Origin of the sequence: Helicobacter pylori (genome assembly GCF_014496485.1) — a bacterium.
Taxonomy (GTDB): domain Bacteria; phylum Campylobacterota; class Campylobacteria; order Campylobacterales; family Helicobacteraceae; genus Helicobacter; species Helicobacter pylori_DD.
The window spans coordinates 1-227359 of sequence record NZ_JACTAX010000001.1 but is presented as its reverse complement, the minus strand read 5'-3'; the positions used below and the strand labels follow the sequence as shown (position 1 = coordinate 227359).

Annotated in this window: 214 protein-coding genes, 5 tRNA genes and 6 pseudogenes; 133 read left to right on the top strand and 92 right to left on the bottom strand. The window is 39.1% G+C overall.

Annotation, left to right across the window (positions count from 1 at the left end; all coding sequences use genetic code 11):
• Together IC572_RS07975 and IC572_RS01105 are read left to right on the top strand one after the other, a co-directional pair.
• Positions 1-70, top strand: a pseudogene (locus tag IC572_RS07975) (RNA-guided endonuclease InsQ/TnpB family protein); the annotation flags it as partial.
• 201 nt (positions 71-271) lie between these two features.
• Entirely contained in the window at positions 272-1429 is a 1158-nt protein-coding gene (locus IC572_RS01105; RefSeq protein WP_187854777.1) for a SulP family inorganic anion transporter, read from the top strand.
• 40 nt (positions 1430-1469) lie between these two features.
• On the opposite strand, the gene IC572_RS01100 is transcribed toward IC572_RS01105, so the two are convergent.
• The 3 genes and pseudogenes from IC572_RS01100 to kdsB all read right to left on the bottom strand — a co-directional run bounded on the left by IC572_RS01100 (position 1470) and on the right by kdsB (position 4053).
• A tRNA-Asn gene (locus tag IC572_RS01100) sits at positions 1470-1544 on the bottom strand.
• Positions 1545-1672: 128 nt separating this feature from the next.
• Positions 1673-3122: pseudogene (hopA, locus tag IC572_RS07860) on the bottom strand (porin HopA).
• A 199-nt stretch (positions 3123-3321) separates the two neighbouring features.
• Positions 3322-4053, bottom strand: a complete 732-nt coding sequence (gene kdsB / locus IC572_RS01090; RefSeq protein WP_187854776.1) for a 3-deoxy-manno-octulosonate cytidylyltransferase — start codon at positions 4051-4053, stop codon at positions 3322-3324.
• A gap of 101 nt (positions 4054-4154) precedes the next feature.
• Here kdsB and dsbK point away from each other — a divergent pair, with 101 nt between their 5' ends.
• From dsbK to IC572_RS01070, 4 genes are read left to right on the top strand one after another with little or no spacing between them, the layout of a single operon-like run.
• A complete protein-coding gene (gene dsbK / locus IC572_RS01085; protein ID WP_128042391.1) occupies positions 4155-4952 on the top strand; it encodes a protein disulfide-isomerase DsbK in 798 nt (265 codons plus the stop codon).
• 15 nt (positions 4953-4967) lie between these two features.
• Complete coding sequence (locus tag IC572_RS01080) at positions 4968-5615, top strand: UPF0323 family lipoprotein (RefSeq protein WP_187854775.1); 648 nt, start codon at positions 4968-4970, stop codon at positions 5613-5615.
• Positions 5616-5635: 20 nt separating this feature from the next.
• A complete protein-coding gene (locus IC572_RS01075) occupies positions 5636-6808 on the top strand; it encodes a glutathionylspermidine synthase family protein (protein WP_001197187.1) in 1173 nt (390 codons plus the stop codon).
• A complete protein-coding gene (locus IC572_RS01070; RefSeq protein WP_187854774.1) occupies positions 6808-7338 on the top strand; it encodes a hypothetical protein in 531 nt (176 codons plus the stop codon). Before IC572_RS01075 ends, IC572_RS01070 begins: the two co-directional genes overlap by 1 nt.
• A 772-nt stretch (positions 7339-8110) precedes the next feature.
• On the opposite strand, the gene hcpE is transcribed toward IC572_RS01070, so the two are convergent.
• The 12 genes from hcpE to IC572_RS01010 form a co-directional block, all read right to left on the bottom strand.
• Positions 8111-9178 (bottom strand): Sel1-like repeat protein HcpE, encoded by a 1068-nt coding sequence (gene hcpE, locus IC572_RS01065; RefSeq protein ID WP_187854773.1) that lies wholly within the window; start codon positions 9176-9178, stop codon positions 8111-8113.
• 93 nt (positions 9179-9271) lie between these two features.
• A complete protein-coding gene (locus IC572_RS01060; RefSeq protein ID WP_187854772.1) occupies positions 9272-9637 on the bottom strand; it encodes a c-type cytochrome in 366 nt (121 codons plus the stop codon).
• Positions 9637-10557 carry a hydroxymethylbilane synthase gene (gene hemC, locus IC572_RS01055; protein ID WP_187854771.1) on the bottom strand — a complete coding sequence of 307 codons (921 nt, stop codon included), beginning with the start codon at positions 10555-10557 and terminating at the stop codon, positions 9637-9639. Before hemC ends, IC572_RS01060 begins: the two co-directional genes overlap by 1 nt.
• A 10-nt stretch (positions 10558-10567) precedes the next feature.
• A complete protein-coding gene (gene proS, locus IC572_RS01050) occupies positions 10568-12301 on the bottom strand; it encodes a proline--tRNA ligase (RefSeq protein WP_187854770.1) in 1734 nt (577 codons plus the stop codon).
• 3 nt (positions 12302-12304) lie between these two features.
• Complete coding sequence (hemA, locus tag IC572_RS01045; RefSeq protein ID WP_187854769.1) at positions 12305-13654, bottom strand: glutamyl-tRNA reductase; 1350 nt, start codon at positions 13652-13654, stop codon at positions 12305-12307.
• Entirely contained in the window at positions 13654-14577 is a 924-nt protein-coding gene (locus IC572_RS01040; protein ID WP_128042768.1) for a polyprenyl synthetase family protein, read from the bottom strand. Before IC572_RS01040 ends, hemA begins: the two co-directional genes overlap by 1 nt.
• 9 nt (positions 14578-14586) lie before the next feature.
• Positions 14587-14982 (bottom strand): hypothetical protein, encoded by a 396-nt coding sequence (locus IC572_RS01035; RefSeq protein WP_187854768.1) that lies wholly within the window; start codon positions 14980-14982, stop codon positions 14587-14589.
• A complete protein-coding gene (locus tag IC572_RS01030) occupies positions 14975-15259 on the bottom strand; it encodes a DUF2018 family protein (RefSeq protein WP_001206051.1) in 285 nt (94 codons plus the stop codon). Before IC572_RS01030 ends, IC572_RS01035 begins: the two co-directional genes overlap by 8 nt.
• Positions 15260-15279: 20 nt before the next feature.
• Positions 15280-15714, bottom strand: coding sequence for a DNA starvation/stationary phase protection protein (dps, locus tag IC572_RS01025; protein WP_000846455.1), 435 nt, complete (start codon positions 15712-15714; stop codon positions 15280-15282).
• Between the two features lie 209 nt (positions 15715-15923).
• Positions 15924-17069 (bottom strand): acid survival sensor histidine kinase, encoded by a 1146-nt coding sequence (gene flgS, locus IC572_RS01020; protein WP_187854767.1) that lies wholly within the window; start codon positions 17067-17069, stop codon positions 15924-15926.
• On the bottom strand, positions 17066-17383 hold the full coding sequence (locus IC572_RS01015) for a hypothetical protein (protein WP_187854766.1): 318 nt from the start codon (positions 17381-17383) through the stop codon (positions 17066-17068). The genes flgS and IC572_RS01015 overlap by 4 nt, the downstream gene beginning before the upstream one ends.
• Positions 17380-18408 carry a flagellar basal body P-ring protein FlgI gene (locus IC572_RS01010; protein WP_187854765.1) on the bottom strand — a complete coding sequence of 343 codons (1029 nt, stop codon included), beginning with the start codon at positions 18406-18408 and terminating at the stop codon, positions 17380-17382. The genes IC572_RS01015 and IC572_RS01010 overlap by 4 nt, the downstream gene beginning before the upstream one ends.
• Positions 18409-18596: 188 nt before the next feature.
• Between IC572_RS01010 and IC572_RS01005 the strand changes: the two genes are divergently transcribed.
• Genes IC572_RS01005 through IC572_RS00995 form a run of 3 tightly spaced genes read left to right on the top strand, consistent with a single transcriptional unit; the run spans position 18597 to position 21730 of the window.
• On the top strand, positions 18597-20075 hold the full coding sequence (locus tag IC572_RS01005; protein WP_187854764.1) for a DEAD/DEAH box helicase: 1479 nt from the start codon (positions 18597-18599) through the stop codon (positions 20073-20075).
• A 20-nt stretch (positions 20076-20095) separates the two neighbouring features.
• Entirely contained in the window at positions 20096-21184 is a 1089-nt protein-coding gene (locus IC572_RS01000) for a prohibitin family protein (protein WP_001121047.1), read from the top strand.
• A gap of 6 nt (positions 21185-21190) precedes the next feature.
• On the top strand, positions 21191-21730 hold the full coding sequence (locus tag IC572_RS00995; RefSeq protein ID WP_187854763.1) for a DUF2393 domain-containing protein: 540 nt from the start codon (positions 21191-21193) through the stop codon (positions 21728-21730).
• 82 nt (positions 21731-21812) lie between these two features.
• Here IC572_RS00995 and IC572_RS00990 read toward each other — a convergent pair whose 3' ends face one another.
• The 3 genes from IC572_RS00990 to IC572_RS00980 all read right to left on the bottom strand — a co-directional run bounded on the left by IC572_RS00990 (position 21813) and on the right by IC572_RS00980 (position 24577).
• Positions 21813-23363, bottom strand: a complete 1551-nt coding sequence (locus IC572_RS00990; RefSeq protein WP_187854762.1) for a dipeptide ABC transporter ATP-binding protein — start codon at positions 23361-23363, stop codon at positions 21813-21815.
• 9 nt (positions 23364-23372) lie between these two features.
• A complete protein-coding gene (locus IC572_RS00985) occupies positions 23373-24395 on the bottom strand; it encodes an ABC transporter permease (protein ID WP_187854761.1) in 1023 nt (340 codons plus the stop codon).
• 106 nt (positions 24396-24501) lie between these two features.
• Positions 24502-24577, bottom strand: a tRNA-Ala gene (locus IC572_RS00980).
• Between the two features lie 158 nt (positions 24578-24735).
• On the opposite strand from IC572_RS00980, the gene hopF reads away from it, so the two are divergent.
• The 26 genes from hopF to IC572_RS00850 all read left to right on the top strand — a co-directional run bounded on the left by hopF (position 24736) and on the right by IC572_RS00850 (position 50294).
• Complete coding sequence (hopF, locus tag IC572_RS00975; protein ID WP_187854760.1) at positions 24736-26208, top strand: Hop family outer membrane protein HopF; 1473 nt, start codon at positions 24736-24738, stop codon at positions 26206-26208.
• Between the two features lie 12 nt (positions 26209-26220).
• Positions 26221-27633 carry a Hop family outer membrane protein HopG gene (gene hopG / locus IC572_RS00970; RefSeq protein ID WP_187854759.1) on the top strand — a complete coding sequence of 471 codons (1413 nt, stop codon included), beginning with the start codon at positions 26221-26223 and terminating at the stop codon, positions 27631-27633.
• 99 nt (positions 27634-27732) lie between these two features.
• Positions 27733-28968 carry an adenylosuccinate synthase gene (purA, locus tag IC572_RS00965; protein ID WP_187854758.1) on the top strand — a complete coding sequence of 412 codons (1236 nt, stop codon included), beginning with the start codon at positions 27733-27735 and terminating at the stop codon, positions 28966-28968.
• Positions 28965-29393 (top strand): flagellar FliJ family protein, encoded by a 429-nt coding sequence (locus tag IC572_RS00960; protein ID WP_187854757.1) that lies wholly within the window; start codon positions 28965-28967, stop codon positions 29391-29393. The genes purA and IC572_RS00960 overlap by 4 nt, the downstream gene beginning before the upstream one ends.
• Positions 29386-30045, top strand: coding sequence for a MotE family protein (locus IC572_RS00955; protein WP_187854756.1), 660 nt, complete (start codon positions 29386-29388; stop codon positions 30043-30045). The genes IC572_RS00960 and IC572_RS00955 overlap by 8 nt, the downstream gene beginning before the upstream one ends.
• Positions 30042-31097, top strand: a complete 1056-nt coding sequence (gene rseP / locus IC572_RS00950; RefSeq protein WP_187854755.1) for an RIP metalloprotease RseP — start codon at positions 30042-30044, stop codon at positions 31095-31097. The genes IC572_RS00955 and rseP overlap by 4 nt, the downstream gene beginning before the upstream one ends.
• Positions 31098-31109: 12 nt before the next feature.
• Entirely contained in the window at positions 31110-32372 is a 1263-nt protein-coding gene (gene xseA, locus IC572_RS00945; protein ID WP_187854754.1) for an exodeoxyribonuclease VII large subunit, read from the top strand.
• A 273-nt stretch (positions 32373-32645) separates the two neighbouring features.
• Positions 32646-33344: a BsaWI family type II restriction enzyme gene (locus IC572_RS00940; RefSeq protein ID WP_187854753.1), complete on the top strand. Its 699-nt coding sequence runs from the start codon at positions 32646-32648 to the stop codon at positions 33342-33344.
• Positions 33341-34099, top strand: a complete 759-nt coding sequence (locus IC572_RS00935) for a DNA-methyltransferase (protein ID WP_050842174.1) — start codon at positions 33341-33343, stop codon at positions 34097-34099. The genes IC572_RS00940 and IC572_RS00935 overlap by 4 nt, the downstream gene beginning before the upstream one ends.
• A gap of 72 nt (positions 34100-34171) precedes the next feature.
• Positions 34172-36742: an ATP-dependent Clp protease ATP-binding subunit gene (locus IC572_RS00930; protein ID WP_187854752.1), complete on the top strand. Its 2571-nt coding sequence runs from the start codon at positions 34172-34174 to the stop codon at positions 36740-36742.
• A gap of 57 nt (positions 36743-36799) precedes the next feature.
• On the top strand, positions 36800-37519 hold the full coding sequence (locus IC572_RS00925; RefSeq protein WP_162983152.1) for a cytochrome c biogenesis protein CcdA: 720 nt from the start codon (positions 36800-36802) through the stop codon (positions 37517-37519).
• 9 nt (positions 37520-37528) lie between these two features.
• Positions 37529-38662, top strand: a complete 1134-nt coding sequence (locus tag IC572_RS00920; protein ID WP_187854751.1) for an amidohydrolase family protein — start codon at positions 37529-37531, stop codon at positions 38660-38662.
• A complete protein-coding gene (gene mqnF / locus IC572_RS00915; RefSeq protein ID WP_187854750.1) occupies positions 38650-39876 on the top strand; it encodes an aminofutalosine deaminase family hydrolase in 1227 nt (408 codons plus the stop codon). Before IC572_RS00920 ends, mqnF begins: the two co-directional genes overlap by 13 nt.
• Positions 39877-39936: 60 nt before the next feature.
• Positions 39937-40179, top strand: a complete 243-nt coding sequence (locus IC572_RS00910; protein WP_000780053.1) for a nuclease — start codon at positions 39937-39939, stop codon at positions 40177-40179.
• A gap of 9 nt (positions 40180-40188) precedes the next feature.
• A complete protein-coding gene (gene miaB / locus IC572_RS00905; RefSeq protein WP_187854749.1) occupies positions 40189-41502 on the top strand; it encodes a tRNA (N6-isopentenyl adenosine(37)-C2)-methylthiotransferase MiaB in 1314 nt (437 codons plus the stop codon).
• A gap of 38 nt (positions 41503-41540) precedes the next feature.
• Entirely contained in the window at positions 41541-42194 is a 654-nt protein-coding gene (locus IC572_RS00900; RefSeq protein WP_042636512.1) for a lysophospholipid acyltransferase family protein, read from the top strand.
• Complete coding sequence (locus IC572_RS00895) at positions 42187-43167, top strand: hypothetical protein (RefSeq protein ID WP_187854748.1); 981 nt, start codon at positions 42187-42189, stop codon at positions 43165-43167. Before IC572_RS00900 ends, IC572_RS00895 begins: the two co-directional genes overlap by 8 nt.
• Positions 43157-43690: a hypothetical protein gene (locus IC572_RS00890; protein WP_011549963.1), complete on the top strand. Its 534-nt coding sequence runs from the start codon at positions 43157-43159 to the stop codon at positions 43688-43690. Before IC572_RS00895 ends, IC572_RS00890 begins: the two co-directional genes overlap by 11 nt.
• The gene (locus IC572_RS00885) at positions 43687-44226 is read left to right on the top strand and encodes a hypothetical protein (protein ID WP_187854747.1); all 540 of its coding nucleotides are present in this window, start codon (positions 43687-43689) and stop codon (positions 44224-44226) included. The genes IC572_RS00890 and IC572_RS00885 overlap by 4 nt, the downstream gene beginning before the upstream one ends.
• Before the next feature lie 15 nt (positions 44227-44241).
• A complete protein-coding gene (locus tag IC572_RS00880) occupies positions 44242-44640 on the top strand; it encodes a YkgJ family cysteine cluster protein (RefSeq protein WP_079295683.1) in 399 nt (132 codons plus the stop codon).
• Positions 44641-44676: 36 nt separating this feature from the next.
• On the top strand, positions 44677-45972 hold the full coding sequence (locus tag IC572_RS00875; RefSeq protein WP_187854746.1) for a tetratricopeptide repeat protein: 1296 nt from the start codon (positions 44677-44679) through the stop codon (positions 45970-45972).
• On the top strand, positions 45960-46517 hold the full coding sequence (locus tag IC572_RS00870; RefSeq protein ID WP_187854745.1) for a beta/alpha barrel domain-containing protein: 558 nt from the start codon (positions 45960-45962) through the stop codon (positions 46515-46517). The genes IC572_RS00875 and IC572_RS00870 overlap by 13 nt, the downstream gene beginning before the upstream one ends.
• Before the next feature lie 56 nt (positions 46518-46573).
• Positions 46574-46828, top strand: a complete 255-nt coding sequence (locus IC572_RS00865) for a YfhL family 4Fe-4S dicluster ferredoxin (RefSeq protein WP_000055463.1) — start codon at positions 46574-46576, stop codon at positions 46826-46828.
• 9 nt (positions 46829-46837) lie between these two features.
• Complete coding sequence (locus IC572_RS00860) at positions 46838-48292, top strand: Ppx/GppA family phosphatase (RefSeq protein ID WP_187854744.1); 1455 nt, start codon at positions 46838-46840, stop codon at positions 48290-48292.
• Complete coding sequence (waaC, locus tag IC572_RS00855; RefSeq protein ID WP_187854743.1) at positions 48289-49311, top strand: lipopolysaccharide heptosyltransferase I; 1023 nt, start codon at positions 48289-48291, stop codon at positions 49309-49311. Before IC572_RS00860 ends, waaC begins: the two co-directional genes overlap by 4 nt.
• Entirely contained in the window at positions 49308-50294 is a 987-nt protein-coding gene (locus tag IC572_RS00850) for a lipid A biosynthesis lauroyl acyltransferase (protein WP_187854742.1), read from the top strand. Before waaC ends, IC572_RS00850 begins: the two co-directional genes overlap by 4 nt.
• Positions 50295-50546: 252 nt before the next feature.
• Here the strand turns inward: IC572_RS00850 and tgt are convergent, their stop codons facing one another.
• Positions 50547-51662, bottom strand: coding sequence for a tRNA guanosine(34) transglycosylase Tgt (gene tgt / locus IC572_RS00845; RefSeq protein ID WP_187854741.1), 1116 nt, complete (start codon positions 51660-51662; stop codon positions 50547-50549).
• Between the two features lie 56 nt (positions 51663-51718).
• Between tgt and IC572_RS00840 the strand changes: the two genes are divergently transcribed.
• From IC572_RS00840 to IC572_RS00780, 13 genes are all read left to right on the top strand, one after another.
• Entirely contained in the window at positions 51719-53155 is a 1437-nt protein-coding gene (locus IC572_RS00840; RefSeq protein WP_187854740.1) for a COG3400 family protein, read from the top strand.
• Positions 53156-53159: 4 nt separating this feature from the next.
• Positions 53160-54191, top strand: coding sequence for a 3-dehydroquinate synthase (gene aroB, locus IC572_RS00835; protein ID WP_187854739.1), 1032 nt, complete (start codon positions 53160-53162; stop codon positions 54189-54191).
• Positions 54182-55753 carry a mechanosensitive ion channel family protein gene (locus tag IC572_RS00830; protein WP_001944999.1) on the top strand — a complete coding sequence of 524 codons (1572 nt, stop codon included), beginning with the start codon at positions 54182-54184 and terminating at the stop codon, positions 55751-55753. Before aroB ends, IC572_RS00830 begins: the two co-directional genes overlap by 10 nt.
• Entirely contained in the window at positions 55750-57006 is a 1257-nt protein-coding gene (gene mtaB / locus IC572_RS00825; RefSeq protein ID WP_187854738.1) for a tRNA (N(6)-L-threonylcarbamoyladenosine(37)-C(2))-methylthiotransferase MtaB, read from the top strand. The genes IC572_RS00830 and mtaB overlap by 4 nt, the downstream gene beginning before the upstream one ends.
• A complete protein-coding gene (locus IC572_RS00820; protein ID WP_187854737.1) occupies positions 56993-58645 on the top strand; it encodes an AAA family ATPase in 1653 nt (550 codons plus the stop codon). The genes mtaB and IC572_RS00820 overlap by 14 nt, the downstream gene beginning before the upstream one ends.
• A gap of 3 nt (positions 58646-58648) precedes the next feature.
• Positions 58649-59167, top strand: coding sequence for a pimelyl-ACP methyl ester esterase BioV (gene bioV / locus IC572_RS00815; protein ID WP_187854736.1), 519 nt, complete (start codon positions 58649-58651; stop codon positions 59165-59167).
• A 12-nt stretch (positions 59168-59179) separates the two neighbouring features.
• Positions 59180-59653 (top strand): DUF4149 domain-containing protein, encoded by a 474-nt coding sequence (locus IC572_RS00810; RefSeq protein ID WP_120805306.1) that lies wholly within the window; start codon positions 59180-59182, stop codon positions 59651-59653.
• A 50-nt stretch (positions 59654-59703) separates the two neighbouring features.
• Positions 59704-68412: an immunomodulatory autotransporter protein ImaA gene (gene imaA, locus IC572_RS00805; RefSeq protein ID WP_187854735.1), complete on the top strand. Its 8709-nt coding sequence runs from the start codon at positions 59704-59706 to the stop codon at positions 68410-68412.
• 47 nt (positions 68413-68459) lie between these two features.
• Positions 68460-69677 (top strand): diaminopimelate decarboxylase, encoded by a 1218-nt coding sequence (lysA, locus tag IC572_RS00800; protein ID WP_187854734.1) that lies wholly within the window; start codon positions 68460-68462, stop codon positions 69675-69677.
• Between the two features lie 4 nt (positions 69678-69681).
• Complete coding sequence (locus tag IC572_RS00795) at positions 69682-69972, top strand: chorismate mutase (RefSeq protein WP_187854733.1); 291 nt, start codon at positions 69682-69684, stop codon at positions 69970-69972.
• A 12-nt stretch (positions 69973-69984) separates the two neighbouring features.
• On the top strand, positions 69985-70857 hold the full coding sequence (locus IC572_RS00790; protein ID WP_187854732.1) for a DUF2156 domain-containing protein: 873 nt from the start codon (positions 69985-69987) through the stop codon (positions 70855-70857).
• Positions 70858-72537 (top strand): bifunctional chorismate-binding protein/class IV aminotransferase, encoded by a 1680-nt coding sequence (locus IC572_RS00785; RefSeq protein WP_187854731.1) that lies wholly within the window; start codon positions 70858-70860, stop codon positions 72535-72537.
• Between the two features lie 194 nt (positions 72538-72731).
• Positions 72732-73751 carry an aliphatic amidase gene (locus IC572_RS00780; protein WP_108580022.1) on the top strand — a complete coding sequence of 340 codons (1020 nt, stop codon included), beginning with the start codon at positions 72732-72734 and terminating at the stop codon, positions 73749-73751.
• Positions 73752-73833: 82 nt separating this feature from the next.
• Here the strand turns inward: IC572_RS00780 and flgL are convergent, their stop codons facing one another.
• Positions 73834-76320, bottom strand: a complete 2487-nt coding sequence (gene flgL, locus IC572_RS00775; protein WP_187854730.1) for a flagellar hook-associated protein FlgL — start codon at positions 76318-76320, stop codon at positions 73834-73836.
• A 243-nt stretch (positions 76321-76563) separates the two neighbouring features.
• Between flgL and rplU the strand changes: the two genes are divergently transcribed.
• The 17 genes from rplU to IC572_RS00690 all read left to right on the top strand — a co-directional run bounded on the left by rplU (position 76564) and on the right by IC572_RS00690 (position 90669).
• Positions 76564-76878 carry a 50S ribosomal protein L21 gene (rplU, locus tag IC572_RS00770; protein WP_187854729.1) on the top strand — a complete coding sequence of 105 codons (315 nt, stop codon included), beginning with the start codon at positions 76564-76566 and terminating at the stop codon, positions 76876-76878.
• A gap of 14 nt (positions 76879-76892) precedes the next feature.
• Positions 76893-77159 carry a 50S ribosomal protein L27 gene (gene rpmA, locus IC572_RS00765; RefSeq protein WP_120956185.1) on the top strand — a complete coding sequence of 89 codons (267 nt, stop codon included), beginning with the start codon at positions 76893-76895 and terminating at the stop codon, positions 77157-77159.
• Positions 77160-77275: 116 nt separating this feature from the next.
• Positions 77276-78925: an ABC transporter substrate-binding protein gene (locus IC572_RS00760; RefSeq protein ID WP_187854728.1), complete on the top strand. Its 1650-nt coding sequence runs from the start codon at positions 77276-77278 to the stop codon at positions 78923-78925.
• 10 nt (positions 78926-78935) lie between these two features.
• Complete coding sequence (locus tag IC572_RS00755) at positions 78936-79940, top strand: ABC transporter permease (RefSeq protein ID WP_000947989.1); 1005 nt, start codon at positions 78936-78938, stop codon at positions 79938-79940.
• Complete coding sequence (locus IC572_RS00750; protein WP_156601049.1) at positions 79940-80797, top strand: ABC transporter permease; 858 nt, start codon at positions 79940-79942, stop codon at positions 80795-80797. The genes IC572_RS00755 and IC572_RS00750 overlap by 1 nt, the downstream gene beginning before the upstream one ends.
• A gap of 11 nt (positions 80798-80808) precedes the next feature.
• Positions 80809-81672 carry an ABC transporter ATP-binding protein gene (locus IC572_RS00745; RefSeq protein ID WP_078247539.1) on the top strand — a complete coding sequence of 288 codons (864 nt, stop codon included), beginning with the start codon at positions 80809-80811 and terminating at the stop codon, positions 81670-81672.
• Complete coding sequence (locus tag IC572_RS00740; RefSeq protein WP_000770461.1) at positions 81669-82475, top strand: ABC transporter ATP-binding protein; 807 nt, start codon at positions 81669-81671, stop codon at positions 82473-82475. Before IC572_RS00745 ends, IC572_RS00740 begins: the two co-directional genes overlap by 4 nt.
• Positions 82476-82494: 19 nt before the next feature.
• The gene (gene obgE, locus IC572_RS00735; RefSeq protein WP_187854727.1) at positions 82495-83577 is read left to right on the top strand and encodes a GTPase ObgE; all 1083 of its coding nucleotides are present in this window, start codon (positions 82495-82497) and stop codon (positions 83575-83577) included.
• 41 nt (positions 83578-83618) lie between these two features.
• Positions 83619-84614: an alginate lyase family protein gene (locus tag IC572_RS00730; protein WP_187854726.1), complete on the top strand. Its 996-nt coding sequence runs from the start codon at positions 83619-83621 to the stop codon at positions 84612-84614.
• A gap of 240 nt (positions 84615-84854) precedes the next feature.
• Complete coding sequence (locus IC572_RS00725; protein ID WP_000738982.1) at positions 84855-85409, top strand: YceI family protein; 555 nt, start codon at positions 84855-84857, stop codon at positions 85407-85409.
• Positions 85410-85418: 9 nt separating this feature from the next.
• Positions 85419-86711 (top strand): glutamate-1-semialdehyde 2,1-aminomutase, encoded by a 1293-nt coding sequence (gene hemL / locus IC572_RS00720; protein WP_187854725.1) that lies wholly within the window; start codon positions 85419-85421, stop codon positions 86709-86711.
• Positions 86712-86716: 5 nt separating this feature from the next.
• Complete coding sequence (locus IC572_RS00715) at positions 86717-86980, top strand: AtpZ/AtpI family protein (RefSeq protein ID WP_000743087.1); 264 nt, start codon at positions 86717-86719, stop codon at positions 86978-86980.
• Positions 86981-86995: 15 nt separating this feature from the next.
• On the top strand, positions 86996-87400 hold the full coding sequence (locus tag IC572_RS00710) for a hypothetical protein (protein ID WP_100982474.1): 405 nt from the start codon (positions 86996-86998) through the stop codon (positions 87398-87400).
• A gap of 83 nt (positions 87401-87483) precedes the next feature.
• Entirely contained in the window at positions 87484-88368 is an 885-nt protein-coding gene (locus IC572_RS00705; RefSeq protein ID WP_187854724.1) for a carbon-nitrogen hydrolase family protein, read from the top strand.
• Between the two features lie 12 nt (positions 88369-88380).
• Complete coding sequence (locus tag IC572_RS00700; RefSeq protein WP_187854723.1) at positions 88381-89262, top strand: polysaccharide deacetylase family protein; 882 nt, start codon at positions 88381-88383, stop codon at positions 89260-89262.
• Between the two features lie 46 nt (positions 89263-89308).
• Positions 89309-89704, top strand: a complete 396-nt coding sequence (locus IC572_RS00695) for a hypothetical protein (RefSeq protein WP_187854722.1) — start codon at positions 89309-89311, stop codon at positions 89702-89704.
• Positions 89704-90669 (top strand): CobW family GTP-binding protein, encoded by a 966-nt coding sequence (locus tag IC572_RS00690; protein ID WP_187854721.1) that lies wholly within the window; start codon positions 89704-89706, stop codon positions 90667-90669. Before IC572_RS00695 ends, IC572_RS00690 begins: the two co-directional genes overlap by 1 nt.
• 5 nt (positions 90670-90674) lie before the next feature.
• Here the strand turns inward: IC572_RS00690 and IC572_RS00685 are convergent, their stop codons facing one another.
• The 6 genes from IC572_RS00685 to chePep all read right to left on the bottom strand — a co-directional run bounded on the left by IC572_RS00685 (position 90675) and on the right by chePep (position 97236).
• Complete coding sequence (locus IC572_RS00685; protein WP_001263607.1) at positions 90675-91820, bottom strand: YbfB/YjiJ family MFS transporter; 1146 nt, start codon at positions 91818-91820, stop codon at positions 90675-90677.
• 504 nt (positions 91821-92324) lie between these two features.
• Complete coding sequence (locus IC572_RS00680; RefSeq protein WP_187854720.1) at positions 92325-93080, bottom strand: HugZ family heme oxygenase; 756 nt, start codon at positions 93078-93080, stop codon at positions 92325-92327.
• Positions 93081-93140: 60 nt separating this feature from the next.
• Positions 93141-94766: an arginine--tRNA ligase gene (gene argS / locus IC572_RS00675; protein ID WP_187854719.1), complete on the bottom strand. Its 1626-nt coding sequence runs from the start codon at positions 94764-94766 to the stop codon at positions 93141-93143.
• A gap of 2 nt (positions 94767-94768) precedes the next feature.
• The gene (gene tatA, locus IC572_RS00670) at positions 94769-95008 is read right to left on the bottom strand and encodes a twin-arginine translocase TatA/TatE family subunit (RefSeq protein WP_000508590.1); all 240 of its coding nucleotides are present in this window, start codon (positions 95006-95008) and stop codon (positions 94769-94771) included.
• A gap of 70 nt (positions 95009-95078) precedes the next feature.
• A complete protein-coding gene (gene gmk, locus IC572_RS00665) occupies positions 95079-95699 on the bottom strand; it encodes a guanylate kinase (RefSeq protein ID WP_000551231.1) in 621 nt (206 codons plus the stop codon).
• Positions 95692-97236, bottom strand: a complete 1545-nt coding sequence (gene chePep / locus IC572_RS00660) for a chemotaxis regulatory protein ChePep (protein WP_187854718.1) — start codon at positions 97234-97236, stop codon at positions 95692-95694. The genes gmk and chePep overlap by 8 nt, the downstream gene beginning before the upstream one ends.
• A 142-nt stretch (positions 97237-97378) precedes the next feature.
• Here chePep and IC572_RS00655 point away from each other — a divergent pair, with 142 nt between their 5' ends.
• Positions 97379-97921: a phospholipase D-like domain-containing protein gene (locus IC572_RS00655; protein ID WP_000932500.1), complete on the top strand. Its 543-nt coding sequence runs from the start codon at positions 97379-97381 to the stop codon at positions 97919-97921.
• A gap of 7 nt (positions 97922-97928) precedes the next feature.
• On the opposite strand, the gene IC572_RS00650 is transcribed toward IC572_RS00655, so the two are convergent.
• On the bottom strand, positions 97929-98666 hold the full coding sequence (locus IC572_RS00650) for an outer membrane protein (protein ID WP_187854717.1): 738 nt from the start codon (positions 98664-98666) through the stop codon (positions 97929-97931).
• A 129-nt stretch (positions 98667-98795) separates the two neighbouring features.
• Here IC572_RS00650 and flgH point away from each other — a divergent pair, with 129 nt between their 5' ends.
• The 4 genes from flgH to pseH are packed head-to-tail and all read left to right on the top strand — an operon-like array spanning position 98796 to position 101606.
• On the top strand, positions 98796-99509 hold the full coding sequence (flgH, locus tag IC572_RS00645) for a flagellar basal body L-ring protein FlgH (protein WP_187854716.1): 714 nt from the start codon (positions 98796-98798) through the stop codon (positions 99507-99509).
• Between the two features lie 17 nt (positions 99510-99526).
• Positions 99527-100210, top strand: coding sequence for a pseudaminic acid cytidylyltransferase (pseF, locus tag IC572_RS00640; RefSeq protein WP_187854715.1), 684 nt, complete (start codon positions 99527-99529; stop codon positions 100208-100210).
• Positions 100201-101067 (top strand): CMP-N-acetylneuraminic acid synthetase, encoded by an 867-nt coding sequence (locus IC572_RS00635; RefSeq protein WP_232263297.1) that lies wholly within the window; start codon positions 100201-100203, stop codon positions 101065-101067. Before pseF ends, IC572_RS00635 begins: the two co-directional genes overlap by 10 nt.
• Positions 101064-101606, top strand: a complete 543-nt coding sequence (gene pseH, locus IC572_RS00630; protein WP_187854714.1) for a UDP-4-amino-4,6-dideoxy-N-acetyl-beta-L-altrosamine N-acetyltransferase — start codon at positions 101064-101066, stop codon at positions 101604-101606. The genes IC572_RS00635 and pseH overlap by 4 nt, the downstream gene beginning before the upstream one ends.
• On the opposite strand, the gene IC572_RS00625 is transcribed toward pseH, so the two are convergent.
• Positions 101539-102477 (bottom strand): tetraacyldisaccharide 4'-kinase, encoded by a 939-nt coding sequence (locus IC572_RS00625; protein WP_187854713.1) that lies wholly within the window; start codon positions 102475-102477, stop codon positions 101539-101541. The two genes, pseH and IC572_RS00625, sit on opposite strands and share 68 nt — an antisense overlap.
• The gene (locus IC572_RS00620) at positions 102474-103256 is read right to left on the bottom strand and encodes an NAD+ synthase (RefSeq protein ID WP_187854712.1); all 783 of its coding nucleotides are present in this window, start codon (positions 103254-103256) and stop codon (positions 102474-102476) included. Before IC572_RS00620 ends, IC572_RS00625 begins: the two co-directional genes overlap by 4 nt.
• Before the next feature lie 84 nt (positions 103257-103340).
• Here IC572_RS00620 and IC572_RS00615 point away from each other — a divergent pair.
• The 13 genes and pseudogenes from IC572_RS00615 to IC572_RS00555 all read left to right on the top strand — a co-directional run bounded on the left by IC572_RS00615 (position 103341) and on the right by IC572_RS00555 (position 111824).
• Positions 103341-103417, top strand: a tRNA-Arg gene (locus IC572_RS00615).
• An 87-nt stretch (positions 103418-103504) separates the two neighbouring features.
• Complete coding sequence (gene ilvC / locus IC572_RS00610) at positions 103505-104497, top strand: ketol-acid reductoisomerase (protein WP_187854711.1); 993 nt, start codon at positions 103505-103507, stop codon at positions 104495-104497.
• 23 nt (positions 104498-104520) lie between these two features.
• The gene (gene minD, locus IC572_RS00605; protein WP_187854710.1) at positions 104521-105327 is read left to right on the top strand and encodes a septum site-determining protein MinD; all 807 of its coding nucleotides are present in this window, start codon (positions 104521-104523) and stop codon (positions 105325-105327) included.
• Positions 105324-105557 carry a cell division topological specificity factor MinE gene (gene minE, locus IC572_RS00600; RefSeq protein WP_000051478.1) on the top strand — a complete coding sequence of 78 codons (234 nt, stop codon included), beginning with the start codon at positions 105324-105326 and terminating at the stop codon, positions 105555-105557. Before minD ends, minE begins: the two co-directional genes overlap by 4 nt.
• Positions 105558-105563: 6 nt before the next feature.
• Positions 105564-106364 (top strand): DNA-processing protein DprA, encoded by an 801-nt coding sequence (gene dprA, locus IC572_RS00595; protein ID WP_078252646.1) that lies wholly within the window; start codon positions 105564-105566, stop codon positions 106362-106364.
• Positions 106361-106765, top strand: coding sequence for a Holliday junction resolvase RuvX (gene ruvX, locus IC572_RS00590; protein WP_187854709.1), 405 nt, complete (start codon positions 106361-106363; stop codon positions 106763-106765). Before dprA ends, ruvX begins: the two co-directional genes overlap by 4 nt.
• 284 nt (positions 106766-107049) lie before the next feature.
• Positions 107050-107487, top strand: a complete 438-nt coding sequence (locus IC572_RS00585) for a tetratricopeptide repeat protein (protein ID WP_187854708.1) — start codon at positions 107050-107052, stop codon at positions 107485-107487.
• Between the two features lie 184 nt (positions 107488-107671).
• Positions 107672-108010 (top strand): hypothetical protein, encoded by a 339-nt coding sequence (locus IC572_RS00580; protein WP_000699940.1) that lies wholly within the window; start codon positions 107672-107674, stop codon positions 108008-108010.
• Positions 107994-108554 (top strand): hypothetical protein, encoded by a 561-nt coding sequence (locus IC572_RS00575; RefSeq protein WP_187854707.1) that lies wholly within the window; start codon positions 107994-107996, stop codon positions 108552-108554. Before IC572_RS00580 ends, IC572_RS00575 begins: the two co-directional genes overlap by 17 nt.
• A gap of 29 nt (positions 108555-108583) precedes the next feature.
• Positions 108584-109240, top strand: a complete 657-nt coding sequence (locus tag IC572_RS00570) for a glycoside hydrolase family protein (protein ID WP_232263296.1) — start codon at positions 108584-108586, stop codon at positions 109238-109240.
• 308 nt (positions 109241-109548) lie between these two features.
• Positions 109549-109927, top strand: a pseudogene (locus IC572_RS00565) (DUF1294 domain-containing protein).
• Positions 109927-110711, top strand: a pseudogene (locus tag IC572_RS00560) (hypothetical protein). Before IC572_RS00565 ends, IC572_RS00560 begins: the two co-directional pseudogenes overlap by 1 nt.
• A pseudogene (locus tag IC572_RS00555) lies at positions 110701-111824 on the top strand (hypothetical protein). Before IC572_RS00560 ends, IC572_RS00555 begins: the two co-directional pseudogenes overlap by 11 nt.
• 29 nt (positions 111825-111853) lie before the next feature.
• Here the strand turns inward: IC572_RS00555 and IC572_RS00550 are convergent.
• Genes IC572_RS00550 through pyrG form a run of 3 tightly spaced genes read right to left on the bottom strand, consistent with a single transcriptional unit; the run spans position 111854 to position 115926 of the window.
• Positions 111854-112750: an RluA family pseudouridine synthase gene (locus IC572_RS00550; protein ID WP_187854706.1), complete on the bottom strand. Its 897-nt coding sequence runs from the start codon at positions 112748-112750 to the stop codon at positions 111854-111856.
• Positions 112750-114300: a single-stranded-DNA-specific exonuclease RecJ gene (gene recJ / locus IC572_RS00545; protein ID WP_187854705.1), complete on the bottom strand. Its 1551-nt coding sequence runs from the start codon at positions 114298-114300 to the stop codon at positions 112750-112752. The genes IC572_RS00550 and recJ overlap by 1 nt, the downstream gene beginning before the upstream one ends.
• A 9-nt stretch (positions 114301-114309) precedes the next feature.
• Positions 114310-115926: a glutamine hydrolyzing CTP synthase gene (pyrG, locus tag IC572_RS00540; protein ID WP_001949959.1), complete on the bottom strand. Its 1617-nt coding sequence runs from the start codon at positions 115924-115926 to the stop codon at positions 114310-114312.
• Between the two features lie 256 nt (positions 115927-116182).
• Between pyrG and IC572_RS00535 the strand changes: the two genes are divergently transcribed.
• The 10 genes from IC572_RS00535 to IC572_RS00495 all read left to right on the top strand — a co-directional run bounded on the left by IC572_RS00535 (position 116183) and on the right by IC572_RS00495 (position 125915).
• Entirely contained in the window at positions 116183-116845 is a 663-nt protein-coding gene (locus tag IC572_RS00535) for a phosphatase PAP2 family protein (RefSeq protein WP_187854704.1), read from the top strand.
• Positions 116846-116888: 43 nt separating this feature from the next.
• A complete protein-coding gene (fliF, locus tag IC572_RS00530) occupies positions 116889-118592 on the top strand; it encodes a flagellar basal-body MS-ring/collar protein FliF (protein ID WP_187854703.1) in 1704 nt (567 codons plus the stop codon).
• A 12-nt stretch (positions 118593-118604) separates the two neighbouring features.
• Entirely contained in the window at positions 118605-119636 is a 1032-nt protein-coding gene (gene fliG, locus IC572_RS00525; RefSeq protein WP_077656576.1) for a flagellar motor switch protein FliG, read from the top strand.
• On the top strand, positions 119623-120402 hold the full coding sequence (fliH, locus tag IC572_RS00520) for a flagellar assembly protein FliH (protein ID WP_000056232.1): 780 nt from the start codon (positions 119623-119625) through the stop codon (positions 120400-120402). The genes fliG and fliH overlap by 14 nt, the downstream gene beginning before the upstream one ends.
• 2 nt (positions 120403-120404) lie before the next feature.
• Positions 120405-122255 (top strand): 1-deoxy-D-xylulose-5-phosphate synthase, encoded by a 1851-nt coding sequence (gene dxs / locus IC572_RS00515; protein WP_187854702.1) that lies wholly within the window; start codon positions 120405-120407, stop codon positions 122253-122255.
• A gap of 20 nt (positions 122256-122275) precedes the next feature.
• Positions 122276-124066 carry a translation elongation factor 4 gene (lepA, locus tag IC572_RS00510; RefSeq protein ID WP_187854780.1) on the top strand — a complete coding sequence of 597 codons (1791 nt, stop codon included), beginning with the start codon at positions 122276-122278 and terminating at the stop codon, positions 124064-124066.
• Positions 124067-124074: 8 nt separating this feature from the next.
• Positions 124075-125004: a DNA cytosine methyltransferase gene (gene dcm, locus IC572_RS00505; protein WP_187854701.1), complete on the top strand. Its 930-nt coding sequence runs from the start codon at positions 124075-124077 to the stop codon at positions 125002-125004.
• Complete coding sequence (locus IC572_RS00500) at positions 124997-125467, top strand: group I intron-associated PD-(D/E)XK endonuclease (protein ID WP_332246562.1); 471 nt, start codon at positions 124997-124999, stop codon at positions 125465-125467. The genes dcm and IC572_RS00500 overlap by 8 nt, the downstream gene beginning before the upstream one ends.
• Positions 125468-125549: 82 nt before the next feature.
• Positions 125550-125684 (top strand): hypothetical protein, encoded by a 135-nt coding sequence (locus IC572_RS07855; protein ID WP_269562559.1) that lies wholly within the window; start codon positions 125550-125552, stop codon positions 125682-125684.
• Positions 125685-125720: 36 nt separating this feature from the next.
• Positions 125721-125915 (top strand): hypothetical protein, encoded by a 195-nt coding sequence (locus tag IC572_RS00495; protein ID WP_232263295.1) that lies wholly within the window; start codon positions 125721-125723, stop codon positions 125913-125915.
• 244 nt (positions 125916-126159) lie between these two features.
• Here IC572_RS00495 and IC572_RS00490 read toward each other — a convergent pair whose 3' ends face one another.
• From IC572_RS00490 to IC572_RS00455, 8 genes are all read right to left on the bottom strand, one after another.
• Positions 126160-126969: a flagellar hook-basal body protein gene (locus IC572_RS00490; RefSeq protein WP_001179205.1), complete on the bottom strand. Its 810-nt coding sequence runs from the start codon at positions 126967-126969 to the stop codon at positions 126160-126162.
• Between the two features lie 56 nt (positions 126970-127025).
• Positions 127026-128306, bottom strand: coding sequence for an MFS transporter (locus tag IC572_RS00485; protein ID WP_187854700.1), 1281 nt, complete (start codon positions 128304-128306; stop codon positions 127026-127028).
• Positions 128307-128489: 183 nt separating this feature from the next.
• On the bottom strand, positions 128490-131039 hold the full coding sequence (locus IC572_RS00480) for a DNA translocase FtsK (protein ID WP_187854699.1): 2550 nt from the start codon (positions 131037-131039) through the stop codon (positions 128490-128492).
• On the bottom strand, positions 131036-133375 hold the full coding sequence (gene addB, locus IC572_RS00475) for an ATP-dependent deoxyribonuclease AddB (RefSeq protein WP_187854698.1): 2340 nt from the start codon (positions 133373-133375) through the stop codon (positions 131036-131038). Before addB ends, IC572_RS00480 begins: the two co-directional genes overlap by 4 nt.
• On the bottom strand, positions 133372-135297 hold the full coding sequence (tkt, locus tag IC572_RS00470; protein ID WP_187854697.1) for a transketolase: 1926 nt from the start codon (positions 135295-135297) through the stop codon (positions 133372-133374). The genes addB and tkt overlap by 4 nt, the downstream gene beginning before the upstream one ends.
• Before the next feature lie 46 nt (positions 135298-135343).
• On the bottom strand, positions 135344-136186 hold the full coding sequence (locus tag IC572_RS00465; RefSeq protein ID WP_187854696.1) for a bifunctional riboflavin kinase/FAD synthetase: 843 nt from the start codon (positions 136184-136186) through the stop codon (positions 135344-135346).
• Positions 136152-136859, bottom strand: coding sequence for a 23S rRNA (cytidine-2'-O)-methyltransferase TlyA (gene tlyA / locus IC572_RS00460; protein ID WP_187854695.1), 708 nt, complete (start codon positions 136857-136859; stop codon positions 136152-136154). The genes IC572_RS00465 and tlyA overlap by 35 nt, the downstream gene beginning before the upstream one ends.
• Complete coding sequence (locus IC572_RS00455; protein ID WP_000523527.1) at positions 136859-137374, bottom strand: hypothetical protein; 516 nt, start codon at positions 137372-137374, stop codon at positions 136859-136861. Before IC572_RS00455 ends, tlyA begins: the two co-directional genes overlap by 1 nt.
• 66 nt (positions 137375-137440) lie before the next feature.
• On the opposite strand from IC572_RS00455, the gene pyrB reads away from it, so the two are divergent.
• The 6 genes from pyrB to IC572_RS00425 all read left to right on the top strand — a co-directional run bounded on the left by pyrB (position 137441) and on the right by IC572_RS00425 (position 144114).
• Positions 137441-138364, top strand: a complete 924-nt coding sequence (gene pyrB / locus IC572_RS00450) for an aspartate carbamoyltransferase (RefSeq protein ID WP_187854694.1) — start codon at positions 137441-137443, stop codon at positions 138362-138364.
• A 254-nt stretch (positions 138365-138618) separates the two neighbouring features.
• Positions 138619-140058 (top strand): outer membrane beta-barrel protein HofB, encoded by a 1440-nt coding sequence (gene hofB, locus IC572_RS00445; RefSeq protein ID WP_187854693.1) that lies wholly within the window; start codon positions 138619-138621, stop codon positions 140056-140058.
• A gap of 90 nt (positions 140059-140148) precedes the next feature.
• Complete coding sequence (locus IC572_RS00440) at positions 140149-141804, top strand: ABC transporter ATP-binding protein (protein ID WP_187854692.1); 1656 nt, start codon at positions 140149-140151, stop codon at positions 141802-141804.
• Positions 141798-142421 carry a neuraminyllactose-binding hemagglutinin family protein gene (locus IC572_RS00435; RefSeq protein WP_187854691.1) on the top strand — a complete coding sequence of 208 codons (624 nt, stop codon included), beginning with the start codon at positions 141798-141800 and terminating at the stop codon, positions 142419-142421. Before IC572_RS00440 ends, IC572_RS00435 begins: the two co-directional genes overlap by 7 nt.
• Before the next feature lie 3 nt (positions 142422-142424).
• Positions 142425-143003 carry a restriction endonuclease gene (locus IC572_RS00430; RefSeq protein ID WP_187854690.1) on the top strand — a complete coding sequence of 193 codons (579 nt, stop codon included), beginning with the start codon at positions 142425-142427 and terminating at the stop codon, positions 143001-143003.
• 115 nt (positions 143004-143118) lie between these two features.
• Positions 143119-144114 (top strand): HoxN/HupN/NixA family nickel/cobalt transporter, encoded by a 996-nt coding sequence (locus IC572_RS00425; RefSeq protein ID WP_187854689.1) that lies wholly within the window; start codon positions 143119-143121, stop codon positions 144112-144114.
• A 3-nt stretch (positions 144115-144117) separates the two neighbouring features.
• Here IC572_RS00425 and IC572_RS00420 read toward each other — a convergent pair whose 3' ends face one another.
• A complete protein-coding gene (locus IC572_RS00420) occupies positions 144118-144633 on the bottom strand; it encodes a flagellar FLiS export co-chaperone (RefSeq protein WP_187854688.1) in 516 nt (171 codons plus the stop codon).
• Between the two features lie 136 nt (positions 144634-144769).
• On the opposite strand from IC572_RS00420, the gene csd4 reads away from it, so the two are divergent.
• Positions 144770-146086, top strand: coding sequence for a DL-carboxypeptidase Csd4 (csd4, locus tag IC572_RS00415; RefSeq protein ID WP_187854687.1), 1317 nt, complete (start codon positions 144770-144772; stop codon positions 146084-146086).
• A 643-nt stretch (positions 146087-146729) separates the two neighbouring features.
• On the opposite strand, the gene copP is transcribed toward csd4, so the two are convergent.
• The 7 genes from copP to IC572_RS00380 are packed head-to-tail and all read right to left on the bottom strand — an operon-like array spanning position 146730 to position 153396.
• The gene (copP, locus tag IC572_RS00410) at positions 146730-146930 is read right to left on the bottom strand and encodes a copper-binding metallochaperone CopP (RefSeq protein WP_000869063.1); all 201 of its coding nucleotides are present in this window, start codon (positions 146928-146930) and stop codon (positions 146730-146732) included.
• Positions 146931-149156 carry a copper-translocating P-type ATPase CopA gene (copA, locus tag IC572_RS00405; protein WP_187854686.1) on the bottom strand — a complete coding sequence of 742 codons (2226 nt, stop codon included), beginning with the start codon at positions 149154-149156 and terminating at the stop codon, positions 146931-146933.
• Entirely contained in the window at positions 149153-149866 is a 714-nt protein-coding gene (pssA, locus tag IC572_RS00400; RefSeq protein ID WP_187854685.1) for a CDP-diacylglycerol--serine O-phosphatidyltransferase, read from the bottom strand. Before pssA ends, copA begins: the two co-directional genes overlap by 4 nt.
• Positions 149856-150110, bottom strand: a complete 255-nt coding sequence (locus IC572_RS00395) for a hypothetical protein (protein ID WP_187854684.1) — start codon at positions 150108-150110, stop codon at positions 149856-149858. The genes pssA and IC572_RS00395 overlap by 11 nt, the downstream gene beginning before the upstream one ends.
• Positions 150111-150112: 2 nt before the next feature.
• On the bottom strand, positions 150113-152011 hold the full coding sequence (ftsH, locus tag IC572_RS00390; protein WP_000805277.1) for an ATP-dependent zinc metalloprotease FtsH: 1899 nt from the start codon (positions 152009-152011) through the stop codon (positions 150113-150115).
• Between the two features lie 8 nt (positions 152012-152019).
• The gene (gene prmA / locus IC572_RS00385) at positions 152020-153009 is read right to left on the bottom strand and encodes a 50S ribosomal protein L11 methyltransferase (RefSeq protein WP_187854779.1); all 990 of its coding nucleotides are present in this window, start codon (positions 153007-153009) and stop codon (positions 152020-152022) included.
• A 12-nt stretch (positions 153010-153021) separates the two neighbouring features.
• The gene (locus IC572_RS00380) at positions 153022-153396 is read right to left on the bottom strand and encodes a chemotaxis response regulator CheY (protein ID WP_000772151.1); all 375 of its coding nucleotides are present in this window, start codon (positions 153394-153396) and stop codon (positions 153022-153024) included.
• A 289-nt stretch (positions 153397-153685) separates the two neighbouring features.
• Here IC572_RS00380 and IC572_RS00375 point away from each other — a divergent pair, with 289 nt between their 5' ends.
• Positions 153686-154288, top strand: a complete 603-nt coding sequence (locus tag IC572_RS00375; protein ID WP_000291621.1) for an outer membrane protein — start codon at positions 153686-153688, stop codon at positions 154286-154288.
• Positions 154289-154303: 15 nt separating this feature from the next.
• Here IC572_RS00375 and IC572_RS00370 read toward each other — a convergent pair.
• The 9 genes from IC572_RS00370 to panB all read right to left on the bottom strand — a co-directional run bounded on the left by IC572_RS00370 (position 154304) and on the right by panB (position 159766).
• Positions 154304-154391 (bottom strand) — tRNA-Ser (locus IC572_RS00370).
• Positions 154392-154433: 42 nt separating this feature from the next.
• Positions 154434-154841, bottom strand: coding sequence for a hypothetical protein (locus IC572_RS00365; protein ID WP_187854683.1), 408 nt, complete (start codon positions 154839-154841; stop codon positions 154434-154436).
• A gap of 2 nt (positions 154842-154843) precedes the next feature.
• A complete protein-coding gene (locus IC572_RS00360; RefSeq protein ID WP_000944365.1) occupies positions 154844-155086 on the bottom strand; it encodes a PP0621 family protein in 243 nt (80 codons plus the stop codon).
• On the bottom strand, positions 155080-155616 hold the full coding sequence (gene rsmG, locus IC572_RS00355; RefSeq protein ID WP_187854682.1) for a 16S rRNA (guanine(527)-N(7))-methyltransferase RsmG: 537 nt from the start codon (positions 155614-155616) through the stop codon (positions 155080-155082). The genes IC572_RS00360 and rsmG overlap by 7 nt, the downstream gene beginning before the upstream one ends.
• Positions 155613-156650, bottom strand: a complete 1038-nt coding sequence (gene queA, locus IC572_RS00350; protein WP_187854681.1) for a tRNA preQ1(34) S-adenosylmethionine ribosyltransferase-isomerase QueA — start codon at positions 156648-156650, stop codon at positions 155613-155615. Before queA ends, rsmG begins: the two co-directional genes overlap by 4 nt.
• The gene (gene tatC / locus IC572_RS00345; RefSeq protein ID WP_187854680.1) at positions 156651-157400 is read right to left on the bottom strand and encodes a twin-arginine translocase subunit TatC; all 750 of its coding nucleotides are present in this window, start codon (positions 157398-157400) and stop codon (positions 156651-156653) included.
• Entirely contained in the window at positions 157393-157875 is a 483-nt protein-coding gene (tatB, locus tag IC572_RS00340; RefSeq protein ID WP_187854679.1) for a Sec-independent protein translocase protein TatB, read from the bottom strand. Before tatB ends, tatC begins: the two co-directional genes overlap by 8 nt.
• 67 nt (positions 157876-157942) lie before the next feature.
• The gene (gene ruvB, locus IC572_RS00335; protein ID WP_097715616.1) at positions 157943-158953 is read right to left on the bottom strand and encodes a Holliday junction branch migration DNA helicase RuvB; all 1011 of its coding nucleotides are present in this window, start codon (positions 158951-158953) and stop codon (positions 157943-157945) included.
• Positions 158954-159766, bottom strand: coding sequence for a 3-methyl-2-oxobutanoate hydroxymethyltransferase (panB, locus tag IC572_RS00330; RefSeq protein ID WP_187854678.1), 813 nt, complete (start codon positions 159764-159766; stop codon positions 158954-158956).
• Positions 159767-159914: 148 nt separating this feature from the next.
• On the opposite strand from panB, the gene IC572_RS00325 reads away from it, so the two are divergent.
• The 12 genes from IC572_RS00325 to IC572_RS00270 are packed head-to-tail and all read left to right on the top strand — an operon-like array spanning position 159915 to position 170519.
• Positions 159915-160637, top strand: coding sequence for a hypothetical protein (locus tag IC572_RS00325; RefSeq protein ID WP_000523302.1), 723 nt, complete (start codon positions 159915-159917; stop codon positions 160635-160637).
• Positions 160627-161484 (top strand): outer membrane beta-barrel protein, encoded by an 858-nt coding sequence (locus tag IC572_RS00320; RefSeq protein ID WP_187854677.1) that lies wholly within the window; start codon positions 160627-160629, stop codon positions 161482-161484. The genes IC572_RS00325 and IC572_RS00320 overlap by 11 nt, the downstream gene beginning before the upstream one ends.
• A gap of 8 nt (positions 161485-161492) precedes the next feature.
• A complete protein-coding gene (locus tag IC572_RS00315) occupies positions 161493-162437 on the top strand; it encodes an outer membrane beta-barrel protein (protein ID WP_187854676.1) in 945 nt (314 codons plus the stop codon).
• A 9-nt stretch (positions 162438-162446) separates the two neighbouring features.
• Entirely contained in the window at positions 162447-163769 is a 1323-nt protein-coding gene (locus IC572_RS00310) for a M23 family metallopeptidase (protein WP_187854675.1), read from the top strand.
• A gap of 2 nt (positions 163770-163771) precedes the next feature.
• A complete protein-coding gene (gene minC / locus IC572_RS00305; protein WP_187854674.1) occupies positions 163772-164359 on the top strand; it encodes a septum site-determining protein MinC in 588 nt (195 codons plus the stop codon).
• A complete protein-coding gene (gene lpxC / locus IC572_RS00300; RefSeq protein WP_024369001.1) occupies positions 164356-165243 on the top strand; it encodes a UDP-3-O-acyl-N-acetylglucosamine deacetylase in 888 nt (295 codons plus the stop codon). The genes minC and lpxC overlap by 4 nt, the downstream gene beginning before the upstream one ends.
• 21 nt (positions 165244-165264) lie before the next feature.
• On the top strand, positions 165265-165738 hold the full coding sequence (locus IC572_RS00295; protein WP_187854673.1) for a tRNA threonylcarbamoyladenosine biosynthesis protein TsaB: 474 nt from the start codon (positions 165265-165267) through the stop codon (positions 165736-165738).
• Positions 165739-165791: 53 nt separating this feature from the next.
• Positions 165792-166673, top strand: a complete 882-nt coding sequence (thrB, locus tag IC572_RS00290) for a homoserine kinase (protein WP_187854672.1) — start codon at positions 165792-165794, stop codon at positions 166671-166673.
• A complete protein-coding gene (locus IC572_RS00285) occupies positions 166660-166914 on the top strand; it encodes a DUF448 domain-containing protein (RefSeq protein ID WP_001232486.1) in 255 nt (84 codons plus the stop codon). The genes thrB and IC572_RS00285 overlap by 14 nt, the downstream gene beginning before the upstream one ends.
• Positions 166911-169751, top strand: coding sequence for a translation initiation factor IF-2 (gene infB, locus IC572_RS00280; protein WP_187854671.1), 2841 nt, complete (start codon positions 166911-166913; stop codon positions 169749-169751). Before IC572_RS00285 ends, infB begins: the two co-directional genes overlap by 4 nt.
• On the top strand, positions 169751-170086 hold the full coding sequence (gene rbfA / locus IC572_RS00275) for a 30S ribosome-binding factor RbfA (RefSeq protein WP_127943467.1): 336 nt from the start codon (positions 169751-169753) through the stop codon (positions 170084-170086). The genes infB and rbfA overlap by 1 nt, the downstream gene beginning before the upstream one ends.
• Positions 170079-170519, top strand: a complete 441-nt coding sequence (locus IC572_RS00270) for a ribosome maturation factor RimP (RefSeq protein ID WP_187854670.1) — start codon at positions 170079-170081, stop codon at positions 170517-170519. The genes rbfA and IC572_RS00270 overlap by 8 nt, the downstream gene beginning before the upstream one ends.
• Before the next feature lie 108 nt (positions 170520-170627).
• Here IC572_RS00270 and acs read toward each other — a convergent pair whose 3' ends face one another.
• Complete coding sequence (gene acs, locus IC572_RS00265; protein WP_187854669.1) at positions 170628-172616, bottom strand: acetate--CoA ligase; 1989 nt, start codon at positions 172614-172616, stop codon at positions 170628-170630.
• A 213-nt stretch (positions 172617-172829) separates the two neighbouring features.
• Between acs and IC572_RS00260 the strand changes: the two genes are divergently transcribed.
• The 3 genes from IC572_RS00260 (at position 172830) to IC572_RS00250 (ending at position 175274) form a co-directional block, all read left to right on the top strand.
• Positions 172830-173942, top strand: a complete 1113-nt coding sequence (locus IC572_RS00260) for a metallophosphoesterase (protein ID WP_187854668.1) — start codon at positions 172830-172832, stop codon at positions 173940-173942.
• 340 nt (positions 173943-174282) lie between these two features.
• On the top strand, positions 174283-174954 hold the full coding sequence (gene hsrA / locus IC572_RS00255; protein ID WP_001264984.1) for a response regulator-like transcription factor HsrA: 672 nt from the start codon (positions 174283-174285) through the stop codon (positions 174952-174954).
• A 113-nt stretch (positions 174955-175067) separates the two neighbouring features.
• Complete coding sequence (locus tag IC572_RS00250) at positions 175068-175274, top strand: hypothetical protein (RefSeq protein ID WP_187854667.1); 207 nt, start codon at positions 175068-175070, stop codon at positions 175272-175274.
• A gap of 472 nt (positions 175275-175746) precedes the next feature.
• Here the strand turns inward: IC572_RS00250 and IC572_RS00245 are convergent, their stop codons facing one another.
• Entirely contained in the window at positions 175747-176790 is a 1044-nt protein-coding gene (locus IC572_RS00245; RefSeq protein ID WP_187854666.1) for a 3',5'-cyclic-nucleotide phosphodiesterase, read from the bottom strand.
• A gap of 30 nt (positions 176791-176820) precedes the next feature.
• Positions 176821-179022 carry a flagellar biosynthesis protein FlhA gene (gene flhA, locus IC572_RS00240; protein ID WP_001262891.1) on the bottom strand — a complete coding sequence of 734 codons (2202 nt, stop codon included), beginning with the start codon at positions 179020-179022 and terminating at the stop codon, positions 176821-176823.
• Positions 179023-179157: 135 nt separating this feature from the next.
• Here flhA and rpsO point away from each other — a divergent pair, with 135 nt between their 5' ends.
• The 13 genes from rpsO (at position 179158) to IC572_RS00175 (ending at position 189265) form a co-directional block, all read left to right on the top strand.
• Positions 179158-179430, top strand: coding sequence for a 30S ribosomal protein S15 (gene rpsO, locus IC572_RS00235; RefSeq protein WP_001207122.1), 273 nt, complete (start codon positions 179158-179160; stop codon positions 179428-179430).
• Between the two features lie 29 nt (positions 179431-179459).
• Positions 179460-180749, top strand: coding sequence for an O-antigen ligase family protein (locus tag IC572_RS00230; protein WP_187854665.1), 1290 nt, complete (start codon positions 179460-179462; stop codon positions 180747-180749).
• Between the two features lie 127 nt (positions 180750-180876).
• On the top strand, positions 180877-181389 hold the full coding sequence (aroQ, locus tag IC572_RS00225) for a type II 3-dehydroquinate dehydratase (protein WP_000699286.1): 513 nt from the start codon (positions 180877-180879) through the stop codon (positions 181387-181389).
• Between the two features lie 12 nt (positions 181390-181401).
• Positions 181402-182475 (top strand): aminopeptidase, encoded by a 1074-nt coding sequence (locus IC572_RS00220; RefSeq protein ID WP_187854664.1) that lies wholly within the window; start codon positions 181402-181404, stop codon positions 182473-182475.
• Positions 182475-182972 (top strand): 2-amino-4-hydroxy-6-hydroxymethyldihydropteridine diphosphokinase, encoded by a 498-nt coding sequence (folK, locus tag IC572_RS00215; RefSeq protein ID WP_187854663.1) that lies wholly within the window; start codon positions 182475-182477, stop codon positions 182970-182972. Before IC572_RS00220 ends, folK begins: the two co-directional genes overlap by 1 nt.
• Entirely contained in the window at positions 182969-184339 is a 1371-nt protein-coding gene (flhF, locus tag IC572_RS00210) for a flagellar biosynthesis protein FlhF (RefSeq protein WP_187854662.1), read from the top strand. Before folK ends, flhF begins: the two co-directional genes overlap by 4 nt.
• On the top strand, positions 184336-185220 hold the full coding sequence (gene ylxH / locus IC572_RS00205; RefSeq protein ID WP_187854661.1) for a flagellum site-determining protein YlxH: 885 nt from the start codon (positions 184336-184338) through the stop codon (positions 185218-185220). The genes flhF and ylxH overlap by 4 nt, the downstream gene beginning before the upstream one ends.
• Positions 185221-185224: 4 nt before the next feature.
• Positions 185225-185539, top strand: a complete 315-nt coding sequence (locus tag IC572_RS00200) for a hypothetical protein (RefSeq protein ID WP_000868000.1) — start codon at positions 185225-185227, stop codon at positions 185537-185539.
• On the top strand, positions 185517-186284 hold the full coding sequence (locus IC572_RS00195; RefSeq protein ID WP_187854660.1) for an RNA polymerase sigma factor FliA: 768 nt from the start codon (positions 185517-185519) through the stop codon (positions 186282-186284). The genes IC572_RS00200 and IC572_RS00195 overlap by 23 nt, the downstream gene beginning before the upstream one ends.
• A complete protein-coding gene (gene fliM / locus IC572_RS00190; RefSeq protein ID WP_000763575.1) occupies positions 186277-187341 on the top strand; it encodes a flagellar motor switch protein FliM in 1065 nt (354 codons plus the stop codon). Before IC572_RS00195 ends, fliM begins: the two co-directional genes overlap by 8 nt.
• A 3-nt stretch (positions 187342-187344) precedes the next feature.
• Complete coding sequence (gene fliY / locus IC572_RS00185) at positions 187345-188208, top strand: flagellar motor switch protein FliY (protein ID WP_187854659.1); 864 nt, start codon at positions 187345-187347, stop codon at positions 188206-188208.
• Between the two features lie 26 nt (positions 188209-188234).
• A complete protein-coding gene (locus IC572_RS00180; RefSeq protein WP_187854658.1) occupies positions 188235-188771 on the top strand; it encodes a NanQ anomerase/TabA/YiaL family protein in 537 nt (178 codons plus the stop codon).
• The gene (locus IC572_RS00175; RefSeq protein ID WP_000780289.1) at positions 188768-189265 is read left to right on the top strand and encodes a DUF2147 domain-containing protein; all 498 of its coding nucleotides are present in this window, start codon (positions 188768-188770) and stop codon (positions 189263-189265) included. Before IC572_RS00180 ends, IC572_RS00175 begins: the two co-directional genes overlap by 4 nt.
• Before the next feature lie 20 nt (positions 189266-189285).
• Here IC572_RS00175 and fur read toward each other — a convergent pair whose 3' ends face one another.
• From fur to IC572_RS00155, 4 genes are all read right to left on the bottom strand, one after another.
• Positions 189286-189738, bottom strand: coding sequence for a ferric iron uptake transcriptional regulator (gene fur, locus IC572_RS00170; RefSeq protein WP_000824996.1), 453 nt, complete (start codon positions 189736-189738; stop codon positions 189286-189288).
• Positions 189739-189897: 159 nt separating this feature from the next.
• Entirely contained in the window at positions 189898-191073 is a 1176-nt protein-coding gene (locus IC572_RS00165) for a replication-associated recombination protein A (protein ID WP_187854657.1), read from the bottom strand.
• Positions 191070-191441 (bottom strand): heat shock protein transcriptional repressor HspR, encoded by a 372-nt coding sequence (locus IC572_RS00160; protein WP_000332993.1) that lies wholly within the window; start codon positions 191439-191441, stop codon positions 191070-191072. Before IC572_RS00160 ends, IC572_RS00165 begins: the two co-directional genes overlap by 4 nt.
• A 9-nt stretch (positions 191442-191450) precedes the next feature.
• Complete coding sequence (locus tag IC572_RS00155) at positions 191451-192317, bottom strand: DnaJ C-terminal domain-containing protein (RefSeq protein WP_187854656.1); 867 nt, start codon at positions 192315-192317, stop codon at positions 191451-191453.
• Between the two features lie 167 nt (positions 192318-192484).
• Here IC572_RS00155 and IC572_RS00150 point away from each other — a divergent pair, with 167 nt between their 5' ends.
• A complete protein-coding gene (locus IC572_RS00150; RefSeq protein WP_187854655.1) occupies positions 192485-193735 on the top strand; it encodes a hypothetical protein in 1251 nt (416 codons plus the stop codon).
• A 94-nt stretch (positions 193736-193829) separates the two neighbouring features.
• On the opposite strand, the gene IC572_RS00145 is transcribed toward IC572_RS00150, so the two are convergent.
• The 27 genes and pseudogenes from IC572_RS00145 to IC572_RS07890 form a co-directional block, all read right to left on the bottom strand.
• Positions 193830-194696 (bottom strand): 5'-3' exonuclease, encoded by an 867-nt coding sequence (locus tag IC572_RS00145; RefSeq protein ID WP_187854778.1) that lies wholly within the window; start codon positions 194694-194696, stop codon positions 193830-193832.
• Between the two features lie 223 nt (positions 194697-194919).
• Positions 194920-195816 (bottom strand): OriC activity response regulator, encoded by an 897-nt coding sequence (locus tag IC572_RS00140; protein ID WP_187843295.1) that lies wholly within the window; start codon positions 195814-195816, stop codon positions 194920-194922.
• A 21-nt stretch (positions 195817-195837) separates the two neighbouring features.
• Entirely contained in the window at positions 195838-197058 is a 1221-nt protein-coding gene (locus IC572_RS00135; protein WP_187854654.1) for a bifunctional 2-C-methyl-D-erythritol 4-phosphate cytidylyltransferase/2-C-methyl-D-erythritol 2,4-cyclodiphosphate synthase, read from the bottom strand.
• Between the two features lie 21 nt (positions 197059-197079).
• On the bottom strand, positions 197080-198510 hold the full coding sequence (locus tag IC572_RS00130) for a Do family serine endopeptidase (RefSeq protein ID WP_187854653.1): 1431 nt from the start codon (positions 198508-198510) through the stop codon (positions 197080-197082).
• 44 nt (positions 198511-198554) lie between these two features.
• Positions 198555-199997, bottom strand: coding sequence for an amino acid permease (locus IC572_RS00125; protein WP_187854652.1), 1443 nt, complete (start codon positions 199995-199997; stop codon positions 198555-198557).
• Between the two features lie 292 nt (positions 199998-200289).
• A complete protein-coding gene (gene pgsA / locus IC572_RS00120) occupies positions 200290-200829 on the bottom strand; it encodes a CDP-diacylglycerol--glycerol-3-phosphate 3-phosphatidyltransferase (RefSeq protein ID WP_187854651.1) in 540 nt (179 codons plus the stop codon).
• On the bottom strand, positions 200826-201437 hold the full coding sequence (locus IC572_RS00115; RefSeq protein WP_187854650.1) for a hypothetical protein: 612 nt from the start codon (positions 201435-201437) through the stop codon (positions 200826-200828). The genes pgsA and IC572_RS00115 overlap by 4 nt, the downstream gene beginning before the upstream one ends.
• A gap of 9 nt (positions 201438-201446) precedes the next feature.
• Positions 201447-202235 carry an enoyl-ACP reductase gene (locus IC572_RS00110; RefSeq protein WP_108255955.1) on the bottom strand — a complete coding sequence of 263 codons (789 nt, stop codon included), beginning with the start codon at positions 202233-202235 and terminating at the stop codon, positions 201447-201449.
• A complete protein-coding gene (dapA, locus tag IC572_RS00105) occupies positions 202232-203134 on the bottom strand; it encodes a 4-hydroxy-tetrahydrodipicolinate synthase (protein ID WP_097708492.1) in 903 nt (300 codons plus the stop codon). The genes IC572_RS00110 and dapA overlap by 4 nt, the downstream gene beginning before the upstream one ends.
• Positions 203135-203148: 14 nt before the next feature.
• Positions 203149-204483, bottom strand: coding sequence for a zinc protease PqqE (gene pqqE / locus IC572_RS00100; protein ID WP_187854649.1), 1335 nt, complete (start codon positions 204481-204483; stop codon positions 203149-203151).
• Positions 204480-205535, bottom strand: coding sequence for a quinone-dependent dihydroorotate dehydrogenase (locus tag IC572_RS00095; RefSeq protein WP_187854648.1), 1056 nt, complete (start codon positions 205533-205535; stop codon positions 204480-204482). The genes pqqE and IC572_RS00095 overlap by 4 nt, the downstream gene beginning before the upstream one ends.
• A gap of 36 nt (positions 205536-205571) precedes the next feature.
• The gene (locus tag IC572_RS00090) at positions 205572-207599 is read right to left on the bottom strand and encodes an RNA degradosome polyphosphate kinase (RefSeq protein ID WP_187854647.1); all 2028 of its coding nucleotides are present in this window, start codon (positions 207597-207599) and stop codon (positions 205572-205574) included.
• A 94-nt stretch (positions 207600-207693) separates the two neighbouring features.
• Positions 207694-207771: transfer RNA gene (locus IC572_RS00085), tRNA-Pro, on the bottom strand.
• Between the two features lie 487 nt (positions 207772-208258).
• Positions 208259-209356 (bottom strand): restriction endonuclease subunit S, encoded by a 1098-nt coding sequence (locus IC572_RS00080; RefSeq protein ID WP_187854646.1) that lies wholly within the window; start codon positions 209354-209356, stop codon positions 208259-208261.
• Entirely contained in the window at positions 209349-210980 is a 1632-nt protein-coding gene (locus IC572_RS00075; RefSeq protein WP_187854645.1) for an N-6 DNA methylase, read from the bottom strand. Before IC572_RS00075 ends, IC572_RS00080 begins: the two co-directional genes overlap by 8 nt.
• Positions 210973-213252: a DEAD/DEAH box helicase family protein gene (locus IC572_RS00070; RefSeq protein WP_232263292.1), complete on the bottom strand. Its 2280-nt coding sequence runs from the start codon at positions 213250-213252 to the stop codon at positions 210973-210975. Before IC572_RS00070 ends, IC572_RS00075 begins: the two co-directional genes overlap by 8 nt.
• 173 nt (positions 213253-213425) lie before the next feature.
• Positions 213426-214109, bottom strand: coding sequence for a type I restriction endonuclease (locus IC572_RS07690; protein WP_232263291.1), 684 nt, complete (start codon positions 214107-214109; stop codon positions 213426-213428).
• Positions 214110-214156: 47 nt separating this feature from the next.
• Positions 214157-216052, bottom strand: a complete 1896-nt coding sequence (locus tag IC572_RS00065) for a motility associated factor glycosyltransferase family protein (protein ID WP_187854644.1) — start codon at positions 216050-216052, stop codon at positions 214157-214159.
• Between the two features lie 24 nt (positions 216053-216076).
• On the bottom strand, positions 216077-216844 hold the full coding sequence (locus IC572_RS00060; RefSeq protein WP_187854643.1) for a TerB family tellurite resistance protein: 768 nt from the start codon (positions 216842-216844) through the stop codon (positions 216077-216079).
• Positions 216845-216853: 9 nt separating this feature from the next.
• A complete protein-coding gene (locus IC572_RS00055) occupies positions 216854-217168 on the bottom strand; it encodes a hypothetical protein (protein WP_001861281.1) in 315 nt (104 codons plus the stop codon).
• Position 217169: 1 nt separating this feature from the next.
• Positions 217170-218657: a DUF5644 domain-containing protein gene (locus tag IC572_RS00050; RefSeq protein WP_187854642.1), complete on the bottom strand. Its 1488-nt coding sequence runs from the start codon at positions 218655-218657 to the stop codon at positions 217170-217172.
• A gap of 11 nt (positions 218658-218668) precedes the next feature.
• Positions 218669-219157 carry a hypothetical protein gene (locus IC572_RS00045; RefSeq protein WP_001188578.1) on the bottom strand — a complete coding sequence of 163 codons (489 nt, stop codon included), beginning with the start codon at positions 219155-219157 and terminating at the stop codon, positions 218669-218671.
• A complete protein-coding gene (locus tag IC572_RS00040; RefSeq protein WP_187854641.1) occupies positions 219142-220878 on the bottom strand; it encodes a M3 family oligoendopeptidase in 1737 nt (578 codons plus the stop codon). The genes IC572_RS00045 and IC572_RS00040 overlap by 16 nt, the downstream gene beginning before the upstream one ends.
• Positions 220879-220975: 97 nt before the next feature.
• On the bottom strand, positions 220976-222226 hold the full coding sequence (locus IC572_RS00035; protein WP_187849041.1) for a cation:proton antiporter: 1251 nt from the start codon (positions 222224-222226) through the stop codon (positions 220976-220978).
• A gap of 154 nt (positions 222227-222380) precedes the next feature.
• A complete protein-coding gene (locus IC572_RS07685) occupies positions 222381-222563 on the bottom strand; it encodes a hypothetical protein (RefSeq protein WP_232263290.1) in 183 nt (60 codons plus the stop codon).
• Positions 222547-223107, bottom strand: a complete 561-nt coding sequence (locus IC572_RS00030) for an outer membrane beta-barrel protein (RefSeq protein WP_000595776.1) — start codon at positions 223105-223107, stop codon at positions 222547-222549. The genes IC572_RS07685 and IC572_RS00030 overlap by 17 nt, the downstream gene beginning before the upstream one ends.
• Positions 223108-223150: 43 nt before the next feature.
• Positions 223151-223284: pseudogene (locus IC572_RS07890) on the bottom strand (orotate phosphoribosyltransferase).
• Positions 223285-223326: 42 nt separating this feature from the next.
• Between IC572_RS07890 and modA the strand changes: the two are divergent.
• From modA to IC572_RS00015, 3 genes are read left to right on the top strand one after another with little or no spacing between them, the layout of a single operon-like run.
• Positions 223327-224067: a molybdate ABC transporter substrate-binding protein gene (modA, locus tag IC572_RS00025; protein WP_187854640.1), complete on the top strand. Its 741-nt coding sequence runs from the start codon at positions 223327-223329 to the stop codon at positions 224065-224067.
• Between the two features lie 21 nt (positions 224068-224088).
• Positions 224089-224763: a molybdate ABC transporter permease subunit gene (gene modB, locus IC572_RS00020; protein ID WP_108575099.1), complete on the top strand. Its 675-nt coding sequence runs from the start codon at positions 224089-224091 to the stop codon at positions 224761-224763.
• Positions 224760-225557, top strand: coding sequence for an ATP-binding cassette domain-containing protein (locus IC572_RS00015; protein ID WP_187854639.1), 798 nt, complete (start codon positions 224760-224762; stop codon positions 225555-225557). Before modB ends, IC572_RS00015 begins: the two co-directional genes overlap by 4 nt.
• Before the next feature lie 116 nt (positions 225558-225673).
• On the opposite strand, the gene gltX is transcribed toward IC572_RS00015, so the two are convergent.
• Complete coding sequence (gene gltX, locus IC572_RS00010) at positions 225674-227065, bottom strand: glutamate--tRNA ligase (RefSeq protein ID WP_187854638.1); 1392 nt, start codon at positions 227063-227065, stop codon at positions 225674-225676.
• Between the last annotated feature and the right edge of the window lie 294 nt (positions 227066-227359).

Sequence of the window (227359 nt, the reverse complement as noted above, 5' to 3'; positions counted from 1 at the left end):
CAAAGGGTTAAGTCTTTTTGGGGTAGGAAATATCCATGCAGACTTTAAAGAACAAAGCCTTTCGTGTTAGTGTCCATTAGGGCGCTTTAGTTAGGAAGCTCCTTGCTTTAGCAAGGGGTGGTTTCACATTTTGAAAAAAAAAAAACAATTTTAAATATTTTTTACAATAAAATATCATAGAGCTTGATTTAAGAAAAGGGATTTTATCCGGTTTGAAATTGGTTTTTAAATCTTTGGTTACAATCAAGCCATTCTAATGGGAAAGAAAGGCATGTTTGAAAAGATACAAAAAGAATGGTTGAGCAACATTCAAAAAGATTTGTTGTCTGGTTTTGTGGTGGGGCTTTCTGTGATCCCAGAGACGGCCGGCTTTGCGATCATGGTGGGTTTAGATGTGGGCGTGGCGTTTTATACGACCTTTTACATGGCTTTTGTGTTGTCTCTTTTTGGGGCTAGAAAGGCGATGATTAGTGCAGCGGCCGGCTCAGTGGCGCTCATTTTGGTGGGCGTGGTTAAAAATTATGGGCTTGAATACGCGGGCGTGGCGACTCTTATGGCAGGAATGTTGCAAATTCTTTTAGGCTATTTGAAAATAGGGAATCTTTTAAAATTTATCCCCCAATCAGTGATGTATGGCTTTGTGAACGCGCTAGGCATTTTGCTTTTAACAGAGCAGTTCAAATTCCTTCAAAACCAAAATTTAGGGGTGTTTATCTTGCTCGCTATTGGGATACTCATCATTTACCTCTTCCCTTTAATCACTAAAAAAATCCCCTCTAATCTGATTTGTATCCTTATAGTGAGCGCGATCGCTTTAATTTTTGATATGCATGCGCCGAATTTGGGGAGCATTGAGCAAGGGGTTTCAGGCTTTCATTTCATCATTATCCCCAAAAATTTGGATTTTAAAATAATGATAGAGTTGTTGCCTTACGCTCTTTCTTTAGCGCTAGTGGGCACGATAGAAAGCTTATTGACCGCTAAAACTTTAGACGTCATTTTAAAAGATGGCGTGAGCGATAAGAATAAAGAAACTAAAGCGCAAGGCTTGGGGAATATCATCTCAGGGCTTTTAGGGGGAATGACAGGGTGCGCTTTAGTGGGGCAGTCTATCATTAACGCAAAATCCGGGGCCAAAACAAGGCTTTCTACTTTTTTTGCCGGCTTTTCTTTAATGGTGCTAATATTAGTGTTTAATGAATACGTGGTTAAGATCCCCATTGTGGCGGTTGTGGCGGTGATGGTGATGATTTCTTTCACCACTTTTAATTTCCAATCCATTATTAACATTAAAACAATCAAGCTCTATGACACGCTGAACATGCTCTTAGTCGTGGCGGTGGTTTTATACACGCATAATTTAGCGATAGGGGTTGTGGTGGGGGTTTTAGTCAATGCACTATGGATCAAATCTAAAGGGATTGCGTGAATTTTTGCTATAAAGCTATAAAAAGATGAGTCAAAAAGTATGGCTCCAGATGTAGGATTCGAACCTACGACCAAGCGGTTAACAGCCGCCTACTCTACCGCTGAGCTAATCTGGAATTTCGCTCAAAAATAAAAAGAAATTTTAGTGTGTTTTTTGTAAAAAGTCAAGTAAAATGATGCCATTATTCACTTGAGAGCCAAAAAGTTGGCTTTGTCCTCATTAGTAATGAGAACCGATTCAATATCAATAAGCCAAAACATAATTGAGATACAAGCTATAAAGCCTGCGGTAGGCTAATTTAGCGCCCATGAAAGAATAGTAATTGGTGTTGATGGTGGGGATTTTCACGCCTAATTCAATGCCATGATGAATCCCTTGAAGCCTTAAGCCGGTGTTGAATAAGAATTGGAAATTGGTGTTGTTGATCTTAGCGTTGTAGATGCTATTGGTGATTTTTAAATTCGCAGATTGGTTATTAAGCCATGTCGTGCCGGCTAGAGCGATGCCTCCAAAAATGCCAAAAGAGACTTTGCGGTTTTTATCGGATCCGCCATTGATGAAATTCAATAAAAGATCACTGCCGGCGCCATAAGTGAAAACGTTGGAAGCGGAGTTAAAAAAGTTGGATTTGATATAGGCATGGTTGTAATCAAAAAAGGCATAATAACGGATCCCAAAAAATTTATTTTTCCCAAAAAATTGCTTATAGCCTAGTTGCACGCCCACGCCATTCATCGCCCCGTTATTGCTTTGAGAATTAATTAATCCCACGCTTCTAAAAGGGTTATGGCCAAACTCTTTGGTGGTGGTGGAATTGAGAATATTGGGTTTCGTTGAGGGAATAACTATAGCTAGATCGGCTCACCAAACTGTGAAACCCTTTAGAATCGGGCGTTTTTTGAAGGGTGTTATAGATGGTTGCTAAATTGTCCCCTTTGAGGTAAGAGATAGTGTCATCAATAACGCTTGAGACTTGATTAAGGTTTTTATTGAAATCAGCGTTGGTAAACGCGCTTGGTTGGTTTGGACCTTCTGGGTTATCTCTTCGGGCTTGCTTAGCGGCTTCTTTAGCACTATCAATCATGCTAGTGATGGCGTTAAAGGTGCTGCCAAAAATAGCGCATGCGTTCCCGCTTGCATTAATGCCCCATGGTTTGCCATTGCCCCCGTCTATTCCTGGGCATTGGCTTTGAAGAGTGCTAATAATGGTTTTGGCTTGTCCTAAAAGCTGGTCGTAGTCATTTGCAATCGTGAGATCATTGTTTTTATTTTCTAAGGTATTTTGGAGCAATTGAGAAATCGCATTGATTTCGTTGTATTTGTCAGTGGGTAGCGAGTTATTGGCTAAATTAGAGGCTATCACTTGCCACATGCCCACCGCAGAGCTGAGCGCTGAGGATACGGCTTGATTGGCGGTATTAGGGGTCGTTTTCAATCTGCTAGCGCTTTCTTTTAGATTGTCAATCGCTTGAGCGGTGCTTGAATCAGTGTTAGAGGCCGTTTGTTTGAGTTCGTTATAGCGGGTTAAAAGATTGTTCAAATTTTCGTAAGCGTTGGAGACTTTTTGGATTTCGCCGGTGTTTTTCACTTGTTGAACCGCTTCGCCGATTTGGTAGCCCACGCTCATAAAAACGCCGTCATTTTCAGCGAGGAGCGATGACGCCATAAGAGGAAGTAAAATCGTTTTTTTCATAAAATGTTCCTTAAAGTAATGTTTTATTTGTAAAATCGTATCAAATTGAAACTTTATTTACAATTTACAATGCGTTTAAATTGTGCCATAAATTTATTGAATTTTTAATAAAATTGAGCAAAAATTAAGAAATTTTGCTTTTTTTTGGATTTAAAAAGAGATTTTTAATGGTGAAAAATGTTTTGAGTATTTTTAAATTTCACCGCTTAAGGAGATTGGGGCTAAAAATTTTCAAAGCGTTTTGCAAATCTTCTTTGGTGTCAATGCCCACGCTTTGGCTTTGAACGATTTTTACTGCAATCTTTTTTTGGTAATACAAAGCCCTTAATTGCTCTAATTTTTCTATCTCCTCTAAAACGCAAGGCTTTAAAGCGCATAATTCTTCTAAGATTTCTTTATTATGGAAGCCATAAATACCGATATGCCCTAAAAGGGGGGTTTGGCGTTTCGCATCAAAATCTCGTAAAAAAGGGATAAGGGAACGCGAAAAATACAAGGCGTTATTTTGATGATCCAAAACTACCTTGACTAAATTAGGGCTTTTGGCCTGCTCTTCATCAATGACTTTAGCGCAAGTCGCCATGAAAGGGGCGTTTTGGGTGGCTTCTAATAAGGCTAAAATGACTTCTTTTTCTAAAAAAGGCTCATCGCCTTGCAAGTTTAAAACCCTTTCGTCGTTTTTTAACCCTAAAATTCGCGCCGCTTCCAAACAGCGTTCTGTGCCGCTATTATGGTGTTTGGAGGTTAGCACCGCTTTAATGCGGAATTTTTGGCATGTTTGCATGATGCTTTCATCATCGCAAGCGACTACGCATTCATCTACTAGATTCGCATTTTTAGCGCAACGCACTACCATAGGCAAACCAAAAATATCTTCTAACACTTTATTTTCAAAACGACTGGATTTTAATCTAGCAGGAATGATAATCATCTTTAAGCCTTATAAAATAGGGATTTTATGGTATTATACCCATTAAAAGCTTATTCCTTATTATTGTAGGGATTGAGACTATTGAACTTTAGGAGTTTTTAATGATATTAAGAGCGAGTGTGTTGAGCGCGTTACTTCTTGTAAGCTTAGGGGCAGCCCCTAAACATTCAGTTTCAGCTAATGACAAACGGATGCAGGATAATTTAGTGAGCGTGATTGAAAAACAAACCAATAAAAAGGTGCGTATTTTAGAAGTCAAACCTTTAAAATCCAGCCAGGATTTAAAAATGGTCGTTATTGAAGATCCGGACACTAAATACAATATCCCGCTTGTAGTGAGTAAGGATGGTAATTTAGTCATAGGGCTTGGCGGTATCTTTTTTAGCAATAATAGCGAAGACGTGAAGTTGCTTACAGAGACCAATCAAAAAATCCTAGCCCTTAACACCACCCAACAAAATAGCGCAAAATTGAACGCTCTTTTTGATGAAGTGCCGGCTGATTATGTGATAGAGTTGCCCTCTACTAATGCTGAAAATAAGGACAAGATCCTTTATATTGTCTCTGATCCCATGTGCCCGCATTGCCAAAAAGAGCTCACTAAACTTAGGGATCACTTGAAAGAAAACACCGTGAGAATGGTTGTAGTGGGGTGGCTTGGGGTTAATTCAGCTAAAAAGGCGGCTTTGATCCAAGAAGAAATGGCGAAAGCTAGGGCTAGGGGAGCGAGCGTGGAAGATAAAATCTCTATTCTTGAAAAGATTTATTCCACCCAATACGATATTAACGCTCAAAAAGAGCCTGAAGATTTACGCACTAAAGTGGAAAATACCACTAAAAAGATTTTTGAATCTGGCGTGATTAAGGGCGTGCCTTTCTTATACCATTATAAGGCATGATATAAGGTTACTCTCATGAAAAAACCCTACAGAAAAATTTCTGATTATGCGATCGTGGGTGGTTTGAGCGCGTTGGTGATGGTGAGCATTGTGGGGTGTAAGAGCAATGCTGATGACAAACCCAAAGAGCAAAGCTCTTTAAGTCAAAGCGTTCAAAAAGGCGCGTTTGTGATTTTAGAAGAGCAAAAGGATAAATCTTACAAGGTTGTTGAAGAATACCCCAGTTCAAGAACCCACATTATAGTACGCGATTTGCAAGGCAATGAACGCGTGTTAAGCAATGAAGAGATTCAAAAGCTCATCAAAGAAGAAGAAGCTAAAATTGATAACGGCACGAGCAAGCTTATCCAGCCTAATAATGGAGGGAGTAATGAAAGCTCAGGCTTTGGCTTGGGGAGCGCGATTTTAGGGAGTGCAGCGGGGGCGATTTTAGGGAGTTATATTGGTAATAAGCTTTTCAATAACCCTAATTACCAGCAAAACGCCCAACGGACCTACAAATCCCCACAAGCTTACCAACGCTCTCAAAATTCCTTTTCTAAAAGCACACCCAGCACTTCAAGCATGGGCGGAGCGAGTAAGGGACAGAGCGGGTTTTTTGGCTCTAGTAGGCCTACTAGCTCGCCGGCGGTAAGCTCTGGGACAAGGGGCTTTAACGCATAAAATCTATTTAAGGTTAAAAAATGCAAGTGATTCCTTTAAAACCTTTAGACAATAAGACCTTAGAAGAAATCGGCTTAGATTGGCACACGAATGACGACATGTCATCTTATATCGCTGATGAAATGGTGGTTGTCTCTCAAAAAGAAGCGGACGCTTATTATGACGCTTGTAATGAGCTTTATGACATGTTTGTAGAGACGGCTGAAGAGGCCATTCAAAACGATCGCTTTTTTGAATTGGATATTCCTAACGCGCTCATTCCTATGATCAAACAGAGTTTTGAAGAAGAAGTGCATTGGCATATTTATGGGCGTTTTGATTTAGCCGGGGGGCTTGATGGCAAGCCCATTAAATTACTGGAATTTAACGCTGATACCCCCACCATGCTCTATGAAACCGCGGTGATCCAATGGGCGTTACTCAAAGCGAATGGCTATGATGAAAACAAGCAATTCAATAACCTTTATGAAGCGCTTGGCGAGAATTTCAAACGCATGGTAACTTTGGGCGAAGACACGAGCCGTTTTGAGGAAATGTATGAGGGGTGGAAAATCCTTTTTTCAAGCGTTAGGGGGAATATTGAAGAAGAGCGCACCATGCGTTTTTTACAAGACGTTGCTCAGAGCGTGGGGTTTGAAACGGATTTTTCTTACATTGATGAAGTGGAATTTAATGTAGAAGAGGGCGTGTTTAAAAACGGCTTGAATTATGAGTTTTTATTCAAACTAATCCCATGGGAAAACATCGCTATTGATGAACCAGAATTAGCCCTTTTGATGCAAGGCATGATGGAAAACAAAAACACGATTTTTTTAAACCCGGCTTATACGATCCTTTTCCAATCCAAGCGTTTTTTAAAACTTTTATGGGACAGATACCCCAACCACCCCTTATTGCTAGAAACGAGCTATGAACCTTTAGCCAATAAAAAGCAAATCAAAAAAGTGGCTTTTGGTAGGGAAGGGGCGAATAGTGAAATCTTTGAAGCTTCCATGCAATCGCTTTTAAAAACGGATGGCGTTTATTCTAACCACAAACCCGTTTATCAAGAGTTTTACGAGCTCAATTCGCATAACGGGTTGTATTACCAGCCTAACGTGTTTTTTGCTTATGAATCTTGCGCGCTAGGGTTTAGAAAAGGGGGGTTAATTTTGGATAATTTTTCTAAATTCGTGAGCCACAGGTTGCAGTAATGAGCGCAATGATGCGTTATTTTCACATCTATGCGACCACTTTTTTCTTCCCTTTGGCGCTTCTTTTTGCGGTCAGCGGGCTTTCATTACTCTTTGGGGTGCGCCAAGACACTGGCGCTACTATCAAAGAGTGGGTTTTAGAAAAATCCTTAAAAAAAGAAGAACGATTGGATTTTTTGAAAGACTTTCTAAAAGAAAACCATGTCGCTATGCCTAAAAAGATAGAGCCTAGAGAGCATAGGGGAGCGTTAGTTATTGGCACGCCTTTGTATGAAATCAACCTTGAAACTAAAGGCGCTCAAACAAAAATCAAAACCATTGAAAGGGGCTTTTTAGGCGCGCTCATCATGCTGCATAAGGCTAAGGTGGGCGTTGTGTTTAAGGCGCTTTTGGGGATTTTTTGCGTGTTTTTATTGTTGTTTTATGTGAGCGCGTTTTTAATGGTGGCTTTTAAGGACACTAAACGCATGTTTATAAGCGTTTTAATAGGGTTCGTGGTGTTCTTTGGAGCGATCTATTGGTCTTTATAGGGTTTAAAATATTAGCTCTGTTTTGGATATTGGTTATGAAATCTAAAAAATACCTTTTGGGTGTTTTTACAACCAAAATAAAAAAGCTTGCATCAACAAGCGATAGTTTCTCATAACGCACTCTTAGGGGGTTAGGAGAATTTAGTTTTGGGTTTGAAGAGGGCGTTAAAGCGCAAAATACCCCCTTATGAGTTCTAAAAGTCCTATTTTTTAAAAATTAAAGAATAACTAAACCAACACAAAAAACCCCTAAAACTCTATCTTTAAACTAAAAGCGTTTTTATCTGTCTCATCTGACAACAATTTTTAAAAGAACGCTTGAAATTTAACTATTTTTCATTATTTTTGTCAAGTCTTTTTATAGCGTGCACATACCGCTCTATTATCGTGTGATTCGTGTTTGTAGCATGCTTATAATAATAACCACGCAAAAGCCATAAATTGAAACCATTTGAAAAACACAACCAAACGCATATCTATCCATAGCGCAAAAACACGCTAAAACATTTTTATAGGACTTTTAAACCTAAAACCCACTTCAAGCTAACCTAACAAAAATTTACACTATAAAAACACGCTAACAAACACAACCAAACAACCGCAAAAACATTCAAAAAGTTTTCTTTTTGAAAAAATAGACAAAACCCTAAAAACACTAAAGATTAAAAAATTAATAGGGGGACTTTCTGCTTTAGCTCTTAAAACAGAGCCAAATCTTTGAAAAGTTTTGAGTTAAATAACAGATGATGATTAGGGGGGATTGGTTAAATTTTCAATACCCCCTAAGTTTGGTGAGGTTTTCGCATGCTTGTTTCATGCCCAATTTACAGCCCTTGTCATAAATCATTATGGCGTTTTCTTTATCTTTCATGTTGTAATACATGCCCGCTAGAGCGAAGCAACCCACTTCATCGCCCATATCGCAACCCCTTTCATAATTATCAAGGGCTTTCCTCAAGTCTTTTGGAACAGCGTCCCCTTGGGAATACATAAAGCCCATCCTGGAGCAACTCACCGCACTCCCCATATCGCATGCTTGTTTGAAATAATCAAAAGCCTTTTGGGGGTCTTTTTTGACATACCTGCCTAACATATACATAGAGCCTAAACTCGCGCAACCACCAGAATTGTTTAAAGTACAAGCTTTTTGCAAATAATCAAACGCCACTTCAAAATCTTTATCAAGCCCTGCATCGCCATTTTCAAACAAACTCCCTAACGCGCGGCAAGCCTGCCCATCATCCAATCGGCATGCTTTCAAATAATAGATGACGGCTTTATGGTTGCTTTGTTTGACTTCTAAAAAGCCTTTTTCATAGGCAGTGCCTAAAACATAACACCCCTTAGCCATATCAAAATTACAGCTTTTTTGGTAGTAGGTAACCGCTTGATCGGCATTGCCTTTGATTTTTCGGTCATAAATAATGCCTAAATTGTAGCAACTCTCAGGGTGTTTTAAAACGCACGCCTTAGCATAAGCGTCAATGGCCTCTTGATAATTTTGAGTCGTGCCTAACCCCTCATCATAAAGCCCCCCTAAACCAAAACACCCTTCCCTATCATCAGCCTGGCATGCGGTTTTATAATATTCTAGGGCTTTTTTATAATCTATTCTAGTGCCTTGCCCGTTTTCATAAATGATTCCTAATTGCGTGCAACCTTCACTCACCCCATCGTTGCATGCTTTTTTAAAATAAGATGTAGCTTTAGAATAGTTCCCGCTTTTATAGGCTCTTTCAGCAACCCCTAAAAAGCTATTGTCTCGTTTCCCCCATAAATGGGCGTTCAAGCTCCAAAAAAATAACCCACAAACGAATATTTTTAAAATTTTGACACTCATTTTTACCTTCTTTTAAATTCTGATTTTTAGAACCCTTCTTTAATCAAAACAAAAAATGCAACGCTCCATTTTAGCATAAATCAAGCGCTTTGATTAAGGCTTGAGAGAATCCTTATGCTCTTCTTTATGCTCTAAAGAGGTGATGTAAAGGTAAATCGCTTGGATTTCTTCTAAATTGAGATTGTATTTAGGCATCATGCCTTTACCTAAACTCAAGGCGTCTTTAAAGGTTTTAAAATCTAAATGGTTGATTTTAGGGGCGTAGAGGATTTTTTTTTCGCCTTTTTCATAATAAAAAGTGATTTCTTGTTTTTCGCCTTTAATGCCATGGCATTTCGCGCACGCAATACCCCTAGGGTTTTTATAAAGAGCCATCCCGTATTCTAAATCAGAGATGAAATCCGCTTCTTTAGCACTCAAACTTAACCACCCCAAAACCAGCGCAATCAACAAACGCATTAAAACAACTGCACCTTTTCTAAAATCTCTTTCGCCCCGCTTTGTAAAAATTCTTCTAAAAGCTCTTGAATTAAATCAAACGCCTTAGTCTTATCCCCTTGCTTTTCTTTAGTGATGACTTCTTTCCCGTTAGGCAAGCCTAAAACCGCCTGGATTTTAACCTTATCGCCCATTAAACTCGCATGCACGCCAATAGGGATCTGACACCCCCCATTAAGCCCTTTGATAAACTCCCTTTCTAAATGGCAACAAAACGCGCTTTTCTCGTCATTGAGTTTTTGAAGCGTAATAAAATGCTTGTGGTTTTTGAGCATTTCTACCCCTAAAGCCCCCTGACCCATGCTAGGAATCATTTCTTCTACGCTAAAAGCCTTGCGGTATTTCGCTCCTTGAATGTTTAAGCGGCACAATCCGGCTTCAGCCAAAATGATAGCGTCAAATTCTCCGCATTCAAGCTTTTTCAAACGGGTTTGGACATTCCCCCTTAAGCTTTCTGTGTCTAGATCCTGGCGCTTCAGTTTGATTTGCATGGAGCGTCTTAAAGAAGTCGTGCCAACCTTGGCTCCTTTAGGCAAGCTCATCAAATCAGGGAATTTCACGCTTAAAAAAGTGTCTCTCACATCAGCCCTTTTGGTGATGCATGCCAAGTCTAACCCCTTTTCAAACACGACCGGCACATCTTTTAAAGAATGCACCGCCAAATCAATTTCGCCTTTTAAAAGCAATTCTTCTAATTCCTTAGTGAATAGCCCCTTACCGCCGATCTTATTTAAAGGGGTGTCTAAGATTTTATCGCCTTTAGTCTTAACGATTTGAATTTCGCTTTCTATCAAGCATTCTTTTTTCAGGCGTTCTTTAATGTGATTCGCTTGCCATAAGGCTAATTCGCTCCCCCTAGAGCCAATCACTAAATTTCCCACTCACTCCCCCTTATTCGCTCGCTAACATTTCTAAAATTTTTTCTTCTAATTCAATGTCTTTGATCGTTTGTTTTTCTAAATTAGCGCGTTTGATGCATTCAAATTCTTTATTCTCTAAAGTTTGCTTCCCAATAATCAAGGCTAATCGTTCCCCAATCAATTCAAAATCCCTCATCTTCGCCCCAAAACGCGCGTCTCTGTCGTCTAACAGCGCATCAACGCCCTTTTGGAGCAGCCTTTCATACACTTCAAAAGCGAGTTTTTTTTGCGCTTCATCTTTTAAGTTAGAAACCACGATCACCACATCAAAAGGGGCGGTATTTTTCGTCCACACACAGCCTAAATCATCGCTTTTTTGCTCTAAAATCGCGCTGAGCAATCGGCTAATGCCTATCCCATAGCACCCCATTTCAAAAAATCGCTCTTTACCATTCTTATCCAAGAAACTCGCCTTCAAGCTTTTAGCATAGCCTTGCCCGAGTTTGAAAATATGCCCCACCTCCAAACTCTTATGGTATTTCAACGCTCCTTGACAATTAGGGCAACGATCGCTCTCTTTAACCTGGACAATATCCGCATAAACAAGGTTTTCAAACCCTTTTAAATCCACGCCCACCGCATGAAAATCCTTTTCATTAGCCCCAGCGATTAAACAATCGCCCTCTTTTAAATCTTCATCAAAAATAATGTAAGAGACATGCTTTTTCAAGCCATAAGGCCCTATAAAGCCCGCTATTAGCCCTGCGTTATTTAAATCTTCTTCATTGGCCTCTCTCAATTCTAAAGCGTTCGCTCCTATAATGTTCAAGGCGTTCAGGGCTTTAGTCTCTTCTAAATTGTCATCGCCTCTAACAAAAAAGCACGCTAGGGTTTCTTTATCTTTATGGATCACTTTTTTAACAAGCGCTTTTAAGACAAAATAAGGCTCTGTTTTAAAAAATTCTGCCACGCTTTGCGCGCTAGTGGTATTAGGGGTAGGGAATTTCGCTAATTGCGCTTTGGGGACATTTAAAGGCTCAGGCCTTTTAGAGCGTTTAGCGATTTCAATGTTGGCGGCATAATCGCAATTTTGACACACCACGATCGTGTCTTCCCCGCATTCTGTTAAAACGACAAATTCCCTGCTTTTACTCCCCCCAATCGCCCCGCTATCCGCTTCCACAATGCGAAAATCCAAACCCAAATCGCTTAAAATCTCTTTATAAGCGCTTTGCGTGTTTAAAAATTCCTCATCCAAGCTCTCAGCGTCTTCATGAAAGCTATAACCATCTTTCATGATAAATTCCCTAGCTCTCACTAACCCAAATCTTGGGCGGATTTCATCACGGAATTTCGTGTGGATTTGATAGAGATGCACGGGTAATTGCTTGTAGCTTTTGATGAAATTAGCGGCAATTTCGGTGATATTTTCTTCTAAAGTGGGGCTTAAAACAAAATCATTGTCTTTTCGGTCTTTAAAAACCAGTAATTCCTTGCCGTATTTATCCAAACGGCCTGATTTTTCCCACAAACTCGCCAAAACCACAAAGCTCATTAAAATGTTTTGCGCCCCATGCTCTTGCATGCGTTTGTGCGTGATGTTTTCTATCTTGTCTAGCACTTTTTTAGCTAAGGGTAGGAAGTTATAGATCCCGCTGCCTACTTGATAGATGTATCCTGCTTGAGCTAAGTGCTTATGGCTTTTTAACACGGCATCTTTAGGGGGTTCTTTGAGAGTGGGGGCAAAAAGTTTTGAAAACAGCATGCATTATTCCTCGTAATATTCGCATTTATAGAGATTCAAATTCTGGGCATGATTAGCACTAGATTTGTCTAAATTAAACAAGTTTTTAATTGCGCCCACAAGCACATCGGATTCTTCTTTTTGAGCGTTCTTTTTTAAGGCGATGGTAGGGTTATGTAAAAAAGTGTTGAAAGCGTTGTGCAAGATCTTTTCAATATTGCCTTCGTATTCTTTAGGCACATGGCGTTTTTTGAGCGCTTTTTGCAATTCTTTTTGGGCTGAAATCCTAGCCAATTCCCTTAAATCCTTAATCACAGGCTCTACTTCTAAACTTTGGATCCATTGGTAAAATTCCATTGTGGCAAGCCCTACAATCTCATAAGCTTTCGTCCTGCTCTCTTGCCTGTTTCCCACATTTTCTCTCACCATAGGCTCTAAATCATCAACGCTGTATAAGAAAATATTATTGCATACCGGCTTTTCAATATTTCGTGGCACGGCTAAATCAAACCAAAAACGCCTGAAAATCGTTTCTTTTAGCATGGAATTTTGCACGATAAAGTTCGGCGAAGAAGTGGCGCAAAAAAGCAGTTCGTATTCATTGATATAAGTTTTTAAATTTTCTATATTTTGAAAGCTCACTTTTTTAGGCTCTTCTAATCCTTTGACAAAATCTTCAAATTTAGCCGCATTACGCCCTAAAATAAGTGCTTCAAATTGCTTGTTTAAAAGGTGTTTGATGACTAATTGAGCTATTTCGCCAAGCCCTATCACAAGGGCTTTTTTATCCTTAATTTTTTCTTTTTCAAAAATACTAAGCGCTTCTTTGACCGCCACTGAAGAGATGGAGACCCCTTGCTTGGAAATGCCGGTTAAATTGCGCACTTTAGCGGCGCATTTGAAAGCAAAATGGAGCAATCGGGTTAAATCTTTGGAGCAAAATTTCTCTTCAAAAGCGAATTTATAGGCGTTTTTCATCTGCCCTGTGATTTGAGTTTCCCCCACCACTAGGCTATCCAAACTGCTGCACACGCTAAAGACATGATGGACTGCACTTTCATCAGTGTTGATTAAAACGCATTTTTCTAAATCAGACACGCTCATTTTTTTATTTTGAGCCAAAATTTTTAGTAACGCGTTTTTTTGTTCATTAGTATTAGCGCCGTGCTTTAGGCTCGCATAGATTTCAAAGCGATTGCATGTGGATAACACCATGCACTCTTTGATATTAGGGCAATGGTTTTTGATGGTTTGTAAAAATTCTTTAAGCGTTGCGCTCGAATTGATAGCGAGTTTTTCGCGCATTTCTAAGCTCATGCTTTTATGCGTAAAGGCTAGGGTGAAATATTTTGACAAATGAGTTTCTAACTCCATTAAAAAGTCCTATAAATGACATCTTGCGCTAGTTTTTCTAAAATCAAATTGTTTTCCCCTTTAATGGCTTCAAGGGCCTTTTTAGAATAAACTTGAGCGATTTTAAGGGTTTCTTCTATGATACCATATTGCTTGAATTTTTCCTTAGTCCATTCTATGATTTCATGGCTATCTTGTTTAAAATAAGAAATTAAAAGCCCTTGTTCATGCTGATTTAATTTTTCATATAAAAGCAAGTAGGGTAAAGTGGTCTTGCCTTCTTTAAAATCGCTAAAATTGGGCTTACCTAGAGTGTTGGCGTCTTGAGTGATGTCTAATAAATCATCAATGATTTGAAACGCCATGCCAAAATGCAATCCAAAATCCGCATACATTTTGGCGTCTTTATTTAAAAGAATCGCCATGCTCTTTAGGCTCGCTTCCATGAAATGAGCGGTCTTGTCTTCTAAAATACGCCAGTATTTTTGTTTGTCGCTATTAAAACTTTCCCCCACAAACACGTCTTCAATCTCGCCCCTAGAGAGCCTTAAAACCGCATTAGAGAGGATTTGAGCGATTGCTTCGCCCATTTTAGATAATTCAAAAAAGGCTTTAGAATAAAACACATCCCCAAGCATCACGGCGTTAAAATTCCCAAAAAGAGCGTTAATGCTGGGGAGTTTTCGGCGCATGGTCGCTTTGTCAATCACATCATCATGCAATAAAGAAGCGGTCTGTATCATTTCTACAATCGCGCACAAATTGAAGGCTTTATCTAATAAAATAGCGTCTGTTTTTTCGTCTAACAAAGCGAGCATGAGTTTGGAGCGCAGCATCTTTGAAGGGCCAATCTTAGAAAACAATGCATCGATAAAGCCGCTTTCTATTTCTTTGATCCAAGAAGCGATTTTGTTTTGAATGGCTTGAAGTTGTTTTTCTTGCATGCAAATTCCTTAAGGCTCTTTAGGGGAAAAAACAAGGGGCATGGGGGCTAAAAATCTTAAAGTGGCTTTATCTTCTTTAAAATCTTTAAACACAAGCGACAGAGTGCTGTTAGAAGAAAATTTTTCTTCAAAAACTTTAAGGTTATAGGTGTTTCTCGCATGATCGGTGTATAAAATAAACTGGTAAGGGAAATGGTTAAAACGCATGTTGATGACTAAACCTTTATTTGCATATAGCGTCCAATAGAGCGTGATCTCTTTGGTTTGTTCATTTGAAGTGTCTTTGATGATCGCTTTAAAGACTTCATCTTTTTTTAATTCTAGCGTTCTATCTATCCCATAATCAAGCCCAAACGCTTTTGAAAAAAAGAGGAATATCAAGCCATAGCGGATAAGCTCATTCATTCCCGCTGAGAATATTCGCCATGGATTGGATCACAATGTCTGTTTTTCTGCTTTCTATTTTTTGTTGCAACTCTTCATCCATTCTTAAAGCTTTAGCGAAAGATTCAAACTTTTCTTCCAAGTCTTCTTTTTCTATAAAAGTTTCCAAGAGAGCCAAAAGCTCTAAAAGCCTTTCTAGCTCTTTTTTAGAAAGCTTTTTACTCGCATGAAAAATAATGTCATTCCACTTGTCTAAGGGGTTTCCCTCAAAAATTTCAAGCTCGCTGTAATCTCTCATGCTAGCTTCTTTTTGATAGCTTAAGCCAAATGGGCTTCTAGCATCCAAATGGATTTTTGCAACTTGGCTAATTGATCGTCCGCATAAGTTACGGTAACTTTATCGCCTTCTTTTTCAGCGGTGTTAGAAAGCTCTTTAAATTCTTTTTCTAGGTGTTTATAATCGCCTAGAATTTCTTTAAAGATGTCTTTAGAGTGGAAGCTTGTTTTAGTTTCTTCTTTAACACGAGTGAGTTTGAGCGCTTCGGATAAAGTGACTAAGGGGTGGTGCCCTAATTGAGCGATCCTTTCAGCGAGATCATCAAACATGTCCGCAAATTCTTCATAAATTTCTTCAGTGGCTTTATGCACATTGAAAAAATCGGTGCCTTTCACATTCCAATGAAAGTTATGCACTTTCATAAACAACACGATCGCATCCGCTTGCAAATGTTTTAAAATTTCAAATGTTTTCATCAAAAGTCCTTTTTTTTATAAAATGTTTTTAGGCTTTTACTTTCATAAAAACCTTGATCGCTATCCTACACCAAAAGAGTTAATGAAAAAATTTTTTTGTCTTATTTTTGTCAAAAACTGATAAACCCTATTCAATTTAATGTTATTTAATCTTTTTAAAATTTTGTTTTATAGTAAAACTCATTTTTAAGGGGGGATAATTATCAAAATTAAGAAGCGTTAAGAATTTTAATTTCAAAGGTTTTTTCTTGATTTTCTAATAGTGCAATGCTCCCTTCATGGGCTTTAACGACTTGTAAAGACAGGGCTAATCCTAAGCCATTCCCCTTTAATTTAGTGGTTTCAAAAGGCTCAAATAAAGCGCTTTTGTTTTCCACTTCCTTGCCATTATCAATAATGGTGAAGACAATAAATTCATTTTGAATGAACGCTTTAATTTTGACCTGCCCCTGTTCGCTCTCTTCTAAGGCTTCAATCGCATCAATAGCGTTATATAAGAAGTTTTGCAACACAATCCCCATCAAATCAAAGTCAAAAAACCCTTCTTCATCGCTAAAATTAAAAAGAAAATCAATGTCTTTAGAGTAAGTGTAGCAATTTAGGGCTTCTTTGAGATCGCTCTCTAGCGTTTTCAAACTTTGCTTGGTGCGGTTGGCTTGAATGCCTTTAGAAAAAAGCAAGGTGGCTTTAATGATCCTTTCTACGCGCCATAAAGCTTTTTGCAATTCTACAACAATGGGCTTAGTCTTTTCGTTCGCTTGCTTTAATAACACCGAAGCTAAAAGAGAGATAGAGCCTACAGGGTTTCTGATCTCATGGGCTAAATGCGCTGAAATTTTCCCCATAGAAGCGAGCCGCTCTTGGCGTTTTTGAGCACTAATATCGGTTGCAGTGATGATTTGCTTGCCTTGAATGCTGTTTTGCTGGACTAAATAGCTTTTATTTTCATGCTCAATTTCAGTGTTAAAATTTTCTAATTTAGCCTTATTGAACACCTCATGGCTTTGATTGGCTAAAGAATTTTTATAAAAAAAGCTCCCGTTTTCATTCACCACCCAAATGGCTTGCGGTAAAATCTCTATGACCCATTCATAAAGGGCTTTATAATCCTTAAATTCCTTTTCCACCTTGTAGCTTTGTAAAATGAATTGGTTTAAAAGCCCTAGCAATTCTTGCATGTCTTTTTTGTTGGAAAAATTTTCTAATAAATCTTCGCTCTCTTTGGGTTTAAAATTTTCTAATGAAATCACATTATTTTCGTTTTCCAACAACCCTTTGAAAGAAGAAGCCTTATTAGAGCGTTTCAAAGGGGAGTTTTTTAAATAAGGGCGTTTTAAGCGCTTGGATTTTTTCATGGTTTTTGTTTTTCTTGCTCTTTTAAGAAATTAAACAGCATTTCGCTATAACCAAAATTCCCGCTCAATTCTTTAGAGAGGGTGTCCTTATACATGGACGCATAAATCTCATCGCCTGGGGCTTTAGGATACAAGGGGTTATCCATTTTCATAGCGCTATCCAGCATGAATTTTAAAAGCAGCGCTTCAAAAGAATCGGTTTGTTCTTTGAGGAGCTTGTCGTTTTTAGTTTGAGCTAACGCTTTTAATTTCTCTTCGCTCGCTAATTTAGAAATGTTGTATTGCTCTAACATGGCTTTATTGTTGTTTATCATAGTATCTCCATTTCAGCGCTAATCGCGCCGCTTTTTTTTAGGGCTTGCAAGATTGAAACCATCCCCTTAGCGCTCACGCCAATTTTTTGTAAGGCTTTTACCACCCCGGCAATGGTGATGTTTTTCCCGTTAGAACTCAGCGTGTTATGAGCGGTGTCTAAGGACATGTTATTGTCTAAATCCTGCGTGTTTTTAAAATCATTTAATGGCTCTTTAGTGATTTTAAGCGTGATGTCTTGGCTTGTAACCACTATAGGATGCACTATTATATCCACTCCTGAAACGATCGTGCCTGATTTTTCATCTACAATGATCTTATTTTTCGCGCTGTAATTAATAGGGATTTCTTGCACTAAGGCTAAAAACTCCACCATAGAAAAACGCTCTGGGCGAGTGATTTGAATGGTTTTTGGATCTAGCGCTATGGCTACTTTATTGCCAAACACCTTATTTAAAGTGTTTTGCACTTGGATAGCGTTTTTAAAATTGGGGCTTTTCAGGCTTAAAGTCATGGCGTTTTTGTGGAACAAATCATACGAAACCTCCCTTTCAATAGTCGCCCCATTGATGATATTGGCTGAGAGCAAGTTATTAGAATTGCCCGAAGTGATAGCCCCTTGAGCGAGGGCGTAAATATTCCCATCCACCGCATTTAAAGGGGTCATCACCAAAGTCCCCCCTTGAATGGATTTCGCATCGCCAATAGAAGAAATGTGAATATCAATTTTATCGCCCTGTCTTGCAAAGGGGGGTAAGGAGGCTGTAATCATCACGGCAGCGACATTTTTAGATTTAATATCATCTGCAGAGATCTTGACATTCACGCTCTCTAGCATGTTAGAAATGGATTGCATGGTGAATTTTGAGCCGGATTTATCCCCTGTGCCATTTAGGCCAATCACAAGCCCATAGCCAATCAGCTGGTTATCCCTTACGCCTACTACGCTCGCTATATCGCCTATTTTTTCGGCCAAAAGCTTGTGAAAGGCTAATACAAAAATAAGCCACAAAAACACCCGTTTCAATCAAACCCTTTCTTTATTCCTTAATTCTAATTATTTTAGCATAAGCCTTTTATAAAAACTTTAAACTTAATTGAGCGCATTTTTATGCTATACTCAAAAATCTTATAAACTTTAAATCAAAGATTTTAATTTTAGCCTTTTATTAACTTTTTATAAAGTTTCAAATTAAATTGAGGTATGAATCTCCCATGGAATTGAATCAACCACCACTCCCTACAGAAATTGATGATGACGCTTATCATAAGCCGAGTTTTAATGATTTGGGCTTAAAAGAATCGGTTTTAAAATCCGTTTATGAAGCCGGCTTCACTTCCCCAAGCCCCATTCAAGAAAAGGCCATTCCGGCTGTTTTGCAAGGCCGAGATGTCATCGCGCAAGCCCAAACAGGCACAGGAAAAACCGCCGCTTTCGCTCTGCCCATTATCAACAACCTTAAAAACAACCACACCATAGAGGCCTTAGTGATCACGCCCACTAGAGAATTAGCCATGCAAATTAGCGATGAGATTTTCAAATTGGGCAAACACACCAGGACTAAAACCGTGTGCGTGTATGGAGGCCAGAGCGTTAAAAAACAATGCGAATTTATTAAAAAAAACCCCCAAGTGATGATCGCTACACCAGGAAGGCTGTTGGATCATTTAAAAAACGAACGCATCCATAAATTTGTGCCTAAAGTGGTCGTTTTAGATGAAAGCGATGAAATGCTGGATATGGGGTTTTTAGACGATATTGAAGAGATTTTTGACTACCTCCCTAGCGAAGCACAGATTTTGCTTTTTTCAGCCACGATGCCAGAGCCGATTAAAAGGCTAGCGGATAAGATTTTAGAAAACCCTATTAAAATCCATATTGCCCCCTCTAATATCACTAACACTGACATCACCCAACGCTTTTATGTGATCAACGAGCATGAGAGGGCTGAAGCGATCATGCGCCTTTTAGACACTCAAGCGCCCAAAAAAAGCATTGTTTTCACGCGCACCAAAAAAGAGGCCGATGAATTGCATCAGTTCCTTGCTTCTAAAAATTACAAAAGCACCGCCTTGCATGGGGATATGGATCAAAGGGATCGCCGCTCTTCTATCATGGCGTTTAAAAAAAATGACGCTGATGTGTTGGTGGCTACAGATGTGGCGAGCCGTGGGCTAGACATTAGCGGTGTAAGCCATGTGTTTAATTACCATTTGCCTCTAAACACTGAAAGCTATATCCATCGCATCGGGAGAACCGGGCGAGCGGGCAAAAAAGGCATGGCGATCACTTTAGTAACCCCCTTAGAATACAAAGAACTTTTACGCATGCAAAAAGAAATTGATTCAGAGATTGAACTTTTTGAAATCCCCACCATTAACGAAAATCAGATCATCAAAACCTTGCATGACGCTAAAGTGTCTGAAGGGATCATCAGCCTTTATGAACAGCTTACCGAAATTTTTGAGCCGTCTCAATTGGTTTTAAAACTTTTGAGTTTGCAGTTTGAAACCAGCAAAATCGGCTTAAACCAGCAAGAAATTGATGCGATTCAAAACCCTAAAGAGAAAACGCCAAAACCCCCTAACAAAAAAACGCACCAACATGAGTCAGCGCGTTCTTTCAAAAAGGGCCATTACAGAGAAAAAGGCTCTAAAACGAACCATCATTCTAAAAAACCCAAACGCCGTTAAAATATTTAAAAAGGAAATTCATGCCCATTGATTTGAACGAACATTTAAAAAAGAAAAATCCTCAAAGAGAAAATCCCACGCCCAACACGCCTAATAATGGGGGGCGTTTCATCCCGCCGTCTAACTCTTTTAATTCCAAAAAACTATCGGTTTTAATCGTCATTGTCCTTTTAGGCGTTATCGCTTTTTTGGCCAAGCCTTTTGAAGTGATTAGCTCAGGAGAAATTGGCATTAAGATCACCGCCGGGAAATACGAACCCACCCCCTTACAGCCAGGAATCCACTTTTTTGTGCCTATCATTCAAGACATTCTCATTGTGGATACAAGGATCAGGAATATCAATTTTTCACGCACCGAAGACATGGGCGTGGCGGGTAAAAACCAAGGGATTTTTAGAAACGATGCCATTAATGTGATGGATAGTAGGGGCTTGACCGTTTCTATTGAACTCACCGTGCAATACCGCCTAAACCCCCAAACCACCCCCCAAACGATCGCTACTTATGGCTTGTCTTGGGAGCAAAAAATCATCAACCCTGTGGTGCGCGATGTGGTGCGATCTGTCGTGGGGCGCTATCCGGCTGAAGATTTACCCATTAAGCGCAATGAAATCGCCGCTCTTATCAATAGCGGTATCAATAAAGAAGTTTCTAAGCTCCCCAACACCCCTGTGGAATTAAGCTCTATCCAATTGAGAGAAATCGTCTTGCCCGCTAAGATCAAAGAGCAAATTGAAAAAGTCCAAATCGCACGCCAAGAATCAGAAAGGGTGAAATACGAGGTGGAGCGCTCCAAGCAAGAAGCTCAAAAACAAGCCGCTCTGGCTAAAGGGGAAGCGGACGCTAACAGGATTAAGGCTCAGGGCGTGGCGGATGCGATCGTGATTGAGGCTAAGGCAAAATCTCAAGCTAATTTAAGCATTTCGCAAAGCTTGAGCGACAAGCTTTTAAGACTGCGCCAAATTGAAGTTCAAGGCCAGTTTAATGAAGCGTTAAAAACGAACAACAACGCTCAAATCATGCTCACTCCAGGTGGGGCTGTGCCTAACATTTGGATTGACACTAAAAGTAAGGTTAAATCTAGTATTGCCGAGACTAAAGAGCCTTAAAAACGCATGGCATCTCTCGCCTTTATCCAAGCTTTTTTGGAGTCTTTTAAGGGCTTTTTAAGCCAAGCGACTTTAATCAGCGTTTTGATAGCGAGCGTTTTAATCCTTTTTTGCGCGATTTTGCTCCTTTTGGCTTTGCTTTTAAGAAACCGCGTAGCCAGCTATATAGCAACAACAGCTTTTTTGGGCGCGTTTTTGAGCATGCCTTTTGTTTTGAAGGTTTTACTCACTCAAGCGATCTACCCCATAGAAACACGCATCTTGCACGCTAACCCTTTAAATTATAGCAACGCCTTTTCTTTACAAGTGGGAGTCAAAAACCATTCCAAATTCAGTCTAAACAAATGCGTTTTACGCCTAGAAGTGCTTAAAAACTCTCACAATTTTGTAGAAGAGCATGCGTTTAAATGGTTTGTCAAAAAAAGCTATGAAAAAACCTTTAAAGAAAGGATTTTGCCTGAAGAATCCAAGGTCTTTTCATTCTTTATTGACAACTACCCTTATTCAAAAACAGCCCCTTATCAAGTCTCTTTGTTTTGTTTGTAGAAAACTAAAAGATAACACCCAAGATAACATTCATTAAGAAGCGATTAAAAACGCTTAAAGGCATAAATTTTAAAATAAAGCTTTAAAGCCTGGATTCTAACAAACGCTTCGTATAAGCGTGTTTGGGGTTGTCAAACACCTCTTCAATAGTGCCTATTTCTACGACTTTCCCCTCACTTATCACTAACACCTTATCGCAAAACGCTTTGATCACGTCTAAATCATGGCTGATAAACAAATAGCTCAAATCCTGCTTTTCTTGTAAATCCAACAATAATTCCAACACGCTTTTTTGAATGCTTTTGTCTAAAGCAGAGGTTGGCTCATCTAAGAGAATGATTCTAGGTTTTAAAGCGATTGCCCTAGCGATCGCTACTCTTTGGCGTTCCCCTCCACTGAGCTCATAAGCGTAAAAGTTAAGCAATTCAGGGTTTAAACACACTTCTTCTAAACAAAGTTCAGCTAAATGATGCCATTCTTCTTTGGAAGCTTTAGGGTAAGCAAAGCGCAAAGCTTCTATTAAAATGCTTTGAATGCTTAAGCGAGGGTTTAATGAAGCGTAAGGGTCTTGAAACACCATTTGCAAGATCTTGCGGTAGGGTTTGAACGCCTTAGAATTTAAAAGCCCCACGCTTTGGCCTAAAATCTTTTCTTCCCCGCTGCTTAAAGCGAGTTTTAAAAGCCCTAACGCTAGAGAGCTTTTCCCGCTCCCGCTTTCGCCAATGATGCCGATGTTTTCTTTGGCTTTGAGGGAAAAATTCACTGATGCGATAAGGGGTTTTTTTAAAGAAGGCCTAAAAAAGCGTTTTTGCAAGTAATAAACGCTAAAATCTTTTACCTCTAAAAGCGTTTCATCTAGCGCTTTTAAATTTTTAGCGGGCAAGTTTGAAGCTTGAATCAAGAGTTTTGAATATTCGTGCTTGGGGTCATTAAAAAGCTCTTTAGTCAAATTGGTTTCTACGATCTCGCCTTTTTTTAGCACATAAACCCTATCAGCCAAGCGTTTGACCGCTTTCAAATCATGGCTAATGAATAAAAGGGCGATGTTTTTTTCCACGCTCAATTGCTTGAGCAAGTCTAAAATCTGGTTTTGGATTTGCGCATCTAATGCGGTGGTAGGCTCATCGCAAATGAGCAGTTTGGGCGCATTAATAATGCCCATAGCGATACACACCCTTTGGCGTTGCCCTCCGCTCAACTCATAAGGGTAACGATCCAAAAACTTTTCATCTAATTGGACTTGTTTCATGGCGTTTAAAACTTTTTCTTTAAGGAGCGTTTGAGAAGCGTTTTTATGGTGTAAAAAATAGGCTTCACTCATTTGTTTGCCGATTTTATGCAAGGGGTTTAGGCTGGATAGGGGGTCTTGAGCGATGTAAGCGATCGCATTACCCCTTAAATGCTGCATAAATTCTTCGCTTTCTTTTAAAAGGTTGGTTGTTTCAAACAGAATTTCGCCATTATGGGGCTTGAATCTAGGGTTTAATCGCATGATGAGATTAGCGATAGAGCTTTTCCCGCTCCCGCTTTCGCCCACGATCGCCACCCTTTCGCTAGGATTTAACGAAATATTGATGTTTTGGAGCGAAAAATGCGCGTTTAAAACGCAGTTCAAGTTTTTGATTTCTAGCATGTAACCCCCTTATTTGAGCATGTTAGCGTTGAAAGCATCGCGCACCCCTTCGCCAATGAACACTAAAACAGAAAGCAACAAGCTAATGGCTACAAACGCAACGATCGCTAAATGGGGCGTGGTGAGATTATCTTTCCCTTGATTGACCAATTCGCCCAAACTCGCGCTCCCTATAGGCATGCCAAAACCCAAAAAATCCAAAGACACTAAAGTAGAAATACTGGCCGCCATTAAAAACGGCACATAAGTGATCGTCGCTACTAAAGCGTTGGGTAAAACATGGTAGAAAATGATTTTTAAATCATTCACCCCAAGCGCTCTAGCGGCTTTGGTGTAGTCCATATTCCTTGCTTTTAAAAACTCCGTGCGCACGACTTGAGAAAGCCCCATCCAGCTAAAGAGCAAGACTAAAAACAAGATGATCCAGAAATTAGAATTGAACGTGCTAGAAATCACAATGAGTAAAAAAAGCATGGGGATCGCGCTCCAAATCTCGCTCAACCTTTGCCCCACTAAATCCACTAGCCCTCCATAATACCCCTGAAACGCTCCCAAACTCACGCCAATAAGAACGCTAAAAAGAGTGAGTAAAATCCCAAACACTAACGAAACCCGATAGCCATAAACCAGTCTGGCTAACACGTCTCTGGCTTGATCGTCTGTGCCTAAAAGGTGTTTGAAGCTTGGAGGGTTAGGGGCAGGCGAGTCTAAATCCATAATGATCGTATCGTAGCTATAAGGGATGAGCGCATGGATGATGAAAGCGTCTTTTAAAAGCGTGTTTTGCACATAAGGATCGTTATAGTCCGTAGGGGTGAAAAAATCGCCTCCAAACTCCACTTCCGCATAGTTTTTAAACATGGGGAAATACGCTTTATTGTCTTTATAGATGAATAAAGGGCGATCATTGACCCACAAGGGGGCTAAAAGAGAAAGCGCTAATAAAGCGATAAAAAGATAGAGTGAAAACACCGCCCGCTTATTCTTTTTAAAACTCAGAATGCGCATTTTAAACAAACTGCTCACGCTCAAACTCCCTTGATGAAAAACAATTCCTAAGATTATAATTAATTATGGGTAATACTAGCAAGAAAACAGGTTTGATCAATTAAAGAAAGAGGATAAGCGTAATAAATAATGGTGGAGTGTAGGGGGTTCGAACCCCTGACCTCAACGCTGCCAGCGTTGCGCTCTCCCAACTGAGCTAACACCCCAAATAAAATTAAGCGAGCATTATAACATTTTGCTTAAAAGATGTCAATTTGATGCTTTTTTGAAACACTTAATAGCAAATTAAGAATGATTATCTTAAAATTAGAGAGTTTCTTTTATGGATTAAGTAAAATCACTTATCAAAGCAAAAAGGATATTTTTGAAAAACCACTCCTTTAAAAAAACGATCGCTCTTTCCTTACTAGCGAGCATGTCTTTGTGCAGGGCTGAAGAAGATGGGGCGTTTTTTGTCATTGATTATCAAACGAGTTTGGCCAGACAGGAATTGAAAAATCCAGGCTTTACCCAAGCGCAAGAATTAAAGCAATTGATTAGAGATGGGGCTGTGAGGTTGCAAACTTCTGCCATTCCTTTATCCTACTACTTGGATATTTTAGGGAATAAAACAAAAATTCTTTTGAGTGAAAGCGTGAAAAACAATGCGCAACCATCGCAACCAAACGGGCAACCAAACCAAGCACAACCAAACCAAGCACAACCAAACCAAGCTTTAGTCAATTTAGAAGAATCTCTAGGGATTTTAGGAAAACTATTAGATCTATCCCAACAATACGCTTCAGAAGGTGTCATTAAGCCTTTGGTGGTGGATGTGGGGAAAGAACAAATCGGTATCACGGATAGCATGCTCTTAGTGGCTCAAAACATCGTTTTAGCTTTAGGGCAGGTGGATTTGACTAAAGTCCAACAAAACCATAACGAGCAGCTATACCAAAACATCATGAAAGTCATGCTTTTAGGCGCGGGCGGGACTAATGGATCGTATAACGGCGTGAGCGTGGGCGATATTGCCACGGGCATGCAGAATTTTTCTTCGCAAACGGGCTTGATAGGGGCTAATTCTACGGTTAGCGAGCTCAACGCTTTGATTAAGAGCGGGATTTCTTTGGATCGTGAGACTTTGGGGCTAGGGAAATTCATTGAGACAAATATCTGCAGCAATGCATCATCTTGTTTTACTGGGAGCCAGCTCATCTACAAGAAAGGGCTAGATAGAACCATAAACATCATTAATGCGGTATTAGGTCAGTTTGAATCTTCGGCTAGTTCTCTTTATAAGATTTCTTATATCCCTAATCTCTTTTCGCTCAAAGATTATCAGTCAGCGAGCATGAACGGCTTTGGGGCTAAGATGGGCTATAAACAATTTTTCACCCATAAGAAAAATGTTGGCTTAAGGTATTACGGGTTTTTGGATTATGGCTATGCGAACTTTGGCGATACGAATTTAAAAGTGGGGGCGAATCTTGTTACTTATGGGGTAGGAACGGATTTTTTATACAACGTGTATGAACGCTCTAGAAGGAGGGAAAGGACTACAATCGGTCTTTTCTTTGGTGCTCAAATTGCAGGGCAAACTTGGAGCACTAATGTAACGAACTTATTGAGCGGGCAAAGGCCTGATGTCAAGTCTAGTTCGTTCCAGTTCTTGTTTGATTTGGGCGTGCGTACCAACTTTGCAAAAACCAATTTCAATAAGCACAGGCTAGACCAAGGGATAGAATTTGGGGTGAAAATCCCTGTTATCGCTCATAAATATTTTGCAACCCAAGGCTCAAGTGCGAGCTATATGAGGAATTTTAGCTTCTATGTGGGCTATTCAGTCGGTTTTTAAGGAAGGCTCTTGATGAAAAACACCAATACAAAAGAGATAAAGAATACAAGAATGAAAAAAGGTCAATACCACGCGCTCAAAAAAGGGCTTTTAAAAACCGCTCTGCTTTTTAGCCTTCCCTTAAGCGTGGCGTTAGCTGAAGACGATGGCTTTTATATGGGAGTGGGCTATCAAATCGGCGGTGTGCAACAAAACATCAATAACAAAGGCAGCACCCTAAGGAATAATGTCATTGATGATTTCCGCCAAGTGGGCGTGGGTATGGCAGGGGGTAATGGGCTTTTAGCCTTAGCGACAAACACGACCATGGACGCTCTTCTAGGGATAGGCAATCAAATTGTCAATACTAATACAACTGTTGGCAACAATAACGCAGAATTAACCCAGTTTAAAAAAATACTCCCCCAAATTGAGCAACGCTTTGAAACGAATAAAAACGCTTATAGCGTTCAAGCCTTGCAAGTGTATTTGAGTAATGTGTTGTATAACTTGGTTAATAATAGTAATAATGGCAGTAATAATGGAGTAGTTCCTGAATACGTAGGGATTATAAAAGTTCTTTATGGCTCTCAAAGCGAATTTAGCCTCTTAGCCACCGAGAGCGTGGCGCTTTTAAACGCGCTCACGAGAGTGAATTTAGATAGTAATTCGGTGTTTTTAAAAGGGCTATTAGCCCAAATGCAGCTTTTTAATGACACTTCTTCAGCAAAGCTAGGCCAGATCGCAGAAAGCTTGAATAAGAGCGGTGGTGCAGGGGCCATGCTTCAAAAGGATGTGAAAACCATCTCGGATCGAATCGCTACTTATCAAGAGAATTTAAAACAGCTAGGAGGAATGCTAAAGAATTACGATGAGCCTTACTTGCCCCAATTTGGGCCAGGCAAAAGCTCTCAGCATGGGGTTATTAATGGCTTTGGTATTCAAATGGGCTATAAGCAATTTTTTGGGAACAAGCGGAATATAGGCTTACGATATTACGCTTTCTTTGATTACGGCTTTACGCAATTAGGCAGTCTTAGCAGCGCTGTTAAGGCGAATATCTTTACTTATGGTGCTGGCACGGACTTTTTATGGAATATCTTTAGAAGGGTTTTTAGCGATCAATCTTTGAATGTGGGGGTGTTTGGGGGCATTCAAATAGCGGGTAACACTTGGGATAGCTCTTTAAGAGGTCAAATTGAAAACTCGTTTAAAGAATACCCCACTCCCACGAATTTCCAATTTTTGTTTAATTTGGGCTTAAGGGCTCATTTTGCCAGCACCATGCACCGCCGGTTTTTGAGCGCGTCCCAAAGCATTCAGCATGGGATGGAATTTGGCGTGAAAATCCCGGCTATCAATCAAAGGTATTTGAGGGCCAATGGGGCTGATGTGGATTACAGGCGTTTGTATGCGTTCTATATCAATTACACGATAGGTTTTTAAGCTCTTTTTAGGGCTTATAAAGAGGCTCTTTACTTTTTTTTTGGTATTCTAACAAGCTTTTAAACAATCCAATCTACTTTGTTTTAAGGATAATATTTTATGGCAGATGTCGTTGTGGGGATCCAGTGGGGAGATGAGGGAAAGGGAAAAATTGTTGATAGGATCGCTAAAGATTATGACTTTGTGGTGCGCTATCAAGGCGGGCATAATGCCGGGCATACCATTGTGCATAAGGGGGTTAAGCATTCTTTGCATTTAATGCCCTCAGGGGTTTTATACCCCAAATGCAAGAACATCATTTCTAGCGCGGTGGTCGTGAGTATTAAGGATTTGTGCGAAGAAATCAGCGCGTTTGAGGATTTAGAAAATCGTTTGTTTATCAGCGACAGAGCCCATGTGATCTTGCCTTATCATGCCAAAAAAGATGCTTTTAAAGAAAAATCTCAAAACATCGGCACGACTAAAAAAGGCATAGGCCCTTGCTATGAGGATAAAATGGCGAGGAGCGGGATAAGAATGGGGGATTTATTAGACGATACCATATTAGAAGAGAAACTAAAAGCGCATTTCAAAGCCATTGAGCCTTTTAAAGAAGCGTATGATTTGGGCGAGGATTACGAAAAAGATTTGAGGGAGTATTTTAAAACTTATGCTAAAAAAATCCGCCCCTTTATCAAAGACACCACAAGCATGCTGATAGAAGCGAACCAAAAGGGTGAAAAAATCCTATTAGAAGGGGCGCAAGGCACGCTTTTAGACATTGATTTAGGGACTTACCCTTTTGTAACAAGCTCTAACACCACGAGCGCTAGTGCATGCGTTAGCACCGGCTTAAACCCTAAAGCGATCAATGAAGTCATAGGAATCACAAAAGCCTACTCCACTCGTGTGGGGAATGGGCCTTTCCCTAGCGAAGACACTACACCCATGGGCGATCATTTAAGGACTAAGGGCGCGGAGTTTGGCACGACAACCAAGCGCCCAAGGCGTTGCGGGTGGTTGGATTTGGTGGCTTTAAAATACGCTTGCGCTTTGAATGGTTGCACGCAATTAGCTTTAATGAAATTAGATGTTTTAGACGGGATTGATGCGATTAAGGTGTGCGTGGCTTATGAAAGAAAGGGCGAAAGATTAGAGGCTTTCCCTAGCGATTTGAAAGATTGCATGCCGATTTATCAAACTTTTAAAGGCTGGGAAAAAAGCGTGGGCGTGAGAAAATTAGACGATTTAGAGCCAAACGCCAGAGAGTATATCCGTTTTATTGAAAAAGAAGTGGGGGTAAAAATTGGCCTTATTTCTACAAGCCCTGAAAGAGAAGACACGATTTTTCTATGAAAAAATTCGCTTCCGTATTGGTGCAATTAAAAACCCTTGCGTTAGAAAAAATAGAGCAAAAGCTTGAAAGCAAGCGTTTAGAATTGCAACAAAAGGAGCGAGAAGTTTTGGACAAACAAGCCCAACTAAGTGCGTTTAAAAACCCTGAATTGGGGGGAATGAGCCTTTTTTTACAAACCCAGCAATTAAAAAGTGCTCTAAGAATGGAGATAGAATATTACCAACAAGAGGGCGAGAATTTAACTAAGGATTTAAAAATTTTAGAAAAAGATTATCTTTTGGCTAACCAGGAATTAGAAAAAGCTAAAATCATTTTAGAAAAGGAAAAGCAAAAAGAAAAGGAAATTTTGGAAAAAAAAGAGCAGGCTTTTTTGGACGAAAACGCCATGATTTTACACTGGCAAAAAGAGGGCTTGCATGCGTAAAATCTTGTTAATGGGCTTGATTTTACAAGCACTCTTTAGCGAAGAAGCCGCGCAAGAATTGTTGCAATGCTCTGCGATTTTTGAATCTAAAAAAGCCGAATTAAAAGACGATTTGCGCCGATTGAGCGAAAAAGAGCAGTCTTTAAGGATCTTGCAAACCGAAAACGCCCGCCTTTTAGATGAAAAAACCGATTTGTTGAACCAAAAAGAAAAAGAAGTGGAAGAAAAACTGAAAAATTTAGCCGCTAAAGAAGAAGCCTTTAAAACCTTACAAGCTGAAGAAAAAAAACGCCTTAAAAATTTGATAGAAGAAAACGAAGGCATTTTAAGAGGAATCAAGCAGGCTAAAGATAGCAAGATTGGCGAGACTTATTCTAAAATGAAAGATTCTAAGTCCGCCTTGATTTTAGAAAATTTACCCACTCAAAACGCCTTAGAAATTTTAATGGCGCTAAAACCCCAAGAACTCGGTAAAATTTTAGCCAAAATGGATCCTAAAAAAGCGGCGGCTTTGACAGAGTTGTGGCAAAAACCCCCAAAAGAAAATAAAGAAATCCCAAAAACCATACCACCCACGCCCCCTATAGCGCCCACGCCTTTAAAAGAGCCGACTATAAAAGATCCTAACACCAAAGAGCCTGCAGGGGTATGATGTTCATTGCAGCGGTTTTGATGCTGGCGTTTTTAATCTTTGTCCATGAATTAGGGCATTTCACTATCGCTAGGATTTGTGGGGTGAAAGTGGAAGTGTTTAGCATTGGTTTTGGTAAAAAACTCTGTTTTTTTAAGCTTTTTGGCACGCAATTCGCTTTGTCTTTGATCCCGCTTGGGGGCTATGTGAAATTAAAGGGCATGGATAAAGAAGAAAATGAAGAAAATGAAACTCATCAAGCGAATGATAGCTACGCGCAAAAAAGCCCTTTTCAAAAGCTATGGATACTATTTGGGGGGGCGTTTTTTAATTTTCTTTTTGCGATTTTAGTGTATTTTTTTCTGGCATTGAGCGGGGAAAAAGTCTTACTGCCAATCATTGGCGATTTAGAAAAAAACGCGCTAGAAGCCGGGCTGTTAAAGGGGGATAAAATCCTTTCTATCAACCATCAAAAAATAGCGAGTTTTAGAGAGATTAGAGGCATAGTGGCACGTGCTAGAGGCGAGTTGGTTTTAGAAATAGAGCGAAACCATCAGATTTTAGAAAAACGGCTGACCCCCAAAATCGTGGCGGTAATAAGCGAATCTAATGATCCTAATGAAATGATCCGGTATAAAGCGATAGGCATCAAGCCGGACATGCAAAAAACAGGCATTGTTTCTTATTCCTTAATTCAGGCGTTCAAGCAGGCCTTGAGTCGGTTTGAAGAGGGCGTTGTTTTGATTGGGGATTCTTTAAAGCGTTTGATTATGGGGAGCGCTTCAGTTAAGGAATTGAGTGGGGTAATAGGCATTGTGGGAGCGTTAAGCCATGCCAATAGTTTGAGCATGCTTTTGTTGTTTGGGGCGTTTTTGTCCATCAATTTAGGGATTTTAAACTTACTACCCATCCCCGCCTTAGATGGGGCGCAAATGCTAGGGGTTGTTTTTAAAAATATTTTTCATATCGCTTTGCCAACACCCATACAAAATGCGTTGTGGCTAGCGGGGGTGGGGTTTTTGGTTTTTGTCATGTTTTTAGGGCTTTTCAATGACATCACTCGTTTGCTATAAAAGGGGGAGTTGGTGTATGTGTTGAGCGTGAGCGAAATCAATGCACAAATCAAAGCCCTTTTAGAAGCGACTTTTTTGCAAGTTAGGGTTCAAGGGGAAGTGAGTAATTTGACTATCCATAAGGTGAGCGGCCATGCGTATTTTTCGCTCAAAGACAGCCAGTCGGTTATTAAATGCGTGCTGTTTAAAGGGAACGCTAACAGGCTCAAATTCGCTTTAAAAGAAGGGCAGGAAATGGTTGTTTTTGGGGGCATTAGCGTGTATGTTCCAAGGGGGGATTATCAAATCAATTGCTTTGAAATAGAGCCTAAGGATATAGGTTCATTAACTTTAGCTTTAGAGCAATTGAAAGAAAAATTACGCCTTAAAGGCTATTTTGATGAAGAAAATAAATTACCCAAACCGCATTTTCCTAAACGAGTGGCAGTCATCACTTCTCAAAATTCAGCCGCTTGGGCGGACATGCAAAAGATCGCTTCCAAACGATGGCCGATGTGTGAATTGGTCTGTATCAATACTTTAATGCAAGGGGAGGGGTGCGTTCAAAGCGTGGTGGAGAGCATCGCTTATGCGGATAGTTTTCATGACACAAAAAACGCTTTTGATGCGATTGTAGTGGCTAGGGGTGGGGGGAGCATGGAGGATTTGTATTCTTTCAATGATGAAAAAATCGCTGATGCACTCCATTTCGCTAAAACTTTCAGCATGTCAGCTATTGGGCATGAGAGCGATTTTTTATTGAGCGATTTAGTGGCGGATTTAAGGGCTTCTACGCCTTCAAACGCGATGGAGATTTTGCTCCCTAATAGCGATGAATGGTTGCAAAAACTTGATGGGTTTAATGTGAAATTGCACCGCTCTTTTAAAACTTTGCTCCATCAAAAAAAGGCGCATTTAGAGCATTTAGCGGCTTCTTTGAAACGATTGAGTTTTGAAAACAAGCACCATTTAAACGCTTTAAAACTAGAAAAATTAAAAATCGCCCTAGAAAATAAAACCCTAGAATTTTTACGCTTTAAAAAAACGCTTTTAGAAAAAATCTCTATTCAAGCATTGACAAGCCCTTTTTTACAAACTAAAACAGAGCGATTGAACAGGCTAGAAAACACCCTTAAACTCGCTCATGCCAATTTAAAATTACCCCAATTCGGGGCGTTGGTGAGCAAAAATCATCAAGCGATAGAATTAGAGGCATTAAAAAGGGGCGATAAAATTGAATTGAGTAATGAAAAAGCCAGAGCGAGCGCTGAAATTTTGAGCGTGGATAGGGTGTAGGGGTTTGAAAATCACTATCAAGACTTATGACTTTAAGCGATTAGTGCAGTTAGTGAATATTGGTGTTTGTTTTTAAAAAATTTGCTTCTTAAAACTTTGTTTTATCGTTTTAGACTTATTCTATGGCAAAACTCTTAAGAGGATAGAGGGTATTTTGAAATAACTCTTCTCTTTAATCCCTTATATAGAGCCAAAGGGATTTTCAAACACCAGCCATTATCAAAAAGTTTTGTATTATAATTTGATGGATTCCTATGGATTAAGGTGTTTGGATTGGGTTTAGCGGATATGATTTTAGAGCGTTTTAAAGATTTTATGAGAGAACAACCTGAGCCTTATAAATTTTTGCAGGTTTTTTACGCGCAAGAAAGAGAACGCTTTTTAAACCATAAAATGAACGATTATATCAAGCGAAATAAAAGCAAGGAAGAGGCCAGCATTTTGGCCAGACAAGGCTTTGTCAGTGCGGTTGGAAGAGCGTTAGAAAAAATCATAGAACTTTTATTATTAAAAGATTTTTGTATTAAAAACAATGTCAAAATGACGAACGATAAAATCTTAAGGGCTAAGCGCGTTAATGGTGAGCTGGATAGAGTCAAACGGGCTTTATTGGTGCATTTTGGAGAATATAGCGTGTTGCCTGATGGAGATATTGTTCTTTATCAAACCAACAAGGATAATATCAAAATCCTAGCGATTTTATCGGTAAAAAATTCGTTTAGAGAGCGTTTCACAGAAACGCCTTATTGGAAATTAAAACTCTTACAATCGCCTATAACTTCTCACATTAAAGTTTTCATGATAACGCCGGATAACGATGAGGAAATCAGTTTTAAAGACAAGCCTAAAAAAGCTAGGATCGTCATGGAGCATGAATTAGACGGCCTCTATTTAGCCAAAAGCGATTTTGATCAAAGCCCTAAAATCAAGGGCATAGAGAATTTATTAGAAGATTTAAAAAGGCTTTTATGAAACCTTATTTCAGTTTGGAGAAATTGGATTTATACCATGGCGATGCGAGCGTTTTAGAGACTTTTGAAAAAGGTTTTTATGATTTGTGCGTTACTTCACCGCCCTATAATTTGAGTATTGAATATCAAGGGAGTGATGATTTTAGGGCTTATGATGATTATTTGAATTGGTGTAAAAATTGGCTTAAAAATTGTTATTTTTGGGGTAAGGAACAGGCGAGATTGTGCTTGAATGTCCCTTTAGATACGAATAAGCATGGCAAGCAAAGTTTGGGGGCTGATATTATTGCAATAGCTAAAGAATGCGGTTGGAAATACCAAAATACGATTATTTGGAATGAAAGCAATATTTCAAGACGCACCGCTTGGGGGAGTTGGCTGCAAGCTAGCGCGCCTTATGCGATCGCTCCTGTGGAGTTGATCGTTGTTTTTTATAAAAACGAATACAAACGAAAAAAACAAACTTCTACAATCAGTAAAGAGGAATTTTTACTCTACACGAACGGGCTTTGGAATTTTAGCGGTGAATCCAAAAAGCGCTTAAAGCACCCAGCCCCATTCCCAAGGGAATTACCCAGGCGTTGCATCCAATTGTTTTCTTTTTTGGAAGACACGATTTTTGATCCTTTTAGCGGCTCTGGCACGACTATTTTAGAGGCCAACGCTTTAGGGCGTTTTAGCGTGGGTTTAGAGATTGAAAAAGAATATTGCGAGTTGTCTAAAAAGCGTATTTTAGAGAGTTTGTCGTTGGTGTGAGCGTTTTAAAAACCTTTGAGGGTTAAAATAGTGTAAAATAGTAAAGATTTTAAAACTCAAAAAGGATTGATAATGAATTTATTTGAAAAAATGACTGACCAATTGCATGAGGCTTTAGACAGCGCGCTCGCTTTAGCTTTACACCATAAAAACGCTGAAGTAACGCCCTTGCACATGCTTTTTGCGATGCTTAATAATTCCCAAGGCATCCTCATTCAAGCCTTACAAAAAATGCCTGTGGATATTCAAGCTTTAAAACTTAGCGTTCAAAGCGAGTTGAATAAATTTGCTAAAGTTTCACAAATCAGCAAGCAAAATATCCAATTAAACCAAGCTTTAATCCAAAGTTTAGAAAACGCTCAAGGCTTGATGGCTAAAAGGGGCGATTCTTTCATCGCTACCGATGTGTATCTTTTGGCGAATATGAGCCTTTTTGAAAGCGTTTTAAAACCTTATTTAGACACTAAGGAATTGCAAAAAACTTTAGAATCTTTGAGAAAAGGCAAGACTATCCAGGATAAAAATGACGATTCCAATTTGGAAAGTTTAGAAAAATTTGGCATTGATTTGACGCAAAAAGCCCTAGACAATAAGCTGGATCCCGTGATCGGAAGAGATGAAGAAATCATTCGCATGATGCAAATTTTGATAAGAAAAACAAAAAATAACCCTATTTTATTAGGCGAGCCTGGAGTGGGGAAAACGGCTGTTGTGGAAGGGTTAGCCCAACGCATTGTGAATAAGGAAGTGCCTAAAACGCTTTTAAACAAACGAGTCATCGCTTTAGATTTAAGCTTGTTGGTGGCTGGGGCGAAATACAGAGGCGAGTTTGAAGAGCGCCTGAAAAAGGTGATTGAAGAAGTTAAAAAAAGCGCGAACGTGATTTTATTCATTGATGAAATCCACACGATCGTGGGGGCTGGGGCTAGTGAGGGGGGCATGGATGCGGCCAATATTTTAAAACCCGCGCTCGCTAGGGGGGAATTGCACACGATTGGAGCGACCACTCTAAAAGAATACCGCAAGTATTTTGAAAAAGACATGGCGCTACAAAGGCGTTTCCAACCCATTTTACTCAATGAGCCTAGCATCAATGAAGCTTTACAGATCTTAAGGGGGTTAAAAGAAACTTTAGAAACGCACCATAATATCACCATTAATGACTCCGCGCTCATAGCGAGCGCTAAACTCTCTAGTCGTTATATCACCGATAGGTTTTTACCCGATAAAGCGATTGATTTGATTGATGAGGGGGCGGCTCAATTAAAAATGCAAATGGAATCAGAGCCGGCCAAACTCTCTAGCGTTAAGCGCTCCATCCAAAGACTAGAAATGGAAAAACAAGCCCTTGAAATGGAAAAAAAAGAGAGCAATGCCAAACGCATGCAAGAAATCCTTAAAGAATTGAGCGATTTGAAAGAAGAAAAAATCCAATTAGAAGCCCAATTTGAAAACGAAAAAGAAGTGTTCAAAGAAATTTCACGCTTGAAAATGGAAATGGAAAGCCTGAAAAAAGAGGCTGAGAGGTTTAAACGCAATGGGGATTACCAGCAAGCGGGTGAAATTGAATACTCTAAAATCCCTGAAAATAAAAAGAAAGAAGAGGAATTGCAGCGTAAATGGGAAGCGATGCAACAAAACGGGGCGTTGTTGCAAAACGCTTTAACCGAAAACAACATCGCTGAGATCGTGAGCCAATGGACGCATATCCCGGTCCAAAAAATGCTCCAAAGCGAAAAAAATAGGGTTTTAAACATTGAAAGCGAATTGCAAAAAAGAGTGGTGGGGCAAGAAAAAGCAATCAAAGCGATCGCTAAAGCGATTAAAAGGAATAAGGCCGGGCTTAGCGATAGCAACAAGCCCATAGGGAGTTTCCTCTTTTTAGGGCCAACAGGCGTGGGTAAAACCGAGAGCGCTAAAGCTTTGGCGCAATTCTTGTTTGATAGCGATAAAAATCTTATACGAATTGACATGAGCGAATATTTGGAAAAGCACGCTATCAGCCGTCTTATTGGGGCCGCTCCTGGGTATGTGGGCTATGAAGAAGGCGGGCAATTGACCGAAGCGGTGCGCAGAAAGCCTTATAGCGTGGTGCTGTTAGATGAAGTGGAAAAAGCCCATCCGGATGTGTTTAACCTTTTGTTGCAGGTTTTAGATGAGGGGCATTTAACCGATAGTAAGGGCGTGAGGGTGGATTTCAAAAACACGATTTTGATTTTAACCAGCAATGTGGCTAGCGGCGCGCTTTTAGAAGAAAGTTTGAGTGAAGCCGATAAACAAAAAGCGATCAAAGAGAGCTTGAGGCAATTTTTCAAGCCGGAATTTTTAAACCGCTTAGATGAAATCATCTCCTTTAACGCCCTAGATAGCCATGCTATCATTAATATCGTGGGGATACTCTTTGAAAACATTCAAAAAAAAGCGCTTGAAAGGGGCATTAATATAACCCTAGACGAAAAAGCAAAAGAATTGATCGCCGAAGCGGGATTTGACAGATTCTATGGTGCCAGGCCCTTAAAGCGTGCGCTCTATGAAATGGTAGAAGACAAGCTCGCTGAACTCATTTTAGAGGATAAAATTAAAGAGAATGGCAGCGTGGCGTTTGTGGTAGAAAATAACGAGATTGTGCCTAAGATTAAGTGAAGTTTGGTTATCCTAAAAAATATTAAGAAATGGTTATTTTTAAAAAAGGATTGGATGATGTTTGATAACACGCTTGTTAATCTCTTTGACACAGCGCCTCTTTTAACTTCGCTTTTAGCTGGGATTTTAACTTTCTTAAGCCCTTGCGTGTTGCCTTTGATCCCGGCGTATATGTCTTATATTTCTCAAATTTCTTTAGAGGATATTAAAGATGGTAAGGCTAAAAGGGTTTCGGTTTTTTTAAAATCCTTGATGTTTGTGGTGGGGTTTTCGCTCGTGTTTTTGGGCGTGGGCATGTCTATGGCCAAGCTTATCCATAGCTTTTCGTTTTCCTGGGTGAATTATATCGCTGGGGGGATTGTGATCCTTTTTGGTTTGCATTTTTTAGGCGTGTTTCGTTTTGCATTTTTGTATAAGACTCAAAGCGTTCGTTTGGCGAGCAAATCTAATAGCATGCAGCGCTTTTACCCCTTTCTTTTGGGCATGAGTTTCGCTTTAGGTTGGACGCCATGCATCGGGCCGATATTCACTTCTATAGTGATCATGAGCGCAAGTAAGGACGCTTATGGCTTAATGCTTATGGTGGTGTTTGTAATGGGCTTGGCGATCCCTTTTTTATTGGTGGCTTTAATGCTAGAAAGAGCGCTTTTGTTTTTAAAATCCTTAAAGAAATACAACCGCGCGATTGAAATTGTTTCAGGGTTGGTGCTTATTTTAATGGGAATATTGATCATGACAAATTCTTTAGAAAGCTTGACTAACTTTTTACAAAATTAGGAGGGTTTGATGCTGTTAAAAAACGCTTCGTTTTATGATGATGAAGTTTTAAAAAGAGCGGATATTCGCTTAAAAGATTCTTTCATTATAGAGATTAAAGAAAACTTAAGCCCTATTAATAATGAAGAAGTGATTGAGTGCGGCAATTTATTCGTGCTGCCAAGCTTTATAGATTTGAGCGTTACTGATTTAGAGGGTTATGAAAATTTAAAACAGAAGGCTTTTAAAGGGGGGGTAGGGTTACTCAATGTTTTTAATTGCGATCAAAGCGGTATTAAAAACATCATGGCACTCAAAAACAACCAACTAGCCGACATCGCCACGCTTAAAAATAAAGGGGGGGAAATTTTAATCGCGCCATCTGACGCTTTTTTAGAACTCATCAGCCACTATGCCAAATCCTACAACTTGCCTCTTTTAGTCTCTTTAGAAAATTCTTTTGAAACCCTAAATAGTGGGGAATTAGCCTATGAATTGGGGCAAAATTTTGTGGACAATGCGTTTGAAAACACGCGCTTGGTGCGTTTCATGGAAGTTTCTAGAGCGTTACAAATCCCCATGCTTTTAGATAAAGTAAGTAGCACCGCCACGCTCAAACTCATCAAAGCCTTTAACGATTTAGGAGCGAAATTACAAGCCCAAACGCCCTTAAGCCATTTAGTTTTAGATGAGAGCGTGTATGAAGATTATGAGCCACGATTTAAAATCGCCCCTCCTTTAAGGGATAAAGAAAGCCAAAACGCCCTAAAAGAAGCCCTAAAAAATAACGAAATCGCCATGCTCACAAGCCTTCATGCTTCTAAAATTTCTAACGCAGAGCTTTTTGAAGAAAGCGCTTTTGGGTGCGAGAGCATAGAGGACGCTTTTAGCGTGGCTTATACTTTTTTAGTTCAAAAAAAGGTTATCAGCCTCCAACAGCTCATTAAAGTCATGGCGATCAATCAAGCGAAGTTTTTAAAACTCAATGCAGGCGAGGTTAAAGAAAACCAATTAGCTAATCTGATGATTGTAGATTTAAACGCTCAAACAAGAGTGAGTAATCAAAATTCGCCCTTTTATGGTTTAGAATTATACGGCGAAGTTCAAAGAATGATTTTAAAAGGGCAAACCACATTTATTAAGGAGAATGCATGCAAATCATAGGAGCGTCTTTAGTTTTTTTGTGTAATGAAAAATGCGAAGTGTTAGAAGATTATGGCGTGGTCTTTGATGAAAAGATTGTTGAAATAGGCGATTATCAAAGTTTAACGCTTAAATACCCTCACTTAAAGACGCAGTTTTTTGAAAATTCCGTTCTGTTGCCCGCTTTTATCAACGCGCACACCCATTTTGAATTTTCCAACAACAAGGCGAGTTTTGATTACGGGAGTTTTTCTGGTTGGTTAGGGAGCGTGTTAAACAATGGAGGAGCGATTTTAGAAAATTGCCAAGGGGCTATTCAAAACGCTATCAGCGTGCAATTAAAAAGCGGGGTGGGGAGCGTGGGGGCGATTTCTAACCACCTGATAGAAGTTAATTTGTTAAAAGAAAGCCCCTTGAATGCTGTCGTGTTTTTAGAGTTTCTAGGGAGTAGCTATTCTTTAGAAAAATTAAAAGCGTTTGAGACCAAATTTAAAGAGTTAAAAGATTTGGAAGATAAAAAGCTTAAAGCGGCTCTCGCTGTGCATGCCCCTTATTCGGTCCAAAAAGACATGGCTTTGAGCGTCATCCAATTGGCCAAAGATTCACAAAGCCTGCTTTCTACGCATTTTTTAGAATCGCTTGAAGAATTAGAATGGGTAGAAAATTCTAAAGGGTGGTTTGAAAATTTTTACCAGCATTTTTTAAAGGAGTCTCATTCCAAATCGCTTTATCAGGGCGCGAACGATTACATTGACATGTTTAAAGACACGCACACTCTATTCGTGCATAACCAGTTCGCTTCTTTGGAAGCGTTAAAAAGGATTAAATCTCAAGTCAAAAACGCTTTTTTAATCACATGCCCCTTTTCTAACCGCCTATTGAGCGGGCAAGCGTTGGATTTAGAAAGAACCAAAGAGGCCGGTTTGAGCGTGAGCGTCGCCACTGATGGCTTGAGTTCTAACATTTCGCTGAGCCTTTTAGACGAATTAAGGGCGTTCTTGCTCACCCACAACATGCCGTTATTAGAATTAGCTAAAATAGCCCTTTTAGGAGCGACTAGGCATGGGGCTAAAGCTTTAGCTTTAAATAATGGCGAGATAGAAGCCAATAAGAGGGCGGATTTGAGCGTGTTTGGTTTTAATGAAAAATTCACTAAAGAGCAAGCGGTTTTGCAATTTTTATTGCATGCTAAAGAAGTGGAGTGCTTGTTTTTAGGGGGGAAAAGGGTGATCTAATTTGTTTTAAAGACAGAATGCGTTAAAATGAGAAATCTAAATCAATTAAGGAAAGAGTCAATGAAATTAGTTTTAGCCAAGAATACAAGAAAATCAGACGCTAAGAGCGTGGAATTGGAGGATTTGTATAAAAAATTCAACGAAGACAAGCGTTCTATTTTCTATTTTGCCCCCACAAACGCCCACAAAGACATGCTCAAAGCGGTGGATTTTTTCAAAGAAAAAGGTCATACGGCTTATTTAGATGAGGTGAGGGTCAGCACTGATGAAAAAGATTTTCTTTATGAATTGCACATTATTTAAAGGCTTGTATTGAAAGTTTATATTGAAACCATGGGTTGTGCCATGAATTCTAGGGATAGCGAGCATTTACTAAGCGAACTATCCAAACTAGACTACAAAGAGACTAGCGACCCTAAAACAGCGGATTTGATTTTAATCAACACTTGTAGCGTGCGCGAAAAGCCTGAAAGGAAATTGTTTTCAGAAATCGGGCAATTCGCTAAAATCAAAAAACCCAACGCCAAAATCGGGGTTTGCGGTTGCACCGCAAGCCACATGGGAGCGGACATTTTGAAAAAAGCCCCGAGCGTGAGCTTTGTGTTAGGGGCTAGGAATGTGTCTAAAATCTCTCAAGTGATCCATAAAGAAAAAGCGGTTGAAGTGGCGATTGATTACGATGAAAGCGCGTATGCGTTTGAATTTTTTGAAAAAAAGGCTCAAATCCGATCGTTATTAAACATCTCTATAGGTTGCGATAAAAAATGCGCTTATTGCATCGTCCCGCACACTAGGGGGAAAGAAATTTCTATCCCTATGGATTTGATTTTAAAAGAAGCCGAGAAATTAGCGAATAACGGCACTAAAGAGCTCATGCTTTTAGGGCAGAATGTGAATAATTACGGCGTTCGTTTCAGTAGCGAGCATGCGAAAGTGGGTTTTAGCGATTTGTTGGATAAATTGAGCGAAATTTCAGGCATTGAAAGGATACGATTCACTTCGCCTCACCCCTTGCACATGAATGATGCATTTTTAGAACGCTTTGCCAAAAACCCTAAAGTGTGCAAGAGTATCCACATGCCCTTACAGAGCGGATCTAGCACGGTGTTAAAGATGATGCGAAGAGGTTATAGTAAAGAGTGGTTTTTAAATCGGGTGGAGAGGTTAAAGGCTTTAGTGCCTGAAGTGGGCATTAGCACGGATATTATCGTAGGCTTTCCTAATGAGAGCGATAAGGATTTTGAAGACACGATGGAGGTGCTAGAAAAAGTGCGCTTTGACACGCTCTATAGTTTCATTTATTCCCCACGCCCTTTCACTGAAGCGGGAGCTTGGAAGGAGAGAGTGCCGTTAGAGGTTTCATCTTCAAGGTTGGAGAGGTTGCAAAACAGGCACAAAGAAATTTTAGAAGAAAAAGCCAAGTTGGAAGTGGGTAAAACGCATGTGGTGTTGGTGGAAAATAGGCGTGAAATGGATAATCAAATCGTGGGTTTTGAGGGGCGTAGCGATACGGGGAAATTCATTGAAGTAACTTGTAAGGAAAAAAGAAACCCGGGCGAGCTTGTAAAAGTGGAGATTATCTCTCATTCTAAAGGGCGCTTGATAGCGGCCATTAAAGGCAACTAATCAAAATAACCAATGAAGAGCGGGTTTAAAGGCGAGAATTGAGCTTAAAATTTTTCAGGAAAAATATCGTTTTAAAGGTTGTCCCACGCTTGGCGTTTGGAGTCCTTTGGTTGTTGCATAAAACTTGTAAAAACCGCTATTTTTTAGCTCAAAATTTAAAAGAAAAACCCTTTATTGTAAGCTGTTGGCATGGGGAGCTTGGGATGATTGGGTTTGCGTATTTAAGGCTTGAAAAACCTTCTGTTTATGTGATCGCAAGCCAGCATTTTGACGGATCTATTGCGGCGGGTTTGTTTGAAAGCTTTGGCTTTAAAAACATTAGAGGCTCTAGCAAAAAAGGGGGGGTTAAGGTTTTGATAGAAGGGCTTAAGCGTTTGAAAGAAGGTTGCGATGTCGCTATCACTCCTGATGGCCCTAAAGGCCCACGACACAGCATAGCGGATGGGGTGATCGCTTTAGCTCAAAAATCAGGCGTGGGGATTAGTGCTTGTCGGGTGGTTTGTAAAAACGCATGGCGGTTGAACACTTGGGATCAATTTGAAATCCCTAAGCCTTTTAGCGAAGTGCATTATTACATGCTAGAATCGGTAATCATCCCTAAAGAATGGGAGCTTTCAAAGGCTAAAGAATATTTAAAAACGCGCATGGATTCTGTTGGGTTTGAAGAACCTCAAAGGGGTTTGGGTGCTTAAAGGGTTAAAAAAAGCGTTTAAGGAGAGGTTTTGCTCTCAAGTGTATATCTCTTTTAATGTGGATCACAATCTTTTATCCACTCAAGTCATAAGGATCAAAAACGATCACATTAAAGAGAAATTTTTTAAAACTTTTGAGACTAAAGTGGAGACTAAAAATGGTGAAGTCCCTATTCAAGCCTTAAGAATCGCCAGAAGTTATAGCCAAAAATACCCCTACACTTATTTCAGCGCGATGAGTAAAGCTAAAGAGGTTTTATGCGAAAAGCAGGCGTTTGAACAAATCAAACAAGAAAATCAAGATTATCATGCTTGTGAAGTCAATCAAAAGTATTGCGTTTATGTGGAATCTAAGGATTTTTTAAAGGATTTCAAGCGTTTTAAAATCCAGGATGTGGATTTTTTGTTTTCGCCTTTTAGCCTTATTTATGATTTTGTGCGCGATCATTTAGAAAACAAGCCGTTGTTGTATCTGCTTTTAGAGCGTTCAAGGTTTTATTTTTTGATTGCGGATAAAAAAGAGATTTTTTTAGCCAAATCCGTGTTTTTAGAGGAACAACCTGAAGAGTTTATAGAGAGCAAGGAAGAGGATTCTATGGGAATGGATAATGAGGCTGTGGATTTGTTTTTGAGTGAAATCCAAGAAGATATTGACAGCCTTGAAGAAGCGATAGGCCTAGACAGCAGTAAGGATAATAGCGAAAAAAATAAGGACGCTTATAGTTTGATTGAAGGCATGACGAATATCCCTTTGATTGCAAACGCCTTGCAAGAGGGTTTGCGTGGCGTCTATCATTCTAGGGATATAGACTTTGTAGAAAAAGTGGTTGTTTTAGACAGCTGTCAAATCCACCAAAAAGCGTTAATGCATTTGCAAGAAACTTTGATGATAGAAGTGGATAGGCTTGATTTTTCTTTAGTGGAGCGCTTGAACATTTTAGCGCGCATGGAGAATGAAAAGCATGCGTTTTAGTTACATTGAGCCAAGAGCGAAATACCTTATCAGCAAGCTTTCTAAAATTTGGGTTTTTTACATTTTTTTATCTTTTGTGGTAATAGGGGGGTTAGTGGGGTTTATGCACAACGCTATTAAAAACACTCAAGACAACGCGTCCAGTTTGACGATCCAAGAAAGGCTCTACCGCCATGAAATCAGCCGCTTACAGGTTAAGACTGATGAAACCTTAAAACTCATTAAAGAAGCCAAAAAGCGTTTGAATTATAACGATGATATACGAGATGTTTTGCAAGGGCTTTTGAATATTGTGCCGGATTCCATCACTATTAATAGCATTGAAATAGACCAGCAAAGCGTGGTGGTTAGTGGTAAAACCCCTTCTAAAGAAGCTTTTTATTTTTTGTTTCAAAACAAATTAAACCCCATGTTTGATTATTCTAGGGCGGAATTTTTCCCCTTAAGCGATGGGTGGTTTAATTTTGTCTCCACCAACTTTTCTAATTCCTTACTGATAAAAAATCCGGAGTCTATTAAATGAAGCCATTGCATTTTTCACACTTAGACAGAGAACAATCAGGCGATGTAGGGTTTATCATTAAAAACCTCATTTTTTTAGGGGTTTTTTCCTTATTGGGTTGGCTCAATACCGAGTATTTTCTATGGCCTAGCATGCTGGAATTAAAAAAAATCCTTTTAGAAGAAAATCGTAAAAAAAGCGTTTTAGAATACGCGCAAAGGCATTTTGAAACAGCTCTAGCGAACTATCACAATCAAAAAGAAACCAGCGAATCTTTGTTAAAGATTTTTAATGATGAAGAGTCCAAGCGGATTTTAGAAAAGATTTTAAAAAAATGTTTTGATGCCTATAAAATCAAACCCTTGCTCTCTCAAAACCCTCTTCAAAAAACCCAATTTTTTATCATGGCCAGAGCGAGCGAATTGGAAAAAACCTATCTTTTTTTCACCTTGCTTAACAAGTATTTACCGAGCGCTCAAAGCCAATTGCCCTTAAAAATTTCTAAAGATGATGAAGGGTTGTTGGTGCAATTTAGCGTGAGTATTGATCTCCAATAGGATAGGGGTAGTTTAATGCAAGATTTTGATTTTAGTTTTAATCCTAAGGCATGCGAGGGTTGTGGGGCAAAGTGTTGCGTGGGGGAAAGCGGGTATATTTTTTTAAATATCCAAGAAATGCAACAAATTAGCGCTTTTTTAAAATTGGAATTAGAAGAATTCAGTCAAAAATACGTTAAAAAGGTAGGGTATAAGTTCTCTTTACTAGAAAAAGACGCTAAAGAGTTGGGTTTGGCGTGCGTGTTTTTGGATTTAGAAACCAAAAAATGCCAGATTTATAGCGTGCGCCCTAAGCAATGCCAAACTTTTCCTTTTTGGGAGAGCGTGAAAACTTTCTCTAAAGAGCGAAAGGAAGCTTTTTATAAAAGCTGTCCGGGCATCACACAAAAAACCAAAGAAACTAAAGTGCGCTAAAATTCACTATAGTGATACAAAAAAGGAAATAAAATAATGAATATTCAAACAAAGAAAAGATTTTTAGCAAATATATTGCTTTTTAGTCTGTTTTCTTGCCTTAAGGCTGAAACCCTTTCAGAAGATCATCAAATCCTGTTGAGTTCAGACGCTTTCCATAGAGGGGATTTTGCCACCGCTCAAAAAGGCTATATGAATCTTTACAAGCAAACCAATAAGGTGGTGTATGCTAAAGAAGCAGCTATTTCAGCGGCGAGTTTAGGGGATATTAAAACCGCTATGCATTTAGCCATGCTCTATCAAAAAATCACCAATAATCGTAACGATGTTTCTATCAATAAGATTTTAGTGGATGGCTATGCGCAAATGGGGCAGATTGATAAGGCGATTGAACTATTACACAAAATCCGTAAAGAAGAAAAGACCATAGCCACAGATAATGTGTTAGGGACTTTGTATTTAACTCAAAAGCGTTTGGATAAGGCTTTCCCGTTGTTGAATAAGTTTTATAACCAAGTGCATGATGAAGACAGCCTAGAAAAACTCATTACGATCTATTTTTTGCAAAATCGTAAAAAAGAGGGCTTGGATTTGTTGCAATCTCATATAGACAGGTATGGTTGCTCAGAGCAATTGTGCCAAAAAGCGCTCAACACTTTCACGCAATTTAACGAGCTTGATTTGGCTAAAACGACTTTTGCTCGTTTGTATGAAAAAAACCCTATTGTTCAAAACGCCCAATTTTACATAGGGGTATTAATCTTGTTAAAAGAGTTTGATAAGGCCCAGAAAATCGCAGAATTATTCCCTTTTGACAGGCGTTTGTTGTTGGATTTATACACCACGCAAAAAAAATTCGATCAAGCTTCCAAACAGGCTTCTTTGATCTATCAAGAAAAAAAAGACCCTAAATTCTTAGGATTAGAGGCTATTTATCATTATGAAAGCTTGAGCGCGAAAAATAAAAAACTCACCAAACAAGAGATGCTGCCCATTATTCAAAAATTAGAGCAAGCCACCAAAGAGCGCCAAGCATGGCTTGCTAAAACCAAAGATAAAGAAGACGCGCAAGACGCTTTCTTTTATAATTTTTTAGGGTATTCCTTAATAGATTATGACATGGATATTAAAAGGGGCATGGATTTTGTGAGGAAAGCCTTAGCGTTGGATTCTGGATCAGTGCTTTATTTGGATTCTTTAGCATGGGGTTATTACAAATTGGGGAATTGCTTGGAGGCTAAAAAAATTTTTTCTAGCATCGCTAAAGAGTCTATCCAAGCCGAACCTGAATTGAAAGAGCACAATAAGATCATTCAAGAATGCAAGAAATAGGGATTTTAGAAAATTTACAAAAAAGCTTATCCTTAAAAGAGGGCATGCTTTCTTATGAAATGTTGGGTAAAAGCCTGTCGTATAACCCTTACTTGCCTAGAGTCATTCCTCAAACCAAAGATTGTGTTTTTGTAACCCCTGATGAGGTTTTAGAAAAGCTTTTGAAAGAAAACACCCACACCGATTGCGTCATTGTCAATTTCAAAGGATTATACGAAATAGGCGCGCCAAGCGTGTTTGATTTAGAAGTTTTAGGGTTATTGCGCCGCCATGCGAGCTCTTTGATAGTCCATGAGGATTTTTTCATCAGCCATTACCAGCTTTTAGAATCCCTTGTTCAAGGCTCTGATGGGGTCATTTTAGATGAAGAGCTTTTGAAAGAAGATTTAAAGGGCATGGTAGAATTTTCTTGGCGTTTGGGCTTGAGCGTGTTTGTAGAAACTGATAAGCCAGATTACACTCATTTAAAAGATTTAGGGGTTTTAGGCGTGCTAGAAAAGGTCCCCCATTCTTATAATCAAAAAAAAATAGTCTTTTTAGATTGAATTTTAAGCTAATTTAGAGTAAAAATCGTATTCAAACTTTTTAAAAGGAGTTAGTCATGTCATTATTGGTGAATGATGAATGCATTGCGTGCGATGCTTGCAGAGAAGAATGCCCTAGTGAGGCGATTGAAGAGGGCGATCCCATTTATAATATTGATCCAGATAGATGCACAGAGTGTTACGGGTATGATGATGATGAGCCTCGTTGCGTGAGCGTATGCCCTGTAGATGCGATCTTGCCGGATCCTAACAATGCAGAGAGCAAAGAGGAATTGAAATACAAATACGAAAGCTTAAAAGAGCAAGATTAAAGGCTAGCAATGGCTAAAATCACGACCGTGATTGATATAGGCTCTAATTCAGTGCGTTTGGCTGTCTTTAAAAAGACGAGCCAGTTTGGGTTTTACTTGCTTTTTGAGACTAAGTCCAAGGTTAGGATTTCTGAGGGTTGTTATGCGTTTAATGGAATCTTGCAAGAAATCCCCATGCAAAGAGCCGTTAAAGCCTTGAGCGAATTTAAAGAAATCGCCCTCAAATACAAAAGCAAAAAAATCCTGTGCGTAGCGACCTCAGCGGTGCGCGATGCCCCTAATCGGTTAGAGTTTGTAGCGAGGGTGAAAAAGGCTTGCGGTTTGCAAATCAAAATCATTGATGGGCAAAAAGAAGCGTTCTATGGCGGGATTGCGTGCGCGAATTTGTTGCATAAAAATTCAGGGATCACGATAGATATTGGAGGGGGTAGCACCGAGTGCGCGTTGATTGAAAAAGGCAAGATTAAGGACTTAATCTCGCTTGATGTTGGGACGATTCGCATTAAAGAAATGTTTTTAGACAAGGACTTAGAGGTCAAATTGGCTAAAGCCTTTATCCAAAAAGAGGTTTCTAAACTGCCCTTTAAGCATAAAAACGCCTTTGGGGTAGGGGGGACGATCAGAGCGTTGAGTAAAGTGCTGATGAAGCGCTTTGATTACCCTATTGATTCTTTGCATGGTTATGAAATAGATGCGTATAAAAATTTAGCGTTTATTGAAAAAATCGTCATGCTTAAAGAAGATCAATTACGGCTTTTGGGGGTGAATGAAGAGCGTTTGGATAGTATTAGGAGTGGGGCGTTGATTCTATCAGTCGTTTTGGAGCATTTAAAAACTTCTTTAATGATCACTAGTGGGGTAGGGGTGAGAGAAGGCGTGTTTTTGAGCGATTTATTGCGCCACCATTACCATAAATTCCCCCCCAATATCAACCCCTCTCTCATCTCTTTAAAAGATCGCTTTTTGCCCCATGAAAAGCACAGCCAAAAGGTCAAAAAAGAATGCGTGAAATTGTTTGAAGCCTTATCGCCTTTGCATAAAATAGATGAAAAATACCTTTTCCATTTAAAGATCGCGGGGGAATTAGCGAGCATGGGTAAGATTTTAAGCGTCTATTTAGCCCACAAGCACAGCGCGTATTTTATTTTAAACGCTTTGAGTTATGGCTTTAGCCACCAAGATAGAGCGATCATTTGCTTATTGGCGCAATTCAGCCATAAAAAAATCCCTAAAGACAACGCTATCGCCCACATGAGCACGATGATGCCAAGCCTTTTAACCTTACAATGGCTGAGTTTTATCCTTTCTTTAGCCGAAAATCTGTGCCTGACAGACAGCCATCATCTAAAATACACGCTAGAAAAAAACAAACTTGTGATCCATTCTAATGATGCACTTTACTTGGCTAAAGAGATGCTCCCCAAACTCGTTAAGCCCATTCCTTTGATGATAGAGTTTGCTTGAAGATAGCGATTGTCAGGCTTTCAGCGCTTGGGGATATTATCGTGAGCGCGGTGTTTTTAGTGCTGATTAAAGAGCGTTTTACTAACGCTCAAATAGAGTGGTTCGTGGATGAAAGATTTGGCGCGATTTTAGAGCATTCCCCTTATATTGATAAATTACACCCCATCGCTTTAAAAAGCGTGCTCACAACCTTTAACCCTTTGAAGATTTTCAAACTTTTTAAATCTTTAAGGGCTTATGAATACGATATAGTCATTGACATGCAAGGCCTAGTCAAATCCGCTCTCATCACGCAAATGTTGAAAGCCCCTAAAAAAGTCGGCTTTGATTACGCTTCGGCTAGGGAGGGTTTGAGCGCGTTTTTTTACTCGCAAAAAGTTTCTATCGCTTATGATGAGCCTATTTTAAAGCGCAATTTCACGCTCCTTTCTCAAGCCCTAAACTTGCCCCAAAAAGAAAATTTAAAAGAAATTTCAGAGGGTTTAAACTTTAGATTTAAAGTGTTTTCTTACCAAGATTCTCCAAAAATCAACGCGTTAAATTTGAATGAGAATAAGCCAAAAATCCTTTTTGTTTTAGAAACTTCTAAAATCAATAAAACTTACCCCACAGAGCGTTTTAAAGAGTTGGCGTTAATGTTAGAAAATTTTCAAATTTGCTTGTTATGGCATGCTGATGAACATAAAGCCACTACGCTTTATCATGCTTTAAAACACCAGCGCGATGTATTATTACTCCCTAAACTCACTTTAAACGAGGTTAAGGCGTTGCTTTTTAAAATGGATGTGATTATTGGGGGCGATACGGGTATCACGCATTTAGCATGGGCGTTGCAAAAACCCAGCATCACCCTTTATGGCAACACGCCCATGGAGCGTTTTAAATTAGAAAGCCCGATCAATGTTTCGCTCACCGGTAATTCAAACGCCAACTACCATAAAAAGGATTTTTCTATCCAAAACATAGATCCTAAAAAAATTAAAGAATGCGTTTTAAACATTTTAAAGGAAAAAGAATGACTTACAAAGAACGACTCATACACGAAAAAATATTGAACCAAAACGACAGGGGTTTGAAAACGGAATTGCGCATTTTGAGTATTTTTATCGTGGAATCTTTAGTGAATATTCTGGGGTTTGTTTTAGCTAAAATGCCCCATTCGTGGTTTTTAAGGTGCATTAAAGCTGTGGCGTGGCTGATGAAAACTTTTGATAGGCGCCGTTATTTTGACGCTAAAGCCAATTTGGATTTTGTGTTTGGGGATTCTAAAAGCGAAGAAGAGAAAAAAAGGATTATTAAAAAGGGGTATGAAAATTTTGCTTTCATCATTTTAGAAACCATTAGAGTGATCTTTATCCCTAAAGATGCATACGACGCTCGTTTCACGCTCATCAATGAAGAAAATGTGTGGAAGTCCTTAAACAAGGAAGGCCAAGCGATCACTTTATGCATGCATTTTGGCTATTGGGAAGCGGTAGGCACGACTTTAGCGCAATATTATAAGGATTATGGTAGGGGGTGCTTGGGGCGTTTGACTAAATTCGCCCCTATCAATCACATGATTATGAGTAGGCGAGAGGCGTTTGGGGTGCGTTTTGTCAATAAAGTGGGAGCGATGAAAGAACTCATTAAAATGTATAATCAAGGCAATGGTCTTGTGGGGATTTTAGTGGATCAAAATGTCGTGCCTAAAGATGGGGTGGCGGTGAAATTCTTTAATAAAGACGCTACGCACACCACGATCGCTTCTATTTTATCGCGCCGCTACAATATAGACATCCAGCCGGTATTCATTGATTTTAATGACGATTATTCGCATTATACAGCGACTTATTACGAAAGTATCCGCTCTCAAATCACTGACAACGCTGAAAACGATATTTTAGAATGCACGCAAGTCCAAGCGAGTTTGTGCGAAGAGGTGATTAGAAACCACCCGGAAAGTTATTTTTGGTTCCACAGGCGCTTTAAAAGCACCCACCCTGAGATTTATCAAAGATAGGGTTTTGAGTGGAATGATAAAAATTAAAAAATGCTAAAAGGCATTTTTTAAAAATAAATAGTAAAGAGCTTGATTTTAATCAAGCGATAATTTCTTAAGGCGGTCTTCTTGGGTTAGGGGGATTTAGTTGGGGGTTAAGGGGGAGAGTTATTTCAAAACACCCCCTATCCCCTTAACAAAATGAGTTTTACTATAAAAATAAAGTTAAAAATCCCATTTTTTAAAAAAGTTAAAAAGTTTTAGTTATACCACTCAATGCGAACAAGAGTGGTATTTTTCTAAAAACTCTTTTTTAAAACTCAAAAACCGCTTTTCTAAAATGGCGTTTCTGGCGTTTTTAACCAGCTCTAAATAAAAATGCAAATTGTGCAAACTGGCCAAACGAGCGTAAGTGAGTTCTTTAGCCCTAAAGAGATGGTGCAAATAGGCTTTAGAATAGCGTTTGCAAGTATAACAAGCGCAATTTTCTTCAATAGGGGTATTATCCAATTTATAGGGCGCGTTTTTGATAGAAATTTTGCCAGAATGCGTGAAAAGGGTGGCGTTTCTGGCGTTTCTGGTGGGCATCACGCAATCAAACATATCCACCCCTAAACTGATAGCGTCTAGGATATTTTCAGGCGTGCCTACGCCCATTAAGTAGCGAGGCTTGTCTTTGGGGAGCAAGGGGGCGGTGTGCGCGATCGTTTCTAGCATTTCATCTGTGCTTTCCCCCACCGCTAAACCGCCTATAGCATAGCCATCAAAACCCTCATGCGTTAATCCCACGCTAAGGCTGCGCATTTTCAAATGCGTCCCGCCCTGGATAATGGCAAAAAGGTTGTTGTTGGGGCGGTTATTTTCTTTGTGGTATTCTAGGCTGAGATTCGCCCATTTAGCGCTTCTTTTAATGGATTCTTCAAGGCGTTTTAAGGGAGCGGGCAAGCCCACTAAATCGTCTAAAACCATCATAATATCGCTATTTAAGGCGTATTGAATGTCCAAAACTTTAGTGGGCGTGAATAAATGCTTGCTCCCATCAATATGGGATTTAAAAACAATCCCGTCTTCTTGCAATTTGACATTATCGCTCAAACTGAAGGCTTGAAACCCTCCACTATCGGTTAAAAAACTCCCCTGAAATTGAGCGAAACGATGCAAGCCTCCTAATTGTTCAACCACTTTCTCGCCCGGTCTTAAATACATGTGATAGGTGTTGGCTAAAATGAGTTTAGCGCCTAAAATTTCTTGCGCATCTGTAGCGTCTAAAGATTTGATGCAGCCTTGCGTGCCTACTGGCATAAAAATGGGTGTCTCTACTTGAGAATGGGCTAAATTTAAAAGACCAGCTCGCGCGTTATCATCAATAGCTTGGAGTTGAAAATCCATCGTTTAAGCCTTAATCTTGGATATAATGGCGTAATCATTTTTTAGGAAGTTTGGAATTGAAAAAAATCGCCCTTATTTTAGATGGCATTGTAGCAAAAAATTTTTTAGACTTGGTGCTAAGGCATTATTCTAATCATAATTTTTATATAGTGGTTGTCAAAAATGAGAGTCTTATCCCTAAAAACTACCCGAGCACTTTCGCTTTTTATTGTTTTGATGCGACTTCTAGTTTCAGGCTTTTGCAAGTGTTAAACGATGAGGTGAGCGATGCGTTTTTAATCATACAAGATTTTAAAGAACAGCACATCATTCATAAAATCATTCAGACCCATTTCAAACGCATGCGCGTGGTTTTGAGCGTGAAAAAAGATAGCGAAAAAACTTTAGAGAATAATGAAGAAAATAAAGATGAAAAGCTTATTTTGATTGATGAATTTGAAGTTTTAGCCAATAAATTCATTTCTCGTTTGCCTAATATCCCTAGCACCCCTAGAGAATTTGGGTTAGGCAAGGGCGAGATCATGGAGATTGATGTGCCTTTTGGGAGCATTTTTGCTTACAGGCATATTGGCTCTATCAGGCAAAAAGAATACAGGATTGTAGGGCTTTATCGTAACGATGTTTTGTTGCTCTCCACTAAATCTTTGGTTATCCAACCACGAGACATTCTTTTAGTGGCGGGCAATCCGGAAATTTTAAACGCGGTGTATCATCAAGTCAAAAGCAATGTGGGGCAGTTCCCAGCCCCCTTTGGTAAGAGCATTTATTTATACATTGATATGCGTTTGCAGAGCCGAAAAGCGATGATGCGCGATGTGTATCAAGCCTTGTTTTTGCACAAACGTTTAAAGAGCTACAAGCTCTACATTCAGGTTTTACACCCCACTAGCCCTAAGTTTTACCATAAATTTTTATCGCTAGAAACCGAAAGCATTGAAGTGAATTTTGATTTTTATGGGAAAAGTTTTATCCAAAAACTCCATGAAGACCACCAGAAAAAAATGGGCCTGATCGTGGTAGGCAGAGAGCTTTTTTTATCTAAAAAACACCGAAAAGCCTTGTATAAAACAGCCACCCCGGTTTATAAAACCAACACTTCCGGCCTGTCTAAAACCTCTCAAAGCGTGGTGGTATTGAATGAAAGCTTGGATATTAATGAGGACATGTCTTCAGTGATTTTTGATGTGTCTATGCAAATGGATTTGGGCTTGTTGCTTTATGATTTTGACCCTAACAAGCGCTATAAAAACGAGATTGTCAATCATTATGAAAATTTAGCCAACGCATTCAACCGCAAGATTGAGATTTTCCAAACCGATATTAGAAATCCTATCATGTATCTCAATTCTTTAAGAAATCCCATTTTGCATTTCATGCCTTTTGAAGAGTGCATCACGCACACGCGTTTTTGGTGGTTTTTATCCACTAAAGTGGAAAAATTAGCGTTTTTAAACGATGATAACCCTCAAATTTTTATCCCTGTAGCGGAGTGAAAGAATGCAAGAAATTTTAATCCCTTTAAAAGAAAAAAGCTATAAAGTGTTTTTGGGGGAACTGCCTGAAATAAAATTGAAACAAAAAGCGCTCATTGTTAGCGATAGTATCGTGGCCGGGTTGCATTTATCGTATTTATTAGAGCGCTTGAAAGCCTTAGAAGTCAGAGTGTGCGTGATAGAGTCTGGGGAAAAATACAAGAATTTTCATTCATTAGAGCGGATTTTAAACAACGCCTTTGAAATGCAATTAAACCGCCATTCTTTAATGATAGCCCTTGGTGGGGGAGTGATAAGCGATATGGTGGGGTTTGCGAGCAGTATTTATTTTAGGGGGATTGATTTTATTAATATCCCTACGACTTTACTCGCTCAAGTGGATGCGAGCGTGGGGGGGAAAACAGGGATCAACACGCCTTATGGCAAGAACTTAATCGGATCGTTCCACCAGCCTAAAGCGGTTTATATGGATCTAGCTTTTTTAAAAACCCTTGAAAAAAGGGAATTTCAAGCAGGGGTTGCTGAAATCATTAAAATGGCGGTGTGTTTTGATAAAAACTTGGTAGAAATATTGGAAACAAAGGATTTAAAAGATTGTTTAGAAGAAGTAATCTTTCAAAGCGTCAATATCAAAGCTCAAGTCGTTGTTCAAGATGAAAAAGAGCGAAATATCAGGGCTGGGTTGAACTATGGGCATACCTTTGGGCATGCGATAGAAAACGAGACCAATTACGAGCGATTTTTGCATGGTGAAGCGATCGCTATTGGCATGCGCATGGCTAATGAGTTAGCCCTTTCTTTAGGCATGCTCACTCTAAAAGAATACGAACGCATAGAAAATTTATTGAAAAAATTTGATCTGATATTCAATTACCAAATCACTAATATTCAAAAATTTTACGAACGCTTGTTTTTAGACAAAAAAAGCGAGAACCAAACCCTAAAATTCATTTTGCCTAAAGGCGTTGGAGCGTTTGAGATTGCCTCTCATATCCCTAAAGAAACGATTTTAAAGGTGTTAGAAAAATGGCATTAAGGGTATTATTATTCTTTTGTTTTTTGTTTTTGCAAGCAGAAGATAAGAGCCAAGAATTATCCTCTATACAAAAACAAATGGCTTTGGTGGATAAAAAACTCGCCAAAGACGATAACGTGTGGTTGAAAAAATTTGAAAACTACAAGATTTACAACCAGATTTATACCGAAAAAGAGAGCGTGAGGCAGGAATTAAGGCGCTTAAAAAATAAAAAAAGCAAGGATTTATTAAAGATTAGCACCTTAGAGCATACCTTAAAGGCTTTAGAGTCCCAGCAAAAAATGTTTGAAAGCTATGGGGTCAATCCTTTTAAGGATTTGATAGAGCGCCCCAATATCCCCAATATCCCTAATATCGCTAACCCTATTGCGATCATTGATGGCATTTCTTTCATTAAAAGCATGCGTTTAAAGCATGAAAATCTTAAAAGCAACCAGACTGCTTTAGAAGAAGTTTTAAAGCTTTTAGATCAAAAACACCAGCTTTTAAATCAGTGGCATGCTTTGGATAAAAGCGCGAAACTAAGCGATGAGATTTATCAAACTCAAGCCAAACGCTTAGAATTGCAAGGGGCTCAAAACATTTTAAAAACCACGATCGGGATTTTCCAAAAAGACAGCGATGAGGCTATAAGCATTGTCAAATCTCAAGTTAAAAACCAGCTTTTTAAATTGGTTTATGTGTTTTTAGCAGCCCTTTTGAGCGTGGTGTTTGCTTGGATTTTAAAAATCATTTCTAGCAAATACATTGAAAATAATGAACGCGTCTATACCGTGAATAAAGCCATTAACTTCGTGAATGTGAGCGTGATCATTTTAATTTTTCTTTTTTCTTATTTAGAAAACGTTACTTACTTGGTCACGGTTTTAGGCTTTGCGAGCGCGGGCTTAGCGATTGCGATGAAAGATTTGTTCATGAGCTTGCTTGGGTGGTTTATCATTTTGATTGGGGGGAGCGTGCATGTGGGCGATAGGGTGCGTATCGCTAAGGGGACAGATATTTTTATTGGCGATGTGTTGGATATTTCTATGTTGCACATTACGATTTTAGAAGATGTAACCTTTACCACTTACACGAACAACAGGAGAGCGGGCCGGATTATTTTTGTGCCTAATAATTATATTTTCACCACCATGTTCGCTAATTACAGCCATTTTGGGATGAAAACGGTTTGGGATGGCGTGGATTTTTGCGTTACATTTGATTCTGATTTTAAAAAAGCTTCTAAAATTGCGCTCAACATCGCTACAGAATTGTCTAAGGAATACACGGATATTACCTATAAACAGCTCAATAAAATGCGCGACCGGTATTCTTTAAGGAGTTTGAGTGTGAAGCCTCGATGCTTTTTGATGCCTGAAAGTAACGGGATAAAAATCTCGGTGTGGTATCAAACCAATTCGTATGCGACCATGTCTTTAAGGAGCAAGATTGTGGCTGAAATTGTTGAAGCTTTTTTGAAAGAAGAAAATATCCATATCGCTTATACGACCAGCAAGCTGCTTAAAGTGGATGCTGACGCTCTAGGCGATGGTTTTGGGAATAAAAGGGAACAAAAATGAAAAAAGTCTATTTCAAAACTTTTGGGTGCAGGACGAATCTTTTTGACACGCAAGTGATGGGCGAGAATTTGAAAGACTTTAGCACGACCTTAGAAGAACAAGAAGCCGATATTATTGTCATCAATTCTTGCACCGTGACCAATGGGGCCGATAGTGCAGTAAGGAGTTACGCTAAAAAAATGGCGCGATTGGATAAGGAAGTGCTATTTACCGGCTGTGGGGTGAAAACCCAAGGCAAAGAGCTTTTTGAAAAAGGGCTTTTAAAGGGCGTTTTTGGGCATGACAATAAAGAAAAGATTAACGCGCTTTTACAAGAAAAAAAGCGTTTTTTCATAGATGACAATTTAGAAAACAAGCACTTAGACACCACGATGGTGAGCGAGTTTGTGGGAAAAACCAGGGCGTTTATCAAGATCCAAGAGGGCTGTGATTTTGATTGCAATTATTGCATTATCCCAAGCGTGAGAGGGAGGGCTAGGAGTTTTGAAGAGAGAAAAATTTTAGAGCAAGTGGGCCTTTTATGCTCTAAAGGGGTTCAAGAAGTGGTTTTAACCGGCACCAATGTGGGGAGCTATGGGAAGGATAGAGGAAGCAATATCGCGCGATTGATTAAAAAATTAAGCCAGATTGTTGGATTAAAACGCATAAGGATTGGGAGCTTAGAACCTAATCAAATCAACGATGAATTTTTAGAGCTTTTAGAAGAGGATTTTTTAGAAAAACATTTGCATATCGCTTTACAGCACAGCCATGATTTCATGCTAGAGAGGATGAACCGAAGAAACCGCACCAAAAGCGATAGGGAATTATTAGAGGTAATCGCTTCTAAGAATTTTGCTATCGGCACGGATTTTATTGTAGGGCATCCGGGCGAGAGCGGAAGCGTTTTTGAAAAAGCGTTTAAAAATTTAGAAAGCTTGCCTTTAACGCACATCCACCCTTTTATTTACAGCAAACGAAAAGACACCCCCTCTAGCTTGATGACTGATAGCGTGAGTTTGGAAGATTCCAAAAAGCGTTTGAATGCGATTAAAGATTTGATTTTTCATAAAAATAAGGCGTTCAGGAAATTGCAGCTCAAGCTCAACACGCCCCTAAAAGCCCTAGTGGAAGCGCAAAAAGATGGCGAATTTAAAGCCTTAGATCAATTTTTCAACCCCATTAAAATCAAAAGCGATAAGCCTTTAAGGGCTAGTTTTTTAGAAATCAAAGAGTATGAAATTAAGGAGAGGGAAAACCATGCCGTTTTCTAAATTTTTAGAAAACCTCACCGCTCCCTTTAAACGCATCAAAAACCGCTCGCTTGTTTTGGCGTTAGGGTTTTTGATGCTTACTTTTTGCTTGTTGCTTTTTTTAATCTTAAGCGATGTTTCTAGGCTCATATCCAGTAAGGACTTTTTTTATGTGATCCAATCCCACCCTAAACAAACTCTAATTGAAGATGAAAATTATTTTTATGCTAACAAGGGTCTTTATAAAACCAACAAAGAAGCCTTTTTAAGAGCCTATAAAATCCCAGAAAGCATGCCCATAGAAAAACGAGAAAATTTAAGCAAGGGTTCTAAAATGAATTTAGCGTTGCTTTTTTTCATTTCTAGCATGCTTTTTGGGATCTTTTGGCGCTTGCCCAAACGATTGGACACTAAAATGAGTTTAGAAAGCGCGACTAAAAACGAATTAGAAAATGCATTCCAGCGATACGATGCGCTAGGGGTGCGTTTTGAAGATATTGCAGGGGTGGATGAAGTTAAAGAAGAATTATTAGAAGTGATAGATTATTTAAAAAACCCTAAAAAATACCAGGATTTAGGGATTTTTCTCCCTAAGGGCGTGCTTTTAATTGGGCCTCCTGGAGTGGGGAAAACCATGATCGCTAAAGCCTTAGCGAGTGAAGCTAGAGTGCCGTTTTTTTATGAAAGCGGGAGCGCGTTTTCTCAAATTTATGTGGGGGCTGGGGCTAAAAAAGTGCATGAACTTTTCATGCACGCTAAAAGGCATGCCCCCTCTATTATTTTCATTGATGAAATTGACGCTTTGGGTAAGGCTAGGGGAGGGCATAGGAGCGATGAAAGAGAGGCCACGCTCAACCAGCTTTTAACCGAAATGGACGGGTTTTTGCAAAACGATGAGGTGGTGGTGATAGGAGCGACTAACCAAATGGAAGTGATGGATGAAGCGCTATTAAGGAGCAAGCGTTTTGATCGGCGCATTTTCATTTCTTTACCGGATTTATTAGAAAGGCAGAGCATTTTAGAAAAGCTTTTAGAAAACAAAAAGCATGCGCTCAATTATCTTAAGATCGCTAAAATTTGCGTGGGTTTTAGCGGGGCGATGTTAGCGACTTTAATCAATGAAAGCGCTCTAAACGCCCTAAAACACGAACGAAACGAAATCACTCATAGCGATATTTTGGAAGTGAAAGACAAGATTGCTTACGGTAAGAAAAAGCCCCAAACCTTAGACGAAAACCAAAAGGAATTAGTCGCTTTGTATCAAAGCGCGAAAGCCTTAAGCGCGTATTGGCTAGAAATTGAATTTGATAAAGCGCCAATATTAGGGGAATTTATCGCCTTTAATGAGAATAAAATCCATAGCGAAAGCGAGATAAAAAATTACATTAAAGTGTATTTGAGCGGGACGATTATTTTAGAGTTGCTTTATAAGGAGCGTTATAGTCTGTCTAAACAAGATTTGCAAAAAGCGAAATTTTTGAATGAATTTATGGCTAGCGAGCTTCTTTTAGCCCCTACAAAAGAGTCTTTAAGCGTTCTTTATGAAGAGCAACTGGAGTTTTTAAAGCCACAAATTGCAGCTTGCAAGCGGTTGAGCGTTTTATTATTAGAGCAAGAATATTTAGAACATTTTAATTTGCATGATTTGTTGAACGGGTGAAAAATGCGTTTTTTTAGTGGTTTTGGGTTTGTTAATGAAAGCGTTTTGTTTGAAGAGTGGCTTTTAAAAGGGGCTTATGATATCTCAGGCTTTTCTATGGGAGCGATTAAGGCGATAGAATACGCTTATAATGAAATCTCACAACAGCGACGCATCAATTCTTTGTTATTGTTTTCGCCTTGCATGCTAGCGCATAAGAGTTTGGCGTTCAAACGCTTGCAACTTTCTTCGTTTCAAAAAGATCCGCAAAATTACATGGATAACTTTTATAAGGAAGTGGGCTTGAGCGTTCAATTGGAGCGTTTTAAAAAAGAGGGTTCTTTAGAAGAATTAGAATTTTTATTGGATTACAAGTATAGTGATCCTATAATTAGATTTTTATTAGAAAAAGGCGTGAAGATTGAAGTGTTTATCGGGTTAAAAGACAGGATCACTGACATTCAATCCCTTTTAGAATTTTTTACGCCATTAGTTCAAGTGTGGCAGTTTAAGGATTGCAACCATTTGTTGCAAAAATCTTAAAAAAGGTGGAAGATGAAAAAATTTGGTTTAGGGGTGTATTTGCTTCTTTTAGGTATTTTGGGCGGCTCTTTGATCATTTTAGGAGCGATAGTCGCGCCCATTGTTTTCAAAGCGTCAAGCATTTTACCTGAATTGAATCTAACTCCCTTTGAGAGCGGGAAACTCATGGCGCAAATCTTTGTGCGTTTCAATTATCTTTTAGGCGCGATCGGTTTTGTGGTGTTACTTTATGAAATCATTTCGTTTATTTACTATAAAAGATCGTTAGTGTATTTGATCCTTGGCGTGGCGATAGGGGCGTTGTGTTTTCTCTTTGTTTTTTATTACACGCCTTATATTTTAAACGCTCAAAAAATAGGCGAAGTTGCGCTCCAAAGCGCTGAATTTGCCCGCTCGCACGCTCAAAGCGAATGGCTGTTTAAGGAATTGTTTGTGCTGGTGTGCGCTTTGTTTTTTTGGCGTTTGCTTGGAAAAAATGCGCTTTGATTTAAAGGGGAGATTTGGTTACTATCTAGGAAATGAGAAGGTAGCATTTAATGAAGAAGTTTAAAAAGAAACCAAAAAAGATAACACGCAAGCAAAAAACAATCTTAAAGCGTCCTTTATGGCTTGCACCTTTACTCATCAGTGGGTTTGCTAGTGGGGTGTATGCGGATGGAACGGATATTTTAGGGCTTAGCTGGGGGGAAAAAAGCCAAAAGGTATGCGTGCATCATCCATGGTATGCTCTATGGAGTTGCGATAAATGGGAGGAAAAAACCCAACAATACACAGGAAACCAACTTATCACAAAAACTTGGGCAGGGGGTAATGCGGCTAATTACTACCACACTCAAAACAACCAAAATATTACAGCCAATTTAAAAAATGATAACGGCACTTATTTTTTAAGCGGTCTGTATAACTACACCGGAGGGGAATATAATGGGGGGAATTTAGACATTGAATTAGGCAGTAACGCTACTTTTAATCTAGGTGCGAGTAGTGGGAATAGCTTCACTTCTTGGTATCCTAATGGGCATACTAATGTTACTTTTAGCGCTGGGACTATCAATGTGAATAACAGCGTAGAAGTGGGCAATCGTGTGGGATCAGGAGCTGGCACACACACGGGAATAGCCACTTTAAACTTGAACGCTAATAAGGTTACTATCAATTCCAATATCAACGCGTATAAAACTTCGCAAGTGAATGTAGGCAATGCTAACAGCGTTATTACTATCGGTTCGGTTTCTTTAAGTGGGGATACTTGCAGTTCTTTAGCTAGTGTGGGCGTAGGGGCTAATTGCTCCACTTCAGGGCCTAGCTATTCTTTTAAAGGGACGACTAACGCTACTAATACGGCGTTTAGCAATGCAAACGGCAGTTTCACTTTTGAAGAGAACGCCACTTTTAGTGGGGCGAAATGGAATGGGGGGGCATTCACTTTTAATAAAGAGTTTAACGCTACCAATAATACCGCCTTTAATAGCGGTAGCTTCACTTTTAAAGGCGCAAGTTCCTTTAATGGCGCTTCGTTTAGTAACGCTACTTATACTTTTGACAATCAAGCCACCTTTCAAAACAGCTCCTTTAATGGGGGGACTTTTACTTTCAATAACCAAACCAATCAAAGCGCTCAGCACCCCCAAATTCAAAACAGCTCTTTTAGTGGTAACGCTACCACTCTTAAGGGCTTTGTGGATTTCCAGCAAGCCTTTAACAATTCAAACCACCAACTAACAATCCAAAACGCTTCCTTCAATAACGCTAATTTCAGCAATACCGGTAAAATCACCATAGAAAAAGAGGCAAGTTTTAACAACACGACTTTTAACACTTCTGTTGATACAAACAACATGACCATTACCGGTAGCGTTACTTTAAGCGGTAAGAACGATTTGAAAAATGGCTCAACCCTTGATTTTGGGAGTGCCAAAGTGACTCTCACTCAAGGGACGACTTTCAATCTCACAAGTTTAAGCAGTGAGAAGAGCGTAACGATTTTAAATTCTAGCGGTGGGATCACTTATAACAATCTTTTAAACCATGCAATCAATGGCTTGACAAGCGCCTTAAAAACGAACGAAAGCCCTTCAAAGCCGCAAAGTTTCGCTCAAGGCTTGTGGGATATGATCACTTACAATGGGGTTACCGGACAGCTTTTGAATGAAAACGCTGCAACACCTAAATCCGCTAATGCTTCGCCCTCTGCACCCACTAAAGACTCCCCACAAGTCTATCAAGTGGGCTACAAAATAGGGGATACTATCTACAAACTGCAAGAAACTTTTGGCCCTAATTCCATTATTATCCAAGCTTTAGAGAGCGGGACTTACACGCCACCCCCTACAATCAGCGGATCACAATTTAACTTATCCGCTTCAAATTATATTAATGCTGACATGCCTTGGTATGATCATAAATATTACATCCCCAAATCCCAAAATTTTACAGAGAGCGGGACTTATTACTTGCCGAGCGTTCAAATATGGGGGAGTTACACTAACTCGTTTAAACAAACCTTTAGTGCTAGTGGTAGTAATCTGGTGATTGGGTATAACTCAACATGGACTGGAAATAGCGTTTCTTCTAGCGACACGGTGTCTTTTGGGGACACTTCAGGGAGCGCTCTTAATGGGCATTGCGGGCCTTGGCCGTATTATCAGTGCACTGGCACGACTAACGGCACTTATAGCGCCTATCATGTATATATCACAGCGAATCTGCGTTCTGGCAATCGTATAGGCACCGGTGGGGCAGCCAATTTGGTCTTTAATGGGGTAGATAGTATCAATATCGCTAACGCCACCATCACGCAACATAACGCCGGGATTTATTCAAGCTCCATGACTTTTTCCACGCAAAACATGGACAATTCGCAGAATTTGAGTGGCCTAAACGCTAATGGCAAACTTTCCGTGTATGGCGCAACTTTCACCAACCAAGCCAAAGACGGGAAATTCATTTTCAATGCAGGGCAAGCGGTTTTTGAAAACACCAACTTTAATGGAGGGAGTTACCAATTCAGCGGCGATAGCTTGAATTTTTCAAACAACAACCAGTTCAATAGCGGTTCGTTTGAGATTAGTGCAAAAAACGCTTCGTTCAATAACGCTAATTTTAACAACAGCGCTTCTTTTAATTTCAATAACTCTAACGCGACCACTTCGTTTATGGGGGATTTCACTAACGCTAATTCAAATTTGCAAATCGCTGGGAACGCTGTCTTTGGAAATTCTGCTAATGGCTCTCAAAATAACGCTAATTTTAATAATACCGGCTCTGTTAATATTTCAGGGAATGCAACTTTTGATAATGTGGTTTTTAATGGCCCAACAAACACGAGCGTGAAAGGGCAGGTTACTCTCAATAATATCACTTTAAAAAACCTAAACGCCCCTTTGTCTTTTGGCGATGGGACAATTACTTTTAACGCTCATTCGGTGATTAATATTGGTGAAGCTATCACTAATGGCAACCCTATCACCCTTGTAAGCTCTTCTAAAGAGATTGATTACAACAACGCTTTTAGTAAAAATCTATGGCAGCTCATCAACTACCAAGGGCATGGGGCTAGCAGTGAAAAACTCGTCTCTAGCGTGGGTAATGGCGTCTATGATGTGGTGTATTCTTTCAATAACCAAACCTACAATTTCCAAGAGGTTTTTTCACCCAACAGCATTTCTATCCGGCGTTTGGGCGTTAGCATGGTGTTTGATTATATGGATATGGAAAAATCGGATCACTTGTATTATAAAGATGTTGTCGGTTTTATGACCTACATGCCTAACAGCTATAACAATAATTTAGGGAATGCAAACAACACCATTTACTATTACGACAAGAGCATTGATTTTTATGCGAGCGGGAAAACTTTATTCACTAAGGCGGAATTTTCTCAAACGTTCACCGGGCAAAACAGCGCGATCGTTTTTGGGGCTAAAAGCATATGGACGAATGCGAGCGATGCGCCGCAGTCTAATACCATCATTCGCTTTGGGGACAATAAGGGAGCAGGGAGTAATGATGCGAGCGGGCATTGCTGGAATTTGCAATGCATAGGCTTTATTACAGGGCATTATGAAGCGCAAAAGATTTACATCACCGGCAGCATTGAAAGCGGGAATCGCATTTCTAGCGGTGGGGGCGCAAGCCTTAATTTTAACGGGCTTCAAGGCATTCTTTTAACGAACGCGACTTTGTATAACCGCGCCGCTGGCACGCAAAGCTCGTCTATGAATTTTGTCTCTAACAGCGCGAATATTCAGGCTCAAAACTCCTATTTTATAGACGATACCGCGCAAAATGGCGGTAACCCTAATTTCAGTTTCAACGCTTTGAATCTGGATTTTTCTAACAGCTCTTTTAGGGGCTATGTGGGGACAACGCAATCTGTTTTTAAATTCAATGCCACTAATGCGATCAGTTTCACCAACAGCACGAATTTAAGCTCTGGTTTGTATCAAATGCAAGCTAAAAGCGTGTTGTTTGACAATTCCAATTTAAGCGTTTCAGTGGGAACAAGCAGTATTAAAGCCAATGCGATCAGTCTTTCTCAAAACGCCTCTATCAATGCGAGCAACCATTCAACCTTAGAGCTTCAAGGCGATTTGAATTTAAACGACACCAGCTCGCTCAACCTCAACCAAAGCACGATCAATGTTTCCAATAACGCCACGATCAACGATTATGCGAGCTTGATTGCGAGCAATAATGCTCATATCAATTTTAATGGGACAACCAATTTCAATTCAGCGAATATTACTACGAGTTTGAATCATTCTTCTATCGCGTTTAAGGGATCGATCTCTTTAGGAGGGCAATTTAATTTAAGCAATAATTCTTCTTTAGATTTTCAAGGCTCTAGCGCTATCACCTCTAACACGGCGTTTAATTTCTATGATAACGCTTTTTCTCAAAGCCCCATCACGTTCCATCAAGCCCTTGACATTAAAGCGCCCTTGAGTTTGGGAGGCAACCTCTTAAACCCTAACAGCAGTAGCGTGCTGGATTTAAAAAACAGCCAGCTTGTTTTTAGCGATCAAGGGAGCTTGAATATCGCTAACATTGATTTACTAAGCGATCTGAACGATAATAAAAATCGTGTGTATAACATCATTCAAGCGGACATGAATAGTAATTGGTATGAGCGTATCAGCTTCTTTGGCATGCGTATCAATGACGGGATTTATGACGCTAAAAACCAAACTTATAGTTTCACTAACCCCCTTAATAGCGCCCTAAAAATCACCGAGAGCTTTAAAAATAACCAACTAAGCGTTACGCTCTCTCAAATCCCGGGCATTAAAAACACGCTTTATAACATTGGCTCTGAAATCTTTAACTACCAAAAAGTTTATAACAACGCTAACGGCGTGTATTCTTATAGCGATGACGCAGAAGGCGTGTTTTACCTCACGAGCAGCGTGAAAGGCTATTACAACCCCAACCAATCCTATCAAGCCAGCGGTAGCAATAACACCACGAAAAATAACAATCTAAGCTCTGAATCTTCTATCATTTCGCAAACCTATAACGCGCAAGGCAACCCTATTAGCGCATTACATGTCTATAACAAGGGCTATAATTTCAATAATATCAAAGCGTTAGGCCAAATGGCGCTCAAACTCTACCCTGAAATCAAAAAGATATTAGGGAATGATTTTTCGCTTTCAAGTTTGAGCAATTTAAAAGGCGATGCGCTAAACCAGCTTACCAAGCTCATCACCCCTAGCGATTGGAAAAACATTAACGAGTTGATTGATAACGCAAACAATTCGGTCGTGCAAAATTTCAATAACGGCACTTTGATTATAGGAGCGACTAAAATAGGGCAAACAGACACTAATAGCGCGGTGGTTTTTGGGGGCTTGGGCTATCAAACACCTTGTGATTATACTGATATTGTGTGCCAAAAATTTAGAGGCACTTATTTAGGGCAGCTTTTGGAGTCTAGCTCGGCTGATTTGGGCTATATTGACACGACTTTTAACGCTAAAGAAATTTATCTTACCGGCACTTTAGGGAGCGGGAACGCATGGGGGACTGGGGGGAGCGCTAGCGTAACTTTTAACAGCCAAACTTCGCTCATTCTCAACCAGGCTAATATCGTAAGCTCGCAAACCGATGGGATTTTTAGCATGCTAGGTCAAGAGGGTATCAATAAGGTTTTCAATCAAGCCGGGCTCGCCAATATTTTGGGCGAAGTGGCGGTGCAATCCATTAACAAAGCCGGGGGTTTAGGGAATTTGATAGTAAATACTCTAGGGAGTAATAGCGTGATTGGGGGGTATTTAACGCCTGAACAAAAAAATCAAACCCTAAGCCAGCTTTTAGGGCAGAATAACTTTGATAATCTCATGAATGATAGCGGTTTGAACACGGCGATTAAGGATTTGATCAGACAAAAATTAGGCTTTTGGACCGGGCTAGTGGGGGGATTAGCCGGACTAGGAGGCATTGATTTGCAAAACCCTGAAAAGCTTATAGGGAGCATGTCCATCAATGATTTATTGAGTAAAAAAGGGTTGTTCAATCAGATCACCGGCTTTATTTCCGCTAACGATATAGGGCAAGTCATAAGCGTAATGTTGCAAGATATTGTCAAACCGAGCAACGCTTTAAAAAACGATGTAGTGGCTTTAGGCAAACAAATGATTGGCGAATTTTTAGGCCAAGATGCGCTCAATTCTTTAGAAAGCTTGCTGCAAAACCAGCAGATTAAAAGCGTTTTAGACAAAGTCCTAGCGGCTAAAGGCTTAGGGCCTATTTATGAACAAGGTTTGGGGGATTTGATACCTAATCTTAGTAAAAAAGGGCTTTTCGCTCCTTATGGCTTGAGTCAAGTGTGGCAAAAAGGGGATTTTAGTTTCAACGCGCAAGGCAATGTTTTTGTGCAAAATTCCACTTTCTCTAACGCTAATGGAGGCACGCTCTCTTTTAACGCAGGAAATTCGCTCATTTTTGCCGGCAACAATCATATCGCTTTCACTAACCATTTTGGAACGCTTCAATTATTATCCGATCAAGTTTCTAACATTAACATCACCACGCTTGATGCCAGCAACGGCCTTAAGATTAACGCCGCTAATAACAATGTTTCTGTGTCTCAAGGCAATCTGTTTATCAACGCTAGCTGCGCGCAACAAAGCGATCCAACTGCAGTTAACGCTACAAACCCTTGCACGCTTAGTGCCCAAAGCGCGAATGGCGCTTCTTCTAGTAATGCGTCAAATAACGCGCCAATCGCCTTGAACAATAACGATGAAAGCTTGATGGTTACGGCGAATGATTTCAATTTTTCAGGCAATATTTACGCTAACGGGGTGGTTGATTTTTCAAAGATTAAGAGCTCTGCAAACGTTAAAAACCTGTATCTTTACAATAACGCTCAATTCCAAGCCAACAACCTTATTATTTCCAACCAAGCGGTGTTAGAGAAAAACGCTAGCTTTGTAACGAATAATTTAAACATTCAAGGGGCGTTTAACAACAACGCCACGCAAAAAATAGAGGTGCTTCAAAATTTAGTGATCGCTTCAAACGCTTCTTTAAGCACCGGGATTTATGGGTTAGGAGTAGGGGGGGTTTTGAATCATTTTGGAACGATTAATTTCAATTTAGAAAATTCTCAAACGCCTGTAAATCCGCTCATTCAAGCAGAGGGGATCATCAATCTCAACACCACCCAAACGCCTTTTATCAATGTCAATAACAGCATGGCCAATAACACGACTTACACTTTATTAAAAAGCAGCCGTTACATTGATTACAATATCAACCCTAACAGCTTGCAATCGTATTTGAAGCTCTATACCTTAATCAATATCAACGGAAACCACATAGAGGAAAAAAACGGCGTGTTGACTTATTTGGGCCAACGGGTTTTGTTGCAAGATAAGGGGTTATTATTAAGCGTAGCGCTGCCTAACTCAAATAATGCCTCTCAAAACCATATTTTAAGCCTTTCTGTTCTTCATGACCAGATTAAAATGTCTTATGGCAACAAGATCATGGACTTTACCCCCCCTACCTTACAAGATTATATTGCAAGCATTCAAGGGCAAAGCACGCTCAATCAAATTGAAGCGATAGGGGGGAATAACGCTATCAATTGGCTTTCAACATTGATGATGAAAACCAAAGAAAACCCGCTTTTTGCACCGATTTATTTAGAAAACCACTCTTTGAATGAAATTTTAGACGCAACAAAAGATCTTCAAAACACCGCAAGCTTGATTTCTAACCCTAATTTTAGGGATAACGCTACCAACCTTTTAGAATTGGCGAGTTACACCCAACAAACCAGCCGTTTGACAAAACTCTCTGATTTTAGGGCTAGAGAGGGAGAGTCTGATTTTTCTTTGTTAGAGCTTAAAAACAAGCGTTTTAGCGATCCTAACCCTGGAGAGGTTTTTGTTAAATACACACAACCCAACAAACACCCCAATAACCTTTGGGTTCAAGGGATTGGGGGAGCGAGCTTTATTTCTGGGGGCAATGGCACGCTTTATGGCTTGAACGTGGGCTATGACCGGTTGGTTAAAAATGTGATCCTTGGGGGTTATGTGGCTTATGGCTATAGCGACTTTAATGGGAACATCATGCGTTCTTTGGGTAATAATGTGGATGTGGGGATGTATGCGAGGGCTTTTTTAAAAAGAAACGAATTCACTTTGAGCGCGAATGAAACTTATGGAGGCAATGCAACTAGTATCAATTCTTCTAATTCTTTGCTCTCTGTGTTGAACCAACGCTACAACTACAACACCTGGACAACGAGCGTGAACGGGAATTACGGCTATGATTTCATGTTCAAACAAAAAAGCGTGGTGCTAAAACCTCAAGTGGGCTTGAGCTATCATTTCATAGGCTTGAGCGGGATGAAAGGCAAAATGAATGATGCCGCTTACAAACAATTTCTTATGCATTCAAACCCCTCTAACGAATCGGTTTTAACGCTCAACATGGGGTTGGAGAGCCGTAAATATTTTGGTCAAAATTCCTATTATTTTGTAACGGCGAGATTGGGTAGGGATCTTTTGATCAAATCTAAAGGCGGTAATATGGTGCGTTTTGTGGGTGAAAACACTTTATTGTATCGCAAGGGGGAAGTTTTCAACACTTTTGCGAGCGTGATTACAGGGGGCGAAATGCATTTGTGGCGTTTGATGTATGTGAATGCGGGGGTGGGGCTTAAGATGGGCTTGCAATACCAGGATATTAATATAACTGGGAATGTGGGCATGCGAGTGGCGTTTTAGCTTTTTTGCTATAATGCTTCGTTCAAATTTTATAGTTAGGTTTTTCTATGTTTAATTATGAAGAGCTGTTTCAAACTTATAAAACCCCTTTTTACCTCTATGATTTTGACAAGATCAAACAGGCTTTTTTGAATTATAAAGAAGCGTTTAGGGGGCGTAAATCTTTAATTTGCTACGCTTTAAAGGCGAATTCTAATTTGAGTATCCTCTCTTTATTGGCGCATTTAGGGAGCGGGGCGGATTGCGTTTCCATAGGTGAGATACAAAGGGCTTTAAAAGCCGGGATCAAGCCTTATAGGATCGTGTTTAGCGGGGTGGGTAAGAGCGGATTTGAAATAGAACAAGCCCTAAAACTCAACATTTTATTTTTGAATGTAGAAAGTTTTATGGAATTAAAAACGATTGAAACAATCGCTCAATCTTTAGGGATAAAGGCTAGGATTTCCATTCGAATCAACCCTAACATTGACGCTAAAACGCACCCCTATATTTCTACCGGTTTGAAAGAAAATAAGTTTGGCGTGGGAGAAAAAGAAGCTTTAGAAATGTTTCTCTGGGCTAAAAAAAGCGCGTTTTTAGAGCCTGTTAGCGTGCATTTTCATATCGGCTCACAGCTCTTAGATTTAGAGCCGATTATAGAAGCGAGCCAAAAGGTGGCCAAAATCGCTAAATCTTTGATCGCGCTAGGGATAGATTTGCGTTTTTTTGATGTGGGCGGAGGCATTGGCGTGAGCTATGAAAATGAAGAGACTATCAAGCTTTATGATTACGCGCAAGGGATTTTAAACGCGCTTCAAGGCTTGGATTTGACCATTATTTGTGAGCCGGGCCGCTCGATCGTGGCTGAGAGTGGGGAATTGATCACGCAGGTTTTGTATGAAAAAAAGGCTCAAAACAAGCGCTTTGTAATCATAGATGCGGGCATGAATGATTTTTTACGCCCCAGTTTGTATCATGCTAAGCATGCCATAAGGGTTATAACGCCCTCTAAGGGGCGTAAGATCTCGCCTTGCGATGTGGTAGGGCCTGTGTGCGAGAGCAGCGACACTTTTTTAAAAGACGCCAATTTGCCAGAATTAGAGCCAGGCGATAAATTAGTCATAGAAAAGGTTGGGGCTTATGGCTCTAGCATGGCCAGTCAATACAATTCGCGCCCCAAACTCTTAGAATTAGCCCTAGAAGATCACAAAATCAGAGTGATAAGAAAAAGAGAGGCTTTAGAAGATTTGTGGCGGCTAGAAGAAGAAGGCTTAAAAGGGGTTTGATTAGATGCAAAAGAATTTGGATAGTCTTTTAGAAAATTTAAGGGCTGAAATTGATGTGCTGGATAATGAATTAAGCGATCTTTTAGACAAACGCTTAGAAATCGCTTTAAAAATCGCTCTCATCAAACAAGAAAGCCCCATTTATTGCCCTAAAAGAGAGCAAGAAATTTTACAACGACTCAGCCAAAGGGATTTCAAGCATTTGAATGGAGAAATTCTTACGGGTTTTTATGCAGAGGTTTTTAAGATTTCTAGAAAATTTCAAGAAAACGCCCTCAAAGAGTTAAAAAAATAAAAGAGAGTTGTTATGTTTGAAAAAATTACCCTAGCGCATAAGGACTTGTTTTCAAGGTTTTTAAGCACTCAAAAAATCGTTTTATCAGATGTGAGTTTTACCAATTGCTTCTTATGGCAGCACGCAAGGCTCATTCAAGTGGCTGTGATTAGGGATTGTTTGGTGATTCAAACCACTTATGAAAATCAAAAACCCTTTTATTTCTACCCTATCGGTAAGAATGCGTTTGAATGTGTGGAAGAGCTTTTGAAATTAGAAAAAAATTTAAGATTCCACTCCCTGACTTTAGAGCAAAAAGACGATTTGAAAGACAATTTTGTAGGGGTGTTTGATTTCACTTACAACCGAGACAGGAGCGATTACGTTTATTCTATTGAAGAACTAATCGCGCTCAAAGGGAAAAAATACCATAAGAAAAAAAACCACCTAAACCAGTTTTTAACCAATTATGCGAATTTTGTTTATGAAAAAATTTCTCTTCAAAACAGAAAGGAAGTTTTAGAAGCTTCTCAAGAGTGGTTTTTAGAAAGCCAAACCGATGATATAGGGTTAATCAATGAAAATAAGGGCATTCAAAGCGTGTTAGAAAATTATGAAAGCTTGGATGTGAAAGGGGGGCTTATTAGGGTTAATGGGGAAATAGTCTCGTTTAGTTTTGGAGAAGTTTTAAACGAAGAGAGCGCGCTCATCCACATTGAAAAAGCCCGCGCAGATATTGCAGGCGCGTATCAGATCATCAACCAGCAATTGCTTTTGAATGAATTTAGCCATCTAACTTACGCTAACAGAGAAGAAGATCTAGGATTAGAGGGTTTGAGAAGGTCTAAAATGAGCTATAACCCGGTGTTTTTGATAGACAAATACGAAGCGGTTGCTAGAAATTAAATGATTTTTGGGGATTTTAAATATCAAAAAAGCGTTAAAAAACTCACAGCCACTAATCTTAACGAGCTTAAAAACGCCTTGGATTTTATCTCTCAAAATAGGGGGAAGGGGTATTTTGTGGGGTATCTTTTGTATGAAGCGCGATTAGCGTTTTTAGATGAAACTTTTCAAAGTCAAACCCCTTTTTTGTATTTTGAACAATTTTTAGAAAGAAAAAAATATTCTTTAGAGCCTTTAAAAGAGCATGCGTTTTACCCTAAAATCCATAGCTCTTTAGATCAAAAAACTTATTTCAAGCAGTTTAAAGCCGTTAAAGAGCGTCTCAAAAACGGCGATACCTATCAAGTGAATCTCACGATGGATTTATTTTTAGACACTAAAGCCAAGCTAGAGCGTATTTTTAAGGAAGTGATACACAACCAAAACACGCCTTTTAAGGCTTTGATAGAAAATGAGTTTGGGAGTGTTTTAAGCTTTTCGCCGGAATTGTTTTTTGAATTAGAGTTTTTGGACACAGCGATTAAGATTATCACAAAACCCATGAAAGGCACGATCGCTCGCTCAAATAACCCCTTGATAGATGAAAAAAACCGATTGTTTTTGCAAAATGATGACAAAAACAGAAGTGAAAATGTGATGATTGTGGATTTATTGCGTAACGATTTGAGCCGTTTAGCTTTAAAAAATAGCGTGAAAGTCAATCAATTGTTTGAAATCATCAGCTTGCCTAGCGTGTATCAAATGATAAGCGAGATTGAAGCTCAATTGCCCCTAAAAACCAGCTTGTTTGAGATTTTTAAGGCGTTGTTCCCTTGCGGCTCTGTGACCGGATGCCCTAAAATCAAAACCATGCAAATCATTGAAGAATTAGAAAAACGCCCTAGGGGGGTGTATTGCGGGGCGATAGGCATGGTTGAAGAAAAAAAAGCCCTTTTTAGCGTGCCTATCCGCACTTTAGAAAAAAGAGCGCATGAAAATTTTTTGCATTTAGGGGTAGGGAGTGGGGTAACTTATCAAAGTAAAGCGCCAAAAGAATATGAAGAGAGCTTTTTAAAATCCTTTTTTGTGATGCCTAAAATAGAATTTGAGATTGTAGAGACGATGAAAGTTATCAAAAGGGATCAAAAATTAGAGATTAACAATAAAAACGCCCATAAAGAACGCTTAATGCATAGCGCCCAATACTTTAATTTCAAATGCGATGAAAATCTTTTGGACTTTGAATTAGAAAAAGAAGGGGTTTTAAGGGTTTTATTGAATAAAAAGGGCAAGCTCATTAAAGAATACAAAACTTTAGAGTCTTTAAAAAGCCTAGAAATCCGTTTGAGTGAAGCCCCCATTGATAAACACAACGATTTTTTATACCACAAGACCACTTACGCCCCTTTTTATCAAAAGGCTCGAGCGCTCATTAAAAAAGGCGTTATGTTTGATGAAATCTTTTATAACCAGGATTTGGAACTCACTGAGGGCGCTAGGAGCAATCTTATTTTAGAAATCCACAACAAGCTTTTAACCCCTTATTTCAGCGCGGGCGCGTTAAACGGGACGGGTGTTATGGGATTGTTAAAAAAGGGTCTTGTTGAGCATGCCCCTTTAAAATTGCAAGATTTGCAAAAAGCGTCTAAAATCTATTGTATTAATGCGCTATACGGGTTAGTGGAAGTGAAAATAAGATAACTATAAAAATAGAGCGGCTAAAACCTCATTTTTCTAGAAATAGGTTACCCAATGGAGCAAAAAAATTAAAACTCGCCTATAATAATTATAATGATTAAAGTTTTCACATTCATTATAAATCCGTTTACACAAGTATTTTATAAATTCAAGTAGAGGGTTTGTAGGAACTCTCATCAAAAAACAAGGAACATAACATGAGACATGGAGATATTAGTAGCAGCCCAGATACTGTGGGTGTAGCGGTAGTTAATTATAAGATGCCTAGACTCCACACTAAAGAACAAGTGTTGGAAAATTGTCGCAATATCGCTAAGGTGATTGGTGGGGTCAAACAAGGTTTGCCCGGATTGGATCTGATTATTTTCCCCGAATACAGCACGCATGGGATCATGTATGACAGACAGGAGATGTTTGACACAGCCGCAAGCGTTCCTGGAGAAGAAACCGCAATCTTTGCTGAGGCTTGTAAGAAAAACAAGGTTTGGGGAGTGTTCTCTTTAACTGGGGAAAAACACGAGCAAGCTAAAAAGAATCCCTATAACACTTTGATTCTTGTCAATGATAAGGGTGAGATCGTGCAAAAATACCGCAAAATCTTGCCTTGGTGTCCTATTGAATGCTGGTATCCTGGGGATAAAACCTATGTGGTTGATGGGCCTAAGGGCTTGAAAGTTTCTTTGATCATTTGCGATGATGGGAACTACCCTGAAATTTGGCGCGATTGTGCGATGCGTGGGGCAGAACTCATTGTACGCTGTCAAGGTTACATGTATCCGGCTAAAGAGCAACAAATTGCGATAGTGAAAGCTATGGCGTGGGCTAATCAATGCTATGTAGCGGTAGCGAATGCGACCGGCTTTGATGGGGTGTATTCCTATTTCGGGCATTCTAGCATTATTGGTTTTGACGGGCATACTTTGGGCGAATGCGGGGAAGAAGAAAATGGTCTTCAATACGCTCAACTTTCCGTGCAACAAATCCGTGATGCGAGGAAATACGACCAAAGCCAAAACCAACTTTTCAAACTCTTGCACAGAGGTTATAGTGGGGTTTTTGCTAGTGGCGATGGGGATAAGGGTGTGGCGGAATGCCCTTTTGAGTTCTATAAAACTTGGGTTAATGACCCCAAAAAAGCTCAAGAAAATGTAGAAAAATTCACCCGCCCAAGCGTGGGGGTGGCCACTTGTCCTGTGGGCGATTTGCCCACGAAATAAGGGGTAAAAGGAGGGGGGCTTCATAGAAGCTTAAAAGCCATTTTAATATCTCTTTTTAGAACGCTTAAAAACCACCAAAAGATTACAAGTATTTCGTTAAAGACAGATTATTGATTTTATTCGTGGAAGCCAGAACGGCGTTATAATTGTTAGTGAGATTGGAAAACTTGTTATAAGTTTCTGCCATATCCGTGCCGGTCGTTTCCCCACGAATGCTTTGAACTTGCGTTTTTAAAACTTCATTGCGCCTGATAATGTTCTCAAACGCTTTACCATGAGCGCCGTTTTTAGCGATCATTTTTTCTATGTGATCGCTCAAGTGATCTATAAGAGTGATGCCGTTTTGAATGCCTAAATTACGCATGTCGCTAGAATAAGTATCCCCTAAAGCGTCCGGGCGATAAATCCCTTTTCTTACAGAAGTGATGGTATTTTCTAATTGATCAAAAAAATTCACGCTTGGCTTGTCAATAATGAGAGCGTTATTAGCGTTTAATTTAAGGCTTGGTTTGTCGCTATGCAAGGCATTTTGAGAAAAATCATTCGCGTCTTTATCAAAAAGCATGAACTGCATTTTGGTGTTTGAATGCATGTTGTCTTGGATAATGACTTTTCCCTCTTCATTCAAATTAATAGAAAGGTTGTCTTTAGCTTGTTTTAACAATTCAATAAAGCGCTCCTTGCTTTCTTTGGAAGTGGGGTTATCGCTGATTTGTTGGTAGATGGCTGGGTCAGTATTGCTGTAATTGAGCGCGATACTCATCGCATCCATGAGCTGCCTGTAAGTGACTTCATTGGGTTTAGACGCTTGAATGTTAGCGGTTGTGGGGTCATAAAGCGGGATTTTAACGCCATTAGGCAAACTCAAAAAAGCCCCATTAGGATCTAAATTTATTTGTGCTTCTAAAAACGAACCATTCACATCGTTTAATTTCATGTTAAAAACGCTATTTTCCAAACTCCCCTTAGCGGCTTCACTCAGTTTAGTAGAGCCATTAGCCGCGCCATTTTGAGCGGTTTGAGCGACATTGCTTTCTAATTTTGCCCCTTCTTTATTGAAATAGGTTTTTTGGTATTCGCTCGCGTTATTAGTGGGGATACCGGCCACTTCTAGCCCTTTAGCATCTAGGGTGCTTAAAACAAAAGAAATAGGCGATTCTTTAGAAGAATTGTCAATGATCCTCAAACGCCCGTTCGTTGCAATTTCCACATCCACTTCATTATTAAAGCGTTTTTTGATCGCGTCTTTCAAATCTTTAATCGTAGAGTTTTTCACGTCTAAAAGAATGGGAATATCCAAATTAATAGGGAGGTTTGGGATTTTAATAGTGCTTTCATCGTCCAAGCGGCTAGCGTTGATTTTTAAAGTTTCCACCTTATCGCCAAAAATCTCGCTCAATTTGGTGTTTTTGTTGGCTAAAACATTATCTTTAGTGATAAACACGCTAGGGATTTCAAGCACCTTGGGATTATACATGTTAGGTACCGCTTTAACTTGGCTCAAACTCCTATCCGTTACAAACGCGCTTTTGACGTATTCAGTAACCCTTTTTCCGCTCGAACGCAAAGCGTCTAAATCATCAAAATCCCCATCGCTAGAAATCAAATGAAAATCCAAATTTTCACTGCCGGGGGTTAGGTTTTTGATCTCAATTTGCCCCCAATTGTTCAAACTCACATCCACGACTTTATTTTGCGAAGTGTTCCCGTAAGCGTGAGCGATTTTATCCAACAAATCGCTCACTTTAGTCGCGCTTTCTTTGTTTTGATAGGCTTTAGAGAGCGCGAATTTTTCTTTAAAACTAGAGCCATCAGGCCTAACGCCTTGCAAATAAAAAAACTCTTTAGGGTCGTTGGTGGGGTCTTTGTCGTTATCGCCGATGAGTTCTCGCAAGGTATCACCGGGTTTAATAAAAACTTCTTCAGGCAATGAAGAATGCTCTAAAGCGTCCATCACATCAGGGTGGAGCTTGTTTTGATTGAATAATTTAATGTTGGTGGTGATGAGCTTGTGTTTGTCTTTATCTGTGCCTAAAAACAAATCTTGCCCGCTAATATTATAAGGCACAAGGTTATCAGAGCTAATAAGCACGTTTAAATCTTCGCCATTGCCATGGTATTTCCCCTCGCTATCAATGGGAGGTCTATCCACCTTACTGCCCCCAAATAAAAATTCCCCCCCTATGGAGGTGTTAGCGACATTCATCATATGCTCTCTCAAGCGTTCTAAATCGTTAGCGATAGCGGCACGAGAAGTCTCTGAATGCACATCGTTAGCGGATTGGATGAGTTTGGTTTTAAACGCCTCCATCGTTTTAGAAAATTCTTGCAAGGCTTTGTCGGTATTGAGCGTTGAAGTGTAAGCGTTTTGGGCCACATCAATGCCTTGATCTAAGGTGTTTTCTTCGTATTGGAATTTTAAATTCTGGTTGTTAATGTCGCTGTTTTGATAACCATAACGGATTTTTAACCCTGAAGCGATCTGCGTGTTAGCGTCGTTGATTTTATTTTGTAAAGCGTTTTGGTAGTGATTCATTTGGTTGTATTTAGAGCCAAAGGTAACGCGCATGATCAAATCCTTATTGGTTTTTTTAATAAACAAGCTAAAAGTATTCCAAAACAAGTTAATAGCAATTGTGAATGGTTTGAGTGGGGCAATGCGGGGTAATAATGGCGGGTTAAATGGGGTGTTTTTGAGTAAAAAAATTCTTTTAATGTGAATTTAAACTAAATTTAAAGTTAAATTTTAGCAAATACTCACTATAATAAGCGTTTATTTTAAAAAGAGCGTTCAATTTTTAAGGAAATAGAAATGTCATACGCAATATTCAAGCATGGCGGTAAGCAATATAAAGTCGTTGAAGGCGATATTGTTTTACTGGATAAAATGAATAAAGAGCCTAAGGCTTTAGTGGAATTAGTGGAAGTGTTAGCCGTATTCAAAGAGGGCAAACTCTCTTGCGGGAAACCCTTTGTGAATGGGGCTAAAATTGAAGCGGAAGTGATCAATGAAGGGCGTAGCAAAAAAGTCATCACTTTCAAAAAACGCCGCCGAAAAGACAGCAAAACCAAGCGTGGTTTTAGAAGAGATTTCACTCGTGTGAGAATCACTAAAATTGTAGCATAAAGGAGTATTAAACAATGGCACACAAGAAAGGTCAAGGGAGCACGCAGAATAACAGAGATTCTGCAGGAAGACGCTTAGGCGTGAAAAAATTTGGCTCAGAATTTGTGAGAGCAGGAAATATTATCGTGCGCCAAAGAGGCACTAAAATGCACCCCGGTAATAATGTGGGCATGGGGAAAGACCATACCTTATACGCGCTCATAGATGGCGTTGTGAAGTTTGAGCATAAAGACAGAAGCCGCAAAAAGGTTTCTGTAGTTAGTGGGAATTTTGGGGAGTAGGGTAACCTTTAAAGGTTAATTAAACCTTTGGGTGTTTGTTAAACGCCTATAAACACCATAAAATATTTATAATTTAGATCTCTATCCTTTATAGAATTTGTTGTGGAGACTGGCTTATGAATAATGTTTTTGTTAAGGGTTTGTTTTTTTTTCTTTTATTGTTTGGGTCTTTTTTGAAAGCTTCAGAAAACCCAAACGCTACTCTTAATCCATCTAAAGAAAATATTTCTGTTGAAGAACAAAAGCGTTTTGGAGGCGTTTTGGTTTTTGCTAGAGGCGCTGATGGCTCAAGCATGGATCCGGCCTTAGTAACTGATGGCGAAAGCTATGTGGCGACGGGCAATATTTATGACACGCTCGTGCAATTCAAATACGGCACGACAGAAATTGAACCAGCGTTAGCGACGAGTTGGGACATATCCCCAGATGGTCTTGTATATACCTTTCATTTACGCAAAGGGGTTTATTTCCACCAGACGAAGTATTGGAATAAAAAAGTGGAGTTTAGCGCTAAAGACGTGCTGTTTTCGTTTGAACGCCAAATGGATAAAGCTAAACGATATTATAGCCCGGGGGCTAAAAGCTATAAGTATTGGGAAGGCATGGGCATGTCTCATATTATTAAGAGCATTGAAGCTTTAGATGACTACACCATTAGATTCACGCTTAATGGGCCAGAAGCCCCGTTTTTAGCCAATTTGGGCATGGACTTTTTGAGCATTTTGAGTAAGGACTATGCTGATTACTTGGCTCAAAATAATAAAAAAGACGAGTTGGCTAAAAAACCTATTGGGACAGGGCCTTTCAAATTCTTTTTATGGAATAAAGATGAAAAAATCATTCTTTTAAAAAATCAGGATTATTGGGGGCCTAAAGCGTATTTGGATAAGGTGGTGGTGCGCACCATTCCTAACTCTTCCACTCGCGCTTTAGCGTTGCGCACCGGCGAAATCATGCTAATGACCGGGCCTAATCTCAATGAAGTGGAGCAATTAGAAAAAGTCCCTAATATCGTGGTGGATAAAAGCGCTGGGTTAATTGCCAATTGGCTTTCATTGAACACGCAAAAAAAGTATTTTAATAACCCTTTGGTGCGTTTGGCTATCAATCATGCCATCAATGTTGATGATTACATCAAGGTGATTTATGAAGGCTTTGCTCAAAAAATGGTCAATCCTTTCCCGCCCACCATATGGGGTTATAACTACAATATCAAACCTTATGAATACGATTTGAAAAAGGCTAAAGAGTTACTGAAAGAAGCGGGCTATCCTAACGGCTTTAAAACCACTATTTTTACCACTTCTACTCGTAACCCAAAGGGAGCGGTGTTCATACAAGCGAGCCTGGCTAAAATTGGCATTGATGTGAAAATTGAAGTGTATGAGTGGGGGGCTTATTTGAAAAGAACGGGCCTGGGCGAACATGAAATGGCGTTTGCAGGTTGGATGGCAGACATTGCGGATCCGGATAATTTCTTATACACCTTATGGAGCAAGCAAGCTGCTTCAGCTATACCCACTCAAAATGGTTCCTTTTATAAGAGCGACGCCTTTTCCGATCTGCTCATAAAGGCTAAACGGGTTTCGGATCAAAAGGAGAGGGAAGCCCTTTATTTAAAGGCTCAAGAAATTATCCATAAAGACGCACCCTATGTGCCTTTAGCCTATCCTTATTCAGTGGTGCCGCACTTGTCTAAAGTCAAAGGCTATAAGACGACTGGAGTGAGCGTGAATCGCTTCTTTAAGGTGTATTTAGAAAAATGAAAGGGGTTGCATGCTGAGTTTTATTATTAAACGTATTTTGTGGGCGATCCCCACGCTGTTTGGAGTGAGCATCATCGTGTTTATGATGGTGCATTTAGTGCCAGGAGATCCGGCGTTAGTGATTTTAGGCGAAAAGGCCAATCAAGCCGCTATTGACGCTTTAAGGGAGCAATTTGGCTTGAATAAGCCCTTGATAGAGCAGTATTTTTTCTTTATCAACAACGTGTTGCATGGCAATTTTGGCACTTCTATCATGACTGGTGAGCCTGTGATGCATGAGTTTTGGCAACGCTTCCCGGCTACGGTGGAATTAGCTTTGATCGCTTTATTTATGGCTCTTGTTTTGGGTATTAGCGTTGGCGTGTTAGCGGCGATCAAACGCTATAGCATGTTTGATTATTCCAGCATGACTTTCGCTTTAGCCGGGATTTCTATGCCCGTGTTTTGGCTAGGGCTCATGCTGATTTATATCTTTAGTGTGCAATTGGGGTGGTTGCCTGTTTTTGGGCGTTTGAGCGATGTGTATTACTTAGATGGCCCTACAGGTCTTTATTTGATAGACAGCCTGATCGCAGGAGATTATGGGGCGTTTGTGGATACGATCAAGCACTTGATTTTGCCTAGCATTGTGTTAGCCACGGTTTCTACCGCTGTTATTGCCAGGATGACTCGCGCGAGCATGGCAGAAGTGTCTAAAGAAGATTACGTGCGCACCGCTAAAGCTAAGGGGTGCAGCTCCTTTAGGGTGATTTTTGTGCACACTTTGCGTAACGCCTTAATCCCTGTAACGACTATCGCAGGCTTGATGTTGGCCGGGCTTTTAGGGGGGAGCATGATAACTGAAACGGTTTTCTCATGGCCTGGGATTGGCAAGTGGATCGTCAATGCACTCAACCAGCGCGATTTCCCCATTATCCAATCCATGTCTTTGATTATTGCCATGATGTATATTGGGGCTAACCTTTTAGTAGATGTTTTATACGCTTTTATTGATCCTAGAATAAGGTTGTCATAATGGAGTCTTTTAGAGAGTTTATCCAACAATTCAAAAAAAATAAGGCGGCGGTCGTTGGGGCATGGATTGTGCTTTTATTGGTGGTTTGCGCGATTTTTGCGCCCCTTTTAGCCCCTTATGATCCTTATGCGCAAAACGCGCAAGATCGCCTTTTAAAACCTATATGGGAGCATGGGGGGAATGCTAAATACCTTTTAGGCACCGATGATTTGGGGCGCGATATTTTGAGCCGCTTGATCTATGGGGCTAGGATTTCTTTAACCATAGGGATTGTGTCTATGGGGATTGCGGTGTTTTTTGGCACGATACTAGGGCTAATAGCGGGGTATTTTGGGGGGAAAACGGATGCGGTTATCATGCGTATCATGGATATTATGTTCGCCTTGCCCTCTATTTTATTGATCGTCATTGTGGTCGCTGTGTTAGGGCCTTCGCTCACTAACGCCATGCTCGCTATTGGGTTTGTGGGGATTCCTGGATTTGCACGATTGGTGCGCAGTTCTGTGTTAAGCGAAAAAGAAAAAGAATATGTGATCGCTTCTAAAATCAATGGCTCTTCGCACTTTCGTTTGATGTGTAAGGTGATTTTCCCTAATTGCATTATCCCTTTGATCGTGCAAGTTACAATGGGGTTTGCTTCCACGGTTTTAGAAGCGGCCGCGCTGAGCTTCTTAGGTCTTGGGGCCCAACCTCCCAAACCTGAATGGGGAGCGATGCTGATGAATTCCATGCAATACATCGCTACCGCTCCTTGGATGCTCGTTTTCCCTGGGGTGATGATTTTTTTAACGGTCATGAGTTTTAATCTGGTAGGCGATGGCATCATGGACGCTTTAGATCCTAAACGGGCCTCTTAAAAGGAGCTTGCATGATTTTAGAAGTTAAAGATTTAAAAACTTATTTTTTCACCGATAAAGGCGTGAATAAAGCAGTGGATGGCGTGAGTTTTGGCTTGAAAAAGTCTCAAACGCTCTGCATTGTAGGGGAGAGCGGGAGCGGGAAAAGCATCACTTCGCTTTCTATTTTAGGGTTGATTGAAAAGCCCGGGAAAATTGTGGGGGGGAGCATTCAATTTTTAGGACAGGATTTGTTGCAACTCAAAGAAAAACAGATGCAAAAAGAAATCAGGGGTAAAAAAATTGGCATGATCTTTCAAGAGCCTATGACGAGCCTGAACCCTTCCTACACGGTTGGGTTTCAAATCAATGAAGTGTTGAAAATCCACCACCCAAGCCTTAATAAAAAAGAACGCTTAGAAAGGGTGGTCTATGAATTAGAGCGCGTAGGCATCCCCCATGCCGGGGATAAATACCATGAATACCCTTTCAATCTCAGCGGGGGGCAGCGCCAAAGGGTGATGATCGCTATGGCTATGGTGTGTGAGCCTGAAATCTTGATCGCTGATGAGCCGACGACAGCGTTAGATGTAACCATTCAAGCGCAGATTTTAGAATTGATGAAAGAATTGCAACAAAAAAAAGGCACTTCTATTTTGTTTATCACCCATGATTTAGGCGTGGTGGCGCAAATCGCTGATGAAGTGGTGGTGATGTATAAAGGGCATGTGGTGGAGCAAGCGAATGCGAAAGAGCTTTTCGCTGATCCAAGACACCCTTATACCAAAGCTCTTTTAAGCGCAATCCCTAAACCGGGCAAAGAATACCGCAAAAAACGCTTAGAAACCGTGGATGAAAATGTAGATTATTTGAGTTTTCCAAAGGAGTTACGATGAAGCTCTTAGAAATTAAAGAATTGAAAAAATCCTATGCGATAGACAGGGGGTTATTCAAGCCTAAAAGGGTGATTTGTGCGCTCAATGGGATCAGTTTTGAAGTGGAACAAAATGAAGTTTTAAGCATTGTGGGGGAGAGCGGTTGCGGGAAAAGCACGACAGCCAAAATTTTAGCTGGGATTGAAAGGCAAGATAGCGGGGCGATTTATTTCAATGGTAAGCGCCATTTGCATTTTAGCAAACAGGATTGGTTTGATTACCGCAAAAAGGTGCAAATGATTTTTCAAGATCCTTATTCTAGCTTGAATCCTCGGTGGAAAGTGGGCGAGATTATCGCTGAACCCTTGCTGTTAAATTCTCACTTTTCAAAAAAAGAAATCAAAGCCAAAGTGCTAGAGATCATGCAAAAAGTGGGTTTGAAATTAGAATGGATCGATCGTTACCCCCACCAATTTTCAGGCGGTCAAAGGCAACGAATCGGCATTGCTAGGGCGCTCATTTTGCATCCTAGCGTGGTGATTTGCGATGAGCCTGTGTCTGCGTTAGACGTGTCTATTCAAGCGCAAGTGTTGAATTTGCTCTTGGATTTGCAAAAAGAAATGGGGCTGACTTATATTTTTATCAGCCATGATTTAGGGGTGGTGGAGCATATTAGCGATAAAATCATCGTAATGAATCAAGGGCAAATCGTAGAAACCGGGGATGTGGATAGCGTGATAAGCGCTCCAAAGCACCCTTATACGCAGAAATTACTCAATGCGGTGCCGCATTTGGAAAAATCCATGCAAAGATTTGCCAAATAAAAGAAAGGATTTTTAAGCTGTGTTTGTAGATAGCGTGGAAATCATCATCGCTTCGGGTAAGGGGGGGCCTGGAATGGTGAGTTTTAGGCGAGAAAAGTTTGTCATCAAAGGAGGCCCTGATGGGGGCGATGGAGGCGATGGAGGCGATGTGTATTTTGAAGTGGATAACAATACCGACACTTTGGCGAGTTTTAGAGGCACCAAACACCATAAGGCTAAAAACGGGGCTCCAGGAGGCACACGAAATTGCGCGGGCAAAAAGGGCGAAGACAAAATCATTGTCGTGCCGCCAGGAACGCAAGTTTTTGTAGATGATAAGTTGTGGCTTGATTTGGTAGAACCTAAAGAAAGGGTGTTAGCCTTAAAAGGAGGCAAGGGAGGGTTAGGGAATGCGCATTTTAAAAGCGCGACTAAACAACAACCCACTTACGCGCAAAAAGGCTTGGAGGGGGTTGAAAAATGCGTGCGTTTGGAATTAAAACTCATCGCTGATATAGGGTTAGTGGGCTTCCCTAATGCGGGTAAATCCACGCTCATTTCCACCATCTCTAACGCTAAGCCCAAAATCGCTAATTATGAATTCACGACTCTAGTGCCTAATTTAGGGGTTGTGAGCGTAGATGAGAAAAGCGAATTTCTAATGGCTGATATTCCTGGCATTATTGAAGGGGCTAGCGAGGGAAAGGGCTTAGGGATTAGCTTTTTAAAGCACATTGAACGCACCAAAGTTTTAGCCTTTGTTTTAGACGCTTCCAGGCTGGATTTAGGCATTAAAGAGCAATACCAACGCTTGAGATTGGAGTTAGAAAAATTTTCACCCGCTTTGGCCAATAAGCCTTTTGGGGTGTTGCTCAATAAATGCGATGTTGTAGAAAACATTGATGAGATGACTAAGGATTTTTGTGCCTTTTTAAACTTAGAAGTGCAAAAATTAGAGGCGTTTGATTTAGAGCCGTATTTAGGGTTTTTACACCCTAATTTAACTAGTGATTTTGAAAAACACCCTAATGAAAAATCAGCGCTCTTTGTCTTACCCCTGTCAGCGGTTAGCGCCCTTAATGTGCATGCGCTTAAATTTGTGTTGTTAAAAGCGTTACCCTAAAACGCTATTTTTAAAATAATCCATTCAAATAAAGGCGTGGAATGAAAAGATTTGTTTTGTTTTTATCACTCATGGGTGTTTGCGTTTGCGTTCAAGCTTACGCCGAGCAGGATTACTTTTTTAGGGATTTTAAATCTAGAGATTTGCCCCAAAAACTCCATCTTGATAAAAAGCTCTCCCAAACAATACAGCCATGCGTGCAACTTAACGCGTCAAAACACTACACTTCTACCGGGGTTAGAGAGCCTGATAAATGCACAAAGAGTTTTAAAAAATCCGCTCTCATGTCCTATGACTTAGCGCTAGGTTATTTGGTGAGTAAGAATAAGCAATACGGCTTAAAAGCTATAGAAATTTTAAACGCTTGGGCTAAAGAGCTTCAAAGCGTAGACACTTATCAAAGCGAGGATAATATCAATTTTTACATGCCTTATATGAACATGGCTTATTGGTTTGTCAAAAAGGCATTCCCTAGCCCAGAATACGAAGACTTCGTTAAGCGGATGCGCCAATATTCTCAATCAGCTCTTAATACTAACCATGGGGCGTGGGGCATTCTCTTTGATGTGAGTTCTGCGCTAGCGTTAGACGATCATGCCCTTTTGCAAAATAGCGCTAATCGGTGGCAGGATTGGATATTTAAAGCCATAGATGAGAATGGGGTTATTGCTAGCGCGATCACTAGGAGCGATACGAGCGATTATCATGGCGGCCCTACGAAAGGCATTAAAGGGATAGCTTATACCAATTTCGCGCTTCTTGCGATAACTGTATCAGGCGAATTGCTTTTTGAGAACGGGTATGATTTGTGGGGTAGTGGAGCCGGACAAAGGCTCTCTGTGGCGTATAACAAAGCCGCAACATGGATTCTAAACCCTGAAACTTTCCCCTATTTCCAGCCTAACCTTATTGGGGTGCATAACAACGCCTATTTCATTATTTTAGCCAAGCATTATTCTAGCCCTAGTGCGGATGAGCTTTTAGAGCAAGGCGATTTGCATGAAGATGGCTTCAGGCTGAAACTCCGATCGCCATGAATTGGTTCTGCATTCAAGATGATAGCGATAGCCATGCGCTTTAATCTTTTTATGAATGGTTCAGAAAGTTTATTTCAGTCAGCATTATTTACAAAAAGAGTTTAAAATAAACGCAATTGTATCTCTTGAGTCGTCTTTAGAGTGCAAATGATTATCAAAATGAATTATTTTAGCTGTAAGCATGCTTGTTTACACTAAAATAATAAGCGTTATTGATAAGACCACATTAAAGGATAATGAATGAAAAAAATGGTTTTGGTATCGGTTTTACTAGCAGGGTTTTTACAAGCGGTGAATTTGGATTTATCTTCAGCTAAAACGACATGGACAGCCTTTAAAACTAAGGCTAAAACACCTGTAAGTGGGAGTTTTGAAAGCATCACTTATAAACTGGGTAAATCTCAAGATAGTTTAAAAACCCTTTTAGAGGGAGCGAGCGCGAGCATGGATAGCTTGAAAGTCAATTTAGGCGATGACACTAAAAATAAAAACGTTAAAGAAGCTTTTTTCGCTCTTTTTAAAAACACTAATATTAAAGTAACTTTTAGAAATGTGATAGAAGGCGATCATGCAGGTTCTCTCACGGCTTATGTGAGGATGAATGAAAAGCTGGTGAAAGTGCCTATGCAATACACGATTGCTGAGGATAAGCTCGTGGTTAAAGGGGTCTTGGATTTGTTGAATTTTGGCTTGAAAAACGAATTAGCGAGCTTGGCCAAACGATGCGAGAGTTTTCATGAGGGCTTGACTTGGTCGCAAGTGGAAATCCAATTTGAAAGCATGATTAAGGGATAATGTAAAATCATGGAGTTGTTGCACAGCATTAATGATTTTAATGAAGCTAAGCAGGTGATCGCTGGGGGGGTCAATTCGCCTGTGAGGGCGTTTAAGAGCGTTAAAGGCACTCCCCCCTTTATTTTAAAGGGTAAGGGGGCGTATCTTTATGATGTGGATAACAACCATTATATAGATTTTGTGCAAAGCTGGGGGCCTTTGATTTTTGGGCATGCTGATGAAGAGATTGAAAAAAATATTATTAATGCATTAAAAAAAGGCACTTCTTTTGGCGCTCCCACAGAATTAGAAACCACTTTAGCTAAGGAAATCATTTCTTGTTATGAAGGCTTAGATAAGGTGCGTTTAGTGAATAGTGGCACAGAAGCGACCATGAGCGCGATACGACTCGCTAGAGCTTTTAGCCAAAAAGACGATTTGATCAAGTTTGAAGGGTGCTATCATGGGCATAGCGACTCCTTATTGGTGAAAGCGGGTAGCGGGTGTGCTACTTTTGGATCGCCTTCTTCTTTAGGCGTGCCGAACGATTTTAGCAAACACACTCTAGTGGCTCGTTATAACGATTTAAACTCCACAGAAGAATGCTTCAAAAAAGGCGATGTGGGTTGCGTCATCGTTGAACCCATTGCTGGGAATATGGGGTTAGTGCCGGCTCAAAAAGAGTTTTTACTGGGCTTAAAGGCTTTGTGTGAAAAATACCAAGCGGTGCTGATTTTAGATGAAGTGATGAGCGGGTTTAGAGCGAGTTTGAGCGGTTCGCAAGAATTTTATGGCGTGGTGCCGGATTTGGTAACCTTTGGTAAGGTGATAGGCGCGGGGCTTCCTTTGGCGTGTTTTGGGGGGCGTGCGGAAATTATGGACTTGCTTTCGCCCATTGGAGGGGTGTATCAAGCAGGCACCTTAAGCGGTAACCCCCTAGCGGTGTGCGCGGGGTTGAGCGTGCTTTATAAAATCAAAAGAGACAAAACCCTTTATACCCGCTTAAACGCTTTAGCCGTTCGTTTGACTCAAGGTTTAAAAAAGAGCGCTCAAAGCTATAACATCGCTTTACAAACGCTCAATATGGGGAGCATGTTTGGCTTTTTCTTTAACGAAAATGCGGTGCGTGATTTTGATGACGCTTTAAAAAGCGATACAGAAATGTTTGCAAAATTCCACCAAAAAATGCTCTTTAAGGGCGTGTATTTGGCATGTTCAAGCTTTGAAACCGGCTTTATTTGTGAGCCTATGACTGAAGAAATGATTGATTTGGTGGTTGCAAAAGCTGATGAAAGTTTTGATGAAATCATAAAAGGTGTGTGAATTTTTTGAAAAAGCCAAAGTATTATAAATTCATAGAGGGGGCGAATTATTTGAGCTTGGGGCTGTCTATGGTGGTAGCGATCCTTATGGGCGTGGCTATAGGCTATGGGCTTAAAAAGCTCACTCACATTTCGTGGCTTTTTTGGCTTGGGGTTATCTGGGGCGTGTTAGCGAGCTTTCTCAATGTCTATAAAGCTTATAAAAACATGCAAAAAGACTATGAAGAACTAGCCAAAGACCCTAAATACACACAAAACAAAACAAAATAAATCCAATAAAATCCCATGTGCCAAATCCAATGTTTGCTTATTTTACTTTTTATCAATATAGTTAGCGCGATTATCGTTTATTTTTTCCAAGCATTTCAAGGGGTTTTGAATTTTGAAGGGGGGTTTTTGGGGTTTTTTATCGTGGCGTTGTCTTCGTATTACGGCGTTAAAAAGCGTTTGGATTTAAGGAAACAAAATTCAGGAGAAAAAGAAGAAAAGCAAAAATTCCAAAAATTCGCCCTGGGCTTGGAAATGTCTTTCAATGTGTGGCGTTTAGGAGGGTATGGGGTTTTACTAGGCATTTTAGGAGTGCTTTTATTCTTGCATCTTTTTAACGGATTGTCGTTTCTTATCGGCGTGTTTGTGAGCTCGCTCTCTAGCGCGTTATTACGATTCTTAAACAATAATGGTAAGTTTTGACACAAACGCATATGGATTTTAACCCCTTTAATCCTCTTTTAATTTTTAATCCTATACAATAAAAACAAAAATGGGAGTGGATCTTGAAAACAAAAAATCCCGCTAAAAGAATCCTAAAAACCGCCGTGATTCAAATGCAATCCAAACCATACGCCTTAAATGAAAACTTGCAATTAGCACTCAATCTAGCCAAAGAAGCCCACAACAAAGGCGCGAATCTCATTGTTTTGCCGGAATTGTTTGATAGCGGTTATTGCACGAATGATAAAGACGCAGAGTTTGGGATAAATCTTAAAGCGATAGAGCATGGCGAGGAAACCCTAAAAAACGAGTCGTTGAGCGCGTTAAGCGATTTTGCAAAATCTAATAAAGTGCATCTAGTGGCATGCAGCATTGAAAAAACCAATCAAAAACTTTACGACAGCGCTTATATCATTCCATCAAAAGGAAAAATCGTTGGAAAACACCGCAAGATTTATTTGTGGGGCGATGAAAAATCGCGCTTCAAAAGGGGTAAAAAATACGAGGTTTTTACGCTGGATTTTGGGGACTTTAGCGCGAAAGTGGGTTTGCAAATTTGCTATGAAATCGGCTTTGGCGTGGGTGCGAATTTGCTTGCGTTACAAGGAGCGGAGATTTTAATTTATCCTAGTGCGTTTGGCAAAGCTAGGGCTTATAATTGGGATTTATTGAGCAGGGCTAGAGCGTTAGAAAATGGCTGTTTTGTGTGCGCGTGCAATCATAGTGGGGGAGAAACTAACGCTCAATTAAAACAAACGCTAGAATTTGCCGGCGATTCAAGAATCATCGCGCCCAATGGGAAAATCATCGCGCAAGCCACTAAGCTTAATGAAGTCATTATCGCCGAAATGGATTTAAACGAAGTGGCGTTGCAACGCCAAAAAATCCCTTATTTACAAGATTTTGACACCAAACTCACCAAAAAGGGGTTTGGAAAACTCACTTAAAAAGGAGCGATTATGGCAAAAGAAATTTTAGTGGCTTATGGTGTGGATATTGATGCGGTGGCTGGTTGGCTAGGGAGCTATGGTGGGGAGGATTCGCCTGATGATATTTCGCGCGGGCTTTTTGCGGGTGAAGTGGGGATCCCACGGCTTTTGAAATTGTTTAAAAAATACCATCTCCCTGCGACTTGGTTTTCGCCGGGGCATTCTATTGAAACTTTTCCTGAACAAATGAAAATGATCGTGGATGCAGGGCATGAAGTGGGCGCGCATGGGTATTCGCATGAAAACCCTATCGCTATGACGGCCAAGCAAGAAGAAGATGTTTTGTTAAAAAGCGTTGAGTTGATTAAAGATCTCACCGGCAAAGCCCCCACAGGCTATGTGGCGCCGTGGTGGGAGTTTTCTAATATCACTAATGAATTGCTTTTAAAACACGGCTTCAAATACGACCACTCGCTCATGCATAATGATTTTACGCCCTATTATGTGCGCGTGGGGGATAGTTGGAGCAAGATTGATTATAGTTTGGAAGCCAAGGATTGGATGAAGCCTTTAATCCGTGGGGTGGAAACCGATCTGGTGGAAATCCCTGCAAACTGGTATTTGGACGATTTGCCGCCGATGATGTTTATCAAAAAATCCCCCAATAGTTTTGGTTTTGTAAGCCCGCACGATATAGGGCAAATGTGGATCGATCAATTTGATTGGGTTTATCGTGAGATGGATTATGCGGTATTTACTATGACAATCCACCCTGATGTGAGCGCTCGCCCACAAGTGTTGCTCATGCATGAAAAAATCATTGAACATATCAACCAGCACGAGGGCGTGCGTTGGGTAACGTTCAATGAAATCGCTGATGATTTCTTAAAACGAAACCCTAGGAAAAAATAGCGATAACGCCAAAAAGATTTTTGGCGTTTGATTAAAAGGTTGAAAGATGTGCGTTTTATGCGGGGAGCTTATCAGCTCTTTTCATTGGGCCGATGGAAATTATGGGACCGATGGGACCGATGGGAGCGATAGTTATGGGAGCGATGCAAATTTGAGAGGGCCAAATGCGCTTATTAGCGCGAATGAAAACGCCAGAGAACGCAAAAGAGCGAGGCTCAAACGGGTGGGGTTGCTCAATCAAATTCTGGCGTTTTATGGGCTAAAAATTGATGATTGGCAAGGCACGAAATTTGTGCTGTGCGATAAAAAAGGGCAGAGCGTGATCGTGAATGATTTAGGCGATTTGTGGGGTAAGGCACAAAATCTAGCCAAAAAAGAAATGGACGCGTTGGATTCTAATCTGTTAGCGTTTTTAAATCAAAACCCACACGCCACTCACTGATGCCTAAAATCCCTATCACGCTCATCACAGGTTTTTTAGGCAGCGGTAAAACGAGTTTTTTAAGCGAATATTTAAACCAAATGAATCACCAAGGCGTTGCCCTCATCATCAATGAAATCGGGCAAGCCGCTTTGGATCAGCGCATCTTAAGCGTTCAATATTGCGGTGAAAAAATGCTCTATCTTAACGCAGGGTGTGTGTGTTGCAACAAACGCTTAGATTTAGTGGAGTCTCTAAAAGCCACGCTCAACAACTATGAATGGCACGGCGAAATTCTAAAGCGCGTCATCATTGAAACCACCGGTTTAGCCAACCCAGCGCCGATTTTATGGACGATTTTGAGCGATGTTTTTTTAGGGGCGCATTTTGAGATTCAAAGCGTGGTGGTTTGCGTGGATGTTTTGAACGCTAAAGTGCATTTAACAAACAACGAAGCTAAAGAGCAAATCGTTTTTGCTGATAGCGTTTTATTGACCAAAACGGATTTGCAAAACGACAGCACGGCTTTAACAAAACTAAAAGAACGAATACAATCCCTTAACCCTAGTGCAGAAATTTTTGACAAGAAAAATATAGATTACGAAAGCTTTTTTTCACGCAACAATAGGGCACGAAATTTTATGCCAAGAATGCCAAAAGATTCGCACTCGCAAGGCTTTGAGACTTTAAGCGTTAGTTTTGAAGGCGCGATGGAATGGAGCGCGTTTGGGATTTGGCTGAGTTTGTTGTTGCATCAATACGGCACGCAGATTTTACGTATCAAGGGGATTATTGATATTGGAAGCGATCTTTTGGTGAGTATTAATGGCGTGATGCATGTCATTTACCCGCCCAAGCACATTTTAAAGGATCAAAACGGCTCTAACCTCGTTTTTATTGTGCGCCATTTAGGGCGTGAAAAAATCTTAAATTCATTAAAGGGTTTTAAGGATTTTCTCGGCATCAAGGGTTTTGAAACCCCATAATTTTTCTATTTATGGATAGCTGTTTGCATTTTGATAGGGAAAAGAACGATGAAGCTTAAAACCAAACACACCCCACAAATAACAAAAATCAAAACATAGCCCAAATCCCCTAAAAAGATCGTGAAAAGATACGAGAAAAGTGCTTGGAAAATGCCAAAAGAAAACACCACCCACGAAGACGCTTTAGCGAAATGCTTCGCGCCTGCAATTTTTAAAGCCATCATGCTGAATAAATTGATATTGGCGGTTGTGGCCGCTCCCATTATAAAGATACTTAAATTGAGTAAAGAGATTTGGTGGAAAAAAATGGGTAAAAAGCATGCGATGGATTTTAAAATGAGGATAAAGATATTGGCTTCTTTAGCCCCTAGCTTTTGAGCCATGGGGCCGCTGATTAAAGAGCCAAGCGTAGCGCCAAAGCCAAAAAACGCCCATGAAGTTCCAGCGATAGTGGGGGAGATATTTAAATGACGGATCAAATAATCCACCCAAAAAAGCGTGTGCGGTAAAAAACCAATCGCATTGAGCGCGCAAGAAATGAGCAATAACCACAAATGAAAGGGGATTTTAAACGCGCTTTCTTCTTTTTTAACGGATTTTTTCCTTAAAGAACGGGTTTTTAACCCCACTAAGGAAAGGATGAAGGCTATCAAACAACTGCCCCCTAAAAAAATCCATGCCCATTTGATATTATAAGAGCTGATCCAAGGCAGAACAAACCCGCTAAAGACAGATCCAATGCCTACAGCGCTAAAAATAAGCCCTCCCACTAAGGCTTTTTTATGTTCTTTGACATAGGGCAAAGAGAGAGGAGCGACTAAAATCATTAACGCGCTACTAGCCACACCGGCGATAAAACGCCAGATCCAAAGCCAAAAAAAAGGGATACTATCAAAATAACAGACTAAAAAACTCAAAGCGATTAAGCCAAAACTGATTTTAGCGATGCTTTCTAATGACATTAACGGGCTTAAAAATTGGATTAAAAAACTCCCAAAAACATAGCCCATTAACACCGCAATACCCAGTTGGAAGCTTTGGTGTGGGGTTAAACTCCCTGATAAAATGAGTAGGGGGATTAAAACCACATAGCCAAAACGAGCCAAGCCGTTAGACACAAAAACCCCTAAAAAGCAAACAAACACGCGCATTTTGATCCTTAACAAACGATAAATTATAAAAAAACAAGATTTTGTATTATATTGAAACTTGTTAATTGATAGCGCATAATAAAAGAAAGATAAGAATAAATTTTTAAGGAGCGTCCTTTTTATCAATACCCGTATTATTAAAGAGGCCCCACGATTGAATGAAAAAGAGTTGGCTATTAGCGTTATAGAGCTTGTGTCTAAAGCGCTTCATAAAAACAAAGGCTTCTACTAGAATAAGACTTCTTTGCGGTGGTTTTCATTGCTGAAACAGAGATTTAACTATGGGCTAGGCTTAAAAAGAGCATCACTGAATAGCATGAAAGCGTTTTTTTGTCATTTTGGAAAAATTTTGTCATTTTTTTGTTTTTGATGCTTTTTGTGTGGTGTTAGCTCATAAAAAGGCTTTTAGTATTTTTTAAGATTAAATACTAAAGAGCTTGATTTTGCCGTAATCTCTTTAAAAAGCACTCTTTTGGGGCGTTTGCCCCTTATGAGTGAGAAAGTTTATTTCTTGTGAGAGAAATTGTGCGGGTTGCCTTTATCCCCAACATAAGCGATTTTATCGCCTAAAATATCATAAGCTTGACCAAAGCCTTTCACAAAACGCCCTTCTTTGAAATCCAATGCGATCAAATGGAAATCTTGCATGGCGCGAATGGTTTTAATGCCCCCAGCGCCACCGGTTTTTTCAATGAAAGAATCAAACGCTTTGTCAAACTCCGCCCCTCTTTCAATAAAACGAGCGTGGGTTTTATAACGCAAGCGTTTTCTCAAAATAGCTGATTTAGCCTTGCTCTCGTCTTCTAAAAACATCACTTCCACATTGTGGGGGTTGTTTTTAAGGCCCGCAAAATGCTCAGCCACTTCGCTCACATAAATGTAGTATTGTTTGCCATCGCTCATTAAAGGTGCATAAGAGCATACCACATGCCCATTAGGGTGTAAGGTCGCTAAACAAACAGAATCAAAGCTTCCTTTAAAGGCTTTAACTTCTTCTTCCACGCCTTTTAAATCATGGGTTTTTTCCACGCTTTGGCACAATTCAATGATAGCGTTTTTGTAGTCTTTGGGGTCTTTAACTTCGTGGTTAAATTCAATCCTTAAGGTTTGATTGTTATTGTAACCAATCACAATGCCTTGAGGATCCACGCTTTTAAAGGCGACATTTTCAGCGTGATGGACTTGCCCGAATTTTTTCAACAAACCTTTCATGTCTTCTACATGGTGAGCGTTCATGTGTTCTATAATACGATTAAGCAAAATATTCTCCTTATTTTCAAAAAATAAGGGGAATGTTATAACAAAAAATTAAATATTAGCTTAATCTTTAGCGGAAATTTTGGTTTTGATTTCTATGCCTAAAAGTTTGAAAGCGTTGCTTAAGCTCAAACTCACCATTAAACAAATTTTTAAAAGCTCTTTCGCTTTAGGGGTGTCTAAGATTTTGCCAGCGTTATAGAAGCGGTGGAATTCTGAGGCGAGGGTTTTTGCGTATTCGCACATTTTTTGCAAGCCGTATTCTTCAAAAGAAGATTCAATTGCTTTAGGCAAGCTTAAAGCGCTAAAAAGCAGGTATTTTTCTTCGGCGTTTAAATTTTTTAAAGGGGTTTGCAAGATCTCTTCTTTAGAAAAGGGGGATTTTTCTAGCATGGTGTGGATGCGCGAATTAGCGTAATGGATATAATAAATAGGGTTTGAGCTGTCTTGCTTTTTTAAGGTATTGACATCAAATTCTAAATGGGTGTCAAGCCGTTTGCTCAAAAAAATAAACCTTAAAGCATCTTTACCCACATCATCAATCACATCTTTAATCAAAATAAAATTACCCGCTCTTTTACTCATCTTGTAAGGCTCGTTGTCTTTGAGCAAGCGCACCATTTGAGCGAGTAAGACTTCAAGCTTGTTGGAATCATAGCCCAAAAACTCAAGGCTGGCTTTCACTCTAGCGATATAGCCGTGGTGGTCTGCCCCCCAAATGTTGATGTATTTGGTATAATCTTGCTTGAATTTTTCATCATGATAGACAACATCGCCGGTTAGATAAGTGTAGCTTTTATCTTCTTTAATGAGCACCCGATCGCTTTCATCTTGGTAGAGTGAAGATTTGATCCAGATTTTAGAATCCTTTTCATAAAGGGCGTTCGCTTTTTCTAATCGTTCAAACACCGCATCTTTATGTTTAAAAATTTCTCTTTCGCTCGCATAAGAATCAAAATGAATGCCTAAAGCGTCTAAATTATCCTTAATTTCTAAAAGCATTAAATCTTTAGCGTAGCCGCTTAAAACTTCAATAATCGTCTCTTCGTTTTCTTTGAAAAGGCTTGGCTCTAAATCGTTGTTCGCCTTTTTAGCGATTTCTATGATGTATTCGCCTTTGTAAAAGACTTCTGGGTAAGTTACGCTTTCTTTTAAAACATGCTCTCTGTAAGCGAGCCATACCGAAAGCCCTAACAAGCGGATTTGAGATCCCATGTCATTGACATAATACTCGCACAAAACTTCATGCCCTAAAAAGCGAGCGATTTTAGCCAAACTATCGCCAAACACCGCCCCTCTAGCATGCCCTATGTGTAAAGGCCCTGTGGGGTTAGCGCTCACAAATTCTAAAAAGATTTTTTGAGAATGTTCGTTTTTAACTTGAGAGCCAAATCGTTCTTTTAATTCTAAAGCCTTTTGGGTGAAACGCTCTAAAAAATCTAAAGAAAGCGTGAAATTGATATAGCCCTTACAAGCCACTACGCTGTCAAAAAACCCTTGAGTTTTTTCGTGCGTGCTGATTTTAAGGGCTAACTCTTCAGCAATAGCTAAGGGCGATTTTTTAAAAACTTTGGCGAGGTTGAAAGCAATGGGCGTAGCGTAATGCCCATGCTCTCTGTCTTTAGGGTATTCAATAATGACTTCAGCTTCTAAAATTTCTTCTAAAACGCCCTTAATGAGAGTGTGCATGTTCAACTTTCTTGTTTGCTTTTAATTTCGCTAGTTTCATGCACTTTGGTTTGCGTTGCTTGAGCGTCTAGGGTTTTTGGCTCGTTTTTAGCCTCTTCTTCATCGTCTTTCACGGCTTTTTTGAAATTCTTAATCCCACTGCCTAAACCTTTAGCCAACTCTGGGATCTTTTTAGCCCCAAATAACAACACAATCACTAATAAAACAATGACCCAATGCCATATGCTTGTGAATCCGCCCATATTTTACTCCTTAATTTATTGGTTGGTTTTTATTTGAATTATAGCTTTTTTAAAAAATAATTGATAGGTTTTATAAGGATTCGTTTTTCCAGGCCTTGCATATTTTTTCAAAATTAAACGCTTTTAAGCGATAGACTAAAGTTTTTGCGATGCTTAAGATGATTTCTTTGGATTTTTCTAAATCTTCATTGATGATGAGGTAATCAAAGCTCTCCAAGCACTGCATTTCTTTATAAGCGTTGATCAAGCGCTTTTCTATCGTCTCTTTAGAATCCGTCCCCCTTAAAAGCAAGCGCTCTTTTAAAATCTCTTGGTTTTTGGTGCTAATAAAGACTGAGCATGCGTTAGGGTAATGCTTTTTAAGGATTTCATGCCCTTGCACATCAATATCAAAAATGACGATTTTGCCCTCTTTTAAGGCTTTTTCTACAGGGATTTTAGAGGTGCCATAATAGTGGTTATGCACGATCGCCCATTCTAAAAACTGCCCTTTTTCTATGCCTTGTTTGAACTCTTCTTCGCTGACAAAATTATAATGCAAGCCATCAACTTCGCCCTCTCTGGGTTTTCGTGTGGTGGTGGAAAGGGAAAAATGGGTTTTTGGGATTTTTTCTTGCAAATACTTTGTAAGGGTGCTTTTACCCGCTCCGCTAGGGCCTGAAAGGATGAGTAAATTAAAATCATTATGCATTAGGTTTTTTATCCTCTAAAGTGATTTTAATGCTTAAGGTTTTGTTTTCTAAAAGGCTTTTTAAGGACTCTTGATTCAGGCTCTTTAATAAATCCTGCAAATTCAAGTGCAATTCTAGGGGGCTGGAAGTTTTATCGCTTTCTTCTTTTTCTTGCGGTGTTTCTGTGGCGTTTTCATTCTTGGAGATTTCTGTAACACTCTCTTTAGGGGTTTCTGTGTCGTTCTCATTATTAGGAGTTTTTGCAACGGCTTCATTCAAAAAGGGCAATTCTTCCCCCATCGCTTTAGCCATCACCGGCTCAGGAATGTCTTCAATGCTTTCGTAATGGTCTTCTTGGGTTTTGGGCGTTTCTTTTTCTTGCACTTGGGTTTTTTCGGTAACAACTTCTTGGGTTTCTTCTTGTGGGGTTTCTTTTTCTTGTGCTTGGGGGATTTCTAATTCTTGCGGTGTTTCTGCGATTTCTTGTTTTTCTAACTCGTGTGCTTGGGTTTCTTGGAGAGCTTCTGCGCTTTCTTGCGTTTTTTCTTTAGGAATTTCTAATTCTTGCGCTTGGGTTTTTTCGGTAACAACTTCTTGGATTTCTTTATCTTGTGGAATTTCTGCGTTTTCTTGCGTTTCTTTTTTATCCTCGTTAGAGTTTTCTTGGATTTCTTTGACTAATTCTTGCATGGCCTCTAATTCTTGAGTGCTTGGGGAATCTTGTGTTTTTTCTTGTTTTTCCTCCTTATTTTCTTGCATTTCTTCTTTGATTGGCTCTTGTTCTTGCGTTTCTTCTTTGATCTCTTCCTTAACTTCTTTTTGCGTTTCTTCTTTGGGGATTTCTAATTTTTCTTGCGTTTCTAATTCTTTAGAAACTTCTTCATCTTTGGGGGTTTCAACGCTCCCTTGCGTTTCATCATCTTTGGGCTTTTCTTCATCTTGGGGGTTTTCTGCAACTTCTTGTTTTTCTTTTTCTTTAATTTCTTCTTGCATTTCTTTAACTTCTTCTTTTTTAACCTCTTCTTGCGTTTCTTCTTTAGGGGTTTCTACTTCTTGCGCATCTAAAGTGGGGAGTAACTGCTCTTCATTATTAGACTCTTCTTTGGCTAGGGCTTCTAAATCGCCTAGATTTTCCAACTCATCCCAATTGGTTTCTAAAATTTCTTGAGTTGGGTCTAAATTCTGGCTAGGCTCTAGCTCGCTCATGTCAGAACCAAGCTTTTTTTGAAGGATTTTTAAAACTTCAGTGGGTAAAAAAGGCTTTTTGATTTTCATCTCAAAGCCCTCTAAAAAGGGCTGCGATTCATTGCCTTTTTTATACATGCACACGCTGTTTTTATTTTGAGAGATGGTTTCTTTTAACTCTAGCCAATCCACTTGATCTAGTTTTTCCAAACATTCATCATCGGCTATCAAAAGCCATTCTGGATCTTTTTTAAGGCGTGCGGACAGCTCTTGGTAGTGGTTAAAATTTTCTATAGATAATTCCAATTTCTTAGAGACACTCTCAAGCAGTTTTGCAATCATGGGGTTTTGGTTGAATAGAATCATTTTCATTTTAGGGACTCCTTATTTTATTAAGAAACGCTTCTTTAAGCCTATCCATTTTTATCGCTTTTTTTAAATCTTTTATTATAATCAAAAATCCACTTGGTTGGTTATTTTTATCATGAGTGTAATTTAAAATAAGGATCATTTGATGTTAAACAAGTTTAAAAAAATTGTTGGCGTGGGTGTGTTAGTGGGCTGTTTAGGGGTTTTGCAAGCTAAAAACAGCTTATTTGTCTTACCTTATGAGCAAAGAGAGGCTTTGAATGCTTTAGTTTCTGGGATTAGTAACGCTAGAGAGAGCGTGAAAATCGCTATTTATAGTTTCACGCACAGAGATATTGCAAGAGCCATTAAAAGCGTAGCGAGTAGGGGGATTAAGGTGCAAATCATTTATGATTATGAAAGCAATCATAATAACAAGCAATCCACTATTGGCTATTTGGACAAATACCCTAACACGAAAGTGTGCTTATTGAAAGGGCTTAAGGCTAAAAACGGGAATTATTACGGCATCATGCACCAAAAAGTAGCGATCATTGATGATAAGATCGTGTTTTTAGGCTCAGCGAATTGGAGCAAAAACGCTTTTGAAAACAATTACGAAGTGCTTTTAAAAACCGATGACACAGAGACAATTCTCAAAGCCAAGAGCTATTATCAAAAAATGTTAGGGAGTTGCGTTGGGTTTTAAAAGCCCTTTAGAAGTGATAATTATACCCCACATAAAAGGCAAAGACCCTACGCATTTGAACCTTGAGCGCATCAGTGGTGTAGTATTTGTTATTAATGGTGGGGAATTTAAAACCGATTTCAAATTCATGTTCATCTACAAATAAAGCCTTGAGGCCAAAGTTAAAGAGGAATTGAAAAGAGGTGTTATCAACCGCACTGCTGTTAGTGATGCCTAACAATTCCTGCCCTTTACTGCCAATATACCAGCTATTCCCCGCAATCGCAATCCCCCCAAAAACGCCAATATCCACGCTAATATCATCTTGATAGAAACTCCCTTGGAAGAAATTCCACACCGCATCCACGCCCACGCCATAAGTGATCATGTTATTGCCGCCATAATAGCCTTTAGGGTATCTCATGCCATAGCCTTGCCAATCTAAAAAAGCAAAATAGCGCAAGCCCAAGATTTTATCCGGATGGAAAAAGTGGTTATAGCCCATGACTAATCCAATCCCATTAGATCCCATGTTGGTGAGTTTTCTAACGCTATTAACGCTAGTTATGATATTGGTGTAACCGGTTTGATAGTTAGTAACTTCTCTAACTTCATGGATATTAGTCATTAAATTGATAGAACCTGTTTGGTAATTGACTCCCATATACAAATTTTTTGTCCAAGAAGGCACTGCGCTTTCTTCTTTAGCTACTAAGGCGTGTGTTAGCAAGCTTGCACCAACTAACATTTTTAACAAGGTTCTCAATTTTATCTCCTGCAAGTTAAGTTTCATTATAAAGATCTAAATTTTACAACAACTTACTCAAAATTAAGCATTTATTCTTTATAAGAGAGTATAATCAAGGGCTTAAAATAACTCAAGTAAGGCTAGTGGATGAAAAAAGCGCTTTATTTAGGGGCTGTTGCGTTTAGCGTTGCATTCAGCATGGCATCAGCCAATGAGCCAAAAATTGATTTTAACCCTCCTAGTTATGTAGAAGAAACCCCCTCTAAAGAATTTATCCCTGAATTGAACAAGTTGGGGAGTTTGTTTGGGCAGGGTGAGCGTCCTTTATTTGCGGACAGGAGGGCGATGAAGCCTAACGATTTGATCACAATCATTGTTTCTGAGAAAGCGAGCGCGAATTATTCCAGCTCTAAAGATTATAAAAGCGCTTCAGGGGGTAATTCCACGCCACCAAGACTCACTTATAACGGGCTAGATGAAAGAAAGAGACAAGAAGCAGAGTATTTAGACGATAAGAATAATTACAATTTCACCAAATCCAGCAATAACACGAATTTTAAAGGCGGTGGCTCGCAAAAAAAGAGCGAAGATTTAGAGATCGTGTTGAGCGCTCGCATCATTAAGGTGCTAGAAAACGGGAATTACTTCATCTATGGGAATAAGGAAGTGCTAGTGGATGGGGAAAAGCAAATCCTCAAGGTGAGCGGGGTGATCCGCCCTTATGATATTGAAAGGAATAACACCATCCAATCCAAGTTTTTAGCCGATGCTAAGATTGAATACACGAATTTAGGGCATTTGAGCGATTCCAATAAAAAGAAATTCGCTGCTGATGCGATGGAAACCCAAATGCCTTATTAAAAAGAGCAAAGCCTAGCATGAGAGCGATCGCTGTTGTTTTAGCCAGAAGTTCCAGTAAAAGGATCAAGAATAAAAACATTATTGATTTTTTCAATAAACCCATGCTCGCTTACCCTATTGAAACAGCACTAAATTCCAAGCTCTTTGAAAAGGTGTTTATCTCTAGCGATAGCATGGAGTATGTGAATTTAGCTAAAAATTATGGGGCGAGTTTTTTGAATTTGCGCCCTAAAATTTTAGCGGACGATAGAGCTACGACTTTAGAGGTGATGGCCTATCACATGAAAGAATTAGAATTAAAAGATGAAGATATTGCGTGTTGCTTGTATGGCACTTCAGCGCTTTTGCAAGAAAAGCATTTAAAAAACGCTTTTGAGGCTTTAAAAGAAAATACGGATTATGTTTTCACATGCTCTCCCTTTAGCGCTTCGCCCTATCGTTCTTTTAGCCTTGAAAACGGCGTTCAAATGGCTTTTAAAGAGCATTCAAACACGCGCACGCAAGATTTAAAAACGCTCTATCATGACGCAGGATTGTTTTATATGGGGAAGGCTCAAGCCTTTAAAGAAATGCGGCCTATTTTTAGTCCAAATTCCATCGCTTTAGAATTATCGCCCTTAGAAGTCCAAGACATTGACACTTTAGAAGATTTAGAATTAGCCAAGCTCAAATACAGCCGTTTGAAAAACGCATGCCAGTAAAAATTTTGTGCGATTCGTTTTTAACAAGCGGTTTAGGGCATGTGAGGCGTTGTGAAAAAATCCTTTCTTTTATAGAAAAATTAGGGGTTGAAGCAAGCCTTTATTTACACAAGCAAAATAATATAAGCGCTTTTTTAGAGGGCTTTGGCAATGATGATTTGTTGATTGCAGACAGCTATCGTTTAAATTCAAAGGATTTTTATCTTTTAAAAGAAAAAGCCAAAAGCCTTATGGTGATAGAAGATGAAGAGCATGCTAAGGGGTTTTACCCTAAAAATACCAAGATCATGAATTTCACGCTGAACGCTTTAAAACACTATAACCATGCGTCTAAAGATCATTATTTGGGGGTGGGGTTTTACCCTGTTGATACTCGCTTTGTCTATGAGCGCCCCTTAAATACAGAAAATAAAGAAGTGCTAATCACTTTAGGGGGGAGCGAGCAAAAAACGCTCAAAGAGATAGTCAAAATTTTAGAAAATAAGGGCATGCATTTGCATATCATTTCACCTTATACGCCTAAAAATCCTCCCAAGAACACGCATTATTACAGCCCTTTAAACCCTTTGGAGTTCAGTTCTTTGATGAAATTTTGCGCTTGCGCCATTAGCGCTGCGGGTCAAACCCTCTATGAATTGGCCCTTTCTCAAACGCCCTCTCTTATCCTTCCTATCGCTTCTAATCAAATCCTTCAAAGCAAGGAATTTGAAAGCTTGGGTATTTTCAAACAAACGAGTTTAAAAACTCTAGCTAAAGATTTTGAAAAATTACAAATTCAAAAAAATCAAGCCTGGGCAAAAAACCTGGCCTTTGGGAGTGAGCTAGAGGGTGCATTAAGGGAGTTTTTAGAAATTTGAAAAAAAATTATTCTTATGGAAATACCCAAGCGATTGATTTTATCCATTTAAACGATGAAGAAAAATTGTTGGTTTTAGAGTTTCGTAACCACCCAAACACTGCCTTATGGATGTATAGCGCTAATATTTCTTTAAAAACGCATTTGCAATTCATAGAAGATTTAAAAAATTCGCCTAACCACCGCTATTTTTTGTTTAAAGAAGAGAGCGTTTATTTGGGGGTTGGTTCTATCACTAAAATCAATTTTTTTCATAAGCATGGGTATTTGGGGATTTATAAAAACCCTTTTTTGAAAAATAAGGGAGAAACGATTTTAAAAGCTTTAGAATGCATCGCTTTTGAAGAGCTTCAATTGCATTCTTTGCACTTAGAAGTGATGGAAAACAATTTCAAAGCGATCGCTTTTTATGAAAAAAACCATTATGAGTTAGAGGGGCGTTTGAAAGGCTTTATCTTTAAAGAAAAGGAATTTATAGACGTTCTTTTGTATTACAAGGATAAGAAAGGATATAATGATCAATCTTCTCTAAAATTTTAGGATCAATTTCTAGTTTTAAATCCAGCACGCTTAAAGGCAAGTTGCAATCTTGTAATTTGACGAGATCTTTTGAAGTAACCAATAAGGAAGTGGCGCTATTTTGATAAAACTCTTTTTCCAAAAGCTCCAAATCAAAAAGGGCATGGTCTCTAAAATACAATTTTTTAACCACTTCTTTGGGTAAAAACGCATCAAGCCTGCTGGGATTAGCGATAGCCGTTACTAAAAGCATGCGTTTGGTGGGGTGGGCGATAGAGGTGATTCTTTGATAATCCTTATCTTCGGTAATGACTAAATGGGCTTCTTTATAGCTTTTGATGCTTTCTCTATACAACCCGCTAGGCAAACAAAAAGGGTAGTAGGGGGGGACTTTAGGCTTTAAAAGCAAATTGAATTGGTTGAAATTAAACCTAAAACCATCGTCTAAAAACACGATCTTTGCCCCTAATTCAAGGGCTTTTAAAACGCCTAACTCTCTTTTTTCGCTCACAATCACGCTCGCTTGTTTTAGATTTAAGGCTAAAAGATAGGCTTCATCGCCCGCTGTTTTTTGAGGAACTAAAATGTTTCCTTTAACGCTCACCACCACTAAGCCTTTAGAATCCCGTTGATACCCCCTAGAAACAACCGCCACTTCTTGGTATCTTGGAGCGATTTCTAAAATAAAGGGCGTTTTACCGCTCCCCCCAGCGATGAGGTTGCCTATACTGATAATGGGGATTTTAAAATCATGTTTTTTAGCGGTTTTTCGTTTAAGGGTGGCGATGCCTTGATAGATCAAAGAAAAAGGATAGAGCGCGAAAATCAACCCCTTTTGTAGGAGAGTGGGGTCATAAAAATAGCGCTCTAAAAAGGGTTTATCGCTTTTCATTTAGGGTTAAATCGTTTGGCGATAGTGGGTAATTCCAATTTAAAAGCGTTTTTTTGGATACGGCTTGTGATGTTTTTTACTAAAATTTCATCATGGCCTAATTGAGTGAGCGCTTCTGCATCAATGGGCTTGTTTTTGAACAACGCTTCAATATCTTTTAATAAAGGATCGATCACGCTATAAGGATAGCCTAAATCCTTTTCATCGCTTTGCCCTACAAATAAATCCGCGCTAGGGGGCTTATTTAAAATCTTTTTAGGGATATTTAAATGGCAAGCGAGTTCATAAACTTCGGTTTTAAATAATTCCCCAATCGGGTTAATCGCGCACGCCAAATCCCCAAATAAAGTGCCATAACCCAACATTCTTTCACTTTTATTGCTCGTGCCAATGACTAAAGAATCGCTTTTTAAAGAATAGTCGTATAAAAAAGCCATGCGTAATCTTGCGCAAAAATTCCCCTTTCTAGTAAGGCTTGCATCTTTAAAATGAGAGCCAAAAATTTTATCATAGGGAGCGATAGAATATTCTGTATAAGGGATAGAAAATTTTTCGCACAAATTTAAAGCGTCTGTTTTACTTTCTGGCATAGAGACTGAAGAGGGCATTAAAAGGGCATGGGCGTTTTCTTTAAAAACCTTTTGGCACAGCACCCCAACGACCGCGCTATCTAGCCCCCCACTCAGCCCGTAAACGACTTTTTTAAAGCCTTTTTTTTGAACTTCTTTTTCTAAAAAATCGCATAAATAAACGATGAGTTTTTGGTAATCTTTTTGCATGCCTTAAATTATAATAGAAAAAACGCATCGTTTAAGTGAAAAATTAGCTTTTATTGCTATAATCATCGTTTCACTTCTTTAAAAGTGCTCGTAGCTCAGCTGAATAGAGCAACAGGTTGCGGTCCTGTAGGTCGGGGGTTTGAATCCCTCCGAGCACACCATTTCTTAATATTCTGCATGTTTTTAAACATTATCGCTCCCATTATGGTAAAATAAATACTTGCTTAAACACGCTAGGAGATTTGATTTTGGCATTACCCGTTTATTATGATAAAGACATTGATTTAGGCGTTATCCAATCCTTACAAGTGGGCATTATTGGCTATGGCGCGCAAGGAGAAGCCCAAGCGCTCAATTTGAGGGACTCTAAAGTAAAAGTGCGTATTGGCTTGTATCAAGGGAGTTTGAGCGCTTTAAAAGCAAAAAAAGAGGGTTTTGAAGTGCTGGGAGTCAAGGAGTTAGTCCAACAATCTGATGTGATCATGGCACTACTCCCAGATGAATTGCATAAGGAAGTGTTAGAAAAAGAAGTGATCCCTTTTTTAAAAGAGGGGCAGATTGTAGGCTTTGCTCATGGTTTTAGTGTGCATTTCAATCAGGTTGTTCTCCCAAAAGGCGTGGGCGCGATTTTAGTTGCGCCAAAAGGGCCAGGGAGCGCTTTAAGAGAAGAATACCTTAAAAATAAGGGCTTATACCATTTGATCGCCATAGAGCAAGAAAGTTCAAAAAATAACGCTAAAGCGGTGGCTTTAAGCTACGCTAAAGCGATGGGTGGGGGGAGAATGGGGGTTTTAGAAACGAGCTTTAAAGAAGAATGCGAGAGCGATTTATTTGGCGAGCAAGCGGTTTTGTGCGGGGGGTTAGAAGCGGTTGTGAGAATGGGGTTTGAAACCTTGATCAAGGCAGGATATCCTGAAGAATTAGCCTATTTTGAATGCGTGCATGAAGTGAAATTAGTGGCGGATTTATTGCATCATAAGGGGGTAGAGGGCTTAAGGAAACACATTTCTAACACCGCTGAATTTGGGGCGATTAAACATAGAGAGCCTATGGGAAATCTGCTAAAAAAACGCATGCAAAAAATCTTAAAAAAGATTCAAAACGGCTCATTCGCTAAAGATTTTTTACTAGAAAAGAGCTTGAATTACCCTAGGCTAAACACAGAGAGGAAAGCCCTTAAAGAGACTAAAATAGAACAAATTGGGGAAATTTTACGCGCCCCATTCAATTATAAAAAATAAATCATTAAATTAAAAGGAATCATATGGCAATAGTAGTTACTATCACTTCAGGTAAGGGGGGCGTGGGTAAAAGCACCACCACGGCTAATTTAGCGATCGGCTTGGCTGAGAGCGGTAAAAAAGTCGTAGCGGTTGATTTTGACATAGGCCTTAGGAACTTGGATATGATTTTAGGGTTAGAAAATCGCATTGTTTATGATGTGGTGGATGTGATGGAAAAAAATTGCAACCTTTCGCAGGCTTTAATCACGGATAAAAAGACGAAGAACCTTTCTTTTTTAGCGGCTTCACAAAGCAAGGATAAAAATGTTTTAGATAAGGAAAAAGTAGCGATTTTAATCAACGCTTTAAGGGCGGATTTTGACTATATTTTGATTGACTCACCGGCTGGGATTGAAAGCGGCTTTGAGCATGCGATTTTGCATGCGGACATGGCGTTAGTGGTGGTAACGCCGGAAGTGAGTTCCTTAAGGGATAGCGACAGAGTGATTGGCATTATTGACGCAAAGTCTAATCGGGCCGAAAGAGGCGAAGAAGTGCATAAGCATTTGATAATCAATCGCTTAAAACCTGAATTAGTGGCAAATGGCGAGATGATTCCCATAGAAGAAGTGCTTAAGATTTTATGCTTGCCTTTAATTGGGATCATTCCTGAAGATCACCATATTATTTCAGCGACCAACAAGGGCGAGCCGGTGATTCGCACGGACTGCGAGAGCGCGAAAGCTTACCAACGCATCACCAGAAGGATTTTAGGCGAAGAAGTGGAATATGTGGAATTTAAGGCTAAAAGAGGCTTTTTTAGCGCGTTAAAAGGGATATTTTCATGAGTTTGTTTGATCTTTTTAAAAACAAAGGGAGTGCGACCACCGCAACCGATAGATTGAAATTGATTTTAGCCAAAGAGCGCACCTTAAATTTACCTTATATGGAAGAAATGCGTAAAGAAATCATTGCCGTCATTCAAAAATACACTAAATCTTCAGACATCCATTTCAAAACCCTTGACAGCAACCAGAGCGTGGAAACGATTGAAGTAGAGATCATACTGCCTAAATAGTTTGAAATGAAAAGTAATTTCCAATACAGCACGCTAGAGAATATCCCTAAAGCCTTTGACATTCTCAAAGACCCCCCTAAAAAGCTCTATTGTGTGGGCGATACCAAGCTTTTAGAAGCGCCTTTAAAAGTGGCTATCATCGGCACAAGAAGACCCACCCCTTACAGCAAGCAACACACGATCACCCTAGCCAGAGAGCTTGCTAAAAATGGCGCGGTTATTGTGAGCGGGGGAGCGTTAGGCGTGGATATTATCGCTCAAGAAAACGCCTTACCAAAAACGATCATGCTTTCGCCTTGCAGTTTGGATTTGATCTATCCTACGAACAACCATAAAGTGATCCAAGAAATCGCGCAAAACGGCCTGATTTTAAGCGAATATGAAAAAGACTTCATGCCCATTAAAGGCTCTTTTTTAGCGAGAAACCGCCTGGTGATCGCTTTAAGCGATGCGGTCATTATCCCCCAAGCGGATTTAAAAAGCGGCTCTATGAGCAGCGCGAGATTAGCCCAAAAATACCAAAAACCCTTGTTTGTTTTACCCCAACGCTTGAACGAGAGCGATGGCACTAATGAGCTTTTAGAAAAAGGGCAGGCTCAAGGGATATTTAATATTCAAAATTTTATAAACACCCTTTTAAAAGACTACCATTTAAAGGAAATGCCTGAAATGAAAGATGAATTTTTAGAATATTGTGCGAAAAACCCTAGCTATGAAGAAGCGTATCTCAAATTTGGGGATAAACTTTTAGAATACGAGCTGTTGGGTAAGATCAAGCGCATCAATCATCTCGTGGTGTTAGCATGATTTTAGCATGCGATGTGGGGTTAAAACGCATTGGTATCGCTGTGTTTTTAAACAGCGTTATCTTGCCTTTAGAAGCGATTTTGCGCCACAACAGAAATCAAGCTTCTAGGGATTTGAGCGATTTATTGAGAAAAAAAGACATTCAAGTGCTAGTGGTGGGCAAGCCTAATGAAAGCTATGCGGATACCCACGCCCGTATTGAGCATTTTATCAAGCTTGTAGATTTTAAGGGCGAAATCGTTTTTATTAATGAAGATAATTCCAGCGTAGAAGCCTATGAAAATTTAGAGCATTTGGGCAAGAAAAACAAGAGGTTCGCTATCAAAGACGGCCGGTTAGACTCTTTGAGCGCTTGTAGGATTTTAGAGCGCTATTGCCAACAGGTTTTAAAAAATCATTAGGGATAAAATTCTAGTATAAAAAATGCTCAAAGGTATTTTTTACAAGCACTCTTTTTGGGTTAGGGGGATTAAACGCAAAATATTCCTATCTCCTTATGATTTTTATTGTAAAACAAAACAACTAAAACCCCATTTATGAAAATTAAAAGGTTTTAGTCATCAATATTTGATTATAATAATAAAGTCTGAATTTTTTAATAAAGGGAGAAGCGTCATGCTAAGTTTCAAAAAAGCGATTTTTAGGGTTTTATGCTTGTGTTGTGTGTTTATTGGGGGGGGGGTTAATGGCAGAGCCAAACCCTGAAGAGCTTGCTGATCAGGGCAAAGAGATTCTTGATTTTGCCGTGAGTGGTGGGGGTGGTGCATTTAGAGGAGATAGTCTTGAGGCTAAGAAGTATTATATTCAAGCTAAGGAATACTTTGAAAAAGCTTGTAATTTAAACTATGCTAAGGGGTGTGTTAGTCTAGGTTATCTATATGAGGGTGAAAATCTGGTAATTAGGAGAGAACCTAGGTTAAAAAAGCGTTTGGAAAAAGCCATTCAATACTACTCTAAAGCGTGTGATTTAAAAGATGGTGAAGGGTGTTTTAATTTAGGGTATATATATGAACTAAATGGGTATGGAGTAGAAAAAAACTCAATAAAAGCCGCTTACTTTTACTCTAAAGCATGCAAACTAGGATTTCAAAAGACATGCGAGATACTCAAAGAATTGAAATAGGGGACAAAAAGCATGCGATAGTCTCATCTAGAAACTATCCCACAAAAGCCCTATTTTAGGGGGTTAGAACATCGCCAAAATGCTCCTTATTCTTTTAAGAAGACATTTACTAGAGAGTTTTAATTTTTTTTTGGTATTCTTTTAGGGGTCATTAGTCTTAAAAACTCTTTAAAAACGGATAACCATGAAAATTATGCATCAAGTTAGGGATTTTTTAGATTCTTGCAAACAAACGATCCAAAAAAATTCTAGTGAAGTCTTTCAAAAAACCAAACGAGCGCTTTTTAAAGAAAAATCTCAAAAAATCAGGGAGCAAGCGGTTAAAATCGTAGAAAAACGCTTGATAAAAGAGAACATGCAACTGAGCGATTTTAATGAAGAAGAATTAAAAATCATGTTTGAAGCTGAAGAAAAAAGGTTGTTAGAACAAATCCACGCTAAAGAATTGAAAGAAAAACAAGAAAAAACCACCAAGCATTTTAAAGAAGTTTGGGAAAAGGGCGAAAATGAGCAAGAAAAATAGCGTAATTTCTGGTTTGATGAATTTTTTTAGCGAAAAGAATGAACGCTGGCTGTTAGCCCACAGGCACACGAGAGGGTTTGTGATCGTGGCATGGCTTTTTAGGTTTAAAAGCATTGCGTTTTCTATTTTGATCACTCTGTTAATTATTTTAGTGGATATTTGGGTTTATAGCGATGTGCGCCAGTTTTTATTGGACACTTCTAGCTCTTTTGTTTGGCTTTTGATCGCTTTACTAATCAAGTGGGGCGTGATCATTATAAGCGCGCGCAAATGCTACCAATTCAGCCAAAAAATGTTTGCGTTAATCCAAAGAAAAAGGCAAATCAGAGAGAATTTAAAAAACCGCTCCAACTACAAAGACACCAAAAATGCGGAAAAACTCTCTAGCATCGCTGAAGAGATTATTTCAAAAAAACAAGAAGAATTACAGAGCAAAGAAACCCCAGAGGGTAAGCATGATGGAGAGAGACTCTCTAGCGTTACTGAAGAAATCATTTCAAAAAAACTAGAAGAATTGAAAGCTAAGAATAATAAAGGCAGCTAAAAGGGTGTTGGACGCTTTATCTTAGCAAATTGATCTTAGCGGCGTCGTTTTTGATAGTGGATTCAGAGGGGTTTTCGCCTTCTATTTATACCGACAAGACGGAGCATCCCACGATTGGCTATGGCTATAATTTGAGCGTTTATTCTTATGAGGGTAAGCGTATCACCAAAGCGTATGGGCTTTTAACTGATATATTAAAAGAGAATTATAAGGCTATTCTCTCTTATGGGTGGTATAAAAATTTGGACGCAATGAGGAGAATGGTCATCTTGGATTTGAGCTACAATTTAGGCTTGAACGGACTGCTCAAATTCAAGCAATTCATCAAGGCCATAGAGGATAAGAATTATGCTTTGGCTGTGGAGAGACTGCAAAAAAGCCCGTATTTCAATCAAGTGAAAAAAAGAGCGTCAAGGAATATGGAAATTTTGAAATTGGGGGGTTGCGAAAAACATTGTAAGAAAAAATACACGATAGAAAAGGTGATCAAAGAGGTGGGGCTTGAGCTCAAATCAAAGTCAGTCATGCCGTATTTTTTCAACGAATACGATCTGACCAAAAACGCCAACAGAGAAGAGCCTGAGAGGTTGAGAAGCCAAATAATATCTATTTTGATGAAAACCCCTAAGGGGCGAGAGATTTTGAAAGAATATTTGAACGAGGGCTGTATTTTGCTTGGGGAATAAGAAAGAGTGTCATGCTAAAGAATTTCAAAAAGGCCTTTTTTAGGGCTTTGTGCTTGGGCGCGTTGTGTTTATTGGGGGAGTGGTGTAGTAATTTAGGGAGGCTTTAAAAAAGCAAGGGAGCGGAAATGTTAAAAAGTAAGGGCTTGATGCGAGCAGGTCAAAAATCATGTTAAAACACCCAGTCTTAACTTTTGTAAAGGAATAGATTTGAGAATCAATCTTAAAATTTTGCTTTCTCTCTCTCTCTCTCTCTCTAAAAAGCCAAGTGGTAGCGTTTGGGTTGTTAAAACGCTCTTGAAAGGGTGAGCGTGGAATTTGCTTCTATCGTTTGGTTGCTCATAGTCAATATTCTGATTTTTATTCTCATGCTGGTGGATAAAAATTGAGCAAAAAATGTGGCGTATTCCTGAAAAAGCTTTGTGGGTTTTATCGCTCCTTGGCGGGTCTGTCGGGTTTTTGGTCGCTATGGTTGTGTCCCACCATAAGATCTTAAAGCTTAAGTTTAAATACGGCGTTTCGCTCATTTGCTTGATAGAGAGCGCAATCCTTTACTTTGTCAGCAAGGATCTTTTTTGGATAGTAGCGCTAACGATATTCTCACTATCTTTGATACTGGTAGCGTTTAAGATCTTCCTCCTTAAAGACAACCCTAACAAACGCTTCAAAAATAAGAGGGATAAAAGATAATGTCTTATTTTTTTAAAATCATTCTGGGCACAAGCGTGATCGTTGGGGTGTTGTTGGGCTTGTGGCGTTTGACTTACGATAAGTCCTGCTTCTCGTTGGTCTTTGTGCTGCTGATACTAGGGATTGTCGCTTACAGCTATATTTCTTTAAAAATGCATCAGAGGAAGTGCTTCGCCAAGTGTTTCGTGAATAGCGAATCCTTCTTATCCAAGATGCTACACTCCCCAATAATGGTGTCTTGCTTTTATTTTATTTTTTCAATTTTTACATCCATATCCATCGCTTATAGCGTGCTGGACTATAATTGGATGATATGGGGGCTTGTTTTTTGCACTATCGTTGTTTGCGCTGCGGTGTTTGGCGTGCTTGAAGAGATGCTTAAGAGTATCATCAAAGAAGATTATTTGATGCTGATGTCTAGAGAAGTGAGCGCTTTTGTGGGGACTCTTTTCTTCATTGGCTTGAGTTGCTATGTGATCTATCATGGCAACATGCCCGATTATTTGAAACCAGCTTTGATAGACACTATTAAGGCAGCGAGTGATTCCGCTTATTCAAATTGTGATTATACGAGTTATGTTTTAGAATTTAAAAAATGTTAGAGGGGGTTACTTGGTGGGGCATGCACAAAGCAGAGAGCATGGGCTTAAATAAGGGGTTTATGGTTGCGGGCTGGGTAGCGTTTATCATCTATAACGCTCTTAGCGGGATAGCCATCAGCAGGCTGAGCGCTCAAATCATTTATTGTTTATCAAAATGTATTAGTGGTGAGTGTGGAAAATGATGTTAAAGAAGATCTAGAGCAAGCAAGACCAAAGTTAGAGCCAGAAAAGCAAAAGCAAGAGCTAGAAAAGCTAACATAAGAAAAAGAACAAGAAATTAAAAAAAGGAAGAAAGAAAGTATATTTACATTCTTTTAGAAATTATTAAGAAAGAAAGTACATTCCTTTAGGAATTATTTTTTTATTCATACTTTATCCTAATTTTAAGTAGCATCCCATATAATGAACCCAGTCAAGCGATCAAAACAGCTCGCACAAAAACAATCATCGAAACTTTTCCAGATTTAATATCAGATCTAATAAAAAATAATCTTGATAGCCACCAACAAGAAATAAGCGATTTGCTGAGTAGCAGTAAGGATAAAATGCATAGCAAGGTGGACGCTCAAATAGACAATCTTTTTGATCCAATAGAAAACAATGTGGATAAGTTCTTAGACTGGCACTACTCTCTCAAGGGAAATTATAGCGAGTTTGCCCTTTTTGTAGCTAAAAAGATCGGCTTGAGCGCCGAAGACGCATTATTCAATAAATTACAGGAAAAACTTTTAGGGGCTGATTACAAACAACGATTAAAAACGATGACAGACAACATTTCTGATGCTTTTATAAGCTTGTTGCGCCAGCACAAAAAGGATACAGAAAAGATTGCCACACAAGGAGTGGCTGGTATTTCTCAAGTTGCGGAATCTTTAAAAAATATTGATGACAGAATAGAAAGAGATTTGAACTTAAAAATGGGTTTCGCAGCGATAATAGGGGCAACGGCTAGTGTGCATGCTAGTGCACTTATGAAAGGGCTAGCCCCAAAGCTTGTGAAAAGGCTTGGCACTAAATTAGGGGCTAAATTCCTCGCAAAGTTTGGCATAGCCGTGGGTGGCGTCTTATCAGCTCTTGGGGCTGATGTGGCTTTTAATTATATTGATGAATGGCTCCACAGAGATGATTTCAAAAAAGAAATTTTGAACAACATCAATGAAGTGAAAAAATATCTGAAAGAAAGCTACAAAATGGGTTTTGATAACAGCATTACCAAATTCAGCCAAGAACTTCAAGAGGATTTAAAAAATATAGAAACAATAAGCGTTAAAGCGCATGTGGAAAAACTCAACTAAACCCCAGAAGAGGACAACCAAAAGAACAATCAATAAAAGAGCGGTAGATCTTTCAAAAACGGCATGAAGCGTTCAGGCATTGGGGAAGCGATTTGATAGATCGCCCCTTTAAATTCAAACTCTAAACTAGCGGCATGGAGCATGAGTAATGGGGCGTTATTTTCGTGCTTTAATTGAAGGTATTCTCTAGCGTTTTCATCTGCCACCCCATAAAGCCCCTCGCCCACGATCCTATGATTTATACTGCTTAAATGCAAGCGGATCTGGTGCGTGCGCCCGGTGAGCGGGGTTATTTTGAGTAGGCTTATATCCAAAAAAGGGTTATATCTTAAAGGTTCAACAAGAGTAATTGAAGGCTTGCCTAAAGGAGAAATTTGAGATCGAATGTGCAAATCTTTTTGAATGTTTTCTGGCGTTAGAATGGGTTTGTCTATGATGATACTTTTATCCACCAACCCATGCGCTAGCGCCAAATAAGTTTTTTTCACTTTTTTTTGCATGAAAAGCGCTTTTAAATCCTTAACGCTTTGTGAGGTTTTGCCCGCTAAAACTAACCCGCTCGTTTCATAGTCTAGCCTGTGGGCTGGGTGGGCGTTTTTGCTAAAATGAGATTGGATACAATCTAATAAGCTTTCATGGTAAAAATAGCCTTTAGGGTGGGTATAGACTTGAGCGGGTTTGTCAAACACGCCAAAATCTTTCGTCTCAAAAACAAGCTTTTCTTGTTTTTCATTAGGCTTGAAATAAATCAAGCGAACGACCCCTTGAATGATTTGGGATTTACGCACGGCTTGTTGGTTTTGTTTTAGGCGTTGCTTGTCAAGGTGCCGTTGGGCTTCTTTTAAAGAGCATTTTAAAACATCGCGCACCAAAAACAAGGCTTTGGTGGGTTTTAAAATTTCAAATTCTTCTTCAACAAAAGGCACTACAACAAACTTTTAACAAACATTTTAGGCTCATTAGAACACTCATCTAATTCCACGCTAAAAAGCACGCTCACCTTTTCGCCCGCTTTCAAAAACCGCTCAGTGTTAAAATAAATAGCCTCTTTGACGCATTCTTTATCCTTAAAACGCAAAACCTGGTGGCTTTCTTTAATGATTTTTTCTTCTATGACTTCTAAATTTTTTGCTTGGAATAGGGGTTCAGGGTTTTCTTGCCCATAAGGTTCGCCCATCTCTATAATCTCTAAAAGCTCTCTGTCAATGTCTTTTAATTTGAGCGTTAAAGGGGGTTCTTCTTCACAAAAAGGCAAGACTTTAAAATCAAAATTTTCTAAAGTTTCAAAGAGCGAGACGATATTGTTTTTTCCAACACTCAACCCGCACGCTTGCCTATGCCCTCCATAGCCGAGCAACAAAGAAGAAACCCCATTCAAAGCGTCAATCAAGTCAATATTTGAAGAGCTACGAGCGCTCCCTTTATACACCCCTTCTTTAAAAGTAAAAACCAGGCTTGGCTTTTGAGTGGCTTCCACTAACTTTGAAGCCACGATCCCAAGCACGCCCTCATGCCAATCATCCTTAAAGGCGATGATGATTTTTTCTCCAACCATCGCATGCTTAAAAGCTTCTTCAAAAACCTGCTGTTGGATCATTTTACGCTTCGTATTGCATGCTTTCAAGCGTTCATACAAAGAATAGCCATCTTGAAAATTATTCGCGCTTAAAAAATCTAAAGCCATTTTAGCGTCTTGCATGCGCCCTGCGGAATTGATTAAAGGGGCGATATTAAAAGAAATATCGCTCGCTTTTAAAGAGCGTTTTCTAAAAACTTCTCTTTGGCGTAAAAACCCCATCGCCCCTAAGGATTCTTTTTGCAAAAAATACAAGGCTTTAGAAACTAAAAAGCGGTTAAAAAAAGTCAAAGGCATCATATCAGCAATAGTCGCCACGCCCGCTAAGCACAATAACTCACTAGAATGGCTTTTTTCTTTTCCTAGAAGCTGGTGGATACCATAGCACAAATAAAACGCCACCAACGCCCCGCACACTTCCTTTTGGATAAAATCACAATCTGGTTGCTTGGGGTTGATCACCGCATAAGCGTCTGGGATTTTATCATGGTGTAAGCAATGGTGATCGGTGATGATTAGGGTGTAATTTTTTTCTTTGCAAAATTGAGCGGCTTCAAAGGCGTTAATCCCGTTATCCACCGTGATGATTAAAGGGGCATGGTGTTTTTCTAAAAATTTTTTAGAAATCCCATAGCCATCCATGAAGCGATTAGGGATTGCAATGCGGACATGCTTGTAATTCAAACTTTTAAAGAATTTTGCCATGATAGCAGAGCTAATCACGCCGTCAGCGTCATAATCGCCCACCACTAAAATTTCTGTGTTTGCGCGCATGGCTTCTATGATTTTGAGCGCGGCTTTTTTCAAGTCTTTAAATAAAAAGGGGCTAGGAAACCCTTTTTCATTATAAGCGATAGAAGCCACTCGCTCTTTGATTTGAGCTTTAAGCTTTTGTTTCATTCTTTTAGATTAGGATTTATGAAGAGCGCTCTTAATGAAATCCAAAATAATAGGGTTAGGGCTTTGCAACCTGGAAGTGAATTCCGGGTGGAATTGCACCCCCACAAAGAACGGGTGATCTTCTAATTCAATCGCTTCAATCAAATGATTCGCCCCAAAGCCCACCACTTTCAAGCCCTTATTTTCCCACTCTTGGCGGTATTTGGGGTTGATTTCATAACGATGGCGGTGTCTTTCTTTAATATTGGGCTTTTTATAGGCTTTTTCTAACAAGCTGTTAGGCATGATTTCGCATTCGTATTCGCCTAATCGCATGGTGCCACCCAATGGCGAATTATAGGTACGCACCTGTTTTTGGTGGTTTTGATCGATAAAATCTTCAATCAAATACACCACAGGGTATTCGCAGCGTTGGTTAAATTCCGTAGAGTTAGCCCCTTTCAAGCCTAAAACATTGCGGCAAAACTCCACGATCGCTAATTGCATGCCCAAACAAATCCCTAAAAAGGGGAGTTTTTCTAACCTAGCCCTTTGAATGGCGCAAATTTTGCCCTCAATCCCCCTTTCTCCAAAGCCCCCAGGCACTAAAATCGCATCAACGCCCTCTAAATCCGTCTTTTCATTAAAATTCTCGCTATCCAGCCATTCAATATTGACTTGCGTATCCAGATGCGCGCCCGCATGGATTAGGGCTTCAATCAAGGATTTATAAGATTCTTTCAAGCTTAAATACTTGCCCACAAAACCAATTTTGACTTTGTGTTTAGGAGCGATAATCTTTTCTACTAAAGTGTTCCAAGCCGCCATTTTGGGGTGCAACTTATTCAAATTAAAGCGTCTGGCAATGGGGGTTAAAATGCCTTCTTGCAAGAAAAGAATGGGGCATGCGTAAATGCTTTTAGTGTCTGTGGCCACAATCACGCTGTCTTGCTCCACATCGCAACTCAAAGCGATTTTCTTTTTCAATTCTTTATCCAAAGGCTTAGGCGATCGCGCCAAAATGATTTGAGGGGTTACGCCAAGGCGCCTTAATTCCTGGACGGAGTGTTGCGTGGGTTTGGTTTTTAATTCGTTAGTGGTTTGGATATAGGGGATCAAGGTTACATGCACATTAATGACTTTTTCATTCCCTAATTCCAATTTAAGCTGGCGGATCGCTTCCAAATAAAACATGCCCTCCATATCGCCCACGGTTCCGCCCACTTCCACGATTAAAAAATCCAACCCCTTAGCCGCGCTTTTAATGCGCCTTTTGATTTCATCGGTTACATGGGGGACGATTTGAATGGTTTTGCCTAAATATTCCCCTTTCCTTTCGTTTTCTATCACGCTTGAAAAAATCTGCCCGGTAGTGAAATTATTCAACCTCGTTAAATTCCTGTTCAAAAAGCGTTCATAATGCCCGATGTCTAAATCCGTTTCAGCGCCATCGCTAGTTACAAACACTTCCCCATGCTCTAAAGGGCTCATGGTGCCTGGATCAATATTAATATAAGGATCAATCTTCAAAATGGAAACCTGGTAATTGCAATGCTGTAAAAGCGTAGCGATTGAAGAAGATGAAATCCCTTTCCCTAGAGAGCTTAACACGCCCCCTGTAACGAATATAAATTTGGCTCTATCCATAAGTTATTGCGTTCCTTTGATTTTTACTTCTTAAAATTGTAGTCTAAAAAGGGTTAAAAAGCTTTAAAAGAGGGCAAAAATTAAAACGATTTCAAAAAAAAAAAAACAATTTCAGTTTCTTATTAGTTAGGTTTGATTAAAATAAAAAGCTTTTATGCGTTTAAACTTCATTGTCTTAAAACTTTTAAGAGCAATTTTAAAATTCGTTGGCGTATAATATCCATTTTGAATGAACTGACTAAAAGGGTTTTAAATAATGGCTGAAAATTCTTTCAAAAATGTTTCCACACAACCCAAACCATTTTTCTTATTACCAGTTAAAACCCTGTTTCTTTTAGGGGGCGTTTTTAGCGCGTTTTTTATCCTTATTGCTGGTTTAGTCCTTTTTGGTTACACTAATTCAATGGACCATGCGATTTTTAACTTGATGCGTTCAAATTCTTCTAGCCCTATTTTAGATCAAACGCTCCAACGCGTTGTTTTTTTAGGCTCTTCTCAATTCGTGTTGCCTTTGAGCTTGTTAGTGGGGGTGTTTTTAAGCCTGTATCGTAAAAATTTAGCGCTTGGGGTGTGGTTTGTGCTAAGCGTGGTTCTGTTTGAAGCCCTTTTAGAATCTTTAAAACACCTTTTTACACACTCCATTCAATGGCTTTCGCACAGCGCTAATTTCCCTAGCGCTATCGTGCTTTCTTTGACGCTATTTTATGGGTTGCTTGTTTTATTGATACCCCATTTGATCACGCATCAAATATTTCAAAACATTCTTTCTTGTAGTTTGCTTGGTTTGATTTTTTTAATAGGCTTAGTGCTGATTGTTTTAGGGGTGTCTTTTAGCAGTGTTTTAGGAGGGTTTTGTTTAGGGGCGTTAGGGGCTTGTTTTTCCATAGGGATTTATTTGAGCGTGTTCCAAAAGATCTAAGCGAACGGCTTAAAAGAATGAAAATTTTATCAAGGTTTTAATATTGGATTTAAAGGTATTATTGCAACGGATTGTTGATTTTTTCATCAAGCTCAATAAAAAGCAAAAAATCGCCCTGATCGCAGCGGGGGTTTTGATCACCGCCTTGCTTGTGTTTTTGTTGCTCTATCCTTTTAAAGAAAAAGACTACGCGCAAGGGGGTTATGGGGTTTTATTTGAAGGCTTAGACTCTAGCGATAACGCTTTAATCTTGCAGCACCTCCAGCAAAACCAAATCCCTTATAAAGTCTCAAGAGATGACACCATTCTTATCCCTAAAGATAAAGTGTATGAAGAAAGGATCACTTTGGCTTCTCAAGGGATCCCTAAAACGAGTAAAGTGGGCTTTGAAATCTTTGACACTAAAGACTTTGGGGCGACTGATTTTGATCAAAATATCAAACTCATTCGCGCCATTGAGGGGGAATTGTCGCGTACGATTGAAAGTTTAAACCCTATTCTTAAAGCCAATGTGCATATTGCAATCCCTAAAGACAGCGTGTTTGTGGCTAAAGAAGTGCCTCCTAGCGCTTCGGTGATGCTCAAACTCAAGCCTGACATGAAGCTTTCACCCACTCAAATTTTAGGGATTAAAAATTTAATCGCTGCAGCTGTGCCTAAACTCACGATAGAAAATGTGAAAATCGTGAATGAAAACGGCGAATCAATAGGCGAGGGCGATATACTAGAAAACTCCAAAGAATTAGCCCTAGAGCAATTGCATTACAAACAAAATTTTGAAAACATTTTAGAAAATAAGATTGTCAATATCTTAGCCCCTATTGTGGGGGGTAAAAACAAGGTGGTCGCAAGGGTCAATGCGGAGTTTGATTTCAGCCAAAAGAAAAGCACTAAAGAGACTTTTGATCCCAATAATGTCGTAAGGAGCGAGCAAAATTTAGAAGAAAAAAAAGAAGGCGCTCCTAAAAAACAAGTTGGCGGTGTGCCGGGGGTTGTGAGCAATATCGGGCCTGTGCAAGGATTGAAAGACAATAAAGAGCCAGAAAAATACGAAAAGTCTCAAAACACGACCAATTATGAAGTGGGTAAAACCATTAGCGAGATCAAGGGCGAGTTTGGCACTTTAGTGCGTTTGAATGCGGCGGTTGTGGTGGATGGCAAGTATAAAATCGCGCTTAAAGACGGGGCAAACGCTTTAGAATACGAGCCTTTGAGCGATGAATCGCTTAAAAAAATCAACGCTTTAGTCAAACAAGCCATTGGTTATAATCAAAATAGAGGCGATGATGTGGCGGTGAGTAATTTTGAGTTTAACCCTATGGCGCCTATGATTGACAACGCTACTTTGAGCGAAAAAATCATGCATAAAACTCAAAAAATCTTAGGCTCATTCACGCCTTTAATCAAGTATATTTTGGTGTTTATAGTGTTATTCATTTTCTATAAAAAAGTGATCGTGCCTTTCAGCGAACGCATGCTGGAAGTGGTGCCTGATGAAGATAAGGAAGTGAAATCCATGTTTGAAGAAATGGATGAAGAAGAAGATGAGTTGAACAAACTCGGCGATTTGAGAAAAAAAGTAGAAGATCAATTAGGGCTTAATGCAACCTTTAGCGAAGAAGAAGTAAGATACGAAATTATTTTAGAAAAGATTAGAGGGACCCTTAAAGAGCGTCCTGATGAAATCGCAACGCTCTTTAAACTCCTAATCAAAGATGAAATCTCTTCAGACAGCGCGAAAGGTTAAAAAAGGTTAAAAATGGCAACCAAGCTTACCCCCAAACAAAAGGCTCAATTAGACGAACTTTCCATGAGTGAAAAAATCGCCATTTTACTCATTCAAGTGGGCGAAGACACCACAGGCGAGATTTTAAGACATTTAGACATTGACTCTATTACAGAGATTTCTAAGCAAATCGTGCAATTAAACGGCACAGATAAGCAAATCGGTGCGGCGGTTTTAGAGGAATTTTTTGCGATTTTTCAGTCTAACCAATACATCAATACCGGTGGTTTAGAATACGCTAGAGAGCTTTTAACCAGGACTTTAGGGAGCGAAGAAGCTAAAAAAGTGATGGACAAACTCACTAAAAGCTTGCAAACGCAAAAAAATTTCGCTTATTTAGGCAAAATCAAGCCCCAACAACTCGCTGATTTCATCATTAACGAACACCCTCAAACCATTGCCTTGATTTTAGCCCACATGGAAGCCCCTAATGCGGCTGAGACTTTGAGCTATTTCCCTGATGAAATGAAAGCCGAGATTTCTATTAGAATGGCGAATTTAGGCGAAATATCGCCCCAAGTGGTTAAAAGGGTTTCCACGGTGTTAGAAAACAAACTAGAATCGCTCACCAGCTATAAAATTGAAGTGGGTGGTTTGAGAGCGGTGGCTGAAATCTTTAACCGCTTAGGCCAAAAGAGCGCTAAAACCACGCTCGCTCGCATTGAAAGCGTGGATAACAAGCTCGCCGGCGCGATTAAAGAAATGATGTTCACTTTTGAAGATATAGCCAAACTAGACAATTTCGCCATCAGAGAGATTTTGAAAGTAGCGGACAAAAAAGACTTGTCTTTGGCGTTAAAAACTTCCACGAAAGATTTAACCGATAAATTCTTAAACAACATGAGCAGTAGGGCTGCAGAGCAGTTTGTAGAAGAAATGCAATATTTAGGGGCAGTCAAAATCAAAGATGTGGATGTGGCTCAAAGGAAAATCATTGAAATCGTGCAGAGCTTGCAAGAAAAAGGCGTGATCCAAACCGGTGAAGAGGAAGATGTCATTGAATAGCCGTAAAAACTTGATCCAAAAAGACCATTTGAATAAACATGACATTCAAAAATACGAATTTAAGAGCATGGCGAATTTACCCCCTAAAACTAATCCTAATGGCGCGTCTTTAGAAACGCCTAACCACCCCCAAGAGCCTTTGGAAAAAAAAGCGATAGAAAACGATTTGATTGATTGTTTATTGAAAAAAACCGATGAGCTTTCAAGCCATTTGGTGAAATTGCAAATGCAATTTGAAAAAGCCCAAGAAGAGAGCAAAGCTTTGATTGAAAACGCTAAAAACGATGGCTATAAAATCGGCTTTAAAGAGGGCGAAGAAAAAATGCGTAACGAGCTCACTCACAGCGTGAATGAAGAAAAGAACCAGCTTTTGCATGCGATCACGGCTTTAGATGAAAAAATGAAAAAATCACAAGATCATCTAATGGCTTTAGAAAAGGAACTGAGCGCGATTGCAATAGATATAGCTAAAGAAGTGATCCTTAAAGAAGTGGAAGACAACAGCCAAAAAGTAGCCCTTGCTTTAGCTGAAGAGCTTTTAAAAAACGTTTTAGACGCAACGGATATTCATTTAAAAGTCAATCCCTTGGATTACCCTTATTTAAACGAGCGTTTGCAAAACGCTTCCAAAATCAAATTAGAGAGCAATGAGGCTATTTCTAAAGGAGGCGTTATGATCACTAGCTCTAACGGGAGCCTTGATGGGAATTTAATGGAGCGCTTTAAAACGCTCAAAGAAAGCGTGTTGGAAAATTTTAAGGTGTGATTTTGCAAAATAAAACTTTTGATTTAAACCCTAATGATATTGCAGGCTTGGAGTTGGTGTGTCAAACGCTAAGGAATCGTATTTTAGAAGTGGTGAGCGCTAATGGGGGGCATTTAAGCTCTTCTTTAGGGGCTGTGGAGCTGATTGTGGGCATGCATGCCCTATTTGATTGCCAAAAAAACCCTTTTATTTTTGATACTTCGCACCAAGCTTACGCCCATAAGCTTTTAACCGGGCGTTTTGAAAGCTTTAGCACTTTGAGGCAATTCAAGGGTTTGAGCGGCTTTACTAAACCCAGCGAGAGCGCATACGATTATTTCATCGCTGGGCATAGCTCCACTTCGGTATCTATAGGCGTGGGGGTGGCTAAAGCTTTTTGTTTGAAACAAGCACTAGGCATGCCTATCGCTTTATTAGGCGATGGGAGCATTAGTGCAGGGATTTTTTATGAAGCCTTAAACGAACTGGGCGATAGGAAATACCCCATGATCATGATTTTGAACGATAATGAAATGAGTATCAGCACGCCTATTGGAGCCTTATCCAAAGCCCTTAGCCAGCTGATGAAAGGCCCGTTTTATCAGTCTTTCCGCTCTAAAGTTAAAAAAATCTTAAGCACCTTACCTGAAAGCGTGAATTACTTAGCGAGCCGTTTTGAAGAATCTTTCAAACTCATCACCCCGGGCGTGTTTTTTGAAGAATTGGGCATTAACTATATAGGGCCTATTAACGGGCATGATTTGAATGCGATTATTGAAACCTTGAAATTAGCCAAAGAGCTTAAAGAACCGGTGCTAATCCATGCGCAAACCTTAAAGGGCAAAGGCTATAAGATCGCTGAAGGGCGCTATGAAAAATGGCATGGGGTGGGGCCTTTTGATTTGGATACCGGTTTGTCTAAAAAATCCAAAAGCGCGATTTTATCGCCCACTGAAGCGTATTCTAACACCCTTTTAGAATTGGCCAAGAAAGATGAAAAAATCGTAGGCGTAACCGCGGCGATGCCTAGCGGCACAGGATTAGACAAACTCATTGACGCTTACCCTTTGCGCTTTTTTGATGTCGCTATCGCTGAGCAACACGCTTTAACTTCTAGCAGCGCTATGGCTAAAGAGGGGTTTAAACCTTTTGTGAGTATTTATTCTACTTTTTTACAGAGGGCTTATGATTCTATTGTGCATGACGCTTGTATTTCTAGCTTGCCGATTAAATTAGCCATTGATAGGGCTGGGATTGTGGGCGAAGATGGCGAGACACACCAAGGGCTTTTAGACGTGTCGTATTTGCGCTCTATCCCTAACATGGTCATTTTTGCCCCACGAGACAACGAGACTTTAAAAAACGCCGTGTATTTTGCTAATGAGCATGATTCAAGCCCTTGCGCGTTCCGCTACCCTAGGGGGTCGTTTGTATTAAAAGAGGGGGTTTTTGAGCCTAGCGGTTTTGTTTTGGGGCGAAGCGAATTGTTGAAAAAAGAGGGCGAAATTTTACTCATTGGCTATGGTAATGGCGTGGGGAGGGCGCATTTGGTCCAACTGGCTTTAAAAGAAAAAAACATAGAATGCGCGCTTTTGGATTTGAGATTCCTTAAACCTTTAGATCACAATTTAAGCGCGATCGTTGCCCCTTATCAAAAGCTCTATGTTTTTAGCGATAATTACAAGCTTGGGGGGGTGGCTAGCGCGATTTTAGAGTTTTTGAGCGAACAAAATATTTTAAAACCTGTTAAAAGCTTTGAAATCATTGACGAATTTATCATGCATGGGAACACCGCTTTAGTGGAAAAATCCTTAGGCTTAGATACAGAGAGTTTGACTGACGCTATTTTAAAAGATTTAGGACAAGAGAGATGAAAGAAAAGACGCCTACGCCAATGAAGAATATCCGCAATTTTTCCATTATCGCTCACATTGACCATGGTAAAAGCACTTTAGCGGATTGTTTGATTTTTGAATGCAACGCTATCAGTAACAGAGAAATGAAGAGCCAAGTGATGGACACTATGGATATTGAAAAAGAAAGGGGCATTACGATTAAGGCTCAAAGCGTGCGCCTGAATTACACTTTTAAGGGGGAGGATTATGTTTTAAACCTCATTGACACCCCAGGGCATGTGGATTTTAGCTATGAAGTGTCTCGCTCTTTGTGTTCATGCGAAGGGGCGTTATTGGTGGTGGATGCCACTCAAGGCGTGGAAGCGCAAACCATTGCAAACACTTATATCGCTTTAGATAACAATTTAGAAATTTTACCGGTGATCAATAAAATTGATTTGCCTAATGCGAATGTTTTAGAGGTTAAGCAGGACATAGAAGACACGATAGGGATTGATTGTTCTAACGCTAATGAAGTGAGCGCTAAAGCTAAGCTTGGCATTAAAGATTTGTTAGAAAAAATCATTACCACCATTCCTGCCCCTAGCGGTGATCCTAACGCTCCTTTAAAAGCGCTCATTTATGATTCATGGTTTGACAATTATTTAGGGGCGCTAGCGTTAGTGCGTATCATGGATGGGAGCATCAACACAGAGCAAGAAATTTTAGTGATGGGGACGGGTAAAAGACATGGCGTTTTAGGGCTATACTACCCTAACCCTTTGAAAAAAATCCCCACCAAAAGTTTAGAATGCGGCGAGATTGGCATTGTGAGTTTAGGGCTAAAAAGCGTTACGGATATTGCGGTGGGCGACACGCTCACAGACGCTAAAAACCCTACCTCTAAACCCATTGAAGGCTTTATGCCGGCTAAACCCTTTGTTTTTGCGGGGCTTTACCCTATAGAAACGGACCGGTTTGAAGATTTAAGAGAAGCGTTATTGAAGCTCCAGCTTAACGATTGCGCTTTGAATTTTGAGCCTGAAAGCTCCGTGGCGCTTGGTTTTGGCTTTAGGGTGGGCTTTTTAGGGTTATTGCACATGGAAGTGATCAAAGAAAGGCTGGAAAGGGAATTTGGCCTTAACTTAATCGCTACCGCTCCTACGGTGGTGTATGAAGTGCATTTGACGGATAATAGCATCAAATACGTTCAAAACCCTAGCGAATTGCCCCCTGAAAACCATATCGCTTGCATCAAAGAGCCTTTTGTGAGGGCGACAATCATCACGCCGAGTGAATTTTTGGGTAATTTAATGCAGTTATTGAACAATAAAAGAGGCATTCAAGAAAAAATGGAATATTTGAACCAGTCTCGTGTCATGCTCACTTATTCCTTGCCGAGCAATGAAATTGTGATGGATTTTTATGACAAACTCAAATCTTGCACGAAAGGGTATGCGAGCTTTGATTATGAGCCTATAGAAAACAGAGAGGCTCATTTGGTGAAACTAGATGTGAGGGTGGCAGGCGATGTGGTGGATGCACTTTCTATCATTATAGATAAGAATAAGGCGTATGAAAAGGGGCGCGCTTTAGTGGAAACGATGAAAGAGCTTATCCCAAGACAGCTTTTTGAAGTCGCTATCCAAGCGAGCGTGGGGAATAAAATCATCGCCAGAGAGACGATTAAATCTGTCGGTAAGAATGTAACGGCTAAGTGCTATGGGGGCGATATTACACGAAAAAGAAAACTCTTAGAAAAGCAAAAAGAGGGTAAGAAACGCATGAAGGCTATCGGCAAGGTAGAACTTCCCCAAGAAGCGTTTTTAGCGATATTAAAGATTGATTAGGGCGTTTGATGAAAGTAGGCTCACTTTTTGCTGGGATTGGAGGGTTTGAATGCGCGTTTTTACAAGCGGGCTTTGAAATTAGCTGGGCGAATGAATTAGACAAAGACGCATGCAATACTTATAGGGCTAATTTCAAACACAAGCTTTTAGAACAAGACATTAAAGATTTAAACCCCAATGAATTAGAAGATGTTGGGTTGATAAGCGCAGGGTTTCCTTGTCAAGCGTTCAGCATTGCTGGGTTGCAAAAAGGGCTTAATGATGAAAGAGGGGCGATTGTTATGGAAATGTTTCGCATCATTCAAGCCAAAAAACCTCAAGTTTTATTATTAGAAAATGTCAAAAATTTAGTGAGCCATAATAAGGGGGAAACCTTAAAATTTATTTTAGAAACTTTAAAAAACTTAGGCTATTTTGTCCATTATAAAATACTAAACACTTATGAATATTCTACTATACCACAAAATAGAGAGCGGGTTTATATTATAGGATTTTTAGATGAAAACCATTACAAGCGTTTTCATTTTCCTTTAAAAATCAATCACACGCAAAGCATTAAGGATTTATTGGAAATAAAAGTGGGTGAGGAATTTTATTACAAGCGGTATCGTTTTTATGAGACTTTAAAAAAAGAAATCACCAAAAGAGACACTTGCTACCAATGGCGCAGGCATTATGTAAGAGAAAATAAAAACAATCTTTGCCCCACTCTTACAGCCAACATGGGGACAGGAGGGCATAATGTGCCTTTAGTTTTAGACGAGCAAGGTATAAGAAAACTCACGCCTAAAGAATGTCTGAATTTTCAAGGTTTCGCTAAAGATTATGTTTTACCTAATGCCACTAAAAGCAAACTTTATAAACAAATTGGTAATTCTGTGAGTGTGCCTGTGATTAAAGCTTTAGCGTTAGAAATTAAAAAGGTTGTTTATGGATAATCATACGCATCAAGCTTGGGTCATCAATTTAACCGGTATTGACAAGGGGATTTTTCGCACAATGAATGGCAACGCTGATGAACTCATTGCTATAGGAAGAGTGATTAAAGCAGGATTTCCTTGCAGTAGAGTGGATGTTACAAACGCTAAATATGATGCTATTGTGGATCTAGGGGGAAAGCAGAAACTATTAAGGATACAGATTAAAGGCACAGGGGGAGATACCTTGAATTTTACAGGGGGCTATAGGAGTGGGGTTCAAATTGATAGGAATGCCCCCAAACGCACTTACAAATACACCAAAAAAGATTGCGATTTGATTTTAGGGATAGACACTCGCACGAGCGAATGCTATATTATCCCTATTGAAGACACACAAGAATGGGGCAACACAAAGAGTTTGTCGCAACTCCAACATTATAAAGAGAATTGGCAAATTTTGATTGACTTGGCGTTGGAATAAAAATATAAAATTACATTCACAAACAAGAAAAAAGATCTCTTTAATCATATAGTGTTGGTTATGTTAAAAAGACAAAATCAAATTGGACTTTAAAAACAAAAGCTCTCGTTCACACACCGCCTATACAAGTGCTTTAAAGAATGACTTGCCCTTAAACCCTAACTTAGTGGAAGCAGAAAGGAAATTTTTACAAGCTTTTGGAATGGCTCTATCTTAAAATGAACGCTGATAATCAAGTGGGTAATCAAAAAGCTTGATTGGGGCGATAAAAACATTAAGGGAATTAGAGATCATTGCGATACTCTTTAATCATTACAGAGATGACACCGACTATAGCGTCTCAAACCTTAATGAGAATATCCTACTACAAACGAGCTTAAAACGCAAGAGCCATAACAAGAAAAATGGGGGCGTTGCTTACAGAATACCACAAAAAAGAGCGTTTTAAACAACAAACGAAATAATTAAAATTGAATCATTGTTGAATAGTTAGCGGCTATAAACTACGAAATAAAGAGAAGCTTGCGTTACCGTCTACTTTGCAAGCGATTACAAAAGAAAAGGCATTTAATTCTTTAAACTCTTTTAAAACTAATCCTATATAAAAAAGATTAACAAGGCTTTTAAAAAGCATCATTAGGGAGTTAGGGTATCGCAAAAACCCTCCTATGGATTTTAAAATCGCCAAAAGTTTAAGCTTTTGTAGCGAGTTTGTTGATCGCTTCAGCGTTCATGTCGTCTTGATGGGTTTTTAGCACTTTAGAATACATGTCCAAAAAGCGGTTGATTTCAATTAAAGCGCTCATCTCACGCACCGCATTGACATTGCTTTTTTCTAGCATGTATTGTTTTAACGCGCCAGAGTCAGAGACTTGATGGATGCCTTCGCCTTGATAGGTATAAAGGTTTTGCCCTATTTTTTTAAGGTTTTTAGGTTCGCTAAAACTCACTAAAGCTAACGCGCCCGCTTGAATTTGGGCTTCATTATCCCTAAAAGTGATTCCACCATTTTGATCCACTTCAATTTCAGCGTCAGGCATGAGCATGATCCCTCCTTTTTCGTTCAAGCCAGAGCGTGAAAGCACCTTAAAGCCATTAAGAGTAACTAAAAAGCCGTCTTTATCCACGCTAAAATGCCCATCTCTGGTATAAGCGACGCCCTCATTAGTTTGTATCGCAAAATAGAGGTTAGGGCTTGTTAGGGCAAAATCTAGGGGGTTATGCGTTTCTTCAAACGCGCCAAGGCTTCTATCCGTATAGATTTCTGATAGGATAGGCACACGATTGAGGTTGCGGTTTAAATACTTCGCGCTCGCTTTGGTTTGATCTTCTAAGGGCAGTTGCTCTCGGTATTGTTGGTAAAGCCTTAAAAAATCGCCTGTAATCGCATCGTCTCTTTTAAAGCCATTAGTGTTTAAATTAGCTAAATTATTAGAGGTTAAATCCAAGCGGTTAAATTGTGTAGCCATGGCTCCCGTGGCCGCATAATACCCATTTTGCATGCGAATAATCCTTTTAAAAGGAAAAATTATAGCAAAAATTAAATAAAAACTAAGATTTACTCCAAATAGGTTTTTTTAGGGAATATGATAACCATAACCATAAAGATAATAATGCTCAACATGACATAGCCCACAAACCCCGCTTCAAAACCATGCTGTTTGAACTCTAACGCTACATAACTCGCGCTCCCTCCAAAAAGCGCATTGGCGATCGCATAGGCTAGACCCACGCCAAGCGCTCGCACATGTTCAGGGAATAATTCCGCCTTAATAACCCCGGCAATGCAAGTGTAAAAACTCATGGCGCTCAATGCGAGAATCTCATAAAATAGGGCTTCATACACGCCAGTGGCATGCTTGATACCATAAAAGACAACAGGCGTTACAATAAGCCCTGTGATAGCAAAAACCATCAGCATTTGGGTGCGTTTGATTTTATCCGCAAGCATCCCGCATAGGGGTTGTAAGAAGATGAAATAAGAGAGCGCTAAAAGCATGATGAAACTGCTTTCTTTAGGACTAAACGATGAGCTGTTGGTTAAAAAGATTTTTAAATACACCGTAAAAGTGTAAAAACACAAACTCCCTCCCATAGTTAGCCCAAAGACTATCATTAAGGCTTTTTTATGGTGGAGCAATTCCTTTAAACTGCCTCTTTGGGTTTCTTCTTTAATAGTATTTTTGGAAGTTGTTTTGCTATCCATGGTTTCTTCCATGATATTTCTCAAAAAGAGCGAGAGTAGGGCTAATATACCCCCTAAAGCGAATAAATAACGCCAAGCAAATGCGCTGATTTGCTCATGCGTGTAAATGTTTTCAACGATAAAGAGCGAAAAAATAGCTAAGAGTTGCCCTCCAACTAAAGTTACATATTGGAAAGAGCCATAAAAACCTTTTTTACCATTCTTGCCTAATTCAGAGAGGTAAGTAGCGACCACACCATATTCTCCTCCCACGCTAAAGCCTTGTAAAAGCCTGGCTAATAATAAAAACAAGAACGCCCATTCCCCTACGATTTCTTTAGTGGGGAGCAATGCGAGCAAAAAAGAGCCTAGCGCCATAAGGATAATGGAATACACCATAGAAGTTTTACGCCCCTTTTTATCCCCCAATTTACCAAAAAACAAACTCCCCAAAGGGCGCATGAAAAACCCTAGCATGAAAACCAAAAAAGCTGAGATTAGCGCTAAAGTGGGGTCGTTCGTGTGAGTAAATTCCTTAGCGAAATAAGGCGCTAAGAACGCATAAGCGTAAAAGTCATACCATTCCACTAAATTACCTGAACTAGCGGCTAAAAGGGATTTTAAGGGTTTTTTGGTGGCGGGTTGGGGGTTCATGGCTATCCTTGAATATGAAATTTTTAGGTAATTTTACTAGGAGTTAGGGAAACCACAGATAATATTTGATTAATGGGTTAAAGGATTATGGTGTTTGTGTTGTTGAGAAAAGTTTTTTAAAGAAAATGAATTTTAAAAATTAAAAATAATGTTTTTATTGCCAACATTCAATGAAAACAAAGCCTAAAAGTTTTGCAAAATCTCTCTGTTGCCTTTGGCGTTTCTTGGGGATAGAAAGCCTTGAGCTTCTAATTCGTCAGTAATGGTGGCGGCTTGGTTGTAGCCGATTTTTAATTGGCGTTGTAAAAAACTCGTAGAAGTGATCTTTTTTTCTAAGATCACCGCTTTAGCCCTTTCTAAAATGTCATCGCCTTGATAGTTAGGGGTGTCTAAAGGCATGCGCGATTCTTCTAAAAGGAAATCTTTATCGTATTCCACCTCTTTTTGGGCTTTAATAAAATCCACGATTTTTTTGATTTCATCTTCAGTGGCAAAGGGGGCATGCAAGCGCACTAACCCGTTCGTTCCTGGGGGGGTAAAGAGCATATCGCCCCTTCCTAGCAAGCTTTGTGCCCCATCGGTGTCTAAAATCACTTTAGAATCAATCTTAGTGCCTACCCTAAAACTCACCCTTGAAGGCAAGTTGGTTTTAATCAAGCCGGTTACGACATCCACGCTCGGGCGTTGGGTCGCTACAATGAGGTGCAAGCCGCTCGCTCGCCCCATTTGAGCGATTCTGGCGATAGGAAACTCCGCTTCTTTGCCCCCTGTCATCATCAAATCCGCTAATTCATCAATCACCACAATCAAATAGGGGAACGCTTCAACGCCGTTACTTTGGGCTTGTTCATTATAAGAATCAATGGTTTTAACCTTGTATTCGCTCATTAAAGAGTATCGGCGTTCCATTTCTTTAGCCACGCTTTGCAAAGCCCCAATAGCTTTTTTAGGGTCGGTGATAATGGGCGTGAGCAAATGAGGGATGTCTGCATAAATGCTAAATTCTACCATTTTGGGATCGATCATCACTAATTTGAGCTGATCGGGAGGGTTTTTATAAAGTAAGGATAAAATCATCGCATTCACGCCCACGCTCTTACCGCTTCCTGTCGTGCCGGCGATGAGCAAATGGGGGAGCTTTTTTAAATCCGTGATGAAAGGGTTACCCACAATGTCTTTGCCTAAAGCTAGAGTTAAGGGCGATCTGGATTTTTGAAACAATTCGCTTTCTAAAATTTCTCTCAAGTAAATAATTTGGCTTTGGCTGTTAGGGATTTCAATGCCAACGACATCTTTACCCTTAATGGGGGCTTGAATGCGGATGGATTCAGCGCATAAAGTCATCGCTAAATCATCGCTCAAGCCTAAAATGCGACTCACCTTAACATTGGGAGCTGGGCGGAATTCAAAAGTGGTTACAATGGGGCCTGAATAAGTGCGGATAATATCGCCATCAATTTTAAAAGTGCGCAGTTTGCTCAATAAATCCTGGATTTTTTGATCAATCTCGTTTTCGTCTAAAGAAGTGTCCTTCAAACAAACCGCATTCAATAGTTGCGTGGTGGGAAGCTCGTAATCTTTGGGTTTTTGCACTTCGCCATAATCCAATCCGTCTAATATCTCTTTATTTTCGCTCAATTCTTTAACCATAACGGGTTTTTTAGCGCTTGTGGGGGTTAGTGGGCTAAAGCTTGGAGCGTTTTGTGCCTCTTTTTCTTCTTCTTTGAGATTTTCTTTTATCGTTTCTTCTATCATTTCTTCTTGCACGTTTTCTTGTGGGCTTTCTTCTTTTTTAGGGTGGTTGGGGGTTTTGTCATTTTCTGTTTTGTTGTCATTTTCTATTATGGGTGCAGATGCGGGCATGATAGGTTTGGGCGTGGTGGGCATAAGAGTTTCTTTTGTGGGCGTGGGTTCTCTTTCTTTGGTTTCTTGCTCAGGTTCTTTTAAAGTGGGGTTAGTGGGGTTAGACAAATCATCAAATCGGTTTCTTTTAGGGTAAATGGTGTAATGGGTAGGAGGGTGAGGGGAAATTTGAACCAAGCCTTCTTGCGGCTCTGAATTATTTAAGGTCGTGTTATAGGGGGTAGGGATCGCTAAAAACGATTCTTCGTTAGGGGTTTTGTGGTTTTCATCAATGGGGTTTTCTTTGAGATTTTCTTTTTCGTTTTTGGTTTCTTTTTTTTGAATATCTGGTGGGGTGTTTTCAAAACCCTCTTTTTTTGGGCTAAAATTAGGGCTGAAAGCCTGTAAGCATTGTTTATAAATCTCTTTTAAAAGGTTTTGCGTTTTGTTTATATAAGGATAAAAAACGCTTTTAGGGGGTAGTTTGAATAAAATCAAATAAGAAATAACTACCATAAGCATTATCAGCGCATAAAGCCCAAAGTCCCCTATAAAAGGGCGTAAAAACAAACGCGTGCTGTTGCCGATTTCCCCTTGATTCAACAGGCTAGATTGTAAAAAGAGCAAAGATAAAATGCCTAATAGATGCCCTAAAGTTTTTTCTAAAACGATTTCTGTAAAAGGGTTTTTAGTCTTGTATAAAAGGAATAAAACCCACGCTAAATAGGGCAGATTAATGAATGAAAGATACCCAAAATATTTTTTATTGATTGCGGCAAACCACACCCCAAAACGCCCCACTAAACCGCTATTACCCAGCCATGAAGATAGGGTTAAAAACGCTAATAAAACCCCTATGATTAAAGCTAAATAAAGTTTTTTAGATTTCATCGGTTGCACATGTCTTTAAAAGAGCAATATTCACAATCTTTAGCCTCTGAAGTTTTTTCAAAATCAATTTCTTGCTTGAGTTTGGGGATAAGAGAAAATTCCAAATGATCCATTTTAGCCTGCAAAGTAAGCTCGTCTTCTTCTACTAGTTCGCCCTTTCTCAAATCATAAAAAAAGGCTTTTATAGGCTCTCTATAGCCCAGATTTTTAAGGGCAAACGTATAGATGGCCATTTGATAATCGGTGCTGATTTGAGCGATTTCTATGGGGCTTAAGCTTTCTCTTTGTGTTTTACTCATGTTGTCTAATTTCAAATCGTTTTTGAATTTGTAATCCAATAAAGTAATTTCATTGTCAGTCGTTTTGTCAATCCTGTCTATGCGCCCTTTAAAAACAACGCCTTGAATGGCCGTTTCAAAGCTTTTTTCAAGATCAAGGATTTTGATTTTTGCGTTAAAGCGTTCTTTTTCTTTAAGATAAAAAGCCTGGATTTTTTTGAGCGCTATAAGAGTGTCTAAACGCTCTTTAGGGGTAATGTTTTCTCTTGTTTCTAAGAGCCAAATGAGCCTCTCTTCTAATACATAAGGGTTTTTGTCTTTTTCATAAGCTTCTTTTAAAAGTTCATGGAGCAAACTGCCCACAGTGCTATTACTTTCGTCTTTAGGGCTTTCTTTAAAGCGCTTCATGTAGTGGTAGTAAAAACGGCGCTTGCAAGTTAAAAAAGCGTTCAATGAGCTAGCGCTAAAGCTAAAATCTTTAGGGATAGCGGCTTTGATTTCTTCTTCTTGGTAGTCTTTTAAAGGACTTGGTGTAAAAAGCGTGTAAGCGTCTTTGATAGGCTCTATATGCAAATTTAATTCCAAAAGCATGTTAGAAACTTTTGAAGTTTCGCTTTCTATATAATAAGAAAGCACCACTTCTTTAGAGTTTTTAAAGAGCTGGTAGTAATAGTGTTTTTGCAAATTTTTCTTATCTAATAAAGTGGGGAGGTTGAGCGATTTCCTTAAAGCAGAGTTTAAAAACAAATCGCAATCTTTAAGGCTTGGCACGCAGGTTTCATTAAAATCCACAATAACCACTTTATCAAATTGCATGCCCCTTGTCTCTAAAGTGTCCATGACTCGTATTTTGCCCCCGCTAGAATCGTCTAAGCGGAAGTTGGCTTCAAATTCTTGCAAATACAAATGCAATAAATCTTTAAGGCTGTAGTTTTTAAGCGTGTCTTTTAAAAGATGATACTGGTGCATGATTTGAGAATGCGCTTCTTTTAAGGGCGCTTTTTCTTTAGAGCTTTGTTGTTCTAAAAGTGGGAGCGTAATATTTTCTAAATCCAATAAAGGCGATGCGCTCAAATCAAAACCGCTTGTTTCTAAATCTTCTAAGATTTTGACAAGCTCTGTATAATAAGGGCTGTTTTTAGCCCCTAATCCCATCGCAAAATTCAAATTGTTGTTTTTGTCTAAGAGTTTTAAAAAAGGCAAAAAATCCGCATTAGGCGTGATGATCGCCATTTTATTAGGATCGTTATCTTTTTGCAAATACTCTTCTATGGTTTGTAAAACTAAAGCGCCTTGTTTTAAATAACTGGAGTTGGCATAAAGTTTTGGCTCTATTTTTTGGCGCTTGGGTGTCTGGGAGAGGATCTTTTGGGTTTTAAAATCAATGGAATAATCGCAATCTGTTTCTAATTTGAGATTGAGAAATTCCAAGAATTTTTGGTTGTATTTATCGCAAGATAGGTGTAAAGTGATAGGCACTAATTCGGCCGCTTCTAATAAACATTGCCTTTCAAAAACGCTCATAAAGCCGTCTAAATGCCATTCAATGGAGGAAAAATGTTCAAAAAATTCTTTTAAAATCGTGGGCTTTTCTTGCATGATTTTGTCATAAAAGCCTAATTCTTCTAGCTTTTTAATGTAGCAATCATAAATCATTTCTAAGACTTCTAAATGCTTTTCATAATCCAAATAAATGTCTTTAGAAGAAAGTTCATTGAGTTTGATGCAAGCAGAGCTTAACTCATCAAACAAATCAAACAAAAAAGAAGTGCTTTCCAAATACCCCAAAAAGCTGTTTTCAAAAAGTAAAAGCCCTTCAAGAATGGATTTTTTTTCTTTAGCGATGGCTTTAATGGTGTCTATCATTAAAATTTGGCGCACGCTGTTAGGGATTTTCTTTTGATTAGGGATGTAAAAAGCCTGTTCAAAAAAACTCCCCATGCTCATCGCACTAGGCAAAAACCCTTCGCCTTGCTCTAAATAGAAATGTTTCAAACGCCTGGTGGAGCTAAAAACAAACAGGGGGGTTTTTTCTAAAAAAAGTTTTTCTAAATTCATGCGTTGAGTAACCTTTTAGCTTGAATGGTGATGTTTTCAACGCTAAAGCCAAATTTTTCAAAGAGTTTATCGCCCTTTGCTGAGCTCCCAAAAGAATCCATGCCAATGATTTTATCCGCAAAACGATACCACTCTATCGCACGGCTCGCTTCAATGACTAAGACTTTGCCCTTAAAGAGTTCTTTAAGATAGCTTTCATCTTGCTCTATCAATAGATCAAAACAAGGCGTGCTCACCACTTGAGTGGGGATATTTTCTCGCTCTAAAATTTTAGCGCTCTCTAAAGCTAAAGACACTTCGCTCCCGCTCGCAACAAGCGTGATAATGGGATCTTTAGAGTGGTGTTTAACATACGCCCCTTTTAAAACTTGCTCTTTAGAAACCTCATCAAGCACGGGCAAATTCTGGCGCGATAAAATAAGAGCGCTAGGAGCGTTCAAACTTAACGCTACTTGCATACAAGCCTTATTTTCAAAAGCATCGCTAGGCCTGAAAGCATAGAAATTAGGCAAAGCGCGTAAATGGCTCAATTGCTCTATGGGCTGGTGCGTCGCCCCGTCTTCGCCCACGCCAATGCTGTCATGCGTGAAGATAAAAAGGGCTTTTAATTTCATTAAAGCGCTCAAACGAATGCTTGGCATTAAATAATCGCTAAACACAAAAAAGGTCGCGCAAAAAGGCAAAAACAAGCCATACGCCGCTAAAGCGTTAGTGATAGCCCCCATGGCATGCTCTCTGATCCCAAAATGCAAGTTCTGCCCTAAAGGGAAATCGCCAGAATGTTTTAAATGCGTGTTATTAGAGGGGGCTAAATCCGCGCTTCCTCCTAAAAAGCCCTCGCATTCTTTAGCGATAGCGTTTAAAATCATGCCGTTACTCACTCTCGTGGCTAAAGATTCGCCTTTTTTAAAGGTGGGGTAATGGATGGCGTTAAAATCAAAATTCTTTAACGCATGGATCTTTTCTTTTATTTTAGGGCTTAGGGATTTTTCCCATAAGGCTTCTAAACTAACGCCCCTAACTTTCACTTCTTCAAAATGCATTTTGTTTTTTGGGCTAATGATAAAGCTTTCGTTAGGATTGATTTGAGCGTTTTCTTTGGATTGTTTTAACACTTCTTTATTTAAAGGTGAGCCATGCGTTTTTTCACTCCCCTCTAAACCAATAGCCCCCTTACCAATAATCGTATGAGCGATTAAAAGCGTGGGTTTGGTGGATTTTTTGGCTTCTTCTAAAGCGTTATGAATCGCTTGATAATCATGCCCATCGCATTCTAGCACTTCCCAATTTTGCGCTAAAAACCGCATTTTAACCTGTTCGCTAAAACTAATATTAATAGTGCCTTCAATACTGATCTGATTACTATCATAAATCACAATGAGGTTATCAAGGCGAAGATGCCCGGCTAAAGAAGCGCTCTCATAGCTAATGCCTTCTTGCAAATCCCCATCCCCACACAAGCAATAGACTTTATGAGAAATCACTTCTTTATCTAAAAGGGTTTGAGCGTATTGACTCGCCATGCTAAAGCCCACAGCGTTAGCAAAACCTTGCCCCAAAGGGCCTGTGGTAATCTCAATGCCTTCGGTGTGGTGCAATTCGGGGTGTCCTGGGGTTTTAGAGTGTAATTGCCTGAAACGCTTTAAATCTTCTAAACTCAAATCAAAGCCCCACAAATGCAACAAACTATACGCTAGAGCGCTCGCATGCCCTCCGCTAAAAACCAGCCTGTCCCTATTGAGCCATTTAGGGTTAGTGGGGTTTAGGTTTAGGTGCAAGCTTAAAACCACCATCACATCGGCTAATCCCAAGCACACGCCCGGATGCCCGCTATTAGCCTTATCTATCATATCCGCACACAAAAAGCGAAGCGCATTGGCCATGCTTTTTAATCGTTCTAAGTCAGCGTTACTCAATCGCATCAAATTTTTCCATTTTTAAGGTTTTTGAAAGCCATTTTAACACAAATTATCTCAAAATCTCTTTGGCTCTTAAGATGTCTTGTTGGATCTGATTTTTAAGCTCTTTTAATGAATTAAAACGCATGTTGTCTCGTATTTTTTGAACCCAACGCAAAGCGATTTCTTTGGGCGGTTTTTCTATGATGGCATCAAGAACATGGCATTCTATGGCGAAATGTTGATCCGTGCTTAAGCGATTGCCTATAAAACTCACGCTTTTTTGATAAATTGGATTTTTTACTTTCACTAAACTCGCATACACCCCAAAACTAGGGAGAATAAAATCTTTAGTTTTGATATTTAAAGTGGGCGCTAATTCTTTATGCCCCAAGCCCTGATCGCTAATGACTTCCCCGCACACTTCATAAGGCCTGCCTAAGAGCTTGTTAGCTAAAAGCAAGTCGCCATGACTTAGGGCTAGTTTGATGATTTTAGAATGCACGCTGATGTTTTGGACTTTCACTTCAGGCACAATAATGGTTTTTTCAAAACGCTCTTTTAAGAATAAAGCGTCATTTTGCCTCCCATGCCCAAACCTGAAATCATAGCCCACGACCAGGCGTTCTAAATTGGGGAATTTCTCTTTTAAAAGCTCTAAAAATTCTAGGGCGTTTAATTGTGAAATTTCTTCTAAATACACAAAAAATAAAGGCATGCCCACGAGTTTGGCGCGGTATTTTAGGGGGGTTAAATAGCCTTTAGTGTAATGCTTTTTTTCTATGATTAAAAGAGCTTTGGGATCTTTTAATTCTTTAAAAAGGGCTTGATGCCCTAAATGCAAGCCGTCAAATTTACCGATAGCTAAGCTTTTAATCTCAGACTCGCTTGAAATGGATAAAAAATTCAACATTCCCGTTTTTCCCTTTCACTAAGCTTTCTTGGATCTTTAAGATTTGAAAGTCTTTTGTTTTTAAATGGTTTTTAAAGTTTTCTAAAGCGTTTAAAATGGCTTCTTTATCCATTACCACCCCCTTTTTATTGCGTTTTATTTTTCTGCCCACTTCAAATTGCGGTTTGAAAAGCGCTAAAAATTCACCGCTTAAAGGCAAAATCGCTTCCAAAATACAATATAAAGAAATAAAGCTCACATCACAAAGTGCTAAATCAATTGTTTCTGGCGTTTTAAACCCTCTAATATCGCATTCTTCGTAACATTCTATGCGTGTATCGTTTCTCAAACTTTCATCTAATTGCATTTTCCCCACATCCACGCAAAGCACCTTTTTGGCCCCTTTTAAAAGAGCCACTTGACTAAAGCCCCCCTTGCTCGCTCCCACATCTAAAACCACCTTTTCTTTAAAATCTATAAAGTGATCTTCTAAAAAAATCCCTAATTTTTCCCCAGCCCTGCTAACGAATAAATTTGGAGCGATGAGTTCAATTTGATCACCCTCTTTAACGATAAAAGAGGGTTTAGAAACCACTATTTTATTGACTAAAACCTGATTTTTTAAAACCAACGCTTTAGCTTTTTCTCTGCTATTTGCTAAATGCTGGTTAAATAAAGCGTAATCTAGGCGCATTAAAATTGAGGTAAGGGGACTTGATAAGCGAAATTAAAAACAATCTTGCCTAAACTATAGGCATCAAGCTCTAGTTTGGCTTCTTGCACCGCTAAATAATCCAATTTGTTAAAAGCGAGCAAAAAAGCTCTGCTCCACCGATTCGTGGTTTCTAAAATGCCATCAAATTCATCTTTTGTGATTTCTCGCACCCATAAAGGCTCTGAACCTATAGGTTTTGTGCCAAAAAGCTCATAAGAAATATAGCCATCATCTATCCAGTCGTTATTTTGCGTGAAAATCTCCACTAAAAAATACTCATGGTCATAGTAAGTGCCGCTATCCACATCGTTTAAATGCGTAGCGATAGCCGTGATGATAGGCACATTATCTTGGGTGATTTCGCCTTTCCTGCTGGCTTGGATCTTTTTTTCTAACACTAAGTCTAGCGTGTAGGTGTCTTCATTGAAATTGCTCACACACCCCAAACAAAAGAATAAAAACACCAGAAGTGTTGAGAGATTTTTCAAGCCCATTCCTTGCTAAAACCCATGCCATTTTTAGCTAAAATAAAACCGATATTATAACTAAAAGGGGGTTTTATGCCAAAAAAATGCCGACACTTGCTCCAAACCAGCGATTTAAGCCTAGATGAAATCAAGCTTTTATTAAAAAAAGCGAGCGTTTATGCGAACGATTTTAACGCCGTATCTTTAGAAACGAAAGAAAAAATGCACAATAAAATCATCGTGGCTTTATTTTTTGAAAATTCCACCAGAACAGTGTCTAGTTTTGAAATCGCAAGTTTGAGATTGGGGGCAAAAATAGTGAAGTTAAACATGCAAACGAGCTCCACTTCAAAGGGTGAAACTTTGATAGACACTTTTAAAAATATCCATGCCATGCAGCCTGACGCTATCATCACACGGCATGCTTTTTCAAGCGCGCCTTTTAAATTAGCCGAATTTTCCCAATGCCCCTTGATTAACGCAGGAAGCGGCACAAGCGCTCATCCTACCCAAGCGTTATTAGACTTGCTCACCCTTTATCGGCATTTTGGCAGTTTGGAAAATCTAAAAGGGAAGAAAATCGCTTTCATAGGCGATGTGAAAAATTCCAGAGTGGCTAATAGTAATATTAAATTGCTCCAAAGACTAGGGCTTGAGATCATGCTGTGCGCTCCAAGCTCCATGCTCCCTACCACTCCTTTAAAAACGACGCATAACGTTGAAGAAGCGATAGCATTTGCTGACATCTTAATGAGTTTGAGGACCCAAACCGAACGGCATAACGCACCCATTTTTGCGAGCTTGAAAGATTATGGCAACGCTTATTGCATCACCCAACAACGCCTAAAGGCTCACGCTAAAAATAAAGAGGTCATTATTTTACACCCAGGCCCGGTGCATAGGGATATTGATATAGAAAGCGCGGTGTTAGAAGACAAGCGTTCTAAAGTTTTAGAGCAAGTCAAAAATGGCGTGGCAATGCGCATGGCGGTGTTGGAGTTTTTGCTATTAGATTGATTATCAAACTTAAAAAACGCTTTTTGGCATTTTTTAAAAAAATGAGTTTGATTATAAAACGGCACAAAAATCCTACTTTGATTAAATTTTGATTTACTTTAATCTCATTTTATGATGAAATTAAAAAAATTTCGTTATAATCTAAAATAATTGGGTTAATTAAAAGTAAATAAATAGCTTAATTACGCTTCTTTGTTTTTAGATCAGTTAAGAATTGTAGTCTTTAAGATGTATTAGCTATTAAAAGGAAAAAAATGAGAAATAGCGTGCCTTTAAAGAATCAAGTTTTTTGTGGGTTATATGTTTTAAGTTTGAGCGCTTCTTTGCAAGCGTTTGATTATAAAATTGAAGTTTTAGCGGAGTCCTTTTCTAAAGTTGGCTTTAATAAAAAAAAGATTGACATAGCTAGGGGGATTTATCCTACAGAGACTTTTGTAACCGCTGTAGGGCAGGGCAATATTTATGCGGATTTTTTATCCAAAGGTCTTAAAGATCAAGGGCATGTTTTAGAGGGAAAAGTCGGCGGCACGCTAGGAGGGATCGCTTATGATAGCACGAAATTCAATCAAGGCGGATCGGTTATTTATAACTACATTGGTTATTGGGATGGCTATTTAGGGGGTAAAAGAGCTTTGCTTGATGGCACGAGTATCCATGAGTGCGCGCTTGGATCTGATGGCAAGGTGATTGATTCTATAGCATGCGGGAACGCTAGGGCTAATAAAATCCGCCGTAATTACTTGATGAATAACGCTTTTTTAGAATACCGCTATAAAGATATTTTTTTAGCTAAAGGAGGGCGTTACCAATCCAGCGCTCCTTATATGAGCGGCTACACGCAAGGCTTTGAAATCAGTGCTAAAGTTAAGGATAAAAATGAAGGAAGCCACAAATTATGGTGGTTTAGCTCATGGGGTAGGGCGTTCGCTTATGGGGAGTGGATTTATGATTTTTATTCTCCAAGAACCGTGATTAAAAACGGGCGCACTTTGAATTATGGTATCCATTTAGTGGATTACACTTATGAAAGAAAAGGGGTTAGCGTCAGCCCTTTTTTCCAATTTTCGCCTGGGACTTATTATAGCCCTGGGGTGGTTGTAGGCTATGATAGTAACCCTAATTTTGATGGCGTGGGCTTTAGATCTGAAACAAAAGCTTATATTTTGCTCCCTGTCCATGCCCCCTTAAGAAGGGATACTTATCGTTACGCTGTGAAAGCGGGCACTGCCGGGCAAAGCTTGCTCATTAGGCAACGATTTGATTACAATGAATTTAATTTCGGAGGAGCGTTTTATAAAGTGTGGAAAAACGCAAACGCTTACATCGGCACGACAGGAAACCCTTTAGGCATTGATTTTTGGACCAATAGCGTTTATGATATAGGGCAAGCCTTAAGCCATGTGGTAACCGCTGATGCCGTCTCTGGTTGGGTTTTTGGTGGGGGCGTGCATAAAAAGTGGCTGTGGGGGACTTTATGGCGTTGGACTAGCGGCACTTTAGCCAATGAAGCGAGCGCGGCTGTTAATGTAGGCTATAAGATCAGTAAGAGTTTGACAGCAAGCGTGAAATTAGAATATTTGGGCGTGATGACGCATTCAGGCTTTACGGTAGGGAGTTACAGACCCACGCCCGGCTCTAAAGCGCTTTATTCAGACAGGAGCCATTTGATGACAACCCTTAGCGCTAAATTCTAACCAATCGCTTTAAGCTGTTTATTAAAGCGTTAAAAATCCCTTAATAAAAACACTATAATACAAGTTTAATCAAATCCAAAGGTTAAGCATTTGAAACTCTTTTTCAGGCGGTATTCTAAATACCTTAAAGAGCATTATAAAAGTTTTATAGTGGTTTTATTTTCTTCTTTAGTGGTGGCTTTAAGCACGGCTTGGGGGACTTATTTAGTCAAGCCCACTTTAGATGAAATTTTTATCAATAAAGACACTCACATGCTCAAAATCCTGCCTTTTTTAGTGATTTTGGCGTATTTGGGTAAGAGTGGGGGCATGTATTTAGGCACTTATTTCACTAACTTTATTGGGCTTGATATTGTCAAAAAAATACGCAACGCCATGCTAGAAAGCCTTCTAAAAATGGAAATGGATTTTTTTAACAGGACGAAAAAGGGCGAATTGATCGCAAGGATCACCAATGATATAGGTTTGATTAGAGCGAGTTTATCCAATTACCTTTCAGAGAGCCTAAGAGAGGGGCTAACCATTGTGGGGTTAGTGGGGGTGGTGATCTATCAAAGCCCTAAATTAGCGCTAGTGGGGCTAGTCATCATGCCGCTAGCCGCTATTCCTATCAGTAAAATCATTCGTAAGGTTAAAAAACTCGCTAAATCCCATCAAGAGAGCAACGCCAAAATCACCGCTCGTTTGAGCGAAGTCTTTAACAATGTGGAAGCGATTAAAATCTCTAATGGCGAAAAATTAGAGCATAAGGCTTTTGTGAAAGAAAATGAAGCGTTTTTTAAAATCGGTATCAAAAACATCGCCGTGGCTGAAATTTCTTCGCCTTTAATGGAGTTTTTAGGCTCTATCGCTATAGCGTTAGTGATTTATTTAGGGGGGAATGAAGTGATTAGGGGTCATATTAGCGTGGGGGCGTTTTTTTCTTTCATCACGGCCCTTTTTATGCTCTATACGCCGATCAAACGCCTAACTAGGATTGTCTCTAATTTTCAAGAAGCCTTAGTCGCTAGCGACAGGATCCATGAGATTTTAGAAAGAGAGCCGGCTATTGTTGATGGGGAATTGACGCTAAATAACGCCATACACACCATAGAATTTAAAAAGGTATGGCTGGCTTATGCGCTAGAAGATCAAGAGCGTTATGTTTTAAGCGATATTAGTTTGAAATTCCAACAAAATGAAATTATCGCTTTAAAAGGCGAAAGCGGGAGCGGTAAAAGCTCATTAGTGAATCTGATCTTACGCCTTTATGAGCCAAGCAAGGGCGAAATTTTCATCAATGATCAAAAAATAGAAAGCATCACTCAAAAATCCTTGAGAGAAAAGATTAGCGTTGTCACTCAAAGGGTGTTTATCTTTAACGGGAGCGTGGCTGAAAATGTGGCGTATGGTTTAGAAATTGATGAGGTAAAAATCAAAGAATGCCTAAAAAAAGCTCAAGCCTTAGATTTTGTGGAAAAAATGCCTCATGGGATAGAGAGCGTTTTAGATGAATTTGGCGCTAATCTTAGCGGCGGCCAACGCCAAAGAATCGCCATTGCAAGAGCTTTGTATAAAGACGCTCAAGTTTTAATCTTTGATGAAGCCACTTCCGCTTTAGACAATCACACAGAAGAGAGCATCAAACAAAGCATTTTAGAATTGAAACAAAACCGCTTGATCATTCTCATCTCGCACAACCCAAGCACGCTAAAATTAGCCACTAAGCATGTGAAATTAGAGCATGGGCGTTTGATAGAATGCTAAGGGTTTTAAGCGTTGGTGTTGCTTTTATTTTACTAGGGTGTCAGTTTTTCAACAACACGACTCTGCATTTAAAATATAAAGATTACCCCAAAAACAGCACTTTAAAAACCGCTTCCACTTTAACCCCCCCTAAAATTTTTTTTAACGCCCATTTTGTGCCGCCCTTTTACCAAAAAGAATTTAAAAAAGCACTCGCCCAGCAAATCGCTTATTTTTTAAAAGATAAAAGCGCTCTCACTTTCAATATTTCAGGCAATGTTTTTTTTTCTTTTGAAGAGAGTCCTAAAGATTTAAAAGCCATTAAAGAAAGGCTTAAAAAGACGATTGAGCCTAACGCTGACCCTAAATCTGTCATGCGGTTTTTAAACCTTCAAGCGAGCTTGATTTTAGAATGCGTCCCGCAAACCGCTTGCCCGTTTGACACCCTTTTAATCCCCACCGCTTTCAGCGTGCCTGTTTATTACGCTAATCGTTTGGGCGATAACCCCTCTCTTTTTTCCCAAGAGGACAAATCCTATCATAACGCTTTAATCAAGGCCCTTAATAAGGCTTACTATTCTCTTATGGAGGGTTTAGAAAAGCGTTTGAACGCTATAGAAAATGCAGAGTGGCTTTAAGGCATGAAAAAGATTGTATTTTTTATTTTTGTCATTTTGTTTTCGGTAGGGATTTATTTAGCTTGGCATGTTTTGTTGGAAAAAGCCTTAGAATTGAAATTAGTAACTTCGGCTAATGATTTGCTTTTAAAATTGTTCGTGCTTCTTGGCGTTTTTTCCATATTAATGTTATTTCAAGGCGTTATCTCTTCGTATAAGAAGCGCCAACTCAAACGCATTCTACAAAAAATAGACGCCATGAACGGCTTTGAATTTGAAGAATATTCCAAAATCTTTTTCACTTCAAAGGGTTTTGAAGTTACAATCACTCAAAAAAGCGGCGATTATGGAGCGGATCTGATTATAGAAAAAGACGGCATCAAGTGGGCGGTTCAAGCCAAACGCTACTCGCATAAAGTTTCGCCCAAAGCCATTCAAGAGGTGGTCTCTTCTAAAGCTTACTACGCTTGCGAAAAAGCCTGTGTGATCACCAATAGCTACTTCACGCAAGCGGCTCAAAAACTGGCTCAAGCTAATGAAGTGCTCTTGATTGACAGAGACGAATGGGTCAAATTTTTGGGTGGGAAAAACGAATCTAGTTAAAAATTTTTTAGGGCAATTCGCAGAAAATAAACAAAAAACAAAACTTAAGATTTTCTAATTTAACAAAATATATTACAATAATTCAAAAAATATTATTTTTACAAAAAGGCGCGTTGTGAAATTGTGGTTTCCTTATTTTTTAGCGATTGTGTTCTTGCATGCGTTAGGTTTGGCGTTACTTTTTATGGCTAATAACGCTTCGTTTTATGCAGCGGCTTCTATGGCTTACATGCTAGGGGCAAAGCATGCGTTTGATGCGGATCACATCGCTTGCATAGACAACACCATTAGAAAGCTCACCCAACAAGGCAAAAACGCCTATGGCGTGGGGTTTTACTTTTCTATGGGGCATTCAAGCGTGGTGATTTTAATGACCATCATCAGCGCGTTTGCGATCGCTTGGGCTAAAGAGCATACGCCGATGCTAGAAGAAATAGGGGGGGTAGTGGGGACTTTAGTTTCTGGGCTTTTCTTGCTCATTATAGGGCTATTGAATGCGATTATTTTGATAGATCTATTAAAAATCTTCAAAAAATCGCATTCTAATGAAAGCTTGAGCCAGCAACAAAATGAAGAGATCGAACGGCTTTTAACGAGTAGGGGCTTACTTAATCGCTTTTTTAAGCCTTTGTTTAATTTCGTTTCCAAGTCGTGGCATATTTATCCTGTGGGTTTTCTTTTTGGGCTAGGTTTTGATACCGCTAGTGAAATCGCGCTTTTGGCCCTCTCTAGCAGCGCGATTAAAGTGAGTGTGGTGGGCATGCTCTCTTTACCCATTCTTTTTGCCGCTGGCATGAGTTTGTTTGACACTTTAGATGGGGCGTTCATGCTCAAGGCGTATGATTGGGCGTTCAAAACCCCTTTAAGAAAAATCTACTACAACATCTCCATCACCGCCTTAAGCGTGTTTATCGCGCTTTTTATCGGGTTGATTGAGCTTTTTCAAGTCGTTAGCGAGAAACTCCATTTAAAATTTGAAAACCGCTTTTTAAGCGCCCTACAAAGCCTGGAATTTACAGATTTAGGTTATTACTTGGTGGGCTTATTTGTGGTAGCGTTTTTAGGCTCATTCTTTTTATGGAAAATCAAATTTTCTAAATTAGAGAGCTAGATTTTAAGCCATCAAGTTATCGCTCAACAAATCTTTAAGGTTTTGATTTGAAAAACTTGACATAAAAGCTTTAGGGTTTGAAAGGCTTTCGCTCAAATAACTTAATAATTCTTTAATTTCGTTTAATTTTTCTTCCAAATAAGCTTGAAATTCGCCCACATTTTCCAATAAATTCAAAGGATTAGCCACAATAATGGAAAAAACTTCATCGTTAATGGCAATGTTGAGCTGAGTGTCAAACAAAGGGGAGGCTAAAAACTGGCAATTTTCTACAATTTCTCGCAATTCTTGTTTGATGATAGAAGCTTGCAAAGCGTCTTTATCTTCTAAACCCATGCTCTTATTGAAAAGCTTTTTGCAAGCGATTTGCAAGACTTGTAACGCTCCAACGCTCTCGTTTATATTTTTCATGTCCCTACTGAATTGGGCGATTTGTTGGGATTTTTCTATCGCATTGGTTGTAAAATCGCTTGTTTCAACATCGCCCAAATGCTTTTGAAGAGTTTTTAAAATATCCATAAAAAACCTTTTAAATAGAATTAAACGATCACAAGCATTTTTCGTTCCTTTTTTATGGAAACTTTAAAAAACACCCTTAAAAAGGTTTTTTAGGTATAATTAGCGATCTTTTAGTTTTAAATAGTAGAGAGATGGGATGAAAAAAATATGGCTTTTGGTGTGGGGTTTGTATTCTTGGGTGTTTTTGCATGCGATAGAAACGATAGAAAAAGCCCCTACAAATGTAGAGAATAGGGACAAAGCCCCCCATTTGTTGCTTTTAGCAGGGATTCAAGGCGATGAGCCTGGAGGGTTTAATGCAACTAATTTGTTTTTAATGCACTATAGCGTTTTAAAAGGCTTGGTGGAAGTGGTTCCCGTATTGAATAAGCCTTCCATGTTAAGAAATCATAGGGGCTTGTATGGGGATATGAACCGTAAATTTGCCATTTTAGACAAGAACGACCCTGAATACCCTACCATCCAAGAAATCAAATCCTTGATTGCAAAACCCAATATAGACGCTGTCTTGCATTTGCATGATGGCGGTGGGTATTATCGCCCTGTTTATATTGATGCGATGCTCAATCCTAAACGTTGGGGGAATTGCTTTATTATTGATCAAGATGAAGTTAAAGGGGCGAAATTCCCTGATTTGCTTGCTTTTGCCAACAATACGATTGAGAGCATCAACGCCCATTTATTGCACCCCATTGAGGAGTATCATTTAAAAAACACGCGCACCGCGCAAGGCGATACAGAAATGCAAAAAGCCCTAACTTTTTATGCGATCAATCAAAAAAAGAGCGCTTTTGCCAATGAGGCCAGCAAAGAACTCCCTTTAGCATCAAGGGTGTTTTACCATTTGCAAGCCATTGAGGGCTTACTCAATCAACTCAATATCCCTTTTAAGCGCGATTTTGAGCTTAACCCTAACAGCGTGCATGCCCTAATCAATGATAAAAGCTTGTGGGCAAAAATCAGCTCTCTGCCTAAAATGCCCCTTTTTAATTTACGCCCTAAACTCAATCATTTCCCTTTACCTAATAACACTAAAATCCCACAAATCCCCATAGAGAGCAATGCTTACATTGTGGGGCTAGTCAAAAATAAGCAAGAAGTGTTTTTAAAATATGGTAACAAGCTCATGACACGATTATCGCCTTTTTATATAGAATTTGATCCTTCTTTAGAAGAAGTGAAAATGCAAATTGATAATAAGGATCAAATGGTTAAAATAGGGAGCGTGGTTGAAGTGAAAGAGAGTTTTTATATCCATGCTATGGATAATATCCGTGCGAATGTGATTGGCTTTAGCGTTTCTAATGAGAGTAAGCCTAATGAAGCGGGTTATACGATTAGATTTAAAGATTTTCAAAAACGCTTTTCACTGGACAAGCAAGAAAGGATCTATCGCATAGAATTTTACAAAAATGATGCGTTTAGCGGGATGATCTTGGTGAAATTTGTGTAGGAACGGATAAATCTTACCAAAATTTAAGGCAACGCATGATAAATATGATAGCCTCAAATAAAAGATAGTCATGCCATACATTAGAAATCTTTATTTGTCATTACCTAACTTAACGAATAGGCTATATAACATAAGCAACAGACTTTACGCCATGCGTTCATCTTGTTCTTTTTTTAGCAAGGGAATATCGCGTTTTAGAAATAATGCATGAGATAATCCAAAAGGGTCCAAAAGGGCATGGATGGCTTAACACAGCGACTAGACAATGACTTAAAAGATGGTAACTCTCGTATTCTTGTCCCTATTGAATGCATACAAGGCTTATGCCTCGTTGACAATAAAAAAACCTGATGGAGCTATGCGTATTGTTTGTTAAAATCTGTGAACTTATTCGTTCGCAATGCAGAAGCAATCTGTCTCGCAACTCCTTTTTTTATTGGTGGTGTGATTAGCGGCTTGAACAAGCAGATTCGTTTGTATCAAAAATGGAAATGAGAAAAGGAAAACGCGATAATTTTTCTCTTATGGTTATGATAAATCACCATTGAAAGGCGTAAAAACACCCAAACAAAGCATTAAAAGACAACAACCCTTTTGAATGTTGCGGTTTTTAACCCGCTACTTCTATATCACACTACCTTTATTATATTACTTCTTGCCCTGCATCCAATAAGGCTTCCTTGATCAAATCCTGTGTCGCTGGAGCGTCAAATTCTACAACCACGCTCTTTTTTTCCACGCTCGCATCAATAAAGCTCACGCCTTCAATTTCGCCCACAAATTTTTCAATTTTATCCACGCAATGGTCGCAAGTAATGCTTGGCACTTGAAAAGTAACTTTCATTCAATGATCCTTAATTTTAAAATTCCTTAGCCTTTGGGAGTTTAAGACCACACTCACAGAGCTTAAGCTCATCGCTAAACCCGCAATCGCCGGGCTTAACATGATATTAGCCTTATAAAGAACCCCGCAAGCTAAAGGGATAAACACGCTATTATAACAAAAAGCCCAAAACAAATTTTCTTTGATATTTTTAATGGTCGCTTGGCTTAATTTAATCGCACTATAAACCGATTTAATGTCGTTATTAAAGCTCACAATATCCGCTGCTTGCACGCTCACATCGCTCCCTTTAGCCATCACCACCGCCACATCGCTCATAGCAAGACTGGGAGCGTCATTCAAGCCATCGCCCACCATCATAACGATCTGCCCTTGTTCCTTAAGCTCTTTAATCTTGTTGAGCTTGTCTCGTGGTTTAGCGTTGCTGATATAACCATCAATCCCTAATTCAAGCACGCATTTTTTGACATTCTCCCTATTGTCCCCGCTTAAAAGAAAAGTGTTAATACCTAATTTTTTGATTTGAGCGATATGCTCTTTCACGCCTTTTTTGGGCAAATCCTCTAAAACAAACGCCCCTAAAAGCTCGTCTTCTTTTTCATTAATCGCTCTACCCACAAACACTAAAATCCCGTTTTCTTTAACTTCTAGCGTGTTAATAGGGTTAAAAAATTCGCTGTTGCCCACTTTAATGGTCTCTTTAGCGCCCTGATAATCTGTTTTAGCACTAATGCCAAAGCCTATTTTCACTTTAACTTCACTCATTTCTTTTAAGGGAGCGTCATGCTCTTTGGCGTATTCTACAATCCCTTTAGCAATGACATGTTCGCTATTATGTTCAATACTGCCCGCTAAACTCAATAACTCTAATAATTCTATCTTAGAATGAACGCTTTTAACGATAGGCTTGCCGTTAGTGAGCGTGCCGGTTTTATCAAAAACGATCGTATTGACTAGCCTTGCTTTTTCTAAACTTTTAGCGTCTTTAAAAAATAATCCTAAAGAACTCGCTTTCTGGTTCGCTACTAAAATACTCATAGGCGTAGCCAATCCTAAAGCGCAAGGGCAAGAAATTACTAAAACCGATACAAACACTTCTAAAGCGATCCCAAAATTCCACCAAAAATCGGGTTTAGGCGCGATGATGAGCCACACCACAAACGCTAAAACAGCGATAGCGATCACGCTTGGCACAAACACGCTTGAAACCTTATCCGCTAAGCGAGAAATCTCTGCCTTTGAGCTTTGAGCGTTATGGATCATTTCTACAATTTGAGACAAGGTGCTGTTTTTGTTATTTTGCGTGGCTTTCATTAAAAAACTCGTGTGGCTATTGAATGTCCCTGAAAAGACTTTATCGCCGACTTTTTTATAAACCGGCAACGCTTCACCGCTCAACATGCTCTCATCTAATTCCCCTTCGCCCTCTATGATTTCGCCATCCACCGCAATCGCGCTTCCAGGGAGAACCTTTAGAATATCCCCCACCACAATGCTATCCACTAAAATTTCAATCTGTTGGTTATTTTGCATTTTAAGGGCGGTTTTTGGGGCGTTTTTCATCAAGGCTTGCATAGCGTCTAAAGCTTTGTCTTTAGAAACATTTTCAATGCGTTTGCCCACCATCACAAACATTAAAATCACGCACACGCTTTCAAAATAATAATGCCCATAAGACCACTGATTTGTATAAACGAAATACAATTGCCACAAGCTTGAAATTAAGGCAGCGCTTGTGCCTATGGCGATAAGGCTACTCATGTTAGGCTGTCTGTGCCATAAGGCTTTAAACCCCTGAATGTAAAAATCCCTCCCCAAATGCATGACAATGAGCACGCCTATAAGCTGTAAGCATGCGTTTAAAAAATTACTATGGTTGTTAATCGTAAGCAAGCTTTCAGGTAAAAGGCTAGGACTAAGCATCGCCCCCATAGAAAGATACACCACAAAAAGCGTGAAAATAACCGCCAACGCTAATTTAACATTAGGGCTAAAAAATTCTTTTTTTTCTTCAGCCAAAGTTTTTTTAGGGCTATAGCCCAATTTTTCAATGAGTTTAAAAATTTCGTCTAAATTGGTTTCGTTTTCGTTAAATTCAATGTTAGCGCTCTTATTTAAAAGGCTCACTTCTATTTTTTTCACAAAGCTTTTACGCCCTAAAGAGCGTTCAATCCCACTAGAGCACGCCGTGCAAGTCATTCCCTCTATGTAAAAAGATTCTTTCATGTGCTTTTATTTTTATTAAAAATAATTTTTACCATTAAAAAGAGCCACCGAATGATGCCATAAATCAAATACAGCCCCATAAACACGCTTAAAGCTTCTAAAGGGCGCACAAACACTAACGATAAAAAAATCAACACTAAGATGAAAAGCTTGAGATTCCATTTGACTTTTTTAAAATTAGGGTAGCGGATATTGCTCACCATAAGCACCCCCAATAAGACAATAAAGCCTAAAAATAACCTTTCGGTATTGCCTTCTAAGAAATGGTATTTGTTATCCAATAACACGCAAAGCACCACCAATACCGCCGCCGCAGGAATGGGGATACCGATGAAAGAATAAGGATCGCTTGTGTTGGTGCTGATATTGAATCGCGCTAATCGTATCGCTCCAAAAATCACAAACAACGCGCTCACCGCCATGCCTATGCGCCCAAAGTTATACCCCACATAAAAGTAAGTAATAAGACTTGGGGCTACCCCAAAAGCGATTACATCAGCTAGGGAGTCAAATTCAATACCAAACTTGCTAGTGGTGTTGGTAAGCCTTGCGACACGCCCATCAAGCCCGTCTAAAATAAGGCTCGCTACCACTAACCAGCATGCCATGACAAATTGGTAACTGGAAGCGTAAAAAATACTCATCATGCCTAAAAAAATACTGCTAGCGGTGAAAAGATTGGGGAAAAGATAGAGAGGGTTAATAGGCATTAGAGATTCTTTTTAACTTGGCTTTTAGAATAGGAATAAAAACGATTTCAAAACCAATTGCGGGAAGAAAAATTTTACAAGCACTAAAAAACTCACAAAAAAAGAGCGTTAAAGCAAACGCTTTATAACGCTGTTGATAAGCATGAGTTTTTAGAAAACAAAACCTAAAAAAAAGCTTTAAACAAACAGAATGTTTATCATAAGGCTTCAAACCCTTATCAAAAATCTGTTTGTAAGCTCGCACTTTTAACTCGCTTGCTCTTCTAAAGGGATCAAACGGCTTTCTAAATTGTTGGCAGCTTCGTATTCGCTGATGATTTCACGCACCCTTTCGCCTGTAATGACTTCTTTGTCAAACAATTCTTTGACCATGATTTCAATCGCTTCTCTATAGTCGCTCAAGGTTTGTTTGACATGCTCATAGCGCTCTTCTAGCAAGTTTTTAATGAAAAGATCCATTTCTTCTGCGGTCTTTTCGCTAAATTCCCTACTGCTTCCATAACCACCTCCCAAAAAGGCGTTCCGCTGCTTTTCTAACACCATAAGCCCACTGACACTGCTCATGCCGTAGTAACTCACCATGCCTTTAATAATATCAGTCGCTCTTTCTAAATCGTTGCTCGCACCGGTAGAAATTTCTTCCAAAAAGACATCTTCAGCCGCTCTCCCGCCTAAAAGCACATCAATTTCAGCGATGAGTTCGTGTTTTTGCATCAAGTATTTGTTTTCTTCGGGCGTGTTAAGGGTGTAGCCTAAAGCCGCCATGCCCCTTGGAATGATAGAAACTTTATTCACCCTAGCGCTCCCTTTAGTCATTTCAGAAATCACGGCATGCCCGCTTTCATGGTAGGCAACGATTTTCTTTTCTTTGGGGCTGATGCGCCTGCTTTTCTTTTCTAACCCCGCAATCCCTCTTTCAACCGCTTCTTTTAAATGCTGTTGCCTGACTTCTTTTTGGTTGTTTCTTCCTGCTAAAAGCGCGGCTTCATTGATGATATTCGCTAAATCCGCTCCTGCAAGCCCTGCGGTGAGTTTGGCGACTTCTTGCAAATTCACATCATTAGCGAGTTTCACGCCTTTAATATGCACTTTTAAGATTTCTACCCTGCCATTAAAATCAGGCTTATCCACTAAAACCTGCCTGTCAAAGCGCCCTGGACGCATTAACGCCGGATCTAAGATTTCGGGGCGGTTCGTTGCGGCTAAGACAATCACAGGCGCATTTTCGCTCCCAAAACCATCCATTTCGGCTAAGAGTTGGTTTAAGGTTTGCTCTCTCTCATCGTTCCCGCTCACCACGCCTCCAGCCGCTCGGCTTTTACCTATGGCATCAATTTCATCAATAAAAATGATGCTAGGGGCTTGTTTTTTAGCGGTTTCAAACAAATCCCTAACCCTGCTTGCCCCTAAGCCCACAAACATTTCAATGAAACTGCTCCCCCCCATAGAGAAAAACGGCACATGCGCTTCGCCGGCCACCGCTTTGGCTAAAAGGGTTTTACCCGTTCCTGGAGGCCCTACTAATAACACGCCTTTAGGGATTTTAGCCCCTAAATTAGCGTATCGTTCGGGGTATTTTAAAAAATCTACGATTTCTACCACCTCTTCTTTGGCTTCTTCATTGCCCGCCATGTCATTAAAACGCACATTGGGTTTTTCAGCGTTAATGAGTTTTTTCGCACTCCCCATGCCAAAAATACCCCCACCCATATTTTTTTGCATGCGGTTTGCCATAAACATCCATAGCCCTAAAATCACTAAAATAGGCATGAGCCACCCTAGCATGTCGGTAAAAAAGTTAGACTCGCTAAAACCAGAATAATTGATTTTTTTCTCGTCTAACAAAGGCACTAAGGTTAGATCAGGCACTCGTTTAGCGATATAAATCACACGATTGTTACCCTCTTTATGGCTGGCTTTGATCAAAGTTTGACCGATACTCACATTTTCCACTTCATTATTGCTGATGAGCTGTTTGATTTCATGGTAGCTCACATTTTTAGTGCTAGAAGCTAAGAAATTGTCCGAAAAACTGCCATCAGAATTGAAAGAACGCAGAAAAAAGATGAGTAAAATCCCTCCAAGAACCGCAAGGATAATGGGACTTTGAAAAAAAGGTTTTTTAGGTTCGTTCGTTGGTTTCATTATAATCCTTAATTTATTGATTGTTTTTTAAGCAATTTTAGAGCGACCCATTCGTTACGCTGTCGTTGCTCTAAAACCTCAAACCCATTATAATAGATCTGTAAAACAGAGTTTAAATGGGTTTCTAAAATCCCTGATAAAATAAGAGTGTGGTTACAAAGCCGCACAAATTCACTATACAAACTCTTAATCACATCAGCGACAAGGTTCGCCACAATGATATCAAAACGCCCTTCAATTTTTTGCGTGGATCCATAAATGACTTTATCTTGCGCTAATAGGGGTATTTGATTCAAGCTAAAATTTTTTAGGGTCTCTTCAATGGCTAAATTATCCGTATCGCAAGCTACTAAAGCGCTAACGCCTTGTTTTTTTAAAGCGATGCTTAAAATCCCGCTCCCACAACCCACATCTAAAGCGTTTTTGCGCTTTAAATCAAGATCAGAGAGCAGTTCCAAACACATAGAAGTGCTTTCATGATGGCCTGATCCAAAGGCCAAAGCCGGATCGATCATTATGCTATCATTTATAGCAACATGGCTTGGCTTTTGATGCCAGCTAGGGTGTATGTAAAATTTGGCGCATTGCACCGGTAAAATAGCTTGTTTGTAGGCTTCTAGCCAATCTTTTGAAGCCAAATTGCGTGAAAGGTAGAAAAAATCAAACTCACTTTGCAAGTTTTGTTTTAAATTCAAACAAAACGCTTCTAATGCTGGAATGAGCGAGTTATTCAAATTCTCTTCAGAGCGTAAAATAACGAAATTTTTGAGATGCGGAGATTTTTCTTTTAAATTTTCTTTCAAATCTTTTTTTAGGGGGTCATGAGTGGCGAAATAACGCCAATTGGATTGGCTTATAAAATCAATAGTTTCTTTATCATCAAACGCTTTTAAATTCTCTAAGCTTGATTCTTCTAAGGCTAGGTGCGTGGTGTCTAAAAGAAAGCCCTCAAAAAGCTCTCGCTCCTTAGGGAAGATAAAGAAAAACTCATAATACATTGGCTTTAACACTCAATCGTTTGTCCCTAAAACAACCTCTAATTTTTCTTTCAAAACTTGGGGGGTAAAAGGCTTCACAATGTAGTTATTCACGCCCGCTTTCAAAGCCGTAATAACCTCAGCCTTACCGCCCTCTGTGGTGATCATAATAATAGGGATTTCTTTAAAACGGCTATCAGAGCGCACCTTTTTAACGAGATCCAAGCCGTTCATTTCAGGCATGTTCCAATCTGTGATAAGCACCTTAGTGTCCGCATTAGCGTCTAGTTTCTCCCAAGCTTCCACCCCATGCTCAGCTTCTAAAACATCTTCATAGCCTAAGCGTGAAAGTGTATTTTTAATAATTCTTCTCATAGTTGAGCTATCATCTACTACTAGTAGTTTCAAAGCGCTTCTCCTTTTAAGATTGCATTTAAATTAGGCTCTTTTTAAACAGCCAAAGCGTCTCTAACGCCTTATAATAATAAATCATTCCAAATAATAGCATGTTTTGATTAAAATTACCTTGACCAACAATAATCATTGGCTAAATGGAGCGTTTAATGAGCGTTCTCATTTGTAAAAAAATTCAGTTTGTTTGCTATCATAATCGTTTAAAAGTAATAAAATAACTTTTGAGTGCGATAAAGGGTCATTGGATGGTTTGAAAAAAGAAAGACAAGGATTTTACAAGTAAGTGTATTATTTAAGAATTTTAATATTGGGTATAAGTTTTTTAAATATTTTAAATGCTGAAAATTTGAGTTACATGTCTTCTTCTTATCAAATAGGCACGGTGTTTATGCGCCCTTTAAACACTAACAAGCTTTTACAAGGGGCTTCAATCCTTCAAGGCTATGAAGTGAATCCTAAAAACGATTGGGCTTATTCTAGGTATTATTTCTTTATAGATTATGGCAATGTGCTTTTCAATAACGATTCCACTTTGCAAGCGAACATGTTCACTTATGGGGTGGGAGGGGATTTCATGGTCGCCTACGCTAAAAACCCTATCAACCGCTGGGCTTTTTTCTTTGGCTTGCAACTGGCCGCTAACACATGGATACTCAATAATAAAGTCAAAGATTTGGTGGTGAATACTTGGGATTCATTAAAAGATTTCAATTTTCACAACACTTATTTCAGGGCTATTGGTAAATTTGGGGTGCAGTTTCGCACGATCGTTTTGTATCATAAGGTGGATGTGGAAATTGGCATGAAAATCTTTTTAACGCCTGAAAGGCGTAGCTTGTTTGAAAGGAGCTTTTTGTTTTTTGTTTCGCATTCGTGGCATTTTTAAGTGGCATTTTTAAAATGGCGGAGAGAGAGGGATTCGAACCCTCGAAGGCTTGCACCTTACACGCGTTCCAGGCGTGCTCCTTCAACCACTCGGACATCTCCCCTTAAAAAGGGCTTATTATAACTAAGATTTGTTTAAAAAGGGCTTATTTCAAAAGGAGTGAATCTTTAGAAATGACGCCATCTATTTGATTTTTAGCGCAAATTTCCCATGACTCTGTATCGTTAAAATCCATAGAAAACAAGATTTTGCTATCTAACAAGTAATTAGTGGCGTGTTGTTGGGCGAGTATGGCTTGCTTAATATCCTTAAAAATACAATAGAGCGGTTTGAAAGCGTTGAATAAAAAAAAGGTGTCCGTCTCTATCTTGTGCGATAAAAAGATCACGCTAAAATGGACGCTATTTTCACAGCAATACTTAGCTAATTCCAAATTTTTTGGGTGCGCTTCAAAACACACTATATCGTTATTGGTGCTAGAATGAATAGCATCGGTGTTTTTAATGAAAATAAAACGATCGCTAGGGATTAAAGGGTGTCCTAAAATAAGCATTTTTATCTCTTATCCTTCAAACAAGTTTCACTGCAATACGCCACTGCTCCGCTATAAATAGCGTCTTTGCTAGAGACATAGGTTTGGCATTTAGAGCATACAATCATGTGATCTTCTAATTCTTTGGGGGTTTGTTGCGTGTAAGAGTGGTTGTCTTTGGGGTCGTCTTTGTGGGGTTTTTGCCTCAAAAACAAACGCCATAAAATCCATACAATAATGAGTAGGGGGATTAAAATTCTTAACATAAACTTTCCTTTGATTTGTAAAAATAAACTCGTTTTTGATGCATAAAGCATTCATTGTCTTTACAAGCGATTTCATCTTTTAACTGCTCGCCTTTATAGAATAAAAAATACCCCTTATCTTTTAGGAAGCGTTGGCTTTTTTCTATCAAAAAAGAAGAGCTAGCGACCGCTCTAGAAGTGATTAAATCCACTTGTAAAAGATTTTGATAATCTTCTAAACGCTTTTTAATGATTTCAATGTTTTTTAAAGGCAAAACGCTTTTAAGGTAGTTTAAAAAAGCCGCTCTTTTTATTCTTGGCTCTAAAAGAATGAATTGTGTTTCCGGTTTTTCAAGGGCTAAAGGGATAGCAGGAAGTCCCGCCCCGCTCCCAATATCCAAGCAGCTTTTAAAATCTTTGACAAATTCTAAAGGTTTTAGAGCGTCTGTGATCTGGGGTTCTAATTCGTTTAAATTTTTTGCGCCGCTCAAGTTGTGCGTTTGATTCCATTCTAAAAGGATGCGCGCATAATCTTGCAATAAGGGGTTCATAAAATCAGCATCCCATCGCCATAAGAATAAAAACGATACTTCTTTTCTATGGCTATTTTGTAGATTTCTTTGGTTTTTTCTAAACCTATCATCGCACTCACAAGCATTAAAAGGCTAGATTTGGGCAAATGGAAATTAGTGAGCAAATAATTGACATGCAAAATAGGATTAGCAAGATGCAAGAATATATCGCATTCAAACGCCTCTTGATTAGGGTTTTCTAAACGCTTGAAGTATTCCACGCTCCTTAAAGCGGTCGTGCCGATGCATAAAATCTCTCGGGATTCTTGCAAAATTTCTTGACTTTTTTTAGGAATGCGTAAAACTTCTGTATGGATTTGATGCTCTCTAATATCTTTAGTTTCTACGCTAAGAAAAGTCCCAGCCCCCACATGCAAGGTCAAAAAAGCGTGCTTGAAATCTTTCAATAATTTTTCTAAGGTATTTTGAGAAAAATGCAATGATGCTGTAGGGGCAGCCACCGCACCGGTGTGTTTAGCGAACACGCTCTGGTATTCATGCGCATCCAAACTTTCATCGGCTCTTTTAATATAAGGGGGTAAGGGCATATGCCCGTATTGCTCTAAAAGTTTTAAGATATTTTCTTGATTTAAGGGGGTTTTATGGTCATAAAAAGCGATCAAGCGTTGGCCGTTATGGAGTAATTCCAAAACTTCAGCGTGATAATTTGCATCAAAAAAGATTTTATCCCCCACTTTGATCTTGCCCTTGATTTGAGTTAAAGCACTATTGTCTTTAAAAAAGCGGTGGAAAAACACTTCGGTTGTTTTTGATGGCAAAAAGGCATGCTTAGATCCAAAAAGCCTGGCCTTCATCACTTTAGTGTCGTTCAACACAATAAGGGCGTTTTTAGGGAAAAAGTCTAAAACATGCTCAAAAGTGGTGTGCGTGATTGTTTGCGAACGCCTTTCATAGACGAGTAACTTAGCCTTTTCTTTGGGCAAAATGGGGTAGTTGGCGATCAATTCCTTAGGCAAGTGGTAATCATAGCTTTCTAAATCAAATTCTTTCAACTACGACTCGCTCTTTGTATTCTCTTTGGTGTCATTTTCGCTATATTCTTCGTTGTCTTTGGGAGCCGGATTGACCATTTTGGCGATTAAAATAGAAAGCCCATAAAGCCCCACTAAAGGCAACGCCATAAAGATTTGACTCACCACATCAGGAGGAGTGATAATGGCTGCTACAATAAAAATCACTACAATAGCGTATTTGAAATACGCTTTCAAGCTCGCATCAGTAATCAAGCCCACTTTAGCTAAAAAATACGCCAAAACAGGCAATTCAAACGCCACGCCAAAGCCTAAAATCAAGCGCGTGAAAAAGCTCACATAACTGGACGCAGAAATATTAGCCGCAAACACATCGCTCCCAAAAGTGGCCAAGTATTCAATGATGAAAGGGAACACCACATAATAAGAAAACGCCGCCCCCATTAAAAACATGCCGCTCCCAAAAAACACAAAAGGCAAAATCACTTTTTTTTCATTCTTATAAAGCCCTGGAGCGATAAAGAGCCACAATTGCCAAAAAATAATGGGCATGGAAATGACGATAGCGGCTGAAAAACTGATTTTAACCGCTACCATGACCCCTTCAATAGGGGAGAGCTGAATGAGCGTGCCTTTATAAGAATTTTTAACAAATTCAAAAATATTTTTCCAAAAATGAAAACACCCCAAAAACGCCACTAAAATCGTTCCTACAGAAATCATCAAACGCTTTCTTAATTCCTGTAAATGCGGTTTTAAATCTTCAAACATGTTCTTTTTCTTTGTCGTGTTCTTTGGCGTTGTTATCGGTTGCTAATTGGACTTCTTTAAGAGATTCATCGCTTGAAACCTTTTCGTTTAAAGCTTCTTCATTGGAAACTTCTTCATTTAAATGGTTAGGGGGTGCGTTGTTTTCTAGGCTTTGTTTGTAATCTTGCATCAAATCCTGAATGCTTTTAATCTCATTTTCTGCAGTTATTTTAGCGTCTTCTAATTCTTCAATCTTAACGCCTTTAAGACTCTCCACTTTATTTTCAAAGAGTTTTTGATACTCTAGAGTTTCTTTTTTGATTTCTTCAATATTGATTTCTTTATCTAAAGTGTCCTTAGCGTCATTGAGCGTTTTTTTAACCGCGCGAAAAAACTTCACTATATCCACGACAGCTTGGGGGAATTTTTCTGGCCCTAAAAAAATAATCGCTACAACCAACACCACAAGGATTTCAAAAAAGCCCATGCCAAACATAATGATCTACTTTTACACCCTTTAAAATTTTATCGTTATTGTAGTGTAATTTTCTTTCTAAACAAGATTAAAATAAAGTTTGAGACTTTAAAGTGGGGATTTTTAAAAGCGCATGGGTTTTAGGCGTGGCGATTCTGCCTTTAGCGGTGCGCTCTAAATAACCATTAGCGAGTAAAAAAGGCTCAATCACGTCTTCAATCGTGCCTTCATCTTCCCTCATAGACGCTGCAATTGTGTTCAAACCCACCGGCCTTCCTTGAGCGTTAGCCAACAAAGATAAATACGCTAAATCCGCTTCATCAAAGCCCAATTCATTCACGCCCAATTCATTCAAAGCATGCAAAGTGATGTTTAAATCCATCAAGCTTGAATTTTTGACTAACGCAAAATCGCGTACCCTTTTTAAAAGCCTTAAAGCGATCCTTGGCGTGCCTCTACTCCTTTTAGCGATTTCATCAGCGCTTTCTTCTTTGATGTCTTGGTTGAGTTTAGTGGCGGCTTTTTTGATGATAAGGGCCAGTTCGCTAGGGCTATAAAATTGCATTCTAAAACTCATGCCAAATCTGTCTCTTAAGGGGTTAGAGAGCATTCCAGCTCTAGTGGTAGCGCCGATGAGGGTGAAAGGGGGTAAATCAATCTTAATGGTTTGAGCGGCTGGGCCTGAGCCTATGATAATATCCAATCTAAAATCTTCCATAGCCGGGTATAAAACCTCTTCAATCGCTGGGCTGAGCCGGTGGATTTCATCAATAAAAAGAATGTCTTTAGCTTGCAAATTAGTCAAAATGGCGGCTAAATCACCGCTTTTTTCTATCATGGGAGCGGCGGTGATTTTGATATTGGTTTCCATTTCTTTAGCGATAATATGACTGATTGAAGTTTTACCCAAACCGGGCGGGCCAAAAAAGAGCATGTGATCCAAACTTTCTTGGCGTTTTTTAGCCGCACAAATAGAAATTTGCAAATTGCTTTTAATCTTTTCTTGACCGATAAAATCTTCCCAAAGATTAGGGCGCAAACTCACTTCTTGAGAAGTTTCAAAATCCAAAGTTTCTAAATTGACTATCCGTTCTTTCATTTAATGGTAACTTTCTAACTCGTTAGGGAAGTTTCCCTTTTTCACATCATCAGCGTATTGCTTGATAGCGTTTTGAATCAATTCTTTCCCCTTAAGGTATTCTCGCACGAATTTAGGTTTAAAGCTATCAAAAAAGCCTAACATATCGCTCCACACTAAAATCTGCCCGTCGCAATCCTTGCCGCTCCCTATGCCGATTGTGGGGATTTTGATTTTTTGCGTGATTTTTTGAGCAATAGGGGTAGTTATACCCTCTAAAACCAACAAACCCACCCCAGCTTCTTCTAAACTCAAGGCGTCTTCTAAAAGCTTTTTTTGCTGCTCTTCATTTTTGCCCTTAATCTTATAGCCTCCATCAAGACGCACGAATTGAGGCATTAAGCCGATGTGCCCTACCACGATAACGCCCTCATCAGTGAGCGTTTTAATGAGCTTTGCTTTTTCTTTCCCCCCCTCTAGTTTGATCGCGCTCGCTTGGGTTTCTTTATAAACTCTGATGGCGTTTTTTAGGGCTGTTTTTTCATCTTTATAGCTTCCAAAGGGCATGTCTGTGATGATAAAAGGAGTCTTAGCGCCTGCGCACACGGCTTTGGTGTGATAGAGCATCATTCCCACACTCGCGCTTAAAGTGTCGTTTTGGTTGAAAAAACTCATATTCAAACTATCGCCCACTAAAATCACATCCACTAGCGGATCAAATATTTGAGCGAATAGCGCGTCATAAGCGGTAATGGCAATGATTTTTTCGTGATTTTTTTTAGCTTGGAGGTGGTTGAGAGTGGTTTTTTTAATTGGGGCGGTTTGCATGCTCATTAAAAATCCTAAGTGTTAAATATAGTGGCATTGTAGCATGACTTTATTGGGGTGGGTAAAAATTTTACTCCATTTTAACCGGTCATTTTAATTATTTTAGTATAATTGAAAGAAACTTTTAACAAACAATTCAAGGGATTTGGCGATTTTGGGTCTTAAAAAACATGTTATTTTATGGTCTTTAATGGGGTTTTATGCAGGATTGAATGCGCTTGATTATGATACCTTAGACCCGAAATACTACAAGTATATCAAGTATTATAAAGCCTATGAAGACAAAGAAGTTGAGGAATTGATCAGAGACTTAAAAAGGGCGAACGCTAAAAGCGGGCTTATTTTAGGGATCAATACCGGGTTTTTTTACAATCATGAAATCATGGTTAGAACCAATAGTTCCAGTATCACCGGGAATATTTTAAATTATTTGTTCGCTTATGGCTTGCGTTTTGGCTATCAAACTTTCAGGCCGTCGTTTTTTGCGCGCTTGGTCAAGCCAAACATCATTGGCAGACGCATCTATATCCAATATTATGGAGGGGCTCCTAAGAAAGCGGGCTTTGGGAGCGTGGGGTTTCAATCGGTTATGCTGAATGGGGATTTTTTATTGGATTTTCCTTTGCCTTTCGTGGGGAAATACCTTTATATGGGGGGGTATATGGGTTTAGGCTTGGGGGTTGTAGCGCATGGGGTGAATTATACGGCGGAATGGGGGATGTCTTTTAACGCAGGATTGGCTCTAACGGTATTAGAAAAAAACCGCATTGAATTTGAATTTAAAATTTTGAATAATTTCCCTTTTTTGCAATCTAATTCTTCAAAAGAGACTTGGTGGGGAGCTATAGCAAGCATTGGGTATCAATATGTGTTCTAAAAAAATAAGAAATCTCATTTTATGCTTTGGTTTTATTTTAAGCTTGCGCGCTGAAGAAAATATCACCAAAGAAAACATGACTAAAACGAACACGACTGAAGAAAACACCCCTAAAGACGCTCCCATTCTTTTGGAAGAAAAACGCGCCCAAACGCTAGAGTTTGAAGAAAATAAGGAAGCTAAAAAGAATATTGATGAAAAAAGCCTGCTTGAAGAAATCCATAAGAAAAAACGCCAGCTTTACATGCTCAAAGGGGAATTGCATGAAAAAAATGAAGCCATCTTATTCCAACAAATGGCTAAAAATAAGAGCGGTTTTTTTATAGGCGTAATCCTTGGCGATATAGGGGTTAGCACTCATTCTTATGAGAAGTTTGAACCTTTAAGCAATATTCAAGCTTCTCCTTTGTTGTATGGCTTAAGGAGCGGGTATCAAAAGTATTTTGCTAACGGGATTAGCGCCTTACGCTTTTATGGGGAGTATTTAGGAGGAGCGATGAAAGGGTTTAAAAGCGATTCTTTAGCCTCTTATCAAACCGCAAGCTTGAATATTGATCTATTGATGGATAAGCCTATTGACAAAGAAAAAAGGTTTGCGTTAGGGATATTTGGAGGCGTTGGAGTGGGGTGGAATGGGATGTATCAAAATTTAAAAGAGATTAAAGGGTATTCACAGCCTAACGCTTTTGGATTAGTGTTAAATTTAGGGGTGAGCATGACGCTTAACCTCAAACACCGCTTTGAATTAGCCTTAAAAATGCCTCCCTTAAAAGAAACTTCGCAAACTTTTTTATATTATTTTAAAAGCACTAATATTTATTATATTAGTTACAACTATTTATTGTAAAGGCTAAAATGTTGAAATTTAAATATGGTTTGATTTATATCGCGCTCATTATAGGACTTCAAGCGACAGATTATGACAATTTAGAAGAAGAAAACCAACAATTAGACGAAAAAATAAACCATTTAAAGCAACAGCTCACCGAAAAAGGGGTTTCACCCAAAGAGATGGATAAGGATAAGTTTGAAGAAGAATATTTAGAGCGAACTTACCCAAAGATTTCTTCAAAGAAAAGAAACAAATTACTCAAATCTTTTTCCATAGCCGATGATAAGAGTGGGGTTTTTTTAGGGGGTGGGTATGCTTATGGGGGATTTAATCTTTCTTATCAAGGGGAGATGTTAGACAAATATGGCGCGAATGCCCCTAGCGTGTTTAAAAACAATATCAATATTAACGCTCCTGTTTCTATGATTAGCGTTAAATTCGGGTATCAAAAATACTTTGTGCCTTATTTTGGGACACGATTTTATGGGGATTTATTGCTTGGGGGAGGGGTGTTAAAAGAGAATGTAATCAAGCAGCCTGTAGGCTCGTTTATTTATGTTTTAGGGGCTGTCAATACCGATTTATTGTTTGATATGCCTTTAGATTTTAAAACTAAAAAGCATTTTTTAGGCGTTTATGCGGGTTTTGGGATAGGGCTTATGCTCTATCAAGACAAGCCTAATCAAAACGGGAGGAATTTGGTAGTGGGGGGCTATTCAAGCCCTAATTTTTTATGGAAATCTTTGATTGAAGTGGATTACACTTTTAATGTGGGCGTGAGTTTAACGCTTTATAGGAAACACCGCTTAGAGATTGGCACCAAATTACCGATTAGCTATTTGAGAATGGGAGTGGAAGAGGGAGCGGTTTATCAAAATAAAGAAGATGATGAACGATTGTTGATTTCGGCTAACAACCAGTTCAAGCGATCCAGTTTTTTATTAGTGAATTATGCGTTCATTTTTTAAGGCTTGATTTTGGAGTTGAGGTTTAAAATTTTAGCGTTAGTCGTTTTGATTTTAGGGGGTTATTTGATTTTTAACGCTTTAATCACAAAAACCAAAGCTTTAAGTTTTAGTTTGAATAGCAAAGAGGATGCGCTCAATGACAATAATGAAGCGCTTTTTTGGGATCTAAAAAAACCCATTAAGATTAAAATAGCAGCCCCAAAGGGCATCAAACGCTATGAACTAAAAGTAACCACGCAAGATAATTTGATCTTATACGAAAAAGAAAATCTGGTATTGGATAAACCCAAGTCTTTAGAAGTGCCTTTAATTAGGCCTGAAATCATGGGGTTAGAAGACAAGTGCCTTTTGTATGAAATTCAAGCTAATGATTGGAGCTATGCTAATTTTTTCAATGGCAATAAGGCGTCTTTCAAACAAGAAGTGTGCATTGATACGATAAAACCCTCAATTGCGATTTTATCTCGTTCCCCAAGCATCGCTTATGGAGGGAGCGCGGTAGTTGTCTTTGAAGCTTTGGATAAGAATTTGTCTCAAGCGTTTGTGCGCGTCAAAAAAAAGGATTTTAAAGCTTTCAGGCTTGTAGAATTCAAACAGCGTAATGTCTTTATCGCTCTAGTGCCTTGGTCTTATAAAAATAAGGATTTTAAGGCGTTCATTGTCGCTAAAGATAAAGCTTATAACTCTAATACCACCCCTTTATTACTCAAACGAAAAACCCATCATGTGAGGGAAAAAGATATAGACTTAAGCGCCTTAAAAGACAAGATTGCAAAGCAAGAAAAATTTCAAAATCACACTGAGCAAACTTTATTAGAAAGATTTTCTAACGCGCGCTTAAAAGATTTAGAAAAAATCCAAAAGATCGCTTTAGAGCAAGGGGATTTTTATAAGGATTTTTCCCATTTTCAAGCGCTAAAACCCTTGAATGGGCCTTTTAAAATGGTAAGCAATTTTTTAGAAAATCGGCGGTTTTTAAAGGACAATCAGGTGTTGTTTAAATTTTCGCATTTAGGGGTGGATTTGATACCCAATAAGGATTTATCCTTAGCGTTTGATCCATTGGTGGAGAGGGTTTTTAAGGGGGAGTTGGATTTTTATGGTAATAGTTTAATCAATTGCTATGGGTTAGGTTTGTGCGTTTTTTTGGCGCATTTAAAAGATGATGGAAACATGGGGAGTAGTGGTTTGAAATTAGGGAGTGGGTTGCATTTAGGGATGCTTTTGCAAGGGGTTTTTGTCCGGCCCAATGAATGGCTTAATGAGCAATGGATAAAAACCAATATCATCACCCCCATAGAGCAAGCCAAACGGCTTTTAATGAAAGGATAGTCATGTTAAAAACCAATCAAAAAAATGTGCATGCGTTTGAAATTGAAAAGCAAGAGCCTGAAGCGGTCATGGAATTTTTAGAAAAAAACCACGCCCTTTTGCAATATTTTCTCATTATATTTAAATACAATATTGAACCAGAAGTCAAAGCCGTTTTGCATAAACACCAGCTTTTGTTTTTAGAAACGAATCGCGCTTTAAACGGGCGTTATATCAAAACCATGTCTTTAAAAGAAGAAACCGATCATCCAAAACCCAATCATTCTAAAATAGAACCTAAAACAACGATTTATGAGCGCCACATCAGGAGTGGGGAAGAGATTTATAGCGCTAATCATCTTATTTTTTTGGGTAATATCCACAATGGAGCGAAGATTATTTCAGAGGGCTGTGTGTCGGTTTATGGGGTTTGCGAAGGGGCGATTGTGTGCTTTGGAGAGTGCTTGATTTTAAAAGAAGTCAAGAGCGCTCAAATCGTTTTTCAAAATAAAATTTTCTCTTTAAAAGAGATTGAACGGCTTTTGGTAAATAAAAATATTAAAATAATCACTAAAAATGACGATATACTAGACATAAAGGAAGTATTATGAAACAAACAACCATTAACCACTCTGTGGAATTAGTAGGGATAGGCTTGCACAAGGGCGTTCCTGTGAAGCTTGTTTTAGAGCCTTTAGGAGAAAATCAAGGCATTGTTTTTTACCGCTCTGATTTGGGCGTGAAGCTTCCCTTAAAACCTGAAAACATCGTGGATACCAAAATGGCAACCGTGTTGGGTAAAGATAACGCTAGAATTTCTACGATTGAGCATTTGCTTTCAGCTATCCATGCGTATGGTATTGACAATCTTAAGATCTCTGTGGATAACGAAGAAATCCCTATCATGGATGGGAGTGCTTTGACTTATTGCATGCTTTTAGATGAAGCAGGGATTAAAGAATTAGACGCTCCTAAAAAAGTGATGGAAATCAAGCAGGCCGTTGAGATTAGAGAGGGCGATAAATTTGTTAAAATTGAGCCAGACAGCCAACTTTCTTTGAATTTCACGATTGATTTTAACCATCCGGTTATCGCTAAGCAAGCCCACCATTTTGTCTTTAGTAAAACCGCCTATAAAGAGCAAGTCGCTAAAGCCCGAACCTTTGGGTTTTTGCAAGAAGTGAATTACTTGCGATCCATTGGTTTGGCTAAAGGGGGGAGCTTGAATAATTGCATCGTGCTGGATGAAAACAGCATCTTGAATAAAGAGGGTTTGAGATGCGAAAAGGAATTTGTGTGCCACAAGATTTTAGACGCTATGGGGGATCTAATGGTTTTAGGCATGCCTGTGATGGGCAAATACACTTCTTTTTCAGGGAGTCATAAGCTCAATTCCATGTTGGTTAAAGCCATTTTAGCGGACGCTAAAAATTACGAAGTTTTGATCGCTACGGATCCGGCTAAAGAATTTGCGTTGCAAAAGGCTTTCGCTTAATCCTAAATTAGGGTTTGTTTTTTGGAATTGGATTTAGCACTTATCTCTTTAGGCGAGGGGGTTTTGCTTGGGGTGTATCAAAACAATTTTTTATGCACTTCTTACACTTCTAAATCAAAAACAAGCGAAGCTTTAGTGGAAGTTTTTTCACAATTATTCAAAGATTTTAAAAACCCTACTTTACCGGCGATTAAAGGGGTTTATTACGCTAAAGGGCCAGGGAGTTTCACTAGCTTAAAACTCACGCATGTTTTCTTACACACTTTGGCTTTAATCCATGACTTTGAACTCTATTCCACCACAGGCTTTGATTTTAACGACAACACACCCATTTTGGCGTATGCCAATAAATACTTTGTTTCAAAAGAAAGGGAAAGCTTGAGCGATTTTAAAGATTTGAAAATTTTGCCAAAAGATTTCAAGTTGCCCTCTTTTTTAGAGAAAGACAAATTCACCCAATTGAACACGCCGTTTTACATTTTGCCTCCTATTTAGTGTATAATGCTAGTTTTAAAAATGAAAGGGTATCAACAATAGGGGTTTAAAATTTGGTAGTGAGTGTTCCTGCAACGAGTGCGAATTTAGGCCCCGGTTTTGATTGCTTGGGTTTGAGTTTGAATTTACGCAATCGTTTTTTTATTGAGCCTAGCAGTTTTCATGCGGTGAAATTGGTTGGGGAGGGTGAAGGGATCCCTAAGTTTTTAACCAACAATATTTTCACTAAAGTGTTTTATGAGATTTTAAAAAAGCATGGGAATGACGGATCGTTTAAGTTTTTATTGCATAATAAAGTCCCTATTACAAGGGGCATGGGGTCTAGCTCGGCGATGATTGTGGGGGCGGTCGCTTCAGCGTTTGCGTTTTTAGGGTTTGATTTTGATAGAGAAAATATTCTTAATACCGCTCTAATTTATGAAAACCACCCGGATAATATCACCCCAGCGGTCTTTGGGGGGTATAATGCAGCGTTTGTGGAAAAAAAGAAAGTGATAAGTTTAAAAACCAAAATCCCTTCTTTTTTAAAAGCGGTGATGGTGATCCCTAATAGGGCCATTTCCACCAAGCAATCGCGCCATCTCTTGCCCAAGCGTTACAGCGTGCAAGAAAGCGTGTTTAACCTTTCGCATGCGAGTTTGATGACGATGGCGATTGTGCAGGGGAAGTGGGACTTGTTGCGTTGTTGCTCTAAAGACAGGATGCATCAGTATAAGCGCATGCAAACTTATCCCGTGTTGTTTGCGATCCAAAAGCTCGCTTTAGAAAATAACGCCTTAATGAGCACGCTTTCAGGGAGCGGTTCGTCGTTTTTTAACATGTGTTATAAAGAGGACGCCCCTAAATTAAAGCAGGTTTTGAGCAAGAAATTCCCTAAATTTAGGGTAGCGGTTTTAGATTTTGATAATGATGGAGTCCTTATTGAGAAAGACTGAAATTAAAATCCGCATGTGTGTGGCGTGCAGAATGCGCCAACCTCAAAAGGATTTGTTGCGTTTGAAAAGCTTTGACAATCAAATCATGGAATTTGATGGCACAGGCCGTAGTTTTTATGTGTGTGGAAATTGTTTGAAAAATGGAGAAAAAAAGTTGTTGAAAGCGGTTTCAAAAATAAAGAACGCCCCAAAAGATACCAAAAATATTATTAATTGGATTAAGGAGAGAAGCATAGCATGAGTGATATGGTTGATTTAAAAAAATTTGTAACCGAGCTTGGCAAGACCCAAAAAGAGCTTAAAAACGTGATCGAGCAAGCCAAAGATATTGGTTTAGAGCTTAAGACAAATTCTAAAATGACCCCAGAGCAAGCCGGCAAGCTATACAAATATATTGTGGATGGCATTAAAGAACAAATACAAGCTAATCAACCCGCTAAGAATCCTGAACAAGACAATAAAGACGATTTGAAGATAGCCGCAACGCCTAAGCCACTTGCTAAAAAGGCTTCCAAAACGCCTAAAAAAGAAGAAACAAAAAGCCAGCCAAAGCCCAAGAAAACTAAAGAAAAGAAAAAAGAAGCTCCTGCGCCTATTATCAAAAAGAAAGGAATAGAGATTGTCAACACTTTTGAAAACCAAACGCCTCCTGTAGAAAACACCCCTAAAGCGGTTAGCCACTCTCAAATAGAAAAAGCCAAGCAAAAACTCCAAGAAATCCAAAAAAGCCGAGAAGCCCTAAACAAGCTCACCCAAAGCAACACTAACAACGCTAACAGCACCAATAACACTAACAACGCTAAAAAAGAAATCAGCGAAGTTAAAAAGCAAGAGCAAGAGATCAAACGCCATGAAAACATTAAAAGACGCACCGGTTTTAGGGTGATTAAACGCAATGATGAAACTGAAAATGAAATTGAAAACGGCGTAACAGAAAGCAAAAAACCCACTCAAAGCGCGGCGGCTATTTTTGAAGACATTAAAAAAGAATGGCAAGAAAAAGACAAACAAGAGGCTAAAAAAGCCAAAAAACCCAGTAAGCCCAAACCCACCCCCACAGCCAAAAACAACAAATCCCATAAAATTGATTTTAGCGATGCGAGGGATTTTAAGGGCAATGATATTTATGATGATGAAACCGATGAAATCTTATTGTTTGATTTGCATGAACAAGATAATCTCAATAAGGAAGAAGAAGAAAAAGAAATCCGCCAAAATATCAACGACAGGGTGCGTGTCCAAAGGAAAAACCCTTGGATGAATGAAAGCGGGATCAAACGGCAATCCAAGAAAAAACGCGCATTCCGTAACGATAACAGCCAAAAAGTGATCCAAAGCGCGATTGCAATCCCTGAAGAAGTGCGCGTCTATGAATTCGCGCAAAAAGCGAATTTGAATCTGGCTGATGTGATTAAAACCCTCTTTAATTTAGGGCTTATGGTAACTAAAAACGACTTTTTGGATAAGGATAGCATAGAAATTTTAGCCGAAGAGTTCCATTTAGAAATTTCTGTTCAAAACACTTTAGAAGAATTTGAAGTAGAAGAAGTGCTAGAGGGGGTGAAAAAAGAGCGCCCGCCTGTGGTGACTATCATGGGGCATGTTGATCATGGTAAAACTTCACTACTAGATAAAATCCGTGATAAAAGAGTCGCTCACACGGAAGCTGGGGGGATCACTCAGCACATTGGCGCTTACATGGTAGAAAAAAATGATAAGTGGGTGTCTTTCATTGACACCCCAGGGCATGAAGCCTTTAGCCAGATGCGTAATCGTGGGGCTCAAGTTACAGATATTGCAGTGATTGTGATAGCGGCTGATGATGGCGTGAAGCAGCAGACTATTGAAGCGTTAGAGCATGCAAAGGCCGCTAATGTGCCTGTGATTTTTGCGATGAATAAAATGGATAAGCCTAATGTGAATCCGGATAAGCTCAAAGCTGAATGCGCTGAGCTTGGCTACAACCCTGTGGATTGGGGCGGAGAATATGAATTTATCCCTGTTTCGGCTAAAACGGGCGATGGTATTGACAATTTATTAGAAACCATTCTTATCCAAGCGGATATTATGGAATTAAAAGCCATAGAAGAGGGCAACGCTAGAGCGGTTGTTTTAGAAGGAAGCGTGGAAAAAGGGCGTGGGGCAGTAGCCACGGTGATTGTCCAAAGCGGGACTTTGAGCGTGGGGGATAGTTTTTTTGCTGAAACGGCGTTTGGTAAAGTAAGAACGATGACTGACGATCAAGGCAAGAGCATTCAAAATTTAAAACCCTCTATGGTGGCTCTCATCACAGGCTTGAGCGAAGTGCCTCCTGCAGGATCTGTTTTAATAGGGGTAGAAAACGATTCTATCGCACGCTTGCAAGCTCAAAAGAGGGCGACTTATTTACGCCAAAAAGCGTTGAGTAAAAGCACTAAAGTGTCTTTTGATGAGCTTTCAGAAATGGTCGCTAATAAGGAATTAAAAAATATTCCTGTAGTCATTAAAGCGGATACGCAAGGAAGCTTAGAAGCCATTAAAAACAGCTTGTTAGAGCTTAATAACGAAGAAGTGGCGATCCAAGTGATCCACTCAGGGGTGGGGGGCATTACTGAGAATGATTTGAGCCTGGTTTCTAGCAGTGAGCATGCCGTGATTTTAGGCTTTAATATCCGCCCTACCGGCAATGTGAAAAATAAGGCTAAAGAATACAATGTGAGCATTAAAACTTACACGGTGATTTATGCTTTGATTGAAGAAATGCGTTCGCTGTTATTAGGCTTGATGAGTCCTATTATTGAAGAAGAGCATACCGGACAAGCGGAAGTGAGAGAAACCTTTAATATCCCTAAAGTTGGCACGATAGCCGGGTGTGTGGTGAGCGATGGGGTGATCGCTCGTGGCATTAAGGCGCGTTTGATTAGAGATGGCGTGGTGGTTCATACCGGCGAAATCCTTTCTTTGAAACGCTTTAAAGACGATGTGAAAGAAGTTTCTAAGGGCTATGAGTGCGGGATCATGCTAGACAATTATAATGAGATTAAAGTGGGCGATGTGTTTGAAACCTATAAAGAAATCCATAAAAAAAGAACCCTCTAATGAACGCTCATAAAGAACGCTTAGAATCCAATCTTTTAGAATTATTACAAGAAGCTTTAGCGAGTTTGAACGATGGCGAGTTGAATTCTTTAAGCGTTACTAAAGTGGAATGCTCTAAAGGGAAGCACCACGCTTTGGTGTTTGTGCTTTCACCAGATCATAAAATCCTTTCTAAATTGAAAAAAGCTGAGGGTCTTATCAGGCAATTTGTTTTGCAAGCGAGCGGGTGGTTTAAATGCCCAAAACTCAGTTTTGTTTTAGATGATAGTTTAGAAAAGCAGCTCCGCCTAGACGCCATATTCAATGAAATCGCTAAAGGGAAAGATAATGACTAAAAGAATAGAAGAGAAAATAGAGGGCGTGATTGAAAGTTTGGGTTATTTGCTTTATGATGTGAGTTTGGTTAAAGAAAATGAGCAGCATGTTTTAAGGGTGAGCCTTAAAAACCCTAATGGATCGGTTAGTTTGGATATTTGCCAGCAAGTGAGCGAGGTGATTTCGCCCTTATTAGATGTGTGCGATTTTATTCAAGACGCTTATATTTTGGAAGTGAGCTCCATGGGATTAGAAAGAACGCTTAAAGCCCCCAAACACTTCAAGCTTTCTTTAGGCGAAAAAGTGGAAGTCAAACTCATCAATAAAGAAAGCTTTCAAGCCGTCCTTAAAGACGCTAACGATTTGAGCGTGGATTTTGAATTAGAGAATCACGCTATCAAAAGCGTGGAATATAAAGATTTAAAGAAAGTTAAAACGCTTTTTGAATGGTGAAATAACGCGAAGCGGTAGGCGTTCTTACGCTTTATGAGAAATTACCGCTTGATTGAAATTGGACTCTCATTATTTGGCTAAAAAACGCCAAAAAGCATTTTTTAGATTTCACTCTTCCATTTGAACGATACTCATTATTTCTTTGACCACATTCACATCTTCTAGTGTGCTTAAATCTTGAGTGATGGGCTCTTTTTTGGCGATGGATTTTAAAAGCCTTCTCATGATTTTCCCGCTTCTGGTTTTAGGTAAACCCGGCACATACATGACATTGTCTAATTTAGCGATCTTTCCAATTTCAACGGATAAGATATGATTCATTTCTTTTAACAATTCTAAACTCTCGCCAAGATTGCATTTAGCCCCATCGCACAGCACCACAAACGCAAACAAGCCCTCTCCTTTAATCGTATCAGGGATACCCACTACCGCGCATTCAACCACCATTTCATGTTTAGAAATAGCGCTCTCCACTTCAGCCGTGCCAATCCTATGCCCACTCACATTCACAATATCATCTGTGCGCCCAATAATAGTGATGTATCCGTTTTCATCCACGATAGCGCCATCTCCAGAGAGATAGACATATTCCCCATTCAACTTGATCTGAGAAAAATAACTATCAATGTATCGTTTTTCATCGCCCCAAATGTTTCTTACCATAGAAGGCCATGGCTTAGTGATGCATAAAAACCCTTGCTCTCCGGGCTTTGTTTTGGTGCCGTCTTCGTTTAAAACTTCTGCATGGATTCCAGGCAAAGGTAAAGTCGCGCAGCTGGCCCTTATAGGCGTAGCTCCCGGTAAAGGGCTGATGATATGCCCGCCTGTTTCTGTCTGCCACCAAGTATCCACGATACTGCATTTTGAGTTGCCGATTTTTTCATAAAACCATTTCCATGCCGTAGGGTTAATGGGCTCTCCCACCGTTCCTAAAACTTTGAGCGATTCTAAATTATACTTTAAGGGTTCGTTTTCGCCTTTAGCATGCAGCATTCTTATAGCGGTGGGGGAAGTGTAGAATTTATCCACGCGGTATTCTTCTATCATCCTCCACCATCTCCCATAATCCGGATAAGACATCGTGCCTTCTAGTATCAAAGTCGTTGCCCCGCAAGCTAAAGGTCCATAAACTACATAAGTGTGCCCTGTGATCCAGCCAATATCGGCGGTGCACCAAAAATTATCGTTATCTCTAATATCAAAAACCCACTCCATCGTCATTTGCGCCCATAGCAAATACCCCGCACTGCTGTGTTGAACGCCTTTAGGTTTCCCGGTTGATCCGCTTGTATAGAGCAAGAATAAAGGATCTTCAGAGTCCATCATTTCAGGTTCGCATTTATCGGATTGGTAATTGACCATTTCATTATAGACGAAATCGCGCCCTCTCACATAGTCAATCTCTCTGGCGTTTCGTATCACAATGAGTGCTTTTTCCACGCTAGGGCAGGCGTTATTTTCTAGAGCCTTGTCAAGGGCTGGCTTGAGCATGTAGGGTTTGCCTTTTCTAAAAGTCCCGTCCGCTGTGATAACTAATTTAGCTTGAGCGTCGTTGATCCTATCCCTCAAGGCTTCAGGGCTAAACCCAGCAAAAACGATGCTATGGATCGCTCCAATCCTAGCGCATGCGAGCATCATATAAACGCTTTCTACAATCATGGGCATATAGATAATGACCCTATCGCCTTTTTTGACATTGAATTCGTTTTTTAAAAGGTTGGCTGTTTTATTGACTTCAGAGTGGAGTTTTCTGTAAGTGATGACATTATAATCCCCCATTTCCCCTTCAAAAATAATCGCTACTTTATTTTTTTTGTCTTTTAAATGTCTGTCTATGCAATTGTAAGAAACATTGATTTTGCCGTTTTCAAACCATTTGAAAAAAGGGGCGTTATCGCTGTTTAAAACCTTATCAAAAGGTTTAAACCATGTGAGTTTTTGCTTGGCTAACTCGCCCCAAAAATGTTCGTAATCTTCATTGGCTTCATGCACTAAATCCTTATATTCGCACATGTTTTTAATCCTGGCTTGCTTGGCAAACGCTCTGTTAGGGTTAAAGACTTTTTTAGCGAATTCTAAATCTTCGTCTAATTGCATCGCATCTCCTTTTTCATGGTTTTAAGCGCATTTTTTATTATTATATCCAAACTCAATATCCAAACTCACACTCTTTTATAAAGGGAGGGATACTTTTCTCTTTCTGTGTGGATTGAGACTGATAAAAAAGGAAATAGCACGATGAAACCTAAAGGGTGTATTAGCGTTAATATGATAGAATGACAGAACACTTTATGATAATAAAAGGGTGGTATGCTGATCTCCATAGCGTTTTTATTGGTTTTGTGTCTTTTGAATTATAGTTCTTTCAGGATGTTGAAATCGTTTTTAACCTTAAAGAAAATCTCTCAATACGCTTATTTAGGGTTTTTTATCCTTTTGAGCATAGGCGAGGCGGCTTTTGCTTTTTATAGAAATACCATGCCTAGCCATTTGTTTGTTTTGACTTCGGCGTGTTCGTTTGTATCTTTTATTGTTTTTATCCTTTCTTTAAGTTTTTACGGGTTTTCCTACTCTATAGAAAAAATAGATTTTTTATATTCAAGGCGTAAAAGTTTAAAAAACTTTTTAAAATTGGGGTTTTATCTGGCGTTATTAGGGTATTTTTGGCGCGGCTTTTATGAAGGGTTGGCCCGCCCTAAAATCAAAGAAACCCCTATTTATTTAGACAAGCTGGATAAAGAATTAAAGATTATTTTACTCACAGACATGCATGTGGGGAGTTTGTTGCAAAAAGATTTTGTTGATTACATTGTAGAAGAAGTCAATCAAAAAGAAGTGGATATGGTGCTGATTGGGGGGGATTTAGTGGATGAAAACATTGAAAAAGTCAAATCTTTTTTACTGCCTTTAAACAACCTTAAAAGCACGCATGGCACTTTTTATGTGCCAGGAAACCATGAGTATTATCATGGCATAGAGCCGATTTTATCGTTTCTTGACACGCTTGATATGACGATTTTAGGGAATGAATGCGTGCATTTAGGGGGGATCAATTTGTGCGGTGTGTATGATTATTTCGCACGAAAGCGTCAAAATTTTGCCCCTGATATTGATGAGGCGTTAAAAAAGCGCAATGAGAGTAAGCCCACGATCCTTTTAGCCCACCAGCCTAAACAAATTAGAAGCCTCAAAGAAAGCCACTCTGTGGATTTAGTGCTTTCAGGGCATACCCATGCAGGGCAAATCTTTCCCTTTAGCCTTTTAGTCAAGTTGGCGCAAACCTATTTACATGGTTTATACAAGCACAGCCCCACCACTCAAATCTATGTGAGCAGTGGGGCAGGGTATTGGGGGATTCCTTTAAGGTTTTTAGCCCCTAGCGAGATCGCATACCTTAGGCTTTTACCTAAAAATCAAGCTTAGTTGAACAAAATCTTAAAATCGTAATCAAGCGGTTAAAAACAAGGAGTTAAAAAACAACCGCCAAGATAAAGGGAAAGGAGGGGGAGGTGACCCTTCAATCTTAAGCGGTGCCAACCAAACCATAAGGAATGGTTGGATTTGTAATTATACAATAAAATGGTGATTTTTAGCAAATGATTTTAAAAATTATCCATAAAAACGCTCAAAGGTATTTTTACAACCAATAACCAAGGGCTTGATTTTAATCAAGCGATAACTTTTATTAATATTTTCTTAAACTAATTTAAAATTATGATATAATCAGTGCTTGAATTACTCTTAAATGCAGGAGTCATACACCATGCGCGTTCTACTGATTGAAAAAAATTCTGTTTTGGGTGGAGAAATTGAAAAGGGCTTAAATGTTAAAGGCTTTATGGCTGATGTAACAGAGAGTTTAGAGGATGGGGAATATCTTATGGATATTAGGAATTACGACTTGGTTATGGTTAGCGATAAAAACGCTTTAAGTTTTGTTTCTAGAATCAAGGAAAAGCATTCTTCTATTGTTGTTTTAGTTTCTTCTGATAACCCCACAAGCGAAGAAGAAGTCCATGCGTTTGAGCAAGGCGCGGACGATTATATCGCTAAGCCTTATCGCAGCATTAAAGCTTTAGTCGCAAGGATTGAGGCTCGTTTGAGGTTTTGGGGCTCTAATGTGATTGAAATTGGGGATTTGACCATTAGCCCTGATGAAGAAAAGATTATTTACAAGGGGCGTGAAGTTGAAGTGAAAGGGAAGCCTTTTGAAGTGCTGACCCATCTTGCCAGACATAGGGATCAAATCGTCTCCAAAGAACAGCTTTTAGACGCTATTTGGGAAGAGCCTGAAATGGTTACCCCTAATGTCATTGAAGTGGCTATCAATCAAATCCGCCAAAAAATGGATAAACCCTTGGGGATTTCCACGGTTGAAACCGTAAGGCGCAGAGGCTATCGTTTTTGCTACCCCAAACCGGCGTGTGAAGAGTAAATTCCGTGGTTTGCTAAAAAATAGATTAGAATGAGGGTGTGAAGTGGGTAAAATCAAATATTTGAATAGCGATAATAGAGACACTCATATCATGTTGGTGTTTAGCTAGGAGCATGATCATTTTATCTGCGATTGGTAGGGTGTTTTGGTTAAAAAACACTAAAGCAGGTTCGTATCAATTCATGGATTTAAATGTCTATCAAAACACAAAAATACAAACTTTGGCTCCGTTTTCATTGGATATTGAAAAAGTCTTATTTTTGTGGGATTTTTATGGGATACAAGAAAAATACACAAAGAAAATGCTAGCTAAACTCTAGCTTGCACTAAAATTTTAGTATAGTGGCGTTGTGAGAACCATTAAAACTATGATTGCTAATAGTGGTTTCATAGTTGGTCATCTCCTTTTTAAGATAGCCGCTCACTATTACCCAAACCCTAACATGCTCCAAATACCCGCAACAAAAAACAATAAAATAGAGAGATAACTTAAAATGATTATTTGCGTTGGCGTGATGATAATTTAAAAAACCTAAAAATACTAAAAAAGCATTTTTTACAATCAAATGATTAAAAGAGCTTGCGAAAAGTAAGCGATGAATTTTTAAGCGACCTTTTGGGGGTTAGGGGGATTTAGTTGGAGGTTTGTAGGGGAATAGTTTTTAAAATATCCCTTATTCCCTTAAAGAAATGAGTTTATACAAAATGATAGAATGAAAATTTTTAAACCTTATCAAAAAGAGCTTTTAAACTCTTTTTAGTTTTTGTTGGCTTTTTGCAAACGGCTTAGTTTTAAGCGTTATTAAAGATTTCTTCAATTTGTTCTTTAATATCCCTGTAATTGAAACTCTCCCTAAAGCCATCAATCTTGCCTCCGCTCGCATTCCTATGCCCGCCCCCATTAAAACACATTTGACTGAGTTCACACACATCGCAATTCCCATTCGCTCTTAAGCTCACATTCCCTTTAGCGTTCACATCTATATAAAAATCAAAATCCGGATTTTGCGTTAAAAAAAGGTTAGCCAACACGCTAATACCCCCCATAGAATAACTTAAAAACCCTTTCTTATCCTGGTAATAAACGCTGCAATCATGCTTTTTTAAAGAGAGCAAATGCGTTTGTGCGTTTGAAGAGATATTGTCCATCGTTTCTGTATTAGGGTCGCCCCCTAAAGCGATTTTTTTGAGTTTGAACAAATCGTTATCATAGGCTACAGGGGCGTTTTCTAAAAACAAATAGTTTTTAACTTCTTCTAAAAGCTTTAATTTATAGTTGCGGTTTTCATCATCAAACATGAAACGATTCAATTCAGAGCTTTGAGTGATCATGCGCATGCACACCTTGCCTAATTCAAAACCATAACCCTGCGTGTCCCAAATATCCACAGAATTGACCATTTCCACCAAAGGCTCTAGCCATGTTGTGTTTTTTGGCTCTAAAAGAGCGTAATGCTTTTTCAAAAATTCATACACGATTTTAGTCGCGCAACGGTTAATGTCTAAAAAATACCAATGGAAACTCTCAGCCACTTCCTTACCGCTGATATGGTGATCCAAAAGCTGGATTTGAATGTTTTTATTTTGCAAGCGGTGTTCTTGGATCTTATCCTGCAAATACTCTGCTTCGTTTAAGTTCAAATTCAAATCGCTAACCAAAATAAGGAATTCACTCTCTTTAGATTGAGCGATTGCGTTTAGAATTTCATAAATTCTCGCTGAGACTTCACGTCCGTAATTAGCGTTATAGTATTGGATATTTTTAAAAAATTGTTTTGAAACAAGCTGGCACGCATAGCCGTCTAAATCAATGTGTGAAAGGTGATAAACTCGCATCATTCTCCTTTTTTATCAATTATTTATCCATTAAAAGTTAATATGGATCGTGCCTAAGGCTTCAAAATTAGAGTTAGGATCTAATTCCGCATGGCTTAGCACGACCACATCAATCCTGGCCTGCTCCATTTGATTAGAAAGGGCTTTTCTTAAATTAGGCTCTACAATCAAAATCACCGGAGCGATCCCTTTTTGCAAGACTTTCATAGCCTCTTCAGAGACCCCTTCAATGAGTTTTTGCAATTCGCCTACATTGAGTAATAAGCTCTTAGAAGCGCCATTTTCTCGCAATTTATTAAGCAAAAATTGTTCGCTATCGGTAGAAAAGGTTAAAAATTTCAAACGCCCGTCTTCAGATTTAAAAGCGTTAGTGATCACCCTAGAAAGCCTCGCCCTCACTTGTTCGGTTAAGATATTCACATCGTTTTGAACCAATGGGGCAATATCGGTAATCGTTTCTAAAATAGTGAGCATGTCTTTAATGGGGATTTTTTCATGCAACAAGGCTTGCAAGACTGATCGGATCGCACCGGTGGGGATTTTTTTACTCTCTTCTACAATTGTAGGATAGTCTTTAGCCAAGCGCTCTAAAAGGGATTTCACTTCATCTTTAGTGATAAAATCTTCAGCGTATTTTTTCACTAATTCACTGGTGTGTGTCGCAATAACGGTGCTTGGATCAATAATGGTATAGCCTTGAATAATGGCTTCTTCTTTATTTTTAGTTTCAATCCATAAAGCGTCCATTCCAAAAGCCGGCTCTTTAGTAGGAATGCCTTCAATTTCTTTATTCACAAAACCGGTATTCATGGCTAAAAACTTATCTGGCATCACCATGCCCTCACCAATCACAATGCCCTTAAGCTTGATTTCATAATGCGTTGGGGGGAGCTGTAAATTATCTCTGATCCTAATTTGAGGCATCAAAAAACCATAATCGCTCGCTATCTTTTTTCTAATACCCCTAATCCTTTCTAACAAATCGCCCCCTTGTTTCATGTCCGCTAAGCTGATGAGTTGATAGCCTAAAGCCAATTCTAAAAATTCAATTTTTAACACTTCATCAATCGCTTGTTCTTCTTCTCTTTTGAGCTCTTCTTGGGTTTTAGCCCTTGTGGTTGGGGTGTGGGGTTTGATTTTAGAGCTGTGGGGCTTTTCGCTCAAATCCAAGCCGAATTTTTGACTCAAATAATTTTCTAATTTAGTGAGCAACCCGTCCTTTCCCTCCCTACTAATCAGCCATGCGATGAATAAAAAGAGAGTCCCTACAAACGCTAAAGAAAAGGTAGGGAGTCCAGGAATGGTTGCAAAAAGCAATAAAATCGCCCCCACAATCACTAAAGTTTTGCTTTTATTGGTGAGCTGTGTGATGAGTTTAGAAGCGAAATCTTCTTCTTCGTTTTGCGTGGTGCGAGTGGCGACAATACCGGTCGCTGTCGCAATGATTAAGGCAGGGATTTGCCCTACAAGCCCATCGCCAATGGTTAGGATAGTGAAAGTGCTAGCGCTAAAGCTCAAGCTCATATCCCTTTGGAACACGCCCACTAAAAACCCCCCAATGATATTGATAAGCGTGATAATGATAGAAGCGATCGCATCGCCTTTGACAAATTTAGATGCGCCATCCATCGCGCCATAAAAATCCGCTTCTTGGCTTAGAGCGGCACGCCGTTTTTTAGCTTCCTTATCATCAATAAGTCCTGAATTTAAATCCGCATCAATCGCCATTTGCTTTCCTGGCATAGCGTCTAGAGCGAATCGCGCCCTAACTTCAGTAACCCTAGTAGAGCCATTAGTAACCACTAATAAATTCACTAGCACTAAAATACTAAAGATAATCGCGCCAATCACATAATTCCCGCTCACGCTAAATTCCCCAAACGCCGTGATAATATCGCTCACCGCGCTAGGCCCTTTATAGCCTTGCGTTAAAATCATTCTAGTGGTGGCGACATTTAAAGCCAAGCGGTATAAGGTTACAATGAGCAATAAAGTGGGGAAAGCGCTAAAATCAGTAGGCTTGTCAATATAAAGCCCGATTAAAATAATCAACACCGATAGCGCGATAGAAATCGTGAGTAAAAAATCCAACACAAAAGGCGGTAACGGCACGATAATGATCGCTAAAATCGCTATCACAAAGACCACAAGAGCTAAGTCTTTGGATTGCAAAAAGCGTTTAAAGACAGGGAAAGTCTTTTTAAAAGCTAATTTGGAGCGTTCGTTTGCCATAATCTAAAATCAATGCCTTAATTTTGGTAGGTGTGTTTGTCTCTTATTATAATATAAAGTTTAAGAGTATGATACAAAAAAGCTCATTTTACGCTATAATGCGATCTTTATTAAATTACCAATTAGGAGGTCGTTATGGCTTTGAATCTGGAGAAAAAACAAGAAATCATTAAAGCGTTTGCCACTAAGGAAAACGATACGGGTTCTTGTGAGGTGCAAGTGGCGTTGTTGAATGAAAGGATCAAGCTTTTAACCGAGCATTTAAAGGCTAACCCCAAAGATCATTCCAGTCGTTTAGGGCTTTTAAAATTAGTCGCTCAAAGACGCAACTTGTTGAAATACATCAAACGCACCAATCATGCACGTTATGTGGTTTTGATTGAAAAGCTGGGCATTAAAGACAGATAATTTTATCGGTTTTAGGGTATGGCGAGTTTGTGTTAAAAGAGCGTTTGAAGGCCTTTTTTAGTGCGGACTCTGTTTTCACTCTAGTTTTTGCTCTTTTCTTTCTCACTTCGTTTAAAAAACCTTTAACGCAAGTCTTGTTGATTGTTTTAATGGTTTTTTTGTTTCTTAGGTGTTATTTCCAAGCGTCTTTGAAAGAAACCTTCGCAATTAATCATTTAAAAACCATGCCTTTTAAATGGCTCACACTGGCTTTTTTAGGCGTGTTTTTAAGCATCTTCCCTAACATGTTTAACATGTATAATAGCCAAACTTTCCGCTACAATTTATTTGCTCTAAACATGTCCTTAACTTACGCTTGCGGGGCGTTATGCTTGCTTTTTTCTAGCCGTTTAAGAATCAAATTGAATCAAAAAATCCTTTTTTATAGCATGGCTGTGGCAAATTTCACCAACGGCTTGCTTTCATTGGTGCAAAAAATTTATTTTAACATGCCCAGAGCGCAAGGGTTTAGCACGGTTAAGGAGTATGTGGTTTTAGTGAGCGTGTCCATTTTAGGCTGTTATATTTATGCGCTTTATTCGCAAAGTCAAAAAGAAAAACTTTTTTTCACGCTTTCTGTTTTTGTGGGGTTTTTAGTCGTTATTTTAAGCGCTACAAGGAGCGCGACAATCGCTTTTGTTATTACTTTTTTGATCCTTTCTTGCTTTATTTTATACGCCAAAAAATCGCTCAAACCATTGGGTTATATGGTGGTTGTGAGTCTTATTTTGAGCGCTTTGTATATGGGGAGTAACGCTTTAGAAAAAAGGGGGGCAATAGAGCAATCTAGAGTTCAAAACCAAAGCTTTGAAGAGGATTTGAAACGCTACGCTAAAAAGGACGCCGATAGCAGTATCGGGTGGCGTTTGGAGCGCTGGAAAGAAGCCCTAACGGTTTTGCGTTTAAGGCCCTTTTTTGGTATGGCCGCTAGCGAGAAATGCCAGAGGTTAGAAGAGATTTTATCCTTATCAAAGTCTTATAGAGCCAAAGATTTGATTCTTTGTTATGAAAGGTATGACAATCAAATCATTCATGTTCTAGCCACTAGGGGGATCATAGGCTTTTTAATCTGGCTCTTTTTTTTACTAGCGGTTGTAAAGATTTTTTGGAGCGGGATAAAGCAAAACTCTTTAATATCGTTTTTTATACTAATGACACTCGCCTTTTACCTCATTTTTGGCATCGGGTTTGACCCCTTTGATTTCTTCATTACGGGAAGTTTTTTTGCAGGAATGGTCATGATGGCTGTTTTTGTAAAAAAGGATAAAAGCGTTTTTTAGCATCAAAGAGTTTGATGTTAGTCAAGCGGTAGTTTCTTGACAATGCGTTCTTAGGGGATTTAAGGGGTAAGATAAAAATTATGCTATAATGCGGTTTCATTCCATATTCAACAAGGAGAAATAAATAATGAAAATTTTAGTGATTCAAGGGCCTAATTTAAACATGTTAGGACACAGAGACCCAAGACTTTATGGCATGGTAACCTTAGACCAAATCCATGAAATCATGCAGACTTTCGTGAAGCAAGGCAATTTAGATGTGGAATTAGAGTTTTTTCAAACCAATTTTGAGGGCGAAATCATTGACAAAATCCAAGAGAGCGTGGGCAGCGATTATGAGGGGATTATCATTAACCCAGGAGCGTTTTCGCACACTTCTATTGCGATTGCAGATGCGATCATGCTAGCGGGCAAACCTGTTATTGAAGTGCATCTCACTAACATTCAAGCCAGAGAAGAATTCAGGAAAAATTCTTACACTGGAGCGGCTTGTGGAGGCGTGATCATGGGATTTGGCCCGCTTGGTTACAACATGGCTTTAATGGCGATGGTCAATATTTTAGCCGAAATGAAAGCCTTCCAAGAAGCCCAAAAAAACAATCCTAATAACCCCAATAACCCGATCAACAATCAAAAGTAAAAGGGGTTATTGATGAGAGGATTAGAAAGAGACGCCCATTTCACGCTCAATGAAAACGCGATGTTTTTTGAGTGCGCTTATAGTTGCGATAACGCTTTGTTTTTGCAATTAGACGATCGCTCGTTTTTTATCACTGATTCTCGCTACACTCAAGAAGCTAAAGAAAGCATTCAGCCTAAAAATGGCGTTTTAGCGGAAGTGATAGAATCCAGCGATTTAGTGCAAAGCGCGATTGATTTGATCGCTAAACGCTCGGTTAAAAAGCTCTTTTTTGACCCCAATCAAGTGAATTTGCAAACCTATAAGCGTTTGGATTTAGCGGTTGGGAATAAGGTTATTTTAGAGGGCGTGCCTAGTTACCACCGCCAAAAACGCATCATTAAAAACGATCATGAGATCCAACTCCTCAAAAAATCTCAAGCGTTGAATGTTGAAGCTTTTGAAAATTTTGCTGAGTATGTGAAAAAGATTTTTGATGAAAAAGAATCCTTGAGCGAGCGGTATTTGCAGCATAAGGTTAAGGACTTTTTGACTAAAGAGGGGGTTTATGATCTGAGTTTTGAGCCTATTTTAGCCTTGAATGCGAACGCGAGCAAGCCCCATGCTTTGCCTAGCGCGAAGGATTTTTTAAAAGCGGAGCATAGCATTCTTTTGGATATGGGGATCAAATACGAACGCTATTGCTCGGATAGGACTCGCACGGCTTTTTTTGACCCTAAAGATTTTGTCTTCAAAAGAGAGCAGAGTTTCAAGGATAAAGAGCGTCAAAAGATTTATGACATTGTGAAAGAAGCGCAAGAAAAGGCTATTTCAGGCATTAGAGCGGGCATGACCGGTAAAGAAGCGGACAGCTTGGCTAGGGGAGTGATTAGCGATTATGGTTATGGGCAGTATTTCACTCACAGCACCGGGCATGGCATTGGCTTAGACATTCATGAGCTTCCCTATATTTCATCGCGCAGTGAAACCATTTTAGAAGAGGGCATGGTGTTTTCCATAGAGCCTGGGATTTATATCCCCGGGTTTTTTGGGGTGCGCATTGAAGATTTAGTGGTGATTAAAAATTCTAGGGCTGAGCTTTTGTGATGCGAGAGATCCTTACTAACCGCTTTTTCCCTAGCCTTTTTAAAAAAAGGCTTGATTTTTCTAATAGGGTGGTTTTAGGACTAGGATCTAATCTTAAAAGCCCTTTAAAAATATTAAAAAATTGTTTTTTATATTTTAAAAATCATAGTAAAATTGGGAAAATTTTTTCTTCGCCCATTTATATCAATCCGCCTTTTGGTTACACTAAGCAACCTAACTTTTATAACGCTACGATCATTCTTAAAACATCTTTAAGTTTACGCCATTTTTTTGCTCTGGTTTTTTATATAGAAAGGCGTTTTGGGCGCAAAAGGAAGCGCGATTTTAAAGACGCTCCAAGAACTTTGGATATTGATATTATCGCTTTCAACCAAGTCATTTTAAGACAGAATGATTTGACTTTACCTCACCCTAAATGGAGTGAAAGGGATTCGGTGTTAGTGCCGTTGGCTTTGCAACAAATTCTTTTTATTCTTTTTAAAAAAGGGGAGTGGTGAAATTCTATACCTATAGTGGGGAGACGGCCGCTGAAGCTTTAAAGATCGCTCAAAGCCACCATGGGGTGGATACGCTAGTGTTTAAAACGCAAGAAATCCGTAAAAAAACGCTCACTTCTTCTGGGCTTTATGAAATCGTTGTGGCGGTTGAAGAAGAGAGCGAAAACAAAAAAGCCCCCCTCATTCCAGAGAGTTTGTATGATGAAGAATTGAATGAAGAAGACGTGGTCATGCAGCTTTCAAGCACCGTAGAAGAAATGCGCAAACTCGCCGGGGTTTCATCCAATCAGCGCAACTATAGTTTTTCAAAAAATAAGACCCTTTTAGAAAAAGACGCCCCGTTAGAGGATACGCCTTTAGAGGCTAATAAGCAGGACGCCTTGTTGCAAGCCTTAAAAGATGAAGCCAACCATAAAAAAGAAAGAGAAAAAAGAGAAGTCAAACAAGAAGAAGAAATTAAAGACATCAATCTGCAATTAAGCAAAATCAGAGACAGCTTGAAACTCATTCAAAACATGTTTTGGGATGAGAAAAACCCCAATTCTATCAATATCCCTCAAGAATTTGCAGAAATTTACAAACTGGCCAAACAAAGTGGGATGAAATCCAGTCATTTAGATGAAATCATGCAATTGAGCCTGGAATTGATGCCTTTACGCATGCGGGAAAATTCCGTAACGATCAAGCGCTATTTTAGAGAAGTGTTGCGCAAAATGATCTTGTGCCGCCCTGAGGATTTGAATTTAAGGCAAAAACGCATCTTAATGCTTGTAGGGCCAACAGGCGTGGGGAAAACGACAACTTTAGCTAAATTAGCCGCGCGCTATTCTAGAATGCTAGCGAAAAAATACAAGGTGGGCATTATCACTTTAGACAATTACCGCATTGGGGCTTTAGAGCAATTGAGTTGGTATGCTAATAAAATGAAAATGAGTATAGAAGCGGTGATTGACGCTAAGGATTTTGCTAAAGAAATTGAAGCGTTGGAATACTGCGATTTTATTTTAGTGGATACGACAGGGCATTCGCAATACGATAAAGAAAAAATTGCCGGTTTGAAGGAATTTATAGATGGGGGTTATAATATTGATGTGTCCTTAGTGCTTTCAGTTACCACTAAGTATGAAGACATGAAAGATATTTATGATTCTTTTGGGGTGTTAGGGATTGACACTTTAATCTTTACGAAATTAGATGAGAGTAGGGGGTTAGGGAATTTGTTTTCTTTAGTGCATGAAAGCCAAAAGCCTATCAGCTATCTTTCTGTCGGCCAAGAAGTGCCTATGGATTTGAAAGTGGCTACTAACGAATATTTAGTGGATTGCATGCTAGATGGCTTTAGTAACCCTAATAAGGAACAAGCATGAACAATCAAGCGAGCCATTTGGATAATTTTATGAACGCTAAAAATCCCAAAAGTTTTTTTGACAATAAGGGGAATACCAAATTCATCGCTATCACAAGCGGTAAGGGGGGCGTGGGGAAATCCAACATTAGCGCTAATTTAGCCTACTCTTTATACAAGAAAGGTTATAAGGTAGGGGTGTTTGATGCGGATATTGGTTTAGCGAATTTAGATGTGATTTTTGGAGTGAAAACCCATAAAAATATCTTGCATGCCTTAAAAGGTGAAGCCAAATTGCAAGAAATCATTTGTGAGATTGAACCCGGGCTTTGCTTAATTCCCGGGGATAGCGGCGAAGAAATTTTAAAATACATTAGCGGCGCGGAAGCTTTAGATCAATTCGTAGATGAAGAGGGGGTTTTAAGCTCTTTAGATTATATTGTGATTGATACAGGCGCTGGGATTGGAGCCACTACGCAAGCGTTTTTGAATGCGAGCGATTGCGTGGTGATTATCACCACACCCGATCCTTCAGCGATTACCGATGCGTATGCATGCATTAAAATCAACTCTAAAAATAAAGACGAATTGTTCCTTATCGCTAACATGGTAGCCCAACCTAAAGAAGGCAGGGCGACTTATGAAAGGCTATTCAAGGTGGCTAAAAACAATATCGCTTCATTAGAATTGCACTATTTAGGGGCGATTGAAAACAGCTCCTTATTGAAACGCTATGTGAGAGAGCGAAAGATTTTGAGGAAAATAGCCCCCAACGATTTGTTTTCGCAATCCATTGACCAGATAGCGAGCCTTTTAGTTTCTAAACTAGAAACCGGCACTTTAGAAATACCAAAAGAAGGTTTAAAAAGCTTTTTTAAAAGGCTTTTAAAGTATTTGGGGTAGGCTGATGAAAGTTCAAAATTTTATCCATTTTTCTGTTGTGGTGGGGTTTTTTTTGGGGTTAGTGTTTTCGGTGTTGAAATTCAATGAGCCAGAGAGCATTTTATTATGGACGGTGTTATCCACGCTAGGGGGATACTTGATCGCGTTGTTGTTTGCGTCTATTTTTATCGCTTGCACGGATTTAGATATTTGTCTTTTTGACAAAAAAGGCACTGAAGAGAGCTTGCTTCGTTTCAACCATGAGTTTAAGAACAGAGAAAAAGAAGTGGCTAGTATTTTAGAATACATTAGAAGTTATGATTTTGATGATGGAAAATAGAATGCCCAAAGGAATTCAAAAAACTGAAACAAGCGAAAAAAATATAGAAAAGGTTTTGAACGCCTATGATAAGCAACAACACCACCATCAAGACGATCTCGCTATCCAGTATTTACCGGCCGTGCGCGCTATGGCGTTTCGTTTAAAAGAGCGCTTGCCCAGCTCTATTGATTTTAACGATCTGGTTTCTATTGGCACTGAAGAATTGATTAAATTAGCCAGGCGTTATGAGAGCGCGTTAAACGATTCTTTTTGGGGGTATGCTAAAACTCGTGTCAATGGGGCGATGCTAGATTATTTGCGCTCTTTAGATGTGATTTCTCGCTCTAGCAGGAAACTCATTAAAAGCATTGATATTGAAATTACCAAATACCTTAATGAGCATGGGAAAGAGCCTAGCGATGCGTATTTAGCAGAAACTTTAGGCGAAAATATTGAAAAAATCAGAGAAGCCAAAACGGCCTCAGATATTTATGCGCTAGTGCCAATAGATGAGCAATTCAATGCGATTGAGCAAGATGAAATCACTAAAAAAATTGAAGCAGAAGAGTTGTTAGAGCATGTCCAAAAAGTATTGAATCAAATGAGCGAACGAGAGCAAATCCTTATTCAGCTCTATTACTTTGAAGAGTTGAATTTGAGCGAGATCAAAGAGATTTTAGGCATTACTGAATCGCGCATTTCTCAAATCATTAAAGAAGTGATTAAAAAGGTGCGCCAATCCTTAGGAGTGGATCATGGCTGATATTTTAAGCCAAGAAGAAATTGATGCGCTTTTAGAGGTCGTTGATGAGAATGTGGATATTCAAAATGTCCAAAAAAAAGATATTATCCCGCAGCGCAGCGTAACCCTCTATGATTTCAAGCGCCCTAATCGTGTGAGCAAGGAGCAACTGCGCTCTTTTAGGAGTATCCATGACAAAATGGCTAGGAATCTTTCCAGTCAAGTTTCTTCTATCATGCGTTCTATTGTAGAGATTCAGCTCCACAGCGTGGATCAAATGACTTATGGCGAATTTTTGATGAGTTTGCCTAGCCCTACAAGTTTTAATGTCTTTTCCATGAAGCCTATGGGGGGAACGGGGGTTTTAGAGATTAATCCTAGCATCGCTTTCCCTATGATTGACAGACTATTAGGGGGTAAGGGGAGCGCGTATGATCAAAACAGGGAGTTTAGCGATATTGAATTGAATTTATTGGATACGATTTTACGCCAGGTGATGCAAATTTTAAAAGAAGTGTGGTCGCCTGTGGTGGAGATGTTTCCTACCATTGACGCTAAAGAATCCAGCGCGAATGTGGTCCAAATCGTCGCTCAAAATGAAATTTCTATCATGGTGGTTTTAGAGATTATCATTGGGCATAGCCGTGGGATGATGAATATTTGTTACCCGGTGATTTCCATTGAGAGCATTCTTTCTAAAATGGGGAGTAGGGATTTGATGCTTTCAGAGACGAATTCTAAAAAGAGCCGTAATAAGGAATTGCAAGCGCTATTGAGCGGGGTGAGCGTGGATATGATCGTGTTTTTGGGCGCGGTGGAATTGAGTTTGAAAGAAATGTTGGATTTAGATGTGGGGGATACTATCCGGTTGAACAAGATCGCTAATGATGAAGTGAGCGTGTATGTGCATAAAAAAAAGCGTTATTTAGCGAGCGTGGGGTTTCAAGGGTATAGGAAAACCATTCAAATTAAAGAAGTGATCTATAGCGAAAAAGAACGCACTAAAGAAATTTTAGAAATGCTAGAAGAGCAGCGCAGAGGCAAAGTGGGCGATATTATGAAAATAGAAGAAGAGTGAGAAATGCAAGATTTTATTAAGATTTTTATTCAAGAGGTTGTCTCCACTTTAGAAGGGTTAGTGGGTAAGGCTCCAAGCGTGGGATTAGAAAAAAAAATTTCTAGTAGCGACGAATCTTTTTTGAAATTAATCAGCGCGCCTTATGCAAGAGTCATGATAAGCGCGATTGAAAAAGAAGAGAGCTCTATTGAATTGCTGGCTCCGGTAGTTTTAGTTACCGCTTTAAGCGATTTGATGTTAGGAGGTGAGGGGGCGAGTAAGGAAGAAATGGATAATGACGATTTAGACGCTTTTAAAGAAATGGCTTCTAATATTTTTGGCGCGATCGCTACAAGCTTGAAGTCTCAAGAATTGCTCCCCAAACTCAATTTCACTACCACGAACGCTGAAATCGCTAAAGAGATTCCTAAAAAAGAAGATTACGCTAAAGCGATGGTGTTTTCTTTTAAAATGGAAGCCATCAAAGAAAGCCAAATCATTTTATTGACTACGGAGGCTTTTGAGCGCCAATTTGAAAAAACGCATCAAGAAGAAAAAGAAGAAACGACACAGAGCGCTGCTGAAGAGATTAAAACCCACGATGCGTCTTTAGAAAACATAGAGATCCGCAATATCAGCATGCTTTTAGACGTGAAATTGAACGTTAAGGTGCGCATCGGGCAAAAAAAGATGATTTTAAAAGATGTGGTCTCTATGGATATAGGGAGCGTGGTAGAGTTGGATCAATTGGTGAATGACCCTTTGGAAATTCTTGTAGATGACAAGGTGATCGCTAAGGGCGAAGTGGTGATCGTGGATGGGAATTTTGGTATTCAGATCACGGATATTGGCACTAAAAAAGAACGCTTAGAGCAACTGAAAAATTAAACCATTAAAGTAAAGAAGGAAGGAATATGGCTATTTTTGGGGAATTAAGCTCGCTTGGGCATTTGTTTAAAAAAACGCAAGCGTTAGAAATTTTGCATGCGTATTTAAAAGAGGTCATGCAAAAGGGTAGTAAAGCGAATCAAAGGGTTTTAAACCTTGCTGCTAATACAGAATTTCAAGCGCCTTTAGGGCATGGCATCTTTAGCATAGAGCAGAGTTATTGTTTAGAGCATGCCAAAGAAAGCGAGAAAGGCTTTTTTGAAAGCCACAAAAAATATGTGGATTTCCAGCTGATTGTCAAAGGCGTTGAGGGGGCTAAAGTGGTGGGTATCAATCAAGCCACCATTAAAACCCCTTATGATGAAAAAAGAGACTTGATCGTTTATGAGCCGGTTCAAGAAGCTTCTTTTTTGCGTTTAGATGCGGGCATGCTGGCTATTTTTTTTGAAAGCGATGCACATGCGTTGAGGTTCTATGGAGAGTCTTTTGAAAAATATAGGGAAGAGCCGATTTTTAAAGCGGTCGTTAAAATGCCTAAAGGATTGATCAAATTAAAATTATGAAATTGGTGAGTCTTGTTATAGTTTTTTGTTGTTTTTTAGGGGCTGTAGAGTTGCCTGGAATTTATCAAACTCAAGAATTTTTATACATGAAAAGCTCTTTTGTGGAGTTTTTTGAGCATAATGGGAAGTTCTATGCTTATGGTATTTCTGATGTGGATGGCTCTAAAGCCAGAAAAGACAAACTCAATCCTAACCCAAAGCTAAGGAATCGCAGCGATAAAGGCGTGGTGTTTTTAAGCGATTTGATTAAGGTTGGAAAACGATCTTATAAAGGCGGTAAAGCGTATAATTTTTATGACGGCAAGACCTACTACGTAAGGGTTACTCAAAATTCAAACGGGGATTTAGAATTCACTTCAAGCTATGATAAATGGGGGTATGTGGGCAAGACTTTCACTTGGAAACGCTTGAGCGATGAAGAAATCAAAAATCTAAAACTCAAGCGTTTTAACCTGGATGAAGTCCTTAAAACCATTAAAGATAGCCCTATTTAAGCTAGCTTTTTTAAAATCTCTTAACATTCACTCTCTTGGCATTCTTTACACCACACAAACATTTTCATGTCATGGCTGATCAGCTTGGCTTGATATTTTTTAACGACTTCATTCTGGCGGTTTTCAATTTCAGGGTCTGCAAATTCAATGATCTTGCCGCAATGCAAACAAATGATGTGATCATGGTGTTCTTTAGCCGCAATTTCATAGCGCCGACCGCTTTTTGAAGTCTCTAAAACACAGATAAAATTTTCTTTTTCTAAGAAATTCAAAATGCGATAGACTGAAGAAATGCTGGTGTTTTTGTCCTTTTGGCGGATAGAATGCGTGATTTCTTCAGGGCTTAGGTGTGTGCCGCTGCGATACAAAACGCTCACCACTTCTTCTCTTTGTTTTGAATTTTTGAGTCCGTTTTTTTTGATAGACATCCTCAAGCGCTCTAAAATGGATTCCAAAGTTTCTAATCTTTTCATGCTGATATTTCCCTTATCCGTAAAATGATTTTTATAACTAGAATATTATTATACAATAATAATGCGATGAAACATAGATAAAACTCATTATTATTTTAATTTAATCAAAAAATATTGATTTTTTATTACCATTGTCGCATTTTAATGTAACTTATAAGATCAATTTCTTATTTTATCAAGCCATTCTAAAAGGGTTTTTTCAAACCCTATGCCTTGAGAAGAAACCAAATTGAGGGGTTTTTCTAAATAATCTTGTTTGACATAGCCGTTATAATCATGCGGGTAAAGATAGTCTTTAGCATTAGGCAGCAGGTGTTTAGGAATAGGGTAGAGTAAGCCTTTTTGAACGCAATCTAAGGCCTGATTGATCGCTCTATAAGCCGTGTTAGACTTGGGCGAACAAGCCAGATAAATCACGCACTGGCTTAAAATAATGCGCGCTTCAGGGTAGCCGATTTGTTTGACTGAAAACAAGCAAGAAGAGGCTAAATTAAGGGCGTTTGGGTTAGCGTTACCAATATCTTCGCTCGCAAAAATCACCAGCCTTCTGGCGATAAATTCCGGGTTTTCCCCGCCAGCAATCAGGCGCGCCAGATAGTAGATGGAAGCGTTTTCATCGCTCCCTCTTAAAGACTTGATTAACGCGCTAGTGAGGTTATAATGCGTATCATCGCTATAAGATCCGTCATTTAGGCTATGAGGCCGTAAGGATTTGAGCGTTTCTAAAGTGATAGGATCTTCTACTTTAGCGCTCAAATCTAAAAGGTTTAATAACGCTCTAGCATCGCCAGCGCTGTTGTTTAAAAGATAGGTTTTAGCACTAGGCTCTATTTGTTTTTTGAGCAATGTTAAAGCTTTAGCGCAAAGCTTGTCTAAATCGCTCTTTTTTAGGGGGGTTAATTCAAAAGTAAAACTTCTTGATCGGATCGCATGGCTTAGGCTGTAATTAGGATCTTGCGTGCTAGCCCCTAAGATTAAAGCGTGATCTTTTTCCATAATGGGGAGTAAAAATTCTTGTTGGGTTTTATTCAATCTGTGGGTTTCATCAATAAAAACAACGGGTTTTAAAAGGGTGTTTTGGTAATTTTTAAGCTTAAGGCGTAAATCCTCTAATTTGAAATCCGTCGCATTAAATGAAAGAATGGGGCGCTCTAGGGAGCGAGCGATGATTTGAGCCAGGCTTGTTTTACCCACGCCAGGAGGGCCATAGAAAAAGGCATGGGGGAAGTGTTTGGATTGTAGGGCTTTAAATAAGGGGGCGTCTTTCCCTATTAAATGCTCTTGGCCTAAAAAATCTTCTAGGCTTTTTGGGTTTAAAAGCGAAGTCAGGCTCATTTTTTAAATAAAATCAATTCGTAAAAATTCGTAGGGGTGTTTAAATTTTTCGTTGGGGTTTTGTTGTTTTTAGAGTGTTTGTGCAGAGCGTCTTGCAATTCTTTATTGAGGTTGTCTAATTCATCAAGCTTTTCTTTTAAACGCAAGATAATATCCACGCCCGCAAGATTAACCCCCATATCCCTTGTAAGGCGTAAAATCGTTTTGATTTTGTCCATGTCTCGTTGGGAATACAAGCGCATTTTCCCATCAGTCCTGCTAGGCTCTATCAAACCCTCTTTTTCATACTGGCGCAAGGTTTGAGGGTGCACGCCTAAGATTTTAGCCACGACGCTTATCAAATAAAGCGGTTCATCATAATCGCACACGATTCCTCCTTACAATTCTTTTTCTAATAACGCTTTTAACTCATCAGAAAGCGTTTCCGTTTTAGGCAAAATCAAACGAGCTTGCAAATACAAATCCCCCACATGCGAAGTTTTTCTGTTTTTGATCCCTTTTTCTTTGATGCGGAATTTTTGCATCGCTTTGGTGTTAGGGGGAATGGTTAGGGTTAAGGTTTTATGCCAAGTAGCGATTTCAATTTTCCCTCCAAAAAGAGCCGTCTTTAAGGGTAAATCAAAGATTTGGGTAATATCATCTTTCTCGCGCCTGTAAATTTCATCTTCTTCAATATGGATCTCTAAGAGCAAATCGCCCCTAGTCGTTCGCCCCATTTTCCCTTTGTTGCGAACCCTGATTTTTTCGCCCTCTTCCACGCCGATAGGGATTTTAAGGCTAAAAGTCTCATTATTGACGCTCACTTGTTTTTTATTGCCTAAAAGGGTGTCTAAAACAGAGACATTTAAAGTGGCGGTCAAATCTAAATTTTCAGGGGCGAAATTGGAAAAATTAAAGCCAGAAAAGCCTTGCGAGTTTTGAGAAAATCTTTGCGAAAAGCCCCCCCTCCCAAAAATAGAGCTTAAAATATCGTCTAAATCTTCACTAGTTCTGCGGCTTCTGGCAAAATCGCTGAAATTCTGCCCCCCAAACATGTTGTCGCCAAATTGATCGTATTGGCGGCGTTTTTCTTCGTCGCTTAAAATTTCATAAGCGGCGTTGATTTCTTTGAATTTTTCTTCGGCCTCTTTGGTTTTATTCAAATCCGGGTGGTATTGTCGGGCTAAACGGCGGTAGGATTTTTTGATTTCATCTTGGCTGGCGTTTTCGCTCACGTTTAAAGTTTGGTATAAACTCTTACTCATGGATCACCTTTAAAATAGTTTTATTAGAATACTATCATAAATCTTTAGTGTTAGTCAATCAAGTTTATTGATAATGTTTAGTGGTCATTGAGATTTTAAACCCGTTTCAGCGCAATTAAAAGGAATTTTCATTAAAATATTAAGTTTAAATCCACGATGAGTTTTTAATGCAGTATAAGAAAAATAAGAAAAGATATTATTATTTAGCGTTAGGGATCCTTTTTTTAAATGGTCTGTCTTTAAAAGCTTTAGAAATCGCCGTCAAACCTTTTGGCTATCTGGGGCTATTGTATAATCAAGGGGCGCAAAAAAACCCTCACAGCTATGTGGGGGCTTTAGCGCGTCTTGGGGTGGATTTTTCTTATAGCAATGGGTGGTCCTTTGGTATTGGAGCGATTGGGGCTTGGAATATTTATAACAAACAGCGTTTGGCTAACCTTTACATCAGTCTGGGGAATTTTTTTGGTAACCCTAACAATATTAAACCTTATTTGAGCGCTGGCGATGTTTCTGATGCGTATCTCCAATACGCTAACCAGCGTTTTAAAATCGCTTTAGGGCGTTTCAATACCGATTTTGTGGATTTTGATTGGATAGGGGGCAATATTCAAGGGATCTCTGTGGCTTTTAAGCAAAATTCCATGCGTTATTTTGGGATTTTTATGGATAGCATGCTTTATAACGGGCATCAGATCAATAAAGAGCAAGGGAATCGGATCGCTACTTCCCTAAACGCTCTAGCGTCTTATGATCCCGTGTCTAAACGCTTGTATGTGGGGGGGGAAGTGTTTGTTTTGGGCGCAGAATATAGGCATGAAAATCTTAAAGTGGTGCCTTTTATTTTAACGGACACCCGCTTGCCTTTGCCCACCCAAAATGTTTTAGTGCAAGTGGGGGGTAAGTTGGAGTATGACGCTTCTTTAGCTAAGGGTTTCACTTCGCGCACTCTAGTGCATGGCATGTATCAATACGGCAACACTGATGCGGCTACAAGCACTAAAAGTGCTGGCTTGTTTTTGATCGATCAAACTTTTAAATACAAAATTTTTAATTTTGGAACGGGTTTTTATATCGTTCCGGCAAGAAACAATAAGGGCTATCTATGGACTTTTAATGACAGGACTAAATTCTATGGCCGTGGGATCAACGCGCCCGGTGTGCCAGCGATTTATTTTGCTAATTCTAGCATTTCAGGCTATGTTTTTTTAGGGCTTAAGACTAAAAGGGTGCGTTTAGACGCGATGGTGGCTTTTGGGGATTATCAAGAATATTCTTTAATGAGCAGCTTTAGGGTTTGGACTTATAGGAGTTTGTCTTTTGATATGGGTGGGGGGTATGTGTATGCTTACAATTCTAAAGCCACGAGAAAAAGTCTTGGAAATAGTTCTTTTGTCTTTTTTGGGAAGTTTTTGTTTTAAAAAATACCATTTCTACAATCAATAGTGAAGAGTTTGCAATAAAGTAAGCGATAATTTCTTTTTTAAAAAATCAATATTAAAAGAAGTTTTTGTTTCAAGAAATTCTTTTAAAATCAGGTCTTTGGGGTTTTTTAGGGAAAAAGGTTTTTTTAAACTCAGGCTCCCATAGTTTGATCACGCCATGGTGGGTCATCTGGTGCATATTGACTAAACGCATGTTTAAAAGAGCCTTTTCTTTAGCTTCGCTGTCGCTCAAATCTTCTTTAATTTTGAACGCTTGAATGATTTGCTCCCACAATTCATGCTCTTTAGCGTCTTCGTTTAAAAAATCTTTATAGTTGAAGCCGCCAATCCCCCTAACCCCTTTAATATTATCCCCCTTATCCCCCACAACGCACTGATAATAAGCAAAAAAATGAGCCTCTTTTTGACTCACATTAAAAAAAGCGTTGGTTTTCAAGTTGAAATGAGAGTCTCTGTTGGAATACAAAATATCCTTATCCATGCTGGCTATCACATAATTGTTGGGGTCTTTCTTTTTGTAAAAAGAGATAATATCATCGGCTTCATATTCAAAACAATGTTCGCCCTGGATTCTAGCCCCTTTTTTTAGGGGGTATTTTTCCACCAAAGCGATTTTGAGAGCTTTTAAAAGGGATCTAAAACCTTCATCAAATTGGTGGCGTTTTTGTTTGTAATGATCGCACAGCTGGTAGCGGAAACTCTCTCTGCCCCTAGTGATAAAAAAAAGCGTTTTAGAGCAACGGGTTTTGCGCATGATAGATAAAATCTGAGTGGTAAGGAAAATAACGCCCACTTCTTGCAAGCTGTAAGCGGCGAATCTTTTGGGGAGCGTTTTATTAGAGAGCAAACGCCTAACAATATTAGGGATAACGCAATCAATGTCTAGTAAAAGGGTTTTTGAATGCGTGGATCTTGTTTTGCTAAACGCCTGTCTAATGGTTAATCCTTAAGTTGAATTTCTCTTTTCAAAAGTTAAACTATTATAGTAAATATATAGCAAATAATAAGTTATTTTAATAATAATTAACTCTATTCTCATTCAATACGCTAAATTTTAAGAGATCACCGCTTGTTTTAGCTCTTTTGATTGCAAAAACGCTTTTGGCATTCTTGCATTTTATGATCAACGCCCCAAGAAAACAGGGCTTAAGGATTTTCTGTTATTTGCGTGGCAAATTATATTTCCGGCGTTTTTCCCAAAGGCTTTTGCGGCTAATGCCAAGCTTGTTAGCCAATTCTGTATCGGTGCAAGTGGAAGAAAAATGCCTAATGGCTTCTTTTTCATACTCTTGAATGGAAAGGAAAGTCGTGTTATCGCTAAACAAAGATAGGGGTTTATTTCCGCATTCAATGCTCACAATTTTAGGAAATTCTAGGGGTTCTTTATGGGTGTAAGACAACACAATAGGGCATGAACGGGCCAATTCTAGCAATTTCAATTGCTCGTCTTTTTTAAGCTCTTCTAAATGCATGATGTAAAAAGGGCGTTCTAATTTGTCTTTATTCTTGTATAGATCTTTCCAAGTGGTGTCTTTTAAGGAGAAAAAAGAAAAATCCATTTGCCTTTCTTTAGCGTATTGCAATAAATAAGCGTTCGCAAGCTCTTGAGAGGGTGTGTGGATGATAAAAGGCGGCCGGTAAGAAAAATCTCTAGGCAAGGGCAATTCCGCATGGATAAAGTCCAAGTAATTTTCATAAAATCCCAAGCGAGCGGTCATTTCTTGGTAGGCTTTGTGGTATTGGATCTTACGCAACAATTCATCCATTTTAAAAGGTTTTAGAATATAATCTCTCGCTCCCGCTTGAATGGGTTTATTCACGCCATCTTCATTGACATGCGAAGCCATCATGATAATGATTTGCTTGGAATTATAACGCACAAAATGTTCGCAACGCCCTTGAGTGCAAACTTTAGAAGAAACCAAAATCACATCATAAGGCTCTTTATTTTCTTCTGAAATGCTAGAGATGATCTCGCAAAAATGCCCTAAATCATGCAAATTATGAGAGATACTCCTAGCTAGCGCTAAATCGTCTTCAATGATTAAGATTTTCATCCATTCTTCCTTTTATCGCGTTTAAAGTTTTTGTTTATAACGCATGCTCGCATGCGCTTGGACTAACAGCCCTTCTTGTTGGCCAATGAACCCCATTTTTTCCATTGTAGTGGCTTTCAAGCTGATTTGAGATTTTTCTAAACCCAAAAGTTGGCTCAAATTCTCTAAAATCGCCGGTTTGTAAGGAGTGATTTTAGGGATTTCGCTAAAGATGGTCGCCCCCATTTCAAGCAATTCAAACCCAATGCTTTGAGAAAAATCCAACACGATTTTTAAAAGCTCTTTAGAGGAGGCGTTTTTGTATTTGGGGTCATTATCAGGGAACCATTCGCCAATATCCCCCCCTTTAATCGCTCCTAAAATCGCATCAATAACCGCATGCAACAAAGCATCGCCATCGCTATGAGCCTTTAACCCAAACCCGCAATCCAAAACAACCCCCCCTAAAACCATAGGCTTATTTTTAACAAACGCATGCGTATCAAAGCCCATGCCTATAAAAGTGTCTTTTGCTGGGTTGAAAAAGAACGCGAAATGTTTCAAATCGCCGCTTGTGGTGAGCTTGTGCAAATCCTTACTGCCTTCAATATAGCTCACACGATTAGGGAAAGCTTGTAAAATCGCGCTGCTTTCATCTTTAAAATCCCCTTGATTTAGGGCTGATTGGAGCGCTTTGGTGTGGCTTAATTGCGGGGTTTGAATGAGTTTGATCGCTTCTCTATCTAAAGCCTCGTTATAATAGATCGCTGTGTCATAGCAAGGCAAGTAAGGAGCGATGCAATAATGATTCGTGTTTTGAAGGGTTACAAACAAATTTTTAAGTGCTTCCATATTCGCTAAACCCCTAGCCACATCGCTGGTGAGCGTGTAAGCGCTATCAATTACTTTTAAAGCGTTACGCACGGATTCCTGCCTTGATGCCCCGCCTTTTACAAGCTTGATTTCAGGGTAATGGCGTTTGATATAGGTATAGTCTAGCTCATTCACGACTAAAATGATTTCTTTAAAGTCTAGGGCTTCTTTAAAGCTTTCATAAACGCTGAGCCATAAGGGGGTATGATTAGAGCGCAACCATTGTTTTTTGATGGTTTGAGAAAAACGCTTAGATTCCCCAGCGGCCAATAAAACAACGCTCGTTTGTTTAACAAGAATCTCTAGCGTTTCTTTAGTTTCAAAAGGGTCTTCTTCTAAACTTTCTAAAGAGAGTTTAAAAGCTTCCCCATTCACTCTAATCAAAGACATGCGACTAACAACCCACCCCTATCATTTCACCAAAATAATCCTATAACCTTGATTCAAGTCTAAAACTAAGAATCGTTTGGGTTTGCCTTTATACTTTTCTAAAGCATGGTTAAAATCCGCAACGCTTTTCACTTCAATCTCTTCAATTTTTGTGATGATGTTGCCTTGTCTGAAGCCGGCTTGCTCTGCTGGGGAATTTTCATTCACTTGAGAGACTAAAACCCCTTGAACATCATCGCTCAAACGCATAGACCTTTTGGTTTTTTGGGTTAAATCTTCTACTTGAATCCCGTTCAACTGGCCTTGCGCACCGTTTTGAGCAGAAATGGTTTCTTTTTTGTTAGGGTTTTTCCTTTCAGCTAGAGTGAGGGTGAAAGTGCGTTCTTTTTTGTCTCTAATGACTTTTAAGGTTACTCTTTGATTGGGTAGCATGGAGCCGATTAGATTTCTTAACTCGTTCGTGTTTTTAACCTTTTTGCCATTGACTTCGGTGATCAAATCCCACACCAAAATCCCTGCTTTTTTAGCCGGAGAGTCTTTTTCTACGCTAATGACCACCGCTCCTTCTTTATTGTCATAAGAATTTTGCAAATCGCCGCTCAAATCTTGCAAGCCCACGCCTAAGTAACCTCTTTCAATCTTACCGGTTTTGATGAGCTGGGTTACAATATCTTTAACCATGTTAGAAGGGATGGCAAAGCCAATGCCGTGGTTGCCCCCGGTTTTAGAAATGATAGCGGTATTGATCCCCACTAACCCTCCACGGCTGTCAATTAAAGCGCCGCCGGAATTTCCAGGATTAATGGAAGCGTCTGTTTGAATGAAATTTTCATAGCTGTTGATTCCGATCCCGCTTTTATTGAGCGCTGAAACAATGCCTTGCGTAACGCTTTCGCCCACGCCAAAAGGGTTACCGATCGCAAAAACCAAATCGCCCACTAAAATATCATTAGAATCAGAGAATTTGATCGTGGGTAGGTTGTCTTTAGTGATGCGAATCACCGCTAAATCGCTTTCAGAATCGGTGCCTACTAAAGTGGCAGAATATTCTTTATTGCTCCCTGGAATGGTAACTTTAATCTTATCCGCGCCATCAATCACATGGTTATTCGTAACGATATAGCCATCTTTAGAAATGATGACGCCACTGCCTAAAGCCCTTTCCATTCTTTCTTTAGGGATCATGCCGCCCAAATCCCCAAAAAATTGTTGGAAAAAGGGGTCATTAAACACACCGCCACCTATAAAATTGTTTTTAATCTTTTTTTCAGTGGAGATATTCACCACCGCTTTAATAGAGTCCTTAATGGAATCGTGGTAAGAATAGATCGTATCGTCTTTAGAGGGGACGCTTATTCGCTCTTTCACTTTGGGCATGTTTTGGATTTGGATATTGCCCGCATTCAAGCTTAACGCTAAAGCCAAAGAGATAAAAAGGGTTTTTTTCATCATGGTTACTTCCTTAAAATGTGCTAAATTTCAAAATTAAAAAAAGATTATATCAAATCTTTTTTGTTATTTTCATTAGCTTTTTGTGTAAAATAGTATCCAATGTAACACACAACAGCAAAAACAATCGTTAAAATCATCCCAATGCGTTGATCCTTATCCATAGCCGAACCGATTACACCGATGGCACACCCAGTGATCCCTATGAGTTGCAAAAAGGGTAGAAAGGGGGCTTTATAAGGCAAATCCTCTAAAGAATGCCCGGCTTTTAAGTATTGCTTGCGGAAAGAATATTGCGAAACGGACACGCTAACCCACACAATAATCACCGTGAAACTGATCACATTAATCAAAGCTTCCACGACATTTTCTTTCGCATAAATTTGGACTAAAAGCCCTATGAGAGAAAAAGAAAGGGAAAAAAGCATCGCATAAGTGGGCGTGCCTTGTCGGTTGAGTTGGGAAAAAACCTTAAAAAACATCTTTTGTTTGGACAGCCCATAAATCATGCGGCTCGCTCCATAAAGCCCTGAATTAGCGGTAGAAAACATCGCCGTAATGATAACAGCGTTCATTATATCAGCCACATAAGGGATACCCATGCCAATAAAGGGCAAGTTGATGCGTTCTAAAACGCTCACAAAAGGGCTTTGCGTGATAGAAGAATCATTCATGGGTAAAAAAACAGAAATGACAAACACAGAGCCTAAAAAGAAAAAGACAATCCGCCACAAGGTCGCTTTAATCGCTTTGGGCATCACTTCGCTAGCGTTTTTAGTCTCGCCTACAGCCACCCCAATCACCTCTGTGCCAGTGAAAGCAAAAATGACAGCGAGCATCGCGCTAAAAACCGCTGCACTCCCATTAGGGAAAAACCCCTTATCGCCAAAATGGAAGTTATCAAAAATAGAACTAAACCCATGCAAATAGATTTGATAAATGATCCCAATTACGCCAATGCCTATAAAAGCGATCACCGCTAAAACTTTAATCAGGCTAAAGAAAAACTCGCCCTCGGCAAAAATTTTAACCGAAAAAAAGTTCAATAAAAAAACTAACGCAATGCATAAAATAACCCAATAATGGATAGGAATATTTACAAACCAGCGTTGCATGAGCATGCCTATAGCGATGTATTCTAACGCCACCGTGATCACCCAGCCAAGCCAATACATCCAAAAAACCATATAGCCCGTGCCAGGGCCTATGAATTTAGCCGCATAATCCCCAAAACTGCCCGTAGTGGGATAAACGCTAGCCAATTCGCCTAAAGAGAGCATGATGCAATAAACCACAAGCCCTCCAAAACCATAAGCGATCAAGGTCCCTAAAGGGCCAGCGTTCGCAATATTACCTCCAGTGCCTACAAAAAGCCCTGTGCCGATCGCTCCTCCAAATGCAATCATTAAGAGATGGCGCATTTTCATGTCTCTTTTAAGCTCGCCTTGTTTTTGCGTGGTATTTTGATGCGTTATCTTTTGATTGTCCATGCGACACCTCCTTAGATTGAAAATAAAAATAGCTTGAATTATAACAAAAATAAAATAAAATGATTTTTTTTAATTGAATATTGAAAATAAAATTTTAAACAAACGAAAGAATGCTAAAGTTAATGTTTATCAATATTTGATGAGAGCGGATTTTTAAGGTATTTTTTAAAGAACGCTAAAAACTTCTTTTAAAACATTAAGATTTATAATATTAGTTAATGTTTATCAATATTTGATGAGAGCGGATTTTTAAGGTATTTTTTAAAGAACGCTAAAAACTTCTTTTAAAACATTAAGATTTATAATATTTAATCGTGTAATCTATCCCCGAATAAAGGGTTAAAAAAACCGCTATGGCCACAAGCACATAAGAGTAAGTTAAATTGGCTAATAAAGCGCTAATCGCCACGACTTGAGAAACGGTTTTATACTTGCCTAACGCATTGACAGGAATATCCTTTTTTTCATTAGCGGCTAAAACCCTAAGCCCTGAAATAAAAAATTCACGCCCTAAAATCACAAACGGGATCCACGCATTCACACGATCCAAATAAACTAGCCCTAAAAACGCGCTCAAAATAAGGATTTTATCCGCTAAAGGGTCAAAGATTTCCCCAAAGCGCGATTTGGCTTTATAGCTTCTGGCGATATAGCCGTCCAATAAATCCGTGAGCGCAGCAAACAAAAAAACCAATGAAGAGATCATGTTGGTGTGAAAGGGGGTTAAAAAACTAAAATAAGTGCGCGTGTTTAACAATAAAAACAATAAAAACAAGGATAAGACAATGCGTAAAATCGTCAAAAAATTAGGCAGGAGTTTTAAAACTTTCATGCTTTCAAAAAGACTTGTGAAAAATTCAAAAACGCGCGCCCCAAAAAGCCAAGCGCCACACACATTAAAATCACAGCGATCGTTAAAAAAATGATAACTAACGCTTGCGCTAAAACCCCTAAAAGAGCCAACATGAAACTAAAAAGCAACAACCTAAACCCGCTTAAAAAAAATCTTTCTTGCGTGTAAAGGCTCAATTCTCTATAGAGTTTGTGCAAATAAAAAATAGAAACACCATTACCGATTAGCGAAAGAGCGTTACTAGCGTTAGGGACAAAATAGCTTAAAAGAGCGCATAAAATCACCGCCAAAAAACTGAAAGCGAAATTTTCAAAAAAACTCAGATGGCGTGTGATTTTAGAAAGCCTGTAAAAACCAATCGCTCCGGCAATGAACCCAAGCGCGCACAAAAAAAGAGACAATAACAACACGATATAAGCCAATTGATTATTGAAGAGGTTAGAAATTTGAAACGATTTTGCCCCGCTTGAAACAAGAAAAAGCACCAACAAAATAGCCCCACACAAAGGGGCGAAAAAATAGCCCAACAAACATTTTTTAATGAATTGCAACTCTTTGTTTTGGTGGATATGGATAATGTTTTTCAAAAAAAATCTTTATTTAAAAGTGGTCCCACCATCCACAACGATCGTTTGCCCTGTAAGCCAACCGCTTTGGGTTTCATCGCATAAAAAATAAGCCGCTCCGGCTAGATCGTTAGGATTGCCCATGCGTTTCAGGGGCGATTGCTCTTCTACTTTTTCTTTAATCTCCACATAATCAGGGAAGGCTTTCAAAGCGTCCGTATCAATAGGCCCACCACTAACCGCATTCACTCTAATGTTAAATTCGCCTAAATCCACAGCAGCGTATTTGACTATGGTTTCTACGGCGTTTTTAGAATTGCCATGTCCGGCGTAATTAGGCATATAGACCAAATTCCCGGTAGAGCTTAAGCTCACGATCGCCCCGCCACCTATTTTTTGCATGCGTTTTGCCGCCTCTTGAGCCCCCACCACAAACGCTAACACGGTGGCTGTGTAAATGTTGTTTAACCCCTTAGGTTTTAATCGCATAAACGGTGCAAATCCCCCCACGACAGAACGCCCATAAATAATAGCGTTAGAAATAAAAAAATCCACTCTGTCAAAATCAGCGTCAATTTGCTTGAAAAGCTCTGTGTATTGCTCAGGCTCTAAAACATTGAGAGGGTAGGCTTTGGCTTTAATGGAATACTTTTGCTCCACATCTTCTATGATTTTGTTGGCTTCTTCAACATTTTTATTGTAAGTGAAAGCGATATTCACGCCGCTTTGAGCGAAGCGATACAATATCGCCTTGCCAATCCCTCTCGTCGCGCCGCTGATCACTAGGGTTTTATTTTTCATGTGATTGGAATGATTCATGCAATTACCTCATATTGTTGTAAAGTTTTTTCTAAAAGTTGAATCGTTTCTTTGCTTGGGGCCACTAAAGGCAGTCTGTAACTTGGGTTTTCAATCAACCCGGCTAAATGCATGGCCATTTTAATAGGGATAGGGTTTGTTTCCACAAAAAGGGCTTGATGCAAATCAAAAAGCTTATTTTGGATTTCTAGGGCTTGTTGGTATTCAAGTTTGAGCGCACAATTGACCATTTGTGAAATCAAATTAGGCATTAAATTACCGGTCACTGAAATCACGCCACACCCCCCTGAAAACATGATAGAGTGGTTGAGCGAATCTTCCCCGCTAAAAATTTTAAAATCTTTTTCATAATAATGCAATTCTGTTACTCTTTTCAAAGAGCCAGACGCTTCTTTAATGGCTTTAATGTTAGGGACTTCTCTAAAGAGTTTGAGGGCGGTTGGGACTTCAATAGACACGCCCGTGCGGCTTGGCACATCATAAAGCATGACAGGGATTTCTACCGATTGAGCGATAGTTTTATAATGTTCAAACAAGCCTTGTTGGGTGGGGCGGTTATAATAGGGGCTTACGCATAAAATCGCATCCGCACCGATTTTTTGGGCGAACTTTGCTAAAGAAAGGGACTCGCTCGTGGCGTTACTGCCCACGCCGGCTAACACTTTCATGCGCGAATTGGAAGGCGTTTTAGTGCTTTTGCAAGTCTCTATGGCGATTTCAATGCAACGCATGTGCTCTTTATGGGTGAGCGTGGCGGATTCTCCTGTCGTGCCAACAGGCACGCATGCGTCCATGCCCTGAAAAATTTGGCGCTTGATCAAGGATTCATAAGCGGCCTCATCAACGCTCAAATCTTTTTTAAAAGGCGTAATTAACGCGCTAGATGAATGAAATTGCATGTTATAAGGCTCTTTTAAGGTTTCAAAAACACGGTGGTTGATTGGGTGTCTTTAAAATATTCATTAGCCACACGCACCAAATCGCTCACTTTTAAATCCAAAAATTGTCGCTGATAATCCGTCAAGCCTTGAATATCGTTTTGCACTAAATAGTCCGCAAAAAGCCCCGCCACATCGCTAGAACTTTCTAAGTTAGAAATAAAGTCAGCTTTTTGATTGATTTTGAGCTTGTCTAATTCCGCTTGAGTGATTTCGCCTTTTTTAAGCTTTTCTAAAAGCGCTACGATCTCTTTTTGTAAGGCTTCGGCTTTGACATTAGGATTACCCCCCGCAATGAATAAAAACACGCTTTCATCTTGTAATTGCATGTTGTGCGAGAAAGCTTGAGAAGCCAGGCGTTTTTTATCCACCAATTCGCTTTGTAACCATGAGCTTTTACCTTCGCCTAAAAGCCTACTCAAAGCGTCTAAAGCGACTTGATCTTTATGCTTGAAAGCAGGCACTTTATACCCTAACGCTACCCATTCTAAATGGACCCCATCTTTATGCACGACTGCTGTTCTTGCTCCATCTTGTTTAGGCTCTTTCATGTAAGGGGTGGGGATAGCTTTTTCATCAAGGTTTTTTAAGGATTCAAAATGCTTTTTACTCAATTCAAAAACCTTTTGGGAATTGACATCGCCCACCACTAAAATAATAGCGTTTTTAGGCTGATAATAGAGCGAATGGAATTTTTTAATGTCTTTTAAAGTCCAGTTTTGAATATCGTCCATAAAACCAATGGGCGTCCAATGGTAGGGGTGATAGACATAAGCGGTGTTAAAAAAGCGGAAATAAAGCATGCCGATAGGGGAATTATCGGTGCGCCATCGCCTTTCTTCAGCGACCACTTGACGCTCAGGCAAAAACTCATCTTCTTTTAAATTCAAAGAACCCATGGTTTCAGCGAACAATTCTAAAGACTTATCCAAGTTGGCTTCACTGGTTTTAATGAAATAGCGCGTGATGTCAAAGCTCGTAGAAGCGTTACTCACGCCCCCAAAACGCTTAACGATCTTATCAAATTCACCGGCTTTAAGGTTTTTGGTGCTTTTAAAATTCAAATGCTCTAACATGTGAGCGATCCCGCTTTTGCCCATGACTTCGTTTCTAGAGCCGACTTTATAAAGCACATCCACTTCTATAACCCCAGTTTTATTTTCTAAGGGGACGCTTACGACTTGCAACCCATTTTTTAAGGTAACGCTCTCATGTTTGGGTAAGTAAGATTGTGCGTGCATGCTCGCTCCTAAAGTGACTAACAAGACAGAACTAAGCCTCAAAAGTCTTTTAACAGAAAAATATCTCATCTTAAATCCGCTCCTATAGCCTCTTTAACGCTCAAAAATCCATCTTTTTGGAGTAATTTTACCAAATCTTTAAGAATATTTTGGCATAAATTTGGCCCGTTGTAAATAAAAGCGCTATAAATTTGTAACAGACTCGCTCCCATTTTAATCCTTTCATAAGCTTCTTTCGCATCGCTAATCCCCCCCACAGAAACAAGAACGCTTTTATTAAAAAAGGCTTTAGCCAATTCTTTAAAGATTTCACGGCTTTTTTTAGTCAAGCATTTCCCGCTCAAGCCCCCCATTTCTTTAGGAGCGAACACTAGGCTTTTATCAATGGTCGTATTAGTCGCAATAATCCCATGTGCTCCCGCTCCAATAGCGCTATTGACGATTTCTAGCATGTCATCTGTTTCTAAATCCGGGGCGATTTTTAAAAATAAAGGCTTAGGAGTCATTTCTTTAGCCATGCAAAAAAGCTCATGCACAAACGCCTTGTTTTGTAAATCCCTTAAATTAGGGGTGTTGGGCGAAGAAAGGTTGAAAGTGTAATAATCGCCAATGTTTAAACATTGATTTAAAACCGCCTTGTAATCTTCTAGGGCATGCGCTTGCTCTATGTGTTTGTTTTTGCCTAAATTGATGCCAATAGGGGTTTTATAAGGGGCGAAGCGCTTAAACGATCTCACTCCTAAAATCGCCCCGTAATTATTAAACCCCATCGCATTTTGCAAGGACTCTTCTTCAATGTGCCTGAAAAGCCTTGGTCTTTCATTCCCGCTTTGCGCAGTATTAGTCAATGTGCCTGCTTCCAAATAGCCAAACCCAAAAGCAATTAACGCTCTGAGCATGGAAGCGTTTTTATCAAAGCCGGCGGCCAAGCCTAAGGGATTAGGGAAATGCAAGCCTAAAATTTCATTTTCAAGCTTTGGGTTTTGATAACCCCATTGAGAATCAATCAAATTGCACAAAAAGGGCGATGAAGAAAGCATTCTTAAAATCTTGCAAACTTTTTCGTGCGCGTCTTCAGCGTCCAAGCTAAAAAGATATTTTTTTAATAACGAATAAAGCATTTAAATCCTTATCTTTTATGATTTGAACGATAACCTTTAAAAGGTTTTAAGGGCTTGTTTTTCAAAATAATCCTGCGAATTTAAAGGATCGTTAGGGTTTGAAACTTTAGTGTAACGGCCTTTAGAATTTAACTCGTAGCGTTTTAAGGTGTCTTTTAATTGGATTTCTAAAATATGCAACAATTTATGAGCGATCTTGGGGTTTGTGGCGGGAACAAGCAATTCCACGCGCCTTTCTAAATTCCTGGGCATTAAATCCGCGCTAGAAAAATAAATATTTTCATGTTTAAAATAATAAATGCGTGCATGTTCTAAATATTTCCCCACGATAGAATGCACCCTGATATTTTCGCTCAAGCCCTTGACTTGGGGCTTTAAACAGCAAATCCCTCTAATAATGAGATCGATTTTAACCCCTTTTTGAGAGGCTTGATAGAGCCATTCAATGATTTCGCTATCCACTAGGGCGTTGGCTTTTAAAATGATATAGCCTTCTTGTTTGTGATTCATTTCATTTTGAATGAGTTCAATGATTTTAGGCTTGATCTGTTTGGGCGCCATAAAAAGCGTTTCTAATGCGCTATTAGTTGCGCTGCTCGTAAGCAAGGAATGGAAAAGCTTGATAATGTCGTTAGCGATTTCATTTTTAGCGCTAAAAAAACTCACATCGGTATAGATTTTAGCGCTCAAAGGGTTGTAATTGCCCGTGCTTAAATGGGTGAAATGGCGTAATTGGTTGTCTGTTTTTTTGGTGATTACTAGCATTTTAGCATGCACTTTGAGTTTGAAAACGCCATAAACGACTAACGCACCTGCCCTTTCTAAAGCTTTTGCCCAATGCAGATTGCTTTCTTCATCAAAGCGCGCTTTTAATTCCACTAAAACGCTCACTTGAATCTTGCTCGCCGCTTCAATCAAGGCTTTGACAATGGGGGAATGCTTGCCCACACGATAAAGCGTCATTTTGATAGAAAGGGTGGTCGGATCGCTAGCGGCTTGCTCTATTAAATCGATCACAGGCTCAAAACTTTCATAAGGGTGAAACAGCAACAGATCCTGTTTTTCTATGGATTTGAAAAGATCGTTTTCATTGAAATGAGGGTGGATTTTGGGCGTGAAATTGGGCGATTTGAGCGCTTTAAAATCGCTATGATTGACTAATTCCCACAAATCCCCTAAATTGAGCATGATCGCGCTTTTATAGATATGCATGCCGGTGAGTTTGTGCTTTTTGTAAGAGTGGGTTTGAAAGCTCCTTAAAGACGCTAAAAGGGTTTTTAAAAGCTCTTGACTCCCTTTTTGGGTTTGCAAGCGCACGATTTCGCCTTGATTTCTTTTCCTTAAACTCTTACTCATCAAATCCGCATAATCATGCGCTTCGTCTTCAGTGATGGCAATGTCCGCATCGCAAGTTACCCTAAACGCCATGCAATCTAAAATCTCATGCTCTAAAAACAATTCTTCTAAATGCGCTTCTACGATTTCTTCAGCCAACACAAACAAGCCTTTTTCTAACTCCACAAAACGGAAGATAAAAGAGGGGAGTTTGATGAGCGCATAGGAGGTAATTTGGGTTTCTTTGTCTTTGATGTGGGCAAAAAGCGCGAAAGTCAGATTCGCTAAAGGCGGGAAAGTGTGCGAAGAGTCCAACTTAAAAGGCAAAACTAACGCATAAAGCTGCTCTTTAAAATAGGTTTTAGCCTTAGCTTTTTGCTCTAAATTCAATTCATTATAGGGGGTGATACAAAGCCCTTTTTTAAAGAGTAGGGCTTGGATTTTTTGGAACTCCAACTCCCTTTCTTCAATTTCATGCGCTAAATAATGCTTGATTTTTTCTAATTGTTCTTCAGGGCTTGCGCCATCAATGCCTTTAGAGGCGATTTTATGCTCATAGAGTTGTTTAAGCCCGGCCACTCTTATCATGTAAAATTCGTCTAAATTCGTGTCATAAATGGCTAAAAATTTCAAGCGCTCTAATAAAGGCAGGCTCTCATCTTTGGCTTCGTTTAAAACCCTTGTGTTAAAAGCTAACCATGAAAGCTCTCGGTTAAAGAAACGATTCAATAGAAATCCTTTCAATCATCATGTTTAAAAATTGATTTTGTTTAGTGTGATTATATAATGAATTGATAATCATTGAAGCTTTTTTAAAAAGTCATGGTCGGAGTAGCGGGATTCAAACCCACGACCTCACCCACCCCAAGGGTGCGCGCTAATCAGGCTGCGCCATACTCCGCAATCAAAAAGGGAGATTGTAGCGCGAGTTTGCTTAGTTGTTGTTTAAAAACTCTTTTTTGTAAAACTTCATTTTTTGAATAAAACTTCATTTAACCCTAAAAGATCGCTTAAAATTTTTTTAGCGTTTTTTGGGTTGATTGTTTCTATAATAAACAAACGCAAGTAGTAATCTCTTGGTTTTCTCTTTGGTTGCGGTATTTGGAGTATGTTAGGGTTGGGGGTAACAGTGGGTGGTTACCTCAGAAAAGGAGATAACCTAACATGAGATTAGTAATCATAGTTTTAATGGTGTCCGCAACGCCATTATACTAAAATTTTGGCTCTGGCGCAAGAGCACTGGGGTCAAATCTTACTAGCGGATTTGACTCAAACTTTTAATTTTTGAAACTTCTTTTTCTTTAAAAAATTTCATTTTGATGACAAAACTTCTCTTTCTTGTAATTAAAGGGTTTTTACCCCTTAAAAAAGTTTTGTTCTAAAATTTTTCATTGGGGTTTGACTTGTTGTTTTAAGAGTAGGGGGAGTAGAAAGTCTCTGATTTGTTCTAATTTTTTAGAAGTTCTTGTGTTAATGGATATAAGCGTGAGTAGGGGCATAATAATTTGATTAAATTTTTTAATTTCATGCACGGACGGCATGTAAATAGGATATTTTTTAAGCAAATTTTTTTGTAAGTGTTTAAGGCTAGTTCCTTGAAAAAAGCTTTGATTGATATGGGTTTTTATGCTTGAAAGCAGTAAATATAAATAGTCGCTAAATTCGTTAGCGCCAATACACCAAGTATCCGTTGAATAAGAAGCTTTGCCTACATAAAATTTAATACCAGCATTGCCCCCAGTGTTTAAAAAGCAATTTCTGCCATCAATGATTGATTTAGGATAGGATAGGACATTATCTCCGCTTGTAAAGAAAGGGTATTTATCTTGGGTTTTTTGGGCGTTTTTAACCATAATATTAGATTTAGGATTTTCAATAATAATTTGTTCTAGCTTTGCATTTTTAGGTTTGTATTTGAAATAATATTCATAGATTTTATAAGCGAGGGTGTGTAAAAGCTCATTGATTTTGTGGTTGTTTTCTATTTTTTGATCTAAAACAGAAAGCGTGCGGGCGATTTTTTGTTGTTCGTAATAAGTGGGGGGTATCTTAACTTGGAATAGTCCTAAAGTAGCCCCTGAAACTTCTTTAAAAGTAGTTCCGCCCCCTATGTTAGAAATATTATCCTTATGGTATTTGAGTAAGTAATATAAAAATTCAAAATAAATTTTTTTATTAGGGATAATGCTTTTAAAACCTTGATTGGTGCATAGCCTTTTTTCAGCAATAGCCACATAACCTATAGGAGCTCTTGAAGAAAATAAAATGGCATGCTTTGGGAGTAACACACAAGAGCATGATTTAAACCCTAAGCGTGAAATGCTGCGGCTGCCTTTTTTAATGTAGCGCCCTTGTAAAGTGGATAAATCTTTAGGGGTAATCCAAGCAATTTTATTGCCATAATTTTTGGGGTTATTGGTAGGTGGGGTAGCGCCACCGACAATTTTCCCTAAATCTTTTAAATAAAATGTTTGCCACTCACTCAAACCTAACCCCTTTTAAAGTTTCTAAAATTTCTTGTTGCAAATTTTGGCTTTCATCAAAAAGGCTTGTCAGTTCGCTTGAATATTGTTGCATCAAGTGTTCAAACTCCGCTTGGCTGATTGTTTCGCTTGTGTCTTCTATAGTGAAATACTGCCCGGGGTTTAGAGAATAATTTTTTTCTGTGATTTCATCAAAAGAAACTAGGGCGCAAAAATCCGATTTTTTAGTTTTATTTTGAAAAGTTTCTAAAATCAAATCCATATCGCTTGGTCTTAAGCGCGTTTTTTTGTTTTTGTTTTCGGTGTATTCTTCGCCGAGTTTGGAAGCATCAATCAAGATCACTTCCTTTGCGCTTGGCGTTTTTTGAAAAAAGATGATGCTCACGTTAGTGCCGGTGTTGGCAAAAACCTGACTGGGCATGCAAATCACCCCATAAACGAGCCTTTCATCTACTAAATGCCGGATAATCTTATTTTCTATCCCGCTTTTAGCGCTGATGAATCCGGTTGGCACGATAATAGCCCCCTTACCCTTATGGCTAAGCATGTTCAAGCAATGCTGGAAAAAGAGCGTGTAAATGGGCATTTTGCTTTTATCGTTTTTAGGGATATTAGGCACGCCTAAGAAAAAATCGTTTTTGTTTTGCGAAATTTCGGCATGCTCGTTGGAAAAATCCAGCTTGAAAGGGGGGTTACTCACGATGTAATCCATTTTCCCATGATAATCTTTAGAATGGTAGGGGTTAGTCAAGGTGTTTCCCTCAATGGCGTATCTTAAAGAGTGGGTCAAGTCGTTTAAAATCAGGTTGAGTTTGAGCATTCTTAAGGATTTTTGCGAAATGTCTTGGGCATAAAGGGTGCAAGAATTAGTGCCTATTTGGTGGGCTAATGCCATTAAAAGCGTTCCTGTGCCTGCGCTTGGGTCATAGATTTTGACGCTTTGAGTGGGTTTATTCACTAAAAGCTTAGCAATGATGCTAGCGATGCTTAAAGGGGTGTAGTATTCGGCGTATTTCCCTCCGCCGGCGTTATTGTAATCTTTGAGTAAGTATTCAAAAATGGGGGCGAAAAAATCATAGCCTTGTTGGTTTTGTAAATTTAAAAAAGCTTGTTTGAAATTAAAATTTTTGAGTTTGTCTAATAAAACTCTGGTGAAATTAGCCCTTTTAGACTCTTCGTTAATGTATGGTGAGATGCTTTCAAATAGGGCAATAGTGGTTTTGTCCGTGCTTGTGGTGTTGAAAAGCTCGGCATTATTGCTAGAAATGCGATTAAAAATAGCGTCTAGCTTTAGGTGTAAATCGTTATCGTTAAAATGTTTTTCAAAAAGATAGCTTAAAAGCTCATCATAGGCGAGTTTGGGGAGTCTTTTATCGGTTAAGGCAATAAAGAACTCTTCTTTTTCTTCTTCGTTCAAGTCTTTGTAATCTTGTATCGTTTGGTTGGGGAATTCTTGTTCAAAAAGGAATTCAAATTTATCGCATAAGAATTTATACAAAAAGCATTGCGTGATGATCTTGTATTCGTTGCCGTCGTTCCCTAAACCAAAACTCGTGCAAGTGACTTTTAAATCATCAATGAGGCTTAGGGTGTCTTGTTTGATTTGCAATAAGGCGTTATTAGGCATTCAAATTTCCTTGATGGTGGTTTTGCGTGAGTTCGTTAAAAAGGGTTTGAATGATAAGTTCTTTTTCTTTTTCTAAATCTTTTAAGGAGGGGTCTTTTTTGAAAGCGTCCCTTAATTCTACTTTTATGGCATTTTTTAGGTAATACTCTTCGTTTAAGATTTCTTGACGCTTAAAAATACGCGCATCAAGAGCTTTTTTGAGCGCGCCTAAAAGCGTGAAAATTCCCTTAGAAATGTTTTCTTCCATAAGGCGATTGTGAAGTCGCTTATGCGTGATCACATAAGCTCGATCATTATTGTATTTATTTAATAGGTTGGTGGTTTGCTCCTTATGTTGTTGGAGTTGTGAAATGATCACGCTATAAGAATGAGAAATTCCATCAAAATTATGATTGGTTAGGGGTTCTTGGATCAGTTTTGAAAGCTCTTTAGAAATCTTTTGGATTTCTTTATCTTGTTTGTCCGGGATTTTTTCTAACATCTCTTTAGCTTGCTTGTATTTAGCGCTAATCTCTTCTTTTTCTTTAAAGCGTAATTCTTTGCTTTCTTTAAACTCTATTTTAAAGTCTAAAAGAGCGATGAGGTCTTCTAAAACGATTAAATCGTTTGGGTTTTTAGGCTCATTGATATTTTTTAACGCATGGAGTTGTTTGGCTTTTTTGCCAAGCATTGAAGAGATTTTGCTGATCTTTTCAATATCCATTTTTTCTTTTAAGGAAAGGATTTTTTCATCACTAGAAGTGCGGATTAAATTGTAGCGCTCTTTGAGCGTGTTAATGGCTTGTGAGACTTTTACAAGCTCGTTCATTTTGCTGATACTAACAATGGCGCTAGTCATGGCCTCTATATCGTCAATGGGGTAATTAAAAAGATCATCATAGGCGTTTTTAATGTCTTCTTCTAAAGTTTTACGATCCGCAAACATGTCTTTGAGATTATCTTGGATATTAGAATCGCTTTGATTGAATTGGTTTAATTCTTTCAAGTAATCATCAGTCGTTTTGTCGTAATTTTCTTTAATCCCTACAAAATCTATAAGGTAGCCAAAAGACATGTTGTTATAGGAGCGATTCACTCTGGCTAGGGCTTGGAGCAAATTGTGATCTCTTAATTCTCTGTGGATATAAAGGCGTTTGAGACTGGGTAAATCAAAGCCGGTCAAAAGCATGTTAAACACAAAGACTATATCCGTATCTCCATGTTTAAAAGAATAAATCTTTTCTTTGACTTCTTGTTCATCATGCAAAATCAGGCTGGATTGGAGTTGTTTTAAAATTTTCAGGTTAGGGTTTTCTTGTAAGACTTTTTCTTGGACTTCATTAAAAAATAAATTAGCTAACTTGGCTTGGGCGCTTGAAAAACAAACCACCATAGCCTTTAAATTTTCATCATTATTTACACGCCTAAAACTCAATAAATCTCTGATGATATAAAAGAGCATTTCTTTAATGTATCTTTCATGATTAAAAATCGTTTCTTTTTTAACCTCTATGTCTTCAATAGTGATGCTTTCTTGTAAAAGGCGATAGATTTTTTGTAGTTTTTCTTTGTAACTCGTTTCAATGCTTTCTAATTGGAGTTTTAGGGTGTGTCTGTCTTTAATGGATTCTGCATAAGAATAGGTGTGCAAGTAGTTGCCAAAAGTGTTTTTAGTGGCTTTATCTTGCGCGTTGTCTTCTAATAGGGGCGTGCCTGTGAGAGCGATTTTTACCGCTGTTTTGTCGCATTCTATCAAATTAGCGTAAAAACAGCCTTTAGGATCATAGCTCCTGTGGGCTTCATCTATGATAAACACCCTTTGTAAATCGTGGTTATCTTTTGTCGCTTCTTGTAATTCTGTTTTAGAAATAATTTCTTTAGTAGCGCTAGAAGGGTCTTCATTGGGGGCTTTTTCTTCATTGGGGGCTTTGAATTTTTGGATATTCACAACGATGATTTCATCATTCCCTTGAGGGCCTTCAAACACGCTAGCGTTTTTTAATTTTTGGCTCAAATCCTCTTTATTTTCTGCCTCATGCACACAAAGGCCTCTTTTTAAAAACTCGTTTTTGGCTTGTTCTAATAAATCCAACCTGTCCACAATAAAATAAAATTTAGTCTTTTTGTTTAGGTTGGATCGGCTAAAAAAGTCTCTGATGAGTTTGGTTAAATGGTAGGTTAAGGCGGTTTTACCGCTACCTTGCGTGTGCCAAATGATGCCTTTTAGGGGGTCTTTTGGGTTCGTTTCATAATGCTTTTGCAATTCTTTTAAAACGTTCAAGCTCGCAAACATCTGCGCGTAACGCCAAATGTGTTTTTTAAACTCTGATTTTTCTTTTAAGAAACTGATGCCGTATTTTAGGATAAAGCAAAGCCTTTTGTGAGAGCAAAACGAAGTTAAAAGGGAGTTTGTGGGGGTGTCTTTAGGGCTTTTTGGGGTGTCGGCGTCTTTAAGGTTAAATTCGTTTAAGACGCGTTTTTGAATTTCTTCAAGCGATCGATGGTTTTGATGGTTTTGATGACTTTGATCATTTTCGGGGGGGGGGTAATATCTAGCCTATTAGCTTCAACAAAGCGTTGGAAAACAGGCGAATAAGAAGCGCTATAAAACGCGCCTTGATCGGGGTTGTTTTCATCATAAGGCAAGTTATCGCTAAAGAGCCAGATTTGCGCGAGGTTATAAAAAACTTTGTTTTCGGGGTTTTCATAGCGTTGGATATGGCGATCTCTTTCTTCTTTAATGCCTTTTTCGGCAAAAGGCTGCTTAACTTCTATATTCACCAAAGGCAAGCCATTGATAAAAAGGGTTATATCAGTTCTTAGGGATTTGTAGGGTAATTCGGTCATCATTTCATAAAGATTGTTGTTAGGGTTATCAAAGTCTATGATTTGATTCTCGCTTTTGAGCAAGTATTCATAAAAGCTTTTGCCCAAATCATCATAATTCAAGCGTTTTTTCATTTCAGTCAGCGAATCTTTTGCGTTTTTAGTGGGGTTTAGTTGGTTAAAGGCTTGAGTGAAACTATCGGTTAAAATATTAGTGGCGGTGTCTAGGTTAGGCTTATTTTTTTGAGAGATAAAATCATAGCCCAACTCGGCTAAATGCATTAAGGCAGGGATTTGAACCCTTGTGATTTCATTGTATGGCATGCACACCCCTTAGATTTAAGGTTGTTATTATAGTGTAAAAATAAAAATCATGGTTGTTTGAGTTGCATTTGCAATAACAAACAAGCTTTTTTAAGGAATTGTTTTAAGGTGTTTTGAGAGAATTTGATAAAATGCGTCAGCTCATTTTCTTTAAGATGCAATGAAACGATTAAGACGCTTTGTAAGATATGAGCGACACTCCCTTCAAATAAAATGCCTATGGTGGGGGTTTTAGCACTTGTTGTTTGGCAAAACCCACTCAAATTATCCACCCATTCAAATATTTCTTGCTTGGTTTTACAAGGCGTGTTTAAATATTTTAAAAAATCCTCTTTAAAACGAATCAGATTTTTTTGTAAATTGTTTAAATCCTTAGCATGATTATTTTTAGGGCTAAACATGCTTTTAATGCGAGCGGTAGCGTCTTGTTTGTTGATTTGTTTCAATTTCACTTGAGAGTAATTAAGGCTAATAGCATGCTTGATTTTCGCCCCATAACTCAGATTATAGACTTTTTTAGGTTGGTAATAATGAAGGGCTTCTTCAATCCTTTCTTTAGAGAGCAAAAAGAGCGAGTCGCTAAAAGTTTCATAACCTTCAACATTACCCTCTACGCTGATTAAAGATGAAGTGTTAATTTCTTTTTCGTTTTCATAATAGGAATTTTGAGCGTGCTTTTTAAACCCTTTGATATAAGCGCAATCTAAAGCGCACAAATAGATTTCATCGCTCATCAAACCCGCTAAAGCCACCCCGGCATTGCCCACAAGAGGCGCTGCGTATTCTATGCTTAAAGGGCTTATATACGCGCAAGCGCTCCCCCCACGCATAAACATCAATGCTTCTTTAGCTAAATTAAAAGCGTTAGGATTGAGCATGTTAGCCCCCATTAAGGGGGTGTCTTCTAGGGGGGCTTTTTCTAAAACCTCCTTAAGATAGTCTATGCGCTCCACTTCTATTTGAAAATCCACTTTAACGCCATGCGCTTTTAAAGGCTTTAAAGCGGTTCCGCATGAAAAAATGATGAATTTTTCTTCATTTTCTTTTAAAAAATCCAACAATAAATCCAGGCTTGGCCCATTACCCACCACGCAAATGGGGGCGTTAATTTTTTTAGGTTTAATCTTTAGGGTTTGGTATAGGGGTAAGTTTTTGAGCGTGTTCTTTAGCCCTAGCAATTCGTCTTCAAAACTCCCCCAACCCCTTAAGGCTTGTTTGTAATAGCTTTGAATGTTTTCTCGCATGCGCATATTAAAAGTGCTTTTATAGGGCATGATTTCTAATTTTAAAAAAGAATGCGTAACAGGGCGTTTCAAAAAATCCATTTTCAATTCATTAGGGTTAAAAAACCCTTGAATAAAGAGTTTAACCCCTTTTTTAATCAAATCTTCATAACGCGCAAAATAACAGCTGATCTTAAACAAATCTAAATTTTCTTCAAACAAATAAAGCGAATGGAAGCGGTAATTTTGAGCCTGTAAAATAGCCAAAAACAAGCCGTCTAAAACGCCATAAATCATGGTAGGGGGTAAGAATTTCTTTAAAGAGCAAGGCGTTTGATAATTGTCTAAAAAGTTTGAGATCGCATGCGTGGCTTTAAGGGTTAGGGGGAGTTTGTGGTTGTTTTGAGTTTTTAAATAATGTAAAGAGAGGCGGTTATTGTCTAATGACCATCTGGGATTATTCAAGGGGTTAGAAGCCATGTTGAAAGCGGTTTCTATCATTTGATGTTTAGGGTAGCTTAAAGCGTTTGTAGGCGTGTGTAAGAGATTAAGATGATTTTTTTCAAAAAGCAATTGGTAATTTTTAAAAGGCGTATTGAGAGCGTTAAACAGATTGGGGTGATAGGATTTGAAAAAAACTAAATTATCCCTAAAACGCTTTGAAATTTCTTTTTCTAAAAAGGGCGCATCAAAAGATGCTAGGGCTTTTAAAAAGGGCATTCAATAGCCTTTTTCATCATACCTTTATGAGTCTTTTAAATCATTTTCTAAAAGTTGGGAAGCGAGGGCGATTTTTTTCAACGAGATAAAATCTTGTTCGCTGTAGCGTTTGTTGTCATTCATTTTATGGTAGTAGGGGGTGCTTAAATTTAGGGCTTTTTCCTCTAAATCTTGCTTGGTTATATTAGTTTGGATTTCAAAAAGGTTTTTTGCTTCTTCTAAAGACATAGGGATTTCTATTGCATTGAAGCGTTCAAAATTATCATAAAGCTCGTTAAAATCCTGATTGTCTATCTGTAAAAACGCCCCCACATCTAAAAACAATTCTTTTTCTTTGCTATCCAAAATCCCATCAGCATAGGCCAATAACATAAGAAATTCCACTAATTTCAGGCGTTTGGTGTATTCCCCATGCGTGTGATCAGCGATTTCTTGGCATAAGGATTCAAAATTTTCTTTTTTATCCACAGGCTCATTGAGAAGCTCTTTGGCTAAATTTTGCTGTTCGCTGTTTAAGGGCTGCTCTAATTCATGGATAAAAAGCGTTCTTAAGGCGTTATCCAAAGCGTTTTTTTGAATGTCTAAAAATTTTAAAAGACGCATATACGCACCCGTTTGGGTCTGCTTGAATTTGTCTAGGGGGCTAGATTGCACCAACAAATAGGGGTCATTTTTCAAGTCGTATTCTTCGGTTTTGGTTTTAGGGTTTAGGGGGTTTTTTAGATATTCTTTGAGGGTGTTGTAAAAATAAAACAACACAACCGCCGCAACAATTAATAAAATGATTTCCATTTTTTTCCTTTATGAGTATTTTTTCATTTGTTCTTTGAGATCTTGTTTTTGCCTGCTCTCTCGCTCTTTTTTGGCTTGATAGAGGCGCATTTGCTCTTCTTTTTGCTTGTCTTGTAAGATCATTTTCCTCTCATGGTTTTTTTTAAGCCGTTCTATGTATTCTTCTCGTTTTTCTGGGTCTTGGAAACTCACAGGGCGGATGAAAAAAACAAACAAGATCAACACAAAAATCCCTATAGCGACAATTTCAGAGCCTTCGCCATTGAAAGCATACCAAAGCCCTCCCATCAAAGAAGCGAGAGCGAGTTTTAAAAAAGCGTTCATTTTAAATGAAAGTAACTTGATGATAATGCGTATCAAACCCTAGAGCTTGCTTATCTTTTTCCCCCATAGCCATTAGCGCGATTTGAGGTAAAAATAAAGTGGGGGTGTTGTCATTATCTCTTTTATAAATCTTTGAAGCTTTTAAGCTTAAATTTTCAAAAGCGTGAAAAAGCCCTAAAGAATGCACGATTAAAAAATCCGCCCCTAAATCAATCCCTAAATAGCGTAAATGCGCGCACTGGAGTAAGCCGCTTGCTTCATTGACTTCTAAAAGGGGGGCGTAATTTTGAAAAGACTCTAAAAAATGGGGGGCTTTTAAACGGATTTTATTGAAAAAATGATCGCTTTGTTTGATGCGAGAAAATTCAGCCCCTAAAAACGCATCAAAAGGGCTTTTCAATTCCCATGCCAAAAATTCATTAACCCATTCATTAAGATAGGCTACCTCAATATCTTTTTCATAAACGAGTTGGTATTTTTTCAATTTTTCATTGACGGAGTTGATGATTTCAGGGTTGTTGTCTAAAACTTCTTTAGCATGCAAGATATTCAAATACGCATCTTCTTCGCAAAAAATGAGCGAAACGCCATTGGCTTTGGCTAGAGCCAGATTATACGCACAAGCCGTGAGGAAATCATTCGTGCTTATAATCTTCCCATAATAGCCCCCATCATAACAAAAAGGCAGATCAATGATTTTTTGCCCCATTTTTTCTAAATAGAGCTTAGCGCTTTTGAGAAGCGATTGCGCGTTTAAATGCTTCGCATAAGCGTTAAAGAGCGTGCAAGTTTTAGGGGGGTTAGGCGTTTTAGGAGGGTTAGAATGGTATTGAAAAAGGCTTAAAAGGTTTTTAGAAAAATCCTTCCATGGCTTGATTTTGGAATTGGTTAGGATTTCTTGCAATTCATAGATTTCATGGTCAATGTTGTCATCGTTTTTATAGAGATAATGCGCCACGCTTAAAAAATTCATCACACCGCTTTCAGGTTGAGAAATCATCTCTAATAACCGGTTGCGCTCTGTGGGGTAGCGCTTCATCAGCCATTTAACATACAAGAAAAAGCCATCGCCCAGATATTTAGGGTTGGTTTGGGGGTTGATAAAATTGATTTGGATAAACTTTTCTAATTCTTCTTTTTCGCCTTTAGTGATGTAGGGGACTTGTTTGAAAAAATCTTCATAGTTTTTTAAAACCGCCTTTTCATCAATCATCAAGTCTTTTAAAGCGTATCGTTTGGATAGGGGATCTAGCACCCATTCTTTAGAAAAAAACGCCACCAAATCGCTCACTTTAGCGTCTTCAAACACCGCAATTTGGTTGATTTTAAGCGCGATATTTTCATTATAACTCACGCCTTTGAGTTGTTTTAAAAGATCCAAAAGGTATTGATCTTCTTGGTATTCTAAAAAATAAGACTCATAAGCAGGGTTATAGTCCTTGTTGGTTTCAAAACGAAAGACCTTTACATGCAATTTCAAAACGCTCATCAATGATTCCTTTAGCTTTTGTGTAAATTTTCTAAAATCGCACGGTTTTTGGAATTGGAAAAAAGAGCCTCTTTAGAATCTAACCATTCTTTAGACTCTCGCTCGTCTTTTTTTGGCTCTTGTGTGATTGGCTCTTCTTTTTGAAACAATTCAAGCGAATCGCAACGATTGAATAAAACGGCATTTTCATTTTTTTCTTTGACAAGGATTTGAATGATGCCAGGAAGTTTTACTTGAACCACGCTGCCAATATTGTTAGGGCCAAACCCGGCTTCAAATTGCACGCTTTGTGTGTCAATCATCAAGCTTTCTAAGGTGTATCCGGCTAAAACAAACAGCACTAACGCGCCGAATTTTTCATGGATTTCTTTAGGGAGCTTGGGGGAAAAATCAATCGCATCTCTTTCGCACAAAAGGTTGAAACTCAAATGGTTTTTGGACAGAAATTGCAAGTATTCAATGCAATGCTTGTTGTTTAAAAGCCTTAATTCTCTTTGCATGCGAGCAACCTTTCAAATTCTTCTAACAAATGACGCACCTCTTGCATGCCAATTTCCCAAAATTCTTTGCTATCAATATCAAAGCCAAACATGGACACTAATTCTTTAGGGCTTTTTGACCCTCCTAAGCTCAAAAATTCCGTGTAAGTTTTAACAAATTCTTTAGCGTCGCTTTTTTTATAAAGCCCATAAAGCGCTAAAGTCAAAAGCTGCCCGTAACTATAAGCGTAGCAATAAAAAGGCGAATGGATAAAATGGGGGATATAGCTCCACCACAAATGGTAGTTTTTAGTGAGTTTCACGCTCTTTTCAAACATTCTTTGGTTTTCTTCAAACCAAATTCGATCAAAATCTTTGGTGTCTAATTCTTCATCTATTTCATGGATTCTTCTTTCAAAATTCGTCATCACCACTTGCCTAAAAAGGGTAGAAAAAATATCTTCTAATTTGCCGGCTAGCATGAAAAGGAGTTCGTCAGATTTTAAACCCTTTTTCAAATGCTCAAAAAACAGCATTTCAGAAAAGACAGAAGCGGTTTCTGCGGTGGTTAAGGGTGTATCCATGTTCAATACGCCCTGTTTTTTGGACAATTCTTGGTGGATCATATGCCCAAATTCATGAGCGATAGTGAAAGCGTCTCGGCGGTTTCCTGTGTAGTTTAACAACACATAAGGGTGAGCGCTAGGCACCGCGCCATGGCTAAAGGCCCCGCCTTGCTTAAAGTCTTTAGGGTGTGAATCCACCCAGCCTTCTTTGATCGCTTTAGAAGCGATTTTGTGAAATTCAGGGCTAAAGGCTTTAAGGGTTTTAAGCACTTCTTCTAAAGCCTGAGAGTAAGTCATGGTGATGCTCTCATTGTTTAAAGGGGCGTAGCGATCGTAATCTTTGAGTTTATGCCCTAAAATTTGCGCTTTTTGATGGTAGTAACGATGCACTAAAGAAAAATTAGCGTTCACGATCTCTATCATGCTATCCACGCTCTCTTGGGAGATCTGGTTGTCAATGTGGCGGAAACTCTCTTTTTTGTCGTATTTTCTCAGTTTGGTTTCAATGAGCAAATCCTTACGAACCATGTTTAAAATGTAAGTGAGTAAAGGGCGGGATTTTTCTAACGCTTTGCTGAAAGCTTTTTGAGATTTTTTACGGATCTTGCGTTTGGGGTTGTGCAAGAGGGCTAAAATTTCTTCTTCGCTTAAATTTTGCTCTTCAAAAGGGATTTTCAAAGAAGAAAAATGCTCATCAAAAAGACGGCTAAACGCACCCACCCCCACAGGTGAAAGGGCTAGAGCGATCTTTTCTTCATCTAAATTTAAGGTGTGCTTTTTCTTTTCTATGAGATTGTTTAGATAAAAAGCATGATCTTTGCATTTTTTAATGAAAGCGAGTTGTTTTTTAGCGTCCAAATTCTTAAATTCAATTTCAAAGAATAAAAGGTGTTGTTGGATATTTGCGCAAGCCATTTCGCATTGCGAATAAAACTTCGCTTCTTTAGTATTCTTAGCAAAAAGCAATTGAGCGTAAGCCATCACTCTAGAGATTTTTTCTGACAAATTTTCGTAATGTTTAAGAGCGTTTGCAAATCCTGTAGCGTCTAAATTCTTAAGGTTATTTTGATAAGCACTCTCAAATTCTTGCACTTCTGTTTGTAAGGTTTTTAAAAATTCTTCTGCGCTTTCTTTATTTTCAAATAAAGCGCTTAAATCCCATTCTTGCTCTTTCATGAAATCCCCTTTTTATACCAATTTGGAGTTAAAATATGCTTGTATTTTAACATAACACTGACAATACAAGCAAACTTATCATTTGGTTTTTACGCAATTATTTTTTAGCCGGCTCATTTTCTTGGCTCTTTTGGTGCAAAATAAATTGAGCGATAGATTCTAGGTATTTTAAAATAAAAGGGGTTGCTAACATGGAAAAGACCACCATGAGAATAAGGAGTTGGTGGATGTCATTTTGAGCGATATTTAAGATATTTTTTTGGTGCAAAAAACCAAGAATCCCTTTTTTTTCTTGCAAATTAAAGAGCTGGTGCGAGCCTGAATTTAAAAAGATCACGAAAGAAAACTCCCCGATTTGCGCTAAAGAAAGGGCGGTTTTGATGGCAGTTTTAGCGTCTCTAAAAAAACGCAAAAGCGCATAAATGATAGCCGTCTTAAACCCCATCACTAAAATGAGTAAGAAGATGACAACAAAGAACTTCTCCATAAAGAAACTCACATTAATTTGCATCCCTATTGTAATGAAAAAAAGGGCTAAGAAGAGGTTTTTTAATTGCGCGAATTCTTCTTGGACATTGATTTTATAGCGCGATTTAGAAATCGCCATGCCCACAATGAACGCCCCCAAAGACATAGAAAACCCAAAAAAATGGCTCAACCCCGCCGCGCTGCAAACAATCACTAAAATCGTGCCTATAAAAATTTCAGGCAAGCGCGTGTCTTTTGCTTGTTCTAAGATGAGATTAGCCCCTTTTTTTCCAGGCAATAATAAAAGAACTAAAATAATCCCTGCGGAAATAAGGGTTTTAAGAATGAGCAAATTGACATGAGAATCCTTGCTGCCTAGAATGGTCAAAATTAAAAGCATGGGAATGGCCGCAATATCTTGGAAAATCAAAATCCCCACCGCACTCTTTCCCATGGGCGTGCTAAGCTGTTTGGAATCTTCAAAGAATTTCAGCACAATAGCGGTTGAAGAGAGCGAAAGCCCCATGCCTAAAACAAGGGAAAAAATGGGTGAAAGACCCAAAATAAAATACCCCACTAAAAAAGCGATTAAAGCGCACAAAACGACTTGTAAAAGCCCAAAAACCAGCACTTCTTGTTTGATGGATTTGAGCTTGTCAAAATTAAACTCAATGCCTATCATAAACATTAAAAAGACGATACCAAATTCACCAATATCAGACAACAAATTAAAATCATTAATTTTAAAAAAAGCCGCTAAGACCGTTCCTGTGCAAATGTAGCCAATGATAACCGGCATGTCTAATTTCTTTAAAAAGATTCCAAAGCCTACAGCAAGCCATAAGCCAGCAATAACAATATAAAGTGTGCTGTTTTCCATAAAAACCTTTCCCCAGTAGAATCGATTTGTTTTAAAGAAATAAAAGCGAAACTATCCTATTAAATTGAGCCATTAAATAACACTATTGAATAAAATAATATCTATCAAAAATATATATAAGTAATTTATTATTTAAATCTTACTAAACCTATACTCAAATGTAAACACCAAACACTCTATTGAGTAAAATAAAAATTAAAACGCTAGGATTATACTGCGTTAAGGCAAACTCTCTATTTATGAAAAAGATTTTTGAACCCCAACCTTTTAAGAGTTGGCTAGGGTTTGATTTGATGAAGAAGAGCGAACGAAAGAATAAACTAGAAAGTGAAGACATAATCCACATACCAAGAATAGTAGCGGATAAGCCCTACATCTTTGCTGCCCTGATTAACCATAGGGAATTTCACGCCCGCTTCAAACGCGCTGCGATCCCCAACGCGCATTCTTCCGCCTAAATTCCATAAGAACTGGAATCTGGTTTGATTGACATCATAAGGGAACATCCAAGTGTTTCCGGCTAATTGAACGCCACCGATGAGACCTAGAGCGAATTTATCCAAAGGAATGAGATTGACAATCAAATCGCCACCGCCGCCATAGGTGAGCAAATTGGTTTTGGTGTGTTCAGTCCCTGAAGTGTTAAACCAATCTAAAAAGCCATACACCCTAGCCCCAAACCATTTATTGGCAAAGCCTACAAAACCTAATTTGAAATTCAAACCATAAAGATCATTGCCATGGCGCCAATCAGAGTAATTGCTGTTATAAGGGCCATAGCGACCTTGTTGATAACCCGCACCCATGAAAAACCCATTCACTTCGCCAGCTAGTGCTAAACTCGCGCTCAAGCTTAAAATACAAGCAATTCTTTTAATCATAATAAATCCTTCTTGTTGAATTAAAGTTACACCCTAAGATCGGTTATTTTTCTAAAAGATTTAATTTTTTATCAAAGATGAGGGTTTTAGAGTGAAAATATTGATTAAATCATGGATAAGTGGGATACACCTACAAAACCACCTCAAACTTTTAAAATACAAATTTTTAAGATACAAATAGGTATAATCACCAACTTCAATTTAATAAAAGGGAGTTCTATGAAAAATACTTTCAAAGCGTTTGCCTTTTTAATCGTATTTTTTTCAAGCGCTCTGTTGGCACAGGATTTAAAAATCGCTGCTGCTGCTAATCTCACACGCGCTTTAAAAGCCCTTGTTAAAGAATTTCAAAAAGAACACCCCAAAGATGCTGTTAAGATTAGCTTTAATTCTTCAGGCAAACTCTACGCTCAAATCGCTCAAAACGCCCCTTTTGATTTATTCATTTCAGCAGATATTACTAGACCTAAAAAGCTTTATGATGAAAAAATAACCCCTTTTAAAGAAGAAGTCTATGCTAAAGGCGTGTTGGTTTTATGGAGTGAAAATCTAAAAATGGATTCTTTAGAAATTCTTAAAGACCCTAAAATTAAACGTATCGCTATGGCTAATCCTAAACTAGCCCCTTATGGAAAAGCCAGTATGGAAGTCTTAGAGAATTTAAAACTCGCTTCTAGTCTTAAATCTAAAATCATTTATGGCGCTTCTATTTCTCAAGCCCATCAATTCATCGCCACCAAAAACGCTCAAATAGGCTTTGGAGCGTTATCTTTGATCGATAAAAAAGATAAAAACCTCTCTTATTTCATCATTGATAAAACCCTTTATAACCCTATTGAACAAGCCTTAATCATCACTAAAAATGGGGCTAATAACCCTTTAGCCAAAGTTTTTAAAGATTTTTTATTCAGCCCTAAAGCTAGAGCCATCTTTAAAGAATACGGCTATATCGTGGATTGAAACGCATAAAAAAGGCGAATAATGGATCATGAGTTTTTGATTACCATGCGTTTGAGTTTTTCTTTAGCTTTGATTACCACCCTTATTTTACTCCCTATAGGGATTTTTTTAGGCTATTTTTTAAGCCTTAAACGCAATCTTTTAACGAGCTTAACAGAAACGCTTGTGTATATGCCTTTAGTTTTACCCCCAAGCGTGCTAGGGTTTTATCTCCTTTTAATCTTTTCGCCTTCTTCTTTTTTGGGAGCGTTTTTACAAGATGTGTTAAATGTGAAACTCGTTTTTAGTTTCCAAGGGCTTATTTTAGGGAGCGTGATTTTTTCCTTGCCCTTTATGGTAAGCCCTATTAAAAGCGCGTTAATTTCCTTGCCCGCTTCTTTAAAAGAAGCTAGTTATAGTTTGGGTAAGGGGGAATATTACACCCTTTTTTTCGTCCTGCTCCCTAACATCAAACCCAGTGTATTGATGGCTATCATCACAACTTTTACGCACACTATAGGTGAATTTGGCGTGGTGATGATGCTTGGGGGTGATATATTAGGGGAAACAAGAGTGGCCAGCATTGCGATTTTTAACGAAACTGAAGCGCTCAATTACCCTAAAGCCCACCAATACGCCTTAACGCTCACGCTTATCAGTTTTAGCCTCTTGTTTGTTACCCTGTTTTTGAATAAAAAACAAAGCTCGTTTTTATGATAAAAGCGCGGTTTAAAAAACACCTTTTAGGATCTAGGGGTGCGTTTGATTTGAATATAGACTTAGAAATTAAAGAAGCAGAAGTTGTCGCTTTATTAGGAGAATCGGGAGCGGGTAAAAGCACGATTTTACGCATTTTAGCGGGGCTTGAAGCGGTGAGTAGCGGCTATATTGAAGTCAATCATTCAGTGTGGCTAGACACTCAAAAAAAGATTTTTTTAAAACCACAACAACGAAAAATCGGCTTTGTGTTTCAAGATTACGCTCTATTCCCTCATTTAAACGTGTATCAAAACATCGCCTTTGCTCACCCTAAAAATAAAAATAAAATCCACGAAGTGTTACGCTTAATGCGTTTAGAAAATCTAAGCCAGCAAAAAATTCTTCAACTCTCTGGCGGACAAGCCCAACGAGTCGCTTTAGCAAGAGCTTTAATCGCAGCCAAAAATCTATTGCTTTTAGATGAGCCTTTAAACGCCCTAGACAACGCCTTAAAAAACGAAGTGCAACAAGGTTTGCTTGATTTTATCAAGCGTGAAAATTTAAGCGTGTTATTGGTGAGTCATAACCCAAACGAAATAACCAAACTCGCGCAAACTTTCCTCTTTTTAAACAATGGCGTTATTGATTCTAATCAAGAAAATCGGCTTTTTTCAAACCGCTTGTTGATAAAACCTCTCTTTGAAGATGAAAATTACTGCCATTATGAGGTCATTCCTCAAACGATTAGTTTGCCCAAAGATTGTCTGAACCCAACTTTTAAGCTTGATTTCATTCAAAACAAAACATTTTAGAAATATTTTTTTATTTTTCTCTTAAAACCCTCTTATTTTTCAAAAGGAGTTGTTTAGAACAACCGCTAAAATCAAGCCTTTTATTATCAGCGTTCAATGAAAACAGAGCCAATCTTTTAGTTTTTCAAAAACTCTTCTATTCTTTTGACGCTCTCTGTTTTGCCTAAAATAAAAAGCGCTTCTTTAAGGCCTATCCCGCCCCCCTTACCCAAAAGGGCCAATCTTAAAGGCTGCATAAAACTACCCGCTTTAATCTTTTCTTCTTCAATGATTTGGTGCATGGCGTTTTCTAGCGCGCTTTCATCGTTGAAATTGACCTTATTTAATTCCAGCTTAAACTTTTCTAACAAGGGCATAACGAACGCTTGATTGAGCTTTTTAAAAACCTTTTCTTCATACTCCACAGGAGCGATTAAAACCTCATCTATTTTAAGGGCTAATTCTTTTAAGGTTTGAGATCTTTCTTTGAGAGCGTCCAACAAGCGATCCAATTGAGCGGGGTTTAAATGCGAGAGATCGCTAAAACTAAAAGGCTTTAAAAGTTTTAACAATTCTTGCACGCTTTGGTTTTTTAAATAGTGAGCGTTGAGCCAATTAAGCTTGTGCCAGCTGAAGCAACTGGGCGAAGAATTCAAATCTTTAGGATCAAAACATTCCAATAATTCTTGCATGCTAAAAACCTCTTTATCTTGATAGCTCCACCCCAAACGCGCTAAAAAATTCACTAAAGCTTCCTTAAGATAGCCCCTTTCTTGATAATCCATCACATTAGTGGCCCCATGGCGTTTGCTTAATTTTTGCCCTTCTTCATTCAAAATCATCGGCACATGGAAAAAATTAGGGATTTTAAAATTCAAAGCCTTATAGAGAACGATCTGTTTAGGGGTGTTAGAAAGGTGATCATCGCCTCTAATCACATCAGTAATCCCCATTAAAGCGTCATCAACAATAACCACAAAGTTATAAGTGGGCGTCCCATCGCTCCTGGCGATAATAAAATCGTCTAATTCGTTAGTGTTCACTCTCACTTCGCCTTTAACCCCGTCATTAAAAACAATGATTTCATTTTGCGGGACTTTAATCCTTACCACAGGCTCTATGCCTTTAGGGGGCGTGCCTTTAAAATCACGATAACGATTGTCATAGCGTGGGGTTTCTTTCCTGGCCTTTTGCTCTTCTCTCAAAGCGTCTAATTCATCTTTACTCATGTAGCAATAATAGGCTTTGCCTTCATCTAAGAGTTTTTGGATGTATTCTTTATAAATTTCAAAGCGTTTGGATTGGTAGAGGATTTCTCCATCGTATTCTAGCCCCACCCATTTGAAAGCCTCTATAATGGCGTTAGCCGCTTCTATGGAGTTACGGCTCAAATCCGTGTCTTCAATGCGTAAAAAAAACTTTCCTTGATTGGCTCGTGCAAAAAGATAATTAAAAATGGCTGTCCTTAAGCCTCCTATGTGGAGATAGCCAGTGGGCGATGGAGCGAAGCGCGTAACGATCAAACTCATTATTCTAACCTTAAAAATAAAATGCTCTTATTGTATTCAAAAATGGCTTAAAAATGGTTTCACTTTTTTCTATTATAATTAGTGTATGATTGAGATTATTTTTGATTAGGATCACCCATGCAATTTCAAAAAACCTTATTTCCTTTACCCTTATTATTTTTATCTTATTGTATCGCTGAAGAAAATGGGGCGTATGCGAGCGTGGGGTTTGAATATTCCATTAGTCATGCAATCCAGCACAATGACCCTTTTTTGAATCAAGAACGCATCCAAACGATTTCTAACGCTCAAAAC

Bases quoted from the DNA above. Each gene is read 5' to 3' on its own strand.
- IC572_RS01105 (WP_187854777.1), top strand. From the start codon at position 272: ATGTTTGAAAAGATACAAAAAGAATGGTTGAGCAACATTCAAAAAGAT.
- kdsB (WP_187854776.1), bottom strand. From the start codon at position 4,053: ATGATTATCATTCCTGCTAGATTAAAATCCAGTCGTTTTGAAAATAAA.
- dsbK (WP_128042391.1), top strand. From the start codon at position 4,155: ATGATATTAAGAGCGAGTGTGTTGAGCGCGTTACTTCTTGTAAGCTTA.
- IC572_RS01080 (WP_187854775.1), top strand. From the start codon at position 4,968: ATGAAAAAACCCTACAGAAAAATTTCTGATTATGCGATCGTGGGTGGT.
- IC572_RS01075 (WP_001197187.1), top strand. From the start codon at position 5,636: ATGCAAGTGATTCCTTTAAAACCTTTAGACAATAAGACCTTAGAAGAA.
- IC572_RS01070 (WP_187854774.1), top strand. From the start codon at position 6,808: ATGAGCGCAATGATGCGTTATTTTCACATCTATGCGACCACTTTTTTC.
- hcpE (WP_187854773.1), bottom strand. From the start codon at position 9,178: ATGAGTGTCAAAATTTTAAAAATATTCGTTTGTGGGTTATTTTTTTGG.
- IC572_RS01060 (WP_187854772.1), bottom strand. From the start codon at position 9,637: ATGCGTTTGTTGATTGCGCTGGTTTTGGGGTGGTTAAGTTTGAGTGCT.
- proS (WP_187854770.1), bottom strand. From the start codon at position 12,301: ATGCTGTTTTCAAAACTTTTTGCCCCCACTCTCAAAGAACCCCCTAAA.
- hemA (WP_187854769.1), bottom strand. From the start codon at position 13,654: ATGGAGTTAGAAACTCATTTGTCAAAATATTTCACCCTAGCCTTTACG.
- IC572_RS01040 (WP_128042768.1), bottom strand. From the start codon at position 14,577: ATGCAAGAAAAACAACTTCAAGCCATTCAAAACAAAATCGCTTCTTGG.
- IC572_RS01035 (WP_187854768.1), bottom strand. From the start codon at position 14,982: ATGAATGAGCTTATCCGCTATGGCTTGATATTCCTCTTTTTTTCAAAA.
- IC572_RS01030 (WP_001206051.1), bottom strand. From the start codon at position 15,259: ATGAGAGATTACAGCGAGCTTGAAATTTTTGAGGGAAACCCCTTAGAC.
- dps (WP_000846455.1), bottom strand. From the start codon at position 15,714: ATGAAAACATTTGAAATTTTAAAACATTTGCAAGCGGATGCGATCGTG.
- flgS (WP_187854767.1), bottom strand. From the start codon at position 17,069: ATGAAAAAATCCAAGCGCTTAAAACGCCCTTATTTAAAAAACTCCCCT.
- IC572_RS01015 (WP_187854766.1), bottom strand. From the start codon at position 17,383: ATGATAAACAACAATAAAGCCATGTTAGAGCAATACAACATTTCTAAA.
- IC572_RS01005 (WP_187854764.1), top strand. From the start codon at position 18,597: ATGGAATTGAATCAACCACCACTCCCTACAGAAATTGATGATGACGCT.
- IC572_RS01000 (WP_001121047.1), top strand. From the start codon at position 20,096: ATGCCCATTGATTTGAACGAACATTTAAAAAAGAAAAATCCTCAAAGA.
- IC572_RS00995 (WP_187854763.1), top strand. From the start codon at position 21,191: ATGGCATCTCTCGCCTTTATCCAAGCTTTTTTGGAGTCTTTTAAGGGC.
- IC572_RS00990 (WP_187854762.1), bottom strand. From the start codon at position 23,363: ATGCTAGAAATCAAAAACTTGAACTGCGTTTTAAACGCGCATTTTTCG.
- hopG (WP_187854759.1), top strand. From the start codon at position 26,221: ATGAAAAACACCAATACAAAAGAGATAAAGAATACAAGAATGAAAAAA.
- purA (WP_187854758.1), top strand. From the start codon at position 27,733: ATGGCAGATGTCGTTGTGGGGATCCAGTGGGGAGATGAGGGAAAGGGA.
- IC572_RS00960 (WP_187854757.1), top strand. From the start codon at position 28,965: ATGAAAAAATTCGCTTCCGTATTGGTGCAATTAAAAACCCTTGCGTTA.
- IC572_RS00955 (WP_187854756.1), top strand. From the start codon at position 29,386: ATGCGTAAAATCTTGTTAATGGGCTTGATTTTACAAGCACTCTTTAGC.
- rseP (WP_187854755.1), top strand. From the start codon at position 30,042: ATGATGTTCATTGCAGCGGTTTTGATGCTGGCGTTTTTAATCTTTGTC.
- IC572_RS00935 (WP_050842174.1), top strand. From the start codon at position 33,341: ATGAAACCTTATTTCAGTTTGGAGAAATTGGATTTATACCATGGCGAT.
- IC572_RS00930 (WP_187854752.1), top strand. From the start codon at position 34,172: ATGAATTTATTTGAAAAAATGACTGACCAATTGCATGAGGCTTTAGAC.
- IC572_RS00925 (WP_162983152.1), top strand. From the start codon at position 36,800: ATGTTTGATAACACGCTTGTTAATCTCTTTGACACAGCGCCTCTTTTA.
- IC572_RS00920 (WP_187854751.1), top strand. From the start codon at position 37,529: ATGCTGTTAAAAAACGCTTCGTTTTATGATGATGAAGTTTTAAAAAGA.
- mqnF (WP_187854750.1), top strand. From the start codon at position 38,650: ATGCAAATCATAGGAGCGTCTTTAGTTTTTTTGTGTAATGAAAAATGC.
- IC572_RS00910 (WP_000780053.1), top strand. From the start codon at position 39,937: ATGAAATTAGTTTTAGCCAAGAATACAAGAAAATCAGACGCTAAGAGC.
- IC572_RS00890 (WP_011549963.1), top strand. From the start codon at position 43,157: ATGCGTTTTAGTTACATTGAGCCAAGAGCGAAATACCTTATCAGCAAG.
- IC572_RS00885 (WP_187854747.1), top strand. From the start codon at position 43,687: ATGAAGCCATTGCATTTTTCACACTTAGACAGAGAACAATCAGGCGAT.
- IC572_RS00880 (WP_079295683.1), top strand. From the start codon at position 44,242: ATGCAAGATTTTGATTTTAGTTTTAATCCTAAGGCATGCGAGGGTTGT.
- IC572_RS00875 (WP_187854746.1), top strand. From the start codon at position 44,677: ATGAATATTCAAACAAAGAAAAGATTTTTAGCAAATATATTGCTTTTT.
- IC572_RS00870 (WP_187854745.1), top strand. From the start codon at position 45,960: ATGCAAGAAATAGGGATTTTAGAAAATTTACAAAAAAGCTTATCCTTA.
- IC572_RS00865 (WP_000055463.1), top strand. From the start codon at position 46,574: ATGTCATTATTGGTGAATGATGAATGCATTGCGTGCGATGCTTGCAGA.
- IC572_RS00860 (WP_187854744.1), top strand. From the start codon at position 46,838: ATGGCTAAAATCACGACCGTGATTGATATAGGCTCTAATTCAGTGCGT.
- IC572_RS00850 (WP_187854742.1), top strand. From the start codon at position 49,308: ATGACTTACAAAGAACGACTCATACACGAAAAAATATTGAACCAAAAC.
- tgt (WP_187854741.1), bottom strand. From the start codon at position 51,662: ATGGATTTTCAACTCCAAGCTATTGATGATAACGCGCGAGCTGGTCTT.
- aroB (WP_187854739.1), top strand. From the start codon at position 53,160: ATGCAAGAAATTTTAATCCCTTTAAAAGAAAAAAGCTATAAAGTGTTT.
- IC572_RS00830 (WP_001944999.1), top strand. From the start codon at position 54,182: ATGGCATTAAGGGTATTATTATTCTTTTGTTTTTTGTTTTTGCAAGCA.
- mtaB (WP_187854738.1), top strand. From the start codon at position 55,750: ATGAAAAAAGTCTATTTCAAAACTTTTGGGTGCAGGACGAATCTTTTT.
- IC572_RS00820 (WP_187854737.1), top strand. From the start codon at position 56,993: ATGCCGTTTTCTAAATTTTTAGAAAACCTCACCGCTCCCTTTAAACGC.
- bioV (WP_187854736.1), top strand. From the start codon at position 58,649: ATGCGTTTTTTTAGTGGTTTTGGGTTTGTTAATGAAAGCGTTTTGTTT.
- IC572_RS00810 (WP_120805306.1), top strand. From the start codon at position 59,180: ATGAAAAAATTTGGTTTAGGGGTGTATTTGCTTCTTTTAGGTATTTTG.
- imaA (WP_187854735.1), top strand. From the start codon at position 59,704: ATGAAGAAGTTTAAAAAGAAACCAAAAAAGATAACACGCAAGCAAAAA.
- lysA (WP_187854734.1), top strand. From the start codon at position 68,460: ATGTTTAATTATGAAGAGCTGTTTCAAACTTATAAAACCCCTTTTTAC.
- IC572_RS00795 (WP_187854733.1), top strand. From the start codon at position 69,682: ATGCAAAAGAATTTGGATAGTCTTTTAGAAAATTTAAGGGCTGAAATT.
- IC572_RS00790 (WP_187854732.1), top strand. From the start codon at position 69,985: ATGTTTGAAAAAATTACCCTAGCGCATAAGGACTTGTTTTCAAGGTTT.
- IC572_RS00785 (WP_187854731.1), top strand. From the start codon at position 70,858: ATGATTTTTGGGGATTTTAAATATCAAAAAAGCGTTAAAAAACTCACA.
- IC572_RS00780 (WP_108580022.1), top strand. From the start codon at position 72,732: ATGAGACATGGAGATATTAGTAGCAGCCCAGATACTGTGGGTGTAGCG.
- flgL (WP_187854730.1), bottom strand. From the start codon at position 76,320: ATGCGCGTTACCTTTGGCTCTAAATACAACCAAATGAATCACTACCAA.
- rplU (WP_187854729.1), top strand. From the start codon at position 76,564: ATGTCATACGCAATATTCAAGCATGGCGGTAAGCAATATAAAGTCGTT.
- rpmA (WP_120956185.1), top strand. From the start codon at position 76,893: ATGGCACACAAGAAAGGTCAAGGGAGCACGCAGAATAACAGAGATTCT.
- IC572_RS00760 (WP_187854728.1), top strand. From the start codon at position 77,276: ATGAATAATGTTTTTGTTAAGGGTTTGTTTTTTTTTCTTTTATTGTTT.
- IC572_RS00755 (WP_000947989.1), top strand. From the start codon at position 78,936: ATGCTGAGTTTTATTATTAAACGTATTTTGTGGGCGATCCCCACGCTG.
- IC572_RS00750 (WP_156601049.1), top strand. From the start codon at position 79,940: ATGGAGTCTTTTAGAGAGTTTATCCAACAATTCAAAAAAAATAAGGCG.
- IC572_RS00745 (WP_078247539.1), top strand. From the start codon at position 80,809: ATGATTTTAGAAGTTAAAGATTTAAAAACTTATTTTTTCACCGATAAA.
- IC572_RS00740 (WP_000770461.1), top strand. From the start codon at position 81,669: ATGAAGCTCTTAGAAATTAAAGAATTGAAAAAATCCTATGCGATAGAC.
- IC572_RS00730 (WP_187854726.1), top strand. From the start codon at position 83,619: ATGAAAAGATTTGTTTTGTTTTTATCACTCATGGGTGTTTGCGTTTGC.
- IC572_RS00725 (WP_000738982.1), top strand. From the start codon at position 84,855: ATGAAAAAAATGGTTTTGGTATCGGTTTTACTAGCAGGGTTTTTACAA.
- hemL (WP_187854725.1), top strand. From the start codon at position 85,419: ATGGAGTTGTTGCACAGCATTAATGATTTTAATGAAGCTAAGCAGGTG.
- IC572_RS00710 (WP_100982474.1), top strand. From the start codon at position 86,996: ATGTGCCAAATCCAATGTTTGCTTATTTTACTTTTTATCAATATAGTT.
- IC572_RS00700 (WP_187854723.1), top strand. From the start codon at position 88,381: ATGGCAAAAGAAATTTTAGTGGCTTATGGTGTGGATATTGATGCGGTG.
- IC572_RS00695 (WP_187854722.1), top strand. From the start codon at position 89,309: ATGTGCGTTTTATGCGGGGAGCTTATCAGCTCTTTTCATTGGGCCGAT.
- IC572_RS00690 (WP_187854721.1), top strand. From the start codon at position 89,704: ATGCCTAAAATCCCTATCACGCTCATCACAGGTTTTTTAGGCAGCGGT.
- IC572_RS00685 (WP_001263607.1), bottom strand. From the start codon at position 91,820: ATGCGCGTGTTTGTTTGCTTTTTAGGGGTTTTTGTGTCTAACGGCTTG.
- argS (WP_187854719.1), bottom strand. From the start codon at position 94,766: ATGCACACTCTCATTAAGGGCGTTTTAGAAGAAATTTTAGAAGCTGAA.
- tatA (WP_000508590.1), bottom strand. From the start codon at position 95,008: ATGGGCGGATTCACAAGCATATGGCATTGGGTCATTGTTTTATTAGTG.
- gmk (WP_000551231.1), bottom strand. From the start codon at position 95,699: ATGCATAATGATTTTAATTTACTCATCCTTTCAGGCCCTAGCGGAGCG.
- chePep (WP_187854718.1), bottom strand. From the start codon at position 97,236: ATGAAAATGATTCTATTCAACCAAAACCCCATGATTGCAAAACTGCTT.
- IC572_RS00655 (WP_000932500.1), top strand. From the start codon at position 97,379: ATGTTAAACAAGTTTAAAAAAATTGTTGGCGTGGGTGTGTTAGTGGGC.
- flgH (WP_187854716.1), top strand. From the start codon at position 98,796: ATGAAAAAAGCGCTTTATTTAGGGGCTGTTGCGTTTAGCGTTGCATTC.
- pseF (WP_187854715.1), top strand. From the start codon at position 99,527: ATGAGAGCGATCGCTGTTGTTTTAGCCAGAAGTTCCAGTAAAAGGATC.
- IC572_RS00635 (WP_232263297.1), top strand. From the start codon at position 100,201: ATGCCAGTAAAAATTTTGTGCGATTCGTTTTTAACAAGCGGTTTAGGG.
- IC572_RS00625 (WP_187854713.1), bottom strand. From the start codon at position 102,477: ATGAAAAGCGATAAACCCTTTTTAGAGCGCTATTTTTATGACCCCACT.
- IC572_RS00620 (WP_187854712.1), bottom strand. From the start codon at position 103,256: ATGCAAAAAGATTACCAAAAACTCATCGTTTATTTATGCGATTTTTTA.
- minD (WP_187854710.1), top strand. From the start codon at position 104,521: ATGGCAATAGTAGTTACTATCACTTCAGGTAAGGGGGGCGTGGGTAAA.
- minE (WP_000051478.1), top strand. From the start codon at position 105,324: ATGAGTTTGTTTGATCTTTTTAAAAACAAAGGGAGTGCGACCACCGCA.
- dprA (WP_078252646.1), top strand. From the start codon at position 105,564: ATGAAAAGTAATTTCCAATACAGCACGCTAGAGAATATCCCTAAAGCC.
- ruvX (WP_187854709.1), top strand. From the start codon at position 106,361: ATGATTTTAGCATGCGATGTGGGGTTAAAACGCATTGGTATCGCTGTG.
- IC572_RS00585 (WP_187854708.1), top strand. From the start codon at position 107,050: ATGGCAGAGCCAAACCCTGAAGAGCTTGCTGATCAGGGCAAAGAGATT.
- IC572_RS00580 (WP_000699940.1), top strand. From the start codon at position 107,672: ATGAAAATTATGCATCAAGTTAGGGATTTTTTAGATTCTTGCAAACAA.
- IC572_RS00575 (WP_187854707.1), top strand. From the start codon at position 107,994: ATGAGCAAGAAAAATAGCGTAATTTCTGGTTTGATGAATTTTTTTAGC.
- recJ (WP_187854705.1), bottom strand. From the start codon at position 114,300: ATGAAACAAAAGCTTAAAGCTCAAATCAAAGAGCGAGTGGCTTCTATC.
- pyrG (WP_001949959.1), bottom strand. From the start codon at position 115,926: ATGGATAGAGCCAAATTTATATTCGTTACAGGGGGCGTGTTAAGCTCT.
- IC572_RS00535 (WP_187854704.1), top strand. From the start codon at position 116,183: ATGGCTGAAAATTCTTTCAAAAATGTTTCCACACAACCCAAACCATTT.
- fliG (WP_077656576.1), top strand. From the start codon at position 118,605: ATGGCAACCAAGCTTACCCCCAAACAAAAGGCTCAATTAGACGAACTT.
- fliH (WP_000056232.1), top strand. From the start codon at position 119,623: ATGTCATTGAATAGCCGTAAAAACTTGATCCAAAAAGACCATTTGAAT.
- lepA (WP_187854780.1), top strand. From the start codon at position 122,276: ATGAAGAATATCCGCAATTTTTCCATTATCGCTCACATTGACCATGGT.
- dcm (WP_187854701.1), top strand. From the start codon at position 124,075: ATGAAAGTAGGCTCACTTTTTGCTGGGATTGGAGGGTTTGAATGCGCG.
- IC572_RS00500 (WP_332246562.1), top strand. From the start codon at position 124,997: ATGGATAATCATACGCATCAAGCTTGGGTCATCAATTTAACCGGTATT.
- IC572_RS00490 (WP_001179205.1), bottom strand. From the start codon at position 126,969: ATGCAAAATGGGTATTATGCGGCCACGGGAGCCATGGCTACACAATTT.
- IC572_RS00485 (WP_187854700.1), bottom strand. From the start codon at position 128,306: ATGAACCCCCAACCCGCCACCAAAAAACCCTTAAAATCCCTTTTAGCC.
- IC572_RS00480 (WP_187854699.1), bottom strand. From the start codon at position 131,039: ATGAAATCTAAAAAACTTTATTTAGCTTTAATCATAGGGGTTTTATTA.
- addB (WP_187854698.1), bottom strand. From the start codon at position 133,375: ATGAATTTAGAAAAACTTTTTTTAGAAAAAACCCCCCTGTTTGTTTTT.
- tkt (WP_187854697.1), bottom strand. From the start codon at position 135,297: ATGCGATTGAGTAACGCTGACTTAGAACGATTAAAAAGCATGGCCAAT.
- IC572_RS00465 (WP_187854696.1), bottom strand. From the start codon at position 136,186: ATGTTGAATTTTTTATCCATTTCAAGCGAGTCTGAGATTAAAAGCTTA.
- tlyA (WP_187854695.1), bottom strand. From the start codon at position 136,859: ATGCGCCTAGATTACGCTTTATTTAACCAGCATTTAGCAAATAGCAGA.
- IC572_RS00455 (WP_000523527.1), bottom strand. From the start codon at position 137,374: ATGGGCTTGAAAAATCTCTCAACACTTCTGGTGTTTTTATTCTTTTGT.
- pyrB (WP_187854694.1), top strand. From the start codon at position 137,441: ATGCCAAAAAAATGCCGACACTTGCTCCAAACCAGCGATTTAAGCCTA.
- hofB (WP_187854693.1), top strand. From the start codon at position 138,619: ATGAGAAATAGCGTGCCTTTAAAGAATCAAGTTTTTTGTGGGTTATAT.
- IC572_RS00435 (WP_187854691.1), top strand. From the start codon at position 141,798: ATGCTAAGGGTTTTAAGCGTTGGTGTTGCTTTTATTTTACTAGGGTGT.
- IC572_RS00430 (WP_187854690.1), top strand. From the start codon at position 142,425: ATGAAAAAGATTGTATTTTTTATTTTTGTCATTTTGTTTTCGGTAGGG.
- IC572_RS00420 (WP_187854688.1), bottom strand. From the start codon at position 144,633: ATGGATATTTTAAAAACTCTTCAAAAGCATTTGGGCGATGTTGAAACA.
- csd4 (WP_187854687.1), top strand. From the start codon at position 144,770: ATGAAAAAAATATGGCTTTTGGTGTGGGGTTTGTATTCTTGGGTGTTT.
- copP (WP_000869063.1), bottom strand. From the start codon at position 146,930: ATGAAAGTTACTTTTCAAGTGCCAAGCATTACTTGCGACCATTGCGTG.
- copA (WP_187854686.1), bottom strand. From the start codon at position 149,156: ATGAAAGAATCTTTTTACATAGAGGGAATGACTTGCACGGCGTGCTCT.
- pssA (WP_187854685.1), bottom strand. From the start codon at position 149,866: ATGCCTATTAACCCTCTCTATCTTTTCCCCAATCTTTTCACCGCTAGC.
- ftsH (WP_000805277.1), bottom strand. From the start codon at position 152,011: ATGAAACCAACGAACGAACCTAAAAAACCTTTTTTTCAAAGTCCCATT.
- prmA (WP_187854779.1), bottom strand. From the start codon at position 153,009: ATGTATTATGAGTTTTTCTTTATCTTCCCTAAGGAGCGAGAGCTTTTT.
- IC572_RS00365 (WP_187854683.1), bottom strand. From the start codon at position 154,841: ATGCTTATTTTAGGACACCCTTTAATCCCTAGCGATCGTTTTATTTTC.
- IC572_RS00360 (WP_000944365.1), bottom strand. From the start codon at position 155,086: ATGTTAAGAATTTTAATCCCCCTACTCATTATTGTATGGATTTTATGG.
- rsmG (WP_187854682.1), bottom strand. From the start codon at position 155,616: ATGAACCCCTTATTGCAAGATTATGCGCGCATCCTTTTAGAATGGAAT.
- tatC (WP_187854680.1), bottom strand. From the start codon at position 157,400: ATGTTTGAAGATTTAAAACCGCATTTACAGGAATTAAGAAAGCGTTTG.
- tatB (WP_187854679.1), bottom strand. From the start codon at position 157,875: ATGTTTGGCATGGGCTTTTTTGAAATCCTTGTGGTGTTGGTTGTAGCG.
- ruvB (WP_097715616.1), bottom strand. From the start codon at position 158,953: ATGAAAGAACGGATAGTCAATTTAGAAACTTTGGATTTTGAAACTTCT.
- panB (WP_187854678.1), bottom strand. From the start codon at position 159,766: ATGAGCATGCAAACCGCCCCAATTAAAAAAACCACTCTCAACCACCTC.
- IC572_RS00320 (WP_187854677.1), top strand. From the start codon at position 160,627: ATGTGTTCTAAAAAAATAAGAAATCTCATTTTATGCTTTGGTTTTATT.
- IC572_RS00315 (WP_187854676.1), top strand. From the start codon at position 161,493: ATGTTGAAATTTAAATATGGTTTGATTTATATCGCGCTCATTATAGGA.
- minC (WP_187854674.1), top strand. From the start codon at position 163,772: ATGTTAAAAACCAATCAAAAAAATGTGCATGCGTTTGAAATTGAAAAG.
- lpxC (WP_024369001.1), top strand. From the start codon at position 164,356: ATGAAACAAACAACCATTAACCACTCTGTGGAATTAGTAGGGATAGGC.
- infB (WP_187854671.1), top strand. From the start codon at position 166,911: ATGAGTGATATGGTTGATTTAAAAAAATTTGTAACCGAGCTTGGCAAG.
- rbfA (WP_127943467.1), top strand. From the start codon at position 169,751: ATGAACGCTCATAAAGAACGCTTAGAATCCAATCTTTTAGAATTATTA.
- IC572_RS00270 (WP_187854670.1), top strand. From the start codon at position 170,079: ATGACTAAAAGAATAGAAGAGAAAATAGAGGGCGTGATTGAAAGTTTG.
- acs (WP_187854669.1), bottom strand. From the start codon at position 172,616: ATGCAATTAGACGAAGATTTAGAATTCGCTAAAAAAGTCTTTAACCCT.
- IC572_RS00260 (WP_187854668.1), top strand. From the start codon at position 172,830: ATGCTGATCTCCATAGCGTTTTTATTGGTTTTGTGTCTTTTGAATTAT.
- hsrA (WP_001264984.1), top strand. From the start codon at position 174,283: ATGCGCGTTCTACTGATTGAAAAAAATTCTGTTTTGGGTGGAGAAATT.
- IC572_RS00250 (WP_187854667.1), top strand. From the start codon at position 175,068: ATGATCATTTTATCTGCGATTGGTAGGGTGTTTTGGTTAAAAAACACT.
- IC572_RS00245 (WP_187854666.1), bottom strand. From the start codon at position 176,790: ATGCGAGTTTATCACCTTTCACACATTGATTTAGACGGCTATGCGTGC.
- flhA (WP_001262891.1), bottom strand. From the start codon at position 179,022: ATGGCAAACGAACGCTCCAAATTAGCTTTTAAAAAGACTTTCCCTGTC.
- rpsO (WP_001207122.1), top strand. From the start codon at position 179,158: ATGGCTTTGAATCTGGAGAAAAAACAAGAAATCATTAAAGCGTTTGCC.
- aroQ (WP_000699286.1), top strand. From the start codon at position 180,877: ATGAAAATTTTAGTGATTCAAGGGCCTAATTTAAACATGTTAGGACAC.
- IC572_RS00220 (WP_187854664.1), top strand. From the start codon at position 181,402: ATGAGAGGATTAGAAAGAGACGCCCATTTCACGCTCAATGAAAACGCG.
- folK (WP_187854663.1), top strand. From the start codon at position 182,475: ATGCGAGAGATCCTTACTAACCGCTTTTTCCCTAGCCTTTTTAAAAAA.
- ylxH (WP_187854661.1), top strand. From the start codon at position 184,336: ATGAACAATCAAGCGAGCCATTTGGATAATTTTATGAACGCTAAAAAT.
- IC572_RS00200 (WP_000868000.1), top strand. From the start codon at position 185,225: ATGAAAGTTCAAAATTTTATCCATTTTTCTGTTGTGGTGGGGTTTTTT.
- IC572_RS00195 (WP_187854660.1), top strand. From the start codon at position 185,517: ATGATTTTGATGATGGAAAATAGAATGCCCAAAGGAATTCAAAAAACT.
- fliM (WP_000763575.1), top strand. From the start codon at position 186,277: ATGGCTGATATTTTAAGCCAAGAAGAAATTGATGCGCTTTTAGAGGTC.
- fliY (WP_187854659.1), top strand. From the start codon at position 187,345: ATGCAAGATTTTATTAAGATTTTTATTCAAGAGGTTGTCTCCACTTTA.
- IC572_RS00180 (WP_187854658.1), top strand. From the start codon at position 188,235: ATGGCTATTTTTGGGGAATTAAGCTCGCTTGGGCATTTGTTTAAAAAA.
- IC572_RS00175 (WP_000780289.1), top strand. From the start codon at position 188,768: ATGAAATTGGTGAGTCTTGTTATAGTTTTTTGTTGTTTTTTAGGGGCT.
- fur (WP_000824996.1), bottom strand. From the start codon at position 189,738: ATGAAAAGATTAGAAACTTTGGAATCCATTTTAGAGCGCTTGAGGATG.
- IC572_RS00165 (WP_187854657.1), bottom strand. From the start codon at position 191,073: ATGAGCCTGACTTCGCTTTTAAACCCAAAAAGCCTAGAAGATTTTTTA.
- IC572_RS00155 (WP_187854656.1), bottom strand. From the start codon at position 192,317: ATGAGTAAGAGTTTATACCAAACTTTAAACGTGAGCGAAAACGCCAGC.
- IC572_RS00150 (WP_187854655.1), top strand. From the start codon at position 192,485: ATGCAGTATAAGAAAAATAAGAAAAGATATTATTATTTAGCGTTAGGG.
- IC572_RS00140 (WP_187843295.1), bottom strand. From the start codon at position 195,816: ATGAAAATCTTAATCATTGAAGACGATTTAGCGCTAGCTAGGAGTATC.
- IC572_RS00135 (WP_187854654.1), bottom strand. From the start codon at position 197,058: ATGTCTTTGATTAGAGTGAATGGGGAAGCTTTTAAACTCTCTTTAGAA.
- IC572_RS00130 (WP_187854653.1), bottom strand. From the start codon at position 198,510: ATGATGAAAAAAACCCTTTTTATCTCTTTGGCTTTAGCGTTAAGCTTG.
- IC572_RS00125 (WP_187854652.1), bottom strand. From the start codon at position 199,997: ATGGACAATCAAAAGATAACGCATCAAAATACCACGCAAAAACAAGGC.
- pgsA (WP_187854651.1), bottom strand. From the start codon at position 200,829: ATGAAAGTTTTAAAACTCCTGCCTAATTTTTTGACGATTTTACGCATT.
- IC572_RS00110 (WP_108255955.1), bottom strand. From the start codon at position 202,235: ATGAATCATTCCAATCACATGAAAAATAAAACCCTAGTGATCAGCGGC.
- dapA (WP_097708492.1), bottom strand. From the start codon at position 203,134: ATGCAATTTCATTCATCTAGCGCGTTAATTACGCCTTTTAAAAAAGAT.
- pqqE (WP_187854649.1), bottom strand. From the start codon at position 204,483: ATGAGATATTTTTCTGTTAAAAGACTTTTGAGGCTTAGTTCTGTCTTG.
- IC572_RS00095 (WP_187854648.1), bottom strand. From the start codon at position 205,535: ATGCTTTATTCGTTATTAAAAAAATATCTTTTTAGCTTGGACGCTGAA.
- IC572_RS00075 (WP_187854645.1), bottom strand. From the start codon at position 210,980: ATGCCTAATAACGCCTTATTGCAAATCAAACAAGACACCCTAAGCCTC.
- IC572_RS00070 (WP_232263292.1), bottom strand. From the start codon at position 213,252: ATGTTTGCGAGCTTGAACGTTTTAAAAGAATTGCAAAAGCATTATGAA.
- IC572_RS07690 (WP_232263291.1), bottom strand. From the start codon at position 214,109: ATGCCATACAATGAAATCACAAGGGTTCAAATCCCTGCCTTAATGCAT.
- IC572_RS00065 (WP_187854644.1), bottom strand. From the start codon at position 216,052: ATGCCCTTTTTAAAAGCCCTAGCATCTTTTGATGCGCCCTTTTTAGAA.
- IC572_RS00060 (WP_187854643.1), bottom strand. From the start codon at position 216,844: ATGGAAATCATTTTATTAATTGTTGCGGCGGTTGTGTTGTTTTATTTT.
- IC572_RS00055 (WP_001861281.1), bottom strand. From the start codon at position 217,168: ATGAACGCTTTTTTAAAACTCGCTCTCGCTTCTTTGATGGGAGGGCTT.
- IC572_RS00050 (WP_187854642.1), bottom strand. From the start codon at position 218,657: ATGAGCGTTTTGAAATTGCATGTAAAGGTCTTTCGTTTTGAAACCAAC.
- IC572_RS00045 (WP_001188578.1), bottom strand. From the start codon at position 219,157: ATGCAAAGAGAATTAAGGCTTTTAAACAACAAGCATTGCATTGAATAC.
- IC572_RS00040 (WP_187854641.1), bottom strand. From the start codon at position 220,878: ATGAAAGAGCAAGAATGGGATTTAAGCGCTTTATTTGAAAATAAAGAA.
- IC572_RS00035 (WP_187849041.1), bottom strand. From the start codon at position 222,226: ATGGAAAACAGCACACTTTATATTGTTATTGCTGGCTTATGGCTTGCT.
- IC572_RS07685 (WP_232263290.1), bottom strand. From the start codon at position 222,563: ATGTCTTCACTTTCTAGTTTATTCTTTCGTTCGCTCTTCTTCATCAAA.
- IC572_RS00030 (WP_000595776.1), bottom strand. From the start codon at position 223,107: ATGATTAAAAGAATTGCTTGTATTTTAAGCTTGAGCGCGAGTTTAGCA.
- modA (WP_187854640.1), top strand. From the start codon at position 223,327: ATGAAAAATACTTTCAAAGCGTTTGCCTTTTTAATCGTATTTTTTTCA.
- modB (WP_108575099.1), top strand. From the start codon at position 224,089: ATGGATCATGAGTTTTTGATTACCATGCGTTTGAGTTTTTCTTTAGCT.
- IC572_RS00015 (WP_187854639.1), top strand. From the start codon at position 224,760: ATGATAAAAGCGCGGTTTAAAAAACACCTTTTAGGATCTAGGGGTGCG.
- gltX (WP_187854638.1), bottom strand. From the start codon at position 227,065: ATGAGTTTGATCGTTACGCGCTTCGCTCCATCGCCCACTGGCTATCTC.